Here is a 225,765-nt window from a genome sequence, read left to right on the forward strand (position 1 = left end):
GCGGACCCGGACGTTCGAGCTTCGGCACGGATCCCTGCGGCAGTCCTGTCGACAGCATCGCGGTCCCCCTCCTCGACAGGCGGACTTGTCCATTGCGTTTTGTCTACAGTCTACGGCGTAGGGTGACCAGGTAAACCGGCAGTCGGTCTCCTCACACACCTGACCGCCCTTGTCAGGACAGCGGCTCGGTCAGGGACAGCGGACGACCTGGCCCGCATACGAGAGGTTGCCGCCGAAGCCGAACAGAAGAACCGGGTCCCCGCTGGAGATCTCGCCCTGCTCGAACAGCTTGGAGAAGGCCATCGGGATGCTCGCCGCCGAGGTGTTGCCGGACTCGGTCACATCGCGGGCGACCACCGCGTTCACGGCGCCGATCTTCTCCGCGAGGGGCTCGATGATCCGCAGGTTGGCCTGGTGCAGGACCACCGCGGCCAGGTCTGACGGGGTCAGACCGGCGCGCTCGCAGGCCTGCCGGGCCAGCGCCGGCAGCTTGGTGGTGGCCCAGCGGTAGACGCTCTGCCCCTCCTGCGCGAACCGTGCCGGCTCGCCCTCGATCCGCACGGCGTGTCCCATCTCGGGCACCGACCCCCACAGCACGGGCGAGATGCCGGGAACGTCGGCCCCCTCCACGACCGCCGCGCCGGCCCCGTCACCGACGAGCACACAGGTGGTGCGGTCGCTCCAGTCGGTCACCGCGGACATCTTGTCGGCGCCGATGACGAGCGCCCGGGTCGCCGCACCGGCCCGCACGGTGTGGTCGGCGGTGGCCAGCGCGTGGGTGAAACCGGCGCACACCACGTTGACGTCCATGGCCGCGGGCGAGGGGATGCCCAGCCGGGACGCGACCCGCGCGGCCATGTTCGGGGAACGGTCGACGGCGGTCGAGGTGGCGACCAGGACCAGGTCGATGTCCGCGGGGGCGAGCCCGGCCGCGGCCAGCGCCTTGGCGGCGGCGTGCGCGGCGAGCTCGTCGACCGGCTCGTCGGGTCCCGCGATGTGGCGGGTACGGATCCCCACCCGGGACCTGATCCACTCGTCGCTGGTGTCGACCAGGGCCGCCAGGTCCTCGTTGGTGAGCACCTTCGCGGGCTGGTAGTGGCCGACGGCAGCGATCCGCGAGCCGTTCATGGGGGTCCCCCTCGTTGCCTTGGGTAGCCGGATTCACCAGTCTGAACAGTGACTCGCGGGTACGCGGGCACGTAAGGCCACAGGAATCGGGCGCCCGAGTTGTCGGCTTCCCTCACACTCTCGGACGCCCGAACACCTGCCGAACAGTTACCCGGTGAACAGCTGGGTCGCCTTCTGGACCAGCTCGTAGAGCCCGTACGCGAGCGGCGCGCCCACCCACACCCAGGCGAGGGCGATCAGCGGGCGGCGGTCAGGCGGACTCTGGCTGCTGTCGTGCTCCGACATCGGCTGCCTCCCTCGGTGCGGGGATGTGGTGACGGACGTCGACGGGGCGGACCAGCTCGTTGGCGACGAAACCCACCACGAGCAGCCCGATCATGATCACGAACGACAGGCCGTAGAGCGCGGATCCGCTCTTGCCCGCCTCCTCCTGCCGGTCGGCGATCCAGTTCACGATGAGCGGCCCGAGGACGCCCGCCGTGGACCAGGCGGTGAGAAGCCGGCCGTGGATGGCGCCGACCTGGTAGGTGCCGAAGAGGTCCTTCAGATAGGCGGGGACGGTGGCGAAGCCGCCGCCGTAGAACGACAGGATCACCAGCGCGCACAGGATGAACAGCGGCTTGGAGGAGTCGCCGAACAGGGCGATGAGCCCGTACATCACCGCGCCGACGCCCAGGTAGAGCCGGTAGATGTTCTTGCGTCCGATCAGGTCGGAGGTGGAGGACCAGCCGATCCGGCCCGCCATGTTGGCCGCCGACAGCAGCGCGACGAAACCGGCCGCGGCCGACACCGAGACGGGGGTGGAGGTGCCCTTGAAGAAGTCCGTGATCATCGGGGCGGCCTTCTCCAGGATGCCGATGCCGGCGGTCACGTTCATGCAGAGCACGACCCACAGACACCAGAACTGGGGCGTGCGCACGGCGTTGCGGGCCGAGACCTGGGGCCCCTCGAAGGCGCTGGGGGCGCTCTCGACGGGCTTCTCGCTGCGCGGCACACGCACCAGCAGCACGCCGAGGAGCATGAAGACGGCGTACGACAGCCCGTGCACGAGGAACGCGAGCGCGATCCCGGAGCTGTCGGAGCCGAAGGACTCCAGCATCTGCGCCGACCAGGGCGAGGCGATGAGCGCGCCGCCGCCGAAGCCCATGATGGCGATGCCGGTCGCCATGCCGGGCCGGTCCGGGAACCACTTGATCAGGGTGGAGACCGGGGAGATGTAGCCGATGCCGAGGCCTATGCCGCCGACGAAGCCGTAGCCGAGGACGATCAGCCAGTACTGCTCGGTGGCAGCGCCCAGCGAGGACAGCAGGAAACCGGACGAGAAGCAGATCAGCGCCACGGTCATCGCCCAGCGCGGTCCGTTGCGCTCGACGAGGGTGCCGCCGAACGCGGCGGACAGGCCGAGCATCACGATGCCGAGCTGGAAGGGCAGTGCGCTCTGTGTGCCGCTGAGACCGAGCGCGGACTCGAGCGGCGGCTTGAACACGGACCAGGCGTAGGCCTGACCGATGGAGAGATGGACCGAGAGAGCGGCCGGGGGCACGAGCCAGCGGCTCCAGCCCGGGGGCGCGACAGGGGGACTCATGATCCCGGACGGTAGGAAGGAACCGGGGAGTTGAAAAGACGGCACGTCGACCGTATGCGATGAGCGGTATCCAGCACGCGCCGAACGGTCGTAGCGGTGGATCGGCCTCTTGCTCGCCCCCGACGGACTTCATACTGTAGACAGTATGGGCTGTGTTTCATACTCCATGTGCAGGACACTGAGATCGTGAAGGCCGTTCGGCCACCAGCACGTACAGAACCGGGACTGAGACACATATGGGACGAGTCACGGAACGACGCAAGGTGATCCGCATCCGCGACGGGGCGGTCTCGTCCCGGCCGGACACACTGGTCGCCGAGGAACCGCTGGAGATCCGGCTGAACGGCAAGCCGCTCGCGATCACCATGCGCACACCCGGGGACGACTTCGCGCTCGCCGCCGGTTTCCTGGTGAGCGAGGGAGTGCTCGCCGAGCAGGACGATCTCCAGAACATCGTCTACTGTGCGGGCGCCACGGTGGACGGCTCGAACACCTACAACGTCGTGGACGTGAAGACGGGCCCCGGTGTGGTGATCCCCGACATCACGCTGGAGCGGAACGTCTACACGACCTCGTCCTGCGGACTGTGCGGAAAGGCGAGCCTCGACGCCGTCCGGACGACGGCCCGCTGGCCGATAGCCGACACCCCTCCGGTCCGTGTGGACCCGGAGCTGCTGGCGACCCTGCCCGACCGGTTGCGCGCGGCCCAGCGGGTGTTCGACCGGACCGGCGGCCTGCACGCCGCCGCGCTGTTCAGCGAGGACGGCGAACTGGTGGACGTACGGGAGGACGTGGGCCGCCACAACGCCGTCGACAAGCTGGTCGGCCGTGCCCTGCAGAGCGGCGACCTGCCGCTGTCCCGCACCACGCTGCTCGTCTCCGGCCGGGCCTCCTTCGAGCTCGCGCAGAAGGCGGTGATGGCCGGCATCCCGGTCCTCGCGGCGGTGTCCGCGCCGTCGTCGCTGGCGGTGGACCTGGCCGCGGAGACGGGGCTGACGCTGGTGGGCTTCCTGCGGGGCAGCTCCATGAACGTGTACGCGGGCGAGCACCGGCTGGCACTGGAGACGGCGGTCGCCACGAACTGACCGCGCCGGGGGGCTCAGTCCGCCGAGGTGAAGCGCACCTGATCCGCCGTCACCACCGTGCCCAGGCGCGGGAAGTCGAGCCTGGTGGACGCCTCGTGCTCGGCCGTGGTGAAGGCGGCCATGGCGTCCTCGACGAAGACCAGGTCGTAGCCGAGGTCACCGGCGGCGCGGGCAGTGGACTCGACACCGAGGTTGGTGGCGATCCCGCCGAACACCAGCGTGGTGACGTCGTGTTCCCGCAGGCGCGCGTCCAGGTCGGTGCCCTGGAACGCGCCGATGGTCCGCTTCACGATCTCGATGTCGCCGTCCCGGGCGAGACCGGCCACAAGTCCGCTGCCGGGCGGCTGGTCGGCGACGCCGGGCCGCTGAACGCGCACCAGCACGACGGGCGCGCCGGCCGAGCGGAACGCGGACGCCAACTCCTCGGCGGCGGCGAGCACTTCGGTGCCCTTCCGGGGCTCGAGGGGCAGCGCGACGATACGGTCCATCAGGTCGACGAGCACGAGGGCGGTGCGTGCGGGGTCGAGCGCGAGGGGTGCGGTCATGACGGAACGTTATCCGCCGTCAGCCCTCCGTGCCGGAGATCCGGATCAACAGGCCCAAGAACTGCGCGCGTTCGGTGGCCGAGAGCTGGGCCAGCAGCTCGTCGTTGGCCTGCCGGGCCGCCCTCTCGCAGCGCTTGAGCAGCCGTGCACCCTCGGCGGTGAGGGACACCGCGTTCTTGCGGCGGTCCGTGGGGTGCGGCTCGCGCAGGACGAGGCCGGCGGCCTGGAGGTCGTTCAGGATGCCGACGAGGTCCTTGGGGTCGAGGTGCACCCCGCGGCCGAGGTCGGCCTGGGCGACGGGGGCGAGGTCCCGGACGGCCGAGAGCACCACGTGGTGCCACATCTTCACGCCCTCCGCGGCCAGCGCCTCGGCCACCAGGGCCCGGCCTCGGGCGGCGGCACGGCCGAGGAGCCAGCTGGGGAGGGAGCGGATCGCAGGGAGGGGGGCTTCGGCCATGAGGTCAGCCTAGCCACTTTTCGTTGGACTTCCCAACGACTGCTCCCCTATCGTTGGAATCCCCAATGAATTCCTCGTCGGGGTCACACCCATCCACGGGAGGTCGGTCCGATGCGTCGGGTCCGTTACGAGTCCACAGGTGGCCCCCTGTTCCTTGAGGAGGTGCCGGTGCCACAACCGGGGGCCGGCGAACTCCTCGTACGCTGCGAGGCGGTCGGTGTCACGCTGCCCGTCGTCCGCAAGGTCACCGAGGCCCCGGAACCGGTGCCCCTCGGGGGCGAACTCGGCGGGGAGGTGGTCTCCGTGGGCGCCGGGGTCACCCGCTTCCGTCCCGGTGAGCGGGTCACCGGCCTGTGCTTCGGGCATGGGTACGCCGACTTCGCGCTCCTGCACGAGGCCATGGCGTCCCCGATACCCGACGACGCCACGTCGGTCGACGCGGTCGCGCTGGTCCGCGGCGGGCTTGTCGCGCTCGGGTCCCTGGAGGCGGCCCGCCCCGAACCCGGCGAGTCGGCCCTGATCACGGCGGCCGCGAGCGGGGTCGGACACCTCGCTGTGCAGCTAGCCCGCATCCGGGGCGCCGCTCGCGTGGTGGGCGCGGTCTCCGACGCGGCCAAGGCGGACTTCGTGCGGGCGCTCGGCGCCGACGCCACCGCCCTCTACGGGGACGGCAGTTGGGGCGACCCGGTGGACTACGTCCTCGACGCGGTCGGCGGCGACCTGCTCACCCCGGCACTCGCGGCCCTCGCCCCGGGCGGGCGGCTGGTGGCGTACAGCTCGGGCGGCGGGACGATCCAGGCGTACGACCTCCTCGTCGGCGCGAAGTCCGTGACGGGCTTCCAGATGGCCCGGATCTCCCGGGAGCGGCCGGAGTTGTACGAGAGGTGGCGGCGGGACCTGTGGCGGATGTTCTCGGCAGGCACCCTCCGGCCCGTGGTGCACGGGGAGTTCGCCCTGGAGGACGCGGCGAAGGCACACGCGGCGATCGAGTCGCGGAGCAACCTGGGAAAGGTGGTGCTGCGTCCGTGACCGCCGCCACCTCACGGATCGCCGCACAGCGCACTCTGCGCGTCCCCAGGCCCACCGCCGGGACACCCGGCCCGCACACCGCCTCGCGGACACCTCCCGCGACCACCGCCCCCGACACCCAACCCGCACACCTTCCTTCGCCACCGCCCCGCGCCCCCGTCCCGCCCCCATGGACCAGCCGCCCCCCAGCCGCTAACGTCGCCAACCGTGCCCGAGGACGGACGAGTGCGGCGGTGGAGCGGGAGCGGGGTCGGTCTGCTGCTGGTGCTGGTGCTCGTGGCCGTCGGGGTGGGCGTGCTGACCGGCCGCGACGGGGGTGAGAGCACCGGCTGCACGCCGCGCACCATCGGCGCCTGGTCGGCCGACGACCGGCTCACCGCCGAGTTCGCCCGGTACGGCGACGACCCCGCCCGCGCCGACGACTGGACCGGCGGGGACGGCACGCACTCGGTGCGGCTGCCGGACGGCCGCTTGCTGTGGCTGTTCTCCGACACCTATCTCGGCGCGGTGCACGGTCCGCCCAACCCGTTCGGCGAGCCGTACTCCTGGCGCGACACCACCGCCCCGCTGGTGCGCAACTCGGCGGTGCTGATGCGCGGCGGCCGCCTGGAGACCACCCTCCCCGCCCCGCTGTTCCCGGACCCGGCCCCCAACCAGTGGCGCTGGCCGGTCGCGGCCCGGGTCGAACCCCGCTCCCCCGGCTCCGCCGAAAAGGTCGTCCGGGTGCTGCTGTGGGTGCGGACGACGGGCCCGTACCCGTGGATCTACGGCGTCCCGACCGCCACCGAGGTCGCCACGCTCTCCCTTCCCGACCTGCGCGTCGAGTCCGTCACGAAGGTCCTGGACGAGCAGCGGGTCGAGGACCCGTCCCGGCGGGTGCTGTTCGGGACCACGCTGGTCGGGGACAGCGAGTGGACGTACGTCTTCGGGGGCGACGACGGGCAGGCCGCGTCCCGGAACGCGTCCTCCGCGTACGTGGCCCGGGTGCCGGCCGGCGGCCTCGCGGAACCGGGCGCCTGGGAGTACTGGGACGGCTCGGCGTGGACGACGGGCGCCCGTCCGCGTCCGGTGCTCGGTGACGGGCAGCGTACCGGGGTGGGCAGCGCCTTCTCCGTCGTACGGCAGGACGGGACGTACGTGCTGTTCACCATGGCCGCGGGGACGAAGGGACTCGCGGCGGTGACGTCGTACTGGGCCTGCTCCCCCACCGGGCCCTGGCACGGCCCCGAGGGGGACTTCACCCCGTCCCTGCCCGCGGGCCAGGTCGCCGCCTACAACCCGCAGACGCATCCCGCCGTGTCCGGAGGCGGCCGGCTGGTGCTCAGCTACGACGTCAACTGGCTGGAGACGGCGGGGGCTTCGGCGCAGCTCAACCGGAACGTGTCGCTGTACCGACCGCGGTTCGTGACGCTGAGGCTGGTCCCGCGGCGCTGACCGCCGCCGTCTCCCCCGCCTCGGCCGGGACCGGGTCCTGCGAGCGACGCTTGGCGATCACCGCGCAGACCATCAACTGCATCTGGTGGAACAGCATCAGCGGCAGCACGGCGAGCGAGGCGTGCGCGCCGAACAGGACGCTGGCCATGGGCAGTCCGGAGGCGAGGGACTTCTTCGAGCCCGCGAACTGGATGGCGACGCGGTCCTCCCGGTCGAAGCCGAGCACCTTGCCGCCGTACCAGGTCAGGGCGAGCATCAGGGCGAGCAGGACGGCCTCGACGACCATCAGTCCGCCGAGCCTGAGCGGGCTCACCTGGTGCCAGATGCCCTGGACCATGCCCTCGCTGAACGCGGTGTAGACGACCAGCAGGATCGAGCCGCGGTCGACCAGCCCGAGGACCTTCTTGTGGCGGGTGATGAACGCGCCGATCCAGCGGCGGGTCACCTGCCCGGCCAGGAACGGCACGAGCAGCTGGAGCACGATCTCCAGGAGCGAGTCGGCCGAGAACCCGCCGCCGCTGCTGCCGAGCAGGGCGGCCGCCAGCAGCGGGGTGACGACGATGCCGACCAGGGAGGAGAAGGAGCCGGCGCAGATCGCGGCGGGGACGTTGCCGCGGGCCATCGAGGTGAAGGCGATGGAGGACTGGATGGTGGAGGGGACCAGGGTGAGGAAGAGCAGGCCCTGGTAGAGCGGGTTCGTCAGGAAGACCGGGACGAGTCCGCGGGCGGCGAGGCCCAGCAGCGGGAAGATCACGAAGGTGCAGGCGAGCACGGTGACGTGCAGCCGCCAGTGCTTGAGGCCGTCGAGGGCCTCACGGGTGGAGAGGCGGGCGCCGTACAGGAAGAAGAGGAAGGCGATCGCCGCCGTGGAGGCTCCGGAGGCCACGTCCGCAGAGGTTCCGCGCGCCGGCACGAGGGCGGCGAGGCCCACGGTGCCGAGCAGCAGCAGGATGTACGGGTCGACCGGCATCCAGGCCGGCCACTTCAGGCGCTTCACGATGCTCCACTTACTCAAGTTCGACGGCGGTACGAGGACATGCCGGGTGTCTCCCCTCAGGGCGGGAGTTCCCCCTCCATCGTCCTCCTTCACTCCTTGATCGGGAATCCCGCATACCACTCTGACTGTCATCACGTTTCGCGATAACCTGCCGGTGTGTACGACCCGTCGCAGTTGCGTACGTTCCTGGCGGTGGCGCAGACGCTGAGCTTCACGCAGGCCGCCCGGCGGCTCGGGCTGCGCCAGTCGACCGTGAGCCAGCATGTCCGGCGCCTGGAGGACGCGGCGGGGCGGCAGCTGTTCAGCCGGGACACCCATTCCGTGGAGCTGACCGAGGACGGCGAGGCGATGCTCGGCTTCGCGCGGCGGATCCTGGAGGTGCACGACCAGGCGACGGCGTTCTTCACGGGCACGCGTCTGAGGGGGCGGCTGCGGTTCGGGGCGTCGGAGGACTTCGTGCTGACCCGGCTGCCGGAGATCCTGGAGGGCTTCCGGTACGACCATCCCGAGGTCGATCTGGAGCTGACGGTCGAGCTGTCGGGCACGCTGCACGAGCAACTCGCCGCCGGGAAGCTCGACCTGGTGCTGGCCAAGCGGCGTCCCGAGGAGCCGCGCGGTGAACTGGTGTGGCACGACCGGCTGGTGTGGATCGGGGCGGAGCGGCTGCGCCCGGACACCGAGCGGCCCGTGCCGTTGATCGTCTACCCGCCGCCGGGGATCACCCGGGCGCTCGCCCTGGAGGCGCTGGAACGGCAGGGGCGGGAGTGGCGGATCGTCTGCACCAGCGGAAGCCTGAACGGCCTGATCGCGGCGGCGCGGGCAGGGCTGGGCGTGATGGCGCACTCCCGGGGGCTGGTGCCGCCCGGCCTGGTGCGGGTGCCGGACCGGTTCGGACTGCCGGAACTGGGACGGGTCGACTTCGTCCTGGTGCACGGCCCACGCCGCACCGCGGCCCAGGGCGCGGCGGACGCCCTCGCCGCAGCGATCCTGGCAGCCGGCGACCGCCTCCACCGAGCCTGACCCACCGGCGCTGAGCAGACCCCCCGTCCCGTGCCCCCTACCGCCCCCGCTCCCGATAGGTCAGTTGCTTGATTCGGCGCAGGAACACCGTCGTGTCCACGTGCCGTACCCCCTCCAGCTGCCCCAGTGGGCCGCTGAGGTAGGCGTACAGGTCGGCGGTGTTCCGGGCCAGTACGGAGGCGATGATGTTGCAGGGGCCGGTCGCCGCCGACGCGTGGGCGATGCCGGGATGGCCGGCCAGCGCCTCGCCCACGGAGTGCAGCGCGGAGGGTGCCGCGGTGATCCACAGGAGGGCCGAGACCGGGTGGCCGAAGATCCCCGGATCGCACTCCGAGTCGACGAACACGGCACCCGACGCGAGCAGCGCCGCTAGCCGGCGTCTGGCGGCGGACTCGGTGAGACCCGTGGCCCGCTGCAACTCGGGGTAGCCGGCCCGCCCGTCCCGCTCCAGCGCGGCCAGCAGCGGCTCGTCGTCCGGGGTGATTCGCACGTGGCCCGGGGCCGCTTCGTGACGGGGACGCAGCGCCTCGGTCTCCGCGGCGGTGAGCGCGCCGAGCTTGGAGACCCAGCTCTGCGCGCCGCCGTAGAAGCGGTGCAGCAGTTGGTGTGCGCGGATCTCCATCACGCTGGGGGTACGCGGGAGTTTGCCGAGCAGCAGGTCGTCGTGGTCCCCGGAGCTGCGCGGCCGGGTCATGCACAGGACCTCGGTGCCGCCCGAGGCGAGGCCCACCCAGGAGGTGTCGGGGCGCTTGGCCAGCGCCTCCGCGATGGCCGGCGCGCTGTCCGGGGCGCAGCGCACCCGCAGCATCCACTGGTCCTCGCCGAGCCGGTGGGCGTCCCGCATCACCACGACCCGCAGCCCGCCGTCGGCGCACAGCCTGCGGTAGCGGCGGGCGACGGTCTGGTCGGAGACGCCGAGCACCGCGGCGACACGGCTGAAGGAGGCCCGGCCGTCGAGGGCCAGCGCCGACAGCAGCCGTCGGTCGAGTGCGTCGAAGCCGGGCGAGGAGGTGTGGGATTCCGTCTGCACAGGGCCCTCCGGTATCGGATTCCGGCACCGAGGCGCCCCCAGCCGTGCCGTTCGGCCGGTGTGGCCCATCGTACGAAGTCGTTCGCATCCGTCGCAGGAGGAGTTGAGGACATGCGTACATGGGGGCCGCTTACGGCCGTCTGTCTGAGCACGTTCATGTTGTTGCTGGACGTGACCATCGCGGTGGTCGCGCTGCCGGACATGGCGAGGTCGCTGGACGCCTCGCTGAGCGATCTTCAGTGGGTGATGGACGGCTACGCGCTGGCGCTGGCCGCGCTGCTGCTCGGCGCGGGGGCCGCGGCCGACATCCTGGGGCGGCGCCGGGTGCATGTCGTGGGGGTCATGGTGTTCGCGGCGGCCTCCCTGATGTGCGGGCTGGCGAGCGGTCCCGGGATGCTGGTCGCCGCACGCGCGGTGCAGGGGCTCGGGGCGGCCGCGATGCTCGCGACCACGCTGCCGCTGCTGGGCTCCGTCTACCAGGACAGGCGGCGCTCGGTGGCGCTCGGTGTGTGGGGCGCGGTCAGTGGTGCCGCGGCCGCGGTGGGGCCGCTGCTCGGCGGGGTGCTGACGGACGGGCCGGGCTGGCGGTGGATCTTCTACGTCAATCTGCCGGTGAGCGTGGCCGCGGTGTGGTTGACGCTGGGGGTCGTACCGGAGTCGCACGGTTCGCGCGAGCGGCGGATCGACTGGGCGGGCACGCTGACCTTCGCGGCCTTCGCGGGCGGGCTGACGTACGGGGCGGTACGGGCCGGGGAGCACGGCTGGGCCGAGACGGGCACCCTGCTGGTGTGCGCGGCGGCCGTCCTCGCGCTGGTCGCCTTCGTCGTCGTGGAGTGGCGCGGCGCCGACCCGCTGCTGGACCCGCGGCTGTTCCTGAAGCCGGCGTTCTCGGGGGTGATGGTGGGCGCGCTCGCCTTCAACGCGGCCGCGTTCAGCCTGATGGCGTACGACTCGATCTGGATGCAGACGCTGCTCGGGATGAGTCCGGTGCGCGGTGGGCTGGTCTTCCTGTGGCTGTCGCTGTCGTCGTTCGTGGTGGCGGCGGCCGGTGGCCGGCTGCTGCACGGGGTTCCGGCGCGGATCACCGTCGGGGGCGGTCTGCTGCTGACGGGCACGGGGCAGTTCTGCGTGACCGGCCTGGACGCGACGTCGACGGCGTCCGCGCTGGTGCCGGGGATGGTGCTGCTGGGTGTCGGTACGGGACTGGTCGCGCCCGGCATCGCCGGCGCCGCGCTGGCCGCCGTACCGCAGGACCGGGCCGGGATGGCGGGCGGAGCGGTCAACGCCTTCCGGCAGCTCGGGTTCGCCCTCGGCATCGCCGTGTACGGCACGGTGCTGACCTCGCGGATGCGGGACACCCTGCCGGACGACGCGGCCCACGCGCTGGCCGGCGGGGCGGCCGGTGCGCTGCGGGGCGCCTTCTCCGAGCGTGCGCTGCGAGCGGCGTTCGCCTCCGGTCTGAACTCCGCCGCCGTGGTCGCGGGGCTGACCGCGACGGTCGCCGGGGCGCTGGTGCTGGCCCTGGTCCGGACGGATCGCGCGACGCGGAGCGGAGTGACAGATTCCGGGCCGGCGGCGCTGAAGGAGGAGAGGGTCGCCCCTCGGGGGTGACCGGTTCGCAAGGGGCGTGAGCCGTAAGCGGGTCGTACAGATTCGGTGGAGATTACGGCTCCGAACCTCTCTCAAACCGTCGGTTCTGTGCCCGACCCTTCCCCATGTGAGCGTATTTTCCGGCAGCTACCTCACGGTACGTGAGCAGCGTTCGGTTTCGACCCCTCTCCCGTCGGATGCCCGGGTGGGGTAGCTTTCACGGCGCTGTGCGGAGCGTCACTGAGCGCCAGGGAGAGCGGGGAGCGGGGTTTGCGCGAGTTCACCAACCCTCCGTTGGCGTTGGCACCCCCGGTGGGCGGACTGGCCGACGTCGTCTTCGAGCATGCCCGCGACGACCCCATGCACATCGCCCTCGGCCGCAAGGACGAGGCCGGCCGCTGGCGGGACGTGACCTCGGCGGAGTTCCGCGACGAGGTCATGGCCCTGGCCAAGGGACTGCTCTCCCAGGGCATCCGCTTCGGCGACCGGGTCGCGATCATGTCCCGCACCCGCTACGAGTGGACGCTGTTCGACTTCGCGCTGTGGACGATCGGCGCCCAGGTGGTGCCGGTCTACCCGACCTCCTCCGCCGAGCAGTGCTTCTGGGCGCTGTACGACGCCGAGTGCACGGCCGCGATCGTGGAGCACGAGGACCACGCCATGACGATCGCCACCGTCATCGACCGGCTGCCTGCGCTGCACCGGCTGTGGCAGCTGGACTCCGGCGCGGTGCAGGAGCTGTACGACGCGGGGGCCGCCATCGAGGACGAGGTGGTGCACCGCCACCGGCAGGCGGTCACCCCGGACTCCGTCGCGACCATCATCTACACCTCGGGCACCACCGGCCGCCCCAAGGGCTGCGTGATCACCCACGGCAACTTCATGTACGAGGCGGACACCGTCATCGAGCGCTGGGAGCCGGTGTTCCACTCGAAGAAGGGCGACGAGGCGGCGACCCTGCTGTTCCTGCCGCTCGCCCATGTCTTCGGGCGGATGGTGCAGGTGGCCGCGATCCGCGGCGGGGTGCGGTTCGGCCACCAGCCGCAGATGAACGCGGCCGCCCTGCTGCCGGACCTGGCCGCGTTCAAGCCGACGTTCTTCCTGGGCGTGCCGTACATCTTCGAGAAGGTCTTCAACGCCTCCCGCCGCAAGGCCGAGAAGGAGGGCAAGGCGGGTCCGTTCGAGAAGGCCGTCGACGTGGCCGTGAAGTACGCGGAGGCCATGGAGGCCAAGGCCTGGGGGCTGGGACCCGGCCCGTCGGCGGGGCTGCGGATGCAGCACCAGCTCTTCGACAAGCTCGTCTACTCCAAGATGCGGGCCGCGATGGGCGGCCGTATCAAACAGGCCATGACCGGCGGTTCGGCGATGGACCGCAAGCTGGGGCTGTTCTTCGCGGGCGCGGGCGTGCACATCTACGAGGGGTACGGCCTCACCGAGTCGACGGCCGCCGCCACCGCCAACCCGCCCGAGCGCACCCGCTACGGCACGGTCGGCCAGCCGATCCCGGGCATGACCGTGCACATCGCGGACGACGGCGAGATCTGGCTGTACGGCGACAACGTCTTCCAGGGCTATCTCAACAACGAGAAGGCCACCGACGAGGCCCTGCACGACGGCTGGCTCGCCACCGGCGACCTGGGCTCCCTGGACGAGGACGGCTATCTCACCATCACCGGCCGCAAGAAGGAGATCCTCGTGACCTCCGGCGGCAAGAGCGTCTCCCCCGGGGTGCTGGAGGAGCGGGTGCGCGACCATCCGCTGGTCTCGCAGTGCATCGTCGTGGGCAACGACCGGCCCTATGTCGCCGCCCTGGTCACCCTGGACCAGGAGGCAGTGGAGCACTGGCTGGCGATGCACGACAAACCGCGGATGGCCCCGGCCGAGCTGGTGCGCGACGCCGACCTGGAGACCGAGGTGCGGCGGGCGGTGGTCGCCGCCAACACCCTGGTCTCGCAGGCCGAGTCGATCCGTACCTTCCGTATCCTCGCGCAGCCCTTCACCGAGGAGCACGGACTGCTGACGCCGTCGCTGAAGCTGAAGCGCAAGGCGATCGAGACGGCGTACGCGAACGAGGTCGAGGCGCTGTACCGGGCCTGACGGTTCGTCAACCGATGGTCACGCGCAGGATCTTGTCCGATCCGTCGGCCGCACCCCCGTTGTTGTCGCAGTTGGTGGTCGACAGCCACAGCTGGTCGGCGCCCGGCACCTTGGTGACCGTACGCAGCCGGCCGTAGGTGCCCACGTAGTACGCGGTCGGTGTGCCGACGCTCTCGTTGTCGCCGTTGATCGGGATCCGCCACAGCCGCTCGCCGCGCAGCGAGGCCATGTAGACGACGTTGCGCACGATCGCGATGCCGCTCGGGGACGCCTCCGAGACGTTCCAGGTTGCCTTGGGGTTGGTCATCCCGGAGACGCTGCACGTGCCCTCGCAGGTCGGCCAGCCGTAGTTGGCGCCGGGCTTGATCAGGTTCAGTTCGTCCTTGGAGCTGTTGCCGAACTCCGCTTCCCACAGGCGGCCGTTGCGGTCGAAGGCGAGGCCCTGCGGGTTGCGGTGCCCGAGGCTGTAGACGTAGGTGCCGAAGGGGTTGCCGGGTGCCGGACTGCCGTCGGTGGTCATGCGCAGGATCTTGCCGTTGAGGGAGCTCTTGTCCTGCGCGAGGTCGGGTGTCTGGGCCTCGCCGGTGGAGACGTAGAGGTAGCCGTCGGGGCCGAAGGCGAGGCGTCCGCCGTTGTGGTAGCGGTTCTTCTTGATGCCCTGAAGGAGCACGGTGTAGCCGCTCAGCGTGGTCCCGTCGTACGTCATGCGGACCACTCGGTTGCCCTCGGACGCGGTGTGCATGAAGTAGACGCGGTGGTTGGTCTCCCAGTTCGGGTCGACGGCGACGCCCAGCAGTCCGCCCTCGCCGTTGGTGGTGACGGCGTTCGGGACGGTCCCGACCTGCGTCTTCGTGCCGTCCTTGGTGACCTTCCAGACCCGGAAGTCGTCCCGCTCGGTGACCAGCGCGCTCTTGCCGTCGGGCAGCCAGAACACGCCCCAGGGGATGGTCCAGCCGGAGGAGAGCGTGGCGACGGAGGAGGGGACGCCGCCGTCGGTGGCGCAGGCCTTGGTGGTGAAGGTGACCGTGTTGCTCGGCGGGCTGACGTTGCCGGCCGTGTCGCGGGCGACGACGTTCAGGCTGTACGGGCTGTCGCAGGCGAGCCCGGTCAGCGTGGTCGAGGTGCCGGTGACGGACGTGTAGACGGTGGTGTCGCTGCGTACGTCGTAGCCGGCGACCGCCCGATTGTCGGTGGAGGCACCCCAGTTCAGGGCGGCGCTGTTCGCCGTGACGTCCGCCGCGGACAGGGTGCCGGGCCGGGTCGGCGGGGTGGTGTCGGAGCTGGGCCTGGTGGTGCAGTCGACGACGGGGCTGGCCGGGGAGGTGTTGCCGGCCGCGTCACGGGCGATGACCGTGAGGTTGTAGGTGGTGCCGGGGGTCAGGCCGGTGAGCGCCTTGCTGGTCGAACCGCCGGGCGCCTCACCGATCTTGTTGCCGTGCTCGTAGAGGTCGTACGCCATCACGCCCACGTTGTCGGTGGCGGCGCCCCAGGCCAGCGTGAGCCCGTCCTCGCCGATGTCGGAGCAACTGGGCTGCCCGGGACGGCTCGGGGCCTGGGAGTCGGTGGCCGCGTCGACGCGGACGCGGTCGAGGTTGGGGCCTCCGGCGGCGCTGGTGGCGGTCGCGCGGATCTTCGCGGAGCCCGCGGTGAGCGGGACGTCGATCGTCTTGGTGGCCCAGGTGTTCCAGTCGGCGGTGGCCGGGAACGAGACGGCCGAGGCCACGACCGTGCCGTCCACGGAGAGGTCCATGGGCCGGTCGGTCGCGGTCCCGTTGGCGTAGCGGAAGGTGACGGCCGTGGTGCCCGCGGAGGCGGGCCTGACGGTGAACTCCACATAGGAGCCCTTGACGTTGGTGTAGTCGACGAAGCCGGTGCCCGTGTAACCCGTGTGGTTGGTGGCCACCGTGCCCTGCACGACGGTCGCGTCCTCCGCCTGGTAGTCGGTGGCCGCGAACGCGGTGGCCTGGCTCAGGCCCGCGAGGGGCAGCGCGAGGGCCGCGGCAAGGCCGTAGGGCAGAACTCTCTTGATTTTCACGGATGTTCCTCCCTTCAGCCCGTGTACTGGGTGAAGACCTTGAGGTAGTCGTACGGCTGCTGCGTCACACCGCTGCACGAGTCGCCGTCGGTGCCCGAGCCGCAGGGGCGGTCGCGGTTGACAGACCAGTAGGTGAGGCGTCCGATGTGGTGCTGCTGGGCGTAGGCGAGCATGGTCCTGAAGTCGGCGACGCGGACGCGCTCACCGGAGTCGTCGGTCTTGCCGTTCATCGAGGACAGCCCGATGTGCGCGTAGGCGGTGGCGTCGCTGTAGCCGTACGCCGACTTCACCCGTGCCTTGAGTCCTTCCATGGCCTGCGTGGTCAGGGTGCCCATGTTCGTGGTGCCGCCGCCGAAGTCGAACGGCATGATGCACCACACGTCGTTCGCCAGGCCCGAGTTCGCCGCCCGCTTGATCATGTCGACGCCGGTGGAGTCGGGGCCGCTGGTCGTGGTGCCGAAGGTGATGACCGTCTTCAGGCCCGGGTTGTTCGCCTTGACGGTCTTCAGCGCGTCGACGACCCGCTGCCGAACGGTCGCGTTGGACCACTCGGTGTTCTCGATGTCGATGTCGAGGGCCTTCAGCCGGTAGGCGTTGATCACTTTCTGGTAGGCGCCGGCGAGCGCCGAGGCGCTGGAGCACTTCTCGCCGAGCTTGTTCCCGCTCCAGCCGCCGACGGAGACCATGACGTCACCGCCGGCGGATCTGATCGCGTCGATCCTCGACTGGTCGGTGCCGCCGGTCAGCGGGCGCGAGCCGTCCCACTTCGGGGTGCAGCCGCCGTCGGAGAGGATGAACGCGAGGGTGAACCACTTGACGCCGGTCGCCGACATCACCGAGGTGGCGTTCTGCGGGTTGCCCCAGCCGAGGTACTCGTAGGGGGCGACGGCCATGCCCGGCGAAGCGGCCGCGCTCTTCAGGGAGTTGACGGGCTTCACGCGGACCAGCCGGGTCTCGCCGGGCCGCAGCGTCGCGCTGTAGGAGTCGGCGATCACGCCCTTGTGGGAGCCGGACCACAGGTCGGTGACGTCTCCGGAGCCGGTGAAGCCGACCTGGGACCAGTCCACGGCGACCGTCGCGCTGCCGGACGTACCCGTGTTGAACAGGGCCACCACGTACTGGCCGTCGCTCTCCTTCTTGCTCCAGACCTGCTTGACCCCGCTGCTGACGATCCGCTTGGCAGCGACGCCGTCCTGGTCGACCCCGATGAGGCGGTCGTTGGTCAGCATCGCCTTGTCGACCGGGTCGAGATCGGTCAGGTCGGTGCCGAGCAGCAGCGGCGAGGCGGCCATCGCCCAAAGCGTGAAGTGGGACCGGCGCTGGTCGGCGGTCAGGCCCACCTGGTCGCCGTTGCCGATCTCCAGCGAGTCCAGGTCGTTCCAGCCTCCGGGGCCCGCGTGCGGCTGCCAGGAGGCCGCCGAGTCGAAGCGTTTGGTGACGTGGGACCAGTCGGTGAGCGGATAGCCGCTGCCGTTGCTCCCCGGCCCGCAGTAGCACTCGACGTCACCCTGGGTGCGCCAACTGTTGGCCAGTTTCCGCCAGGTGGAGGCGTCGGCGATGGGGAGGTTGTTGGACAGCGCGAAGTTGATGGGCCGTCCGGTGGCACGCAGGGCCTTGTCCCACGCCTCGACGTCGGGAATGTCCTGGCTGCCCACTCCGTCGATCTTCAGGTAGTCGACTCCCCAGGAGGCGAACTGCCTCGCCCAGGAGTTCACGAACTCCTGGGCTCCCGGCTTGGAGTAGTCGATGTAGTACATGTTCTTGCAGTTGTAGTTCTTCTCCGTCTTCGAGGTGTCCGCGATGTCCTTGGCGTGGTACGAAGTCCCCTCGATCGGTGTGTTCTTGGTGACGGCGTTCTTGGCGATGCCGGGCGTCACGTAGAAGCCGAACTTCAGGCCCTTGGAGTGGACGTAGTCGGCCAGCGCCTTGATGCCGGACGGGAACTTGGCGGAGTCGACGGTCCAGCGGCCGTAGGAGTCGACGACGAAGCCGTTCGAGTCGCACTTCTGCCAGAAGTCGTCCAGGTTGATGTGGACGAAGCCGTGGTTCTTGAGACCGGTCGACACGAGCGCGTCGGCCTGCGCCTTGATCTTCGCCTCGGTCGGTGTGCGGCGCACGTAGCTCCAGCTGGACCAGCCCATGGCGGGCCGGACGGACTGGCCGTTGTCCGAGGCGGCGGCCGGTTGGGCGGTGCCCAGGAGCGGCACGGCGGCGGTGAGGAGCAGGCCCGCCACCGCGGCCGTGAGCGATCTGATCCGGAACATCACTGTCCCCCGTTCGCGGGTGTGGCGTACGACGTGCCGATCCACGCCTCGTCGATGCGCAGTCGCTTGTAGCGGGTGGTGTCGGTGGCGGCGGCCCAGGTGGAGGTGACCTCCAGGCGGACATGGCGGGCGTTGGCCGCGGTCAGGTCGATGCCCTGCACACCGCGGCGGCTCGGCAGCTGGCCGGTCTTCACTGGGCTGCCCCAGGTCGTGCCGTCGGCGCTCAGATACACCTTGTAGTCCTTGATCCGCGCCGACTGCTCGGTGTCCGAACGGACGTAGGCGACGGAGTCCTCGCGCTGGTTGAGCCCGAGGTACTGGACCTTCTTCGAGCTGCCGAGGTCGAAGGTGAGGTTGACGGGCAGGGTCTTGTCGTTGTCCCAGTAGGTGCGGTAGTCGCCGTCACCGGCGGCCGAACCCGCGTGACCGCTCGCCGAGGCGCTCGCGCTCACCTTGACGCCGGTGAGGATGCCCTGGCGGCCGGCCGTGACGACCTTGAACACCGTGTCGTACGGGTCCCAGTTCCCGAGCCCGGAGAGAGTGAGCACGCCGCCCGACTGCGACCACGAAACCGCCGCGCCCGTACGGAGGTTGGTGGCCGAGGCGACGCGGTAGCCGTTGTCGCGGATGCGCAGCGTGCTGGTGCTGGGCGGGGTCAGGACGTGGATGTACTGGCGGTCGGGGTCGCTCCTGCTGATCGTGGTCACGCCGTGGGCGCCGTCGTTCCAGAAGCCCGGCTTGAGCCCGCCGTACAGGTAGCCGCCGCCCTCCGTACCGTGCAGCGACTCCCAGATGGGGTTGAGGTAGGAGTTCGCGAAGTTGTTGAACTCGGCCTGTTTGGCGGGGAACTTGCCGTTGACCTGGGCGGTCTCGGCCATCAGTGCCTTCACGGACGATCCGGCGTTGGTGACGAGGCGGCCGAGGGTGAGCATCTTGTCGACCGACGGATCGGTGCCGCCGTACCACCACGAGCCGGTGGAGGGCAGTTTGAAGTCGGCCTCGGTGAGGCGGGGTTGGGCCGTGTAGACGGCCTGCGGGTAGTCGTACGCCGGCGTCATCCCCGTCTTCTGCTCATTGCTGATCATGTCCATGATCGGCGTGTCCTCGTTGTTGTTGCTGAGCGTGTAGTCCGGGCGCTTCTCGTAGATCTGCCGGTAGAGGTCGCGGCTCTCCCAGTAGGCGTTGTCGTTGTCGATCCAGAAGCCGCCGAGGTCGGGGTAACGGTCCATGACCTCGAAGAAGTTGTCGTAACTGAACTGCCCGAAGCCGTCGTTGGTGGTCAGGTCGACGTTCTTGCCCTTGTAGGCGGAGTAGGCGGCCGAGTCGAGCCACTCGTGGCCGCCCTCGTCGTGCCACTGGGGGTCGTTGGTCATGTAGAGGATGACCTTCAGCCCCTTGGCCTTGGCGGCCCTGACCAGCTCACCCAGGAAGTCGCGTTGGGTGGAGCAGGAGCCGGGGATCTTCGACGGCCAGGTGCGGGCGTAACCGAGGCGGCTGTGGAAGGAGGCGAGGACGAGGTACTGCGTGTGCAGCTTCTGGGCCTCCTTCACCCAGTAGTCGGCGTTCCAGCCGCCGTTCGTGACGTCGTTCTCCCAGGCCGTGCAACTGGTGTGGGCCGGTGCGGTGCGCAGGCCCCAGTGCAGGAAGAGACCGCCGACGGAGTCGCGCAGGAAGTCCTGGCGGGGGTTCTCGAGGTCGAGCGGCTGCACCGCCGTACGGCCGCAGTCCTGACCTCCCGAGACCCGCAGGGCGCCGCCAGAGGTGTGGTGACTGCCCGTCAGGCAGTCGCCCGTCGTGTCCTGGAGGCCCACGTCGAACGGGGAGCCGCCGGGCGGGAAGCGGACGTCGAAGACGGCGGCGACCTGGGACGGCTCCTGCAGGGCGGCCGGGTGGCTGAGTCCGAGGACGACGGCGACGACGAAGAGGACGATCGCCGCCGCTCGGGAATGTCTGGCTGTGGGGGGTTTCAAGGTGACGGCTCCTCAGACCAGTTGGTAGCCGCGGAGATTGCTGAGCAGCAAGTAGGTGTTCTGGAGGGAGCCGGAGGTGTCGCCGAGGGAGCGGTAGATGCCCCACTTCGGGCGGACCCGGTCGGCCAGGAAGGTGTCGACGCCGGTCTTCGACGCGTCGACGACGGCCGAGCCGGCGGACTTGAGGATCCAGCGGACCGAACCCGCCGAGCCGTCGCCGACCTTGATCTGGAAGTCGACGTCGGTCCACTTGTCGTGCAGCGGGTCCAGGTCGGTGCGGCCGACGAGGATGTCGTCGATGGCGAGCTTCAGCTCGATGGTCTGCCTGCCGTTCACGCGGCGCAGGGACTGCACGACGATCGGCGAGGTGCCGCTGCCCGGCTGCTTCATCTGCATGATGTGGGTGAAGGTGGTGGTCGCCTTCAGGGAGCTCGGGATGTACATCGAGTAGGTGACCCGCCAGGTCTGGCCCTTCGTCCACTTCAGGTAGTTGCCGCCGCTGCCGTTGCGCAGCCCGGTGACCTCCTGGCGCTGGCGGTCGGTCGAGGTGTCGCGGTCGACGGTGTGCATGTCGAAGCGCCAGTTGTTGCCGGTGGCGTAGATGTGCGGCTGCCCGGCGGAGTGCGAGTCGGCGCGGTCGTCCTCGACCGTCTCGAAGGCGCCGAGGCCGTCGGCGCTCGCGGAGGGGGCCCACTTCTGCTGCCAGGAGGCGGCGTGGGCGGCGGTCGCCGTCGGCAGACCGGCCGCGGCCGCCGTGGCACCGCCGAGCGCGGCCCCCAGCAACACTCTTCTGGATGTGCTCATGACATCAATCACCTCGCAGTTGTTCGTTCATGATCAGGAAGGCGCCCAGGCCGTGGAAGTCGTTGGTGGCCCGGTCGCGAGCGATGTAGTACGCGTAGTCGCCGACGTTGGTGCCGATGGAGATGTCGGCGAGGTTCGTGCGCCCGTCGGAGCCGACCGAGAGCCGGGCGAGCACGCCCTGGTAGCCGCGGTGCGCGACGGCCTTGAAACGCTGGTCCAGATACCCCTGCTGAGCACCGCGCGAGAGGGCGTACGTGAACATGCTGGAGCAGGACGTCTCGGTCCAGTTGTCGCCGCGGGCACCCTTGTCGATCACCTGGAACCAGCGGCCGGTCGCCGGGTCCTGGTACTTCTCCAGACCCGCCGCCAGCCTGCGGAGGATGCCGAGCAGCTGGGCCCGGCGCGGGTGGTTCTGCGGGATGCCGTCCAGCACGTCGACGATCGCCATGGAGTACCAGCCGACCGCACGGCACCAGTGCTCGGGGGCCAGTCCGGTGCGCGGGTCGGCCCAGCCGGCGGTCTTCGACTCGTCGTAGGCGTGCTTGAGCAGTCCGTTCGCGACCTGGAGGTGGCTTCCGTAGACGGCGAGCTGCTTCGCGGCCTCGTCGTCGGTGGACGAGCTGTCGCCGAACTCCTCTCCGTACTCGACGAGGAACGGGTTCACCATGTAGACGCCGTCCGCCCAGAGCTGGTGGGCGCGGCTCGCGGTGTCGGCGTGCCAGAAGCCGCCGTCGCTCGTGCGGGGGTAGCCGGCCAGGCGGTCGACGATCTTCTTCGCCGCCCTGCGGTAGCGGTCCTGGCCGGTCTCGTGGTGCAGGATCACCAGGAGCCGGCCGGCCTGCATGCTGTCGAGGCTGTTGAAGGACTGGCCGATCGAGCCGTCGCTCTTCACGAAGCGGTCGACGTAGTCCTTGATGTAGGTCAGGTAACGGGTGTCATGGGTGCGCTCGTACGCGAGGTACTGGCCGTAGAGGTAGAGGCCGACCGGGTAGGACCAGCCGCCGATGCTGCTCGGCGTGTAGCGGGCCATGGTCGACTCGACCATCGCCACGGACCAGTCGCGGTCCGGGGACGGGCCGGTCGGGGAGCCGGCGGTCGGGGGTGCGGCGGCCGGCACGGTGACCAGGGTCGCGGCGGCGAGTGCAAGGGTCGTCAGAGCCGTGCGCAGACGACGGCGTCTCATGTTCCTCCCTCTCCGTGAGCCAGGAGACACGGGAAACATCGGATGAAAGATCGGATGGATTCATATCCATGAACAGAGTTCAGGATTCCGCCCGATGGCGCGATCCAGAGTCGCGGCAGGACCGTCGGTGGTCAATGGTCTGTACCGAAGACGTCGGATGCATTTCCGGCCAATTTCAGCCATGACTCACTGACCGGCGGGTCAGTTCGGACGGATTCTCCGGTCAGGAATGCATCACGGCTCGTGATCGTTGACGATGGGAGTACCACCGTCCGACAACCGTAAGGATCAAGAGCTCGTGAGCAGCAAGGTCCCCCCGATCATCCTCAACAACGGCGTCGAGATGCCCCAGTTGGGCTTCGGCGTGTGGCAGGTGCCGGACGACGAGGCGGAGCGCGCGGTCAGCACGGCGTTGGAGGCCGGGTACCGCAGCATCGACACAGCGGCGATCTACGGCAATGAAGAGGGCACCGGCAAGGCCATCGCGGCTTCCGGGGTCCCCCGCGAGGACATCTTCGTCACCACCAAGCTCTGGAACAGCGACCAGGGCTACGACGCGACCCTGCGCGCCTTCGACACCTCGCTGGCCAAGCTCGGCCTGGACTACGTGGACCTGTACCTGATCCACTGGCCGACGCCCGCCCGCGACCTGTACGTCGACAGCTACAAGGCGTTCGAGAAGCTGCACGCCGATGGCCGGATCAAGGCGATCGGTGTCTCCAACTTCGAGCCCGAGCACCTGCGGCGGCTGATCGACGAGACGTCCGTCGTGCCGGCCGTCGACCAGATCGAGCTGCACCCGCACCTCCAGCAGCGGGCCGCCCGCGAGTTCCACGCGGAGCAGGGCATCGCCACCGAGGCCTGGTCGCCGCTCGGCTCCGGCAAGGGACTCCTGGAGGTCCCGGCGGTCGTGGCCATCGCCCAGAAGCACGACCGCACCCCGGCCCAGGTCGTGCTGCGCTGGCACCTCCAGCTCGGCAATGTCGTGATCCCGAAGTCCGTGACGCCGTCGCGGATCAAGGAGAACATCGAGGTCTTCGACTTCAGCCTGGACACCGAGGACCTGGCGGCGATCAGCGCGCTCAACGAGGACCGGCGCCTCGGCCCGGACCCGTCGACGTTCAACGCCGCCTGACGCACCAGCGCTTCGGCCGGCGGTGGGCCTCCCGTATCGGGGACCCACCGCCGGCCGTCGTGTGTCCGGCGCCGGCCGTCGTCTGTCCGGCGCCGATCGTCGTGGGTCCGGCGCCGGCCGTCAGACGGGCTGCCCGACGGGCCGTACGACGACGGTGTTGATGTCGACGCCCTCCGGCTGCCGTACGGCCCACACCACCGAGTCGGCGATCTGGTCGGCGGTGAGCAGGTGACCGGGCGGCAGGCTGCCGTAGCTGTCCCAGAACGGCGTCTCCACGCGCCCCGGGGCGACCAGGGTGACCCCGACACCGAACTCCGTGACCTCGCGCCGGGCGTTCTCGGCGAGCCCGGTCACCGCCCACTTCGTGGCGCCGTAGATGTTGCCGGGCCCGTGCACGAACCCGGCCACGCTGCCGATCAGCACGATCCGGCCGCGGGTCTCCTTGAGCGCGTCGATGGAGGCCCGGATGAGCAGGGCGGGGCCGAGGACGTTGGTCAGCACCATCTCGCTCCAGCCCGCCGGGTCCCCCGCGGCCACGGTGTCGTGCGTGGCGAAGCCGGCGTTGGCGACGACCGTGTCCAGTCGCCCGAACTCCTTGAGCGTGCCGTCGACGGCCGCCTGCACGTCGGCGTACTCGCCCGCGTTGCCGACGAACGTCAACAGACCCTCGGGGTTGCCGAGTTCCTCGGCGAAGGCGCGCAGCCGCGGCTCACCGCGGCCGGTGACGGCCACCTTGTGCCCCGCGTCGAGCAGTTGCCGTGCGACCGCGGCGCCGATACCGCTGCCACCGCCGGTGATGAGTGCGACCGGTGCGTCGGACATGGTTTCCCCCTGTGTTCCGCTGTGCTCTCGTGGATGGCAGGGAGTACATCAGTTGGAGCGTTCTCGAAGTCAAGTGCCGTGAGCCCGACGGCAGTCGGGCTCGCCGGTGCGGCGTCGGCCGCGAGGTTTCCGTGCCTCAGCCGGTCCGCACGGCGGTGTGCACGGTGTGCGCGGCGAGCAGGAAGACGTCCCCCCGCCGATGCACGCTCGCCGCGTCCTCGGGGTCGAGCAGCCGGTCGAGGGTCTCCCGGTCGTCCGGCGCCAGCTGATCGGCGAACACCTCCCGCAGCCGCCCCAGCGACGCGGCGATGTAGGCCCGGGCCCGATCCGTCGTCGGCGCCGGAAGATCCAGCAGGAAACTCCGGGTCCCCGTGTGCCGAAGCCCCGCGGCGGCCATCAGCGCGGGCCAGTCCTCGGTCTCGGCCACGGAGTCGGCCAGCCCCGCCCGCATCTCGGTGAACCACTCCTCCTCCAGGGCGTCGAGCCGCGCCTGGAGCCCCGGCCGCCCGATCCCGAGGTCCCGGGGCAGGAAGCGGGCGGGCAGACCGCCCTCCATCAGCGCCAGGGTGCCCCCGCGCACCAGCCGGGCGGCGAACGCGGCGATCCCGGCCCGCTGGTCCCCCAGGTGGTGCAGGCTCCGGCTGGCCCACAGCAGGTCGACGGGGTAGTCCAAGTCGTCGAGGACCCCGGGGAGTTCACCGGTGAGGGTGCCGAAGCGGTCGGCGAGACCGAGCCGCGCGGCCCGCGCCGAGGCCCGCTCCAGCAAGGGCTCGGCCGCGTCGACGGCGACGACCCGGGCCCCGGGGAACGCCTCCGCGAGCAGACAGGAGAGCACTCCGGGCCCGCTTCCCGCGTCGACGATCAGCCCCGGTTCGGTCTGCTTGTGGCCGAGCCAGGCGAGGGCCCGCTCGTACAGGGGTGTGAACAGTTCCGCCTGGGTCTCCAGGTGCTCGGCCATCCTGGACCAGTCGATGTCGGTGTGCTGGTGACCGTGGTGGTGGTCCTGGTCGTGGTTGTGGTGGTGCGCCATGCCGTCAGCCTCTCCTCAGGATGCCGACAGCGTGCGCCGACGCACCGCACGGACGCCAGCGATGTTGCCGACACGGCAAAACGACGGCAGCGCGGACGCGGGGAAAAGGGGATGCGCCGGAGAGGCCGGTCCACCACCATGACCCGCATGGACGACGAACTGGTCGAGCGCTTCCTCGACGACGGATTCGTGAAGATCGAGGGCGCCTTCCCATCGCGCGTCGCCCAGCACTGCGCGTCACTGCTGTGGCGGGAGACGGGCTACGACCCCGAGGACCCGGCCTCCTGGAAGGACCCGGTGGTGCGGGTCCCCGGTATGGCCCAGGGCCCCTTCGCCGCGGCCGCCAACACCCCTGCCCTGCATACGGCGTTCGACCTGCTGGTGGGTGAGGACCGCTGGCAGTCCCGCTATTCGCTGGGCACGTTCCCGTTGCGGTTCCCGCACGCGGAGGAGCCGGACGACGCCGGCTGGCACATCGAGGGAAGCTACCTCCCCGAGGGCGCGCAGCCGGGGATGTACCACACCAACCTCCGTTCCCGGGAGCGTGCGTTGCTGATGCTGTTCCTGTTCAGCGAGGTCACGGAGGAGGACGCCCCGACCCGCATCAGAGTGGGCTCCCATCTCGACGTACCGCCGGTCCTGGAGCCTTACGGCGAACAGGGCGCCTCCTTCCTGGAGTTGGGCCCGAAGGTGGACGAGGCATCGGCGCACCGCCCCCTCGCCCATGCCACCGGCAGCCCGGGGGACGTCTACCTCTGCCACCCCTTCCTGGTGCACGCGGCCCAGCCCCACCACGGTACGAACCCCCGCTTCATGGCCCAGCCACCGCTGTTGCCGTCGGAGCGGTGCGAGGTGCACCGCCCCGACGGCGACTACTCGGCGGTGGAGCTGGCGATCCGCCGGGGCCTGGCCAAGGAGCACTGACCAGACCCCGGTGGAGTTGATGTTCTCAGGGGCGCGGGACTGTATCGATCTGCGGCTCCGCCGCGGGGCGCGACCAGCCACGACGGACGGACAGCCGCAGTCCCACCGCACCCGGCGAAGCTAGAGCGCGGGGTACGCGTTCTTCATGAGCTCCTGGAACTGCGCCGAGAACCAGTGCCCCGACAGCGGAGCGTTCGGCAGCGCACCGGACATGTTGTTGTTGTTCCGCGGGTTGCCGGTGTACGTCGGGTCGCACATCCGGTCGAAGCCCTTGCCCTCGTCGTTCGGAACGGCGCTGCTCGCCCCGTCGGACTCACCCGGGGGCTTGATCCACACGTAGGCGTCGATCCCGGCCGCCGGGCTGGCCTGCGGACGCTCGCCGAGGCCGGCGCCGGACTGGTTGCACCAGTTGCCGGTGTTGAGGCGCCGGTCGATGCGGCCGCCGTCGACGTAGGTGTTCACATCGGTCTTGGCCCCGGGACCGGTCGGCCGGGCGCTGCCGCCCCAGCCGTTGCGGGAGGTGTCGATGAGCATGCCGACGCCCGACGGGAAGCCCTGGCTCACGGCCTCCTGACGGAAGGCCTGGGCGTAGGAGAGCTCGTCGACGTAACGGTTCCAGTCGACCCACTTCGACTCGCGCACGGACTTGCCGTTCACGGAGTCGTTGATGGTGTAGTACGGCTCCTTCAGCGCGCTGTAGTTGGCGGTGTTGGTGATGAAGCCGTGGACGTCGTTCACCGTGGCGCCCTCGGCGGTCGCAGCCTGCTTGATCGTCTGGACGGTCGCCGAGAAGTTGTCGTCCCAGCCGAGCCAGCCGTGGTGCCCGGCGTCCACGTAGTTGTAGACGTTGGGGACGTCACCGAGCTTGTTCAGCGCGTAGCCGACACCCTTGATGTAGTTGCCGTTGGACTTCATCGTGTCGCAGTTGGGGGTGGCGGTGTTCCGGGGCGACACGTTGGTGACGAGGTTCGGCAGGGAGTCGAGCTCGACCGTGGTGACGATCCGCAGCGAGGCGTACTTGGAGTCGGCGAGGATCGCGGCGATCGGGTCGATGTACTGCGTCTTGTACTTGTCGATGTCCGTCGGACCGAACTCACCGTTGGAGGCGAGCGCGGCACAGTCACGGCCCGGCAGGTCGTAGATCACCAGCTGTACGGCGAGTTCGCCGCTGCCCTTCTGCTTGAGGGCCTCGTCGAGGTGCGCCCGCAGGCCCATCTTCCCGCCCGCGCCGTTGATCGCGGCGACCCGGTCCAGCCACACGCCGGTGGGCTGGTTGGCGATGCGGCTGCCGCCCGGCTCGGCGGCGGCGTTGGCGGACCACTCGGGGTTCACGTACACCTTGGCGCCCGCGTAGGGGTTGTCGACCCGGGTGCCGGTGCCGGGGGTGCCCGGATCGGTCGGGCCCGGGTCGGTGGGGCCGCCGCCGTCGACGTTGCAGGTCACCCCGTCGAGCGTGAAGGTGGTCGGCACCGCGTTGGTGCCGCTGTAGGTGCCCTGGAAGCCGAAGCTGACCGAAGCGCCGGTGGCCAGCGAGCCGTTGTAGCTCTCGTTGTTCGCGGTGACGGCCGTACCGCTCTGACTGATCTTGGAGTTCCAGAAGTTGGAGACCTTCTGGTTTCCGGCGTACGACCACTTCAGCGACCAACTCGACTTGGCCGCGCTGTTGTTGGTGATCGTGACGGCGGTGGTGAAGCCGGTGTCCCACTGGTTCTGCACCTTGTAGTCCACGGTGCAGGGGACGGCGGCGATGCCCACGTCCCCGGGGACCACGGCGAGCGCGGTCCCGGAGGCCCCTGCGACGAGCGCAAGGGCAGCGAGGAGCGCTGTTCTCGTACGACTCATGAGTGCGGGTTTCCTTATCGATCGCGGGTGTTGTCCGTCGAGAGGGTGCCGTGCACGGGGCACGGGTGTGCGAGGGAACGGGTCGGTGCGGGCGCTGTCCGTTCAGGGCGCGCAGACGGTCGCGCAGCCCGGTGCCGAACGCCGTGGGTGTGCCGTCGTGATCCCAGGGCGAGCGTGGGTTTCCAGCAGCTCTCGTTCGCGCAGGCGAGCCCGCCGGCCAGGATCAGGTCGGTGGCGGGTGTCGGCCGTCGAGGCCCAGCAGAAGCTGGATGCGCTCCACCGAGAGCAGGCGGGGATGACGCCGAACGCCTTGGCCGCCGGAACCGTCACGGACCCGGCGAGGGCGCCCGCATCGGCGACGGCGGTTAAAAGTACTGAACGCGGGGGGTGTCGCATGAGCGACTCCTTGCAGATCAGCGCGTCGTGACGGACGCGTCGACTGATGGAATCGCTCCCACTGGTGTCAAGGAAGGTAGCGCCAAGTGACGGCAAAGAACAGAGGAGTCACCGGCCTTTTGCCCGGCCTGTTCGTCGAATCTTTTCGACTGTTCACAAGCCTTGACCCCTTGAAGACCCATCCTCACTATGGGAGCGCTCCCACTGGTTCAAGCCTTGACTTCTCCGAGCCGCACAAGGAGGAACCAGCAATGCCCCCCACCAGGAGACGCCGGACCGCCCGGCGATTGTGGACCGCTGTCGTGGCGGCCATGGCACTGCCGTTCGCGATGCTGAGTGCGGCTTCAACTCCCGCACAGGCAGCCGCCGTTCAGTGCAGTGTCGACTACAAGACCAATGACTGGGGCTCCGGTTTCACCGCGGACCTGACGATCACCAACCGCGGCACGGACGCCATCAACGGCTGGACCCTGACGTACGGCTACGCCGGCAACCAGAAGCTGAGCAACGGCTGGAACGGCGTCTGGTCCCAGTCCGGCCAGAACATCAGCGTCAAGGACGCCGGCTACAACGCCACCATCGCCGCGGGCGCCGCCGTCTCCACCGGGGCGCAGTTCACCTACAGCGGCACCAACACCTCGCCCACCAACTTCGCGGTCAACGGCACCAGTTGCACCGGAGCCCACCAGCCGCCGATCACCGTGCTGACCAGCCCGGCCGCGGGAGCGGTCTACACCCAGGGCACCGCGGTCCCGCTCGCCGCGACGGCCGCCGCCGCGGACAACGCGACGATCAGCAAGGTGGAGTTCTACGACAACACCACGCTGCTGGGCACGGACACGACATCGCCGTACTCGCTCTCGGCCTCCAGCTTGACCGTGGGCAGTCATTCGCTGCTCGCGAAGGCGTACGACAGCCTGGGCGCGTCCGCCGAGTCGACGCCGGTCGGGATCACCGTCGCCTCGGGCCCCGCGATCGTCGCCTCGACCACCCAACTGGCCGTCCAGCAGGGCAAGACGGGCGCCTACACCGTGAAGCTCTCGACGCAGCCCTCGGCCAACGTGACAGTCACGACGGCCCGTACGAGCGGCAACTCCGGCCTCTCGGTCACGGGTGGCGCCTCGCTCACCTTCACGCCGTCGAACTGGAACACCGCGCAGACGGTGACCATCACCGGCAACGCCTCCGGCACCGGCGCGGCCACCTTCGAGTCCACGGCCACCGGCCACGCCAAGGCCTCGGTGAACGTCACCCAGATCGCGGCGACGGGCACGTACAACGCCCGCTTCCTGGATCTGTACGGGAAGATCACCAACCCGGCGAACGGCTACTTCTCCCCCGAGGGCATTCCCTACCACTCGGTGGAGACGCTGATCGTCGAGGCGCCGGACCACGGTCACGAGACCACCTCGGAGGCGTACAGCTACCTCCTGTGGCTCCAGGCCATGTACGGCAAGGTGACCGGCGACTGGTCCAAGTTCAACGGCGCCTGGGAGATCATGGAGAAGTACATGATCCCCACCCACGCCGACCAGCCGACCAACTCCTTCTACAACGCCTCCAAGCCGGCCACCTACGCACCCGAGCTGGACACCCCCAACGAGTACCCGGCCAAGCTGGACAGCGGTGTGTCGGTGGGGTCCGATCCGATCGCCGGTGAGCTGAAGTCGGCGTACGGCACGGACGACATCTACGGCATGCACTGGCTCCAGGACGTCGACAACGTCTACGGCTACGGCAACTCGCCCGGCAAGTGCGAGGCCGGACCTGCCGACACCGGACCGTCGTACATCAACACCTTCCAGCGCGGTGCGCAGGAGTCGGTGTGGGAGACGGTGCCGCAGCCGACCTGCGACGCCTTCAAGTACGGTGGCAAGAACGGGTACTTGGACCTGTTCACCGGTGACTCCTCCTACGCCAAGCAGTGGAAGTTCACCAACGCCCCGGACGCCGACGCACGGGCCGTGCAGGCCGCGTACTGGGCGGACATCTGGGCCAGGCAGCAGGGCAAGGGCTCCGACGTCTCCGCGACCGTGGGCAAGGCCGCGAAGATGGGCGACTACCTGCGCTACGCCATGTACGACAAGTACTTCAAGAAGATCGGCAACTGTGTCGGGCCGTCCACCTGCGCGGCCGGCAGCGGCAAGAACTCCTCGATGTACCTGCTGTCCTGGTACTACGCCTGGGGCGGCGCGACCGACACCTCGGCAGGGTGGGCCTGGCGCATCGGCTCCAGCCACGCGCACAGCGGCTACCAGAACCCGATGGCCGCGTACGCGCTGAGCTCCTACGCCGACCTGAAGCCCAAGTCGGCCACCGGCGCGGCGGACTGGAACACCTCGCTGACCCGGCAGTTGGAGTTCTACCGGTGGCTCCAGTCCGACGAGGGCGCCATCGCGGGCGGTGCGACCAACAGCTGGGCGGGCCGCTACGCCAGTCCCCCGGCCGGCAAGTCCACCTTCTACGGCATGTACTACGACGAGCAGCCCGTCTACCACGACCCGCCGTCCAACCAGTGGTTCGGGTTCCAGGCCTGGTCGATGGAGCGCGTCGCCGAGTACTACCAGCAGACGGGCAATGCGCAGGCCAAGGCGGTCCTCGACAAGTGGGTCAAGTGGGCGCTGTCCAAGACCACCATCAACCCGGACGGCACCTACCGGATCCCCTCGACCCTCCAGTGGTCGGGCCAGCCCGACACCTGGAACGCGTCAAGTCCCGGCGCCAACAGCGGACTTCACGTCACCGTCGCCGACTACACCAACGACGTCGGTGTGGCCGCCGCCTACGCCAAGACGCTGAGCTACTACGCCGCCAAGTCCGGTGACACCGCGGCGAAGACCACGGCCAAGGCGCTCCTGGACGGCATGTGGAACAACTACCAGGACAGCCTCGGCGTCGCGGTGCCGGAGGACCGCGCGGACTACAACCGGTTCGACGACTCGGTGTACGTGCCGAGCGGGTGGACCGGGACCATGCCGAACGGGGACGCGATCAACTCGTCGTCCACGTTCGAGTCCATCCGGTCCTTCTACAAGAACGACCCGGCCTGGTCGAAGATCCAGGCGTATCTCGCGGGCGGCGCGGTGCCGTCGTTCACGTACCACCGGTTCTGGGCCCAGGCGGACATTGCCTTGGCCATGGGTTCGTACGCGGAGCTTCTCGAATAGCCCCCGCCGAGCACTCCGTGGGGAGACCGTTGTCGACTGCGGGTCCGCTGTGGCTGGTCGCGCAGTTCCCCGCGCCCCTAAAAGCGCTACAGGCACCGTTTCTCCCTCGGAGCCGCTCGAAGGCTCCGCGTATAGGCCCCGCCACCTGACGGCGGGGCCGACCGGCCGGGCGGCCCCCTCCCGCACTGGGGGTCGCCCGGCGCTTCTCGCTGTGAACGGAAAGCGCTCCCCCCACTCCATGCGCTCCCCTTTCCGGAAAGGACTCCCCCGTGCGAAGAACCCGCATCCTGACGGCGGTGCTCGCGCTCGCGGCCGGGCTGCTCGCGGGCACCCCGCCCGTGGTGGCCGCCGGCAACGCCTCCGAGGTCCCGCTCGCCGCCGACACGTACACCTGGAAGAACGCCCGGATCGACGGCGGCGGATTCGTGCCGGGCATCGTCTTCAACCGCAAGGAGAAGAACCTCGCGTACGCCCGCACGGACATCGGCGGCGCCTATCGCTGGCAGGAGTCCTCGAAGACCTGGACCCCGCTGCTGGACTCGGTCGGCTGGGACGACTGGGGGCACACCGGGGTGGTCGGCCTGGCCTCCGACCCGGTGGACCCGGACAAGGTGTACGCGGCCGTCGGGACGTACACGAACAGCTGGGACCCGAAGAACGGCGCGGTCATGCGGTCGTCCGACCGGGGTGCGAGCTGGCAGAAGACCGTGCTGCCCTTCAAGCTCGGCGGCAACATGCCGGGGCGGGGCATGGGTGAGCGGCTCGCCGTCGACCCGAACAGGAACAGCGTGCTGTACCTGGGCGCGCCCAGCGGCAAGGGGCTGTGGCGTTCGACCGACTCGGGCGTCAGCTGGTCCCAGGTCACCGCCTTCCCCAACCCCGGCACCTACCAGCAGGATCCGGGCGACACCAGCGGCTACGCCAGCGACAACCAGGGCGTCGTCTGGGTTACCTTCGACGAGTCGACGGGGACGGCGGGGACGGCCACCCGGTCGATCTACGTCGGGGTCGCCGACCTCCAGAACTCGGTGTACCGGTCGACGGACGGCGGTGCGAGCTGGAGCAGGCTCGCCGGGCAGCCGACGGGGTACCTGGCGCACAAGGGCGTCCTGGACGCGGTGAACGGCTATCTGTATCTCACGTACAGCGACAAGGGCGGGCCGTACGACGGCGGCAAGGGCCAGGTGTGGCGGTACGCGACCGCGACCGGCACCTGGACGAACATCAGCCCGGTCGCGGAGGCGGACACCTCCTACGGCTTCAGCGGTCTGACGGTGGACCGGCAGAAACCCAGAACCGTCATGGCGACCGCCTACAGTGCCTGGTGGCCGGACACCCAGATCTTCCGCTCCACGGACAGCGGGGCGACTTGGACGAGGGCGTGGGACTACACGTCGTACCCCGACCGCGCGAACCGCTTCACCCTGGACGTCTCCTCCTCCCCGTGGCTGACCTGGGGCGCGAACCCCTCGCCGCCCGAGCAGTCGCCCAAACTCGGCTGGATGACCGAGTCGTTGGAGATCGACCCGTTCAACTCCAACCGCATGATGTACGGGACGGGAGCCACCCTCTACGGCACGGAGAACCTCACGAACTGGGACTCCGGCGGCAAGTTCACCATCAAGCCGATGGTCCAGGGCCTGGAGGAGACGGCGGTCAACGACCTGGCGTCACCGCCCTCGGGTGCCCCGCTGCTGAGCGCCCTCGGTGACGTCGGCGGTTTCCGGCACACCGACCTCACCAAGGTCCCGCCGATGATGTTCACCCAGCCGAACTTCACCACGACCACGAGCCTGGACTTCGCCGAGACCGACCCGAACACGGTGGTGCGGGTGGGGAATCTGGACTCCGGACCCCACATCGCGTTCTCGACCGACAACGGGGCCAACTGGTTCGCGGGGACCGACCCTTCGGGGGTGAGCGGCGGCGGCACGGTGGCCGCCTCCTCCGACGGCAGCCGGTTCGTGTGGAGCCCGGACGGCTCGGGAGTGCGGTACACGACGGGGTTCGGTACGTCGTGGTCGGCGTCGAGCGGGATCCCGGCCGGGGCGATCGTGGAGTCGGACCGGGTGGACGCGAAGACCTTCTACGGCTTCAAGTCCGGGAAGTTCTACGTGAGTACGGACGGCGGCGCGACCTTCACGGCCTCGGCGGCCACCGGCCTGCCGAGCGGTGACAGCGTGCGCTTCAAGGCACTGCCCGGGGTGAAGGGCGATGTGTGGCTGGCGGGCGGGGCCGCCGACGGGGCGTACGGCCTGTGGCACTCGACCGACTCCGGCGCGACCTGGACGAAGCTCTCCAACGTCGACCAGGCCGACACCGTCGGCTTCGGGAAGGCGGCGCCGGGGGCGTCGTACCAGACGCTCTACACCAGCGCGAAGATCGGCGGGGTCCGGGGCATCTTCCGCTCCACGGACAAGGGCGCGAGCTGGACCCGCATCAACGACGACGCCCACCAGTGGGGTTGGACGGGTGCGGCCATCACGGGCGACCCCCGGGTGTACGGCCGGGTGTACGTGTCGACGAACGGCCGGGGTGTGATCTACGGCGACACCTCCGACACCGGCGGGGGCGGCCCCACGGATCCGACCGACCCGCCCCCGACGGGCGCCTGCGCGGTGGCCTACAAGATCACCAACCAGTGGTCGGGCGGCTTCCAGGCGGACGTCCAGCTCACCAACACGGGGTCAAGTGCCTGGACCGGCTGGACACTTGCCTGGACCTTCCCCAACGCCCAGACGGTCACCCAGACCTGGAACGCCGAGACCACCCAGTCCGCCTCGACGGTCACGGCGAAGAACGTCAGCTGGAACGCCACCGTGGCAGCAGGCTCGTCCGTGAGCTTCGGCTTCACGGGAACCTGGTCGGGCACGAACGGCAAGCCGACGACGTTCAGGACGGGCGACCGGAACTGCGTGGTGTCCTGAGGGCAGGGCGGGGGCGGATGCCGACAGGTGCGTCCGTCCCCGCCACACGTGCGGAATGTTCGGATCACAACTGAATCACCGTGCCCGCACAGCCCTCACCCTTTCTTGACACCTCTCGTTACGCTCATCCCCCACGAAAGACCTCAGGGGGGACCATGTCGTACATCCAGCCGCCTCCGCCTCCCGGCACTCCGCCGACTGGTTTCGGTCCACCGCCTCCCCCGCCCCAGCCACCTTTTCCACCCGCTCCTCGGCCTGGTTGGGCCCGTAAGCGAGTGCTCGTCCCCGCAGCCGTGGTCCTCCTGCTCATCGGTATGGTCATCGGTTCCGCGGGCAAGAGCGCCGGCGGGAAGAAGACCGCCGCCGCGCCCGCACCCACCGTCACGATCACGGCCCCGGCTCCGGCCGCCTCCGAGGCCGAACCCGCGCCGACAGTGACCGTCACCAGGACGGCGACGGCCAAGGCAGAGGCGAAGACCGCCGATGACTCCGACACCGCGCCCAGCGGGAAGGCGGTGTTCAAGGTCTGGGGCTCGGCGCCGTCAGGGGTCGAGATCACTTACGGCAGTGACGGCACCAACCTTCAGGGCAAGGGGCTGCCCATGGAGAAGACCCTGACCGTCGACGCGGACGCCTTCTACTACCAGGTGACCGCCCAGCTCATGGGCGGAGGCAACGTCCAGTGCTCGGTGACCATCGACGGGAAGACCAAGAAGGGGCGTGCACAGGGCGGCTACAACATCTGCTCCGCCCAACTGAACAGCGACTTCAGCGGTGGCTTCAGCTAGACCTCCTCAGTGTCCGCTCGGAGAAGCCGGGTTGCCGTATCTTTCTGCCAGTTCGGCGATGGTTCGGGCCATGTGGGCGCGTAGTTCGGGGGGTTCCAGGACTTCGACGTCCGTGCCCAGGCGGAGGAATACGCCCTGGGCGTGCTCGACGGACTCGATCGGGACGCGGGCCACGGTCCGGCCCTTCTCGTCCGTGGCGCACACGACCGCTCTCGGCAGCCGCACGCCCGGCGCCAGCCGTACGACCGCCTCGCCGCGGTGCAGCCGGTCGTGGAAGTCCCGCTGGTGAACCGTCCAGTACGCGCCCAGATCGAAGCCCTCCGGGCGATTGAACTCCTCTTCCGAAACCGTGAGTTGGAGAATCTGGTCGACACGGTAGGTGCGCGGTCCCGGGCCGGCGACCACGTACCAGCGGCCCGCCTTCAGGACCAGCCCGTACGGTTCCAGACGGCGCCGGACATCGGTCGGCTCCCGCCAGCGCCGGTACACGACATCCAGGACGCGGCTCTTCCACACCGCCTCCGCCACCTCCGGCAAGTACGGCGCCTCGTCGCCCGCCGCATACCATCCGGGCGCGTCGAGGTGGAAGCGCCCGCTGATCCGGTCCGCGTGCGCACGAAGCTCGGCCGGCAGCGCGGCCCGCACCTTCAGCTGGGCGGCTGCGAGCACCGGGCCCAGCCCCAGCTCGGCCGCCGGCCCCGGCACTCCGGCCAGGAACAGAGCCTCGGCCTCGCCCGCGGTGAGACCGGTCAGCCGGGTGCGGTAGCCATCGAGCAGGCGGTAGCCGCCGGCGTGGCCCGCGTCGCCGTACAGCGGGACACCGGCCGCGCCGAGCGCCTCGACGTCCCGGTAGACCGTGCGCACCGAGACCTCCAGCTCCTCGGCGAGCTGGGCGGCGGTCATCCGGCCACGGATCTGGAGCAGAAGCAGGATCGAGACGAGTCGGCTGGACTTCACGGCCACACCATCCCAGACTTCACTGCCACAGGATGTCAGTGGAGGGGGCCTAGCGTCCCGCCATGAGCTTCACCGAGAAACTCCTGACCGTGCCGCCGCCCATCGAAATCGCCGGGCGGCACATCAAGCGCTACCACGTCACCGCCGACCCGGCCGGCATCGCGCCCGACGTCGAGAAGGCGGCGTACGAGATCCTGCCGGGGCTGCTGCCGGAGCCCGACGGCACCCCGCCGGCGACCTTCGTCGTACTGCACCGGGGCGCGGACAGCGGCGCCTACCTCAACGCCTACAGCTGGGTGTGGGACAACGTGCTGCACTTCCGGGGCGCCGCGGCAGGCCAGCCGGCGCTCCACTGTCCCGACCTCGACCCGACGCACTTCGTCACCCCCGAACTGCCCTGGATCGGCTGCGTCTGGGAACTCCCGCCGATCCTGCAGGAACGGAACGCCTGGGTGCAGCACTTGCTCACGCCCGAAGTCCCGGACCTGGACGCCTACTTGACCGACTCACTGCCCGCGGGGACCACAGGAGCCCGCTCATGAGCGGCCCGCGCGACTTCGACTTCCTCCACGGCGACTGGGCGGTCGTGAACCGCCGCCGCACCGACTTCCTCGACCCAGCAGCAGGTGGGAGGAGTTCCCGGGAACGAGCCGCTGTTGGCCGCTGTTCGACGGGGCCGCGAACATCGATGAGATCGACCTGCCGCACCTCGGAGCGAAGGGCGCCACGCTGCGGCTCTTCGACCGGGCGGCCGAACGGTGGTCCCTGCACTGGGCGGCGAGCCGCAGCGGGACGCTGTTCCCGCCGGTTACCGGCCGGTTCGAGGGCGGGCGCGGTGTGTTCTACGGCGATGACCTCCACGACGGCAAGGGGGTCCGGGTGCGGTTCGTGTGGGCGGACACCTCCGCGACCGGGGCCCACTGGGAGCAGGCCTTCTCCCTCGACGGCGGGGAGAGCTGGGTGACCAACTGGACCATGGACTTCAGCCGGCCTTCCGGAAAGCCCGGACGCTGAACACCGGGTCCTCGCGTGGGAGTTCCTGGTCGGGCAGGGACTCCAGCTGCTCGGCGAACCGTTCGGTGAGCGGGTCGCCGGGACGGAGCTGGGTGAACCAGCCGCGGCGCAGGTCCGCGGCGGTGCGCCGGGGGCTGCGGCCCTGCCCCCGGCCCGGGAAACGGGCCTGCCCCGCCGGGTGGAGAAGGTGGGCGGCGGCGTACGACTCCACGAGCGGCGCCGCGTCCGGGGCCGGGCGGCGCGGGCGCGGGGCCAGGACGGCGTCGACGTCACTGCCGACGTCGTGGGCGGCGGCCTTGTCGACGGTGGTGACGTACACCCCGCCCGGTCTGAGGACCCGGGCGCACTCGGCGACCGCGGCCCGGACGTCCTCGGGCCGGTCGAGGAGGTGCAGCAGCCACACACTGGTCACCGCGTCGAACACCCCGTCGGGGAACGGCAGCGCGCGGCTGTCGGCCAGCACGACCGCGCCGGGCAGCCGTACGGCGGCCATGCGGGCCATGCCGTAGGTCAGATCGGCGCCGGTGACCCGGGTCGCGGGCCGGGCGGCGGCGAGCCTGCGGGTGACGATCCCGGTGCCGCAGCCCGCGTCGAGGAGGCGTCGGGTGCCGGGCGGGACCAGGCCGAGCACCGCGTCGGCGGCCGCGGCGGCCCTGGGCTCACCGCCGCGGGTGTCGTCGTAGGCGTGGGCCTCCTTGTCGTAGTCGAGCACGGGCTCACTGGGCCCCGTGGCCGGCGGCGAGGGCGTCCACCCGTTGCGCGAGCTGGAAGTCCTTCTCGGTGAGGGCACCGCCCGCACTGTGCGTGTGCACGGCGAGCGCGACCGTGTTGTAGCCGAGCGTGAGGTCGGAGTGGTGGTCGAGCTCCTGCTGGACCTGGGCGATGTGCACGACCATCGCGGTCGCGGCGAAGTGATCGCCGAGCCGGTACGAGCGGGTGAGGCGGCCGTCGTCGACGGACCAGCCCGGCAGTTCCGCGAGCCGGTCCTCGATCTCCTTCTGTGACAGGGGTTCGACGGGCATGGCCTCGCTCCTTCCTGGGGTCGGCTTTCCGTCCAGGCTGCCACAGGACGACTGCCGCGGTCCTGGTCGGAGGGTTCCCCCGGGTGAGAGGCGGGCACTGGCCCGGCCGATCTCCGGCCGCTCTCCCGCGTACCGTCCCGGTGAGGTCGTCCGCCACCTCGGGGATCACGGCCGTCCGACGGAGAAGGACGAGGGGTCCCACGGCCCGTCCCGCGGAGAGGGACGAGAGGTCCAACGGCCCGTCCCGCCGAGAGGGACGAGAGGTCCACGGCCCGGTCACCTGCTCGCCCCCTCGACTACGGTCGTACTCATGACCACTGCCCCCTCCGCCACAACCACCCCCTCCGACCAGGGAGTCGGCCCGCTGCTGCGCGCCTGGCGGGAGCAACGGCGCGTCAGCCAGCTGGAGTTGGCGCTGCGGGCGGACTCCAGCGCCCGGCACATCAGCTTCGTCGAGACGGGCCGCTCCCGGCCGAGCGAGGCGATGGTGCTGCGCCTCGCCGAGCATCTGGAGGTGCCGGTGCGGGACCGCAACGCCCTGCTGCTGGCCGCCGGTTACGCCCCGCGCTTCCCCGAGACCCCGCTGGACGACCCTGCCCTGGACGCCGTGCGCGAGGGGATCGAGCGGCTGATCCAGGGCTACGAGCCCTACCCGGCCCTGGTGTTCGACGCCTCGTACCACGTCGTGGCCGCGAACCGCGGGATCATGATGCTCCTCGACGGTGTCCCCGAGTCGCTGCTGCGGCCGCCGCTCAACACCATGCGGCTCACCCTGCACCCGGAGGGTCTCGCCCCGCGCATCCTCAATCTGCCTCAGTGGCGCGGGCATCTGCTGGAACAGATGCGGCGCCAGATCGCCCTGCGCCGCTCCGAGCAGCTGCGTGAGCTGTACGAGGAGGTGGCGGCCTATCCGGTGCCGGACCCGCAGGAGGACACCGGCGCCGAACAGGACGAGCCCGTCCCCTACTTCGCGCTGCCGATGCGGATCGAGCACGAGGGCAGGACGCTGTCGTTCATCTCCTCCACGGCCACCTTCAACACCCCCATGGACGTGACCGTCGCCGAGCTGGCCATCGAGACGTTCCTCCCGGCCGACCCGGCGACGGTCAAGTACCTGCACGCGCTGCTGCCCTGAACGGAGGTGCGGAGGGCGGAGAGCGGAGGTAAGGAGCAAAGCGAGCGTGACCGGTGAGCGGGACACCGGGACATGACACACTGCACGCAAGCTTCGACGCGTAGGGGAGGCGTGGCGTGAGTGAGCGGCGACCTGCGCCGACCGTGGGCCAGGTGGTGCTCGGCAGGCGGTTGCAGGAACTGCGGGAGGCGGCCGGCCTCAAGCGCGAGGAGGCCGCCCAGGTCCTGCGGGTGGCCCCCGCGACCGTACGGCGGATGGAAATGGCCGAGGTCGCCCTGAAGATCCCGTACGTCCAGGTGCTCCTGGAGACGTACGGGGTCCCCGCGGCCCAGGTCGAGGACTTCGTCCGGCTGGCCGAGGAGGCCAACCAGCCGGGCTGGTGGCAGCGGTTCCACGACGTGCTGCCCGAGTGGTTCAGCCTCTACGTGAGCCTGGAGGGCGCGGCCGCGATCATCCGCTCCTACGAACCGCACTTCGTGCCCGGTCTGCTCCAGACCGAGGACTACGCCCGGGCCGTCCTGGAGGCCGGGACGATCGGACAGTCCGGGACGGAGGCGATCGAGCGGCACGTGTCGCTGCGGATGGCCCGCCAGAAGCTCCTCGACCGCCCGAACCCGCCCCACCTGTGGGCGATCATGGACGAGACGGTGCTGCGCCGCCCGGTGAGCATCCGCTCCGAGGTGATGGCCGAACAGCTGGACAAGCTGCTGGAGTTCGCCGAGCGCGACCGGGTCACGCTCCAGGTGTGCGAGTTCGAGGAGGGTCCGCACCCGGGGACGTACGCGCCCTTCTCGCTGTTCCGTTTCTCCGAACCGGAGCTGCCCGACATGGTCTTCACCGAGTACCTGACCGGCGCGCTGTACCTCGACTCCCGCCAGGAGGTCGCCACGCATCTGGAGGTCCTGGACCACATGTCGGCGCGGGCCGCGTCGGCCGAGCGGACGAAGAAGCTGCTGCGGGACCGCCGCGCGGACTTCTGAGCACAGGCGTCCTGACGAATCTGAGCACAGGCATCCTGACGAAGGGGAGAAGACACCGCATGACCGCATCCGACGCGCCCAGGATCGACACCAGCCGGCCGCACCCGGCCCGGGTGTACGACTGGTGGCTGGGCGGCAAGGACAACTACCCGGTGGACGAGGAACTGGCCCGCCGGATCCTCGCCGTGGACGGCACGGTGATGCGCGGGGCGCGGGCCAACCGCCGGTTCATGCAGCGGGCGGTGCGGACGGTCGCCGAGGCCGGGATCCGCCAGTTCCTGGACATCGGCACCGGCATCCCCACCGAGCCCAACCTGCACCAGGTGGCCCAGGAGGTCGCGCCGTCGTCGAGGGTGGTGTACGCGGACAACGACCCGATCGTCCTCAGGCACGCGCAGGCGCTGCTGCACAGCACCCCCGAGGGGGCGACGAACTACGTCCACGCGGATGTCCGCGAGCCGGACACCATCCTGCGGCTGGCGGCCGAGACCCTGGACTTCTCGCAGCCGGCCGCCCTGTCCCTGGTCGCGCTGACCCACTACCTGGGCGACGAGGCGTACGGCCTGCTCACGCGATACGTCGACGCGCTCGCCCCGGGCAGTTTCCTGATCCTCTCGCAGGTCACGCCCGATCTCAGCCCCCAGGCCATCGAGAAGGCCGCGGAGCAGTTCCGTCGCAGCGGCACACCGTTCTTCCCCCGCTCGCTGGCCGAGTTCTCCCGGTTCTTCGACGGCCTGGAGCTGCTCGGGCCCGGCGTGATCCCGGTGTCGGGCTGGCGGCCGGGCCCGGAGGACGTGGCCGCTCAGGCGGAGGGCATCGTGCCGGTGTACGCGGGGGTCGCGCGCAAGGCCTGACCCGTACGGGTGCGGATACCGGGTGCCCTCCCGCACCCCGCCCTAGGTTCGAAGGACCCGTGGGCCGGCGAGGAGGGAGCACGCGTGACCGCCACCTGGACACCACCGCGGACGCGGCATGTCTGCGCCGACCGGCACGCGAAGCTGCCTCGACCGCGCGGACGGGTCCCGACCGGCTCGGAAGGCCCGAGGTGCAGTCAGCTGCCGTTCGTGTCGGTGGAGGGGCTCCACGCGCCGCGCCCACGGCAGACCACCGACCACGTTCAGGAGGCGGCCCCGATGCCCTCGGATGCGGTGTTGTACCAGGCGGCGGCGCTCTGCCTGACGTACCCCGACGACGACCTCCGCGCCCGGCTGCCGCTGTTGCGGGAGGCGGCTCCGCAGCTGCGGGAGTTCGCCGACCACGCGGCCGTGACGTCCGCGCAGGAACTGGCGGCGCACTACGACCAGGTCTTCGGCTCCGGGAACCGGCACAGTCTGTACCTGAGCCGGTGGCAGGACGGGGGCACCCGGAAGCGGTTCACGGAGGTGTTCCGGGCGGCGGGGCTGGAGTTGACCGGTGAAGAGGTGCCGGACTTCCTGCCCGCGGTGCTGGAGTTCACGGCCCGGACCGGGGACACGGACCTGCTCGCCGGACACCGGGAGGGCCTGGAGCGACTGCGCTCCCGGCTCACCGCTGCCGGCACCCCGTACGCGTCGGTCCTGGACGCCGTGTGCGCCGCACTGCCGACGAGGGTGCGCTAGGTCCCCGAGTCCTCAGGCGGCCCGGCCCTCCTCAGACGGCCCGGCCCTCCTCAGACGGCCCGGCCCTCCTCAGGCGACCCGGCCCTCCTCAGGCGGCCCCGTCCTTGCGGTCGTTCGCGTCTGTCTCGCTCCTGTCGTCGTCCACGATCTCCGCGTCGACGACCCCCTCCTCGTCCTGGGGCGCTGACGTCGGCTCGTCCTGGGGCGGCTGTTGCGGGGCGGCCTGGGCCTGGGCGTACATGGCCTGGCCCATCTTCTGGCTGACGGAGGCGAGTTTCTCCACGCCGTCGCGGAGGGGGGCGGTGTCGGCGTTCTCCTCCAGGAGGCGTTTGAGGTCCGCCACCGCCGACTCGACCTCCGTCTTCGTGTCGGCGGGCACCTTGTCGTCGTTCTCCCGGACGAACTTCTCGGTCTGGTAGACGAGTTGCTCGGCCTGGTTGCGGGTCTCGGCGGCCTCGCGGCGCCGGTGGTCCTCCTCGGCGTACTGCTCGGCCTCCCGCATCATGCGGTCGATGTCGTCCTTGGGGAGCGCCGAGCCGCCCGTCACCGTCATCTTCTGCTCGCGCCCGGTGGCCAGGTCCTTCGCCGAGACGTGCATGATCCCGTTCGCGTCGATGTCGAAGGCCACCTCGATCTGGGGGACACCCCGGGGCGCGGGCGGCAGACCGGTGAGGTCGAAGACGCCGAGCTTCTTGTTGTACGCGGCGATCTCCCGCTCCCCCTGGTAGACCTGGATGCCCACCGAGGGCTGGTTGTCGGCGGCGGTGGTGAAGATCTCCGAACGCCGGGTGGGAATGGTGGTGTTGCGCTCGATGAGCTTCGTCATGATGCCGCCCTTGGTCTCGATCCCCAGGGACAGCGGGGTGACGTCGAGCAGCAGCACGTCCTTGACGTCGCCGCGGATGACACCCGCCTGGAGGGCCGCGCCGACCGCCACGACCTCGTCCGGGTTGACGCCCTTGTGCGGGTCCTTGCCGGTGAGCTCCTTGACCAGGTCGGTCACCGCGGGCATCCGGGTCGAGCCGCCGACGAGGATCACGTGGTCGATCGCGCCCACCTTGATGCCCGCGTCCTTGACCGCCTGGTGGAACGGCGTCTTGCAGCGGTCGAGGAGGTCGGCGGTGAGCTCCTGGAACTGGGCGCGGGTGAGCTTCTCGTCGAGGTGCAGGGGGCCCTCGGCGGAGGCGGTGATGTAGGGCAGGTTGATCGTGGTCTCGGAGGACGACGACAGCTCGATCTTCGCCTTCTCGGCGCCTTCGCGGAGTCGTTGCAGTGCCATCTTGTCGTTGCCGAGGTCGACGCCGTACTGCCCCTTGAAGCGCTTGACCAGGTGTTCCACGATCCGGTGGTCCCAGTCGTCGCCGCCGAGACGGGTGTCGCCGTTGGTCGCCTTGACCTCGATGACGCCGTCGCCGATCTCCAGGAGGGAGACGTCGAAGGTGCCGCCGCCGAGGTCGAAGACCAGGACCGTCTGCTCCTCGCCCCGGTCGAGGCCGTACGCCAGTGCGGCCGCCGTGGGCTCGTTGATGATCCTGAGGACCTTCAGGCCCGCGATCTCGCCGGCCTCCTTGGTGGCCTGGCGCTGGGTGTCGTCGAAGTAGGCGGGGACGGTGATCACCGCGTCGGTGACCTCCTCGCCCAGATAGGACTCGGCGTCCCGCTTCAGCTTCTGGAGGACCCGCGCGGACAGTTCCTGGGCCCGGTACCGGGTGCCGTCGATCGAGCCCTGGTCCGGGAAGCGCCAGTTCCCGTCGCCCATGTGCCGTTTCACGGAGCGCGCGGTGCGCTCGACGTTGGTGACGGCCTGCCGCTTGGCGACCTCGCCCACCAGCACCTCGCCGTTCTTGGCGAAGGCCACGACCGACGGTGTGGTCCTGGCCCCCTCCGCGTTGGCGACGACCGTGGACTCACCGCCCTCCAGCACGGCCACCACCGAGTTCGTGGTCCCGAGATCGATCCCGACCGCCCGTCCCATCGCCGTCCCCTTCCGCCAGGAGTTCCGCTCCGGAGTTCCGCCCAGGAGTTCCGCTTCGCCAGGAGTTCCGCTTGCCGGGAGTCCGCTTGCGCCAGGAGTCCCGTCAGGGAGCCGTCCCGCACTCCAGCACAAAACTTGAGCGCGTTCTTGTCAATGGCGCGCGGGGTCCTGCTCAGGGGAACGAGTACCCCGCGACCGGGGGGCCGGCACCGGCGCGGACCTGTTCACCTGCGAGGTCGCCAGGAAGGAGGCGGAGCGCCTGCTGACCCGCCTGAGCAGCAGGTACCCGATGCCGGCGAGGGCGATGAAGGGCAGCCAGGCCAGCAGATAGGCCGGGAGGTAGCGGGCGTCGAAGATGGAGCGCCGGTTGTCCACGTTGGAGGCGTTGGCCCCGAAGAACCCGAGCAGCAGCGTCGGCGGCAGCGCGATACCGGTGGCCACCGCGGCGAGCGCCGAGACCGTACGGTCCCTGCGGTCGTCGCGCTCGGCGAGCTGGGCGTCCAGGGCCGCGGACCGGGCGCTGATCACCGAGGTCAGGCGCTCGACCATACGGGCCGAGTTGTCCAGGCCGGCCGGGATGCCGAGGGCGTCCCGCAGCGAGGACTGGAAGGACTGCATGACCATCTCCGGGATCAGCAGGCCGTCGACGTACGCCTCGACCCCGAAGGCCAGGTCCAGCTGGAGTTCGTTGACCCCGTCGGAGAGCCGGGAGATCAGCCTGCGGATCTCGTACGGCGACTCGGCCGCGGCCCGTTCGTTGGCGCGCATGGTCCCGAAGGCGGCCAGCCGGGTGCGCTGGAGGACGGCGAGCGCGGAGACCATGCCGACGGCGACCAGGGTCAGCCCGTTCTCCACGTGTTCGGCCCAGCCGGCGTGCACGGAGACCCCACGGCCGTGGGCGGACAGGGTGTGGCCGTTCCTCATGAGGTGGGGCGGCCCGGACGCGGATGGCCGGCCGCGGTACACGATCTCGTGGAGCAGGGCGGTCAGCCGGATCTCGTCGGGGTCCAGCAGGTCGCGCTTCAACTCGCCGCCGGGAAAGACCAGTTGGTGGACGTTCTGGCCGAAGGCGAGTGGTTCGGCCGGGGCGAGCCGTCCAGTGAGCGAGTCGAGCAGGCCGGATGCGCCGAGGGTGATCCGGTCCCGGTGGAAGCAGGTGTCGGCGAGCCAGGCCGCGAGGGCCTCGGGGGGTGTCTGCCCGGCGAATCCGCAGTCCAGGGCCAGGGTGACGTCCCCACGCGGGGTGGCGACGACGGCGATCTGGAGGGAGGCGAGGTCGAGGCCGTGATCGCCGTGCGGCAGCCCGAGTTCCGCGGGCGGCACGTCCTCGACGAGCACCGGCACGGGCAGGACGGCCTCGCTGGACGCCAGGTGCAGGGCGAAGCGGCCGAAGTCGAAGGTGTCGACGAGGCTGCCCGGCGAGGGCAGTCCGGGGTCCAGCCGTCCGGTCAGGCTGAACAGCGTTACGACACGGGTCAGTTCACGGGTGCCGGAGTCCAGTGCCGTCGTACCGCCGGCCGTTCCCGGAATCATCGCCCTTCCTTTCACGCCACCGGTCCGCTGCCGGACCGGACTTCGCGCAGACCGCCCCGGACGGGCGGCCTGCGCGAACGGGTTCAGGCCAGCTTCGCATCCAGGGTGATCGGTACGGCCTTCAGGGCCTGGCTGACCGGGCAGTTGGCCTTGGCGTCGGCCGCGGCGGCGGCGAAGCCCTCCTCGTCGAGGCCCGGCACGGTGCCCTCGACGGTGAGGTGGATGCCGGTGATGCCCTCGCCCGGCTGGAAGCTGACGTCGGCCGAGGTGACGAGCTTGGTGGGCGGGGTGCCCGCGCCGCTCAGGGCGTGCGACAGCGCCATCGAGAAGCAGCTGGAGTGCGCGGCGGCGATCAGCTCCTCGGGGCTGGTCTTGCCGTTGGCGTCCTGGGAGCGCGAGGCCCACGTGACCGGCTGTGCCGCGATGGCACCGGAGGAGTCGAAGTCGACGACACCGCTCCCCTCGAGGAGGTTGCCTTCCCAGACGGTGTGTGCGGAGCGCGTGGTAGCCACGATCAGTCCTTTCCTGTGGTCCCGCTGACGGGGGTGCGGGACCCATCCGATCACACTACGGCTCAGCTCACCCGGAAGACCGGTCCGCGGGCGGTGAACGGCAGCCGGGCGCCCTGCGGGATGAGGTAGGCGTGCTCGCGCCGGACCCGCAGGACGTCGCACCAGCCGTCGGTGATCACCAGCACGGGCGCGCCCGCAGGGAAGTCGTCGGCGCGGTGCAGCAGGTCGATGCCGGGCTGGAGGACGGTGCCGCCGCGGCCGTGCACCCGGACCCGCTGGGCGATCTCGGTCACGGGCAGATAGCCGGCGTCGTGCGGGGCCGCGTCGCAGAACACGACCCGGGCGGCCGGTACGTCCCGGGCCTCGGCGTAGGAGGCGATCGCGCCGAGCGCCTTGCCGAGCAGGGTGCGGCTCATCGAGCCGGAGGTGTCCAGGACGACGCCGAAGGTGCAGCGGGCGATCTCCTCGGGCGGGAAGTACCGTCCGGCGCGCGGGATGCCGGGGGTGGCGGACTGGCGGCGCGAGGGACGGGCGTAGGACCGCACGGGTTGCGGGCTCGGAACGAACTCGTCGAACCAGCGGGCGAGTTGGGCGTCCCAGGGCAGCGGTGGATGGCTGAGCGCGCGGATCTCCTCGACGAGTCCGCCGGGCAGGAAGCCGCGCTCCTGCTGCTGGTGCAGGTCCAGGCCCCGGGCGAGCCCGCGGCGGTAGAACTCGTCGAGGTCGACGTAGTCGCGAGGCGAGCCGAGGGGGCCGCCCAGGATGTCGCCGACGCCCTTGCCGCGCAGGGTGGCCAGCCGGCGCATGCGGCGCAGGTCGCCGGCGATGCGGTCGTAGACCTCCTCGGAGGACAGTCCGGCCAGCTGCGGGTCGTGGAGCAGGCCGTCGGGCATGGTGCCGATCTGCATCTCGTTCAGCCAGCCGTTGATGACGTAGTCGCAGGCGATGTTGAAGAGGTAGGGGTCGCGGGTGCCGCAGCGGTCGCCGTGGCGCAGGGCGGCGTGCAGCATCTCGTGGGCGAGGATGAACCGCCATTCCTCGTCCTCGAAGCGGCGCAGCGGGTTGACGTAGATCTCGGCGGCCTCGGTGTTGACGGCGGCGATCGCGATGCCGTGGGCGCGGGCGAGTTCGGCGTCGGCGACCAGTTCGATGCCGGCCGCGATGCCGCCGAGCAGCGGGTAGGAGGTGATGAACCAGCTCAGGGCCCGCTCCCAGGGGCGGCGGGGCGGGCGTTCGCCGGTCAGGGAGTCCCGGCGGCCGCCGGCCACGTCCATGGCCGCCGAGACGGTCCGGGTGAGCGCGGTGGCGAACGCCAGCTGGTGATCAGGGGGTGGCTGGGACCAGCCGTACCAGGGCATGAGCACCTGGTCAGGGCGGTCGTGCGCGGTGCCGCAGCGCTCGTACACGGCCGGCAGTCCGTCGCGCCGCCAGCGGGCGGCGAGCCGCTCCTCGTCGCCGTCGGGGTAGGAGGCGGGCAGGTGCTCGGGGGTCTCGCCCACGGGGAAGCCGAGCAGGAAGCGGTTGACGACGACACAGCGGGCGGCGAGCTCGAACCGGTCCGGCTGGATCCGCGGGCCCTTCGCTGCCGGGACGTGCCCGAAGCCGAGGTGGAGGACGGCGTGGGCGAGGGCCCAGGCCCAGGCGGCGGGCTCGGCCAACCGGTGGGGGTGGACGTGCAGTTCACCGTGGGAGTCGACGGCCACGAGCCCGTCCCGGGGCGCGTACTCGCACTTCTCGTCGCGGCAGACGTCGAACTCGACCGCGGCGAGCGCCGGGTTGGTCTTCAGCAGCCGCATCCCCTCGGCGAAGGCCTCGGCGGCGAGGTCCCGCTTCTTCTTGGCGGGCTGCTGCTTCACCGCCGCGCCTCCACCAGCCGGGGCATGTCCCGGGCCGCCTCGACGAGGAACCAGGACGGCAGGACGGGGTTGCCGTCCTCGTCGGAGGCGATGACGGTCTGGGCCACCTCGACGGAGATCTCGGCGAGTTGGACGAGCAGCGACTTGGCGCGGTAGGCGGTCTGGCGGCCGGCGGCCGACATGTGCTCCTTGCCGGCCGGGAGTTCCTTGATGAGACGGCCGCGGAAGGACTCGGCGAGGTAGTAGAGCAGGTCCCGGTCCTCCAGGCGGTTCGGCCAGCGCGCCTCGCCCTTGATGACGGCCTCGATGCCGAAGCGGCTGCGCACGATCTTGACGTAGCCGCAGAACGCGGTGGCGTGCCGCGGGGTGAGCGTGCCGTGGGCGAGGACCTTGAGGGTCTCCTCGTCGAGGTCCCGGCCGAAGGAGTGCAGCGCGTCGGAGAGCATGTGCCAGGAGCGGGGCGTGGAGAAGGGCTCCTCGGTCTTGGGCGGCTTGGACCACAGGTGGTCGGGCCGGTCGGTGAGGTGGTCGAGGATCCAGGGGTGGATGCCGTGCTCGCCGGCCCACACCAGCCAGTCCTTCGCGGAGACTTCCAGGTGGACGTGGGTGAGGCGGTTGACGAGGGCGGACGCGATGGGACGGGCCAGCGCGTTGTCGGTGGCCCGGTTGCCGGCGCCGATGACGACGGAGCCCTTGGGGAGTTCGTAGTCCCCGATCCGGCGGTCCAGGATCAGCGAGTAGAACGCCTTCTGCACATCCGGGGTGGCCGCGTTCAGCTCGTCCAGGAACAGGCAGTACGGCTCGTCGCGCGCGATGGACTCCGGCGGGCAGAACACCGAGCGGCCGTCCCGGATCTGCGGCACCCCGATGAGGTCCTCGGGAGCGAGCTGCGTACCGATGAGGCTCACGCACTCCAGCCCCAGGGAGGCGGCGAACTCCCGGACGAGGGAGGACTTCCCGATGCCGGGGGCACCCCAGACGAAGACGGGCCGCACGGTGGCGAGGCCGAGGAGAAGGTCGGGTATACGGGAGGGCGTGACGGTGACGGCAGCCTGCAAAGCGGTGGCTCCAGGGAGTGTTCGAAAAGGGAGGTGCAACTCGAACAGTGTGGTTGCCCGGCCAAACGAACGCAGCTGAATTTTTCGCAGGGTGCCTGCACCCACTCAGGGGCGCGGGGCTGTATCGATGTGCGGCTCCGCCGCGTGGGCGCGACCAGCCCCCACCGGCCCGCAGATGACAAACTACGCGGCCTTCTCCTCAGCCTGCTCCAACGGCACTTGAGGACCCCCCGCTTCGTCGAGCCACCGCCGCAGCACCTGATGAACCCTCTCCGCTCCGACCAGTCCCTCCGGCGGCTCGGAGAGCGCGAGCGGCGACAACAAGAACGGCTTGGCCTGCGCGCCGCCCAAGCCGCCGTGGGACCCGATCTGTTCCTCGAAGGCCAGCACCTCGCCCTCGGCCGGGTCGTACCAGGAGTTGACCATGATGTCCGCGGTGTGCGGGAACGAGTGCGTCCGGCGCACCGCCTCGACCGCGCCGGGCCCGAAGTCGGCCAACGGCCCAGGGTTCTCGTCCAGTCGGTCCAGCGGTATCTCGGTGCCGAAGGGTCCGAGGACCACCCCGCCGTGCTCCTCGCTGCGCACCAGGAGGAACCCGATGCCGGGGTGGTTGGCGAGCGTGGTCAGCAGCGCCGGGTGCCGTGCGTCGATCTCCTCCTTGCTCATCCGGTGGGGCACGTCGGGGAAGGACACCAGTCCGAGGTTCCCCGAGGCCAGCACGATCGGCTCGGAGTCCCGCCCGGGCCGGTACTGTTCGCGGCTTTCCTTGCCCGGTCTGCGCAGCGCGGCCCGGACGGCGGCGCGGGCCTCGGCCCCGCTGTGGGTGCGCTCGGCCTTGCGCGGCACGGGCAGCCCGCAGCCGGCCCGGACCAGGTCGGCGAGGGTGAGGCCGTAGCGGGTGCGGAAGGTCTCGCCGGGGCTCTGGCCGTGGTCGGAGAGGAGCACGATCCGGTAGCGGCGCGGGGCGTGCTCGGCGGCGTTCTCGATCAGGGCGAGCGAGCGGTCCAGGCGCTGGAGGACCTTCCCGGCGTCCCGGCTCATGGGTCCGGAGTGGTGGGCGACCTCGTCGTAGGCCACCAGGTCGGCGTAGATGGCGGTGCGCCCGGCGAGCATGTCACCCATGACGGCGGCGACCACGACGTCCCGTTCCACGACGGTCGCGAAGGCCCGCACGAGCGGGTACAGGCCCCCGCGGCCCACGCGCGGGCGCTCCTTGCGGGCGCGGGCCAGGACGGACTGGCCGATCTCGCGGCCGACCTCGGCGAAGAAGGACAGGGCGGTGCGGACCGCGTTGGCGGGGTCGGAGAAGTAGGCGAAGTAGCCCGCCCGGGAGCGGGTCTCGCGGCTGCGGCGGCGGGTGGCGATGGACAGGACGAGGGCCTGTTCCTCGGCACCGCCCGAGAAGAGGTTGCCGCGGCTGGCGCCGTCCACGGCCAGCAGTCCGCCGTGTCCGGCCCGCTCCACGGCCCGGCGCTGGAGCTCGACGGCGCTGGTGGGCCGGTTGCAGACCATCACCTCGCCGCGGTCCTTCTCGTACCAGCGGAACGCGGGGACGTCGTGGTTGCTGCCGTGCAGGATGCCGAGCTGGCTGGCGCCGGTCTGGCTGGACCAGTCGGTGCGCCAGGAGGTGAGCCGGTGGGTGGGGCGCTCCAGCCAGCGGGCGACGGTGGGCATCAGGCCCTTGTCGACGGCCGCGAGCAGGACGTCGTGACCGACGCCGTCGAGCTGGAGGAAGAGGGTGCCGGGGGTGGCGGTGCCGGGCGGGTGGCTTCTTCGGCGGCGGTCGGCGAGCCGGTAGAGCCGGCGCCGGTAGGCGTCGTCGTCGCGTACCGCGAGCGCGCCGCCGGTGGCGGAGGCCACGGCCGACATCACGGCGGCCACCACCACGGCCGTCTCGGGGGCCACCTCGCCCCGCCCGGACGGGTTGATCCGCAGGGCGAGCAGCAGCAGGGAGCCGTTGAGCACGAAGACCAGCAGCCCGAGGACGAGGGTGGGCACGAGCAGGAAGAGCCGCACGAGCAGCGGCCACACCACGGCCGACAGCAGACCGAAGGCACCGGCGCCGAACGCGGCCGTCACGGCGATCCGGGTGGCGCTGTCCCCGTCGGGGGACTGGATCTGGAAGTCCGGCAGGATGCCGGCCAGCACGAGCATGGTGAGCGTCGAGACCGCCCATACCGTGACGCTCCGCCCGACCTGACTGGCCACCCGCCGCCAACGCCCCGCCACCACGCCCCGTACACCTCACGTCCTGGCCCGTCGTCGGTGCGGGCGCTGGGACCAGCGTGTCACACGGGTCGGACAGTCACCGCCCGTCGTATCCCGCCGTCGGCATCGACAGCCTGCGGTGGACGCTGGCCTTCATCTGGGCGTCGTAGCGGGGCTCGGCGAAGCCCACCGTCTCCACCCGCACCCCGCGCCGGGCGCACTCCGCGGTGAACTCCTCCACCGACGACAGGGCGCTCTCCAGGACCCGCCGGCTGGGTGCGACGAACAGGTCGCTGCCGGCCCGCACGCCGTCCCACAGCACGCAGTGGTCGGCTCTGAGCCCTCGCACCAGCAGTTCCCGCCGCACGGTGTACCCGCGCTCGGCGGCCCAGCGCGCGCACATCGCGTGCTGGCTGCGGGAGTCCACCAGGAAGGGATCGGCGTCCAGCTCTTCCAACGGCGTCAGACTCGCGATCGCCGTGACACGGACCGATCCCATGGTGTCCCCCTCACCTCCGGGTTTCGCCGCCGACCCTACTCCAGCCCGTAGGCTTCGGGGAGTCGCGCGGAGGAGGCAAAGAGGTGCCGGTGGAGATCACCTGGTGGGGTCACGCGACCTGCACGGTCACGGATGCGGACGTACGTGTGCTCACCGACCCCCTGTTCGCACGCCGGCTCGCGCATCTGCGCCGGCGCCGCGGAGCGGTACCACCTCCCGACGCCTGGCAGGCGCAGGTCGCGCTCGTCTCCCATCTGCACGCCGACCACCTGCACGTTCCCTCGCTGGCCCGGCTCGCGCCGGGCACGCACCTGCTCGTGCCCCGGGGCGCACCACGCCAGGTGCCGGGGCTGCGCCGGCTCACCCACCTCAGGGTGGACGAGGTGGCGCCGGGGGACGAACGCCGGATCGGCGACCTCCTGATACGCGCGGTCCCCGCCCTGCACGACGGGCGGCGCCTGCCGGTCGGCCCGCACCGCTCCCCCGCGCTCGGTTACGTCGTCGAGGGCTCGGCACGGACGTACTTCGCCGGGGACACCGGGCTGTTCGACGACATGGCCAAGGAGGTCGGCCCGGTCGACGTGGCCCTGCTGCCGGTCGGCGGGTGGGGGCCGTACCTCGGGGAGGGGCATCTCGACGCGGGGCGCGCGGCCCGGGCGCTGGCGCAGCTGGCGCCGCGCAGTGCGGTGCCGGTGCACTACGGGACGTACTGGCCGATCGGGATGGACGCGGTGCGGCCGCACGAATTCCACGCGCCGGGCGCCGAGTTCGTGCGGTGGGCGGCCGAGTTCGCGCCGGAGGTGGACGTGCACCGGCTCGAACACGGGGAGAGTGTGCGGTTGGAGGTCGCGCGGTGACGTGGCTCGCAGCCGCCTCCACGGGGGCGACGCCGGGGGCGGCGGGGCAGGCGATCGGCTATCCGACGCTGTTCCTGCTGGTGTTTCTGGGGGCGCTGGTGCCCGTGGTACCGACGGGGGCGCTGGTGAGTTCGGCCGCGGTGGTGGCCTTTCACCGGACCGAGCCGCTGAGCCTGACGCTGGTGTTCGTCACCGCCTCGCTCGCCGCGTTCCTCGGGGACATCGCGCTGTACTGGCTGGGGCGGCGCGGGATGGGGTCGAAGAACGGCTCACGGTGGCTGGAGGCGATCCGGCGCCGGGCCCCTGAGGAGCGGCTCGCGCAGGCGCAGGGGAAGCTGGCGGACCACGGGGTCGCGCTGCTGGTGCTGTCCCGGCTGGTGCCGGCCGGGCGGATTCCGGTGATGCTGGCGTGTCTGATGGCGGAGTGGCCGCTGCGGAGGTTTGTGCGGGGGAATCTGCCGGCGTGTCTGGCGTGGGCGGTGACGTATCAGTTGATCGGGATTCTGGGTGGGTCGCTGTTCGAGGAGCCTTGGGAAGGGGTGCTTGCGGCGGTGGTGCTGACTGTGGCGATCAGTGCGGCGCCCACCGTTTGGAAACGGGTTCGGCCTGCCAAGTGAAGTTTCGTCGCGGGGTGCCGGTGCGTGGGGGCTTGTCGCGCAGTTCCCCGCGCCCCCTAGGGAGATCCGCTCGACCCTTGCTATGACAGGACCCTCGAACCGCCTACCGGCAGATCCCACAAGTTCTCGCGGTCCAGGCCAGCCTTCTCCCATGCCGCCCGCACCCGCGTGAGCGGTTCCAGCACCGGTTCCGCCGAGAGTACGAACGTGGCCCAGTGCATCGGGGCCATCCGCTGTGCGCCCAGGTCCTGGGCCGCCCGGACCGCCTCCTCCGGGTCGCAGTGGACGTCGCTGAGCCACCAACGGGGGTCGTAGGCGCCGATGGGGAGGAGGGCGAGGTCGATGCCGGGGTAGCGGTCGCCGATGCGGGAGAACCAGTGGCCGTAGCCCGTGTCGCCGGCGAAGTAGACGCGCTGTCCGTCCTGGGCGGTGAGGACCCAGCCGCCCCACAAGGTGCGACAGGTGTCGGTGAGGGAGCGCTTGGACCAGTGGTGGGCGGGGACGAAGTCGAAGCGGACGCCCTGGAGTTCGGCCGCCTCCCACCAGTCCAGCTCGGTGACCGCGGTGAAGCGGCGGCGGTGGAACCAGCGGGCGAGACCGGCCGGGACGAAGACCGGGGTGTCGCGCGGCAGGCGGCGCAGGGTCGGGGCGTCGAGGTGGTCGTAGTGGTTGTGGCTGATGACGACGGCGTCGACGCGCGGCAGGGCCTGCCAGTCGATGCCGACCGGGGTGACCCGGGCCGGGGTGCCGAGGATACGGCGGGACCAGACGGGGTCGGTGAGGACCGTCAGCCCGCCGATCCGGACCACCCAACTGGCGTGTCCCGCCCAGGAGACGGCGACCGTGCGGGCGTCGACGGCGGGCAGCGGGGCGGGGGCGTAGGGCAGCTTGGGGATGTCGGCGAGGCCCTCGGGGCCGGGGCGTACGGCGCCTTCGCGGGCGAAGCGGGCCATGGCCTTGAGGCCGGGCAGCGGGGCGGTCAGGCGGTCGTGGAAGGACCGCGGCCACACTCTGCGCTCACCCAGCGGCCGGGGTTCGGCGAGTGGCGGGGACGCGGGCGCGACGGCGGACGGGGCCCGGGATTCGTCGGCCGGCCGGGTGCTGGCGGTCGACTCGGACTGCTGCGTCATCGAGGAGGCTCCCATCGCTGAGCGTCGTCGCGGAGGTCGTCGAAGACCGACTTCAAGGTGATCAACGCGCGTTGCACGTGTGGCAGTTCCAACGGAGTGGGTGACGTGAGGCATTCCGCGCGTCGCTCGTCGGAGTCGCCGAGCAGCGGGCCGGTGGACAGCCGTACGCGCAGGGCGCCGAGGTCGTCGCCGAAGCGGTGGCCGCCGGGCGCGGGCATGCCCAGCCGGGTGGTGAGGAGGTCCTCCAGGTCCTGCGCGTCGCCGACGCCCTGTGGGGTGAGGGCGGGGCGCAGCGGGCCGAGGTCGGCGTAGAGGTGGCGGCCGGCCCGTGGGGGCAGCGAGAGGGCGCCCGCGCCGACGACGACGGCGTGCGCGGCGGCGGCCACGCGCGCGTGGAGCTTCACGACGGCCGCGCGGTGGGCGGTGACCGTCTCGGGCTCGGTGAGGGCGTGGGCCGCGGCCGCGGCGACCGGGGCGGCGACCCGGGCGCCCAGGGCGGTCAGGACGTCCAGCACGCGCGCGCGGAGGCCGTCCCCGCTGCCGTTCGCCGGGAAGCGGGCGATCGCGGCCGGCCAGCCGGTGGGCAGCAGGGCGCCGGCCAGGTCGGTGACGACGGTGACCCGGTCGGGCAGCATGTCGGCGGGGCTGAGCAGCACCGTCTCGTGGGGGGCGTGCACGGTGTCGCGCCAGGTCTCGTCGCTGACCAGGTGCAGGCCCTCGCCCGCGGCGGCCTCGACGGTCTCGTGCAGCACCTCCGGCGGGGCGACGGTGGCCGTGGGGTCGTCGGCGACGGACAGCACCAGCAGCCGCGGGTCACCGCCTTCGGCGCGCACCCGGCGCACGGTCTCCAGGAGGGCGTAGGGGTCCGGGACGCCGCCGCACTCGGCCGGTGTTGCCACGTGGAAGACGGGTCTGCCCAGCAGGCGCGCGTACGGCGCCCACCAGGCGGCGCAGGGCCGGGGCACCAGGACGTCACCGCCGAGCGCGGCGGTCAGGGCGAGCAGGAGGGCCGGGGCGCCGGGGGCGGCGGCCACGTGGTCGGGCCGGACGAGCAGGCCGCGCCGGGCCGTGTAGTCGCAGGCGGCCTCCAGGAGCGCGGTGCCGCCGCCGACCGGTTCGGCACGGTGGCGGGTGGCCGCGGCGGCGAGGACGGCGGCGAGCTCGGGAAGTACGGGCAGTCCGTCGTCGGGGAGCGGGGGGCCGTAGCGGACCGGGCCGTGGTCCTTCGGGTCGGTCCGCATGGTCACCTCCGTCAGCCGCTCCGCGGTGGCTCGTCGGGTCCGCCGTCTCGTTCTGCCCCGCCTGTCGCGCTCCTCGCGATCTGAGTACCCACGGTGCCGAGGGGCCATGGCCGCCCGTGCGGGTTGCGCCCGTCACACCGTCCTGACGTTTCGGCCGGGGCCTGCCCGTCCCGTGGGGCCGGTCAGGTGTCCCTCGTCGGGACCTTGCGGCGCAGCCGGTACACGGCGCCGCCGGCGGCGCCCGCGATCAGCAGTCCCCCGGCGACCAGGGCGGGCACGCTGTCGGTGAAGCTGCCGCCCTGGCCGGCCCGGACCGGGCGCTGGATGACGGCGGCGGCGCAGGCGTCGGTGCGTGGCTCGGTGTGCTGCGTGGTGTACGGCTCCACGCTCGGCGCGGCGCAGGGGCGGTGGCTGCCGGTGGCGGTGCCGGTGCCGGTGCCGGTGCCGCGGGTGACGGTGAACGTGGCGCTCCAGGCCTTGCCGGCTGCGCGGTCGGCGCTGGGGCAGGTGCCGTCGACGGTCCACGCGGAGTCCGGTCCGACACCACCGGCGCCGTCCTGGAGCTCCTGGTCGGCGGAGACCCGCGCGGTGCCGCTGTAGGCGGGGCCAGTGACCGCGTCCTCGTTGCCGGGCACCAGTTGCAGCCGTACGGTCTCCGTCTCGAAGGCCTCGGAGGTGGCGTCGAGGGTGGCGGGGGGCGTACCGGTGCCGGGGTCGCAGGACACGGACACCGTGACGCTGCCGCCCGGCTGGACACTGCCGGGGCTGACCTCCGCGGACGGATCCGCGAAGGCGCTGTGCGCGGTGCCGCCCAGGGCGATCCCAAGGGCGGGAAGGACGACGGACAGGGCCCGGAGACGGGCGGTGCGGCGCATGGGGAGGACTCCTTCGGCCGACGGCTGCGGGGCCCGTCGTCGGGCGTCGGGGATACGACGACTGGACCGGGGCGCGACGGTCGCACCCACAGCCATCACAGCCCGCCCTGCCCCGTCCCGCGCGCGGCCGGAGTCCATTGGCGGGACGGCGGGGGCCGACCGGGTGACACGAAGCCGACGGGGCCCCCGGATCCCACCGACACGGCCACCAGCGAACCCGGGCCGACCACAGAACCTGCGCCGACCCTCACTACCAGGCAGTACCTCCCGGCGCTCCCCTCAGGGAACACCCCCCGCGCTCACGCCCCCGCATCCCGCATGATCTGCTCCCGCAGCCGGCCGCAGCAGCGGCTGATCAGGCGGGAGACGTGCATCTGGGAGATGCCCAGCTGCTCGGCGATGCGGCTCTGGGTCATGTCGGCGAAGAACCGCATGTAGAGGATCGCCCGCTCCCGCTCGGACAGTGCGGCGAGGCGGGGCTTGACGGACTCGCGGTCGACGACCGTGTCCAGCGCGGGGTCGGCCGAGCCGAGGGCGTCGGCGAGGGAGTAGCCGTCCTCGCTCCCGGGCAGCTCGGCGTCCAGAGAGAGCGCGGTGAAGCTCTCCAGGGCCTCCAGGCCGGTCAGGACCTCGTCCTCGGTCATGCTCGCGTGCCCGGCGATCTCGGCGACGGTGGGCCCGCGGCCCGGAATGGTCTGCGAGAGGTCCTGGACGGCGCACCGGACCCGGTTGCGCAGGTCCTGGACCCGGCGCGGCACGTGCAGCGTCCACATGTGGTCGCGGAAGTGCCGCTTGATCTCGCCGGTGATGGTGGGCACGGCGTAGCTCTCGAAGGCGTTGCCGAGGCCGGGGTCGTAGCGGTCGACGGCCTTGACCAGGCCGAGCGCGGCGACCTGGCGCAGGTCGTCGAGGGTCTCGCCACGGTTGCGGAAGCGGCCGGCGAGCCGGTCGGCCATGGGCAGCCAGGCCTCCACGAGCCGTCCGCGCAGGGCTTCGCGCTCGGGCCCCGGGGGCAGTTCGGCGAGCGTGCGGAAGGCCTCGGCGGTGTCGGGGGCGTCGTCGTGCGGGTGGTGCTTCGCGCTTGCTGGAACGGGCATCAGCGTCGCAACTCCCTGGATCGTGCTCCGGGTTGAGCGATCGGGGTGGGAGCGCGTCCGCGAGGGGGGACCGGACGGGCGCGACCGTGGCGGCAGGGGGCCGCTCCCACGGACGTGCCTCCGGTCCGAAGCACTGGGAATGCGCCTGCCCCCGACCCTCGACGCCAAACGCCGAGGCAGGTTTTCCCGGCGCGTGCAGGGTGACTCGTAGGGCTGCTGCCTGTGCCATCTATGTCCGGGAGGTCAGCACATGAGCACCAAGGTGTCCGATCACATCCTCGAACGGCTGCGCGAGTGGGGTGTGGACCATGTCTTCGGTTATCCGGGCGACGGCATCAACGGTCTGCTGGCGGCCTGGGGACGGGCCGACAACCAGCCGCGGTTCGTGCAGTCCCGGCACGAGGAGATGTCCGCGTTCGAGGCGGTCGGTTACGCCAAGTTCAGCGGGCGCATCGGAGTGTGCGCCGCCACGTCGGGGCCCGGGGCGATCCATCTGCTCAACGGCCTGTACGACGCGAAGCTGGACCATGTGCCGGTGCTGGCGATCGTCGGCCAGACGCACCGTACGGCGATGGGCGGGTCGTACCAGCAGGAGGTCGATCTGCACACCCTGTTCAAGGACGTCGCCTCGGAGTTCGTGGAGACGGTGACGGTCCCGGAGCAGCTGCCGAACGTCCTGGACCGGGCGATCCGCACCGCGTACGCCCGCCGCTGTCCCACCGCGATCATCATCCCCGGGGACGTACAGGAGCTCGACTACGCGCCACCCACGCACGAGTTCAAGATGTTGCCGTCCAGCCTGGGCCGCAGCAACTGGACCACGGTGCCCTCCGAGGAGTCGCTCCAGCGGGCCGCGGAGATCCTCAACTCCGGTGAGAAGCCCGCGATCCTGATCGGTCAGGGCGCGGCCGGGGCGCGGGCCGAGGTGGAGCGGGTGGCCGAGATGCTCGGCGCCGGGGTCGCCAAGGCGCTGCTCGGCAAGGACGTCCTGAGCGACGAACTCCCTTATGTCACCGGCTCGATCGGGCTGCTGGGCACGCGTCCGTCGTACGAACTCATGCGGGACTGCGACACCCTGCTGACCATCGGGTCGTCGTTCCCGTACACGCAGTTCATGCCGGAGTTCGGCAAGGCGCGGGCGGTGCAGATCGACATCGACCCGCACATGATCGGAATGCGCTACCCGTACGAGGTGAACCTGGTCGGCGACGCGAAGGCCACGCTCCAGCGGCTGATCCCGATGCTGGACGCGGAGCGCGGTGAGCGCAAGTGGTACGAGACGGTGTGCGACAACGTCAAGCGCTGGCGTGACGTGATGGACCGGCGGGCGCAGCAGTCGGCCGACCCGATCAACCCGGAGTACGTGGCCCGGGCGCTGGACCCGCTGCTGCCGGACGACGTGATCGTCACCTCGGACTCCGGCTCCACCGCCAACTGGTACGCCCGGCACCTGACCATGCGGCCCGGTATGCGCTCCTCGCTGTCCGGCACGCTCGCCACGATGGGCCCGGGAGTGCCGTACGCGATCGGCGCGAAGTTCGCGCACCCGGACCGGCCGGCGATCGCCCTGGTCGGGGACGGGGCGATGCAGATGAACGGTATGGCGGAGCTGATCACGGCGGCCAAGTACCGGGAGTTGTGGGAGGATCCGCGGCTGATCATCGCCGTCTGGAACAACCACGACCTCAACCAGGTGACCTGGGAGATGCGGGCCATGGAGGGCGCTCCGTCGTTCCTGCCCTCGCAGCAGCTTCCGGACGTGCAGTACGCCGCGTTCGCCCGCTCGCTGGGCCTGACCGGGATCCGGGTGGAGAAGCCGGAGGACGTCGAGGCGGCCTGGCGGGCCGGTCTCGCGGCCGACGGGCCCGCGGTGCTGGAGTTCCTGACCGATCCGGCCGTACCCCCGATCCCGCCGCACGCGACCTGGGAGCAGATGGAGGCCACGGCCGCCGCCATCCTCAAGGGCGACGCGGACCGCGGCTCCATGGTGAAGCAGGGCTTCAAGGCGAAGGTGCAGGAGTTCCTGCCGGGGCGGGAGAAGAAGTAGCCACGGAGAGGGCGGCCGGTTCGAGCCGGTCGTCCTCCGGGTCCGGGAGCATCAGCTCCTCGTAGCGGCCGAGCGCGAGCAGGGCTGCGAGCATCAGGATCGGTATGAGCGCGGCGAGGACGACCATCGCCAGTCCTTCCCAGGGGAGGTGCGCGGGGGGTTCGCATCGGGTCTCCCCGCTTGCGCCGGACAAACCCCCTGCTTCGGCCGGACAAACCCCGTGTCGGCCTCCGGTCCTCGGGTACGCGGTGCGGACCCGAAGATCTGGAGTGGAGACATGCAGCGAGGCAGCGACCGGCTGAGCCGCCACCGCGACGACGAGATGAAGCACGAACTCCAGGGTCTGCTCCGCTCCGGGCACCCCACCCGGAGCGAGGAGTGGAACGACCCGGAGCCGACCGCCGACGACGATCCGCAGGTCTGGGGCGGCCCCGTGGTACCGGGCGATGAGGGGGCGTCCCTGGAGGGCGTCCGACTGGAACTGGCCCGGATCCTGGGCCGCACCTCGTTCCCCGCCGGCCCCGTGGAGCTGGTGCGGGTGCTGCGCCGCCAGAACGCCCCCGACGCCCTCACCGAGGCCGTGGCGGGGCTGCCGCGCAAGGAGCACTACGCCAACGTCCAGGAGCTGGCGCGGGCACTCACCGGGACGGAGGGCACGCCGTGACGGCCGCGCTCGTACGGGACGTGATGACGCCCGGGGTGGTGGCCGTCCGCCCGGACGCCTCGCTGGTCGAGGCGGCGCGGCTGATGCGCTCGCAGGACATCGGCGACGTGGTGGTGGCCGACGGCCAGGAGGTCGTCGGGGTGCTCACCGACCGGGACATCACGATCCGGGCCGTCGCCGACGGCATCGATCCCTCGACGGTGAGCGCCCGGTCGGTGTGCACCCCGGATCCGGTGACGGTGGCCCCGGGCGACCCGGTGACGCAGGCGGCGGCGCTGATGCGGGCGCACGCCGTGCGGCGGCTGCCGGTCGTCGAGGACGGTCTGCCCGTCGGCATGGTCAGCCTCGGCGACCTCGCCGCGGACCGGGACCCCGGCTCGGCACTCGCCGACATCAGCCGCGCCACGCCCGACCCGGAGCCCGGGGCGGACCCGAGGGACCTGCTGTGAGGGACCGGGCCGCGGAGATCGCCGCCGGGACCACCGTGGACGTCGGCGACGTCACCACCCGCTATCTCCTGTACGGCCTGCTGCCCGGCTGGTTCGTGCCGGGGCTCGCGGACTGGGTGATGCACCGGCGCACCCGCATCGAGGACACCTCGGGGACCAAGGAGTCCCTCATCCTCCCCCACTGCCCGAAAGGGCGTGGGGGGACCCCCACCCTGATGATGGCCGAGGTGGGCCTGCCCATCGCGCTGACCCTGCGCTACGAGGTCAACCCCCTGCTGCTGAGCGTGCAGTTGGGCGGGGCCGCGGTGCACGAGGCGACCGCGCTGTGGGACGTCAGGACGGCCGTCGACAGCGACCGCGAGGTCAAGCCGCTGGAGCAGCACATCCACAGCTTTCTGGAGTCGCTGCCGTTCGCCGCGCTGGCCGCCCTGATGTGTCTGCACGCCGACCAGGTCAAGTCGCTGGCGCGCGGCGGACGGGGCCACAAGGACGCCTGGCGGCTGGTGCCGCGCCGGCGGCCGCTGTCCCCCGGTTATCTGACGGGCATCGGCGCCGCGATCGGGGCGTGCGTGCTGCTGCCGTACGGGGAGGAGCTGCTGCGCTGCCTGCGCACCGCTCGTGCAAGCAAGAAGCTTTCGAGGAAAGGACGTTGAGTCTCATGCGTATCGCGTTTCTGACCGCACCCGAGGGCGTCGAGCAGATCGAGCTCACCGATCCCTGGCAGGCCGCGGTGGACGCGGGCCACGAGCCCGTGCTCGTCTCGACGGAGCCGGGGAAGATCCAGGCGTTCAACCATCTCGACAAGGGGGACACCTTCCCCGTGCAGGAGGTCGTGGGCGAGGCGTCCGCGGACTCCTTCGCCGCCCTGGTGCTGCCGGGCGGGGTGGCCAACCCGGACTTCCTGCGGACGGACGAGAAGGCCGTGGCGTTCGTGCGGGACTTCTTCACCCAGGGGCGCCCGGTGGCCGCGATCTGCCACGCGCCCTGGACGCTGGTGGAGGCGGACGTGGTCCGGGGCCGGGTGCTCACCTCGTGGCCGAGTCTCCGGACGGACATCCGCAACGCGGGCGGCACCTGGGTGGACGAGCAGGTGAAGGTCTGCGACCACGGGAACAACAAGCTGGTCACCAGCCGCAAGCCGGACGACCTCAAGGCGTTCTGCCAGACGTTCCTCGACGTGTTCGCCCAGGAGGCCGCCTGATGGACCGCACCGACCAGGACGCCGCCGCGTCCGCCGACCGCAAGCAGCGTCAGCGCGAGGCCTTCCACGCCGACGACCCGGCCGCCGGGCCGCTCACCACCGACCAGGGCGTCGAGGTCGACCACACCGACGACTCGCTCACCGCGGGTGAGCGCGGTCCGACGCTGATGGAGGACTTCCACTTCCGGGAGAAGCTCACCCACTTCGACCACGAGCGGATCCCGGAACGGGTGGTGCACGCGCGGGGCGCTGGCGCCTACGGGTACTTCCAGCCGTACGAGTCCTGCGCCGAGTTCACCCGGGCCGCCTTCCTCCAGGACCCGGCGGTCCGCACCCCCGCCTTCGTGCGGTTCTCGACCGTGCAGGGGCCGAAGGGCTCCGCGGACACCGTGCGGGACGTGCGCGGTTTCGCCACCAAGTTCTATACGTCCGAGGGCAATTACGACCTGGTCGGGAACAACTTCCCGGTCTTCTTCATCCAGGACGGCATCAAGTTCCCGGACTTCGTGCACGCGGTGAAGCCGGAGCCGCACAACGACATGCCCACCGGCGCCTCCGCGCACGACACCCTGTGGGACTTCGTGTCGCTCCAGCCGGAGACCCTGCACGCGATCATGTGGCTGATGTCGGACCGTGCGATCCCGCGCAGCTACCGCATGATGCAGGGCTTCGGCGTGCACACCTTCCGCTTCGTCAACGCGGAGGGCAGGGGCACCTTCGTGAAGTTCCACTGGAAGCCGAGGCTGGGCTCGCACTCGCTGGTGTGGGACGAGGCGCAGGAGTGCCAGGGCCGCAACCCGGACTTCAACCGGGGAGACCTGTGGGACGCCATCGAGGCCGGCGAGTACCCGGAGTGGGAGCTGGGGGTGCAACTGGTGCCGGAGGAGGACGAGTTCGCCTTCGACTTCGACCTCCTCGACGCCACGAAGCTGATCCCGGAGGAGCAGGTGCCGGTACGGCCGATCGGCCGGATGGTGCTCGACCGCAACCCGGAGAACTTCTTCGCGGAGACCGAGCAGGTCGCGTTCCACACCGCGAACGTGGTGCCCGGCATCGACTTCACCAACGACCCGCTGCTCCAGGCCCGCAACTTCTCCTACCTGGACACCCAGTTGACCCGCCTCGGCGGCCCCAACTTCGCGCAGCTGCCGGTGAACCGGCCGGTTGCACCGGTGCGCACCAACCAGCGCGACGGCGCCCACCAGAGCGCGATCCACCGGGGCACGAACTACTTCCCGAACTCCCTCGGCGGTGGCTGCCCGGCCCACGCCGGTGTGGACGGGAAGGCGTTCACGCACTACACCGAGCGGGTCGACGGGCACAAGATCCGGCGGCGCAGCCCGAGCTTCCAGGACCACTGGAGCCAGCCGGCGCTGTTCTGGAACAGCATGAGCGACTGGGAGAAGCAGCACATCGTCGAGGCGTTCCGCTTCGAGCTGGGCAAGGTGGACGCCCGGGCGGTGCGGGCCCTTACGGTCGAGCAACTGGCCAAGGTGAACGGTGAGTTGGCGACCGAGGTGGCCCGTGGCATCGGCGTGCCGCTGCCGTCGGGGCCCGCCGCCGAGGCCGCCGAAGCCACCGAGGCCTCCAAGTCCGCCTCTCCCGCGCTCAGTCTGGAGGCGCAGCGCGGTGACGGCTCGATCCGCACCCGGAAGATCGCGGTCCTGGTCACCGACGGGATCGACGCCGAGCAGGTGACCTCGGTGCGGGAGCGGCTGGCCGCCGAGGGCGCGATCGTGGAGGCGCTGGCCCCGGTCGACGGGGAGGTGCGGGGCGCCGACGGCGAGCTGTACACCGTGGACCGTGCGCTGCCGACCGTGGCGTCGGTGCTGTACGACGCCGTCCTGCTGCCGGGCGGGCCCGTGGGCACCTCGCCGGCCGCCGCCGACCCCGACGCGCTGCGGTTCGTCCGGGACGCCTACCGGCACGGAAAGCCGATCGGGGCGCTCGGCTCGGGCGTGGGGATCCTGTCGGCCCTGGAGCCGGAGGGGCTGCGGCTGTCCACCGAGTTCCACCACGTGGAGTCCGACCTGGGCGTGGTCACGGAGACGTCGCCGGGCGCGGCGGGCGAGGAGTTCCTGGACGCGTTCGTGGCCGCGATCGCCGCGCACCGGCACTGGGACCGGCTGCCCACGCGCCACTGACCCCTCGGGGCACGTCGACGGTGACCTGCTGATCATGCGATCGGCGGGTCACCGTTCGCCGTTCCGGGCCCCGGGCAGTCCTCTCCCGGAGGTCGTGCCGAGACCCGGCCAGTCCTCTCCCGGAGTTCGTGCCGAGACCCGGCCAGTCCGTCCTCCCCCGGTCAGTCCTCCCCCGGCGTGGCCGACTCCCCCGGCTTCCGTTCCCGCGCCCCCTCGCGGGTGCGGCCCGCGGCCACGGTCCGGTCGGGGTTGCGGCGCAGGTACTCGCCCTCCAGGCCCGCCATGCGGTCGTTGTGCGCCCGGAGGGCGTCGTTCGAGCCGTAGAGCAGTGTGTCGTGCCGCGTGCGGTGGATCGTCTCCAGCTCCTTCATCAGCTGCTGGTCGTCCAACCGGCTGGGGTCGACTCCGTTCATGGTGGTACCCCGCTCGTCGTGTTCGTCCATGCGCTTCGGGTACCCGCCCGGCGAGCACTGTCGCACTGCCCCCGAACGGCATCCGGGAGGGAATCATGGATCTCGCCTTTCTGCATCCACTCTACGAACATCAGGGCCCCTGGGCCTCCGTGTACGTCGGCACCCCGCCCCGCACGGAGGACGCCCCCCACGAACGGCATCTCGCGGCGGTCGCGGTCGCCCGGGAGCTGTCCACGCAGGGGGCCGACGAGGACACCTGCGTGGCGGTGCGGGAGGCGCTGGAGGAGCTGCGGCATTCGTCGGAACCGCACGGCAGGGCCGTCTTCGCCCGGGCCGGCGAGGTGGTTCTCGACCCGCCGCTGACCAGGTCTCCCGAGGCCGACGTGATCCGCTGGGGCACGCTGCCGCACACCGCGCCGCTGCTGGAGCTGGCCGGGGAGGACCCGGTCTGCGTGGTGGCGTACGTCGACCGCAAGGGCGCCGACTTCGAGCTGCGCGGGGCGCTGGGCCGCGAGGACGCCGGTTCGGTGACCGGCAAGCAGTGGCCGGTGCACCGCACGAGCACGGCCGACTGGTCGGAGCGGCACTTCCAGCTGCGGGTGGAGAACACCTGGGAGCACAACGCGGCCGAGATCGCCGACGCGCTCGCCGTCTGCCAGGAGGAGACCGGCGCCGACCTGCTGATCCTGGTCGGTGACGAGCGCGAGAAGAGGTCGGTGCACGACCGGCTCCCGAAGCGGCTGCACGACCTGGTCGTGGAGGCGGAGCACGGCGCCGGCAGCCGGCTGCTCGACGAGGACGTGGAGCGGGCCCGCACCGGTCAGGTGCGGCAGCGCGCGGAACGGGAGCTGGAACGGTTCCTCGCGGCCCGCGCGCCGGGCGAGGACGGGCGTCCCGGCGCCGTGGAAGGCGTGCCCGCGCTGGTCGAGGCGGCGCGTGAGCACCGCATCGACGAACTCCTGATCCGCCCGGACGGCCCCGACGCGCACCGCACGGTGTGGATCGGCGAGGACCCGGACCAGCTGGCGGTCCGCCGTACGGAGCTGAAGATCCTCGGCGAGCAGAACTCCTGGTCGGCCCGTGCGGACGACGCGCTGATCAGGTCGGCGGTGGCGACGGGCGCGCCCGCGCTCTCGGTCACGCCGGCCGACGGCACCTCGGCCGAGGACGCGCCGGTGGGCGGCCTCGGCGCCCTGCTGCGCTGGGCCTGAGACGCCCTGGAGGGGCCCGGTGACCGTCGGTCACCGGGCCCTTTCCACGCGTCGCTCGTCCCACACCGGCTCGTCGGTCTCGCGCACCCGTCCGTCCGAGCCGAAGACCAGGTAGCGGTCGAACGACTTCGCGAACCAGCGGTCGTGGGTGACCGCGAGGACCGTGCCCTCGAAGGCCTCCAGGCCCTCCTGGAGGGCCTCCGCGGACTCCAGGTCGAGGTTGTCCGTGGGCTCGTCCAGGAGGAGCGCGGTGACGCCCTGGAGCTCCAGGAGAAGGATCTGGAAGCGCGCCTGCTGCCCCCCGGAGAGCCGGTCGAAGCTCTGCTCGGCCTGGCCGGTCAGCTCGTAGCGGCGCAGCCGGGACATCGCGGCGCCGCGGTCCTGGGCGTGCTCCTTCCACAGGATGTCGAGCAGGGTGCGGCCGAAGAGCTCGGGGTGGGCGTGGGTCTGCGCGAAGTGCCCGGGCACGACCCGCGCGCCGAGCTTCCACTCCCCCGTGTGCGCCACGGTGGGGTCCCCGGCCAGCAGCCGCAGGAAGTGCGACTTGCCGGAGCCGTTGGAGCCGAGGACGGCGACCCGCTCGCCGTAGAACACCTCCAGGTCGAAGGGGTTCATCAGCCCGGTGAGCTCAAGTCCCTTGCAGGTGACGGCCCTTACGCCGGTGCGGCCGCCCTTGAGCCGCATCGTGATGTCCTGCTCGCGCGGCGGCTCGGGCGGCGGCCCGGCCTCCTCGAACTTGCGCAGGCGGGTCTGGGCGGCCTGGTAGCGGGAGGACAACTCATGGCTGATGGAGGCGGCCTGACGGAGGTTCAGCACCAGCTTCTTCAGTTGGGCGTGCTTCTCGTCCCAGCGCCTGCGCAACTCCTCGAAGCGGGCGAAGCGTTCACGCCGTGCCTCGTGGTAGGTGGCGAACCCGCCGCCGTGCACCCAGGCGTCCGCGCCGGTCGGCGAGGGCTCCACCGACACGATCTTCTCGGCGGCCCGGGACAGCAGTTCGCGGTCGTGGGAGACGAAGAGGACCGTCTTGCGGGTCTCCTTCAGGCGCTCCTCCAGCCAGCGCTTGCCGGGCACGTCGAGGTAGTTGTCCGGCTCGTCGAGCAGCAGCACCTCGTCCGTGCCGCGCAGCAGCGCCTCAAGGACGAGCCGCTTCTGCTCGCCGCCGGACAGCGTCCGCACCTGCCGGAACTGCGCCTTGTCGTACGGCACCCCGAGCGCGGCCGTGGTGCACACGTCCCACAGCGTCTCGTACTCGTAGCCGCGGGCCTCGGCCCAGTCGGAGAGGGCCTGCGCGTACTTCAGCTGGGCGGCCTCGTCGTCGACGGTCATGATCAGGTGCTCGGCCCGGTCCACGTCCTGGGCGGCCTCGCGGATCCGCGGCGGCGCCACCGACACCAGCAGGTCCCGTACGGTCGTCTCGTCCCGCACGGACCCGACGAACTGGCGCATCACCCCGAGGCCGCCGCTGACGGTGACCGTGCCGCCGTGCGGTTTCAGCTCCCCGGAGATCAGCCGCAGCAGCGTCGTCTTGCCGGCCCCGTTGGGTCCGACGAGCGCCACGACGGCCCCTTCCCCCACCCGGAACGACACATCGCCGAGCAGGGCCCTCCCGTCGGGGAGGTAGTACTCGAGGTGCGCGGCTTCCAGATGTCCCATGGGCGGCATTGTCAGGGGAAGGACAGGAGCCGGGCAAACGCATATGCGTTACCTGACGGACCGTCAGTCCACATGGCAATACACGGGTCTCACCATGCGACATGCGGGCGTACGGTTCAGTCATGTCGAATCCTCAGGACAGACCGCAGGAGACAGCCGTCTACACCCACGGGCACCACGAGTCCGTGCTCCGCTCGCACACCTGGCGCACCGCCGCCAACTCGGCGGCCTATCTGCTCGGCTCGCTGAAGCCCCACATGAAGATCCTCGACATCGGCTGCGGCCCGGGCACGATCACCGCCGACCTGGCCGCGCTGGTCCCCGACGGGCACGTCACCGGCGTGGACCACGCCCCGGGCATCCTGGACCAGGCTCGGGCCACGGCGGCCGAGCGGGGCCTGACCAACATCGACTTCGCGGTCGCCGACGTGCACGCCCTGGACTACCCCGACGACACCTTCTGCGTGGTCCACGCCCACCAGGTGCTCCAGCACGTCGGCGACCCGGTGCGGGCACTGCGAGAGATGGCACGGGTCACGAAGCCGGGCGGGTACATCGCCGTCCGCGACGGGGACTACGCGGCCATGACCTGGTACCCGGCGTCCGCGGGGCTCGACGACTGGCTGGACCTGTACCGCCGGGTGGCCCGCGCCAACGGCGGGGAGCCGGACGCCGGGCGCCGGCTGAAGTCCTGGGCGCTGCGGGCGGGGCTGACGGACATCACGGCGACCTCCAGCACCTGGACCTACTCCACCGCCGAGGAACGTCAGTGGTGGAGCGGGCTGTGGGCGGACCGCACGCTGGCCTCCGCGTACGCGGAGCGGGCCACCGAGGGCGGGCACGCCACCGTACGGGAACTGCGGGCCGTCTCGGACGCCTGGCGGGAATGGGGAAAACAGGAGGACGGCTGGTTCTGTGTTCTGCACGGGGAAATCCTGTGCAGGAAAGACACCTGAAAAAACGCCTGAAATGTCGCAATAGGGAAACTCTGCATGCAGGAGGTTCAGATCATGATTGCCATCCTGCTCGTACTGCTACTGATACTGATTCTCTTCGGTGCCGGATTCGCAGTGAAGATTCTCTGGTGGATCGCGCTGGCCCTGCTGGTCCTGTGGCTGCTGGGATTCCTGATGCGAGGAAAGACCGCGGGCGGCGGCAGGGGCCGCTGGTACAGATGGTGAGGTTTTCCGACCGAGGCCCCCGGACTCGTCCGGGTCAGTCCCGGGGCAGCAGCGGTCCCAGCGGCCCGAGGTCCAGGTTCAGGTCCTCGGGCCGCAGGCCGTAGCGCTCACGCAGCTCGGTCATGCGGTCGTCGAGCAGCATCAGGGTGAGCCCGATCCGCTCCTCCTGCTCCTCGTTCAGGTCGCCCGCGTCGAACCGGCGCAGCGCCTGGCGCTCCATGAGCTGCCGGAGCAGCTCCACCACGGTCAGGACCAGCTTGACCAGGTCCCGCTCGACGGTGTCGGGCTCCAGGTCCAGCCGGTTGGGTCGGGCCGTCACGTCAGTCTCCCCAGGGTGAGGGCACTTGCGCGTTGACCGAGCTGATCAGCGCGTTCAGGTCGATGCGGACGAGGTCGACGTCCGCGATGCGCAGGGTGATGTCCCCCGTGATGACGACCCCGCCGGCCAGCAGCCGGTCGAGGAGGTCGACGAGGGCCACCTCGCGCCGTTCGATCACGGTCACGGGCGCTCCTCCTCGCTGTCGCTGAGCTGCGTGAAGGAATACGCGGCCCACGGGCCCGTGAGTTCCACGCGCATTCCCGGAGTGTCGTCCTTCATGCGGTCCACCAGTTCCACGAATTCCTCGGAAGCCGTGCGCGGGACGAGATAAGCGGCGTTGAGGACGTTCCGTCCGGGGGCACCGGAAAGCGTGGCGTTCTGCGGGGCGTGCAGCCGGGAATCCTCGGCGTGGGCGGACAGCATGTCGTGAATACGGGTCGCGAAGGACTCCGCTTTCTGCCAGCTGTCCTCGGTCGCCCTGGTCTGCTGCCGCCGCAGCCGGAGGTAGTCACGGCCGGACGCCGGCTGCGCGGGCCTCGCCGGTTCCTGCTCGTGCTTCTCGGACTCGGCGTACACCTTCACGCCCCATTCGACCCGGCCCTGCACCCGGTCGAGGATGCGGTGGAAGTCGTCCTCGCGCGCCTCCATCATCGTCCGTACGCCGCTGTCGTCCCGGAAGACGGTGCCGAGCCGGAGCGGCAGCGGGGTGGTGACGGCGGTGAGCGCGTCGATGACCAGCTGGTGGGTCCGGGCGGTGGCGGTCAGCCACTCGAGGTCCTCCAGATGGGCCCGGAGCGGGGCTTCGGCGAAGTCCCGCTCCGGCACATGGCTCACCACGGCGATCAGACCGTGGTGGGTGAGCAGCCGCGGCGGATCGCCCCCCAGTCCCGTCAGCTGGGACTGGAGGGCGGCGCCGAAGGGACGGCACACGGCGTAGACGTAACGCAGTCCGGTCATGAACCCTCCTCCTGGGCCCGGCGGGGCTCGAGTTCCTCCAGCCGGGCCAGCCGCTCGCGCAACTCGGCGTTCTCCCGCGACAGTTCGTCGCGGCGGGCCTTGGTGGACAGGGCCGGGTCGTCCTCCCACCAGTCGATGCCCATCTCCTTGGCCTTGTCGACCGAGGCGACGATCAGCCGCAGTTTGATGGTGAGCAGTTCGATGTCGAGCAGGTTGATGCGGATGTCACCCGCGATCACGATGCCCTTGTCCAGCACTCGCTCCAGGATGTCCGCCAGGTTCGCTCCGCTCCCCTGGCCGTACGGGTCCGGGAGCCGGCTGGGCATGCTCATCGGCGGCTCCCGCCCTCGGCGTACTCTTCCTCGTCCTCCGGAGCCTCTTCCTCGTCCTCGGGGAGCTCGTCCTCGGGCTCCTCCTCGTCGTACTCCTCGTCCTCAGGCTCCTCGTCCTCGGCGAGCTCGTCCTCCGGCTCCTCCTCGTCGTACTCCTCGTACTCGTCCTCGGCTTCCCCGTCCGGGGCTTCCTCGTCCTCTTCTTCCTCGTCCCGGAGCTCGTCGTCCGGCTCGGTGTCCTCGTCCTCGGAGGCCTCGGCGCCTTCGTCGTCCTCGGCGTTCTCCTCTTCCTCCTCGGCCACCGCGTCCTCGTGGCTCTTGACGACCTCGCCGTCCTGGATCTCGCCGCGCCAGCCGTCCTCCGCCTCGCCCTTGAGGGTGATGAAGCGGGCGAAGTGCTTGAGGTCCAACCGGGCCCGGCGGCCCTGGGCGCGCCAGATGTTGCCGGTCTTCTCAAAAAGACCACTGGGGTAGTACTCGATCACCAGCAGGACGCGGGTGAGGTTGTCGGCGAGCTTGTGGAAGGAGACGACGCCCTTGGTGCTGCCCTTGGCGCCCTCCGAAGTCCACTGGATCCGCTCGTCGGGGACCTGCTCGGTGGTCGTCGCCTTCCAGCTCCGGGAGGACCAGAAGATCTTCGCCTGCCAGTCGGTGTGGGTGTCGTCGGCGCGGTTCGCGCTCTTGACGCCCTTGGCGAAGGTCGAGAAGTCCTGGTACTGCGTCCACTGGTCGTAGGCGGTGCGCAGATCCACGCCCACGTCGATGAACTCGATGATCACCGTGGGCTTCTGACCCGAGCCGCCCTTCTTCTTGCCCTTGCCGCCGCCGAGGTTCTTGAAGGCGCCGACCACGCTGTCCTTGGCCTTGCCCGCTCCGAGTTCCAGCGCGCTGCGCAGCGGGCCCTTGCCCTCGGCGAGCTTCTTGCCGCCGTCGAGGGCGAGCTTGGCGAACCCGGGGCTGTTGCCCTCGGCGATGTCGTTGAGCTTGCCGGTGGTCTCGCCCAGCTTGCGGCCGACGCCGACCAGCATGCGCTGGGCCTGGGCGGAGAGGTACTCCTGCACCTCGGCCTTGAGCCGGTCTGCGGCCTCGCTGTGGGCCACCTCGGTCAGCGGGTTGCTCTTCGCCTTGTCGGTGGCGTCACGTGCGGATCCGACGGTATCCGTCATCACTCACCGCCTCCCTTCGGCATGCGGGCCCGGGTGCCTCGGCCGGCTCCCCTGGCCGCGGTCGTCTTCTTGGCGGCCGTCTTCTTCGCCGTGGTCTTCTTGGCCGCGGTCTTCTTGCCGGCCGTCCGGCTCTGGGACGCCTTCTTGGCCGGCGCCTTCTTCGCGGGGGCCTTCTTGGCCGCCGACTTCTTGGCGGGGGCCCTCTTTGCCGTCCTCTTCGCGGCGGCCGGAGCCTGGTCCGACTCGTCGTCGTCCTCGTCGTCGGCTTCCGCCTCGGCCTCGTCGTCGGCCTCGTCGTCGGCTTCCGCCTCGGCGTCGTCGACCTCGTCGTCCTCGTCGGTCTCGTCCTCGTCCGAGGGCTCCTGGTCGGCCCGGTCGGCCCTGCCGCCCTTGCCGCCCTTGCCGCCCCTGGTGCCAGTCTCCTCCTCGTCCGGCTCCTCGTCCTCCTCGGAGTCCTCGCCGTCCTGGAGGCCGGGCACCTCCGGCGCCACGCCGGAGAGCTCGTCGCGGACCTCGGCGGTACGGCCGTGCAGCCGGTCGGCCAGCGCGGTCATCTGCCGCTCCACCATGGCACCCGAGGCCGCCTTGCCGACGCCCCTCAGATCCTCGCGGAGCGTGTCGCCTATCTCCTTGAACTGCGGGTTCTTCAACAGTTGCTGGGAGACCAGGTCAGCGACCATCTTCGGGCTGAGGTGCATCCGCTTGCCGGCCACGATCGAGCCGACCGCGAAAGCCAGTTTCAGTTTCTTCGTACGTCCCAGGAGATATCCGGCCCCTACCGCGAGGCCCATTCCCACTCGGTTCATCGTGTCGTCCCGTCGCCAGTCCCCGCGCCACCGCGCAGGCCGATCTCCAGTCGTTCGAGGAGTTCGTCCTCCTGTCGGTCGAATTCCTCCTCGTCGATCTCGCCCGCCTCGAGGCGCTCCTCGAGCTGCGCGAGTTCGGCCCGGACCGCCGCCGGGTCGTAGTAGAGGCGCTCCGCTTCGTTCAGCACCTGTCTGATCACCCAGGCGCTGCCGCGCACCGGGGCGAAGGGCAGGAGCAGAACCTCTCCGATGAGACCCACACCGGCTCACTCCTCCGCGTGGTCGATGCCCACCGTGGTGCCCGCCGGCTCACCCGGTCCGGGTTCGACGAAGCTGTACGGCGGGAGCGGGCCGTTGACCCGCAGGTCGAGGTGCGGATGGCTCTTGCGGAGCTGGTCCACCTCCTCGAGGAAGGACGCGGCGGCGTCGCGGGCCACCATGAAGGACACGTTGGCCAGCCAGCCGCTGGACTCGGGCCCGACGCTGATCGCCTCGGCGGCCGGCTCCAGGGCCTGGCGCACCTCCTCCGCGTCCTCGGCCTCACGGGCCTTGACCGCGGCCACGACCATCTCGCCGAGCCGGAGACGCTGCTCGTAACTGCCGCCGCCCGCCTGCCGGTTGGCCTCGGTGGCGGAGCGGATCTCCGGGTTGTCGGACATCACGCGGTGCAGTACGGCCTCTTCGTCGTGCGTGGCCTTGACGTTGTACTCGACCTTGCCGTCGAGGGTGCGCAGCCGCTCCTGGTAGTGGTCGGCGCGTTCGGCGAGCACCGAGGTGACGGTGTCGTCGTCCGGTGCCACGCTGCCGAACCGCATGGGCAGCACGGAGCCCTCCGCGCCCGCCTCGCTCAGCACGTTCTGGTGGGCGAGCAGGTCACGGCGCTTGGGCCGCAGCCCCTCGGGGGCCTCACTGACGACGGCCGCCAGCTCGCCCTCCTTCAGCACCCGCACCGGCATCGCGGGATCGCCGACCCCTGCCAGCCCCTCGGGGAGGTCGGGGTGGGAGGCGGCGATGATGCCGTAGACGTACGTGCTCACTCCTCCTCCTCCTTCCTGCGCGTGCGCGAGGCGGTGGACTTACGGGTGCGCGGCCGGGACTCGCTCTGGCCGTCCCCCTCACGCGCCTGCTTGAAGGCGTCGGAGATGGTCTCCGCGGCGCCGGAGAGCGCGCCCTTGGACTTGCCGCGCGCGCCGGACTCGGTGATCTCGCCCATGATGTCGGGCAGGCCCGGGCTCTTGTGCGGGCCGGACTCGAGGTCGAGCCGGTTGCACGCCTCGGCGAAGCGCAGGTAGGTGTCGACGCTGGCCACCACGACCCGTACGTCGATCTTGAGGATCTCGATGCCCACGAGGGAGACGCGCACGAATGCGTCGATGACGAGCCCCCTGTCGAGGACCAGTTCCAGGACGTCGTAGAGACCGCTGGAGCCGCCTCCACCGCCCTGCTGTGCCGGAACGACGGTCATGCCGACCATGCCTCCTTGTCGGTGGTGTCGTGAACGGATGTCCGATGCGGGCGGTCTAGCGACCGCCCTGCCTGTGTGCGTCGGCCCGGCCGCGCTCGTAGCGGCGGACTCGGCGGTAGCCGGTGAGCTGACCCTCGGGGTCGAGTTCGACCTGGTAGCTCGCCATCAGGCTCATCGTGTCGGGAACACGGGAGAGTTCGAGGACCTCGACCTCCACCGACCAGCCGTCCTCGGTCTGCTCGAAGGAGGAGACGTTCTCGGCCGTCATGCCGGTCAGCTCGGAGAGCTGGGCGCGCGCTTGGCGCAGCACCTCCATCGGCTTGGGCCGTCGCTGCTCCGTCACGTTCTCGTCCGTGTCCTTTTCTTCCCCTCTGGGGGAATTCCGTGAATTCTGTGATGTCGATGTGTCTCTTGTGTTCGCCATGGCCACCTCTCACCTCGGGTGGCCGTTCACACGTTCGCCAAACCTTCAGGACGACATCAACGCGTTCAGCCTGCGCCGGGCCGGTCCGAGCGCCCGTCCCCGCGCCAGAATCCCGGCCCAGGGATCGGTACGGGCCTGCTCCACGGCGTCGGCGACGGTCCAGCGGCGGGCGTCGAGTCCGGGATCGTCGAGCTGGGCCCAGCTCATCGGCGTGGCCACGGGAGCTCCGGGTTTCGCCCGTACGGTGAAGGGGGCGACGGCGGTCTGCGCGTAGCCGTTGCGCTGGACGTCCAGGTAGAGGCGGTCGCCCCGGTCCTTCTTGCGGGCGGCGGTGGTGAGCTGCTCGGGGTGGCCGGCGACCAGGGCGTCGGCCACGTCCTTGGCGAATTCGCGCACCTCGTCGAAGTCGTGCCGGCCGTCGAGGGGCACGATCACATGCAGTCCGCGCGAGCCGGTGGTCATCAGCGCGGAGGGCAGCCGCAGCTCGTCGAGCAGTTCCCCGAGCAGCCGGGCCGCCTCGCGCACCGCCTCGAAGTCGTCCCCGGCCGGGTCGAGGTCGAAGACCATCCGGTCGGGCCGCTCCACGCTGCCGGCCCGGGACAGCCAGCGGTGCAGGGTGAGCGAGGCCTGGTCGGCGAGGTACAGCAGGGTGGCGGTGTCGTCACAGACGGTGTGGCAGACGGTGCCGCCCTCCTTCGTCACCTCGACCCGGTGGATCCACTCCGGATACGAGTCCGGGGTGTTCTTCTGCATGAACCGGGGGCCCGCGAGGCCGTCCGGATGCCGTTCCAGCATCAGCGGACGGCCGCGCAGGTGCGGCAGCATGAACGGCGCCACGGACCGGTAGTACGCGACGAGGTCGCCCTTGGTGTACTCCTTGGCGCCGTCGCCGCCGGGGAAGAGCACCTTGTCCGGCCGGTGCACCTCGACGGTGTGCTTCCCCGCGCGTACGGTCCGTACGTCGTCGCTGCTCACGGCACGATCGCCTGCTCCACGAGGAGCCGTGCGGCGGCCGCGACCGACTCGGCGTCGATGCCGGCCGCGTGCAGCTGCTCCTCGGGCGAGGCCGAGCCCGGCATCGACCGCACGGCGAGGCGCACCAGCCGCGGGACGGGGCGGCCGTCGGTGAAGGCGTCGAGGACGGCGTCGCCGAGGCCGCCCTCCTCGTGGTGGTCCTCCACGGTGAGCAGGCAGCCGGTCTCCTCGGCGGCCCGGCGCAGGGTGTCGCGGTCGACGGGCTTGACCGAGTAGAGGTCGATCACCCGCACCCGGATGCCCTCCTGGTCCAGCGCGTCGGCGGCCTTGAGCGCCTCGGGCACGGTGACACCCGCCGCGACGATCGTCATCCGGTCGTCGGCGGAGGACCGCAGCACCTTGCTGCCGCCGATCGGGAACTCCTCCTCGGGGCCGTAGATCACCGGGCTCTCGCCGCGGCCGGTGCGCAGATAGCGGATGCCGTCCAGGTCGGCCATGGCCGCGACCAGGTGCGCGGTCTGGTTGGCGTCGCACGGGTACAGCACGGTCGAACCGTGCACCGCCCGCATCATCGCCAGGTCCTCCAGACCCATCTGACTGGGCCCGTCCTGCCCGATGGCGATACCCGCGTGCGAGCCGACCAGGTTGATGCCGACCCCGCTGATGGAGGCCATCCGCACGAAGTCGTAGGCGCGCGTCAGGAAGGCCGCGAAGGTTCCGGCGTACGGCACCCAGCCGCGCGCGGCGAGTCCGACGGCGGCCGCGACCATCTGCTGTTCGGCGATGTAGCACTCGAAGTAGCGCTCGGGGTGCTCCTTGGCGAAGAACTCGGTGCGGGTGGAGTCGCCGACCTCGCCGTCGAGGGCGACGACGTCGCCGCGTCCGGTGCCGAGGGCGGTGAGGGCGTGGCCGTAGGCGTCCCGGGTGGCGACCTCTTCTCCCTTGTCCCACCGGGGCAGTTCGACGTGCCCGGCGCGCACGGCGTGCAGGATGCGGGCGGCCGGCGGCTCCTGCACCCGGAGGCGGAGGTCGCGGACGCCGCCGAGTTCCTCGATGGCGTCGTCGGCGTTCTTCAGCGGCTTGCCGTGCAGGCCCTCGCGGTCCTGGACGTCCTCGACGCCCTTGCCCTTGAGGGTGCGGGCGATGACGGCCGTGGGCTGGCCCTTGGTGGAGGCGGCCTCCCCGTAGGCGCGGTCGATGGCGTCCACGTCGTGTCCGTCGACCTCGACGGTGTGCCAGCCGAACGCCTGGAAGCGGCGCGCGTAGGCGTCGAGGTCGTGGCCGTGCCGGGTCTCGCCGCGCTGGCCGAGCCGGTTGACGTCGATGATCGCGGTGATGTTGTCGAGGTGCTCGGCTCCCGCCTGTTCGGCGGCCTCCCAGATGGAGCCCTCGGCGAGTTCGCTGTCGCCGCAGAGCACCCACACGCGGTAGCCGCTGCGGTCCAGACGCTGTCCGGCCAGCGCGATGCCGACGCCCACGGGCAGCCCCTGGCCGAGCGAACCGGTCGCCGTCTCGACCCAGGGCAGCCGGCGCGGGGTCGGGTGTCCTTCGAGGCGGCTGCCGAGCGTCCGGAAGGTCAGCAGTTCCTCGTCGTCGAGGGCACCGGCCGCCTTGAAGACGGCGTACATCAGCGGTGAGGCGTGGCCCTTGGACAGCACGAAGCGGTCGTTGGCGGGGTGGGCGGGGCGGTCGAAGTCGTAGCGGAAGTGGTGGGCGAAGAGCACGGCCATCAGGTCTGCCGCGGACATCGAGGAGGTGGGGTGCCCGGAGCCCGCGGCGGCCGAGGCGCGGACGCTGTCCACGCGCAACTGCTGGGCGAGTTCGACGAGTTCACCGGTGTTCATGAGTCTCCTTCCGAGGAGTCCGCGTCGGTGTGCTTGTGCTGGACGGGGCCGGGGCCTGCACCGGGGCTTGGCCGCGGCTCCCCGCCGTCCTGCTGGTCGCCGGGCGTGCGGCCCGGCTGATTCTTGGCGGGTTCCCCGCCGGGCTGGTTCTTCGCCGGCGCTCGGCCGGGCTGGTTCTTGGCGGGTTCCCCACCGGGCTGGTTCTTGGCGGGCTCGAAGTCGGGCTGTTTCTGGGCGGGTTCGGCTTCGGAGCGGGCCTCGCGGGCCTTCGCCTCCGAGATCACCGCCTCGCCCGCGCTCGGTTCGACGTCCTTCACTTCCCTCGGCTCCTTCACGTGCCCCGCCCCCTTCTCCGGTCCCGGGTCGTCCTGATCAAGCGCTTCCCGCCCCGACTGCGTGTCCCGGGCCGTCGCCGCTCCCGGGCCGGAGCGTGCCCGGGCCTCCTCGCGGGCGCCCGGCCGCCCCGGTACCCGGGCCAGCTCCGGCGAGTCCGACTCCAGCGGCACCGACCAGGACCGCACGAGGCCCAACTGCACGGCCTGACGCGGGAGTACGGCGTCCAGGAGCCAGTCGGCGGCAACCCGGACGCGGTTGCCGGGCATCGCGGCGAGGTGGTAACCGCGGGTGACCGCCCCGGCCGCGACCCCGGACAGCGGGACGTGCAGCGGATTGGCGGCGGCCTTGGCGCCCCCGAGGTCCACGACGAAGCCCAGGTCCCTGTGCCGGTAGGGCTGCCGCTCGCCGTCCCCGAAGGAGGCGGCGATGTTGTGGGCCACCGTCTTCCCGTGCCGCCAGGCGTGCTGCGCGGTCATCGGTGTGAAGCCGCCCGGGTTGTCCAGGTCGGGCACCGCGGCCGCGTCCCCGCAGGCGAACACCTCGGGTCGGCCGGGGAGTTGAAGGTAGGGGTCGACGACGAGCCGTCCGCGTTCGACGGGCTGGCCGGTGGACTCCACCAGCGGGTCCGGCCGTACGCCCACGCACCACACCAGGGTGCGGGTCGCGACGAACTCGCCGTCGGTCAGCAGCACCCCGTCCGGCGTGGCCTCCTTCACCGAGGTGCCCATGCGCACCTCCACCCCGCGTTCCCGCAGGGTGCGGTCGGCGGTGGTGGAGAGGTGCTCGTCGAGTTCGGGCAGCACCCGGTCGGCGATGTCGAGGAGGATCCAGCGCGGCCGGATGCCGTTCCGCAGGGGGTGCTTGCGGACCTGCGCGTCGGTGTAGAGCTGCCCGTGCGCGGCGACCTCGGTACCGGTGTAACCGGCTCCGACCACCACGAAGGTGCAGCGGGCCTCGCAGCCGGCGCGGTCGTCCGCGGCGGCCGCGAGTTCCACCTGGCGGGTGACGTGGTCCCGCAGGTACAGGGCCTCGGGCAGCCCGCGGAAGCCGTGCGCGTACTCGGCGACCCCGGGAACGGGCAGCAGTTTGTTGACGCTGCCGACGGCCAGCACGAGCCGGTCGTAGGGCAGGCTGCCGCGCTCGCCCTCCGGGCCGGTGTAGTGGACGGTCCGGCCGTCCATGTCGATGCCGTCGGCCTCGCCGAGCACCAGCCGCACCCGGGGCAGGGTGCCGGAGAGGGAGACGGTGACGCGCCGGGGTTCCAGGACACCGGCGGCGACCTGGGGCAGCAGGGGCAGGTACAGGAAGTAGTCGGTCGGGTTGAGCAGGGTGATGTCGGCCTTGCCGCGGGCTTTTCGGGACAGTTCCTTGGCCGTCCGGTACCCGGCGAAGCCGGCACCGACGATCACGATGCGGGGTCGACTCACGGTTCGCCTCCGGGGCTGTCGCGTACCTCGGGAGCCTTCCGCGTCCCCCTGGCCAGGACGCCCAAACGCCGGTTTCCGTACGGGTCGCCGGGTACTCGGGGCAAGCCCGTTTGTATGCGGAACCGCCGGAGGTACCCCCCATGCCCGAATACGGCTATTTCCTCTCGTGCGAGGAGTTCGGACCCGCGGAGCTGGTCGAACAGGCGCGAATGGCCGAACAGGCCGGTTTCACCGCGCTGTGGATCTCCGACCACTACCACCCGTGGAACGACGCGCAGGGCCAGAGCCCGTTCGTCTGGTCGGTGATCGGCGCGCTCTCGGAGGCGGTGTCGCTGCCCATCGAGACGGCCGTGACCTGCCCGACCGTGCGGATCCACCCGGCGGTGGTGGCGCAGGCCGCGGCGACCTCGGCCGTCATGACGAACGGCCGCTTCCGGCTCGGCGTCGGTTCCGGCGAGGCGCTGAACGAGCACATCCTCGGCCATGTCTGGCCGCCCGCGCACATCCGGCTGGAGATGCTGGAGGAGTCGATCCAGGTGATGCGGCGCCTGTTCACGGGCGAGGAGGTCAACCACCACGGCACGCACTACACGGTCGAGAACGCCCGCCTCTACACGGTCCCGGACGAGCCCGTCCCCATCGACATCTCCGGCTTCGGCCCGGCGGCCACCGCACTCGCGTCCCGGGTCGGGGACGGCTACATCACGATGATGCCCGACGAGTCGATGGTCGAGCAGTACCGCAAGGGCGGCGGGGCCGGGAAGCCGGTCAGCGGCGGCACCAAGGTCTGCTACGGCACGGACCGCGCGGAGTGCGTCCGGACCGTGCGCAAGCTGTGGTTCAACCAGTTCCTGCCCGGCGAGATGGGCCAGATCCTGCCCTCGCCGAGCCACTTCGAGCAGCTGGGCCCCCTGGTCACCGAGGACATGGTGACCGAGAAGACGGTGTGCGGGGACGACGTCGACGAGCACGTGTCCGCGCTGAGCGCCTTCGCCGACGCGGGCTTCGACCGGATCTACGTGAACCAGATCGGACCCGACCAGCGCGGCTTCTTCGACTTCTACCGCACGAAGGTGCTGCCCCAGCTCCAGCAGGGGTGAGCGATGAAACTGCTCAGGCCCCTCGTCTCGGTGTACACGGTCCCGACGGACGCCCCCGAGGCGGACGGGACGCTCGCCTGGGACACCACGACCATGGTGATCGCCGAGGTGTCGACGGGCGAGGAGACCGGCACGGGCTGGACGTACGGCCCGGCCGCGGTCGGTGACTTCCTCACCGAGCACCTCGGACCGCTCGTCGAGGGCCGCGACCCGCTGGACATCCCGGCGCTGCACGACGCGATGTGCCGCTCGGTCCGCAACGCGGGCCGTCCGGGCATCGCGGCGGGCGCGATCTCGGCGCTCGACATCGCCCTGTGGGACCTGAAGGCCCGACTCCTCGAACTCCCCCTGGCCCGCCTCCTGGGCGTGGCCCGTGAACGGGTCCCGGTCTACGGCAGCGGCGGCTTCACGACGTACCACGACACGCATCTGGCCGCGCAGCTCAACGGCTGGGTGCACGGCCAGGGCATCCCGCGCGTCAAGCTGAAGATCGGCGAGAGCTGGGGCCGGGCGGTGGCCCGGGACCTCTCCCGGGTCCGCACGGCCCGTGAAGTCATCGGCCCGGACGCGGAGTTGTACGTCGACGCGAACGGGGCGTACACCCGCAAGCAGGCGGTCCGGGTGGGCGGTGCGCTGGTGGAGGAGGGTGTCGGCTGGTTCGAGGAGCCGGTCTCCTCGGACGACCTGACCGGGCTCCGGCTGGTCCGCGACGCGCTCGTGTGCGATGTGACGGCCGGCGAGTACGGCTACGACCTCCCGTACTTCGCCCGCATGATCGCGGCCGGCGCGGTCGACTGCCTCCAGATCGACGCGACCCGCTGCGGCGGCCTCACGGAGTTCCTGCGCGCGGCGGCCCTGGCCCAGGCGCACGGCCTGGAGGTCTCGACGCACTGCGCCCCGCACGCCCACGCGGCGGCGGCCGCCTCGATCCCCAACATCCGCCACATGGAGTGGTTCCACGACCACGTCCGCATCGAGGACATGTTCTTCGACGGGGCCCTCGACCCGACGGGCGGCACGGTCCGCCCGCAGGCGGGGGTGGGACACGGGCTGACGTTGCGGACGGAGGAGGTGGAGGAGTACCGGGTGGCGTGACGGCGGGTGCACCGAACGACCGTGAGCGGCCGTGACGGCCGGTGCACCGAACAACCTTGAGCGGCGGGGCCGTTGGGTCCCGCCGCTCACCATGCGTCCCTGCGTTCAGCCCCGTCGGCGTAGCCCGGAGGTCGCAACGACCCCCAGCGCCCCGGCCGCGGCCGCCACGAGCCCCACGCCCATGCGGGCGCGGTTGCGGGAGAGCCAGTCCTGCGGGCTGCGGTGCACGGCCTCGTCGTCGAAGCGGCCGTGCGCCCCGTGGTCCCGCCCGTGCGGTCCGTCCGCGGGAGCCCACAGATTGCCGGGACCGCTGTGCTCGCCCTCCTCCTGCTGTGCCTCGATGTTGGTGCGTGCGAGGTAACGGTCCAGGACCCCCGGCATCACCGCGTTGGCGATGAGCGTGGCCGCCGTGGACCCGCCGACCCAGTACTCGCGCCGCCGCGGGTGGAAGGCCGCGTGCACGACCGCGCGGGCGGCGATCTCGGGCTGGTAGACCGGCGCCACCGGCCGGGCCCGCCCGGGCATCCGGTTCAACACCCAGTCGAACTGAGGGGTGTTGAGGCCGGGCAGCTGCACCATCGTCGTCCGCACGCCACTGCCCGAGTGGAGCAGCTCGCACCGCAGGGACTCGTTGAAGCCCTGGATGGCGTGCTTGGCCCCGCAGTACGCCGACTGGAGCGGGATGCCCCGGTAGGCCAGCGCCGAGCCGACCTGCACGATCGTCCCGCGGTCGCGGGGCTGCATGTGCCGCAGGGCGGCCCGGGTGCCGAACACATAGCCCAGGTAGGTCACTTCGGTGACCCTGCGGAACTCGTCCGGGGTGATCTCCGTGAACGGGGCGAAGACACCGGTGAAGGCGTTGTTGACCCATACGTCGATGTGCCCGAAGGCGTCCACGACCTGCTGGGCGGCGTCCTCGACGGCCTTCGCGTCGGACACGTCGACGCTCACGACGAGCGCCTCACCCCCGGCCCGCTCCACTTCGTCGGCCGCCGCGGCGAGGCCTTCGCGTCCCCGGGCGAGGAGGGCGACCCGGGCGCCGCGCTCGGCGAAGGCCCGGGCAGTGGCCCGTCCCACGCCGCCGCTGGCCCCGGTCACCACCACGACCTTGCCGTGCTTCACGTGCGATTCCTCCCATGGGTCGTGCACCGGGCGTTACGCGCGGTGGTGCGGCTGCTCGGGATCGGTGCCGGCCCGCGTCGGGGCCGCACCGGGCTCCGGCGTGCTCGTCGCTCCGGGCGCGACCGGCGGCATGGGCGGGTACGGCGTGCCGGGCCCGGTCGGCGGGGCGGCCACCGGTGCGGTGGCTCCGGCGCCGGCACCCTGCCCGGCCTCGGGCCGGGACCCTCCGGGCCGCGCCGCGCCGCGCAGCACATAGGCCACGGCGCCCAGGACGACGGCGGTGATCAGTGCGGCGGCCCAGTCGGGCAGCCCGAGGGCGAGGGCGAGACCCACGGCCAGGGCCAGGGCGGCGCCCGCGTACAGGGCGGCGGCACCGGACGCGGCGTACAGCATGGCCGTACGGCGCTGCTTGCGCGTCTGTTCGCGCAGTTCGTCCCGTACGGTCTCGCGTGCCACCTGCGCCAGTTCGTCGACCAGATGCTTGTCCAGATGCTCCAGGTGATCCAAGCGGTCCATGGCCGCCGGGTACCCGTACGGGCGTACGCATAACGCCCGCCCGGCCGGCTGTGCGGCACCGGCGGCCGGGTCGGGAGGATCGCGTGAAACGATCTCCCGCGGCCGGCCGGCCGAACTAGGCTCGGCGCATGGAGATTCTGGGAACCACGCTGCGTGTCTGCGTCGACGACCTGGACAGCGCGGTCGTCTTCTACGAACGGCTCGCGGGCGCCACGGCCCTCCGTTTCGAGCGCGGCGGCGTCCAGGTGGCCGCGGTCGGCTGCTTCCTGCTGATGAGCGGGCCGGAAGCGGAGCTGGAGGTGCTGCGCAAGGTGGCGGCGACCATCGCCGTGAAGGACGTCGACGAGGCCCGCCGGCTCCTCGACGAGCTCGGCGCCCGGATCATCGCGGGCCCGGTGCCGACCCCGGTGGGCCGCAACCTGATCGCGATGCACCCGGACGGCGTGGTGTACGAGTACGTCGACCGCAACGTCACCTAGGGCGACTAGGTGTCCGGGCGCATGCGGAAGTCGTAGGCGGGCGGGAGCGGTTCGTCGCCGAGGCGGTTCCACAGGGCGCCGATCGCCTCGGCGCCCTCCCGCAGGTCGGCGACCTCGAAGCCCTCGTCGAAGACGGCCCGGGCGGCTTCGGTCCTCCCCTCGGCGAGCAGCAGCCGCGCCTCGATCAGCCGGAACCGCCCGCGGGCCCGGGTCGGGGCGTGCAGCCGCTCCCACACCGCGCGTGCCTCGGCCGTGCGCCCGGCAGCGAGCAGGGCCTCCAGTGCCTCGCGGCCGAGCGCGGCCGTAGCCGCCGTCCACGACTCGCCGTCGTCGCGCCGCTCCTGGCACAGGTCGTCGAAGGCGTCGGCGTACCGCTCCGCGGCCCGCTCCCGGTGGCCGCTCTCCTGGTCGGCGACGGCGAGGCAGCGCAGCAACGGCCAGCGGGACGGGGCGAGTTCGAGCCCGCGCTCCCAGCTGCGCACCGCCTGGGCCCGGTCACCGGCGTGCCACTGGGCGACGCCCAGGTGGTACTCGGTGAGCGGGGTGGCGGGCGCGGTCTCCAGCATGTCCCGCCAGTGCGGCGCGACCAGGGTCCCGCCGGGCGGCCGTACCCGGCGCGGCTCGGGGAAGGACCCGGTGCGCAGCAACTCCAGCCAGGGCGCCTGCGGTTCGCCGAGCGTGCTCTCCTCGAAGGGCGTGCCGGGCAGCTTCCAGCCGGCCCGCAGCACCTCCAGCGCGCCCCAGCCGGAGCCGGGGGCCAGGATCTCGCCGGGTTCGGCGTCGGCGTACGGCTTCCAGGCGGCGTGGGCCTCGTCGACGGCGGCCCGTGGCAGTACGGCCTCCAGACGGGCCTCCGCCTCGGACACCGCGGGAGGCGCGCTGAGCGGCCCGTACGCCTCCAGCCAGGAGACCTCGCTCTCCGGGTCCAGGCGTACGTGCTCCAGCTGGGTGCGGGCGAGCCCGGCCTGGATCTCGCAGTAGCCGCCGGTGCCGGGCTCGGTGAGCCACTCCTGCCAGCGGCGGCCGCCCCTGCCGGTCCCCCACACGAACAGCTTGCGGCCGCGCAGGGCGTCGGTGGACGTCTGCACGAGTCCGTGGCCGTCGGCGTCGAGGGCGGCGATCCAGCGGCGCCGGGTGTCGGGCAGGTCGTAGAACCAGTCGGCGGCGTAGGGGCTGCTGTGCGGGTCAGGTGGGACGGGCACCCGGCGCAGCCGGCGCTCGTGGCCGAAGTGCCAGACCTCCTCGGCCGGGGCGAGCACCCGGCGGCCTTCCGGTACGGCGGTGTTGGACCACCAGTAGCCCGGCACCGGCCGCTCGTGCGGATTGCGGATCCGGACGCCGGCGTACAGGAAGTCCGAGTCCCGCGGCAGCCACAGGTCGACCTGGAAGGGCAGGTCGCGCAGCCGCTCCCACTCCCACAGGCGCAGCATCTCCCCGCCGTCGGGGGCGGCCACGCGGGCGGCGTGCAGGGGTGCGCAGGCAAGGGCGGTGTGTCCGGTGGCGCCGATGTTCCACTCGATGCCGCCGGAGTACCAGGCGCCGTTCAGGGCGAAGTTCGCGGGCTGGAACACCGGGTTGCGGTACAGGAGTTCACGCCCGGTCGGCTTGTGGAGGAGGGACGTGATCCGGCCGCCCAGAGCGGGGAGGACGGTGGCCCTCAGCCGGTCGTTCTCGATCACGATCGTCTCGAACTCGCGGGGCTCGCGCGCTCTGCCGTAGCCGTCCCGGACGGGCACCGGCAGCAGGCTGCGCAGGGGCCCGTAGCCGGCCTGCCGGGCCATGTCCCGGGGCAGGTCGGACCGGTCCCGTACGTCCGTACGGTGAACCTCGTACGGCAGGCGCAGCGGCGGCAGCGGGTTGTCCGGGCCCAGCGGTGCGGCGGGCAGGGTGAGCACGTCTCGCCGGATCGTCGTCACGATCACCATGGAAGCCGCTCGGCCCCGAGTCGGCCAGGGGAGCTGCCGGTCAGGATTGCGCAAAGGCGTCCACGACGATGTCGGTGAGGAGCGCGCCCGCCGTGCCGTCGGGGTCCAGATCGGGGTCGTAGATGGTGATGTTGAGCCCGACGCAGGCGGTCGAGGCGAGCAACGGCCTGAGGAGATCGGTGAGTTCGCGGGGCTGGAGGCCCTCCGGGTCGGGGCTGTCGACGGCGGGCATGACGGAGGGGTCGAGGACGTCGGCGTCCAGGTGCACCCAGAATCCGTCGATCTCCGGGATCTCGAAGGCCTGAGCGGTGGCCCGGGCGAGCGCGTCGGCGCCCCACTCCCGGAGGTCCCCGACGGTGACGACCGGGATCTTCAGGGCGGCGAGTTCGGCCCGGTCCTCCTCGAACGCGTCGCGGATCCCGAAGAACCGCACGTCCTCGTCCCGCAGATAGGGCTTGAGCCCTTCCATGTCCGTCAGGTCGTCCTGCCCGCGCCCGGTGGCCAGCGCGACCTCCTCACCGCCCGCCGCGCCGATCCGGTCGGAGTTGCCGGTGTGCCGGAAGTCGGGTGAGGCGTCGATCGCGGCCAGGCCGTAGCGCCCGACGCGGCGCAGCGCGAGGGAGGCGCCGAGCTGGATGGAGCAGTCGCCGCCGAGGACGACGGGGAAGTCCCCGGCGCGCACATGGCGCTCGACGCGGTCGGCCAGCTTGACGGTGTAGTCGGCGATGGCGGCGGCGTTGAACACCCCGTCGCCCTCCTGCCAGTCCCCCCCGTCGTAGCGCGGCGGCACCACGACCCCGCCCTCCAGCGCCCCGAGCCGCTGCACGATCCGCTGCTCCCGCAGGGCGCCGGCGAGCTTGTAGCAGCCGGGCACGGTGCCGGGGGCGGGGGGACGCAGGCCGAGGTTGGAGGGGGCGTCCAGCACGACGATATTCCGCATGCGGATCATCCTCGCCGACGTACCCTCGACCGTCCACGGAATACGCGAGGGAGCGACAGTGAGCGAGCAGCACACCTACCGGGTGATCGTGCGGGGGACCTGGGACGGGCTCACCGAGGAGGCCCGCGCGCGGCTCCTCGCCGAGGCGGCGGACCACGGCATGGCGAGCATGCGGTTCTCCGAGGAGGGCTCGCTGTCGTACGAGCCGGCGCCGCTGAAGCACTTCTCGATGCGGTACGTGGTGGTCTCCGACGCCGCGGACGGCGAGGAGATGGCGGGCGCGCTCGCGGAGGACCGCGCGGAGACGGCCCTGCGCGCTCTCGGCTACGGCTTGCGGGATCTGAGGTCGACGGTCACGGACCTCGACACCATGAAGATCAACCGGAAGTCCGCATCTCGGCGGTGATCGCCCAGCGCTCGTGGTCCCGCCAGTCCCCGTCGATCCAGATCATCTTCGGGGAGAACCCTTCGAGCCGGAACCCGCAGCTGCGGGCGAGGGCGAGGGAGCCGGTGTTGCCGGGCTGCGCGTTGATCTCCAGGCGGTGCAGCCGCATGGGCCCGAAGGCGTGGTCGACCACGAGGTTCAGTCCCTCGCGCATCAGCCCGCGCCCGGCGGCGTGCGCGAAGGCGCCGTAGCCGAGGGCTCCGCAGCGGAAGCCGCCCTCGACGATGTTGTTGATGTTGATGAAACCGGCGATGGCCCCGTCGCCCCGCTCACCGTCCTTCTCGCAGACCAGGAACCCGGCCTTGGTCCGGTCCTCGATGAGCCGGCCCGCGTAGGCGAGGTAGGCGCTCTCGCTGTCCGGCGGGAACAGCCAGGGCTGGTGCAGTTGCTTGCTCTCCCGGGCCCGGGCGGTGAACTCCGCGGCGTCCTCGTAGGTGAAGGGGCGTATGCCCACGCGGGGGCCTTCGGCGAGATAGCGGGAAGCGGTGTGCGGCATCCCGCCACCCTACGGCGCTAGCCCCGCCGCCTCATGGCGTACGCCCCGCACAGGGCGCCGATGAGGCCGGTGGCGAGCAGGGCGGTCCACAGGGGCATGGTCACCTCGGGGACCAGCAGCCGGATCCGGGTCGCCCGGGTGTTCTCGAAGACGAAGGTCAGGGCGAGGGCGGCGAGCAGCAGGACGGCGAGCCGCGCGGGGGTCACCGCCCCGCTGCTGCCTCTGGTCGTGCCGCTCTCGGCGGTCTTCGGGCTCATGCGACCAGGGTGAGCCCAGGACCCACGGCCCGCACGGCGGGCGCTGCCTTCCGGGTGGACCGCGGCCACGGCCGGCCGGCTGGCTGCTGCTCGCCTGTGGCGGCGCGCTCGCGACCGGCCCGGAGACGGGTGCGCACCAGACACCAGGCTCCCGGCTCCCGGCTCCCGGCTCCCGGGGAGTTCCGGGTACGGCCCCCGCCGACCGCACGCGAGCTCTCTTCCGGGGCCGCCGTCCTGGTCGGGCGACCGGCCGCCACAGTGCCCGCCGCCGCGTGTCCGGCGCGCGGACTCAGCTCAAGGCCGGCTCGTCCAGCGTCAACGTGCCCTCCTCGGTGTCGAGTTCGGCCGCCGCCCCGAAGGGCACGGTGAGGGCCCCCTCGCAGTGCCCGAATCCGAACTCCTCGACGACGGGCACCCCGAGTCCGCCGAGCCTCTCGGCGAGGACCGTCCGCAGCACCTCGTACGGCCCGCAGCTCTCCCAGGAGCCGAGGACGATCCCCCGGACGCCGTCCAGCCAGCCGGTGCGCAGGAGTTGGGTCAGCAGGCGGTCGACGCGGTACGGCTGCTCGCCCACGTCCTCGATCAGGAGGAGTCCGTCCCGGGCGCCGCTGCGGGCGTGCCGGGTGCCGAGGTCGGTGGCGAGCAGGCTGAGACAGCCGCCGAGGGTGACTCCACGGGCCCGGCCGGGGACCAGCGCGGGCCCCCGGGAGGTGAGGGTGCGGACCGTCTCCGGGGCGAGGAGCGTGGCCCTGAGGTGTTCCTGGGCGAGGGCGTTCTTGACGAAGTCGGCACCGGCCGCGGCGGGCCCGTACAGGGTGACCAGGCCGAGGCGGGTGGCGAAGGCCTGGTGGAGCGTGGTCACGTCGCTGAAGCCCACGAGCACCTTCGGGCCGGCCGCCCGCATCGCGTCCCAGTCCAGCAGGTCGACCATCCGCTGGGCGCCGTAGCCGCCCCGGGCGCACAGCACCGCGTCCACCGCGGGGTCGCACCAGGCCGCCTGGAGGTCGGCGGCGCGGTCCGCGTCGGATCCGGCGAGGTACCCCAACTCGCCGTGCCGGTCCAGGACATGCGGGGTCACGACCGGGTCGAGGTCCCAGCCGCGCAGGATGTCGAGCCCGGCCTGGAGGCGTTCCTCCACGATCGGGCCGCTCGGTGCGACGACGGCCACGCGTGCGCCGGGGGCGAGCCGGGGCGGCCTTACCAGTGCGGTCACTTGCTGAGCTCCAGGGTCGGGACGCCGGGCGGGTCGAACCCGAAGACCTGTGCGTACAGGGAGAGTTCGGACTCCAGGGCCCGGATCATGGTGTCGGCGCGGCGGAATCCGTGGCCCTCTCCCTCGAAGGCGAGGTAGGCGTGCGGGATCCGCCGCCCGGCGATCCTCTCCAGGAACCGCTCGCACTGCGCGGGCGGGCAGATCACGTCGTCCAGGCCCTGGAGCAGCAGGAACGGCGCGGTGACCCGGTCGGCGTGCTCGACGGGCGAGCGCTCCGCGTACCGGCCGGGGACCTCGGCGAGCGGTCCGACCAGGCTCTCCAGGTACTGCGACTCGAAGTCGTGGGTCTCCCCGGTGCCCCAGCCGGCCAGGTCGAGGATCGGGTAGACGATGGTGCCGCAGGCGTAGACGTCGGTCGAGGTGAGCGAGGCGGCGGCGGTCCAGCCACCCGCGCTGCCGCCGCGGACCGCGAGCCGGTCGCGGTCGGCGGTGCCCTCGTCGGCGAGGGCGAGCGCGACGGCCGCGCAGTCCTCGACGTCGACCACGCCCCACTGCTCGCGCAGCCGGTTGCGGTACGCGCGCCCGTACCCGGTCGAGCCGCCGTAGTTGACCTCGGCGACGCCGATGCCGCGCGAGGTGAAGTAGGCGATCGACAGGTCGAGGACGAGGGGCGCGTGCCCGGTGGGTCCGCCGTGCGCCCACACGACGTAGGGCGGCAGTTCGCCGCCGGGGGCCACGTACCCGGGCCGGTGCGGCGGGTAGACGTGGGCGTGGATGTCCCGGCCGTCCGGTCCCGTGAAGGTGCGGATCTGGGGCTCGGGGTAGTGGGCGGGGTCGACGGGGTCCTCGTGTGCGGCCCCGATCACCCGGGTCCGGCCGGTGCGGGCGTCCAGTTCGACGACCTCGTAGGCGGTGCGTGGACTGGCCCCGACGGCGACGACCCTTTCTCCGTTCACCGCGAGGGTCGGGGCGAACTCGGTCCAGGGGCCTGCCGCGTCGACGAGTTCGCCGGTCTCGGGGTCCAGGATGCCGAGGGCGGTCGAGCCGGTGCCGTGCACGACGGCGATCAGGCCGCTGTCCAGCGGGGCGAACCAGCGGTGGCCGAGCTTCCACAGGGGGCCGCCGAACTCCTCCTCGCGGGGGCACAGTTGCTCGCCGTCGCGGTAGAGGTTCCACCAGCCGGTGCGGTCGCTCGCGTACAGGAGCCGGCCGTCGGGCGACCAGTCGGCCTGGGCGACGGACTCCTCCGGGCCGCCGGCCACCGTGCGGGGCTCCCGGAGCGTGCCCTCGTGCACCTCGGCGACGATCAGCTCGGTGCCGTCCCAGGGCATCCTCGGGTGGTCCCAGGCGAGCCAGGCGGCGCGGGAGCCGTCCGGCGAGAGGCGGGGGCCGGTGACGAACCGGTGCCGTTCGCCGGTGAGTTCGCGCACCGCGTCCCGGTCGTGGGCGGCGGAGCCGTCGAGCGGGACGGCGGCGAGGACCCGGCGCACGTCGGTGGGTCCGTCGCCGGTGAACTCCTCGAGGACGCACCACACTTCGCCGAGGTCCAGCCGCAACTGCGGCTCCACCCAGCGCAGTCCGCCGCCCACCGGGGAGAGAGGCGTCAGGGGCACCGGCTCGGCGCCGGGCCCGTACCGGTACAGCCGCTGGTCGGCGAAGTGCACGAACACGACGAGCAATTCATCCGCCACGACCGCGCCGGCCCAGGGGTGGCCGCCGTACTCGATGACCCGGCTGCGCACGTTCCACGGCGCGGGCAGCACCGACTCCTCGGTGCCGTCGGCGCGTCGGCGCACCAGGGTGCGGCGGCCGCCCTCGGCGGGGCGGGGTTCGGTCCACCAGACCTCGTCCCCGACGAAGCCCAGCCATTCCGGGTGTCCGTCGTGCGCGGCGGCGAGGGCCGCGTCGACGGGCGAGGGCCAGGAACCATAGGGCGACGTGTGCATGTTCTCCCCCACTCGCTCAGGCCGTCCGCAGGAAGCGGTCGAGCACCCGGACCCCGAAGTGCAGGGCCTCCACGGGGACGCGCTCGTCGACGCCGTGGAAAAGAGCCTGGTAGTCGAAGCCCTCCGGAAGCTTCAGCGGCGCGAAACCGTATCCGGTGATGCCGAGCCGGGAGAACTGCTTGGCGTCCGTGCCGCCGGACATGCAGTACGGCACGACATGTCCCCCGGGGGCGAACTCCTCCACCGCGGCCCGCATGCCGGCGTAGGTCGGTGAGTCGACCGGTGCCTGGAGGGCGACCTCGCGGTGGCTGAACTCCCAGTCCACGTCGGGGCCGGTCAGCAGGTCGAGCGTGGTGCGGAACTCGTCCTCGCCGCCGGGCAGATACCGGCCGTCGACGTAGGCCACGGCCTCCCCCGGGATCACGTTGAGCTTGTAACCGGCTTCCAGCATGGTCGGGTTGGCGCTGTTGCGCACGGTCGCCTCGACCAGCTTGGCGGCCGGGCCCAGCTTCTCCAGGAGCGCGTCCACCTCGGTGAGGTCGGTCTCGATGCCGTAGAGCGCGGCGAGTTCGGCGAGGGCCGCGCGGACGGTCGGGGTGAGCCGGAGCGGCCACTCGTGCTCGCCGATACGGGTCACGGCGGCGGCGAGCCGGGTGACCGCGTTCTCCTTGTTGACCTTGGAGCCGTGTCCGGCCCGGCCGCGCGCGGTGAGCTTGAGCCAGCCCGTGCCGCGCTCCCCCGCCGCGATCGGGTAGATCTCCCGGCCGGCGCCGTCGTGGAAGGTGAACGCCCCGGACTCGCTGATGCCCTCCGTGCAGCCCTCGAAGAGCTCGGGGTGCTCGTCGGCGAGGAACCCGGAGCCGTCCTCGGCGCTGGCCTCCTCGTCGGCGGTGAACGCGATCACGAGGTCCCGCCGGGGCTGTACGCCCTGCCTGGCCCAGGACCGCACCACGGCCAGGATCATCGCGTCCATGTTCTTCATGTCGACCGCGCCGCGCCCCCAGACGACGCCGTCGCGGATCTCCCCGGAGAAGGGGTGCACGCTCCAGTCGGCGGCCTCGGCGGGCACCACGTCCAGATGACCGTGGACGAGCAGCGCGTCCGCCGACGGGTCGCTGCCCTCGATCCGGGCGACGACGTTCGTACGGCCCTCGGTGCGCTCCAGCATCAGGGGCTCCAGGCCGGCCCCGGCCAGCTGCTCGGCCGCGTACTCGGCGGCGGGCCGCTCCCGGCAGTCGCCGCCGCCCCGGTTGGTGGTGTCGATGCGGATGAGGTCGGAGGTGAACCGGACGACCTCGTCGAGTGCCTGCTGGTCAGCCATACTGCTCCTCCACGGCGGCCGAGACGATGGTGGTGACCGCCTTGAACGTACGGATTCCCGTGTACATGGTCTCGTTCGTGTACGCCACCTTCCGTGCCCCGATCCGCTCGACGCCCGGCACCACGGTGGCGGCCATGGCGAGGTGCTCGGCGTCGAACTCGACGGCGACGGTGAACGGGCCCGCCTGGACGGGCTTCTGACGGACCGCCAGCCGTGCGGCCTGCTTGGCGGCGGCCCTGATGTCGGCGGCGGTGCGGGCGGGTGTGCGGCACACGGCGGCGTACCGCGAGACATGGTCCTTGACCGCGACCTTCAGCGCCTCGGGGGCGTAGCCGAGGGCGTCCTCGCAGGCCACGTCGTCGCCCGTGACGAGGACGACGGGGACGCCGTACTCGGCGACCACGTGCGCGTTGAGGTACCCCTCGCTCGCCGGGACGTCGTTCAGCCAGACCCCGGTGATGGAGTTGGCGAGGTAGGTGTGGGCGAGGACGCCCTCCTGGCCGGCTCCGGCGTGGTAGCCGACGAACGCGATGCCGTCGACGTCGCCGTGCTGGACGCCCTCGACCATGGACAGCGACTTGTGCCGCCCGGTGAGCATCTCGGTGCGCTCGTCGAGCCGCTCCAGGAGCAGGTTGCGCATGGTCCAGTGGGCCTCGTTGACGAGGACCTCGTCGGCGCCCCCGTCGAAGAAGCCCAGCACGGCCGCGTTCACGTCCGAGGTGAACAGGGACCGGCAGCGCTCCCACTGCGGCGTCCCCGGCAGCACGTCGGCCGGCCAGGTCACGCCGGTGGCGCCCTCCATGTCGGCGCTGATCAGGATCTTCATGGTGCGCCACGTTACGCGGCGAAGAGGTTTACGTCGCCCGCGCGGGGTGAGGCGAGTCGCATGCGGCTCACCCCCGCCGCACAGGCAACTCCTGGAAGACGCGTATTCTCCCTCGCGGGTTCCACAGGAGACGGACAGGGAGAAGCGTGAGCGACACCGCACAGCCCGCACAGCAGTCGGTACGACGGACGGCGGCGACGCCCCCGGCGACCGCCGCGCCGGCGCCGGGGAACCCGTCAGGCCGCCCGAAGCAGCGCGACGCGTTCTTCGACAACGCCAAGTACCTGGCGATCGTGCTGGTCGCGATGGGCCACGCCTGGGAGCCGCTGCGCTCCGGCAGCCGGACCGTCACCGCGCTCTACACGATCGTCTACGCCTTCCACATGCCGGCGTTCATCATCATCTCGGGCTACTTCTCGCGCACCTTCGACGCGAGCCCGGCGAAGATCAAGCGGCTGGTCACCGGGGTCGTCGCCCCCTATGTCGTGTTCGAGACGGCGTACACCCTCTTCACCCGTTGGTCCGACGGTGTCCCGGACCGTCCGATCAGCCTGCTCGACCCGCTGTACCTGACCTGGTTCCTGGCCGCGCTGTTCATCTGGCGGCTGACCACGCCGATCTGGCGGAGCCTGCGCCGGCCGCTGCCGATCGCCCTGGCGGTCGCCGCCCTCGCCACCCTCAGCCCGTCCATCGGCGACGACCTCGACCTCCAGCGCACCCTCCAGTTCCTGCCGTACTTCGTGCTCGGCCTGTGTCTGCGGCCCGAGCACTTCTCGCTGGTGCGGCAGTGGCGGGTACGGCTGCTCGCGGTCCCGGTGTTCGCGGCCGCGGTGGTGTTCTCGTACTGGGCGGTGCCGCGCATGGACTACGCGTGGTTCTTCCACCGCGACGCCGCCGCGCACTTCGGGGTGCCCTCCTGGTACGGCCCGCTGATGACCCTGGGCCTCTTCGCCTGCTCCCTGGTCCTGGTGGCCTGCTTCCTGTCCTGGGTGCCGGGGCGCCGGATGTGGTTCACGACCCTGGGCGCGGGCACGCTGTACGGCTATCTGCTGCACGGTTTCGTCGTCCAGGCCGGCAACCACGTCGACTGGGCGGCCCACCGCTGGCCGCACACCCCGCTCGGCGAGATCGCGGTCACCCTGGTCGCCGGGGCGGTGGTGACCGCGCTGTGCACGGCACCGGTGCGGCGGGTCTTCCGGTGCGTGATGGAACCGCGCATGGAATGGGCGTTCCGCAAGGCCGAGCCCGCGGCGGGCGGGGTGCCCGCTCAGCGGCGCCGATAGGGCGCTGTCAGCCCGCGCGTCCCACCACCCACCACTTCGACGGCAGTTCGATCCGGGTGCCGTCGGCGCGGTACTCCGTGGTGATCAGCGGGAGTTCACCGCTCGTCACGATCTTCAGCCCGGCCGCGCCGAGGTACACGGGCACCGCGTCGTCGGCCACCTCGCCGGGCGCGATGCCGTGGCGGAAAATGGGCGCCAGCTTGTCGGGCGGCCCGTCGGGGCCCTGCGCGAGCCCCAGGAGGACGGGCTTGGCCGCCTCGGACAGCTCGACGACAAAGGCCCGGCCCCGCTCCCCGACCAGGGTGGCGATCCCGTCGACCATCTGCTGCCGGTCCTCGGGGGCAGCCTGGTGCAGCACCCCCCGCATGTACACGTTGGCGTCCCCGAGTTCGGCGTGCAGGTTCTCCGGCTCGCCCTTGTCCGAGGCGTCCAGCTGCCGGTAGGTCACCTGCCCGTCGGGGTCGGCGTCCCGTGCGCGGTCGAGGGCGGCGGCGGACAGGTCGACGCCGATCACCTGGCTGAAGTGGGCGGCGAGAAAGCGGCTCTGGGTGCCGTTGCCGCACCCCAGGTCCACGAGCGGCAGCCCGGGATCGAGCAGCAGCGGCTCGAAGTGGGCGAGGTGGACCCCGGAGGTCAACACCGGCTCCGCGTCCCAGAACACGGCCCCCTGCCGCCCCGGAGCCTCCCGCCAGAACCCCTCCCAGGACTCCCGGTACCGACCCGTCACGCTCATGCCCAACTCCCCAGGAAGTGACAAACCCGCCACACTTGGCGGGCCAGTACGGTGTATCGCGCCGGGGGCAGGCGAACAAGCGCGTGGCGCATTCCTTCACTGTGCGTTCGAGAAACGCGCGCCCCTGGACCGATCAGCGGCGAGGCAGGGTCAGTTCGAACCACACGGTCTTCCCCGCCTTCGTGCGGCTCGTGCCCCACTCCCGCGCCAGCGTGCTCACCACCCGCAGGCCCCGCCCCAGTTCGTCGGTGGGCCCGGCGCTCGACAGGTTCGGCAGGTCGTGGTCGTCGTCGTCCACCTCGCACAGCAGGGTGTCCCCCCGCACGAGCCGCAGCTGGACGGGCTGCCGGTGCGCGTGCCGTACGGCATTGGTGACCAGCTCGCTCACCATCAGCTCGGCGCCGTCGGCGAGTTTCGCCAGCCCCCAGTCGTGGAGCTGCTCCCGCACCACGGCCCGGGCCCGCCCCACCTCGGCCGGGTCGAGGGCGATCCGCCACTCGGCGACGTCGTCGGGCTCGATGCCGTTGAGCCGGGCCATCAGCAGCGCCACGTCGTCCTTGCGGCCGCCGCGGGTGTTGAGCGCCCGGATGATCGCGTCGCAGGCGTCGTCCATGGACGCGGCCGGGTGCGCCGCGGACTCGGTGAGCGTCGCGAGGCCCACCCCGATGTCCTCGCCGCGCACCTCCACCAGACCGTCGGTGCACATGAGCAGCCGGTCGCCGGGCTCCACGCGCACGCGTACGGCCTCGAAGGGCACTCCCCCGACACCGATGGGCGCACCGGTGGGCAGCTGGAGCAGCTCGCTGCGCCCGTCCGAGGCCCGCACGATCACCGGCGGGATGTGGCCCGCGTTGGCGATCAGCAGCTCGCCCGCGATCGGGTCGTAGACGGCGTAGAGGCAGGTCGCGAGGTAGGTGTCGCCGAGCCGCTGGGCGAGGTCGTCGAGGTTGCGCAGCAGCTGGCCGGGCGGCAGGTCGAGCGCGGCCATGGTCTGCACGGCCGTCCGCAACTGGCCCATCATGGCGGCGGAGTTGAGCCCGTGGCCCATGACGTCGCCGACGACCAGGGCGGTGCGCGCGCCGGGCAGCTTGACGGAGTCGAACCAGTCGCCGCCGACGCGTCCGAGGAGCGTGCCCGGCAGGTAGCGGGTGGCGATGTCGCAGCCCGCCATGCGCGGCGGGATGTGCGGCAGCATGCTGTCCTGGAGGGTCTCGGCGACGGACTCCTGGAAGGTGTACATGCGCGCGTTGTCGAGCACGAGCCCCGCGCGGGCGGCGAGTTCGGCGCCGGTGACGCGGTCCATGTCGTTGAACTCGACACGCTCGGGGTGCCGCAGCAGGATCATGAACCCGAGGACCACGTTGCGGGCCTTGAGCGGGACGACGAGCATCGAACGGCCGGTGATCAACGGCCTGATGTCGCGCTTCTCGAACTGCGAGGCGATGGCATGGCCCATCTGCTCGCTGATCCGCGGCACCAACACGGGTTCGCCGCTGGTCATGCACTGGAAGAACGGGGTGTGGGCGGGGAACGGCATGGCCTCGCCGACCGGCACCACGTCGTCCCAGCGGCCGGGCTCATCGGTGTGTTCGAGGGCGACCCGGTGCCACATGGTGGTGGTGTCGGGCACGCCGTCGGGGAAGCCCTCGCCGGCGACGACCTGTTCGCGCAGATAGGTGCCGGCGACATCGGTGAAGCGGGGTACGACCGCCTTGCTGACCTCGACGATGGTGCGGGACAGGTCGAGGGAGGTGCCGATCCTCCCGCTGACCTCGTTGAGGAACTCCAGACGCTCGCGCACGGCGACGTACTCGAGATCCTCGCCCTCGTCCGTCTCGTCCGGCGGCACGGGCCGTCCCTCGGCCGCCGCCCGCGCCGCCCGCTCGCGGCGGGCCTTGCGCTCGGCGCGCCGCGGCACGCCCCAGTCGGGGGTCACGGGCACCCGGTCGTTCTGGCTGAACTCCAGGACGGGATAGCCCAGTTCGAGGATCTGGGCGACGATGCGGGCGCTCTCGCCGACGCTCATGCTGGGCAGGATCTCGGGAAGCCTGCGGGCGAGTTCGTCAGCGCCGGGGAAGTCGGTGTGCAGGGCGAAGGCGGGTGCGATCCGCTCGACCGCGACGGCGCCGTCCTCCAGTTCCAGGTCCTGCCGGAGTGCGTCCGCGTCGGCGGCGAGGACCAGCAGGCGCTCCTGGCCGGGGCCCACCAGCGGATAGGCCCACCACAGGACGTCGACGCGGTCCGCTCCCGGCACGGTGAGCCGGGCGCGGCCGGCGGCCGGGTAGGAGAGCCCGCCGTCGAGGGACGACTCCAGGTCGGGGCCCAGTCCGTCGTGGACCGTGTGGCCGTGGGGCAGGGCGTCCTCGTCGTCGGGGAGCGCTCCCGAGACGGGCAGCAGGTCGGCGGCCGGACGGCCGATGGCCTGTTCCTTGGTCACGCCGAACAGCCGCCCCGCGCCCCGGCTCCAGTGGGACACCAGGCCGACGCGGTCGACCACCACCACGGCCAGCGGTACGCGTCCGGCCGGGGCGTGGCCGTCCGCCGCACCCGGTCCAGCCCCGCGGCTGTCAGGCGCGCCCCGCTCGGTGCCTCGGTCCATGGCCCAGGCCCTCTCTCCGCAAGATCTGTGCCGCCTGCTCCACCGTACGGCGCCGGTCGGTCACGGTGTGCGGCAATGCGGGAATTGGTCCGGTCCGGTCCACCCCGGCGCACGCCCCGCGCTGACGCCGCGTCAACTCCGTGGCCCGGGGCGCACGCCCCGCGCCGACGTCCTGTCGATCGTCGTGGCCTGCGGTCGTCGTGGCCCAGGCGACCGCCCCGCGCCGACGCCTGTCGGTCGTCGTGGCGCAGGCGACCGCCCCGCGTCAACGCCTGTCAGTCCTCGTGGCCCAGCCGGACGTCCCGCTCCGCGCGGTCGCCCCCGGTCATGCGCACCACGGTGGCGACCGGCGGGTAGCCGGTGGCGATCACGGTGTAGTCGCCGGCGGCGAGGCCCAGGAAGCGGAAGGTGCCGTCGGGCCCGGTGGTGAGGGTGTCCACGACGTTGCCCGCCGCGTCCAGGAGGGTCACGCGCGCGTCCTCGACCGACCGTGCTCCGCCCGCCCGTACGGTGCCGCGCAGCATCGCCCCGCCCGTGAGCTCGACGTCCTGGCGGGTCTCCCGAGCGGCCCGCACGGCGACCGGGAGCGCGGCGGGGCTCAGTCCGGACCCGGCGGCGGCGAGGGTGTACTCCCCCGCGAGCAGTTCGGTGATGACGTAAGCGCCCTCCGGCCCGCTGCGGGTGGTGGCGACGACCTCGCCGTGTGCGTCGGTGAGGGTGACGGCGGCGTCCCGCACGGGGGTGCCGTCGGGGGTCCGGACCCGGCCCGTGAGCCGTCCGGCGCCGCCGAGGACGATGTCGAGCTCGACCGGCAGCTCGCCCACGGTCACGGAGACCGCCTGCGGCTGGTGACCGCCCGCGGCGGCGATCAGCACGTACGGCCCCGGTCCGGGCGTGGACAGCGCGTACCGCCCGTCCGCACCGCCGGCGACCCGCCCGATCTGCGCCCCGGCCACGTCGATGAGGGTGAGGGCGGCGCCCGCCACGGCGGTGCCGTCGGAGTGCCGGACGCTGCCGTGCACGAGGAGCCGGCCGGAGTGCGACGCGCGCGCCTGCGGGACCGGCGCGGTCTCCGCCTCGGGGGCGTGGTGCGACATCAGCGGTTTCTCCTTGAGGAAGAAGGCGATGAGCAGGCCGAGCACGAGAACCGGTACGAGGTAGAGGAAGATCCTCGGCATGGCGTCGGCGTAGGCCCGCACGTAGCCGTCGCGCAGCGCCGGGGGCAGGGTGTGGACGAGCTGCGGGGTGAGGGACTCGGGGTCGGGCAGCCCGGTGCCCGCGGGCAGTTCGGCGGCGAGCGCGTCGGCGAGCCGGTGGGCGAACAGGGTGCCGAAGACCGCCGCGCCGACGCTGCCGCCGATCTGCCGGAAGTAGGTGTTGGCGCTGGTCGCGGTGCCGAGGTCGGCGGGGCGGACGGAGTTCTGCACGGCGAGGACCAGGACCGGCATCACCATGCCGATCCCGGCGCCGAGGACGGCCATCCAGAGGCTGTAGTGGAGCCGGGGTGTGTCGGCTTCGAGGCGGGAGAGCAGCCACATGCCGAGGACGGACAGGGCGCTGCCGAGGACCGGCCAGATCTTGTAGCGGCCGGTGTGGCTGATGAGTTGTCCGGAGACGACGGAGGCTCCGACGATCCCGGCCATCATGGGCAGCATCAGCAGTCCGGACTCGGTGGCGCTGGCGCCGTCGACCATCTGGAGGAAGGTCGGCAGATAGCTGGCCGCGCCGAAGAGCGCGACGCCGATCACCAGGCCGACCAGGCCGGTGACGTTGAAGACGGAGTCCCGGAACAGCCGCAGGGGGATGAGGGGTTCGGCGGCGAAGTGCTCGGCGACCACGAAGAGCAGGGCGGCGGCGGCCGCTCCGGCGCCGAGTCCGAGGACGACCCGGGAGTCCCAGGCGTACTCGGTGCCGCCCCAACTGGTCAGCAGCACCAGGCAGGTGGAGGCGGCGGCGAGCAGGAGCGTGCCGAGGACGTCGAAGCGGGGCCTGACGGCGGGCCGGGGCAGTTTCAGGACGGGGGTGACGACGGCGAGGGTCAGGAGTCCGAAGGGCACGTTGACGTAGAAGCACCAGCGCCACGAGAGGTGGTCGGTGAAGTAGCCGCCGAGCAGGGGTCCCGCGACGGAGGCGAGTCCGAACGCGGCGCCGATCAGTCCCATGAAGCGGCCGCGCTCACGGGGCGGCACGATGTCGGCGATGATCGCCTGCACACCGATCATGAGGCCGCCCGCACCGACGCCCTGGACCGCGCGGAAGGCGATCAGCTGGTCCATGGTCCGCGCCCGTCCGGCCAGTGCCGAGCCGATGACGAAGACGACGATCGCGAACTGGAAGACGCCCTTGCGGCCGAGCAGGTCGCCGAGCTTGCCGTAGACCGGGAGTCCGATCGTGGCGGTGAGCAGGTAGGCGGTGATCGCCCAGGACATCCGGTCCAGGCCGTGCAGCTCACCGACGATCTTCGGGAGCGCGGTGGCGACGATCATCTGCTCCAGCGCGGCGAGGAGCAACGCGAGCATGAGCCCGAAGAAGACCAACCGGACGCGGCGCGGCCCGAGTTCGGCGCTTCGCACGGGAGCCGGCGGGGGCGCCTCGACCCGTTCCTGGTACGCCGGAGTCGTCACGCCCACCTGCCGCTCCCCTCGTCACGCCTGTCACGCAATTCCCGCTTTGGGCGACAACTACGAACAAGCGCGACGAGTTACGGCAGATCGGCGGGCCTGGCGGAGATCCACTCGATCAGGTGACCGAGATCAACATCCGCCGCGTGCGGACGACTTACTTCTCGACCTCGGCGGCGAGCCGGTCCAGGAGGCTGTCGTAGATCCTGCCGAGGCCCTTGGGGGCGAAGGTCCTCTCGAAGAAGCCGCCGATGCCGCCGGCGCCGTCCCAGGTGGTGGTCACGACGACGCGGGACTTGCCCTCGCCGGCCGGGGTGACCCGCCAGGTGGTGACCATGGAGGAGTTGCGGTCCTTCTCGACGAGCTCGCCGTCGGTGGGCTCGGTGACCTCCAGGAGGCAGTGGCGGATGCGCTTGCTGGTGGCCTGGAGCTTCCAGTGCACGAGGGTGCCCTCGCCGTCGCCGCCCTCGCGGACCTCGTACTCGCTGAACTGCTCGGGCAGCACCTTGCCGCGGGTGCCGCTGTAGTCGGCGACGGCGTCGAACACCTTCTCCGCGTCCGCCGCGACGATCCGCTCCGTAGTGGCCTCGACCTGCGCCATCGACTTCCTCCAGGACTTCAAGTTCTCGGGGTCGGGGCAAGCCAACCACCCCGGCCCACGGCCCCCCAAATCGGGGTTGCACGAAAATTCGAACAAGTGTTTCACTCGAAGGGCAGTGCTACCGAGGAGGCCTCATGCGCTGGGAGAACCTCACCGAGTCCGCGGAACACGGACGGGCCGACGCCGCCCTCTTCGGCGCCGACGCGGTGGTCAGCCGGACGTTCGACACCCCCGAGTTCGCCGGGATCACGTTCCACGAGATCCGGGCCCGTTCGATCATCAACCGGGTGCCGGGCGCCTCCCGCATGCCCTTCGAGTGGACGGTCAACCCCTATCGGGGCTGCACGCACGCGTGCGTGTACTGCTTCGCCCGCAAGACCCACAGCTACCTGGACCTGGACACCGGCCTCGGCTTCGACTCGCAGATCGTGGTCAAGGTGAACGCGCCCGAGCTGTTGCGCCGGCAGCTGGCCTCGCGCCGCTGGACGGGCGACCACATAGCGATGGGCACCAACGTCGACTGCTACCAGCGCGCGGAGGGGCGGTACCGGCTGATGCCGGGCATCCTCGGCGCCCTGCGCGACCACGCGAACCCCTTCTCGATCCTGACCAAGGGCACGCTGATCCTGCGCGACCTGGAGGTGCTGAAGCAGGCCGCCGAGGTGACCGACGTCGGCGTCTCCGTGTCGGTCGGCTTCACCGACCGCGAGCTGTGGCGCACCGTGGAGCCGGGCACCCCGGCTCCGGAGCGGCGCCTGGACGTCGTACGGACGCTGGGCGAGCACGGCATCGGGTGCGGGGTGCTGATGGCACCGGTGATCCCGTTCCTGGGCGACCACCCGGCACAGCTGCGGGCCACCGTGCGCGCGATCGCCGCCGCGGGGGCCACCTCGGTCACCCCGCTGGTGCTGCATCTGCGGCCGGGCGCCCGCGAGTGGTTCATGGCCTGGCTGGACCGGGAGCACCCGTATCTGGTGCGCCGGTACGAGCGGCTGTACGCGGACGGCGCCTACGCCCCGAAGTGGTACCAGCGCCGGATCACCCGTCAGGTCCACGAGCTGGCCCGGGAGTACGGCATCGGTCCGGCGGGCGCCGGGATGCCGCGGCGGATCCGGGAACCGGAACCCGAGGCCGAGCCGGTGTCCGAACCGACCCAACTCACGTTGCTCTGAGAGCGTTCGAGCGCATCATTCGGCCCAATCGGGTCAACTATTGTCAGATCAGGTTCTTCCGGGCGGACTTTCCGGGACGATGCGGCGTGGACCGTGACCCTCGCGGCCAGAAACCCTCCGTCCTGGGAGGACTTCATGAGAAAACGCGCAGCCGTGCTGTGCGGCGCCGCGGTCGTCGTGGCCGGGTCCGTCACCGCGGTCCCCGCCGAGGCCGGCGCCTCGACCAGCCCGCACTCCCCGCAAGCCGTCGCCCTCGCCTGGAAGAAGTGCGGCACCGACGACCACCCGACGCTCCAGTGCGCGTCCCTGAAGGTGCCGCTCGACCACGCGAACCCGCGCGGGCGGCAGATCACCCTCGCACTGTCCCGCGTCCCGCACACCGCGAAGACGTACCAGGGCCCGCTGCTGGTCAACCCGGGCGGCCCCGGCGGCAGCGGCCTGACCCTCGCCGCGTTCGTCGCGGGCGCGCTGCCCAAGGCGGTCGCGTCCCAGTACGACGTCATCGGCTTCGACCCGCGCGGCGTCGGCAGGAGCAAGCCCGCCCTCGACTGCAAGCCGGGCTACTTCAACCCGGTGCGCCCCGACTCCGTACCGGTCACGCCCGCGATCGAGAAGGCCAACCTCAAGCGGGTCGAGGCCTTCGCCGCCGCCTGCGGCCGGAAGTACGCGAGCGTGCTGCCGTACATCGACACCGTCAGCGCCGTGCAGGACATGGACTCCATCCGGAAGGCACTCGGCGCCCGACGGATCAACTACTTCGGCTACTCATACGGCACCTACCTGGGCGCGGTCTACGCCAAGCTCTTCCCGCACCAGGTGCGCCGCCTGGTCCTCGACTCGATCGTGGACCCGACCGGCGTCTGGTACGAGGACAACCTCGGCCAGGACTACGCCTTCAACGACCGGCACCGCGCCCTGATGACCTGGATCGCCAAGTACGACGGGACGTACAAGCTCGGCACCGACCCGGAGCGGATCGAGGCCAAGTGGTACGCCATGCGGGCCGCCCTCGCCAGGAAGCCCGCGGGCGGCAAGGTGGGTGCCTCGGAGCTGGAGGACACCTTCATGCCCGGCGGCTACTACAACGGCTACTGGCCCTATCTGGCCGAGGCGTTCTCGGCGTACGTGAACAAGAAGAACGCCGGACCGCTCGTCGAGGCGTACGAGAACTTCGCCGCCGTGGACGCCTCCGGTGACAACGGCTACAGCGTCTACACCGCCGTGCAGTGCCGCGACTCCTCCTGGCCGCGCGACTGGCGGCAGTGGCGGAAGGACAACTGGGCGGTGCACGAGGAGGCGCCGTTCATGACCTGGAGCAACGCCTGGTACAACGCGCCGTGCGCGTTCTGGCCGACGGACTCCCTGAAGCCGGTGAACATCGCCAACGGCAAGCTGCCGCCGGTGCTGCTCTTCCAGGCGACGAACGACGCGGCCACCCCGTACCAGGGCGGCGCGACGGTCCACCGTCTGCTGGCGGGCTCCAGCCTCGTCGTCGAGCAGGGCGGTGGGAACCACGGCATCACGCTGAGCGGGAACGCGTGCCTGGACAAGCACCTGGCCGCGTATCTGACCGACGGCAGGGTGCCGCGTGGTCACGGCGAGGCCGACGCGGTGTGCAAGGCGCTGCCGGACCCGAAGCCGCTGACCGCCAAGGCCGCGTCGACGTCCTCGCGGGGAGCGACGCTGCACGGGCTGCTGGGCTTCCGCGGCTGAGCGCCTGAGACTCCGTCGGGGACGGCGTTGTCAGTGGCGTGGTCCACCATGGACCCATGACCGAGCTGACCAGGATTCCCGCCCCCGACGGGGTCGCCCCCGCGGCCCAGTACTCCCATGTGGTGCTGGGCCACGGCCGTTTCGTCGCCGTGTCCGGCCAGGTGGCCCTGGACGAGAACGGCGAGCTGGTCGGCGAGGGCGACGCCGAGGCCCAGGCCCGCCAGGTCTTCGAGAACCTCCGCCGCTGCCTGGCCGCCGCGGGCGCGAGCTTCGACGACGTCGTCAAGCTCACGTATTTCGTCACGGACCTGGAGGACATGCCGGCTCTCCGCGCCGCCCGCGCCGAGCACATACCCGACGACCGGCTGCCGGCGGCCTCCGCCGTGCAGGTGGCTGGGCTGGTGCGGCCGGAGTTCCTCATGGAGGTCGAGGCGTTCGCGGTGCTCGCCGAATAATGCGGAGGCCCGATAATTCGTGGGCTCGAACGGTCGGGCGCACCTAGGGTGCCGCCATGATCGACGAAGATGACGAGCGCTTCCTCGTCCGCCCCATGACCCTCGACGACTGCGACCGCGTGGGCGAGATCCGCGTCCGCGGCTGGCAGAGCGCCTACCGCGGCCTGGTCTCCCGGTCGTACCTCGACGCGATGAGCCCGGAGCGGGACGCCGAACGGCACCGGACCCGCTTCGCGCAGGGGGACCCCGACATCGTGAACCTCGTGGCCGAGTGGGACGGCGACGTCATGGGCTGGGCCTGTCACGGCCCGTACCGCGACGGCGAAGTCCGCACCGACGACGCCGAGTTGTACGCCGTCTACGTGGACCCGCGGAGGTACGGCTCCGGCATCGGACAGGCCCTGCTCCGGGAAGCGCTGTGGAACCGCACGGCCCTCGGGCACGACCGCATGTACCTGTGGGTCCTGAAGGACAACACCCGCGCCCGCCGCTTCTACGAGCGGGCGGGCTTCGAGGCCGACGGCACCGAGGAGCCCTTCGAGGCGGACGACGTCCCGGTGCCGGAGGTGCGGTACGTCCGACCCCTCACCCCCTGACGACTCACCGGCGGGTCGGAATCCGCGACGGCTCACCGCTGCCGGGGAATCCGCGCCAGCGCCCGCACCGCGGCCTCCGCCAGCACCGGATGCGCGAGGGCCTCGTTCAGGACGGGTCTGGCCCGGGCGTCGGCGAGGGTGCCGAGCCCCTCCACACAGGCCAGGGCGACCCGGCGATAGGGGTCGTGCAGGTTCAGTCGCCGTTCCAGCGTGGTGATCAGCGCGGGCACCGACTCGGGGGCGCGCAGTTGCGCGAGGAGGCGCACGGGGTGCAGGGCGTAGGCGACGCGGAGTTCGTTGGTGGCGAGGGCGGCGGCCGCGCGGGCGGTGCGCGGGTCTCCCAGGCGGGCGAGCGCGTACGCGGCGGTGGCACAGCGCGGCGGATCACGGTGGTTGAGCAGCAGGACGAGCGCCTCGAAGGCCCGGCGGTCCCCGGCGAGTCCGAGCCGGAACGCGGCCAGTTCCCTGGCCCACAACGGCTGTCCTGGCGCGGTGAGCACCTCGGCCAGATCGTCGAGGTCCCCGGTCGCCGCCAGCCGGTCCAGGGCGGCCGACGCTCCCGCCTCCCGCCGTAGACGCTCCGTGAGCGATCGCAACTCTTCGTCCATGAACCCGAGGTTAGGGGGACGGCCCGGGGCGCGGGACGTACATCACAAATCCGGGGGCTGGCGCGCTCGTTACCCACCGGTTAAGCTCAGACGAGCGAGTTACCCACTCGCGGAACTCCTTGCGGTGGCCTGGTGACGCAGCTGCCGTGAGAGCAGTCGGTTCGGTACCTCGGGTACCACCAGTACGACCCGGCCTGGGACAGGGCCGGTCGGCATCTCCCGTTCTCCGGGCGTGTGCAGCGCCCGCGACGACGGCCCGGGCGTGTGCGCTCGCAGCCCGGCAACACCCGCATTCCGCAATGCCTCACGCACCCGGTGCGCCCCTCGGCGTACCGGGTCGCGCTCCCAGTCGTCACCCTCATTCCTGGAGTTCCGCGATGGCCACTCCCCTGTCCGACCCCTCCCTGTCCCCGCTCCGGACGATCGCCGTCGTCGGCCTCGGCACCATGGGCACCGGTATCGCCGAGGTCCTCGCCAAGGCCGGCCGCGAGGTCGTCGGCATCGACATCAGCGAGGCGCAGACCGCCAAGGCGGTCACCGCCCTGGAGACCGCGACCGCCCGTGCCGTGGAGCGCGGCCGGCTCACCGAGCAGGAGCGCGCGGACGTCCTCGCCCGTGTCCGCACCTCCACCGATCTGCGGGCGGCGGCCGACGCCGACCTCGTCATCGAGGTGGCTCCGGAGTCGTACGAGATCAAGCACCAGATCTTCCGTGAGCTGGACGGGATCGTGCGCCCGGAGACGATCCTCGCGACCGGCACCAACGCGCTGTCCGTGACCCGCCTGGCCGCCGACTCGGCCCGCCCGGAGCGGGTCCTTGGCCTGCACTTCTTCAACCCGGCGCCCGCGATGAAGCTGGTCGAGGTCGTCTCCTCGGTGCTCACCGCGCCGGCCGCGGTCACCGCGGTCACCGACCTCGCCCTCGACCTCGGCAAGGAGCCCGTCGCGGTCGGCGACCGGCCCGGATTCGTCGCCGACGGGCTGCTGTTCGGCTACCTCAACCAGGCGGCCGCGATGTACGAGGCGAAGTACGCCTCCCGCGAGGACATCGACGCGGCGATGCGGCTCGGCTGCGGTCTGCCGATGGGCCCCCTCGCCCTGCTCGACCTGATCGGCGTCGACACCGCCCGCACGGTCCTGGAGGCCATGTACGCCGAGTCCCACGACCGGCTGCACGCCCCCGCCCCGATCCTCAAGCAGCTCAGCGAGGCGGGCCTGACGGGCCGTAAGTCGGGACGCGGCTTCTACACGTACGAGGCCCCGGGCAGCGCGACGGTCGTGCGGGACGCGCTGACGCCCCTGGAGAGCTCGGAGCAGGCCGCGGGCCGCGAGGTCCGCTCGGTCGGGGTCGCCGGTTCCGGGACCATGGCGTCCGGGATCGCCGAGGTGTTCGCCAAGGCCGGCTACGAGGTCGTGCTCGCCGCCCGCAGCGAGGAGAAGGCCCAGACGGCGAAGGCCCGTATCGGCAAGTCGCTCTCACGCTCTGTCGACAAGGGCCGGATGACTGCCGAGGCGGCCGCGCGGACCCTGGACCTGATCACCCCGGCGGGCTCCTACGAGTCCTTCGCGGACGTCGACCTGGCGGTCGAGGCCGTCGCCGAGGACCTGGAGGTCAAGCAGCAGCTGTTCGCCACGCTGGACAAGGTCTGCAAGCCGGGCGCGGTCCTGGCCACCACGACCTCCTCGCTGCCCGTCGTCGCCTGCGCCCGTGCCACCTCGCGCCCGCAGGACGTGATCGGCATGCACTTCTTCAACCCCGCGCCCGCGATGAAGCTGGTCGAGGTCGTCCGTACGGTGCTCACGGCCGAGGACGTCCACGCGACGGTCCGCGAGGTCTGCGTCCGGATCAAGAAGCACGCGGTGGACTGCGGGGACCGGGCCGGCTTCATCGTCAACGCGCTGCTGTTCCCCTACCTCAACAACGCGATCAAGATGGTCCAGGAGCACTACGCGTCGCTGGACGACATCGACGCGGCGATGAAGCTCGGCGGCGGCTACCCGATGGGGCCCTTCGAGCTGCTCGACGTCGTCGGGCTCGATGTCTCGCTCGCGATCGAGAAGGTCCTGCACCGGGAGTTCCGCGACCCGGGTCTGGCCCCGGCCCCGCTCCTGGAGCACCTGGTGGCCGCGGGCTGCCTCGGCCGCAAGACCGGCCGTGGCTTCCGCGAATATGCCCGCCGCTGAGCACGCCGGCGACTGGTTCGGCGGCGAGGACTGGGGCGGCCTGCTCGGCCCGGGCAGCCCGCCCCCGCCGCCCTGGGCGGGCGGCTCTCCGCCGGCCCGGGGCGGGACAAACCCCGGACACGCGCACCAACCTGCACACATGCAGTACGTTCGGGGCATGCCCCAGCCCGCCAAGTCGTCCCGTACGCCAGCCACACCCGACGCGCCGGAGAGTGCCGCCGGCAGCCGCGCGGCCGCCCAGCGGCTCAAGATGCGCCGCGAACTGGCGGCCGCCGCGATGGAGCTGTTCTCCACCAAGGGGTACGAGGCGACCACCGTCGACGAGATCGCGGCCGCGGCCGGGGTCGCCCGTCGCACCTTCTTCCGCCACTTCCGCTCCAAGGAAGAAGCGATCTTCCCCGACCACGACGACACCCTGATCCGCGCCGAGGCGGTGCTCAACGCGGCCCCGGCGCACGAGCATCCGCTGGACACGGTGTGCCGCGGCATCAAGGAAGTCATGAAGATGTACGCGGGCCGGCCGGAGATCTCGGTCGCCCGCTACAAGCTCACGCGCGAGGTGCCGACGCTGCGGGAGGCGGAGATCGCGTCGGTGGCCCGCTACGAGCGGCTGTTCACGCGGTATCTGCTCGGGCACTTCGACGAGCACGCGCATGACGACGACGCCAACGACGATCCGCTGCTGGCCGAGGTCGCCGCGTCCGCCGTGGTCACCGCCCACAACCACGTGCTGCGCAGATGGCTGCGGGCGGGCGGGCAGGGCGACGTGGAGGCGCAGCTGGACCACGCCTTCGCCATCGTGCGCAAGACCTTCGGGACGGGCATCGGAGCGGGCCGGGACACCACCACCGCACCGCGGCCGGCTCCCGCCTCGGTGACGTCCCAGGGAGAGGTGCTGGTGACCGTCGCGCACACCGACGCACCGCTCGACGAGGTGATGCGGGCCATCGAGCAGGCACTCAAGGAGCGCTGAGCGGCTGCTCCCCGCTGTGATGACGGCCACCCTTCGGGGTGGCCGTTTTGGCATGTCAGAGACCCATTTCAGGTAGCTGTCAGCCGCCGTTCGATCGATCATCGCTCATTTGTTACGTAAAGATTTCATCTGAGAGCAATCTCTGGCACTCAGTGCCTTGCACGGTGGCACGCGGTGTCTTACGTTGAGGGTGTCCGGGCGGCCGGCGTGCAGAGACCCTTCGCACGCCGGCTGTCCCAGCAACTCATCGAGCTGCCCGCCCGGACGCCTGCGTCACAGGCAACCTCCCGCGCCACCAAGCGCTGCCGCACAGCAAGACCGCCGAACCGACGGCACCGACGTAACCCTCAGCGCCCCTCCCTCAGGGCGCGTATCGCCGGAGGCAACACCGTGACCGTGAAGGACATCCTGGACGCGATCCAGTCGCCGGACTCGACTCCGGCCGACTTCGCCGCTCTGCCGCTCCCCGAGTCGTACCGCGCGATCACCGTGCACAAGGACGAGACGGAGATGTTCGCGGGCCTGGAGACCCGCGACAAGGACCCGCGCAAGTCGATCCACCTCGACGACGTCCCCGTGCCCGAACTCGGCCCGGGCGAGGCCCTGGTCGCCGTGATGGCATCGAGTGTCAACTACAACTCGGTGTGGACCTCGATCTTCGAGCCGCTGTCGACCTTCGGCTTCCTGGAGCGCTACGGCCGCACCAACGACCTGGCCAAGCGCCACGACCTGCCGTACCACATCATCGGCTCCGACCTCGCCGGCGTCGTGCTGCGCACCGGCCCCGGCGTCAACGCCTGGAAGCCCGGTGACGAGGTCGTCGCGCACTGTCTGTCGGTCGAGATGGAGTCGAGCGACGGCCACAACGACACCATGCTCGACCCCGAGCAGCGCATCTGGGGCTTCGAGACCAACTTCGGCGGCCTCGCGGAGATCGCGCTGGTCAAGTCGAACCAGCTGATGCCGAAGCCGGACCACCTCAGCTGGGAGGAGGCCGCCGCCCCGGGGCTCGTGAACTCGACCGCGTACCGGCAGCTCGTCTCCCGCAACGGCGCCGGCATGAAGCAGGGCGACAACGTCCTGATCTGGGGCGCGAGCGGTGGACTCGGCTCGTACGCCACGCAGTTCGCCCTCGCCGGCGGCGCCAACCCGATCTGTGTCGTCTCCAGCGACCAGAAGGCGGACATCTGCCGCTCGATGGGCGCCGAGGCGATCATCGACCGCAACGCCGAGGGCTACAAGTTCTGGAAGGACGAGCGGACCCAGGACCCCAAGGAGTGGAAGCGCTTCGGCAAGCGCATCCGCGAGCTCACCGGCGGCGAGGACATCGACATCGTCTTCGAGCACCCCGGCCGTGAGACCTTCGGCGCCTCCGTGTTCGTCACCCGCAAGGGCGGCACCATCACCACCTGCGCCTCGACCTCGGGCTACATGCACGAGTACGACAACCGCTACCTGTGGATGTCCCTGAAGCGGATCATCGGCTCGCACTTCGCCAACTACCGCGAGGCCTGGGAGGCCAACCGGCTCATCGCGAAGGGCAAGATCCACCCCACCCTGTCGAAGGTCTACTCCCTGGAGGAGACCGGCCAGGCGGCCTACGACGTGCACCGCAACCTCCACCAGGGCAAGGTCGGCGTGCTCTGCCTGTCCCCCGAGGAGGGTCTCGGCGTGCGCGACGAGGAGATGCGCGCCACGCACCTCGACGCCATCAACCGCTTCCGCAACGTCTGAGACACCCGGGGTCATAGATGACTGAGCGTCAGAACGTCGACGGGGCAAGGGAGAAGGACCGGCCGTGGCTCATGCGCACGTACGCCGGGCACTCCACGGCCGAGGCGTCCAACGAGCTGTACCGGCGCAACCTCGCCAAGGGGCAGACGGGCCTTTCCGTGGCCTTCGACCTGCCGACGCAGACCGGCTACGACTCCGACCACATCCTCGCCCGCGGCGAGGTGGGCCGGGTCGGAGTGCCGATCGCGCACCTCGGTGACATGCGCCGGCTGTTCCAGGACATCCCCCTGGAGCAGATGAACACCTCGATGACGATCAACGCCACCGCCATGTGGCTGCTGGCGCTCTACCAGGTCGTCGCCGAGGAGCAGGGTGCGGACATCACCAAGCTCCAGGGCACGACCCAGAACGACATCGTCAAGGAGTACCTGTCCCGCGGGACGCACGTCTTCCCGCCGGGGCCGAGCCTGCGCCTGACGACGGACATGATCGCGTACACGGTCTCCCACATGCCGAAGTGGAACCCGATCAACATCTGCAGCTACCACCTGCAGGAGGCGGGCGCCACGCCGGTCCAGGAGATCGCGTACGCGATGTCCACGGCGATCGCGGTCCTGGACGCCGTCCGGGACTCCGGCCAGGTGCCGCAGGAGCGCATGGGCGACGTCGTCGGCCGGATCTCCTTCTTCGTGAACGCGGGCGTCCGCTTCATCGAGGAGATGTGCAAGATGCGCGCCTTCGGCCGCATCTGGGACCAGGTCACGCGAGAGCGCTACGGCATCGAGAACCCCAAGCACCGCCGCTTCCGTTACGGCGTCCAGGTCAACTCCCTCGGGCTGACCGAGGCGCAGCCGGAGAACAACGTCCAGCGGATCGTCCTCGAGATGCTGGCCGTGACCCTCTCCAAGGACGCACGCGCGCGTGCCGTGCAGCTGCCGGCCTGGAACGAGGCCCTGGGTCTGCCGCGGCCCTGGGACCAGCAGTGGTCGCTGCGCATCCAGCAGGTCCTCGCCCACGAGAGCGACCTGCTGGAGTACGAGGACATCTTCGAGGGCTCGCACGTCATCGAGGCCACGGTGAGCAGGCTCGTCGAGGAGTCGCTCGCGGAGATCGAGCGGATCCAGGAGATGGGCGGCGCGATGGCCGCCGTCGAGTCGGGCTATCTGAAGTCGCAGCTCGTCTCGTCGCACGCCGAGCGGCGCGCTCGTATCGAGTCCGGTCAAGAGAAGATCGTGGGCGTCAACATCTTCAACACGACCGAGCCCAATCCCCTGACGGCCGATCTCGATCAAGCAATCCAGACGGTCGATCCGGCGGTCGAGGCCCGGGTCATCTCGTCGCTCCAGAACTGGCGCGACACCCGCTACCAGCCGCCCTTCAACCACCCGCGCCCCTGCAAGGCGCTGGAGAAGCTGAAGGAGGCCGCGCGCGGCACCGGCAACCTCATGGAGGCCACCCTGGAGTGCGCCCGCGCGGGTGCGACGACCGGGGAGTGGGCCGGGGCCCTGCGGGAGGTGTTCGGTGAGTTCCGGGCGCCCACGGGCGTCTCCTCGGCGCCGGTGGCGGTCCCCGCGGAGGAGGGCTCGGCCATGGCCGACGTCCGCCGCAAGGTGGACCTCACGGCGAAGGACCTCGGCGTCGGCAAGCTGCGCTTCCTGGTCGGCAAGCCGGGTCTGGACGGGCACTCCAACGGGGCCGAGCAGATCGCGGTGCGCGCGCGTGACGCCGGCTTCGAGGTGGTGTACCAGGGCATCCGGCTCACCCCGGAGCAGATCGTGGACGCGGCCCTCGCGGAGGACGTGCACGCGGTCGGCCTGTCGATCCTGTCCGGCTCGCACGCCCAGCTGGTGCCGGACGTCCTGGAGCGGCTCCGTGTGGCCGGTGCCACAGATATACCGGTGATCGCCGGTGGCATCATCCCGAATGGTGACGCCGAACAGCTGCGGGCAGCCGGAGTGGCCGCAGTCTTCACCCCGAAGGACTTCGACATCACCGGAATCATCGGCCGGATCGTCGACGAGATCCGCAACGCGAACAAGCTCGACCCCCTGGAGGTCCCCGCATGACCGTCAACCGTCTGCGTCCCCGCCGCTCGTGTCTCGCGGTACCGGGAAGCAACCCCCGCTTCCTGGAGAAGGCGCAGGGCCTCCCGGCGGACCAGGTCTTCCTCGACCTGGAGGACGCGTGCGCCCCGCTCGCCAAGCCCGAGGCGCGGCACACCATCGTCAAGTTCCTCAACGAGGGTGACTGGACCGGCAAGACGAGGGTCGTGCGCGTCAACGACTGGACGACCGAGTGGACGTACCGCGATGTCGTCACGGTCGTCGAGGGGGCCGGCCAGAACCTCGACTGCATCATGCTGCCGAAGGTGCAGACGGCCGAGCAGATCGTCGCCCTCGACCTCCTGCTGACGCAGATCGAGAAGACCATGGGCTTCGAGGTCGGCAAGATCGGCATCGAGGCGCAGATCGAGAACGCCCAGGGCCTCAACAACGTCAACGAGATCGCGACCGCTTCCCAGCGCGTCGAGACGATCATCTTCGGCCCGGCCGACTTCATGGCGTCGATCAACATGAAGTCGCTGGTGGTCGGTGAGCAGCCGCCCGGCTACCCGGCGGACGCCTACCACTACATCCTGATGAAGATCCTGATGGCCGCCCGCGCCAACAACCTCCAGGCGATCGACGGCCCGTACCTCCAGATCCGCAACATCGACGGCTACCGCGAGGTCGCCCAGCGCGCCGCGGCGCTCGGCTTCGACGGCAAGTGGGTGCTGCACCCGGGCCAGGTCGAGGCGTCCAACGAGATCTTCTCGCCCTCGCAGGAGGACTACGACCACGCCGAGCTGATCCTGGACGCGTACGACTACTACACGTCCGAGGCGGGCGGCAAGAAGGGCTCGGCGATGCTCGGCGACGAGATGATCGACGAGGCCAGCCGCAAGATGGCGCTGGTCATCTCCGGCAAGGGTCGCGCGGCCGGCATGCAGCGCACCTCCAAGTTCGAGATCCCGGAGGGCTGAGCGCCATGCAGTTCGGACGCACCTACGAGGAGTTCGAGGTCGGGGCGGTCTACAAGCACTGGCCCGGGAAGACGGTCACCGAGTACGACGACCATCTCTTCTGCCTCCTCACCATGAACCACCACCCGCTCCACATGGACGTCAACTACGCCGAGCAGACGACCGACTTCGGCAAGAACGTGGTGGTCGGGAACTACATCTACTCGCTGCTGCTCGGCATGTCGGTGCCGGACGTCTCCGGCAAGGCGATCGCCAACCTGGAGATCGAGTCGCTGAAGCACGTGGCGCCGACCTTCCACGGCGACACGATCTACGGCCAGACGACCGTGCTCGACAAGTGGCCCTCCAAGTCGAAGAACGACCGCGGGATCGTCTACGTCGAGACCAAGGGCTACAAGCAGGACGGCACGCTGGTCTGCGTGTTCCGCCGCAAGGTCATGGTGCCCACCGAGACCTACATCAAGGAGCGCGGCGGCGAGCAGCCCGGCCGCCCGGAACTTCAGGAGGGCTGAGCCCGATGGCACGCCTCGCCCAGACCGCCGGTCTGACCGACATCCAGCAGGAGATCCTGTCCACGGTCCGCGACTTCGTGGACAAGGAGATCATCCCGGTCGCGACCGAGCTGGAGCACCGCGACGAGTACCCGCAGCAGATCGTCGACGGGCTCAAGGAGTTGGGCCTGTTCGGCCTGATGATCCCCGAGGAGTACGGCGGTCTGGGCGAGTCCCTCCTGACGTACGCGCTGTGCGTCGAGGAGATCGCCCGTGGGTGGATGTCGGTGTCCGGCATCATCAACACCCACTTCATCGTGGCGTACATGCTCAAGCAGCACGGCACGCAGGAGCAGAAGGACCACTTCCTGCCGCGGATGGCGGCCGGCGACATCCGGGGCGCCTTCTCGATGTCGGAGCCGGGTCTCGGCTCGGACGTGTCCGCCATCACCTCCAAGGCGGTCAAGGACGGTGACGAATACGTCCTCAACGGCCAGAAGATGTGGCTGACGAACGGCGGAACGTCAAGTCTGGTCGCCGTTCTCGTCCGAAGTGATGAAGGACACCCTGAGGGCACCGCGCCCCACAAGTCGATGACCACCTTCCTGGTCGAGAAGGAGCCCGGTTTCGGAGAGGTCCGTCCGGGCCTCAGCATCCCCGGGAAGATCGACAAGATGGGCTACAAGGGTGTCGACACCACCGAGCTGATCATGGATGGCCTGCGACTTCCGGCCGATCGGGTGCTCGGCGGGACCACCGGCCGAGGTTTTTACCAAATGATGGACGGCGTGGAAGTGGGCCGCGTGAATGTGGCGGCGCGTGGTTGCGGCGTCGCTCAGCGTGCCTTCGAACTGGGCGTCCAGTACGCCCAGCAGCGTCACACTTTCGGCAAGCCGATCGCCCAGCACCAGGCGATTCAGTTCAAGCTGGCCGAGATGGCTACCAAGGTCGAGGCCGCGCATGCGATGATGGTCAACGCGGCACGCAAAAAGGACTCCGGGGAGCGAAACGACCTTGAGGCAGGGATGGCGAAGTACCTCGCCTCCGAGTACTGCAAGGAGGTCGTGGAAGACGCCTTCCGGATCCACGGCGGCTACGGCTTCTCCAAGGAGTACGAGATCGAGCGTCTCTACCGTGAGGCCCCGATGCTGCTGATCGGTGAAGGTACCGCCGAAATCCAGAAAATGATCATCGGTCGCAGGCTGCTCGAAGAGTATCGGTTCCAGGGTTAGATGTCCGGATACGGGGTGTTTTCTTGGAGAAGAAGATCACACCCCGTCGATGGGCTTCAGCCGCCGACTCGGCTTCCTGGCTTGCCCAGTTGTGGCCCGCGCCCGGTACGATCCCGGAAAGCCGCCGTCCCCCGTCTAGTGCGCGGCATCATCCGCTACGAAGGTCATCCATGCCCCACAGCCAAACCTCTGCACCTCGCGACAGCCTGGCAGGCGTACGCCTGGCCCGCGGAGCATCGCCGTGGCTTCTTCCGACCGTCGCCACCGCAGCCGTCAGCCTGCTGCGCGCACGCCGCTCCGGCGTCGCGAAGGCCGTCGCCGTGCCCACCACCGCGCTGGCGGCGGGCATGCTGTGGTTCTTCCGCGACCCCGAGCGCGAGATCGCCCCGGGCCGGGTCATCTCCCCGGCCGACGGCGTGGTGCAGAGCATCATGCCGTGGAAGGACGGTCGCACCCGCGTCGCGATCTTCATGAGCCCGCTCAACGTCCACGTCAACCGGGCGCCGCTCTCCGGCACGGTGACGTCGGTCGAGCACATCCCCGGCGGGTTCGTTCCGGCGTTCAACAAGGAGAGCGAGAACAACGAGCGCGTCGTCTGGCACTTCGACACCGAACTCGGTGACATCGAGATGATCCAGATCGCCGGCGCGGTGGCCCGCCGCATCGTGCCGTACATCCCGCAGGGGACGAAGGTCGAGCAGGGTGACCGGATCGGCCTGATCCGCTTCGGCTCGCGTGTCGACATCTACCTGCCCGAGGGCGTGGAGGTCGCGGTCGAGGTCGGACAGAAGACGGTGGCTGGGGTGACTCGCATTGACCGTGATTGATCCCGAGACCCAGGCGGGCTGGGTGCCCGAGGCCGACGAGGTCGACGACGAGGAGGAGATGCCTCTTTCTCTCCGCCTCTCGATAGCGGACACCCTCACCCTCGGCAACGCCACGTGCGGCTTCATGGCGGTGTACTTCACCACCACCGGCATCCTGATCCCGCACCTCACGGACAGCCAGGAGTCCGGCATGGCGCGCAACAGCGCGGCCACCGCCGTCATCCTGATGCTGTGCGCGGCGGTCTTCGACCTGTTCGACGGACTGGTGGCACGCAAGCTGCGGTCCTCGCCGATGGGCGCGGAGCTGGACAACCTCTCCGACCTGATCAGCTTCGGCCTCGCGCCGGCGTACTTCGTCCTCGTCTACGGCATGGTGGCGGACGACGCTTCGCAGAAGGTGGCCGCGGTCGGGGCCGTGGTGGTGCTGCTCGCGGTGGTGCTGAGACTCGCGCGGTTCTCCTGTGTGACGGTGAAGGACGGCACCTTCCAGGGCATGCCGTCGCCGTTCGGCGCGCTGACCGTGGTGTCGATCGTCCTGCTGGAGCTGCCGTTCGTGGCGACGCTCCTGGCGATCCTGGGGACGGCGTGGCTGATGGTGAGCCGGGTCGAGTACCCGAAGCCGCGGGGCCGCCTCGCGGTCGGGATGCTCTCCTGGATCGTCCTGGGCATGGGCCTCCTCGCGGCCTGGGCGTTCGGCGCTCCGGGCGGCCAGCTGCTGCTCCAGACGGGGTGCGCGCTCCAGCTGGTCATGGGCGCGGTGATCCCCCTGTTCGCCACGGCCCGCCGGGTGAACAACTTCCGCGACAACAGGCGCGAGGCTCGGGCAGCGCAGCTGCCGTAGCGATGACAGTGCATGGCTGAGGGGCTCGAACCGATTCCGGTTCGAGCCCCTCGGCCGTTCTCAGGCCCCCCGATGTGTACGCCTTCGCCGCCTCGGACGTTCTCAGGCCCCCGGTGTGTACGCCTTCGCCGCCTCGGACGCCTCCGCCTCCCGTACGACCTTCATGCCGCCCGTCACGCTCTTGTCGGGCTGGAGGATCACGCTCTCGCGGGAGGACGGGGCCTTGGGATCGGTGAAGTTCTGGATGACACCGAAGCCGATGTCGTAGGAGTCGATCGACAGGAGGGCCTTGTCCACGCCCTGCCGTGTGAGGTCCTTGGTCGCGCAGGCCTCCTTCAGGGCCTCGCCGAAGGCCGCCGCGGCGGTCCAGCCGGCGACGATGCCGTTGTCCAGGGTGTCCTTCGGGTAGGCGGCCCGGTAGTCGGCGACCAGTTTCTGTGCCTGCGGGGTGTCCGCGCCGATGGGGAGCGAGGGCGAGGCCACGTAGTAGTTCTTCGTCAGCGCCGGACCCGCCTGGGTGGCGAGCAGCTGCGGCGCGAACGCCGAGTTGTTGCCGATCACCGGCACGTCGAAGCCGCTCGCCGCCGCCACTCCCACCAGCGAGGCCGCCTGCCGCGGCCCCGCGCTGATCACGACCGCCTTGACCCCGGCCTTCTTGAGCGCGGTGACCTGGGCCGTCATGTCGTTGTCGGTCGGCTTGATCTTCTGCTCGACGACGGTCAGCCCGGCCTCCTCCGCGATGTGCTTCGAGCCGGCCAGCGCACTCTCGCCGTAGTCGCCCTCGAAGTAGACGTGGCCGATCCGGTCGCCCTTCCTGATCCCCTTCTCCTTGATGAGGAAGTCGACCGCGTTGATCGTCTCGATGTCGTAGGTCGACCCGATGACCCGGATGTAGGGGCTGCCCAGCAGTGCGGAGGACCAGGCCTGCGGCAGCACCAGCGCCTTGTCCTGGCCGTCGATCCGCTGCTTGACCGCCGCGACGAAGGGCGAGCCGATGAACTGCGCGAAGCCCAGCACCTTCGGCTCCAGCTCGGTGTAGCCGGAGACGGCCTTCTGCGGGTCGTAGCCGTGGTCGCGGACCGACAGGGCCACCTTGTAGCCGCAGACACCCCCGGCGGCGTTGAGCTGCTTCACGTACAGCTGCTGGGCCTGGGTGACGCTCTTGCCCAGGGTCGCGTAGACGCCGGTCATGTCGGTGAGCGCGCCGAGGGTGATCGTCTTCCCGGAGACGCCCTCCCCGGTCCGCACCCCGCCCGCGCCCGCCTTGTCGCCGTCCCCGCCCGCATCCTTGGCCTTGGAGCTGCACCCGGCCACCAGCAGCAGGGCGGCGAGGGCACCGGCCGCGGACCTGGTCACGTACGTCGTCGTGCTCATCGTTCCTCCGTGTGGGTTCCCGTGTCGTTTCCGGTGCGGCGCCGGACGGCCGTGCCGACCAGGCCGCCGGGCAGGAAGAGCACCACCAGCACGACGGCGGCGCCGTAGAGGTACCGGGAGGCCTCGCCCGGTGCGATCCCGCCCGTGCCGGGGGCGGAGACGAGCGGCAGCGCGTCGCTCCAGCGGGTCAGCAGCTGTGGCAGCACCGAGACGAAGACGGCTCCCGCCACCGCTCCGGAGACCGAGCCGAGGCCGCCGATGACGATCATCGCGAGGTACTCGAGCGAGAGCGTGATGCCGAAGTAGTCGGGCACCGTCCGCTGGAAGACCAGCGCGAGCAGGACGCCCGCCAGGGCCGCGTACATCGAGGACAGCACGAAGACCGCGGCCCGGTGCCGGGCGACCGGCACGCCCAGCACTCCGGCGGCGATGCGGTGGTCCCGGATGGCGTTCATCGCCCGGCCCGGGCGGCCGCGCAGGACTCCCCGGGCGAACAGCGCGCCGGCCGCCAGCAGGACGAGGCCCGCGTACCAGAGCTTCTCCGCCGAGCCGAACGGCACGGCGGCGACGAGGAGTTCGCTGTCGTCGAAGGTCAGGCCGAACAGGCTCAGCGGCGGTACGTCCCGGCCGTTGGCGCCGCCGGTCAGGTCGTGCGCGTTGAACATCACGTGCTGGCCGATGAAGACGAGCGCGAGCGTGGCGATGCCGAGGTAGGCGCCGCTGAGCCGCCCCGAGATGGGGCTGAACAGCCCGCCGGCGACCCCGGTGACGAGGACGGCGAGCACGGCCGCGAGCCAGGTCGGCAGGCCGAGCCCGGCCAGTCCGTCACCGCCGTCGGCCGCGAACACGCAGTAGCCGTAGGCCCCGACGGCGAGGAAGAAGGCGTGGCCCATGGAGAGTTGGCCGGTGGCGCCGGTGAGGAGGTTGATGCCGATCGCGCCGATCGCCGCGGCCATCGCGAACAGGCCCGCCTGGAGCCAGAACCGGTCCAGGTAGAAGGGCAGGGCGAGCAGCAGGACCGCCACCGCGGTCCAGAGGTACGTGCGTGCGCTCAGGAGCCTGAGCGGTCTCACCAGGGCCTCAGACACGGGCGAGCTCCTTGGTGCCGAACAGCCCCGAGGGCCGTACGAGCAGGATCGCGACCATGACCAGGTAGGGGGCCAGATCCCCCAACCCCCTTCCCAGGAAGGTCAGATCGCTCTGGTAGCCGGTGGCGAGGGACTCCGTGACCCCGACCAGCAGCCCGCCCACCAGCGCGCCCGTCGTGGAGTCCAGCCCGCCGAGGATGGCGGCCGGGAACGCCTTGAGCGCGGCCAGCGAGGTCGCCCGCTCCAGACCCGGCGTCGGGAAGACGGTGAGGAACAGGGCGGCCACGGCGGCGAGTCCGCCCGCCACCGCCCACGCCCCGAGCGACACCCGCCCGAGCCGTACGCCCATCAGCGCGGCCGTCTCCGCGCTCTCCGCCGCCGCCCGCATCGCCACGCCCCACGAGGTGTACCGGAACGCCAGCAGGAAGGCCGTGATGAGCAGCGCGGCGGCCACGAAGGCGGCGATCCGGGTGTGGGCAAGGGAGATCGGCCCGAGCTTCAGGACGGCGTCGCCCCAGGGGTCGCCGAGCGCCAGGACGTCGGTGCCGATACGGCGGGTCAGTTCGGTCGTGAGCAGGATGTCGACGCCGATGGTGACGATCGCCGGCACGCTGTGGTCGCTGCCCCGGTACCGCCGCATCACCAGGAACTCCACGGCGGCCCCCACCAGCGCGGCACCCGCGATCCCCACGAGCAGCGCGGGCCAGAAGCCGAGGTCGTCGTGGAGGGTCGCGGTGACGTATCCGCCCGCCAACAGCAGGGACGCGTGCGCGAAGTTGACGACCTCGGTGGCCCGGAAGATCACCACGAAACCGAGCGCGATCAGCGCGTACACCGACCCCAGCGAGAGGCCGTTCAGCAGGATCTCGGCGAGAGTGCTCATGACGCCGTCCCCAAGTAGGCCTGTACGACGGCCGGGTCGTTCTGTACGTCGGCGGGGGCGCCGTCGGCGATCCGGCGCCCGAAGTCCAGTACGGTCACCGCGTCCGCGAGCCGCATCACCACCCCCATGTCGTGTTCCACCAGGACGATCGAGATGCCGAGGCCGTCCCGGACGCCCGCGATCACCGCGGCCGTCCGGCGCCGTTCGTCGGCGGTCATGCCCGCGACCGGCTCGTCGAGGAGCAGCAGGCGGGGTTCCATGCAGAGCGCGCGGGCGAGTTCGGCGAGCTTCTGCTGTCCGTACGGGAGCGAGCCCGCCGGGCGGTCCAGACAGTCCGCGATGCCGACGAACTCGGCGATCTCCCGGACGCGTTCGCGGTGCCGTCGCTCCTCCCTGGCCGCCGACGGCAGCCGAAGTCCCGCGGCCAGGAAGCCGGTTCGGGTGAGCCGGTGGCGCCCCAGCAGCAGACAGTCCTCGACCGAGGCGCGGGGCGGCAGGGCGAGGTTCTGGAAGATGCGGGCCACGCCGAGCGCGGCGATGCGGTGCGCGGGCATGCCGGTGAGTTCGTGGTCGCCGAAGCGGACGCTGCCGGAAGTGGCTCGGTAGACGCCGGACAGGACGTTGAAGCAGGTTGATTTTCCCGCCCCGTTGGGGCCGATGAGGGCGTGGACGGTGCCGGGGCGGACGGTGAAGGAGACGGCGTCGAGGGCGGTGAGCCCGGCGAAGCGGACGGTCAGCTCGCGTACGTCGAGGAGGTCCACCGGGTCATCCCTCCCACCGGGTGAGGGTCCGTGCGCCGGTCGTCTCCGCGTCCGCCGCCGCGTCCTCGTCGACCACGCCCAGGTAGCGGCGGCGGACCTCGTCGGAGGCGGCGAGTTCCCCGGCCGGGCCCGACAGGGTGATCTCGCCAACCTCCAGGACGTACGCGTGCGTGGCGAGGCGCAGGGCGAGTGCCGCGTTCTGTTCGACGAGGAGGACCGAGGTGCCCTGGGCGTTGATCTCGCGGACGGTGTCGGCGATCCGCCGGGCCATGAGCGGGGCGAGTCCGAGGGAGGGTTCGTCGAGGAGCAGGACCCGGGGCGCGGCCATCAGGGCGCGGGCGACGGCGAGCATCTGCTGTTCGCCGCCGGACAGGAGCCCGGCGCGCTGGTTCGCGCGTTCGGCGAGTACGGGGAACAGGGCGTGGACCCGGTCCAGGGCCTGTGCGCGCCCCGGTCCGCCGCCGCCGAGGGCGCCCGCGCGGAGGTTGTCGGCGACCGTCATACGGGCGAAGACCTGTCTGCCCTCCGGCACTTGGCAGACTCCGGCGGCGACCACCCGGTCCGGCGCCAGGGTGTCGAGGCGGCGGCCGTCCAGGGCCACCGTGCCCTCGGTGACCGCGCCGCCGTGGAAGGAGAGGGTCCGGCTGATCGCCCTGAGCAGGGTGGACTTGCCCGCGCCGTTGCCGCCGAGCACCGTCACCACGGCCCCCTCGGGCACCTCCAGGGACACCCGGCGCAGGGCGCGCACGGGACCGTATCCGACCGACAGGCCCTGGACGGCCAGTCCGGCTCCGCTCATGGGTTCCCCCCTTGTCCGCTCTCGGTGTGGCGCTCACCCCAGCACCCGGCGGAGGCGTCCGTCCACGGGCCCCGGCGGAATCGCTGCGCGTGCCCACCGGGCCGGTGCCGTCGTTGTGCGTGCGCACAACACCGCGTGTCAGGGGCCTGTGCGAGGCGGTGTGCCGATGGCATCCTCCGGGGATGGGAGGGCGACGGCCGCGGACCGGTCATGACTGGAAGCTGCTCGCGGAGTCCTGCACGGCTCTGCTGGAACGGGTGCCGGAACTCGTCGACGAGCACCTGCGACAACTCACCGACCACTCCCGCGTCTACGGGCAGGTGCTGCCGTACGACCAGCAGTGGCGGGAGGCCGAGGAGGCGATACGGATCGGTATCGAGACGATCTCCGCACCGCGGGACTCACCGCGCCGCGACCTGGAGTACGCCGAGGACGCGGGCCGCCGCCGGGCGCACCAGGGGCTGCCGCTGGACCTTCTGGTGCACGCCTACCGCAACGCCGGCTACCTGGTGTGGGACGCGCTCGTGGAGGGCGCGTCCGGGCGGGAGCCGGAGCGGCTCGCGGCGCTGATGCGGTCGACGACGATGGTGTGGTCGGCGGTGGACGCGCAGGCGCAGGCGGCCTCGGAGGCGTACCGGGCGACCGAGGCGGAGCTTCGGCGGCGTACGGACGAGCAGTTGCAGGCGCTCCTGGACGCGCTGCTGGAGGGGCAGGCCACGCCCGGGCTCGCCGCTCGGGCGGCGGCGGGGCTCGATCTGCCGGAGCACGGGCCGTACGCGGTGGTGGTGCTGCGGGCCGAGCGGCGGGAGTCTGCCGAGCGGCCGCTGCGGGGTGCCGGGTTCCGGTTCATCTGGCGGATGCGGGCCGACAGCGAGGTCGCGGTCGTGGCGCTCGCGCCCGGTCAGGGCCTGGACGGAGTGGCGCGTGCGTTGGAGGGACGCTGTTCGGGGCCGGGCGGGATCAGTCCGGTGGTGCCGGGCCTCGCCGAGCTGGGGCGGGCCCGGCGGCTCGCCGAGCTGGCGTTGCGCACGTGTCCGCCGGACGACAGCGCGGTCGTACGCCTTGATCAGCGGATGCCGACCGCGCTCGTGGTGAGCCAGCCGGAGCTGGCCGACCGGCTGGTGTCGGACGTGTTCGGGGCGCTGCTGGAGCTGGAGCCCGCCGACCGGGCCGTGCTCCTGGAGACCCTCGACGTGTGGCTGCTGTGCGAGGGCTCGGCGGGGCGGGCCGCGGGCCGCCTGTACTGCCACCGCAACACGGTCTTCAACCGGTTACGGCGACTGGAGCAGCTGACGTCCCGGTCGCTGGCCCGGCCACGGGACCTGATCGAGATGACGCTGGCACTGGACGCGTACCGGTTGTCGGGCGGCCGACGCGCCGATCTCGGACGAGGAGCGCAGCCGACGGGCTGACCGGGCCGGGCTCGGCTCGCCTGCTGCCGCCTCGCCTGCTCCGTGCCCGGCATCGGTTGCGGTCCCCTGCCCCGGGCCTCGGTCCCAAGGGGTGAGACGGCATGCCCGGTGGGTGGAAGTCCACACCGGCGACCGCCCTGACCGGCCTCAGACCAGGAAGTCCCGGCCGATCCGCTCCGCCACGTCCTCCAGGATCGGGCCCGCCTCGGAGATGCACTTCTGGATGTCGGGTTCGGCGTCGGTGAGCGGGTAGGCACGGCGGATGCCCGCCCTGCCGATGGCCTCCGGTGGCAGGGCGAGGCGGCCGCACACGGCGACGACCTCTTTGCCCTTGGCGCGGGCGGCCGCGGCGACGCCCGCCGGGGCCTTGCCGTGCAGGGTCTGCTCGTCCAGCGAGCCCTCACCGGTGATCACCAGGTCGGCCCACTCCAGCGCGGGCGCGAAGCCGAGGACGTCGAGCATGACGTCGATGCCGGGGCGGAACCGGGCCCCGACGAGAAGGGCGCCGTAGCCGATGCCGCCGGCCGCACCCGCGCCCGGCGAGGCCGCGTACTCGGCGGCCTTCGCACCGACGGCACCCTCCAGGACCTTCGCGTAGTGGGCGAGGGCGCTGTCCAGGGCCTGGACGTCGTCCGGGGAGGCGCCCTTCTGCGGGCCGTAGACCGCGGGGGCGCCCGTGGGGCCGGTCAGCGGGTTGTCGACATCGCTGGCGAGGATGAACTCCACGGACGCGAGCCGCGGGTCCAGGCCGGACAGGTCGGCCGTGGCGAGGTCGGCGAGGCCTCCGCCGCCGGGGGCGACGGGCTCGCCGTCGGCGTCCAGGAAGCGCGCGCCGAGGGCCGAGAGCATGCCGGCGCCGCCGTCCGTGGTGGCGCTGCCGCCGACCCCGAACACGATGGTGCGGGCGCCGGCGTCCAGAGCGGCGCGCAGCAGCTCTCCGGAGCCGTACGTCGACGCCGTGAGCGGCGCGAAGACGCCGGCCGGCAGCCGCTGGAGGCCGCTGGCCTCGGCCATCTCCACGACGGCGGTCTCCGCGCGCACCGCGAAGGCGGCGGTGATCTCCTGCCCGAGGGGCCCGGCGACCGCCACCTCCCGGCGCTCGAAACCGGCCGCGACCGCGGCGGCGACGGTGCCGTCACCGCCGTCGGCGACGGGCAGCGCCTCGACCTCCAGGTCCGGCACGACCCGGCGCAGCCCCGCCGTCACCCGCTCCGCGACCTGTACGGCCGTGAGCGAGCCCTTGAACTTGTCCGCGGCGATGAGCACGCGCTGTGTCACGTCTTCCCCTTGCTCTCCGGGCCTCGCGCACGTCAAGGCCAGTCGCGCCGCTGCGACCTTAACCGGAGACCCCCCTTGGCGTCATGCACCGACCAGTCCCTGAGAGGCGCTGACACGGCGCTGAGACGGCGCTGCGAAGTCACTGCGAGGCCGCTGCGAAGTCATGCGAAGTGACTGCGGACCCTCTGTGCGGCTCGCCGGAATGGGGTAAACCGGAGCTATGACCCCTGTGGGTACCGAGCCAGAGCTCGCCGACCGCGTCTTCGGGGGCTGGCTGGGCCGGATCGCGGGCAACATGCTCGGCAAACCGGTCGAGCAGGGCGACCTGTGGACGCGGGACCGGATCGACCGCTATCTGCGGCAGGCCGCCGCCCTGCCCCTGACCGACTACCTTCCCGAGCCGGTCGGTGAGAACGACGGGCTCGAGCTGCGGCCCGAGTGGCGCGAGTGCGTGCGCGGCCGCATCCACGGCAGCTGCCGTGACGACGACGTCGACTACGCCATCCTGGGCCTGCACCTCCTGGAGACCCACGGCTTCGACTTCAGCACCGAGCAGGTCGGCGACCTGTGGCTGCTGAGGCTGCCGTACCTCCAGACGTTCACCGCCGAGCGGGCCGCCTACCGCAACCTCGCCAACGGGCTGAAACCCCCGCTTACGGCCACGTTCGACAATCCCTGCCAGGAGTGGATCGGGGCCCTGATCCGCGCCGACATCTACGGCTGGACCTGCCCCGGCGCCCCGTGCCGCGCCGCCTCGCTGGCCCGCCGGGACGCGGTGCTCTCGCACACCGGGAACGGCGTGTACGGGGCGATGTGGGCGGCGGCGCTGATCGCGGCGGCGTTCACGGCGGACACCGTGCGGCAGGCCGTGGACCAGGCGCTCGCGGTGATCCCGGCGGGCAGTCGCCTCGCCCGCACGGTTCGCCGGGTGACGTCCCTGCACGACACCAGGATGACCTGGGAGGACACGCTGACCACGGTCGCGGAGGAGACCGCGGGGCTCGGCTGGATCCACACGATCCCCAACGCGGCCGTCCTGACCGCCGGTCTCCTCTACGGCGACGGCGACTTCACCCGCTCCATCACGCTGACGGTGCGGGGCGGCCTGGACACCGACTCCAACGGAGCGACCGCGGGTTCGGTGACCGGGGTGCTCACCGGCGCGGAGGCGATTCCGGCGCAGTGGAAGGAGCCGCTGGAGGACCGGGTGCGCAGCGCGGTGTTCGGCTTCGACGGGGCACACATCAGCGAACTGGCGGAGCGGACGGTGCGGTTGGTGGAGGCGGGGGGCTGAGACGACGGGACCGGAACTGAGGCGACGGGGCGGGGACCGAGGCGAACGGGGGGCGGGCGAGGCGACGGGACGGGGGACGAGGCGACGTGACGGGGGCGTGCCGAAGCCGTGGGAAGGCGCCCTTGAGCCACCTGACGACCTGCTGCGCCGGTGAAGGCGTCCGCTGACGCTGGTTACCCTTCGAGAATGACCATCACCCCTGACTTCGCCGCGTACATCGCCGGTCTCCCCCGGGTCCTCGCCGGTGCCGCCGCCCTCTTCCGTGACGCCGAGGGACGGGTGCTGCTCGTGGAGCCCAACTACCGGGAGGGCTGGGCGCTTCCCGGCGGCACGGTCGAGTCGGACCAGGGCGAGACCCCGCGCCAGGGCGCGCGCCGGGAGACCGCGGAGGAGATCGGCCTGGACCGCGACCTCGGGCGCCTGCTGGCGGTGGACTGGGTGCCCGGTACGCAGGCCCGGCCGCCGCTGGTCGCCTACCTGTACGACGGCGGAGTCCTCGCCGAGAGCGACTTCAAGGCGATCCGCCTCCAGGAGGAGGAACTGCTGTCCTGGCGCCTCGTCCCGCGCGAGGAACTCCCCGACCATCTGCCGGGCGCCCTCGGCCGCCGGGTCCTGACCGCGCTGGAGGTCCTGGCGGAAGGGTCCGGAGCGGTGGAACTGGAGGACGGGCACCGGGTCGGCTGACATGGCGGGGCCGGGCCGGTAAGCCGAACCCGGTAGGCCGAACCCGCTTCAGGGCCTCCTCCTCGCCCCCTCCGAGCCTCGCCACTCGGCCCCGACGAGTCCCTCCTGACGCTGCTTACCCATCACCGTCACTCCCTGAATCCACGTCCGGACGCTGTGTATTTCAAAAAAGGTCCGGACGCCACTGCACGTTCGGCGCGCCCCGTGCCACTCACGTGTGGAGGCAACGGGCAGACGCCTCACCCGGCAGCGGCCGGCGGCGGTGCCATGCGGCAGCGCCGCCCGACGGCCGCCTGAGACCGGGCTCGGAATGAACGGGGGGAGGAGACCGGCCATGGACGGTTCGCCGAGTCGGGAGGCCGTGAGGTTCACGGTCGGGCCTACGGCACACATCGCGTCGTCCCGAGGGTCCAGTCTCCTGCCGCGATATCGCGAATTCCAGCGTTTGTTCGAAAACGAACAGGCCGCGTTCCGATGTCGCCTCCGAACCGATCACCAGCGCACCAGAACCCGAACTGACTCACGGTTTAAGGGACTTGCGGTCGAACGCCGCCATCCGCATCACACGATGCCTCTTGGTCATGTCACTCCTTTGCATCAGGTGTGCATGACCATTGAGGAGGGATGCACGGTGGGGCGTCGACAGGAACCGAGTGGCGACGACTTCGACAGCTTCTTCCGGCAGGAATACCGGAAACTGGTCGGGTTTCTTCGATGGATCGGCGCCTCGCAGGAGGAAGCGGAGGACTCGGCGCAGACCGCAATGCTCAAGGCGCTCGAAAAGTGGACCGAGATCGAACACCCGCGAGCCTGGGTCCGCACCGCCGCCGAGCGGCACTTCCTGCGCTCCGCGGTCCGGGACCTCGACGCACCCACCCGGGCGATCAAGGGAGGTTGGGGTGTCAGCGAAGAACTCGCCTCTCCCGAATCGCCGTCGAGGGACGAGGAACAGTCGGTCCTCGCCCTCCTGGGCAAACTCGGCTACAAGCAGCGGCAGGTGATGGCCTATTACATAGACGGATTCTGCCCGACCGAAATAGCCGACCTCATCGGCGACAACCCGGCGACGGTCCGGTCCAATCTGCGGTCAGCAAGAATCAACCTCGACCGCATTCTTCAGGAGAGCAACGCTGCGGTCGAAGGACACGGCAGTAAGGAGGAACGATGAGCACCCGGAACGACGACAACATCGCCGCGACGATTCATGATCTCCTTACATCGATCGGCGCACACACTCCGGGCCCCGGGCCGGAAGAGAGCGGTGTCGGACATCGGATCCAGGATTTCCGGGATGCGCTGGACGCGCGGATCGAGGCGGAGATCTCGGACACCGAGGTCGATCAGAAACTCCTGGAGATCAAGGTGGAGGCGGCTCGTCGAGCCGTGCTCCGGGACCACGAGTCGGGGAGCACGGCCCTTCAGGAGTTCCTGAACCTCGCCCCGGCGGCGGAGCGGGACGGGGGGAGGCCCGAGCCGCGTCCCCCGCGGACGCCGCCGGCCCGGACGGGCAGAAGGCACTGGTGGTTCCGACTGGGGACAGGCCTGCTGATCGCACTGCTCAGCCTGGCGCTCACACCACTGGGGCAGGGATTCCTGCCCCAGTGGTGTGACATCTTGCTCCCCAGTGTCGCCCTCGGCATGTCCGGCCCCGCCGTCCTGCTCACGGTCATCCATTTCCGAGGGCTGCGCGAGCGCCGGACGGAAGATCTCCGGCCCGAGGCACTGACGGCGGACGGCTCCGAACAGCTCGCGGAGGCCGACAGTCCCGCGCCCCTGCGCAGAGGCCGGCGCGCCCTGGATGTGATCGTCTCCCTGTCGTTGCTGTGGACATCCCTTCCGATGCTCTTGGCCGCCACGGCGGGAATCCGGATGACGTCAGTGGGGCCCGCTCTGATCCGGCGCCCCCGGGTGGGAGCCGGCGGGCGCCTCTTTCATCTGTACGACTTCAGAACTCAGGACAGCACCGGGAACAAGACCCGGGTCGGCGCGCTGCTGCAGGAATCCGGTCTGGACGCGTTGCCGCGTCTGTGGAACCTGCTCCGCGGCGATGTCACCCTGCTCGGACCACCGGCCGAGCATCCGGCGATGGCTGGGGCCTACCCCGAGAAATACCGCTGGGTGTTCGCGTGCCGTCCTGGCATCGTCGGACCGTTGTGGAACGAACCGGTCGGACCCGATGCTGTTCCGCCGAACGGTTACTCGGATGCCTGGCGCTATTACCTCGACAATGTCGTGCCCCACCGTGTCACAGCGAACAGAGCCTTTTACGAGGGTCTTTCCGGACTGATGACCGGACGTCTCGTGGCCCGGATGCTGTTCGGCTCCAACCCTTTTCTCAGCAATCCCGATCCGGCACGGGGCCACCGCCTGGCACATCAGCATCAGCTCTGCCTCACCGTGTGGCGGTGACCCCGGGGCCACGGCCTAATGAACGGCCGCGAATATCATGAGAAGCATGATCACCACTGCGAGGCCCAGGCCACCGGCCACACAGGTGATCACGACTGATCCGGTGGCAGCATAAGCACTGGCCACGCTGACAGTGACAGAACTGAAAGTCGCTCCGACCGCTCCAGGGGTGATCTTCGAACGCGCAGAATTCCCGTTCGTTTTCCGGCGGTTGACGGGCTTTCCCATGCCAGCCCTTTCCAAGAGGTGCAGATCGCGGCTCGGGTCCTGGACCGACCCGGGCCGCGATTTCTTGCTTGTTGCAAGTGAGTGACGCGGGCCCGTCGTTATGTGCAACGCCCGACGGCACCGAGCCGGAACTCGCGAACTTGTTATACGCGGCGGCGGGCCGACCGCACTCCCGTTATCCGCTGGCCCTCGCCGAGCCGCCGCCCTACCCTCGCCACCATGACCAAGCCCCTCGTCGCGATCCTCAGCGGCGCCGGTATCTCCACCGATTCCGGGATCCCCGACTACCGCGGTCCGAACGGGCTGTGGCGCAAGGACCCCGAGGCCGAGAAGCTCGTGACGTACGCCCCCTACATGAGCGACCCGGAGATCCGCCGCCGCTCGTGGCAGATGCGGCGCGCGAACCGGGCCCTCGACGCCGAGCCGAACGCCGCGCATGTGGCGGTCGCCGAGCTGGAGAGGTCCGGGGTACCGGTACGGGTGATCACGCAGAACGTGGACGGGCTGCACCAGCTCGCCGGGATGCCCGCCCGCAAGGTCCTCGAACTGCACGGCACCGCACGCCAGGTGGTGTGCACCAAGTGCCACGCGCGCGGGCCGATGGAGGACGCGCTCCGCAGGGTCGAGGCCGGTGAGCCGGACCCGCCGTGTCTGACGTGCGGCGGCATCCTGAAGTCGGCGACCGTGATGTTCGGCGAGCGCCTGGACCCCGTCGTCCTCGGCCAGGCGGCCGCGATCAGCAAGGCTTGCCAGATCTTCGTGGCCGTCGGAACCACCCTCCAGGTCCAGCCTGCGGCGGACCTCGCGGGAGTCGCCGCCGACCACGGCGCCCGGCTCGTCATCGTCAACGCGGACCCGACCCCCTACGACGACCGCGCCGACGAGGTGATCCGAGAACCGATCGGAACGGCACTGCCGGAACTCCTGCACAGGATCTCGGCGTTCGGGGAGCCGTGACCGACACGGCGGCGGGTCCTGCGACCCGTACCGCGAGCACTACCCGATGAGGCGGAGGACGGAGTCACCGATCGGCCCCAGCCAGGCCGCCAAGGAAGTGAGGGCTCCCGCGAGAGTCCCGCCGGCGGTGACGGCCGCACCCGCGGCGGTCACCAGCCTGGTGATCCGCACCAGACGGTCGGCCATGGTGGGGCGATCCGGAGCAGGGGAAGCGAGTTCGGCGTCGAGGGACTCGACTTCGGTGTTCACCTGACGCGCGACATCGGGCGGCAGGGCGAGCCGGTCGAGTTCCGTACGCAGCACCCCGAGCATGGCACGCGGATCCGTGGCCGTGACGAACTGCCCGTGTTGGCCGCCGTGGATGGTCTGGTCGCCGGCGACGTTGTTGATGTTGCCCTGTTGGCTGCCGATGTGGAAGGTCACCGGATGTCCTCTCGCGTGAGTCACTGGCGGCGCACGGCCGCGTCGAACGAGCGCTGCCGCGATGCGGCGACGATGTGCATCACCAGCCCGGTCATCATCAGGACCGAGCCGATGCCGGCAGCCACCCAACCGAGAAGGAACACGGGAAAGCCACCGATCTCCGTGCCGAACATGTCTCCCGGATCGGGCCATTCATCGGGGTTGTCGGACACCGGCTCCCCGATGCGGCCCATGAATCGCAGAATTCCGTAGGCGAAGACGGCGCAGCCGATCAAGCACAGAACGAAACCGAACAGAATGACTCTTCGGGCTCTGGTACGGGCTGCCGCGATCTGCCGGAGAAAACTTTCCTGCCTCTGGTCGACGTACTGGTGACCGCCCACATTGTTGATGTTGGCCCCGTACTGCCCGCCCACGTCGAATCGCGGGGCGCTGCCCACCGTCGGCATCATCACGGTGCCCAGTGCGGCTTCGCGCTCCCGCGCGGCACCTTCGGGCCATTCGTAACGGATGCTCACGCTTCCCAGGGTGAGCACATCACCGTCGTGCAGGGTCTGCGGGGCAGCGAGCGGACGGTCGTTCACCGCCGTGCCGTTGGCGGAGCCGAGGTCTTCCAGGACCACGTTCGCGCCCGAACGGCTCAGGATCGCGTGTCTCCCGCTCACATACGGATCGTCTATCCGGATGTCGCAGCCGGGATCTCTCCCGAGCACCGATCTCGCGGCGGACAGGGGGAGCGGGGATCCGTACAAATGCGAGGGACGAAGGAAAGTGAGCTGGGGACCGGAGCGAATCGGAGAAGTCGCCATGATCCCACCCCCGTGAGGAGCGGACGGAGGATTCGTTTGCCGATGGCGGTCGATGAAGGAACCGCGCATAACACGTCATTCATCCCCATAATACACCGCTGAGCAGGGAGTGCCGAGCGGACTCCCTACTCAGCGGTGCCGTTCAGAACAGCGACGCGCCCCGCTCGAAGTCCAGCAACCGCCGCTTCCGCTCCAGCCCCCCGCCGTAGCCCGTGAGGCCGCCGTCCGCTCCGACGACCCGGTGGCAGGGGACGATGATGCCGATCGGGTTCTTGCCGTTGGCGAGGCCGACCGCTCGGGAGGCGCCCGGGTTGCCGAGGGCGTCGGCGAGTTGGCCGTAGCTGTGGGTCTCGCCGAGCGGGATGCGCCGGAGTTCTCGCCACACGGCGGTCTGGAACGCCGTTCCGTGCAGCCGAAGTTCGAGGGTGAACTCCTTCAACTCGCCCGCGAAGTAGGCGTCCAGCTGCTCCTCGGCCTCCCCGAAGGGGCTGCCGTCCGACTCACCGAAGGACTCCTCCGGTGGGCGGTGGCGCTGGTCGGTCATGTAGAGGCCGCACAGGACGCCGTCGTCGGCGACCAGGGTCAGCGGGCCGTAGGGGCTGTCGATCACGGTGTGCTGCTTCACGGAACGTCCTCACACGGGAAGGAAGTTGATCGGGTGGCTGTCGGTCGCCCACAGGTATTGGACCGCGTACGCCCGCCAGGGCCGCCAGGCCGCGGCGCGGGCCGTCAGCGCGGCCGGGGTGGAGGGCAGGCCCAACTCCTGGGCGGCACGGCGGATTCCGAGGTCGGTCGGGAGGAAGGCGTCCGGGTCGCCGAGGGCGCGCATGGCGATGACGTCGACCGTCCAGGGGCCGAAGCCGGGCAGCGCGAGCAGCCGGGCCCGGGTGTCCGACCAATCGGACTCGACTCCCAACTGAAGTGTTCCGTCCGCCAGTTGCTGCACCAGGGTGGTGAAGGTGGTCCGGCGAGTATTGGGCATCGCCAGGGAGGCCGGGTCCAGCGCGGCCAAGGCCTCAGGTGTGGGGAAGAGATGGGTGAGGCCGCCCTCCGGGTCGTCCACCGGCTCGCCGTGGGCGGTGACCAGGCGGCCCGCGTGGGTGCGGGCCGCCGCCGTGGAGACCTGCTGCCCCAGCACGGCCCGCACGGCGAACTCCGCCTCGTCCACCGTGCGCGGGACACGTCTGCCGGGCGCCTTGTCCACCAGCGGGGCCAGCAGCGGGTCCGTGCGCAGCTGGTCGTCGATCGCGACCGGATCGGCGTCCAGGTCGAGCATCCGGCGGCAGCGGCTGATGGCGACGGTCAGGTCCCGAAGGTCGCTCAACCGCAACCGGCAGGCGATGTGGTCGGGCCGCGGGGTGAGGGCCACGACACCGTGTCCGTACGGCAGCCGCAGCGTGCGTCGGTAGGTGCCGTCCCGCCACTCCTCCACGCCCGGGACGGCGGTGGCCGCGAGGTGGCCGAAGAGGTTGTCGGGGTTGAGGGGGGCGCGGAACGGCAGCCGCAGGTTCAGCACCCCGGGTGTGCCGGGGCCGGCTCCCCGCGGCACCGGGTCCGCCGCCGCGGTCGTCGCCCCCCTCCCCCGTACCCGGGCGCGCAGCTCGCTCGGGGAGAGCGCGAAGACCTCGCGCACGGTGTCGTTGAAGGTGCGGATCGCGGAGAAGCCGGCCGCGAAGGCGACGTCCGCCATCGGGAGCGGGGTGGTCTCGATGAGGATCCTCGCCGTCTGGGCCCGCTGGGCGCGGGCGAGGGCGAGCGGGCCCGCGCCTAGTTCGGCGAGCAGCTGGCGTTCGATCTGCCGGGTGCTGTAGCCGAGCCGGGCGGCGAGGCCCGGCACGCCCTCGCGGTCGACGACCCCGTCGGCGATGAGCCGCATCGCGCGGGCCACCAGGTCGGCCCGCTGGTTCCACTCGGGCGAGCCCGGGCTGGTGTCGGGCCGGCACCGCTTGCAGGCCCGGAAACCCGCCTGCTGGCAGGCCGCCGCGCTCGGGTGGAACGTCATGTTCTCGGGCTTGGGCGGGACGACCGGACAGCTCGGCCGGCAGTAGATGCGGGTCGTCAGAACAGCCGTGAAGAACCAGCCGTCGAACCGTGCGTCCTTGGACTGCACGGCGCGCACACAGCGCTCGGTGTCGGTGTACATCCCCGTCTGCATACGTCCAGCATCGGCCACCGCCCGAGCCCGGGCTGGCGAGAATCCGACATCAACCTCACCCCGACATCACGCCCCGAGATCAACCCCGCGGCCCCCGGGCCGCCGTTCCTGGCCGCCATGCGGACTCCCGCAGCAGCCGCAGCCCGTTCAGGCCGACGAGCACCGTCGAGCCCTCGTGCCCGGCCACGCCGAGCGGCAGCGGGAGGTGGCCGAGGAGGTCCCACAGGACGAGTCCGGTGATGAAGGTCCCCGCGATCACCAGGTTCTGGACCACCAGCCGGCGGGCGGTCCGGGACAGCCGTACAACTGCGGCGACGGTCGCGAGCTCGTCGCGCACGACGACCGCGTCCGCCGTCTCCAGCGCCAGGTCGGAGCCCGCCCTGCCCATCGCGACGCCGGAGTGGGCGGCGGCGAGCGCGGGCGCGTCGTTGACGCCGTCACCGACGAACAGCACCTTGCGCCCGGCGTCCTGAAGCTCCCGTACGGCCTTCACCTTGCCCTCGGGCAGCAGGTCCGCGCGGACGTCGGTGAGCCCGGTGGCCTCGGCGACCCGGGCGGCGGCCCGCGCGTTGTCCCCGGTGAGCAGGGCAGGGGCGGTGCCGGTCAGGGCGGTGAGCGCGGCGGTCATGGCGGGGGCGCCGGGGCGCAGCCGGTCGGCGAGGGCGAGGGTCCCGAGCGGGACACCGTCCCGGGTCACGAGGACGACGGTGTCCCCGCCCGCGAGGGCGTCAGCCGGGCCGGAGATGTCCTCCGGGCCCGGCCGGCAGAATTCGGTCCTCCGGCCGGTCTCGGTCGCCCGGCCGAACGCGATCCTCCGGCCGGCCTCAGTCGCCCGGCCGACCTCGATCACCCGCCCGTGCACCACCGCCGTCACCCCACGCCCCGGCACGGCCACGAAGTCCGTCGCGTTCTCGATCCGCAGGCCCCTGGCCCGCGCCGCCCCCACGATCGCCCGGGCCAGCGGATGCTCACTGGGGTGCTCGGCCGCGGCGGCCAGGGCGAGCAGCTCGTCCTCGTCGAGTCCGGCGCCCGGCAGCGGTCGTACGGCGGTCACCTCCGGCGCCCCCTCGGTCAGCGTGCCCGTCTTGTCGAGGGCGACGGCGTCCACCTCGCCCAGGCGCTCCATCGCGACCGCGGACTTCACCAGGACGCCGTGCCGGCCGGCGTTGGCGATGGCGGAGAGGAGGGGCGGCATGGTCGCGAGGACGACCGCGCACGGCGAGGCGACGATCATGAAGGTCATCGCGCGGAGCAGCGCGTCCGTGAGGTCGGCGCCGAACAGCAGGGGCACCCCGAACACGGCGAGGGTGGCGGCCACGATGCCCACCGCGTACCGCTGCTCGACCTTCTCGATGAACAGCTGGGTGGGCGCCTTGGTGCGGGAGGCCTCCTCCACGAGCGTCACGATGCGGGCGATGACGGAGTCGGCCGGGTCGCGTCCGACGCGGACGCGCAGCGCTCCGGTGCCGTTGAGGGTGCCGGCGAAGACCTCGTCGCCGGGGCCCTTGGCGACCGGCAGGGGCTCGCCGGTGATGGTGGCCTGGTCGGCCTCGCTCGCCCCGTCCACCACCACGCCGTCGGCGCCGATGCGCTCGCCGGGTCGGACCACCAGGACGTCCCCCACGGCGAGTTCGGCTGTGGGGACCGTCTCCTCGCCGTCGTGTGTCACCCGGGTCGCCATGGTGGGCGCGAGGTCGAGCAGGCCGCGCACCGAGTCGGCCGTACGGGCGGTGGCCAGGGCTTCCAGGGCGCCCGACGTGGCGAAGATGACGATCAGCAGGGCGCCGTCCAGGACCTGTCCGATCGCGGCGGCGCCCAGTGCCGCGACGATCATCAGCAGATCGACGTCCAGGGTCCGCTCGCGCAGCGCCTTGAGCCCCTCCAGGGCCGGTTCCCAGCCACCGGTCGCATAGGCGACGGCGTAGAGCGGGCCGTACGCCCACCACGGCATGCCGCTCAGGTCCAGCGCGAGGCCGAGCAGGAACGCGACGGTCGAGGCCAGCGCCCAGCGGGCCTCGGCCAGGGCGAGGACGCGGGTGCGGCGCCGGGGCGCCTGCTGCGCGGTCGGGGGGACACGGACGGGGGTGAGAGTCGTGGACACCCCAGCACCATACAGGAACACATGAAGACTCATTCATCTGTTCATGTGCGATGGGTAAGATACCGCCCATGGGTCATGGAGCCGTCACCACCACCGACGAAGAGCGCGTGCGCCTGGACGCGGCCAATGTCGCCAAGGTGGCCACCACGCTCCAGGCCCTTTCCACGCCGTCCCGGCTGCTGATCCTCGCGAGGCTGCGCGAAGGGCCGCTGCCCGCCACGGAGTTGGCCGCCGAGGTGGGCATGGAGCAGTCGGCGTGCTCGCACCAGCTGCGGCTGCTGCGCAACCTGGGTCTTGTCGTGGGCGAGCGCCAGGGCCGGTCGGTGGTGTACGCGCTGCACGACCACCATGTCGCCGAACTGCTCGACCAGGCCGTCTACCACGTGGAGCATCTGAGGCTGGGGCTCAGCGACCCGACCGAGGCGGACACGGAGTGAGGCGGACACGGAGTGAGGCGGAAACAGAGTGAGGCGCCCCTGAACGGGACGCCTCACTCCTCGCACGCCGCGTGCTTCCTGTCGCGTCAGTTGGTTGCCGTCGGCCGCCGCGAGGTTGCCGTGGCGTGGCTCACATTCGTCAGCGGCCGCAGCCGGTAGGTGTACGCGTAGTCCCGGTCGGCGAACAGCTTGTACTCGTCGTGGGTGTGCGCGCCCCAGCTGTTGTCACCGCCGACCCCCATCTGCCGGTGGTTCACCCTGAGGACCACGGCGTCGCGCGGGGTGAGCTGGTAGTCGTGGCGCACCCCGTTGGACAGGTCCTCGGGGGTGAAGTGCGAGGCGTTGACCTCCAGCAGCGGCTCACCGGAGACCAGTAGTCCCACTCCGTCGCGACCGGTCAGGGCGGCCCAGCGGACGTCGGTCTTGTTGCCGTTCTCCTGCGGGCGGATGTAGGGCGTCCACTGCTCGGCCACGGTTCCGGACCAAAGGCCCACGTCCGTACCGTCGTTGCGGTCCCAGTGGTTCTCCTCGGGGCCGCGTCCGAACCAGTGCAGCCGGTCGAGCCCGCGCGGCAGGAACAGGATCGTGCCGACCTCCGGGATGTACGGCAGTGAACTCGCCCCCGAGTGCAGGGTGTTGTCCACCTTGATCTCGCCGTTGCCGAAGACCGTGTAGGTCGTGGTGTACGTCGACTCGGTGGTCGTCGGCAGGGTGCCGCTCACCTTGATCTCGACGGCCCGCTCCCCCACCGCCCGCACGCCGACGCCGGTCACCGTGCGGTGGGCCCCGGCGTCGCGCCAGGTCTGGTTGCGGACGTGCTGCCCGTTGCCGTGGTCGTTGTCGGTGGGCGCCCGCCAGAAGTTGGGCACGGGACCGGAGGTGAGGAGCCGGGTGCCGCGGGCCCGGTACGACGTGATGGTCCCGCTGCCCTTGTCGACGACGACGGAGAAGTCCTTGCCGCTGACGGCCACTTGGGCGGAGGTGTCCTTGTACGTCAGCACCGGCACCTTCGCGAGCGGCACCGGAGTCACCGCCGGGCTTCCCGCGTCCACGGCGAGCTGTTGTGCTGCGACCTCGAAGCCGGACCGGGCCCAGGGGGTGGACTCCCTGGTGGTGAAGGAGAGCCGGAGGAAGTACTCGGTGCCGGGCGCAGGGGCGCTCGGGAGCTGGTACGGGACGGTGATGTCCTTGCTCGACAGCGGGGCCACGTCGAGCTGCTCTCGGGTGAGCTTGCCGCGCTGGACGACGTCGCCATCGGCGGAGAGCGTCCAACTGCCTTCGTATTCACGGAGGTTGGTGAAGAGGTTCTCGTTGGTGAGGGTCACCGCCGTTCCGCCCGGGGACCAACTCGCCTGGATCGCCTGATAGATCCGTTTGACCTCGGCGGCCTTCCCGGTGTGACCGCGGTCGGCGGTGACGATGCCGTCCGCGACGAAGGCACCGTCGTTGGGGTTGTCGCCCCAGTCGCCGCCGAACGCGAAGAAGGTCTTCTGGGGGGCCCGCTTCTCCGTGAGCCCCACGGTGGCCGCGTCGAACCAGAACCGCACGCCCTCGTCGCCGGGTCGCCGGCTCTCGGAGGCCAGTTCGGCGGCGCTCAGGGCACGGGCGTAGACGCGCGCCTTCCTGATCGTGCCGCTGAACTCCCTGGTGGGGTTGTCGACATCGACGGCGAGCGCGAGCGGGGCGGTGTTGCGGCCGGGTTTCTGGGTGGTGGTCCGGGTGGCCCTGACCTGGCCGTCGACATGGAGGCTCAGGGTGCCCGCGGTAGCGTCGAAGACTCCGGCGACGTGGTGCTCCCGGCCCGTCCAGTCGTCCGGGAGCGCCCAGGTGGCGGTGATCCACTGGCCGCCGCCGTAGATGAAGAACTCCAGTGTCCTGTCGGACTGTTTGAGCGAGTACTGGGTGTCGCCCTTGGCAATGATGGGCTGGTGATAGCCCGTCACCTTCGGGGTGATCCAGGCCTCCAGGGTCAGTGAGCCGGTGAGGTCGAGGCGGGGGTCGCGGGCGAAGACGGTGGCCCCGGAGACCCCCTTCTCCCGGTCGAACCGGGCGCTCGCGGGCAGGACTTCACCCGTCAGCGCACCCGGACCGTTCTCGGTGAGCAACTGGCGCACCGGGACGGGCTCGGTGAGGGACTGGTCGACGAAGTCCCAGATCCAGCCGCCCTGGAGGACGGGATAGCGGCGGATGATGTCCCAGTACTTCTTGAAGTTGCCGTTGGAGTTCCCCATGGCGTGGCAGTACTCGATCATCACGTACGGCCGGGTGTCGGCGGTGTTCCTGGCGTGCTGCTCGACCCGTGCGGGACTGTCGTACATCTCCGAGCGGATTTCGCTGATGGTGGGCCGGTCGTCGCCCTCGTACTGGACGACGCGGGTGGGGTCGTACGACTTGATCCAGTCGCGCATGTTCACGAAGGTGCTGCCGCCGCCGGCCTCGTTGCCCAGTGACCAGATGACCACCGAGGCGTGGTTCTTGTCGCGGTGGACCATGTTCTGGGCGCGGGCCACACAGGCCCTGCTCCAGTCGGGGTGGTTTCCGGGGTACTCGCCGCGGATGCCGTGGGTCTCCAGGTTGGTCTCGTCGACGAGGTAGAGGCCGTACTCGTCGGCGAGTTCGAGCCACTGCGGGTTGTTGGGGTAGTGCGAGGTGCGCACCGAGTTGATGTTCAGCCGCTTGATGATCGTGATGTCCTTCACGAGGTCCGCGCGGGTGAGCGCGGTGCCGCGGTCGGGGTGCATCTCGTGGCGGTTGGTGCCGCGGAAGGAGACGGGCTTGCCGTTGATGCGCATGAGCCCGTCCCTGAGCGCGAACTCCCGCAGTCCGACCCGGTGCGAGAGCGTCTCGATCACCTTGCCCGCAGGATCGCGCAGGCGCAGGACGGCGGTGTACAGGTTCGGATGCTCGGCCGACCACAGCTTCGGCGAGGGCACCTCTTTCGACGCCTGTACGGTCGTCTCGGCGCCGGCGTCGAGGGTCACGGCCTGCTGGAGCGGCCGGGACCAGACGGCGTGACCGCCGCTGTCGTAGAGCTGCGTCTCGACCGTGTAGCGGCCCGCGTCGCCGCCGCCGTAGTCGCGCACGCTCGCGGTGACAGAGAGCTGCGCCGAGGTGTAGTCGTCGCCGAGCGGGGTGTCCAGCTTGAAGTCCCGCAGGTGCACGGGCGGGGTGGAGTACAGGTAGACCGAGCGGAAGATGCCGCTCAGCCGGATCATGTCCTGGTCCTCCAGCCAGTCGCCGTCGGAGTAGCGGTAGACCTCGACGGCTATCTGGTTGGTGCCGGGCTTCAGGTGCGGGGTGATGTCGTACTCGGCGGCTGTGTAGGAGTCCTCGCTGTAGCCGACGAGTTCGCCGTTGATCCACACGTAGTGCGCCGACTTGACGCCCTCGAAGTGCAGGAAGGTCCGCCGCCCCGACCAGTCCTTCGGCACGGTGAAGGTGCGCCGGTACTGGCCGACGGGGTTGTAGCGGGTGGGTGCGGCGGGCGGCTGGGCCTCCTCGCCGAGGCCGTTGGGGCCCCACCAGGGGTAGGTGATGTTGATGTAGATCGGGAAGTCGTAGCCATGCACCTGCCATGCCGAAGGGACGGGGATGGTGTCCCAGTCCCTGTCGTCCACGTCGGTGCGGTGGAAGTCGGTGTCGCGGTCGGCGGGCCGGTCGGCGTAGGCGAACTTCCACCTGCCGTCGAGGCTGAGCCGGTACGGCGAGCGGGTGCGGTCGGCGGCGAGCGCCTGGCCGACGGTGGCGTACGGCATCAGGGTGGAGTGCGGAGGCTCGGTGCCCACCCGGAAGAGGTCGATGGCACCGTTCCACTCCGGGGAACCGTCCGCCGCGTGGCCGCGGCCGGCCAGGGGCCCGGAGGAGAGGGCGAGGGCGCCCAGGACGGCCGCCCCTCCCTCCAGCAGACGCCTGCGGCTGATGGGGGCGGGCTGGTACGGGTGGGGCATGAGCGGAACCTTCCTCGGGACGACAGTGCGGTGTACGTACTGAGGGAGCGTCAATTCCTGTGCGCTAATGGTGACTTTGAGGCACAGGATGCGACTCAACCTAGATCCCGAAGGCCTGCCAGGCAATGACTTGGCAATGACTGTGCAGGATTCTGTGAGGTCCTGGGGACATGACGACAGGCGGCACCCCCGCGTGTGTTCACGCGGGGGTGCCGTGGTGCGGTGCGGTGCCGGTGGGTCAGGTGGCCGGCAGCTCCGGCAGGGCGGGCGCCTCCGGGAGGGCGGGCAGTGAGGGCAGGCCGCCGCCGAGGAGGCCGGTCACGGCCCCGAGCACGTCGCCGAGGAGTCCGGTGACCGCACTCAGGACGCCGCCCAGGTCCAGCGAGGTGAGCGAGCCGAGGAGGTCGTCGATCGTGGACTGGAGCGAGGCCAGGAGGTCGGAGACCGGGTCGGCGGCGACCGCGGACCGGTCCGTGGCGACCGCGGACCTGTCGGTGGCGGTCAGCCGCCGCAGCTCCTGCTGGACCCGCGCGTTCGCGGCCGCCACGGCCTTGGCGTGGGCGGCCGCACTGTCCGCGTCGAGGGTGGTGGCGTCCAGCGCGGTGACGTCGGCGACCGCGTCCAGGAGCGGTGCGAGAACGGTGCCGTGCTCGGCACGGTCCAGTGCGTCGAGGCGCTTCACCACGGTGGCGGTGTCGGAGGGCGTGGCCGGCTGCGACACCCCGGGGTCCGACGCTGCGCGGCCCGCGTCGGTGACGGCGGCCGCGGTGCCGACCGGGCCCAGGATCAGCGCGGCACAGACCAGGGGCGGCAGGAGAAGGCCGCGGGAGACGAGGGGGCGCATGCACGTTCCTTTCGAAATGACTTCGTTGGCCCCACCGTGGGAAGCGCCCGCGTGGTGCGCAACCGGTCAGGTGACCTGCGCGCGACCGTGGGAAACCCCCTCGAACAACTCTGACCTGGTGTTTTACCGGGATGCGAGCCTGCTTCGCGCCCTCCGGGGACGTTCCGCCGTCAGGGGACCCGGGGGTCACCGTCACGGGACTCCGGGGTCAGTCGAGCTGCCGGGCGAACGCGTCGTACGCCTTCTCGTCGAACAGCACGAACCGGACCTCCTCGACCGCGGTCCCGGACTCCCGCACCGTCTCCACCGCGATCCGGGCGGCGTCGTCCATCGGCCAGCCGTAGATGCCTGCGGAGACGGCGGGGAAGGCGACCGTCCGGGCGCCGAGCTCGTCGGCGACGCGCAGGGACTCCCGGTAGCAGGAGGCCAGCAGCGCCGAGCGGTCCTCCTCGTGGCTGTACCGGGGTCCGACGGTGTGGATCACCCAGCGCGCGTCCAGGTCGCCCGCCGTGGTGGCGACGGCCCGGCCGGTGGGGAGGCCCTTGCCGTAGTGCCCGGCGCGCAGCCTGCGGCAGTCCGCCAGGATCGCGGGGCCGCCGCGCCGGTGGATGGCGCCGTCGACGCCTCCGCCGCCGAGGAGGGAGGAGTTCGCGGCGTTGACGATCGCGTCGGCGCTCTCCCGGGTGATGTCGCCCTGGACGAGTCGGAGTGTGGTCATGCACCCACTCTTCCAGCACGGTGAGCGTCGCTCAGCCCGGTTTCGAGCGCGCCGGGGTCGGTCCGGTGCGTTTCAGGTCTCCTGGCGGAGCCGTCGCCACACGGCCTTCGCGGCGTTGTGGCCCGACATGCCGTGCACACCGGGCCCCGGTGGGGTCGCCGACGAGCAGATGAAGACGGCCGGGTGGGGGGTGCCGTAGGGGGAGAGGGAGAGCTTGGGGCGCAGCATGATCTGGAGGCCGGTGACCGCGCCGGAGCCGATGTCGCCGCCGACGTAGTTGGCGTTGCGGGCGGCCAGTTCGGGCGGTCCCGCGGTGGCGCGGGCGAGGACCCGGTCGCGGAACCCCGGTGCGAAACGCTCCAGTTGGCGCTCCAGGGCGTCGGTGAGGTCGCCGGTCCAGCCGCTCGGGACATGGCCGTAGGCCCAGAACACGTGCTTTCCGGCGGGGGCCCGGCCCGGGTCCACGACACTCGGCTGCACGGTGATCATGAACGGCCTGTCGGGGGCCCGGCCCTCCCGGGAGGCGGCCCGCAGCGCCCTGCCGATCTCCGCGCTGTCGGCGCCGATCTGCACGGTGCCGGCGCTGCGCGCCTCCTTCGCGGTCCACGGCACCGGGCCGTCGAGGGCGTAGTCGACCTTGAAGACGCCCGGGCCGTAGCGGTAGCCCTGGTAGTAGGTGCCGAAACCGGCGATGCGGGCCAGCGCGGTGGGTGAGGTGTCGAAGACGTAGGCGCGCGCCGGCGGCAGGTCGTCCAGCCGCTTGACCTCGTAATCCGTGTGCACGCTGCCGCCGAGGTCCTTGAGATAGGCCGCGAGCGCGTCGGAGATGGACTGGGAGCCGCCTCGGGCGACGGGCCAGCCGCGGGCGTGGGCCGCGAGCGCGAAGACCAGTCCGATGGCCCCGGTGGCGAATCCGCTGAGCGGGGCCATGACATGCGCGACCAGCCCGGCGAACAGGGTCTTGGCCCGCTCGTCGCGGAAGCGGCGCATCAGCAGGGTCGACGGGGGCAGCCCGGTGAGGCCGAAGCGGGCCAGGGTGACCGGGTCGCGGGGCAGCGCGGTCAGGGGCAGGGACATGAAGTCCTGGACGAGGGTGTCCCACTTGGGCAGGAACGGCTCGACGAGCCGTCGGTAGGTCCCCGCGTCTCGCGGCCCGAAGGAGGCGGCCGTCTCGGCGACCGACCTCGACAGGACGGCGGCGGTGCCGTCGGTGAAGGGGTGCGCCATGGGCAGCTCCGCGTGCAGCCACTCCAGTCCGTAGCGCTCCAGGGGCAGTGCGCGGAACGCCGGGGAGTTGATGCCGAGGGGATGGGCAGCGGAACAGGGGTCGTGCCGGAAACCGGGGAGGGTCAGCTCCTCGGTGCGGGCGCCTCCGCCCACGGTGTCGCGGGCCTCGAACACGGCCACGGAGAAGCCGCGCCGGGCCAGCTCCACGGCGGCCGTCAGTCCGTTCGGCCCCGCACCCACCACGACCGCATCGAGCATCGACGGCACCTTCGGACCCCTTCGTCAGCCGATGGCCAGAGGATCAGGATATGCCGGGGGACCGACAGTCCTGGGGTTCGGGGGTAGGTAGGGAGGGGTCTCTGGGGTCACTGGGGTCTCCGGGTCCCTCAGGGGGACGGATGCTCGCGAAGGCCCCGCCTCAGTCGCCCCGCCCCGGATCCCGGAACCCCAGGTCCCCGTGGGCGACCCGTCAGCCCTCCCCCGCCAGTACCCCCCGGATCCTTCCCGCCGTCGCCGCGTCCCGGGCCGCGGTGAAGGGCAGGGTGTTGCCTCCCGTGATGCGGAAGGGCTCGCCGGTGAGGGTCAGATGGGCGCCGCCCGCCTCCTCGACCAGCAGCAGGCCCGCCGCGTGGTCCCAGGCCGCCTCCCAGGAGAACGCGGTCGCGTCCAACTCCCCGCGGGCGACGGCGAGATACTCCAGCCCCGCGGAGCCGCACGCGCGCGGTGCGACGCCGTCCGTCCACAGCCGCCGCAGTCCGCGCTTCTGGTCCTCCGTCGTGTAGTCCGGGTGGGAGGTGGCCACTTGGAGGTCGCGGCCCGGTTCGGGGGCGCCCGCGTGCAGCCGCTCGCCGTCGAGGAACGCGCCCCGGCCCCGTATCGCCGTGGCCAGTTGGTCGCGCGCCGGTGCGTAGGTCCAGGAGGCCAGCAGGACACCGCCCTTCGCCAGCGCGACCAGCATGCAGAAGCCGGGGTCGCCGTGCACGAACTGCCGGGTGCCGTCGACGGGGTCGACGATCCAGACGGGGGCGTCGCCCTGTATCGCCTCGTACGAGGCCGGGTCGACGTGCACCGCCTCCTCGCCGACCACGGCCGAGCCCGGCAGCAGGGCGCCGAGGGCCTCGGTGAGGTACTGCTCGGCGAGCCGGTCGGCGTCCGTCACCAGGTCGTGCGGGCCCGCCTTCTGGTCGACCTCGTGGGCGGCGAGTCGCCGGAAGCGGGGCATGACCTCGGCCGCGGCCGCCTTGCGTACCGCCTCTTCCACGTCGCCGGCGTGCAGGTCGAGAAACTCGTCGATGGTTTCCGTGTCTCCGATCATGAGTCCATGAGAGCACGCGGGACTGACAAACCCCACCCGCCTGGTGGACGCCGTATGGAATCACCGTGAACACCGGGTTCCGGGGACGCCGTTCACTCGAACCGCCCCCGTTCCCGTCAGAGCACGCACCCTCGAGGGCCCGCCGCTGTCACCGCACGCACCCCCAGGAGGCCCGCGCCCTCACCGTCCCACCGCGTACCCCTGCATCCCGCGCGGGTTCGCTCCGGCCGACAGCACCCCCGTCTCCGGGTCCCGCGCGACCGCGCACAACCGGCCCTCCGACCACGGGTCCCCCACCGTCACGTCGTGCCCTCGTCGCCGTAGCTCCGCCACCACCTCGGGAGAGGTCCGGGCCTCCACCGTGACGCTCCCGGGCCGCATGCCGCGCGGGTAGAAGGAACCGGGGAAGCTGTCGTTGTGCCAGTTCGGGGCGTCGATCGCGCCCTGGAGGTCGAGGCCGCCGCGGACCGGGGAGCGCAGGGCGAGGGCCAGGAAGAAGTGGAGCTGCCACTGGTCCTGCTGGTCCCCGCCGGGCGTGCCGAAGGCCAGGACGGGCACGCCGTCGCGCAGGGCGATGGAGGGGGTGAGGGTGGTGCGGGGGCGCCGGCCGGGGGAGAGGGAGTTCGGCAGGCCCTCCTCCAGCCAGGCCATCTGGAGACGGGTGCCCAGCGGGAAGCCCAGTTCGGGCACGACCGGATTGGACTGGAGCCAGCCTCCGCTGGGCGTGGCGGCGACCATGTTGCCCCAGCGGTCGACGACGTCGATGTGGCAGGTGTCGCCGCGGGTCGTACCGTCGGGGTGGACCTCGGGCTCGCCGGGCACGGGGTGGACGGCGGGCTCGCCCGGCACGGGGTGGGCCTCGGGCTCGCCCGGCACGGGGGACCTGGGGTTCTTCGCGACCGTGGGCTCGCCGACGCCCATCGGGCTGAACCCGGGCTCGTCGGTGACGACCACGCGCGCGTGCGCGCTGAGCCGCGGCTCGCGCCCCCCTGGACTGCCGGGCCGGAGCTCGTGCGAGGCCTTGTCGCCCACTAGGGCGCGCCGATCGGCGTTGTACTCCGCCGAGAGCAGCTCCTTCAGCGGCACCTCGGCCGCGTCCCCGTACCAGGCCTCCCGGTCGGCCATGGCCAGCTTGCAGCCCTCGACCAGCAGATGGACGTACTCCGCGGACCCGTACCGGGGCAGCTCGGGCGGCAGCAGCGCGAGCTGCTGGAGGAGCACCGGGCCCTGGCTCCAGGGGCCGGCCTTGCACAGGGTCCAGCCGTTCCAGTCGTACGTCGCCGGCGCCTCGTAACGCGCGGACCACCCGGCGAGATCCGCGGCCGTCAGCGTGCCGGTGTGCCGCGTGCCGCTGGTGTCGAGGGTGGGCCGCCGGGCCTGCCGTACGAGCGCCTCGGCGATGAATCCGGTACGCCACACCGCGCGGGCCGCGTCGATCTGCGCGACCCGGTCCCCCGCGTCCGCCACCTCGTCGATCAGCCTCCGCCAGGTGGCGGCCAGGGCGGGGTTGCGGAACAGCTCACCTGGCCGCGGGGCCTTGCCGCCCGGCAGATAGACCTCCGCCGACGAGGTCCACTCCGTCTCGAACAGCTCCCGCACGCTCTCCACCGTCGCGCCTACGTTCTCCACGGGGGCGTGCCCGTCCTCGGCGTATCCGATGGCGTACCGCAGGACGTCGGCGAGGGACTTGGTGCCGTGGTCGCGCAGGAGCAGCATCCAGGCGTCGAAGGCGCCGGGTACGGCGGCGGCGAGGGGGCCGGTGCCGGGCACGAGGTCCAGGCCGAGCCCCCGGTAGTGGGCCACGGTCGCCCCGGCCGGTGCGACGCCCTGTCCGCACAGCACCCGCACCTCGCCACCGGCCGGCGCGAGCAGGATCGGCACCTCACCGGCGGGGCCGTTCAGGTGCGGCTCGACGACGTGCAGGACGAACGCGCCGGCCACCGCGGCGTCGTAGGCGTTGCCGCCGTCCTCCAGCACCGCCATCGCCGACTGCGAGGCCAGCCAGTGGGTGGAGGACACCATGCCGAAGGTGCCCTGGAGGGTCGGCCGGGTGGTGAACGACATCTCTCACCTCGCGCGTCGGGCCCGCCTCGGCCGGTCCGAAGCGGTCGCCTGTGGGGATCCTTTCATCCCACACCGACCCGCCTACGAAGTCTTTGCGAGTGCACGAGAACTCCATGAACCACCCGCCACCTGCACGGAGTCCCTTTTGCCCGGCTGCTCGGACCGTAGGTAACCGCGAGTTCACCGGCCTACCCTTCCTCCGCGTTCTACGCGCGTGGTGCGATGCGAACGCCCGCGCTCCCCCACGTGGGCCCCAACTCGACCAGGAGTCACGCATGTTGTCGAAGGTCCTCACCCGCGCGGCTGTCACGCTCGCCGCAGGCGCCGCCGTGCTCGCCGCCTCCGTCCCCGCCGACGCCGCGACCTACACCGCCTTCGCCTTCTCGCGCAGCGGCACCACACAGCCCACGATCTACGACTTCATCGACTCGGCCACCACCTCCCTCGACATGACCATGTACGAGCTGGAGGACACCACGGCCGTCAACGACCTGATCGCCCTGAAGAACAAGGGCGTCACCGTCCGGGTCGTGCTGGACCGCGCGCATCAGAGTGCCAACAGCTCCGCCTACACGGCACTGACCGACGCGGGTGTGGGCGTGGCGTGGTCGCCGTCGGGCTTCGTCTACACGCACCAGAAGACGATCACCGTGGACGGCACCAAGTCGCTTGTCCTGACCGGCAATCTGACCTCCCAGTACTACGCGACCGGCCGCGACTACGGCGTGTTCACCGACGACAGCCGTGATGTCGCCGCGATCGAGAAGGTGTTCGCCGCGGACTACGCCGGCACCTCGGTCACCCCCACCGACGGCGACCATCTGCTCTGGTCGCCCACGGACTCCCGCAACCGGCTGCTGTCCGTGGTGAACGCGGCCACGAAGACGCTCGACGTCGAGGAACTGGAGTTCAGCGACAGCGCGGTGGTCGACGCGATCGCGGCACGCGCGAAGGCGGGGGTGAAGGTGCGGGTGGTGCTGGAGACTCCGGGCGACTACGCGAGCGAGGTCTCCGAGATCAAGGCGGCCGGCGGCACGGTCGTCGGCTACTCCGATCCGAACGGTTTCTACATCCACGCCAAGGCCATGGTCGCCGACTACGGCCTCGCCACCCAGGAGGTGGAGGCGGGCTCCATGAACCTGAGCAGCAACTCCCTCACTGCCAACCGGGAGTTGGGCATCATCCTCACCGGTACCGGGGTGGCCCAGTCCGTGGCGAGCACGATCGAGGCCACCTTCGCGGGCGACTACTCGGGGGGTACGGCCGCGTAGTCGCCGACGGGCATCTGCTCACCTGTCCGTGCTCATGGTGGCCGTCCGCTCACCGTGGCCGTGCTCGCCGTGGACGTCTGCTCACCGTAGCCGTCTGCCCGCCGTGAGCAGATGCCCGCTCGTTCCCAGCAGTGTCGGCTCGGACTCGATGTGCCGACAGGCCGCGAGGACCGTCTCCCGCCGCTCGGGGTCGTCCAGCCAGTCCTCGACGCCGTCCATCAGCCACGCGACGCCCTCGACGCCGTACTGGCCCTCGACGGAAAGCCTCGCCTCGGTGAACTCCCCTGTCACCTCGTCCGGTTGGGCGAAGTGCGCGACGGTGAAGAAGCCGCCCTCCTCATAGGGATGCCTGCCGTCCGCGAGGACCGCTTCGGTGTGGGCGCGGACAGACGGCGTGAAGTAGCGCTCCTCGCGCAGCAGGTCGTGCAGCTGCGCGTACCGGTTGATGGTGGCGGCGACCACCAGCCCACCGGGCCTGACCACCCGCTCCGCCTCGGCCAACGCCCTGACCCGGTCGGCCCGTTCGGTCAGGTGGTACAGCGGGCCGAGCAGCAGCACCACGTCGTACGAGGCGTCGGCCTCGGTCAGTTCGCGGGCGTCCCCGAGGCGCGCGGTCACCGCGGACAGCCGGGCGGCCTGCTCCACGTGGAGCGGTACGGGGTCGACGAGCTGCACCTGGTGTCCGTCCTGCGCGAGCCACTCGGCGTGCACGCCGCTGCCGCCCCCGACGTCCAGCACCCGCGCGGGCGCGGGTGGCAGCAGCCGTCGCAGCACGTCCTGGGTGCGCCAGAACTCCAGCCGCCCGGCCGGGGCGCCACCGTCCCGGAGACGGGCGTCCTCCTTGCCCCGGGCGTAGTAGGCGAGGATCTCTTCACGCACCCGCGGTGCCGTCTCGGTCATCGCCTCAGAGTGCTGATCAACGCCCGCCGTCCGCAACTCAGTTAACGCGTGCCGTCACCAGCCCCGACTCGTAGGCGAAGACGACCAGTTGGGCGCGGTCCCGGGCCCCCAGCTTCGTCATCGCACGGCTGACGTGCGTCTTCGCCGTGAGGGGACTGATCACCATGTGCTCGGCGATCTCCTCGTTGCTCAGACCCCGGGCGGCCAGGGCCGTGACCTCGCGCTCGCGGCGGGTGAGGCACTCCAGACCGGGGGCGGTGGACCGGTCGGGCGGACGGGACACGAACTCGCCGATCAGGGTGCGGGTGACCGCGGGGGACAGCAACGCCTCGCCGCGGGCGACCACCTCGATGGCCTGGAGCAGGTCGGCCGGTTCGGTGTCCTTCAGCAGAAAGCCGCTCGCACCGGCCCGCAGTGCCTCGAAGACGTACTCGTCGTGGCCGTAGTTGGTGAGGATCACCACGCGGACCGCGGCCAGCTCCGGGTCCTCGGCGATCTGCCGGGTGGCCTCGATGCCGGTCATCACCGGCATCTGCACGTCGATCAGCGCGATGTCGGGCACCCGCGCACGCACCAGCTCCACGCCACGCTTCCCGTCCGCGGCCTCCCCGACCACCTCGATGCCGTCCTCGGCGTCGAGCAGGGCCCGGAACCCGGCCCGCATCAGCGCCTGGTCGTCGACCAGAGCCACTCGGATCACGCCGACTCCCCCGGCTCCGCGGACACCCGCCGCCCCGGCTCCGCGGACACCCGCCGCCCCGGCTCCGCGGACACCCGCCGCCCCGGCTCTACAGACACCCGCCGCCCCGCCCCAGAGGGCAGCTTCGACGCCGGCCCGGACGGCAGGTGCGCCCCCTCTCCGGACGGCAGGTGCGCGCCCTCTCCGGACGGCAGGTGCGCCCTCTCCCCGGAGGACAGGTGCGACCCCGCCCCGGACAGCAGTCGCGGCCCCGGCTCCAGCGGCAGACGCGCGCACACCGAGAACCCTCCCTCGTCCCGTGGTCCCGCGCTCAGCGTGCCGCCCAGGGCCGTGACCCGCTCGCGCATGCCGGTGAGACCATGGCCGGGCCGCGGCGGACGGTCCGGGTCCGCGGCCCCGTCGTCGTCCACCCGTACGGTCAAGTGGTCCTTCCCGTAAGCCAGTTCCACCCGCACCTCCGCCGGCCCCGCATGCCGGGCCGCGTTCGTCAGGGACTCCTGCACGATCCGGTAGACGGCCCGGTCGAGCGGAGCCGGCAGGGCGCACTCCTCGCCCGTGACGCTCAGGTCGACGGAGAGTCCCGCCGCCCTCGCCCGCTCCACGAGCAGCCCGGGGGTGCCGGTGGGCTCGTCGGTGCGCAGGACCTCCAGCGTGGCCCGCAGCTCGCGCATGGCCTCGCCGCCCGCCTCCTGGATGGCGAGCAGGGCGGGTGGCACCTCCTCGCCCCGCTTGCGGGCCAGGTGGACGGCGACTCCCGCCTGGAGCTTGACGATGGAGATGCTGTGGGTGAGGGAGTCGTGCAACTCCCTTGCTATGCGCAGGCGTTCCTCGCCGGCTCGGCGCAGCGCGGCCTCCTCGCGGGTCCGCTCGGCCTCCAGGGCACGCTGTTCGGTCTGGCGCAGGTAGGCCTGCCAGTTGCTGCCGGCGAGGCCGGTCACGACCCCGCACAGGAACCAGCCCGCCAGCAGCGCGGTCTTCTCCACGGCCTCGTGGACGGTCGGGCCCGTGGCGGCGTAGGCGGCGAGGAAGAGCCCGCTCGCCCCGGCCGCCCACCCCCGGCGCCCCTGCTGGGAGGCCAGGTGCACGGCGGCGAAGACGGACAGCGCGCCGAGGGGCCCAGGGTGGGCGTGCAGGACGTAGGCCGCTCCGCTCAGCGTGGACACGGCCAGCACCGCCACCGGGACCGCGCGGTGGAACGCGAGCGCGGCCGAACTCACCACGAGGAGGCCTTGGTCGAGGGCGGTCGTGTCCTTGTCGAAGGCCGCCGCGACCAGGGCGAGGGCGCCGACCACGACCGCCAGGGCCAGGTCGGCGAGGCGCTGTGAGACGGTCGAGTCGACCGAGTGCCCGCTCATCCCCCACACGCTAGACCGCTCCGGCGACACCGGCGTCAGCCCTGTGGACAACTCCCGCGCTACTCCCCAGGGAGTACTCCTGCGCCCGGGCCGCCCTCACGGACGCAGCGCCAACTCTCTTCGGCCGTACGACGACCGCCACCGGGGCCGGGGCGCACGCTGCTGTCCATGCCCACACCCTTCCGGTACACCCAGCCCCAGCCGCCGAAGGCCGCGACCGGCCGAGTCGCCGAGGTCTACGCGCAGCTGTCCCGCGACTTCGGCATCGCCGAACCCGTCACCTTCGTGGCCCTCTCCTCCGCGCCGGAGCTCCTCGCCCCCGCGTGGGCGCTGATGCGCGAGTCACTGATCGCGGGTCCCGGCAGCCGCACCGGCAAGGAGCTGGCGGCACTCGGGGTCTCGCTGGCCAACCGCTGCCCGTTCTGCGTGGACGCGCACACCCTGCTGCTGCACGCCACCGGGGACCACGCCCTCGCCGAACGTGTCGTCCGAGGAGAGCGGCCGGAGAACGAGGACCACGCGCGCGTACTGGAGTGGGGCAGGCACACGCGCGTGCCGGGTGGCCGGGGTGCCGGACCGTACCCGTTCCCGCGCGAGGACGCCCCCGGCTATCTGGGCACCGCGTTCGCCTTCCACTTCATCAACCGGATCGTCTCCGCGCTGCTCACCGAGAACCTGCTGCCGGGCAACGCCCAGCGCTTGAGGGCGGTGCGCAGTCTGGCGGGCCGGACGCTCTCCCGGACCGTGCGCCGGCCGGCCCGGCCGGGGGCGTCCCTCGCGCTGCTCGACCTGCCCGATCCGGGCGAGGCCCCCGCGTGGGCGGACGGCACCCCGGTGGGACTCGCGTACGCGGCGCTGCTGCGGGCCGCCATGACGGGTGCCGGGCTCCTCGGCACCGACGACCAGGATCTGGTGGAGGAGGTCCTGCTGGACTGGGACGGCTCGCATCCCCCGCTGGACCTCCGCACTTTCCCGGACCGGCGGGAGCGTCCCGGGGCACGGCTGGTGCTGCTGGCCGCGCTCGCGCCGTACCGGATCACGGACGAGGACGTGGCGGCCTGGCGGCGGCCGGAGCACACCGACCGGTGCCTGGTGCACCTCGTGGCCTACGGGGCGTTCCTGGCCGTGGACCGCATCGAATCGGCCCTCCCCCGCAGCGTCGCCAGGGCCTGAGACGGTCGGCGAATCGGCCCTCGACCACTCCACCGCCCGGACATAAAGGGACACATGACGCATCGACGGCAGGGTGCGGTGACGGCCCCACCACGGAGCGAGTTCACACTTCCACCCCACAGGGAGACGTGTGAAACTGTCGTACCGTCCGCAGTGCGGACCCGTCCGCACCGTCCGTCCCCCACGAAAAGTGCGCCGTGCGAACTCTTTCCCTGCCGCTCGCCCTCACCGCGCGCATCTCGCCCGTCGTCGTGCTCGCCGCGGCGGGCTGGGTGCTGACGTCAGGCCCGGCCGCGACTCCGGCCGCCCAGAAGGAGTCGGCACCGCAGTCCGCCGATCAGCCGTCCTCGGACGGCGGCGCGTCCCCGGCGGCCACGACGAAGCGGTACTCCGCCGCCCCCGCCCCCTGCGGCAGCATCGGCGCGGCGACGATCAAGTCGCTGGTCCCCGGGGCCAAGACGGCCGGCAAGGAGATCCCCTCCACGGACCCCGCCCTGCGCCGCACCTGCTCCTGGAACGCGCTCAAGGGGTACGACTACCGCTGGCTCGACGTCTCCTTCGAGATCACGGACTCGGAGGCGGAGGCAGCGAAGTCGTACAAGGAGAACGTCACCGCGAAGAGCGGCGGCGGAACCGTTCCCGGGGTCGGTGACGCCGGGTACTCGGTGGTGAACCTGACCACCGAGGACAAGCAGCAGACCCGTGAGGGCGTGGTCATGATCCAGGCGTCCAACGCGCTGGTGACCGTGACGTACAACGGCAGCGACTTCGAGTCGAAGAAGGCGCCCGCCACGGACGAGATCAACAAGGGTGCCATCAAGGCCGCCAAGGAAGCGGTGGCGGCACTGCAAAGCGGTCAGAAGGCCTGAGCCGAACCGGCCCGGGCCCCCTGACCGCTTTCGCTGTCAGGCCGCGAGACCCTCCTGCTCCTTGCCCTTCGGCAGCATGAGCGCCACGTACAGCAGCAGTGAGGTGGCCAGGCCCACCGCCCAGCCGTAGTCGGCCAGCGGCTTGAGGAACGGGATCAGACCGTCGACCGGGAACGGCCCGGTCTTCTTGCCGTCCGCCCCCACGGCCGAGTACGAGCCGCCGACCGCGAGCAGGCCGCCGACGACGAAGGCGACTATCGCCCGCCAGTTCCAGCCGTTGGCGTACCAGTACCGCCCGCCGGGCGTGTAGAGGTCCGCGAGGTGCAGGACCGTGCGGCGGACGATCCAGTAGTCGGCGATGAGGATGCCCGCGACCGTGCCGAGCAGACCGCCGACCACACCGAGCCAGGTGAAGATGTAGAACTCGGGCGTCGAGATCAGCTTCCACGGGAAGATCAGGATGCCGACGACACCCGTGATCAGCGCGCCCGTACGGAAGTTGATGAACTTCGGGGCCAGGTTGGACAGGTCGTACGCCGGTGAGACCACGTTCGCCGCGATGTTCACGGAGATCGTGGCGACCAGCACCACGATCAGCGCGAACAGCAGTCCGAACGCGTTGTCCGTCTTGGCCGCGAGCGCGACAGGGTCCCAGATGGCCTCGCCGTAGACCGCCTCGGAGCCGGAGGTGACGAGCACGGCGAGGACCGCGAACAGGGTCATGGTGGTCGGAAGCCCCAGGGCCTGGCCCCAGGTCTGCGCCTTCTGACTGGCACCGAAGCGGGTGAAGTCGGGAATGTTGAGGGACAGGGTGGCCCAGAAGCCGATCATTCCCATGAGCGACGGGAAGAAGACCGGCCAGAAGTCTGAGCCCCAGCCGAGCTTGGAGGGCTGGTCGAGCAGCGCGCCGAATCCGTCGGCCTTGACCGCGATCCAGATCAGCAGCACGAGAGCGCCGGCGATCACGAAGGGCGCGGCCCAGTTCTCGAAGTGCCGCAGGAAGTCCATGCCGCGGTAGATGATCGCGATCTGGAGCGCCCAGAACAGGATGAAGCAGAGCCACAGGGGCCACGGGTTGCCCGCGATCTTGCCCGCGTCCTCCCAGTGGCCGCCGGTCAGCTTGGAGCCCAGCGCGAAGATGCCGCTGCCGCCGATCCAGGTCTGGATGCCGAACCAGCCGCAGGCCACCGCGGCCCGGATCAGCGCCGGGATGTTGGCGCCGCGCAGCCCGAAGGAGGCGCGGGCGAGCACCGGGAAGGGGATGCCGTACTTGGGTCCGGCATGCCCGGTGGCCAGCATCGGGAACAGCACGATGATGTTGGCCAGGGCGATGGTGAACACGGCCTGCTTCCAGTCCATGCCGAGCGCGACCAGGCCGGAGGCCAGGGTCCAGCTGGGGATGCAGTGCGCCATGGAGATCCACAGGGCCGCGAAGTTGTACGTCGTCCACTTGCGTTCGGCGACCGGTACGGGACGCAGGTCCTCGTTGGCGAAGGGGCTGTCGGCGGGGAAGGCCTCGGGGGCGAGCTCGACGCGAGCACCGGTGTTGTGCGGTATCGACGACCCCGTGGGGACTGTTTCGGTCATGGGCAGGCCAATCGGATCAGGACGGGACGGGATAGGCCGTGCGGGGGCCTCGGGCGGGACCGGGACGGGCGGGGAGGCCTTTCCCGGTCCCGCCACCCCTCCCCTGGACGGAGGGGAGGGGGGACAAGGAGTGGGGGGTCGGTCGAGCGGTTCCGGGCGTGGGGGTCAGGCGTTGACTGCGGGGATGATCGTGGAGCCGTAGGCGTCGATGGTCGCTTCCTGGGCGTCGTGCATGTCGTAGACGGCGAACTGGTCGACGCCCAGCTCGCGCAGTGCGTGCAGCTTCTCGATGTGCTTCTCGGGCGGTCCGATGACACAGAACCGGTCGACGATCTCGTCGGGCACGAAGGCGGTGTCGGGGTTGTCGGCACGGCCGTGGTGCGAGTAGTCGTAGCCCTCGCGGGCCTTGATGTAGTCGGTGAGCTCCTGCGGGACCAGGCCGCCGCCGGTGCCGTACTTGGCCACCAGGTCGGCGACGTGGTTGCCGACCATCCCGCCGAACCACCGGCACTGCTCGCGTGCGTGCGCGAGCGCCTCCGGCGAGTCGTCCTCGGTGACATAGGCCGGGGCGGCCACGCAGATCTTGACGTCCGCCGGGTTCCGGCCGGCGGCCGCGGCCGCGTCCTTGACCGCCTTCACCATGTACTCGGTGAGGTAAAGGTCGGCGAGCTGGAGGATGAACCCGTCGGCCTCCTCGCCGGTCATCTTCAGCGCCTTGGGCCCGTACGCCGCCATCCAGACGGGGAGTTCGGCGCCCTCCTTGATCCACGGGAACTTGACGACGGTGCCGCCGAGGTCGGCCTCCTGGCCGGAGCCGAGCGCCCTGATGACCTTCATCGCCTCGCTGATGCGGGCGAGGGTGTTGGGCGTACGGCCCGCGACGCGCATCGCGGAGTCGCCCCGACCGATGCCGCAGACCGTGCGGTTGCCGAACATGTCGTTGAGGGTGGCGAAGGTGGAGGCGGTGACCTCCCAGGTGCGGGTGCCCGGGTTGGTGACCATCGGGCCGACCGTCAACTTCGAGGTGTTGGCGAGGATCTGACTGTAGATCACGAACGGTTCCTGCCAGAGCACGGCGGAGTCGAAGGTCCAGCCGTAGGTGAAGCCGTTGCGTTCGGCCCGCTTCATCAGGCTGATGACCTTCGAGGCGGGCGGGTCCGTCTGGAGAACGAGTCCGAAGTCCATGGGCGCCACTCCTAGTTGAGGTACTGACAGGTGGAGCGGGGGGTGTAGGCGCCGTGCCCGGCGTGCCCGGTGTACTCCCGCTCGGTGATGACGAGTTCGCCGCGCGAGAGAACCGTCTCGACCCGGCCGGTGAGGCGCTTTCCTTCGTACGCCGAGTAGTCGACGTTCATGTGGTGGGTCTCGGCGGAGACGATCTGCTCGGCGTTCGGGTCGTAGATCACGACGTCCGCGTCGGCGCCCGGGGCGATGGTGCCCTTCTTGGGGTACATGCCGAACATCCGGGCCGGGGTGGCGCAGGCGATCTCGATCCAGCGGCGGCGGGTGATGTGTCCGTCGACGACGGCCTGGTGGAGCAGGTCCATGCGGTTCTCGACGCCGGGCAGGCCGTTGGGGATCTTCGAGAAGTCGCCGCGGCCGAGTTCCTTCTGGCCCACGAAGCAGAAGGGGCAGTGGTCGGTGGAGACGACCTGGAGGTCGTTGGTCCTCAGGCCCTGCCACAGCTTGGCCTGATGTTCCTTCGGCCGCAGGGGAGTTGAGCACACGTACTTCGAGCCCTCGAAGTCCGGCTCGGCGAGGTTGTCCGTCGACAGGAACAGGTACTGCGGGCAGGTCTCGCCGAAGACGTTGAGTCCTTCGTCCCGCGCGCGTGCCAGCTCGGCCACTGCCTCCATGGCCGAGACGTGCACGACGTACAGGGGGGCGCCGGCGACCTGCGCGAGCTTGATGGCGCGGTGGGTGGCCTCGGCCTCCAACAGCGCCTTGCGGACCTCGCCGTGATAACGGGGGTCGGTCTCGCCACGGGCCAGCGCCTGCTCGACCAGGACGTCGATCGCGATGCCGTTCTCGGCGTGCATCATGATCAGCCCGCCGTTCTCGGCGGAGCGCTGCATGGCGCGCAGGATCTGGCCGTCGTCGGAGTAGAAGACACCGGGGTAGGCCATGAACTGCTTGAAGGAGGTGACGCCCTCCTCCACCAGCAGGTCCATCTCCTTGAGCGTCTCCTGGTTCACATCGGAGACGATCATGTGGAAGCCGTAGTCGATGGCGCAGTTGCCCTCCGCCTTGGCGTGCCAGGCGTCGAGGCCCTCGCGCAGGGTGTGGCCGACGCTCTGCACGGCGAAGTCGACGATGGTGGTCGTACCGCCCCAGGCGGCGGCCCGGGTGCCGGTCTCGAAGGTGTCGGAGGCGAAGGTGCCGCCGAAGGGCAGCTCCATGTGGGTGTGGGCGTCGACGCCACCCGGGATGACGTACTTTCCGGTGGCGTCGATCGTGCGGTCGGCCGTCCATGCCTCGGCAGCGGACGTACCGGTGGCGGCGAGGGCGGTGATGCGGCCGTCCTCGATCAGGACGTCGGCGTGGATTTCGTCGGATGCGGTGATGACGAGACCGCCGCGGATGATGGTGCGGCCGGGCATGGGGTCACGCTCCGTTCGGTTGTCGAAGATAGTGACGGTCGTCTGTGGCTGGTCGCGCCCACGCGGTGGAGCCGCATATGGACGCTGCCCCGCGCCCCTAAAAACAGGGCGCGGGTGCCGACGTCGGCTGTTACGGCGCCGTCAGCGGCTCGTACGCGTCCGGGCGGCGGTCGCGGTAGAACTGCCAGCGGTCGCGGACCTCGCGGAGCTTGGCCATGTCCAGGTCGCGGACGACCAGTTCGGTCTCCTTGTCGCTCGCCACCTCGCCCACGAACTGGGCCTCCGGGTCGACGAAGTACGTCGTCCCGTAGAAGTCGTTGTCGCCCAGTTCCTCCACGCCCACCCGGTTGATCGCCCCGACGAAGTACTCGTTGGCGACCGCCGCGGCCGGCTGCTCCAGCTGCCACAGGTAGGCGGACAGTCCGCGCGAGGTGGCCGACGGGTTGAAGACGATCTCGGCGCCCGCGAGCCCCAACGCCCGCCAGCCCTCCGGGAAGTGGCGGTCGTAGCAGATGTACACGCCGATCTTCCCGACCTTGGTGTCGAAGATCGGCCACCCGAGGTTGCCGGGGCGGAAGTAGAACTTCTCCCAGAATCCGGGAACTTGAGGGATGTGGTGCTTGCGGTACTTGCCGAGGTACGAGCCGTCCGCGTCGATCACGGCGGCGGTGTTGTAGAGGACGCCGGGCTGCTCCTCCTCGTACATCGGCAGGATCAGGACGATGCCCAGCTCCTTCGCCAGCGCCTGGAACCGCTTGACGATCGGCCCGTCGGGGATCTGCTCGGCGTACTCGTAGAACGCCTTGTCCTGGACCTGGCAGAAGTAGGGCCCGTAGAACAGCTCCTGGAAGCACAGGACCTGAGCACCCTGCGCGGCCGCGTCCCGGGCCGCCTGCTCGTGTACCTGGATCATCGACTCCTTGTCGCCCGTCCACGCGGTCTGGAAGAGGGCGGCACGAATCACTCTGCTCATCGGGACCTCCGGTCGCTCGGTGTGCGAGAAGACTAGGAAGTCCGAAAACCGGCTTTGAGTTGCACGGTGTCACGTCTGCGGGCACCCGGCGTGCCACCGTGTCACCCTTTCGCGAGCCCATGTTTCACCGCCGTTTTCCCAGGTCATGGCATGTTTCAGCTCTGTTGCGCGTCGTGCGCGAGGAGCGCGATGTGCACCGAGGCCGCCTGCTCGAAATCGTCGAGGTCGACGCCGAGCCGGCCCTGTATCGCCTCCAGCCGGCGATAGAGCGCGGGCCGCGAGACATGGTGGAGCTGGGCCGTGCGGGACTTGTTGCGGCCGGTGGCGAGATAGGTGCGCAGCACCGCGAGCAGATCGTCCGCGGAACCCGAGCCCGAGTCGCACAGCAGCCCGTCCAGCTCGCGCTCCGCGAAGGACTGCACATGCGGATCGTCCCGCAACAGCCTGATCAGGCCGCGCAGATGGACGTCCTTGAGGCGTACGACGGCCGGGAGGTCGAGCGCCCCGGACGCGACGGCGTCGGCGACATGCCGGGCCTCGCGCATCCCGGCGGGCACGTCGTCCCAGGCGGTACGGGGGTCGGCCGCCGCCACGACGGTCCCGGCCAGCCGGGCCGCGAAGTTCGCCGTGAGGACGGTGGCGTCCTGGTCCCGGGCCAGGCTCAGCAGCACGGCGGTGGCGCCGTCGGCCAGTTCGGCGACGATTCCGGGCAGCCCCAACAGCCTTAGGACACGGTCGAGTTCGGCGGGGTCGCCGTCCCGCACGACGAGCGGCACGAAGGTGCGCCGGTTGACCGGCAGTCCGGCCGCCCGCGCCCGCGGCAGCAGCTGCCGGGCCGGTACGACCCCGCTGACCAGGTCGGTGAGCAGGCTCTGCGCGGACTGCTCCTCCCAGGTGTGGGCGGAGGTGCCGCCGAGCATGCGGTGCAGGACGAGGGACTCGGCGGCGCGGTCGGCGAGGAGGCGGCCGGTGGCGGTGTCGCCGCGGTAGCCGCACAGCATGATCTGGCCCCAGCGCTCCCCCCGCCCGCCGAGTTCGGCGCGGATCCAGCCGTCGCCCTCGCTGCCGCCGGCCTGGCGGGCGATGCGCTCCCAGTCGCGCAGCACGTCGTCCACCGCGGACCGCTCCCCCGCGGTGGCCAGGACACGGTGGGCGAGGTTGGTGACGACGACGGGACAGCCGCTGTGGTGGGCGATCTCGTCCAGCAGGTGCTGGAGCGGGGCGCCCGCGGTGATGAGTCCGGTGAGGGCGGTCCGCACGGCCTCGGACATGCTGACGGCGGCGAACTTGCGCCGCACCAGCCGGGCCTGAACCTCCTCCGTCAACTCGGCGAAGGGGAACGGCCGGTGAAGGACGACCATCGGCAGTCCGCACCGCTCAGCGGCCCGGCGCATCGCGTCCGGCGGCGCCGGGAAGGCACGGCCGAGTCCGAGGACCACGGCCGCGGCCTCCGCGCGGTGCAGGGACTGGATGTACTCGGCCTGCTTGTCGTCGTCCCCGGCCAGCAGCACCCCGGTGGTGAGGACCATCTCGCCGCCGCTGAGCATCACCCCGACGTCGGCGGCCTCGGCGACATGGACCCAGCGCACGGCCCGGTCGAGCTGGCCGGCACCGGCCACCACCTCGGGCTCCCCGGCGAGGACCCGCTCCAGCATGAGGACCTGCCGGACCGACAGGGTCGGCTCCATGGACTCCAGCGGCTCCAGGGGCTCCAAGGTGGTGCTCATGACGGTGTTCCCTCGCTGTGGGCCTACTGGATGGTGCTCCTCAGAGCGTGTTCGAGGATCGCGGCGCCCTCCTCGGCCTCCGCGACGGTCAGGGACAGCGGCGGGGCGATCCTGAGAGCACTGGTGTTGTGCCCGCCGCCCTTGCCGAGCAGCAGCCCTTCGGCGCGGGCCGCTTCCAGCACGGCGGCCGCGGCCTGCGGATCGGCCTCGTCGGTGCCGGGCTTCACCAGTTCGACGCCCAGCATCAGCCCGCGCCCGCGCACCTCCCGTACGCCCGGGACCTGCGCGGCGACGGACCGCAGCCGCTCGATCAGCAGCCCGCCGACCCGCCGGGCGTTGCCCTGGAGGTCGTGTTCCAGGAGGTACGACAGGTTGGCGAGCCCGGCCGCCATCGTGATCTGAGTGCCGCCGAAGGTCGAGATGCTGTTGGAGTCCAGGCAGTTCATGATCTCGGCGCGGGCCACGACCCCGCCGATGGACATGCCGTTGCCGATGCCCTTGGCGAAGGTGAGGATGTCCGGCGGACCGGACCGCGCGTGTGCCTGCCAGCCCCAGAAGTGGTCGCCGGTGCGGCCCCAGCCGGTCTGCACCTCGTCGGCGATCCACAGGATGCCCCGCTCGTTCAGCACCTCGCGGAAGGCTGCGTAGAGGCCGTCGGGCGGGGAGGTGAAGCCGCCGACGCCCTGGATCGGCTCGGCGATCAGGGCCGCGGGCGGGCGGGTGTGGCCGAGGAGGTCCTTCAGGTCGTCGACGCAGGCCGCGATGAAGTCGTCGTCACTGAGCGCGGCGTACGGGCCGCGGGTGCGCACCCCGCCGTGGACGTACAGCGTCTGGAGCGGGGACAGCGAGGTGGGCGACCAGCCGCGGTTGCCGGTGATGCCGACCGCGCTGAAGGAGCGGCCGTGGTAGCTGTTGCGCATCGCCAGGATCGTGTTGCTGCGGCGGTAGGTCGTGGCGAGCAGCAGCGCGGTGTCGTTGGCCTCGGTGCCGGAGGTGGTGAAGAAGACCCGGGCGTCCGGGATGCCGGACAACTGGGCGATGCGCTCGGCGAGTTCGACCATCGGCCGGTTCAGGTACAGGGTGGAGGAGTGGATGATCCGCCCCGCCTGTTCGCTGACCGCCTTGGTGATCTCGGGCAGCGCGTGCGCGGTCATCGTGGTGAGGATGCCGCCGAAGAAGTCGAGGTACTTGTTGCCCTCGGAGTCCCAGACGTGCCGCCCCTCGCCGTGGGTGATCTCCAGCGGCTCCTCGTAGTAGAGGGCGAGCCAGTCGGGCAGCACGGCGCGGTGGCGTCCCAGCAGGTCCTTGGTCACGGCTGCACCAGCCCTTCGTAGGCGTCGGGGCGGCGGTCCCGGTAGAAGGCCCACTGCTGCCGCACTTCCTCGATGAGGTCGAAGTCCAGGTCGCGGACGAGAAGTTCCTCCTCCTTGTCGCTCGCCGTGTCACCGACGAACTGGCCGCGCGGGTCGACGAAGTAGGAGGTGCCGTAGAAGTCGTTGTCGCCGTACTCCTCGACGCCGACCCGGTTGATGGCGGCGACGAAGTACTCGTTGGCGACGGCGGCCGCGGGCTGCTCCAGGCGCCACAGGTAGGAGGACAGGCCCCGGTGGGTGGCGGACGGGTTGTAGACGAGCTGGGCGCCGTTGAGGCCCAACTGCCGCCAGCCCTCAGGGAAGTGGCGGTCGTAGCAGATGTAGACGCCGACCTTGCCCACCGCCGTGTCGAAGACCGGCCAGCCGAGGTTGCCGGGCTTGAAGTAGTACTTCTCCCAGAAGCCCTTGACCTGCGGGATGTGGTGCTTGCGGTACTTGCCGAGGACGCTGCCGTCGGCGTCGATGACGACCGCGGTGTTGTAGTAGAACCCGGACTGCTCGACCTCGAACACCGGCACCACGATCACCATGCCGGTCTCGCGGGCGAGTTCCTGCATCCGCGTGGTGGTGGGGCCGTCCGGCACCGGCTCGGCCCAGCGGTAGTGCTCGGGTTCCTGGACCTGGCAGAAGTAGGGGGCGTTGAAGACTTCCTGGAACCCGATGATCTTCGCGCCCTGTCGGGCCGCCTCGCGGGCGTGCTCCTCGTGTTTCGCCACCATGGAATCGGTGTCGCCGGTCCAGGTGGCCTGGACCAGAGCGGCACGTACGACGTTGGCCATGAGCTGCTCCTTCGGCGGGACGTCAGAGCCTCTACGCCCGTAGATCAGACCGTAGAGGGACGAACGTAAGCCTCCTGGAGAGGCTTGCCAAGACCATTGTCGTTAACCCGGCAAGTCGATCACGTTTCACACTCCAGTGGACGAGCGACGTGCCCGGTCGGCGGGGTCGTGGGGGACCTGTCAGGCGGAGAACCCGGCGACGCGCAGGGCGTGCACCAGGTCCCAGTGCCGCTCCTGCGAGACGGCCCTCGCGGCCGCGAGAAGGAGCGGGACTAGGGTCCGCGGGTCGGGTTCGGCGCTGCGGGCGGCCTCCTCGGGCGTGCGGACGCGGACGTACGCGTCGAGGAGCGCGGAGGCCTCGCGGCGCCGCCCCTCGCCGAGCAGGGCGAGCACGGCCGCGCCGATCTCCCCGGCGGGCCGCGCGACCCCCTGGCGGAGCATCTGCTCGCCGTCCGCGCCCCGCCCGGCCGCGACCAGCGCGTCCGCGGCGGCCACCAGCTGCTCGGCGGGCAGTGAGGCGGCCTCCCAGAGCAGGGTCGCCCAGTCGGCGCCGAGCCCGGCGCGCTGGAGCTCCGCCGCGAGCAGCGGGAAACGGGCGGCGGGCCAGTGGGCGACCTCGACGAGCAGGGCGTGCGCCTCGCCGGTACGGCCCTCGGCGCGCAGCCTCACCAGCGTCGCTACGGTGTCGGCGGTCTCCCTCGGCGCCGCCGCGTCCTCGGCGCCGCCCGACGCCTTCTGCGCCCGCGTCCGCCCCGGCTGCCGTACGTCCGTCGTGTCGGCCGCCCCGGCGAACCTCGCCCCACGCGGAGTACGGCCCCGCTTGGCGGGCTCGGCGGGAAGATCCGGTACGGCGGTCGGCGGTACGACCACGGGGCCGACCTCGGCGTCCGCCTCCCCGGCGAAACGGGCACCACCGCGGCGACGCTTGCGCTGCTTGGCGGTGGGGGGTGCCTCCGGCGGGGTCTCGGGCTGGGCGTCGGTAAGGGGCGTCCGGTCGGGGGCGGCGGTTCCGGTCGAAGTCTGCTGCGGGGCGTACGCCCGGTCTGGGGCGGCGGTTCCGGTCGAGGTCTGCTGCGGGGCGTACGCCCGGTCGAACGCGTCGGGGCTGTTCGGGTAGGGGGTGCCGTTTCCGGGGCGGAGGGTTTCGCCGGGTGCGGTTGGCTGCGGGCCGTATCCGGGGTGGGGTCCTTCGGCGGGCCCGGGGCCGGTGGCTGAAGGGGCGGCCGGTCCGGTGGCCGGGCGCTGCCCCGCGTAGGGGGTGTCAGCCGCCGCGACCGCGGTGCCGCGCTGCTGGGGCATGGCCGGGAAGCCGGTAGCGGGGGCTCCGGGACGGCCGGCCCCGGCGCTGGGGGTGCGAGCCGAGTGCCCGCCCGACCAATCGTCGCCCTGCCCCCGCCCATCCGTCGGGGAGCCCTCGCTCATCGGAGCGTCGCCCCAACCGCGGTCCCCACTCTCGCCGTGCCCGCTCCCGCCTTCCTCTTCGCCCTGATACCCGTGCCCGTGTGCCCCGGAGCCCCCGCTCTCCCGGCCATCGCCCCAGGCCCCGTCGCCCGGTCCACCGTGCCCGCTGCTCCCCGGCCCCTCGCCTCCGCGCCCGCTTGTCGCCTCGCCCTCATGCGCGTGCGGCCCGGAGCCGCCGCTCTGCCGGCCGTCGGCCCAGATCCGCTCGCCGTGCCCGGTACCGCTCAGTCCTGCGCCCGGCTCGCCCTCCCCGAACGCTGCCGTGTCCCCGGTCCGGCCCCGGCGGAAGAATCCGGCGCCCTCCAGCCGGCCCCGGCGGGCCGCGTCGGCGCGGTCACCCATGGTTCGGCGGTCCAACTCCGCCATGCGGGACTGGAGTTCGGCGCAGCGCCGGACCGCGCGTTCGTGGTCGTCGCGGGCCCAGGCGAGGTCGAGTCGGAGGGCATCGGCCTCCTCCTGGGTGGCGGCGGCCGCGAGCAGGCGGCCCAGTTCGGCCTGCCGTTCCGCCGCGTAGCGCTGTTCGCGGAGCATGACGTCGAAGCGGTCACCTAGGGCGTCCCGGCCGCCGGGACGGGCGTCGTGGGCGCTCTGCGCGGCCGCGTGCAGAGGACGGGCCCGCTCGGCCTCGGCGCGGGCCGCGTCGAGGCCGTACGCCCCGGCCAGGTCCTGGAGGAGCGCCTCCACCACGTCCCAGGGCGGCACCTCGCGGCCGTCGAGGCACGCTTGCATACCGTCCGGATCGCGCTGCCAGAACACCGCGCACCAGCCGCCGCCCTGGTCCAGACGGGCCAGCACACCGCTCAGGTAGGCCACGAACTCCCGCACCTGTCCCGGGAGTTGATCCACTGCCATCGCTCAACTCCCGTTAGACCGGAGCACTCCAGTGCGTAAGAGAACACCAGCAGTGTTACGAACGGGCTACAGGGAGTTTTCAAAGGCGCAGCAGGAGTCTCCCGGGACAACACCGGCCACAGAGAGAACTCCCGTCACACGCCCGCGGCCTCGCACATTCCGGCCAACTCGTCCATGGACAGCCCGAGGGCCCGGGCGAGCGCGGCGACCGTGAAGAACGCCGGGGTCGGCGCCCGCCCGGTCTCGATCTTCCTGAGGGTCTCCGCGGAGATCCCGGCACTCGCCGCGACCTCGGTCATGCTGCGGCCGCCACGCGCTTCGCGCAGCAACCGGCCGAGCCGCTCGCCGCGTTCGCGTTCTTCGGGGGTGAGAGGGGTGCGCACCATGCCCCCATTCTAATACCGGTATAGTAATTGGCATGGTGGAACTGAAGACGGACACATCGATGGATGCCATGTACGAGGCGGGACAGGTCGTCGGGCGCGCCCTGACAGCCGTGGAGAAGGCCGCTGACGTGGGCGTATCCCTGCTGGAGTTGGACGAGGTGGCGCGCGGGGTGCTGCGCGGGGCCGGAGCGTCCTCGCCGTTCCTCGGCTACCGGCCCACCTTTGCCACCACCCCCTTCCCCGCCGTCATCTGCGCCTCCGTGAACGACGCGATCGTGCACGGCATCCCGAACGACTACCGGCTGCGCGACGGCGACCTCGTCTCGATCGACTGCGGTGCCCAACTCGGCGGCTGGGCGGGGGACTCGGCGATCAGCTTCACGGTGGGCGCGCCGCGGCCGGAGGACGTACGCATGATCGAGACCGCCGAGCGCGCCCTCGCCGCCGGGATCAGTGCCGCGGTCGTGGGCAACCGCATCGGGGACATCGCGCACGCGATCGGCTCGGTGTGCCGGGCCGGCGGCTACGGCATCATGGACGACTTCGGCGGGCACGGCATCGGCCGCCGTATGCACGAGGACCCGCCGGTCCCCAACGAGGGGCGCCCGGGGCGCGGTCTCGCCCTGCGGCACGGCATGGTCCTCGCGCTCGAGCCGATGCTCATCGCGGGCGGCACGGACGCGTACCGCGAGGAACCGGACGGCTGGACCCTGAAGACGGCCGACGGCTCACGGGCGGCGCACGTCGAGCACACGGTGGCGATCACCGACGCGGGCCCCCGCGTCCTGACAACACGCTGAACCCGGCCTCGCAGGACCGCTCCGCGGGCAGGGCGATCAGCCGACAGGGCAAGGCCGGTCCGCGGGTTGGGCCGGTCCGAGCAGGCCACATCGCAAGCAGGGCAGAGCCGGTCCGCGGGATGGACCGGGCCGCGGGCAGGCCATATCCGCAAGCACGGCAGAGCCGAGCCGCGGGCTGCGCACGGCCGGTGCCACCGCCCGCGGACCGACCCTGCCCGGCGCTCATGGCTGAAAGTGCCCCGCTCCCCCATCCGTGCGAAGGTGTAACCGGCTGACACCCGGGTTACCCGGCCCCGGCACGTCGATCAGCGAGGGCGTCCCCGGCCCTCCACCGGTCCGCGCACGGACTCGGCCCGGGGGGACACCCGCGGGGATGCCGGATGGGAACGCCCATGACCAGCGGCTTCAGCGGACCGGAGGGCTACGACGCCTTCGGAGAGTTCCTCGCCCGTTTCTTCGGCGGCCCCCGCCCGGGCCCCCGGCAGATCAACATCGGCCAGCTGCTGAGCCGGCCGGCCCGGGAGCTGGTGCGGGACGCCGCCCAGTACGCCACCGAGCACGGCAGCCGGGACCTGGACACCCAGCATCTGCTGCGGGCGGCACTCGCCGCCGAACCGACCCGGACCCTGCTCAGCCGGGCGGGCGCCGACCCCGACACCCTCGCCTCGGAGATCGACGAGCGCTCCGGACCCGTCCAGCACCAGCCGGAGGAGGCCCCGCCGCCGACCTCGCTGGCCCTGACCCCCGCCGCCAAGCGGGCCCTGCTGGACGCGCACGAACTGGCCCGGGCCCGGGGCGCCGGCCACATCGGCCCGGAGCACGTGCTGAGCGCCCTGGCCGCGAACCCCGACTCGGCCGCCGGGCACATCCTCAACTCGGCCCGCTTCGCCCCCGCCGGCCTGCCTCCCGAGGCGGCCCCGGACGGCGGGCAGCCCCGCGCGGAGGCCCAGCGCACCACGAGCACGCCCACCCTCGACAAGTACGGCCGCGACCTCACCGACCTGGCCCGGCAGGGTCGTATCGACCCGGTGATCGGCCGGGACGACGAGATCGAGCAGACCATCGAGGTGCTGTCGCGGCGCGGCAAGAACAACCCGGTGCTCATCGGTGACGCGGGGGTCGGCAAGACCGCGGTCGTGGAGGGCCTGGCCCAGCGGATCGTCGACGGGGACGTGCCCGACGTCCTGACCGGGCGGCGGGTCTTCGCCCTCGACCTGACCGGGGTCGTCGCGGGCACCCGCTACCGGGGCGACTTCGAGGAGCGCCTGACGAACATCGTGGGCGAGATCCGCGACAACTCCGACCGGCTGATCGTCTTCATCGACGAACTGCACACGGTCGTGGGCGCGGGCGGAGGCGGCGAGGGCGGTTCCATGGACGCCGCCAACATCCTCAAACCGGCCCTGGCCCGCGGCGAGCTGCACATCGTGGGCGCGACGACGCTGGAGGAGTTCCGCAGGATCGAGAAGGACGCGGCCCTCGCCCGCCGCTTCCAGCCGATCCTGATCCCGGAACCCACCACGGCGGACGCCATCGAGATCCTGCGCGGGCTCAGCGACCGCTACGAGGCCCACCACCAGGTCCGCTACACCGACGAGGCGCTGGTGGCCGCCGTGGAGCTCTCCGACCGCTATCTGACCGACCGCCGGCTGCCGGACAAGGCGATCGACCTCATCGACCAGGCAGGGGCACGGGTACGGCTGCGAGCGCGCACCAAGGGGACGGACGTACGGGCCCTGGAGCGCGAGGTCGAGCAGCTGAGCCACGACAAGGACCGGGCGGTCGCCGACGAGCAGTATGAGCAGGCCACGCAACTGCGGGACCGCATCGCCGAGTTGAAGCAGCGGATCGCCGAGGCAACCGGGGGCGACGAGGCCGACGAGGGCCAGCACCTGGAGGTCACCGCCGAGGCCGTCGCCGAGGTGGTGTCCCGGCTGACCGGCATCCCGGTCAGCAGCCTCACCCAGGAGGAGAAGGACCGCCTGCTCGGCCTGGAGCAGCACCTGCACGAGCGGGTGGTCGGCCAGGACGAGGCCGTACGGGTCGTCTCGGACGCCGTGCTGCGCTCCCGGGCGGGCCTCGCGAGCCCGGACCGCCCGATCGGCAGCTTCCTCTTCCTCGGCCCGACCGGCGTCGGCAAGACCGAACTGGCCCGCGCCCTGGCCGAGTCGCTGTTCGGCAGCGAGGAGCGCATGGTCCGCCTCGACATGAGCGAGTACCAGGAGCGCCACACGGTCAGCCGCCTGGTCGGCGCCCCGCCCGGTTACGTCGGCCACGAGGAGGCGGGCCAGCTGACGGAGGCCGTCCGCCGGCACCCGTACTCCCTGCTTCTGCTGGACGAGGTGGAGAAGGCGCACCCGGACGTCTTCAACATCCTTCTCCAGGTCCTCGACGACGGCCGCCTCACCGACTCCCAGGGCCGCACGGTCGACTTCACCAACACGGTGATCGTGATGACCAGCAACCTGGGCTCGGAGGCGATCACCCGCAGGGGCGCGGGCATCGGCTTCGGTTCCCAGTCCGGCGAGGAGGCCCGCCGGGAACAGATCCTGCGCCCCCTGCGCGACCACTTCCGCCCGGAGTTCCTGAACCGCATCGACGAGGTGGTCGTCTTCCGGCAGCTCACCGGCGAGCAACTGCGCGAGATCACCCAGCTGTTGCTCCAGAGCACCCGGCGCCTGCTGCGGGCCCAGGGCGTGGAGGTCACCTTCACGGACAGCGCGGTGGACTGGCTCGCGGAGCACGGCTACCAACCGGAGTACGGCGCACGCCCGTTGCGCCGCACGATCCAGCGGGAGGTGGACAACCAGCTGTCCCGCCTGCTCCTGGACGGCACGATCAAGGACGGCGGAAGGGTCACGGTGGACACAGCGGCCGGCAGCCTGACGTTCAGTGAAACCACCTAGGGGCGCGGGGAACTGCGCGACAAGCCCCCACGCGCCCGCAGATGACTACGAAGCGGGCTGGACCACCTGCGCGGACCCCCCACCCCTCCGAACAGTCTCCGCAGCCGCCAGCCACTTCCCCCCAGGCAACCGCTGCACCCCAGTAGCCGCCCCGATCTCCGGATTCAGCTTGAACGAGTGCCCAATGGCCTCCAGTTGAGACCGCACCCCACTGCTGTACAACGCCGGCTCCAGCTCCGTCTGCGCAGCGTTCCGCTGACTCGCCCGGGGCGCCGCGATCGCGTCCACCAACGGCAGCCCGCGGTCCACGAACTCGGTCAACACCTGGAGCACGGTGGTGATGATGGTCGCCCCACCGGGCGAACCCAGCGCCACCACCGGCTTGTTGTGCCGGTCGAGCACGATCGTCGGCGAGATCGAGGACCGCGGCCGCTTGCCGGGCCCGGGCAGGTTCGGGTCGTGCACCGCCGGGTTCGCGGGCACGAAGGAGAAGTCCGTCAGCTCGTTGTTGAGGATGAACCCCCGCCCCGGCACGGTGATCGCGCTGCCGCCGGTCTGCTCGATGGTCAGCGTGTAGGAGACGACGTTGCCCCACTTGTCGGCGACCGTCAGATGCGTGGTGTTCTCGCCCTCGTACGTCGTCGGGGCCGCCGTCCCCCGGTCGGCGCAGGCCGCGGGATGCCGCGGGTCGCCGGGCGCCAGCGGACTGGTGAGCACCGCGTCGTCCTTGATGAGGCAGGCCCGCGAGTCGGCGAACTTCTGCGACAGCAGTTCCTTCGTCGGTACGTCCTCGAAGGCGGGGTCGCCGACCCAGCGACCGCGGTCCGCGAACGCGATCCGGCTGGCCTCGATGAAGTGGTGCAGGTACTGGACCTCACTGGCCTTCGAAAGGTCGGTGTGTTCCAGGATGTTGAGGGCCTCACCGACCGTGGTGCCGCCGGAGGAGGAGGGGGCGATGGAGTAGACGCCGAGCCCCCGGTAGGAGGTCCTGGTCGGCTTCTGGAGCTTGGCCCGGTAGGCGGCGAGGTCCTTCTCGGTGAGGTCTCCCGGGCGGGCGTTCCAGCCGGAGGCCGGGTCCACCGGAGGGTGGTTCACGGTGTCGACGATGTCGTCGCCGAGGTCGCCGTGGTAGATCGCGCCGACACCCTTGCGCGCCAACTCGGCGTAGGTGCGGGCGAGATCGGGGTTCTTGAAGGTCGATCCGACGACCGGGAGCTGCCCGCCGGGCAGGAACAGCTTCGCGGTGTCGGGGAAGTACCGGAACCGTGTCTCGTTGGAGGCGGTCTGCGAGCGGAAGGTGTCGTCCACGACGAACCCGTCCCGCGCGATCCGCTCGGCCGGCTTGAGGACCGTTCCGAGGGATCTGCTGCCCCACTTGCCGAGCGCGGTGGCCCAGGTGGCCGGTGTGCCCGGTGTGCCGACGCTCAGTCCGCTGCTGACGGCGTCGGCGAAGGCGAGCGGCTTGCCGTTCTCCACGAAGAGGTCGGAGCCGGCGCTCAGCGGTGCCGTCTCGCGGCCGTCGATGGTGTGGACCGTACGGGACTTGGCGTCGTAGTAGACGAAGTAGCCGCCCCCGCCGATACCGGAGGAGTACGGCTCGGTGACGCCGAGCGCGGCGGCGGTGGCGACGGCCGCGTCGACCGCGTTGCCGCCCTTCCTGAGGACTTCGATACCGGCGGCGGAGGCGTCCGCGTCGACACTGGAGACGGCACCCCCGTAGCCGACGGCGACGGGTGTTTTCTGCGGTGCCGAGGTGGCCTGCGGCGGCGCTGCCGCCCCCACCGACACCACGGCGGCCGAGACCGCCAGGACCGACAGTTTCCGCGCGACAGGGCGACGCATCCTTACCTCCAGTCCAGGACCGTCCGCGCAGCGTAACCACATCCCAGGGGCACCGACACCCCTCCTCGGTGGAGGTGTCATGCGAATGCCACACTTCGAACACCGGTACGTAGCAGTGCCGTCGGGCCGCTAGCATGCGCGCACATGAACGACGACGTGCGCAACATCGTCCTCGGCGTGGTGGCGGCGGGCATCAGCGCCGCACTCGGCTGGCTTGCCCGGACGTATCTGTGGAAGCGGAAACTCCGCCGCAAGCAGGCGTTCTTCGGGCTGCCGGACAACTCCGAGTCGCTGCTGGTCGTCAACCGCGGGGCGAGCGGGCCGGACCTGGCCGTGATGCGCTACGACGTGTTCGCGCTGCTCGAACTCGCAGCGCTCATCAAGGACTGCAACGCCCACGCCCAGGTCCTCCCGCATGACGCGGCACGCCAGGGCTTCGGCGAGCGCACCGAGTTCTGCGTGGGCGGCCCGGCCTCCAACCGCCGTATGGCAGCCCACCTTTCCTCCCTGCTGCCGGGCGTCCGGGTGAACGTCGACGCCGATCCGAGTCCCGATCGCGGCGCCTTCCAGATCGGCACCGAGCGCTACCGGGTGGAGGTCGGCAAGTCCGAGTACGCCCTGCTCGCCCGGCTGACCGTGGACCAGAGCAACGGCACCCGGCCGGTGTTCCTCTTCTGCGGTCAGACCGCGATCACCAACCAGGCCACGACCCGCTACCTCGCCCGGAACCAGGAGCGGTTGACCAGGAAGTACGGTGACAGCACCTTCGTGCTGCTGCTGAAGGTGGTCAACTCCGGGGCCTACGGGCCGGATGTCGTGGAACTGGTCGCGGACGTGACCCGCGAGGCCAAGACGCCCCTCCCGGCAGTCACGGCTCCACGGAACTCGCACCGCGCCTCCTGAATTGCTTCACAGCACAACAATCGTTACTCCCACGTAACTTACCGACGGGTTACTTGCGGTAAGCGGGCGAGGTTACCGTCTGGTCACTTTGCACTGACACGAGTAGGGAGTGACCCGTGGGACACCCTCGCAAGGCCCTGCGCACGACCACCGTGGGCGCCGTCTCCGCGACCCTGATCGCCGGTGGCGCCCTCGGACTCGCCCCTGCCGCCCAGGCGACCGACGCCGTCCGCTTCGTCGACATCGCGGGCGACGGCGGCACCGTCCTCAAGGCCAACGTCGTCACGCCCCCCGGAGCGGACGGCTCCCGGCGCTTCCCGCTCATCGTGCTGCCGACCAGCTGGGGCCTGCCCCAGGTCGAGTACCTCGCCCAGGCCCAGAAGCTCGCGAACTCGGGCTATGTCGTGGTGACTTACAACGTGCGCGGGTTCTGGCAGTCGGGCGGGCAGATAGAAGTGGCGGGTCCGCCCGACACCGCCGACGCGTCCAAGGTCATCGACTGGGCGCTCGCCAACACCCCGTCCGACGCCCGGCACATCGGCATGGCGGGCGTCTCGTACGGCGCCGGCATCAGCCTGCTCGCCGCCGCGCACGACAAGCGCGTCAAGGCGGTCGCCTCCCTCAGCGGCTGGGCCGACCTGATCGACTCGATCTACTCGGGGCGCACCCAGCACGTCGAGGCCGCCGCCGTGCTGGACGGCGCGAGCCTGGTGACCGGCCGCCAGAGCGCCGAAGTCCGCCAGATCTTCGACAACTTCTACGCGTCGAACCTGTCGAAGGAACAGGAGATGATCGATTGGGGGAAGAAACGTTCGGCCGCCACATACGTGGACCAGCTCAACCAGAACGGCGCCGCTGTCCTGATGGCCAACGCGTGGGGCGACACGGTCTTCGCGCCCAACCAGTACGCGGACTTCTACGAGAAGCTGACCGGCCCGAAGAGGCTGGAGTTCAGGCCGGGCGACCACGCGACCGCCGAGATCCCCGGGCTGTTCGGACTGCCCAACGACGTGTGGACCGACACCGAGCGCTGGTTCGACCACTACCTCAAGGGCGAGGACAACGGGATCGACCGCGAGGAGCCGGTCCAGCTCAAGTCCCGTTCCACGGGCGGCTACGAGGGGTACCCGGACTGGAAGTCCGTCGGCGCCACGCGGAAGAAGATCGCCCTGTCGGGCACCACCACGATCCACACCAACGTCGACTCGGGCGCCGACGGCGGGATCGTCTTCCTGTCCAGCATCCTCGACCAGATCGCCCAGGCTCCGCCGATGGCCTCGATCCCCCTGCTGCCGCGCCGCTGGGCCGCCGTATGGCAGTCGGAGAAGTACCGGACCGCCCAACAGGTGCGCGGCACCGCGAAGTTGCACACCACGCTCACTCCCACCAAGGAGAGCGGCACCCTCGTCGCCTACCTGTACGACGTGGGGCCGCTCGGCCTCGGCAAGCTGGTCTCCAACGCGCCGTACACCTTCCACGGGCGGACGCCCGGGGAGCCGTTCGACGTCGACCTGGACCTGTTCTCCACGGCCTACGACGTCCCGGCAGGGCACCGTCTGGCCCTGGTGGTCGACACGGTCGACCCGCTCTACATCGAGCACAACCCGTCCGGCGCTCAGCTGACCTTCTCCTCGCCGGCGAACGACCCGTCGTACGTGTCGATTCCGCTGCGCGAGCAGTGATCTCCGGCCGGCGCCGGGCGGGTATGGCTCTGTGACTGCTGCCCCCTACGGTGCAAGGGCCGTGGGGGGATCCCCACCCGGCAGCAGCGTCCCTGGGGGCTCGACCGCCATCACCGTGGGGATGAACGGACCATCGTAGTCGAGGCTCGAGGCCATGGCCGTCGCCCCTCTCAGTGCTTGAGGATCTTGGAGAGGAAGTCCCTGGCGCGCTCGCTGTCCGGGTTCGTGAAGAAGTCGTCGGGAGCGCGGTCCTCGACGATGCGGCCGTCCGCCATGAAGACCACGCGGTTGGCGGCCGAGCGGGCGAAGCCCATCTCGTGGGTGACGACGACCATGGTCATGCCCTCCTGGGCCAGTTGCCGCATGACCTCCAGGACCTCGTTGATCATCTCCGGGTCGAGGGCCGAGGTCGGCTCGTCGAACAGCAGGGCCTTGGGCTCCATGGCGAGGGCGCGGGCGATGGCCACGCGCTGCTGCTGGCCGCCGGAGAGCTGGGCGGGGTACTTGTCGGCCTGGTCGGCGAGGCCCACCCGGTCGAGGAGTTCACGGGAGCGGCGGTCGGCCTGCTCCTTCTTCTTCCCGCGCACCTTGACCTGGGCCAGCGACACGTTCTGAAGGACCGTCTTGTGGGCGAACAGGTTGAAGGACTGGAAGACCATGCCCACCTCGGCACGGAGCTTCGCGAGGGCCTTGCCCTCCTCGGGCAGCGGCTGCCCGTCGAGCGTGATGGAACCGGACTTGATGGTCTCCAGACGGTTGATCGTCCTGCACAGCGTGGACTTGCCCGACCCCGAAGGGCCGATGACCACGACCACCTCCCCCTTGCCGACGGTGAGGTTGATGTCCTGGAGGACATGCAGCTCCCCGTAGTACTTGTTGACGTCACGCAGTTCGATCAACGGATCGACGACGGCCATGCCCAGCCCTACTCACTCTCAGCTGTGTCGTGGTTGCCGCAACCTATCGAGGCAAGATCTCGCATAAGGAACGACACGCACTTTTCGGTCATTAGCCGTATTTACGCCGAGCTTACGGCCATGGATTCACTCCTCGGCGACCTCCGCGTAGAGCTGGGACAGCTCGGGGACGCCGCTGCCGGCCCACTCGTGACCGGCGGCCACGACATCGAACTCACGGCCGGATTCCAGCCGGATCACGGGCTGTCCGTCCGACCGCAGATCCCAGGCCGCCCCCGGGACGGTCCGCACGATGACCGTGCCGAGATAGAGCCCGGCGTCGTTGCCGAGCCACAGCAGGACGTCCTCGTCGTCGCGCCAGCCGGGCACCAACTGGTCGAGCGCCTCCAACGACGCCTCCGTGTCGTCGAGTTCGACTCCGGACCGGGACGCGTGCGAGCGCAGCAGCTCGCACTCGGCGAGCAGTTCGGCGATGCCCTCGGCGTCGCGGGTCCCGGGATTCTCACTCCGGCCGCCCAGAAAAGGGATCTTCATACGCCCAGCGTGTCACTCACCCGGGCGCGTGCACCACAGGCGCGCGGGCCGTCGTTTCCGGCAGAGTTCGCGCCCACTCGGCGCACGGCGCGTTGACCTGTCACGGATGTCTCCCTAGCTTCGCGATGCGTTTTTTGTGGCCTATGAGGAGAAGGAGGCGTCTGTGCACCGACGTGTCCGGTGTGGTGCGGTGGTTCTCGCTCTGTGTGCGGCTCTCGCGCCGGGGCGCCCGGCCGCCGGTGCGGAGCCCGCCCTCCCGGCGGGGGCGCTGCCGCTGGAGCGGCACTTCGACAACACCGCCGTCAGCGACGACAGCCGCCCGGGCGAGGCTGACCTCGACGGCTCCGGCTTTTCCCTCTCGGCCCAGGACCTCGCCGCCGCGGGCTGGGCCCCGGGCCGCGTCCTCACCGTGCAGGCCACCGCGCTGACTTGGCCGGACAGGCGGGCCGGTACTCCCGACAACGTGCGGGCCGCCGGGCAGGACGTACGGGTACGCGGTCACGGGAACGCGCTCGCCTTTCTGGCGACGGGCACGGACGGCGAAACGGTCGAGGGCTCGGGGACCGTGACGTACGGGGACGGCAGCAGCTCGGCGTACCGGCTGGCCGTCCCCGACTGGCGGCGCGGCCCGCTCGCCACCAAGGCGGTGGCGCTGCCCCACGTGAACACACCCGAGGGTCAACTCACCGAGAAGGCACGGCTGTACGTCGTGACGGTGCCGCTGGCTCCGCACCGCGAGGTGGCCTCGGTAGGGCTGCCGCACGCGTCCGGCATGCATGTGTTCGCTCTCGCGGTGCGGGCCGAGGCCGCGGGCTGGAGCGGGAGTTGGGCTGCCGCGAGCTCCGGTCTCCTGGCGGTGGGGCCGTGGACCGACCGGACGCTGCGACTCGTGGTGCACACCTCGGCGGGTGGGCCCCGGGTGCGGCTGCGGTTCGACAACACCTTCGCGGCCGCGCCGGTGCGGATCGGTGCCGCGAGTGTGGCCGTGCGGGCGGTGGGCGCGGCGGCGCGGGCGAGACCGGTGGCGGTGACGTTCGCGGGGGCTCGCGGTGTCGAGATCCCGGCCGGGGCGCAGGCGTTCAGCGATCCGCTCCGCTTCGAGGTGCCCGCCGGCGCCGACCTGCTGGTGAGCTTCCATCTGCCGGGGACGGTGACGGTCGCGCCGGTGCACCGGCTCGGGGCGCAGCGGTCGTACGTGAGCGGGCCCGGCGACCACACGGCGGACGGTTCGGCGACGCCGTACACCTCGGTCCTCACCAGCCGGCCGCTGCTGACCGGTGTCGAGGTGGGCGGTGGGCCGGGGTCCGTGGTGGTGCTCGGGGACTCGATCACGGACGGGACGAAGTCCACGACGGACGCCAACCGGCGGTGGCCGGACGTGCTGGCCGCACGGCTGCGGGAGCACGGTGCGGTGCCGCACTACGGGGTGCTCAACCAGGGGATCTCCGGGAACCGTGTGGTCCTCGACGGGTATCCCGGTGACGGGGTCTCCACGGTCACCCAGGGGGTGAGTGCCCTGAGCCGGTTCGACCGGGATGTGCTCGCCCAGGCGTCGGTGCGGACGGCTGTGGTGTTCGAGGGCGTCAACGACCTGCGGTCGGGAGTGTCCGCGCGGGAGGTGGTGGCGGGGCTGCGGGAGCTCGCGGAGCGGGGGCGGGCGCGCGGGCTGCGGATGCTCGCGGCGACCATCCTGCCCTGCGGGGGCGAGGCGCGGTGCACGGCCGCCGTCGACGCCGAGCGGCTCAAGGTCAACTCCTGGATCCGGGACACCGGGGTGTTCGACGGCGTCCTGGACTTCGACGGCGTGGTGCGCGACCCGGCCCACCCCGAGCGGATGCGGGCCGGGTACGACAGCGGGGACCATCTGCATCCGGGAGACGCGGGACTGGCCGCGCTCGCGGAGTCGGTGGATCTGACGCTGCTGTGAGGTCCCGGGGCCCGGACGCTGTGCGGCCCCGGGGCCCGGACGCTGTGCGGCCCCGAGGCCCGGACGCTGTGCGGCCCCCGGTCTAGACGTCCAGGTCCACGACGACCGGCGCGTGGTCGGACGCCCCCTTGCCCTTGCGCTCCTCCCGGTCGACGTACGCGTCGGTGACGGCCTTCGCGAAGGCCTCGTTGCCGTACACCAGGTCGATGCGCATGCCGCGGTTCTTGGGGAAGCAGAGCTGGCGGTAGTCCCAGTACGTGAACGGGTGGTCGTACTTGAGGGGGCGCGGGACCACGTCCGACAGGCCCGCCTCGCGCAGGGCGGCGAGGGCAGCGCGCTCCGCCGGGGTGACGTGGGTGAGGCCCTCGAAGGCGGCCACGTCGTAGACGTCGTCGTCGGTCGGCGCCACGTTGTAGTCGCCCAGGACCGCGAAGGGGCGGCTGCCGGCCGCGTCACCGGCGACCGCGGCCTTCAGGGCCTCGAACCACTGGAGCTTGTACGCGTAGTGCGGGTGGTCGACCTCGCGGCCGTTCGGCACGTACACCGACCACACGCGGGCCGGGCCGCAGGTCGCCGAGATGGCGCGGGGCTCGGGGGCGCCGTCGTAACCGGGGTCGCCGGGCAGGCCCTTGACGACGTCCTCGATGCCCACCCGGGAGATGACCGCGACGCCGTTCCACCGCCCGGTCGCGTGGACCGCCGCCTCGTAGCCCGCCTCGCGCAGCTGGTCGAACGGGAACTGCTCCTCGGCGAGCTTGGCCTCCTGGAGGCACAGCACATCGGTGCCGGTGCTCTCCAGCCAGGCCAGCAGCCTCGGAAGGCGGGCGGTGATCGAGTTGACGTTCCAGGTCGCGATGCGCATGCCTGACAACCTACCCGGCGGCACTGACACTCACAGAGCCGTGCTCTCCCCCGGCGCGAGACGCAGGTGCTCCACGCCGCCGAGGGCGCCGATCTGGTTGTCGTAGATCGGGCGGGCGAGGTCGGTGAGGAGGGCGTCGTGGATGTCGTAGGCGCGCTGCGGCTTGACCTCACGGACGTAGTCGATGACCTCGGAGATCTTGCTCCAGGGGGCCATCACGGGCAGCATCAGCGTCTCGACCGCCTGGTCGGGGACGGTGAGGGCGTCGCCGGGGTGGAAGACGCGGCCGCCGTCGATCAGGTAGCCGACGTTGGTGATGCGCGGGATGTCCGGGTGGATCACCGCGTGCAGTTCGCCGTGCACCTGGACGTCGAAGCCCGCCGCGGTGAAGGTGTCGCCGTGGCCGACGGTGTGCACGCGGCCCGGGAAGGCGGCCGAGATCTTCTCGGCGACCGAGCGGAGCGTCCAGATCTCGGCGGCCGGGTCGGCGTCCAGGGCCGCGCGCAGCCGTTCCTCGTTGAAGTGGTCGGGGTGTTCGTGGGTGACGAGGATCGCGTCGGCGCCGAGGGCCGCGTCCTTCTCGCTGAACCCCCCGGGGTCGAGGACGAGGGTGCGTCCGTCCTTCTCCAGGCGGACACAGGCGTGCGACTTCTTCGTGAGCTTCATGGGACTCATCCTGCCCCTCCGCCCGTGCGGCCGGGCACCCCAGGCAGGTGCTCCCGCCACCCGCCTCCGACGCTCACTCGGTGGGCGTGGTCTCCTCGCGGATGACCTGCTGGGCCACCCGGAACGCGCTGCCGGCCGCCGGGACACCGCAGTACACGGCCGTCTGGAGCAGCACTTCCTTGATCTCCGAGGGGGTGAGGCCGTTGCGCAGGGCGGCCCGGGTGTGGGAGGCGAGTTCGTCCAGGTGTCCGCCCGCGACCAGTGCGGTCAGGGTGGCGATGCTGCGGGAACGGCGGTCGAGCCCCGGGCGGTCCCAGATCTCGCCCCAGGCGTAGCGGGTGAGGAGCTCCTGGAAGTCGCCCGAGAAGTCGTCGGCCTGTGCCAGCACACCGTCGACGTGCGCGTCGCCGAGCACCTCGCGGCGCACCTTGATGCCGGCGTCGTACGGATCGACACGGCCCGCCGCCTGGAAGTCCGGGACGGCCGGGGCGATCTCGGCGATCGGCACGGGGTGCGGCGGCGCCGACGTGAGGACCGGTGTGACCGGGGCAGTGGGGATCGCGGTCTGCCCGGTGGTGGAGTCGAAGGCGGGCTGCCAGGCGGTGGAGAAGTGTCTGACCAGGAGGTCCGTGACGGCGGCCGGCTGCTCCACCGGCACCAGGTGGGAGGCGCCCGGTACCACGGCGAGCCGGGCGTCCGGGATGCCCGCGACCAGGGTGCGGGCCTCGGCCGGGCCGGTGACCTGGTCGTCGGAGCCGACGAGGACCAGGGTCGGCACCCCGACGCCGGCGAGCTCGGCCCGCACGTCGAAGGCGGCGAGGGCCTCGCAGGCCGCGATGTAGCAGCCGGGGTCGGTGGTGCGGACCATCTGCACGGCCCAGTCGGTGATCGCGGGCTGGGCCGCGGCGAACCCGCTGGTGAACCAGCGCTCCGGCGACGTACGGGCGATCGGGTCGAGCCCGTTCGTCCGTACGATCACTCCGCGCTGGCGGAACTCGTCGGCGCTGCCGAACCGGGGCGAGGCGGCGATCAGCGCGAGCGAGGCGAGCCGCTCCGGGTGGCGCAGGGCCAGCTCCATGCCGACCGCGCCGCCCAGCGCGCAGCCCGCGTAGCCGAAGCGCTGCACCCCGAACCGGTCGAGGGTGGCCAGCAGCCGGTCGGTGAGGTCGGCGACGGAGCCCACCGGGTAGGCGTGCGCTCCGCCGTGCCCCGGCAGGTCGAACCGGAACACCCGCCACTGCTTGACCAGGTCGGGGATCTGGCGGTCCCACATGTGCCATGTGGTCCCGAGCGACGGGCCCAGGATCAGGACCGGGGCGTCTTCGGGGCCGTCGAAGCGGTACTGGAGGGCAGGGGTCGTCGTCGTCTCACTCACGGCCCCCACGCTAACCGCCTTCTCCTGCGGTCCGGACCCGAAGCCCGGGCGCCTCGGACCCGGCTCCCGAGCATCACCGGACAACCCTCACACCGCCTTCACGGGATGCGGGGCGGTGTATCAGGTCGCGCCTTCAGAGGTCGCTCTGGGTGCCCAGGCCGGTGAGGGCGCCGACCGGGTCGAGGTCGGGGGTGCCGCGGGGCCACCAGTCGTCGTGGCCCGGTTCGGACTCGTAGGCGTACCACAGGCCGTCGCGGCCCAGGCGGAGCTGGACATGGCCGCGGGGGTGGGTGAGGTGGTTGCGCCAGGGGCGGAAGGCGGGGAGGTCGGCGGCGAGCAGCAGCGGCCGGGCGCGGTCGAAGCGGCCGGCGGGCGGGTCCCAGGGCTCCTCGAGGACGGCGAGGCCGTCGAGGCCGCCCTGGCGCCAGGCGGCGACCGCGCGGGCCAGGTCGGCCGGGGTGCGGCCGGTGGCGGCGGCCAGGGAGACGTAGAGGGCGCGGGTGCCTGCGGTGAGGCCGGAACCGGGGCGGGCCGCGGCGAGCCGGACCGCGTCCTGCCACAGGGTCAGTTCGCCGACCGGGTCATGGCCGGTGCCGAGCAGGGTGTGGGCGCGGGCGGCGGCGTCGGTGGCGAGCTGGTCCAGGGCGAAGGGGTCGGGGCCGCCCGGTGAGGCGGGGTACGCCGGTGGCTGCTCGGGGTGCGGCGGGGCGGGCAACGGGGCCGGGAGCGGCGGGAGTCGGCGGGACGTGAGGGCTTCGCTCGCCCGCACGCCGGGCAGGGGTGCCGGCTCTCGTTCCTGGGCGGCGCGGGCCGCACGGGCGGCGCTGAGGCGGGACAGGTCGTCGAGGAGTTCGCGTTCGCCCCGGCCGCGCAGCAGGAGCAGGACGAAGGGGTCGGCGTCGAGGAGGCGCGCGGTCTGGTAGCAGAGGGCGGCGGCGTGCTTGCAGGGGTGGCCCCGGTCCGGGCAGCTGCACTGCGGCTCCAGGTCCCCGGGGCCGGGGAGCAACGGCACTCCGCACTCCGCCAGCGACTGGGGCATCTCCCTGTCCAGCAGTGCGGCGATGTGTCCGGTGCGGTCGGCGGCGAGGTCCAGGAACCGGTCCCAGTCGGCGTCGTCGAGCGTCCGCAGGCGCACCTGCACCCGGTACGGGCGGGGGCGGCTCCCCTGCACGTACGCGAGCACGAGTCCCGGCGTCACGGTGATCGCGTCGACGTGTCCCTGCTCGGCGTAACTCCGGCCCCGCGCAAGCCGTTTGGCGTCCAGCGCGCCCTCCTCCAGGGCGGTGACCCAGGCGTTGCCCCACCAGGTGGCGGCGAACGGGGCGTCCGGCGCACCGCCCGAGGTGTGCGGCGGGAAGGCGGGGAAGGTGCGGCGCAGGTCGTTGTCCCGGTTGGGGGCGGCCATGGAGCGGGGGTGGCGGGGGGCGGACGGGGGTTCGGCGGAGGGGGACGTCGAGTCGGTGCGGGTGGGCGTGGGGACCTGGGTGGTGGTGTCGAGGAGGTCCTCCTCGACACCAGCTCGCTGCCGACCGGAACTGCCTTGCCGTACAGGCGCGTTGTCCTCGGTGCTCTCCCCCGGCCCGGTCCCCTCGTCGTCGGGCATCCGGAACGCGTCGGCCAGCAGATTCCGTACGTCACGCGTCCGTACGTCACGCGCCCGGGCGTCGGAAGCGGGACGCGGTGTGCTGATCCGGTCCCGCGGCGGGGCCGCGGTGACACGACGCGACCGGCGCGCCAGCGCTGCCTCCGCCTCCGCGGCCTCGGTTTCCGCCCGCTTCTTGCGGGCCGCCCGCAGGGCCTCGCGGGCGGCGTCCGCGGGGCGGGTGTCGGGACGCGGGGAGGTGTCCTGGGGGGCGGTCGCCGGGGGCGGAGCCGTCTCTCGGGTCCGGTCCGCTTCCTCGCTCACGGCCTCGGCAGAGGGGTCGCCGACGACACCCGCGTCGGTCCCCTCAGTCCTGGCGTCCACGCCCTCGGCGTAGGAGCGCCGGGCCGCGGCTGCCTTCCGCAGAGCGGCGCGGGCCGCGTCACCGGGGCGAGGCTCGGGCGGGGCGGAGTCCTTGACGGTGTTGTGGGACCTCGCGTCTTCTCTGACCTGCACCCCAGGCGCGCCCGGCCCGTCGGTCTCCGTGAGCGCCCCGGCAGCCGCACCCTCGTCCGCCGAGCGATCCGCACCCTCGGCCTCAGAGGTCTCAGCCCCCTCGGACCCACCGCTCTCGGCATCCTCCGCCCGCTCCCGTGCCGCCCGCAGGGCCCGGCGGACCTCGTCCGCGGGGCCCGGGGTCATGACGGCCTCCTGAGGGAGACCAGGTCGGTCAGTTCGCGGTCCGTGAGTTCGGTCAGGGCGGACTCGCCGGAGCCGAGGATCGCGTCGGCGAGGGCGCGCTTGGACTCCAGCATCTCCGCGATGCGGTCCTCCACGGTGCCCTCGGTGATGAGGCGGTGGACCTGGACGGGCTGGGTCTGGCCGATGCGGTAGGCGCGGTCGGTGGCCTGTTCCTCCACGGCCGGGTTCCACCACCGGTCGAAGTGGACGACATGACCCGCGCGGGTGAGGTTGAGGCCGGTGCCCGCCGCCTTCAGGGACAGCACCAGGACCGGGATCGACCCGCTCTGGAAGCGGTCCACCATCCGCTCCCGCTCCGGCACCGGAGTGCCCCCGTGCAGCAGGTCCACCGGGACCGCCCGGGCGGCGAGGTGAGCGGTGATGAGACGGGCCATGCCGACGTACTGCGTGAAGACCAGCGCCGAGCCGTCCTCCGCGAGCAGGGTGTCCAACAGCTCGTCCAGCAGGGCCAGTTTGCCCGAGCGGGCGGCGAGGCGGTCGCCGGGCGTCGCCGGGATCTCCTCCTTCAGGTACAGCGCGGGATGGTCGCAGATCTGCTTCAGGGCCCCGAGCAGTTTGAGCACCAGTCCCCTGCGGGCGATGCCCTGCGCCGTCTCGATGGCCAGCATGGACTCGCGCACCACCGCCTCGTACAGCGAGGCCTGTTCGCGGGTGAGCGGGACGGGGTGGTCGGTCTCGGTCTTGGGCGGCAGTTCGGGGACGATGCCGGGGTCGGACTTCTTGCGGCGCAGCAGGAACGGGCGGACCAGACGGGCCAGCCTGGTGACCGCTTCCTCGTCCTCGCCGTTCTCCACCGCGCGGGCGTGCCGGGCGCGGAAGGACTTCAGCGGGCCGAGCAGTCCGGGGGTCGTCCAGTCGAGCAGGGCCCACAGCTCCGAGAGGTTGTTCTCGACCGGGGTGCCGGTGAGGGCCACGCGCGCGGGCGACGGGATGGTGCGCAGGGCTTTCGCGGTCGCCGAGTAGGGGTTCTTCACATGCTGGGCCTCGTCCGCGACGACCATGCCCCAGTGCTGCTCCGCCAGCCGGGTCGCCGCCGCCCGCATGGTGCCGTAGGTGGTGAGGACGAAGCCGCCGTCGAGGTCGTCCAGGCTGCGCTCGGTGCCGTGGAAGCGGCGGACGGGGACGCCGGGGGCGAACCGGGTGATCTCCCGCTGCCAGTTGCCCAGCAGGGAGGCGGGACAGACGACCAGGGTCGGCTCGCGGCGGGCTCGGCGCAGGTGCAGCGCGATGACGGTGATCGTCTTGCCGAGCCCCATGTCGTCGGCCAGGCAGCCGCCGAGGCCCAGCGAGGTCATGAGGTCCAGCCATGCCAGGCCGCGGAGCTGGTAGTCGCGGAGGGTGGCGTGCAGACCCGGGGGCGGTTCCGCCGGCCGCACACCCGTCGTCAGGCGGTCGCGGAGGGCGGCGAGCGCGCCCACCGGCACCGCCTCCACGGTCTCCCCGTCGACCTCCGCGCTGCCGGTGAGGGCCACGGACAGCGCGTCGACCGGGTCGAGCAGGCCCAGTTCACGTTTGCGGGCCTTGCGGACGAGGGCGGGGTCGACCAGCACCCACTGGTCCCTGAGGCGTACGACGGGCCGGTGGGCCTCGGCCAGCGCGTCCATCTCGGCCTCGCTGAGCGGGTCGCCGCCGAGTGCCAACTGCCAGCGGAACTGGAGGAGTTCCTCGCTCTCGAAGAAGCCGGTGCCGTCGGTCGCGGAGCCAGGAGCGGAGCGTACGACCGCCGCCGCGGTGAGGTCCTGCGCCAGGTCCCGCGGCCAGTGCACCGCCACGCCGGCCGCGGCGAGCCGGGTCGCGGCCACGCCCAGCAGGTCGCCCAACTCCTCGTCGGACAGGGCCAGTACGTCGGGCACGTCCTGCTCGGAGAGCCGGTCCAGCGGGGGCCAGACCCGGGCGGCGCGCCGCACAGCGAGGGCCGCGTCCACGCGTGCGCGTGGTCCGAAGACCGCGTCCGCCTCGCCCGCCCACAGGGCTGCCGCGTCGGCCACGAGGGTCGGGTCGGCGAGGCTGTGCACCTGGACGATCGCGGCGCCCGCGCTGCGCGCACCGGCGTCGTCGGCGTTGAAGAGGCGGGACGCGGACAGGTCGAGGCGGAGCGAGATCCGCACTCCCGCGTCCATGCCGGCGGCGACCTCGGCGGCCCACTCGTGGGCGTGCGGCAGCCGCTGGGGCGCACGGTCGGCGAAGGGCCTGCCGGCGGCGAAGGGGGCGGCCGGGGTGCGGGGCAGGGTGTCCGCGACCGCGTCCAGGAAGGAGCGCATCAGCGCTTCCGGTTCGGGCAGGCGCAGCGGGCCGGTTCCCGGCAGCGGCACCGCGTGGCCCTCGTACGGCAGGGCGGCGGCGATCGCGCGCAGGTGGGCGATGTCCTCGGGGTCCAGGGGGCCGGCCCGCCAGGCGTCGTGGCCGGTGGCGGTCAGGCCGGGCAGGAGCCGGCCGCGGGCCGTGAGCCGCAGCGCGTGCAGGGCGGCCGCGCCCCAGCAGGCGGTCGCGGGATGGGCGGCGGGGTCCCGGCGGGCCCGGACGAGCAGCGGAAGGGCCTCGCCGACCGGGAGGGAGAGGGCGGGAGCGGTCCGGCGGCGGACTCCGGCGCCGTGCGGTCGTACGACGGTGAGCTCGGTGCGCTCCACCGGCCTGGCTTCGGGTTCGGGGGACGCGGCGGGCAGGGGTGCGTCCCCGGGGTCCCAGAAGGCGATGCGGCCCTCACGGGGAAGGGGTGCGGGGAGGAAGATCGCGGCGAGCCCGGCGGGGACGGCCGGTCCCGGAAGCCCTCCGGAGGTGGCCGGTCCCGGCAGCCCCCCGAAGGCGGCCGGTCCTCGCCGCCCCACGGGGACGGCCGGTCCCGGTCGCGCGGCCGCCACGGCCCTGTCGCTCATACGTCCTGTCACCTCCCGCCCGCATGTCGGATCAGTCGTCTTCGACTCTACGGGCGGGGTCTGACAATCGGCTCCGGCGACGGGCCGCACCCGCTCGCCGGGGCGGGCGCGCTACGGCACGGTGCGGGAGACGACGTACACCTTCGGGGCGTTCGGGACGGTCAGGTTGACCATGACGTCCTGGGTGGGTGCCGGGTCCTTCTGCGCGTGGGTCAGGCCCCACCAGGAGCGGGGTCCGTCGAACCTCCAGCCGGTGATCTTCTGGTCGCGCTCGCTGATGGAGATGTCGTTCTTCTTCAGGTCGGCGCGGCTGACGCCCATCGCGGTCAGGAAGGCGGCCAGGCCCGCGTCGCTCGTCCGGAACTGGACGTAGAGGCGGCTGGTCTTCCAGTTGTTGGTCTCGTAGGAGGCGACCAGGTCCGCGGGGTGCGGGACCGGCACCTGGTAGAGGCGGCGCTGGACCTTGGAGGGCCAGTCGGGCGTGAGGCCCGTCGCCGAGTACTTCGCCTCCTTGTCCTTGCCGCTGTCCCGGCTCTGGTTGGCGGAGATCACCAGGTAGCCGGCCGGGACGCCGATCAGCAGGCCGATGATGAGCAGCGTGATCGCCCGGCGGCGGTTGCGGTGCCGGCGGTCCTCGGTGGGCCGCTGCGGTTCGTCGGGGGGCGCGGTGGACTGGCGCGGCAGGGACGCGTTCACGCCGTGTCCCGGGACGTGCGGCGGGCCTCCACGTACTTCTCGTAGCGCTCGTGCCGCTCCACCCGGCGCCGGTTGGCGCGCCGGAAGCGGCGGGCGACCAGACGGGCCAGGTCGGCGGCGCCGACCATGCCGGCCTCCGGGCCCAGCTGGGCCCGGGCGATCCGGGCCTCGGGGCGGTAGCCGCGGCCGGTGAGCTGGCGCTTGAACGCGTCCCGCGCGGGGCCGATCAGGAGGTCGTCGGCCGCGCTGACGCCGCCGCCGATGACGAAGCAGGACGGGTCGAGGGCGGCGGCGAGGTTGGCGATGCCGACGCCGAGCCACTGGCCGATGTCCTGGAGCAGCTCGATGCACATCGCGTCGCCCTCGCGGGCCAGCTCGGTGATCATCGGGCCGGTGATGTCGCCGATGTTGCCCTTGACGTGCTCGATGATCCCGTACGCCACCGGGGAGTCGGCGGCGGCCAGCTCCCTGGCCTCCCTGACCAGCGCGTTCCCGGAGCTGTACTGCTCCCAGCAGCCGCGGTTGCCGCACGGGCAGCGGTGGCCGCCGGGCACGACCTGCATATGGCCGAACTCGCCCGCGACCCCGTACTTGCCGCGCTTGACCTGGCCGTCCTCCAGGATCGCGCCGCCGATGCCGGTGCCGAGCGTGATCATGACGAGGTGGTCCTCGCCGCGGCCCGCGCCGAAGCGCCACTCGGCCCAGGCGGCGGTGTTGGCGTCGTTGTCCACCAGGACGGGGACGGCGAGACGGCCGGCGATGCGGTCCCGGAGGGGCTCGTTGCGCCAGGACAGGTGGGGGGCGAACAGCACCCGGTTGCGGTCGGCGTCGACCCAGCCGGCCGCGCCGATGCCGACGGCGTGCACGTCGTGGCGGTCGGACAGGTCCAGGACCAGCTCGACGATGGTGTCCTCGACGACCTTGGGGCTCTTGGACTTGTCCGGGGTCTCGGTGCGGACCTTCTCCAGGATGTTGCCGTCGGCGTCGACGACACCCGCCATGACCTTGGTGCCGCCGATGTCGATGCCGACCGTGGGCACGCGGGGTGCCGTCAGGTGTGAGCGGCGTTCCCGCGTGCCGACGGTGCGCAGGGCGGGGGCGCGGCGGGAGCCTATGGGGGCGCTGAAGTTGCCGTAGGTGCTCATCAAGGCCCGATTGTGCCGCACGGGCCCTGCGGGTGCCGAACACGGGGCGGCGAAGGGGGGTGCGGTTCGTTGCCGGGTGCGAGTGCGTCGTGGCTGGTCGCGCAGTTCCCCGCGCCCCTTTCAGGGCCGGACCAGGAGCTGGAATTCGAAGGAATAGCGCGTCGGGCGGTATGTGTGCGTGCCGTACTCGACCGCTCGCCCTGTGTCGTCGAAGGTGACGCGTTGCATGGTGAGGAGGGGCGCACCCGCCTCCTCCGCCAGGCGGTCCGCCTCCTCCGGCGTGGCGGCTCTCGCGCCGATGGTCTGGCGGGCGCTGTGGAGGGTGATGCCGGCCGCTCGCATCATGCGGTAGAGGCCCGTGGTCTCCAGTTGCGCGGTGTCCAGGTCGAGGAGGGCCGGTGGAATGAAGTTGCACAGGTGGGCCATCGGCTCGCCGTGGGCGAGGCGCAGGCGTTCCACCCGGTGCACGTCGCTGCCCTCGGGGACGCCGAGCGCGGCGGCGATCTCTGCGGTGGCGGGGACGACGGCGTTGACCAGGACCTTCGTGGCGGGGCGCTGACCGGCCGCCTCCAGGTCGTCGTAGAGGCTGCTGAGCTCCAGGGGGCGCTTGACCTGGCTGTGCACGACCTGGGTGCCGACTCCGCGGCGCCGCACGAGCAGGCCCTTGTCGACGAGGGACTGGATGGCCTGGCGGACCGTGGGACGGGAGAGGCCGAGCCGCGCCGCGAGCTCGATCTCGTTGCCGAGGAGGCTGCCGGGAGTGAGCGTTCCGTGCTCGATGGCGGCCTCCAGCTGCTGGGACAGCTGGAAGTACAGCGGCACCGGGCTGCTGCGGTCCACACTGAGCTCGAGCGTCACGGTCGGGTCCACTTCTGGTTTCGGCACGGGCCCGAGCGTAGCTGCGTGCGTTGTTGACGGGAAGTCGTGTAGTTCGGTTGTCCGGACATACGGATTGACAACGGCGGTCATCGACCACATTTTGTTCACATGCGCATCGGGGTCATTGGGACGGGCCGCATCGGCACCATTCATGCGAACACGCTCAGCCGCCATCGGGAGGTCGGTTCCTTAATCCTCACGGACGCGGACGGCGCACGGGCCCAGGAGCTCGCGCACCGCCTGGGGGAGACCGCGGCCCCCGGCGTCGACGAGATCTTCAAATGGGGCGTGGACGCCGTGGTGATCACTACGGCGACCTCGGCCCACGCCGAGCTGATCGGCCGGGCGGCGCGCTCGGGACTGCCGGTGTTCTGCGAGAAGCCCATCGCGCTCGACCTGCCCGGAACGCTGCACGCCATCGCCGAGGTCGAGACCGCCGGGACGGTGCTCCAGATGGGCTTCCAGCGCCGCTTCGACACGGGCTACACGGGTGCGCGGGAGGCGGTGCGCTCGGGGCGGCTCGGCCGGCTGCACACCGTGCGGGCCCTGACCTCCGACCAGGCGCCGCCGCCCGCGGAGTGGCTGCCGCTGTCCGGCGGGCTGTACCGGGACACCCTGATCCATGACTTCGACATGCTGCGCTGGGTGACCGGGCACGAGGTCGTCGACGTGTACGCGGCCGGCTCCGACGCGGGTCCGCCGATGTTCCGGGCCGCGGGGGACGTGGACACCGGGGCCGCCCTGCTCACCCTCGACGACGGGACCCTCGCCACCGCCACGGCCACGCGGCTGAACGGGGCCGGGTACGACGTGCGCATGGAGCTCGCCGGGGAGCTGGACCAGGTCGTGGTGGGCCTGGACGACCGGACGCCCATCGCCTCCACGGAACCGAGCGGACCGCCCGCCGCGGACAAGCCGTGGACGGGGTTCCTGGAGCGGTTCGGACCGGCCTACGAGGCCGAGCTGGCCGCGTTCATCGAGGTGGTCCGGGGCGAGCGGGCCAACCCCTGCGACGGCCGTGAGGCCCTCCAGGCGCTCCGGATCGCCGAGGCGTGCGAGGTGTCCCGGCGGGAGCACCGGGCCGTACGGCTGGCGGAGATCCCGGGCGGCACGAACGCGGGCGCGTTCTGAGGGCTGTCGCGCCGCCCTGGGTGACCCACGGCCCCGGCCTCACGCACCGGGCGTGACCTGCCAGGCCTGCCGCCTGCCGCTTGCCGCTTGCCGCTTGCCGCTTGCCGCTTGCCGGCTGCCGCCTGCCGCCTGCCGCCTGCCGCCTGCCGCCTGCCGCCTGCCGCCTGCCGCCTGCCGCCGTGCCTACCACCACCTGTCACCTGTCACCGTGGCTTACCACCGCACCGGCAGGCTCCGCACCCCCCGGATCAGCATTCCCGGCAGCCACTCCCCCGGCGGCCCGTCCGACGCGAGTGCCGGTGCGCGGTCCAGCAGGGTCCGCAGCGCCGTGCGGGCTTCCAGGCGGGCCAGTGGTGCGCCCAGGCAGTAGTGGAGGCCGTGGCCGAAGGCGAGGTGGCCGCGGGTGTCGCGGTGGATGTCGAAGTCGTGCGGGGCCGGGTAGCGCGCGTCGTCGCGGTCGGCCGCGCCGAGGCAGATCATCACCGGGTCGCCCTCGTCCACGGCCCGTCCCGCTATCTCCAGGGGCTCGGCGGCGTACCGGAAGGTCGCGTTCTCCACCGGGCCCTCGTAGCGCAGCGCTTCCTCGACGGCGGCGTCGACGAGGCTCATGTCGGCGCGCAGAGCGGCGAGTTGGTCCGGGTGGGTGAGCAGGGCGTGCACGGCGTTGGTGATGAGGTTGACGGTGGTCTCGTGGCCCGCGATCAGCAACAGGAAGGCCATGCCGCGCAGTTCTGACGGGGAGAGCCGGTCGCCGTCCTCGGCGGTGGTGCGGACGAGGTCCCCCAGCAGGTCGTCGCTCGGGCCCGCGCACCGCTTGTCCTCGATGAGTTCGGTCAGGTACGCGGCGAGGCGCACGACGGCGTCGTACGAACTCTCGGGGCTGGCCGGTGCCACAACCTCCGTGGAGAGTTTGCGGAACTCCGTGCGGTCCATCTCGGGCACGCCGAGGAGTTCGCAGATCACGGTGATCGGCAGCGGGTAGGCGAAGGAGGTCACCAGGTCGGCGCGGCCGTACGGCAGCATCGCGTCGAGGAGTTCGTCGGTGATCTCCTGGATCCTGGGGCGCAGGGTCTCCACACGGCGCGGGGTGAAGGCGCGGGAGACGAGGGCGCGCAGCCGGGTGTGCTCCGGCGGGTCGCTGCCCAGCAGATGGCGGCCGATCAGCCCGTCCTCCTGGAAGAGCACACCGATGCGGCGGCCGTCCTTGGCCAGCCGGGGATCGGCTAGCGCGGCGCGCGCCTCCTCGTGCCCGACGACCAGCCACGTGGAGTAGCCGGGGTCCGAACCCGGTGGTCGCACCCGGTGGACGGGTCCCTGGGCGCGTAACTCGGCGTAGACGGGGTGCGGATCGACGCGGAACGCGTCGCCGTACTTCCCGAGGTCGATCACTGGATCGGTCATGAGGCTCCCCCTTCACACCGTCAACGCCCGGCGGCCTCGTCTAGTGCCCGTCCGGCTCGGGTTCCGCGGATTGCTCCAGCAACCCCGCGTCGTACGCCAACAGCGCGATCTGCACCCGGTTGTTGAGGTCGAGCTTGGCCAGGACGCGGGAGACATGGGTCTTGACGGTGGCGACGCTCATGAAAAGGGCGGCGGCGATCTCCGCGTTGGACAGTCCCTGGCCGACCGCGACGGCCACTTCCCTCTCCCGGTCGTTGAGGGCGCCGATGCGCTCACGCGCGCGTGCCTTGCGCCGGTCCGCCGCGGTTCCGGCCGCGTGCTCCATCAACTGGCGGGTGACGGTGGGTGACAGGACCGGGTCGCCGGCCGCGACGCGGCGGACGGCGGCGAGGATCTCGGCGGGCGGGGTGTCCTTGAGGACGAATCCGGCGGCGCCCGCGCGCAGGGCACGCAGGACCTGCTCGTCCGCGTGGAAGGTGGTCAGGACGACGACCTCGGGGGCGTCGGGCCGGGCGCGCAGCCGCTCGGTGGCGGTGAGGCCGTCCACCGCCGGCATCCGGATGTCCATGAGGACGACGTCCGGGTGGGTCCGGTCGACGACGGCCGCGACCTCGGCGCCGTCCGCGGCCTCGCCGACGATCTCGATGTCCTCGGCCCCGCCCAGCATCAGGGACAGGCCGGCCCGCACGAGGGGGTCGTCGTCGACGAGGAGCAGTCTGATCACAGTCATGGGCCTTACGTAATCACGGTCGGACCGGGGGCAATCACCCTCGCGGGCGGGCGAGTTGCGCGGGCGGGAAGGGCTCGGAGGGAGGCCCGGTGGTCCGGGGCGGGCGGTCCTGTCGTGGTGGAGGGGCCGGTGTGGTGGAGGGGCCCTCGTCGTGGAGGGGCCGGTGTGGTGGAGGGGCCGTCGCCGTGGAGGGGGGCTGTCATGGCGGGGGCGGTCCGTCGTGGCGGAGGGTCTGTCATGGCCGGGGGCGGCCATCGTGGTGGGAGGCGGTCCGCGTGGCGGGGGGGCCGCAGTGGCGGGGGGCCGCCGTGGCGGGGGGCCGCCGTGGCGGCGGGGGTGTCACGGCCACGGCAGCCATGCCCGTACCCGGAACGCGCCGTCCGCCTCCGTCCCGTGTTCCAGCCGGCCCCCGGCCAGCGTCGCGCGCTCGGTGAGGCCGATCAGACCCTGTCCCGAGCCGGGGACGTGCGGCACCTCCCCTTCCGGCGCGGGGTTGCACACGCTCACCGCGAGTCCGCTGCCCGGGCCGCCGGAGACGGAGACCGTGACCTCCGTGCCGGGGGCGTGCTTGCGGGCGTTGGTGAGGCCCTCCTGGGCGATGCGGTAGGCGGTGCGGCCGACGGAGGCGGGCACGGCGGCGGGGTCGGTGACCCGGCTGTCGAGGACGACCTTCATGCCGGCCTCGCGGGACTCGGCGACCAGGGTGTCCAGGGCGACGAGGGTCGGCTGCGGGCGCCCGCCCTCGTCCTGATCCCCGGCCCTCAGCACGCCGATGATCTCCCGCAGGTCCTGGAGTGCCTCGTGCGCGCTCTCCCGGATCACACCGGCGGCGCGCGCGACCTCCTCCCGGGGCGCGTCCGGCCGGAACTCCAGGGCGCCCGCGTGCACGCTGAGCAGCGTCAGCCGGTGCGCGAGGACATCGTGCATCTCGCGCGCGATGGCCTCACGGGCCAGCCGCTGCGCCTGTTCGGCCCGCAGCCGCGCCTCGGTCTCGGCGCGCCGGGCGCGGTCGCGCAGGCTGAACATGAGCTGCCGTTTGGAACGCACGAGCAGGCCCCAGCCGATGATCGAAGCAATCACCAGGACGGAGAAGACGACCGAGACGACGTACGGCAGGTCGGCGTCGGGGCGCATCCGGAAGGTGACCGGGACCAGGGCGATGTTGATGCCGCCCACCCAGGCCACGTACTTGAAGGGGCGGTGCACGGCGAGGGTGAACAGGGCGATCGTGCAGGCGCCGCCCGCGGAGTCCGAGAGCAGCCCGAGCGGGATGGTCGCCACGGCGAGGCCCAGCGGCCAGCGGCGGCGCAGCCATACGGCGGCGCAGGCGAGGGCGCCCAGCAGTTGGTCGAGGGTGGCCGCGGAGTGCGAGAGATGCGGGTTGTCGCCCGCCGCTTCCGCGCCGATGATGCCGACGAGCACGGCCAGGAGGAAGCAGGAGAAGTCGACGATCCAGTCGCGCGCGGTACGCCGGGGCCGCCGCCCGGGCCGTACGGCGGAGGGGTCGAACTCATGGATCACGGCCGACGGCATCAGCCAGCGCCGGCCGGCGAAGGCCTCGGGGTCGGACACGGTCTCGTCACGGCTCACGGTCGACAAATCTACGCAGCGAGGGCGTGTAGCACCCGTCCTCGGACGGCATCGGCGACCAAAGTCGCGGCAGCGCAGACTTTCGGCGTACGGGGCCCGGCGGGCGTCATGCTTTCGCGCGACCGTGCTCGCCTCGCGGCCGATGTCCGGGCGGGGCCCGCGGGGGGAGGGTCTCCTCATGAAGCAACTGCTGGAAGTGGTCGGTTTCGTCGCCCTGGTGCAGGGCGGGATGGGTCTGCTGCACGAGTTCACCGACTGGCAGGTCGGACTCGTGCAGCGGATCGGTTTCCTCGACGGCTACGAGGTCTACGCGAGCGTCGCCCTGATCGTGCTGGCGTTCGCGTTGTTCGCGGCGGCGGAGGCTGTGGGAAACCGGGGGTGACGCGGTGGGCGGCGACGGGGCGGGGCTGTCGGGTGTGGTGCGGCGAGGGTCGCTGGGTGATACGGCGAGGGTCGCTAAGTGGTGCGGCCGGGGTCGATGTCCGTTGGCCGCCGGTCATCCCCCTTGCTGACCGCTGGGATGGGTGTCATGACAACGACTCAAGGACATCTGTACGGCAAGGTCGCGCTCGTCACCGGCGGCGGCCGCGGGATCGGGGCGGCGACGGCCCTGCGGCTGGCCCGGGAGGGCGCGGACGTGGCCGTGACCTACGTGGCGGGCAAGGAAGCGGCGCATGACGTCGTACGGCGCGTCGAGGCGCTGGGGCAGCGGGCCGTGGCCCTGCGGTCGGATTCCGGGGACCCGGAGGAGGCGGCGGGGGCGGTCGGCCGTACGGCGGAGGCGCTCGGCGGGCTGGACGTGCTGGTGAACAACGCGGGGGTGGGGGTGCTCGGGCCGCTCGGCGAGTTGTCCCTCGCGGAGGTGGACCGGGTGCTGGCCGTCAATGTGCGGGGCGTGTTCCTGGCCTCCCAGGCTGCGGCCGGACGGATGCGGGAGGGTGGGCGGATCATCACGATCGGCAGCTGCATGACCCAGCGGGTGCCGGGGCCCGGCGGGACGCTGTACGCGGCGAGCAAGTCGGCGTTGATCGGCCTGACCAAGGCCCTCGCGCGGGAGCTGGGGCCGCGCGGGATCACGGCGAACCTCGTGCATCCCGGGCCCGTCGACACCGACATGAACCCGGCGGACGGACCGTTCGCCCCGGGCCAGACCGCGATGACCGCGCTGGGGCGGTTCGGGACGGCGGAGGAGGTGGCGTCGATGGTGGCCTGTCTGACGGCCGCGGGCTACGTCACCGGGGCGGAGTTCTCGGTGGACGGGGGGCATGCGGCGTGAGGTAGCGGCTTGGGCGGGGCCGGGCGGAGGCTGCCGGGTCCGGGTTTCGGGTCAGAGGCAGTCCTGGGGCGGATCCAGGTGGGTCCGGGTCCGGGTCGAGTGCGGGTTTGGGTCCGGGTCCGAGGCCGTTTCCTTTCTGGCGCGGGCCCAGGAAGGGGGCCAGGCCCGAGGCCGGGGTGGTGGCGGTGGCGGTCCGGGCCCAACGCCGGGTCGGGCGTGGTGAGCCGGCGGGCCAGATCCTGATCCGGAGGCGGAGGCGGGGTCGGATTCGGTTTCAGGGGCGGGCCAGGGTCCGGGGGGCTAACCCCGTCTCCGCCGCGCCGTTGCGGGAGCCCGTCGGCAGCCCGGGCTCCCCCTGTCACGGCCAACTGGCAAGCCCTGTCCACGGAAATCGGAAAACACTGCCCGACAGGCAACCCCGAAACGCCACTCGGCCGGCGACACGAAAGCGCCGCCCGACCGGCGGCCCGGAAACGCCACCTCGTCGGCAGCTGGGAGACGCCGTCGTCCGGTCAGCAGCCGATGGATGTGGTCCGGTCGGCGGCCGATGGACTTGGCCCGGCGCCGACCGATGGACATGGTCCAGTCGGCGGCCGATGGACCTGGCCCGGTGCCGACCGAGAGGCCCGCTCTCAGCCGCCCACCTCCCGGTGCCGGGCCGACAGCGCCGCCGTTCCTGCCTCCGTCAGGGAGCCGAACAGTCGCAGGCGGGAGATTCCGCCGTCCGGGAAGATGTCCACACGCGCGTGCGTGCCGACCGCCGGTTCCGGCAGCACGAAGCGGTGGTTGGTGTCGGGCTGGAGCCGAGTGCGCGGGAGGATCTCGTGCCAGTCGCTGGCGTCGCCGTCGCGGACCGACACCGACGCCCAGCCCGCGCTGTTGCCCTTCAGATACGCCGTGTCGATCTCGATCGCACGGATCCGGGACTGGGCCACCAGGCGGTAGCGGATCCAGTCGTGGCCCTGGTCGCGGCGCCGGCGGGTCTCCCAGCCGTCGTCCATCTTGCGCGAGCGGCCGGGCTGGATGGTGTTGGAGGCGGGCGAGTAGAAGAGGTTGGAGGCGTCCTCGGCCCGGCCGCCGTTCTCCAGCGCGACCACGTCGAAGGCGCCGAGGACCTCGAGCCAGGCCGGGTCCGGGACGACTTCGCCGTACACCCGCAGGCGGGCGATGCCGCCGTCCGGGTGCTGGTTGACCCTGAGGTGGGTGAAGCACTGCTCCAGGGGCACCTCGAAGCCGTTGGCCGCGTGGCCGCCGACCGGTGTCCGCGGGACCAGCGTCGTCCACTTCACGTCGTCGCCCAGCAGTTCCTCGGGGGACGGGGAACCGGCGACGCTCGTGCCCTCGACCGACACCGCCTGCGGGTAGTTGCCGCGGAAGTGCGCGGTGTCGACGACGATCCCCCGGATCACGCCGGGCGCGCCGAGCCGCACCAGCGCCCAGTCGTGGTCCTCCGCCATCGGCCAGGGGTGCTCGGCCGAGGCGCCCCGGCGGCGCCGTGTCTCCCAGCCGTCCATGATCTTGCCCTTGTGCCCGAAGTGCTCGGGGTCGAACTCGGCCCGCCCGGGCATCAGCAGGTTCTCGCGCTGGGCGAAGAACTCGTCGTTGGCGGCGATGACGGAGGCCCCGAGCGTCCGTGCGGCGAGGTTGACGTACTGGGTGAAGGGGAAGTCGGCGGTGCGGTAGTCCGCGTACGGGTCGCCGCCGCCGTACGGGTGCGCGTCGCCGGTGAAGCTGGGAATCGCCGTCACGTACATGTGCCTTTCAAGAGTGGGCCGGTGCGGGTGGAATCAGGGCGTTCGGGTGAGCAGTTGCCCCTTCGGCGCGGTGAACTCGCCGTCGTTCACGATGCGTTGGCCGCGCAGCCAGGTCGACTTCACCACCCCGTACAGGGTCTTGCCCGCGTACGCCGTGACGCGGTTGCGGTGCTGGAGGGCCGCCGGGTCCACGGTGAAGGTGTCGTCGGGGGCGAGGACGGCGAAGTCGGCGTCGCGGCCGGCCTCGATGGCGCCCTTGCGGTCCAGGCCGACAAGTCGGGAGGTCCGGGCGGACATCCAGCGGACGACGTCCTCCAGGGTGTGGCCGCGCCTGCGGGCCTCCGTCCAGACCGCGGCCAGGCTCAGCTGGAGGCCGGAGATGCCGCCCCAGGCCGTGGCGAAGTCGTCGGTCTTCAGGTCGGCCGTGGACGGCGAGTGGTCGGTGACCACGCAGTCGATGGTGCCGTCGGCCAGCGCCTGCCACAGCAGGTCCTGGTTGGCGGACTCCCGGATGGGCGGGCAGCACTTGAACTCGCTTGCGCCGTCCGGGACTTCCTCGGCCGTGAGCGTCAGGTAGTGCGGACAGGTCTCGACCGTGATGCGGACGCCCTCCGCCTTGGCCCGGGCGATCAGCGGGAGCGCGTCACTCGACGACAGGTGGAGCACGTGCACGCGCGCGTTCAACCGCTTGGCCTGCGCGATGAGTTGGGCGATGGCCGTGTCCTCGGCGTCACGCGGGCGGGAGGCCAGGAAGTCGGCGTACTTGGGGCCGCCCCGCTGCGGGGCGGTCTCCAGGTGGTGCGGGTCCTCGGCGTGCACGATCAGCAGGCCGTCGAAGGAGGCGATCTCGGCCAGCGAGCGGGCGAGCCCGTCCTGGTCGAGGTGCGGGAACTCGTCGACGCCGGAGGGCGAGAGGAACGCCTTGAAGCCGAAGACGCCCGACTCGTGCAGCGGGCGCAGGTCCTTGACGTTGTCGGGCAGGGCGCCGCCCCAGAAGCCGACGTCGATGTGGGCCTTGTCTACGGCGACCTCGCGCTTGGTCCGCAGGTTCTCGACGGTCGTCGTGGGCGGGAGGGAGTTGAGGGGCATGTCGACGAGGGTGGTGATGCCGCCGGCCGCCGCCGCGCGGGTGGCGGTCCAGAAGCCCTCCCACTCGGTGCGGCCGGGGTCGTTGACGTGCACGTGGGTGTCGACCAGGCCGGGCAGCAGGACGTCGTCGCCGAGGTCCTCCAGGCGGGCGCCTTCGGCCACGGGAGCGTCGTAGGGGAGTACGGCCGTGATCCTCCCGCCGTCCACGGCCACCGACGCGGCCCGTGTCCCCTCGGGTGTGATGACGCGCGTCGAGCGCAGCACCAGTTCAGTGTCGGACACCCGGACCCCTCTCTGCCGCGGATGACTCCCGCGCCGCCGTTAACTTCCGCGTAACGGAATTCAACTTTCTGTTGAAGGAGTCTTCACTCCCGTTCGGGTGCCGTCAAGGGCACACTTCTCCAGAGTGCGCCCGACGTCGACTCTCTGGACGTTTCCACAAAGCGGAATTAGACTTCCGACAAGCAGAACGTAGCCATGCACCAGCGGGGAGTCAACCGACTGCCGGGTAGGCTGCTGCTCCTTCCTGCCCCGCCCCGAAGGCAGCCCCGAAAGGAACGCGCCGTGCCGACGTCCAGCGCCAGCACCACCGACTCCGCCAGGTCCGCCGGCGGGGTGCAGTCCCTCGAGCGCGCCTTCGATCTGCTGGAACGCATGGCGGACGCGGGCGGGGAGGTCGGTCTGAGCGAGCTCTCCGCGAGCAGCGGGCTGCCGCTGCCGACCATCCACCGTCTGATGCGCACGCTGGTGTCCTGCGGCTACGTCCGCCAGCAGCCCAACCGCCGCTACGCCCTCGGCCCGCGCCTGATCCGCCTCGGCGAGTCGGCCTCCCGGCTGCTCGGCACCTGGGCCCGCCCCTATCTGGCCCGCCTGGTCGAGGAGACCGGGGAGACGGCCAACATGGCCCTGCTCGACGGGGACGAGATCGTCTACGTCGCGCAGGTGCCGTCGAAGCACTCGATGCGGATGTTCACCGAGGTCGGCCGGCGCGTCCTGCCGCACTCCACGGGCGTCGGCAAGGCGCTGCTCGCCAACACCCCCGACCACGAGGTGCGCGCCCTCCTCGCCCGCACCGGCATGCCGGCCGCGACCGAGAAGACGATCACCACCCCGGACGGCTTCCTCGCGGCGCTCGTGGACGTCCGCGCGCAGGGCTACGCCGTCGACGACAACGAGCAGGAGATCGGCGTCCGCTGCCTCGCGGTCTCGGTGCCCAACTCCCCGACCGCGGCGGCCATTTCGATCTCCGGCCCGGCCGGCCGGGTCACCGAGGCGGCCACCGAGAAGATCGTCCCGGTACTCCAGCAGGTGGCCGGCGAACTCTCCGAGGCCCTGACCACCCAGAACCCTGCGTGACCGCCTTACAGCCTTGGCCGGGACGCTACACCGACCGGCACGGCACGGAGGAGGTCGTCTTCGAGACCGACGGCCGGGAGTCGATCCGCACGACGGTCAGGGGTGTCCGCTTCGAGGGCGCAACGATGGATGCGCTAGGCGCCGTCAGCGGCGACCCACCAGGGTCAGAATTCACCTGCGCCGACGGGAAGCTGTTCGCCTGTCTGCTGGAGTGGGCACAGCCCGTGCGGGTCGAGGTCGCCGGCCAGGGCGAGCAGATCGCGACGCTGCACTGCGCTCTGCGACTCGACGACCCCACGGACCACAAGGAGCTGACCGCCACTCTGCGCCTTGACGGTCACGAATTCCGTTCCACCCAGGCGGACTTCGAGAACGCCCTGCGAGAGCTCGCCCGCAGCCTCCCCCACCCGGTGCGGCTCAAGTCATGCATCTCCTGCGCATGGTCCGACTACCACCCTTGCGGCCACGGCATCATGAGCGACCTGGCCTGCTTCCGCGGCGCGAAGGACCGCTACCTGCTGGTCGAGGGCAAGTCGGGGCCGCACAACATCTTCGACGTCTGGGACCATCGCACCGGATTCGTCCAGGAGACCTGGCTCTGTGAGCAGTTCGAGCACCGCGGCGACCATCAGGGCTACCGGGGTTCGTTCCCCGGCTAGCGCCCCGGTTCCCCGAAGAGTTCCACCGCCTCGCGGACCTCGCCCAAGCCCCGCGACAACGCGCTGACCGAGCCGATCGCTCCCGCGATCAGCAGCAACGACCGTCGCAGGCGGGGGACTTCGGGGGCGCCCTCGATCGTCATGGCGGCCAGGGCGGCGAGTTCGTCCTCGGCGATGTCGCGGTCGGGGAACTCCGCCGGGTGCGCGGCGAGTTCGCGGCGCAGTCGGGAGACCGCGGTCCGCAGTTCGGTCACTCTCGGATCGTTGTCGCTGCCGCTCACCGGTCTCTGTCCCAAGCTCCGCAACACAGCTCTCCCCCGCACACCTTCCGCACCTGATGTCCCGGCGGCGCTGGTCGGGCGCCGAGGGATGCGGGTCAGTAAACGCCACACGGGGCGCCGGGCGCCACCGTGCGGACCGAAATTAAGCCCGCTGAAACCCGCCGTACACCGGCGCGTCCGGTATGCAGGACGCATGACGGAGAACGAACAGCAGGTCGCCGGGCTGCTCCTGGCCGCGGGCGGCGGGCGGCGGCTCGGCGGACGGCCCAAGGCACTGCTCGAACACCGGGGCCGCCCGCTCGTCGAGCACGCGGTGGGCGTCCTGCGCGCGGCGGGCTGCGCACGGGTGCACGTGGTCCTGGGCGCCGCCGCGGCGGCCGTACGGGAGCGGGCGGAGCTCGGTGAGTGCGTGATCGTGGAGAACCCGGCGTGGGGCGAGGGGATGGGGTCGTCGTTGCGGGCCGGGCTCGACTCGTTCGCCGGAACGCCGGCACGGGCCGTGCTGGTGTCGCTCGTCGACCAGCCCGGCATCGGGGCGGAGGCGGTGCGCCGGGTGCTCGGCACGTACGAGGACGAGACCTCGCTCGCCTCGGCCGCCTACGACGGCGTACGCGGCCACCCCGTCCTGCTCGGGAGCGCCCACTGGGCCGGGATCGCCGCGACTGCGACCGGCGACCAGGGGGCACGCGCCTACCTGAAGGAGCACCGGGACGCGCTCACGCTCGTCGAGTGCGGGGACGTGGCGCGGCCGTACGACATCGACACGGCAGCGGATCTCGCACACCTGGAGTGAGAGAGGTGACACTGAGCGCCACATTGCCTCGACCCGGAGAATCTCGACATCAACAAACCATTGAAATTCCACGATGAGGAAACTAGTATCCACTGTTCAGAAGCGCCCTACCGCTCCGGGGGCGCTCCCCGCCGTACCCGGTTCGACTGGCACCCGGTGCCACCGCTGAAGGAAGTGACCGCTCATGTCCGCACCAGCGCCGTCCCCGCTGGCCATCGTCGACGCCGAGCCCCTGCCGCGGCAGGAGGAGGTCCTCACCGAGGCGGCCCTCGCCTTCGTGGCCGAGCTGCACCGCCGGTTCACCCCCCGGCGTGACGAGCTGCTGGCCCGCCGGGCCGAGCGCCGCGCCGAGATCGCCCGCACCTCCACGCTCGACTTCCTCCCGGAGACCGCCGCGATCCGCGCGGACGAGTCCTGGAAGGTGGCCCCCTCCCCCGCGGCCCTGGACGACCGCCGGGTCGAGATCACCGGCCCCACCGACCGCAAGATGACCATCAACGCCCTCAACTCCGGTGCCAAGGTGTGGCTCGCGGACTTCGAGGACGCTTCCGCTCCCACGTGGGAGAACGTCGTCCTGGGGCAGGTCAACCTCGCCGACGCCTACACCCGGAACATCGACTTCACCGACGAGAAGTCCGGCAAGTCCTACGCGCTCAAGGCCGACGAGGAACTCGCCACCGTCGTCATGCGGCCACGCGGCTGGCACCTGAACGAGCGGCACCTGGTCGACGCGAACGGCACCCAAGCGCCCGGCGCCCTGGTCGACTTCGGCCTGTACTTCTTCCACAACGCGCAGCGCCTGCTCGACCTCGGCAAGGGTCCGTACTTCTACCTCCCGAAGACCGAGTCGCACCTCGAAGCGCGCCTGTGGAACGACGTGTTCGTGTTCGCGCAGGAGTACACCGGCATCCCGCAGGGCACCATCCGGGCCACCGTGCTGATCGAGACGATCACGGCCGCGTACGAGATGGAGGAGATCCTCTACGAACTCCGCGACCACGCCTCGGGGTTGAACGCGGGCCGCTGGGACTACCTGTTCTCCATCGTGAAGAACTTCCGTGACGGCGGCGCCAAGTTCGTCCTGCCGGACCGCAACGCGGTCACGATGACCGCCCCGTTCATGCGGGCGTACACCGAACTCCTCGTCCGCACCTGCCACAAGCGCGGCGCGCACGCGATCGGCGGCATGGCGGCCTTCATCCCGTCCCGCCGGGACGCCGAGGTCAACAAGGTCGCCTTCGAGAAGGTCCGCGCCGACAAGGACCGCGAGGCCGGCGACGGCTTCGACGGCTCCTGGGTCGCCCACCCCGACCTGGTCCCGATCGCCATGGAGTCCTTCGACAAGGTCCTCGGCGACAGGCCGAACCAGAAGGACCGGCTGCGCGAGGACGTCCACGTCGAGGCGGCCGACCTCATCGCGATCGACTCGCTCAAGGCGAAGCCGACGTACCCCGGTCTCGTCAACGCCGTTCAGGTCGGCATCCGTTACATCGAGGCCTGGCTGCGCGGGCTGGGCGCGGTCGCCATCTTCAACCTGATGGAGGACGCGGCGACCGCTGAGATCTCCCGCTCGCAGATCTGGCAGTGGATCAACGCGGGCGTGGAGTTCGAGAACGGCGAGAAGGCCACGCCGGAGCTGGCCCGCAAGGTCGCCGCCGAGGAGCTGGCGAACATCCGCGAGGAGATCGGCGAGGAGGCCTTCGCGGCCGGACACTGGCAGCAGGCCCACGACCTGCTGCTCCAGGTCTCCCTCGACGACGACTACGCGGACTTCCTCACGCTGCCGGCGTACGAGCAACTGCGCGGCTGACGAGCCGTCACTTGTCCGAGTGGCCCAGGGACTTCCCCGGGGCCACTCGGTCGCGTACGGCCTGCTTGACCGCCGTGGGTTCCGGGAAGCCCTGCTCCCGGCGGTCCCAGACGACCTCGTCGTCGACGCGGACCACGAAGACACCGCCCGTGCCCGGCCTGAGCGACAGTTCGGTCAGTTCGGTCTCGAAGGTGGTGAGCAGCTCCTGTGCCAGCCAGGCCGCGCGGGGCAGCCAACGGCACTGGGTGCAGTACTCGATCTGTACGACGGGGCTCATCCGAGGTGCACCGACCAATCCTGTTCCGCGGCGGGTTTGCCGTGCAGGTCGGGGACCCGCTTCAGCCACTTGGGCCGGCCTTCCTGTGTCCGCGCCGCGCGCAGGGCCTCCTCCGCGGCGAGTTCCTCCCGGGTGGGGAAGTCGGTGGGCAGCCAGGCCTCGGAGGCCCGCACGCGCGCGTGGAGGTACGTCACATAGGCCTCGCGCGCCTCGGCCGGGGTCGCGAAGTCGGTGAGCCAGGCGTCGGGAACGGCCGCCGTGACCTCGCGCAGGACGTCGAGAGTGACCTTGGGCGCGAGTTCCGCGTCGGCGGCGCGCACGTCGGGGCCGTAGTGGCCGAGGGCGTGATGGCGGAAGTCGTAGGACTTCGCGGGGTCCGTGCCGTCCCAGCGGTGGTGGAAGACCAGGGCGGCCCCGTGGTCGATGAGCCACAGCCGCGGGGGTGCGACACCGAGCGTGGGCCAGACCATCAGGTTCGAACTGTGCACCGTACGGTCGACGTTGACGGTCAGCGCGTCCAGCCAGACGATCCGGCCGGCCTCCAGCGGGTCCACGGGGAACAGGCCCGCGATCTCGGGCGTGAAGTCACGCGCGCCCGGCAGGTAGTCCATGCCGAGGTTCACCCCCGCGCTCGCCGCGTGCAGGTCCCGCACCTCCTGGTGCGGCTCGCTGTCCGCGATGGCCGGGTCGAAGCGCACCAGGACCAGTTCGGGGAAGCGCAGCCCCAGGGCCCGCGCCAGCTCACCGACGATCACCTCGGCGACCAGCGCCTTGCGGCCCTGTGCGGAGCCGGTGAACTTCACGACGTACGTGCCCAGATCGTCGGCCTCCACGACGCCGGGCACGGAACCGCCGGAGCGCAGCGGTTCGACGTAGTGCGTCGCGGTGACCTCCCTCAGCATTTCTCCAGGCTATACGTAGTTCTGCGTACACCCGCGACGGACCGCGTGCGATTGCAACCGGGGCGGCCTGAGAAAAGTGTTACTGGAGGGAGTCCGTGCGTTTGACCGGCGCACGGCAGAGGAAACCGGCGAGAAGCGGGGGACGATGAGCGGCATAGTGATTCATTTGCCACAGGAACCGGCACAAACGGTACGGCTCGGTCCGGGTGAGGTGGCACGCTTCGGGCGCGGCTCCGACGCGGCACCCGTGGAGCTGCGGCTCGCGGACCCCTCGGTGTCCCGGCTGGCCGGGGAGATCCGGGTGACCGACGAGCACTGGCTGCTGAGCAACTTCAGCGCGACGCAGAGCTATCTGGTGGAGAACCCGGAGGGCGCCGGAGAGTATCTGCGGGTGCCGCCGCGCCGGGTCGGGGCGCCCATCCCCTTCGAGTTCGCACGGGTCGTGCTGCCCACGCGCGGATCCGGGGTGAGCTTCCACGTCTTCGCGCCCGACCACGTCTACCTCGATCCGAGCGGGCCGGAGGGCGACCACCGGGGCACCCGCACCCTGACCGCGTACTCGCTGGACCAGACCGCCGCGTACTTCCTGGTGCTGGTCGCGCTCTGTGAGCCGCGCCTGCGCGACGAGTCGGCGCTCGCGGTACCCACCACCCCCGAGATCGTCGAGCGGCTGCGCAGGCACCCGCAGTACGGGCGCCTCACGGCCCGCGCGGTCAGCGCCCACATCGACTACCTCGCCGACGAGAAACTCCGCATCGTCTCGCCCGCCGAGCGGGAACCGGGCCGCGGTGCCCGTCGCAACGGCAAGCGCGAGACGCTCGTCGGCGTCGCGCTGCGCTTCGGCCTCGTCGACGAGCGGCACCTCGGGCTCCTTCCGGCCCGCACCCCGTCCGGGGCGGGGGCATGCCGGTGAGCGGGGCGGGACCGAGGGTTCCCCGCGGTCTGCGGGTCGGCGACTGGGAGGTCGGGGAGCCGATCGCCGAAGGCGGCTGGGGATGGGTCTACGAGGGCCGTCGCGTGGCGAACACGGACGCGGGCGGCAGCAGCACAGGACCCACGGCCGCGGGCCGCAGCAGCACAGGACCCACGGCCGCGGGCCGCAGCACGGACGCCACGGACAGGGACCGCGGCGCGGGCGCGGTGGACGGGGGCCACGGCACAGGTGTCACGGACAGGGGCCGGGCCGCGGGCGCGGGCGACGCGGGCCACGGCACAGGCGCGGCGGGCGGTGACCGGGCCGTCGCGCTGAAGTTCATGCCGACGGCCGGGCTCGCCCCGCGCCAAGCTCGTGGGCTGGCGGAGAGCGCCCGGCGGGAGAGCGAGTTCGGGCGCCGGAACCGGCATCCCCGGCTGATCCGGCTGCTCGACTCGGTCGTCCTGGACGAGCCGGACCATCCCCAGCTCGACGGGGCGGTCGTGCTGGTGATGGAGCGCGCCGAGCGCAGTCTGCGGCAGCTCCTGGAGGCCGAAGGTCCCCTCGCGGGCGGCGCGGGCACGCGGATCCTGACGCAGATCTGCGAGGGGCTGGCGCATCTGCACGCTCTGGGCTGGGTGCACGGCGACCTCAAGCCCGACAACGTCCTGCTCATGGCGGACGGTTCGGTCCGGCTGTCGGACTTCGGGCTGGCCGCCGAGCTCGACGGCACCCTCGGCACGCACGCGTGGATGCCGCCCGCGGGCACCCCCGACTATCTGCCGCCCGAACGCTGGCGGGCCCCGTTGGGCGAGCGCGGTGTGCAGGTCCGTCCGAGCACCGACATCTGGGCCCTCGGCATCGTGATCCACCAGGTGTTCACCGGCGGCGCCTCGCCCTTCCCCGGCGCGACGGCGGCGGCCCGCGGCGCGGCCGTACAGGAGTTCGCGGCCGGACGGGCGCCACTGCGGCTGGATCCCGCCGTGCCCGAGGTGTGGCGCGCGCTCGCCGCGGACTGCCTGGCACCCGCCCACGAGAGCCGCGCCGCGCACACCGCGCAGGAGGTGCTGACCCGCGTCCGGGCGGCCGAGGGCGACGCGTCCGACGCGCCGGGCGACACCGCTCCCCCACGCCGTCGGCGGCGGCTGGTGCTCGGCGCCGTGACGGCCACGGCGCTGGGCGCGGCGACGGCCGTGGGCTGGCCGTACATCGTCGCGGACAACGAGGACCACACGGCGGGCAAGGGCACCGAGGTGCACACCGAGAACATCTCCGGCACCGCATCGGCCGGCGCCCGTGTCACGGTGTTCAACGTCGAGAAGTACTGCCGCGACCGGGCCGAGGCGCGCGACCCGATCTGCAGTCTGGGTCTCGCGGTCGACCCCCGGGCCGCCTACACGATCGACAACGTCGTGCCCACCCGCGTGTGGCACGGGGACGTGCTGCCCGCCGAGTGCCGGATGAGCAAGGGGCTGCCGGTGACCGACGAGGTCGGCACCCGCACCACCACGTGGTACAAGGTCCGGCTGCGGGACGGCAGGGCATGGCTTCCGGCCGTGCGGACCAAGGACCGTCCCGCCGTGCCCGAATGCGCTTGATCCTCCCCGGCCCGGCCGGTGCTCTGCGGCACCGGCCGGGCCGGTCGGGTCAGGCGCAGGTCCCGATGTCGCGGCCGTCGTTGTCCTTGGCCTCGTCGTTGCCCCACTTCTGGAGGTAGTAGGCGGAGACGTACGCCCGCCCCGACCCGCCCGGCGCGACCTCGTCGAGGTCGGTGAGCAGCCACCAGTGGTTGTACGACGTGTCGTTGCCGACCTTGTGGCCCCACTTCTTGCACAGGACGTAGTTGGTGCCCTTGCGCAGGGTGCCCTGGGGGGCGCAGCGCGCGGTGCTGTCGCCGACGCAGTCCACGTACCTGTACCCGGTGGCGTCGGCATAGGTGTCGACCCAGAACCGGTCGGGCTGACCGCCCCCGCCGTCGCACGCGTTGGTGCTCTTGACCTGAGGGAACGGGCCGTTCGGGCTGAGCCGGTACTCGGTGCCCTGGATCACCGGGTGGACCATCTCGTCGGTCTCGCCGTCGTTGTCGCCGTTGCTGTCGTAGAGCTGCTCGTAGTGCAGGTGCGCCTCCTCCGTGCCGACCAGGCCGAGCCGTCCGAGGGGGGTGCCGGAGTCGACGCGCTGGCCGAGGCTCACGTCGATGCGGTCCATGTGGAGATAGACCGTGAACCAGCCGCCGCCGTGGTTGATCTCGACCCCGCCGGGCGGGAAGAACTCGGTGACCGTGCCGGCGGCGGAGGCGGCGACCGTCGCGCCTAGGGTGGAGCCGCCGACCCGGTACATGTCGAGCTTCTTGTCGTCGGGCGCGTGGCCCAGGTACGTCTGCAACTGCCAGGTCTGTCCGCACGCGAACGGCAGTCGGAAGTCCGGGCGGGCGGCGGGCGCCGCCGTCGCGGCCGGCGCGCTCGCGCACACCCCCGCCGTCATCAGCAACGCGATCAGCGCCGCCGCCCAGCCCGGTTTCCCTCGCCACAGCCTCACGGGTCCCTGCCCTTCCTGTCGTGTCCTGTCGGTGCTGTCGGTCCAGTCGGTCCTGTAGGTCCAGTCGGTCCTGTAGGTCCTGTCGGTGTCCCGCGCCGACAGTGCCGCAGAGCGGCCGGGAAGGGACTCCGGCACGTTCCGGGGTGGCCGCGGCGCTCAGCGGGTCAGGTGCCGCACCGCCGGCTCACACCGCCGGTCTCGTCGCCCTTGAGGTAGATCGCGCTGACATAGCCCACCCCGCCCGCGCGCAACGGGAGCTCGACCCACTTGTCGCTCGTGTAGCCCTCGGCGGAGATGCGCTCGCCGGTCTTCCAGCAGTTCGCCGGGTAGGTCTCGTTCGGGTAGACCTTGCTGACCGGGTCGCAGCCCGTGATGCCCGCGCAGGCGCGGACGTTGGCCTCCGCCCACGCGGTGACGTTGGTCGTCCCGCCGCCTCCGCCGCCGTCGGTGGGCTGGAAGGTGACGTCGACCCAGTCGTTGTCCGTCATGCCGAGGCCGTCCCAGAACGTGCCGTCGGCCACGTCGATCCCGGCCGGGTTGGCGACCCGGCGGCCGAACTCGTCACGGCCCCCGTTGTAGCCGTTCTGGTAGGCCGCCTGGGCCTGCGGGGTGCCCTGCGGCAGGTCGTTCCACATCTGCCGCAGGCCCGAGGGGTTCCAGTAGTCGTCCTTGGTGTTCCAGGGGCCGACGTCCCAGACCGGGGCGGTCTCGCAGCGTCCGGTGCGGGCGTAGCACAGCCGCACCTGGTACTCGCGGCCTCCGTTGCTCGCCAGCATCCGCCGCGAGGGCAGGGCCACGAAGTGGTCGCGCGGCTGGATGACATGGCCGTTGGCCGTGGTCTGCCCGGTCAGACCCTCACGGGTGGCGAAGAGGCGGTACGTCACGGACGCCGCGGCACTCGCGCCGGCCGCGGCGCGGGCGGTGGACCGGGACGGGTCGGCGTGCACCCGGACGTCCGAGACGACCGGGGAGCCGCTCCGGTCGCCCAGGAGGGTGAGCCGCACCTGGAGGACGGACACGGCCTGGGACAGCCGCAGCCGGCCCCCCGCGTCGGGGGCGGTCCACTGGGTCCAGGTGCCGGGGTGGGCGCTGCCGCGGACCTCGGTGAGCACCTGGCTCCCCGACGGCACCTGCGCCTGGCGGCGGACGGTGAAGGAGTCGGTCTGCCGCCCCAGGCTCTGGACCGGCGCGGTGTACACGGCGTACGCCCGGCCGGGGGCGGAGGCGGTGCGGGCGCGGCGGTCGCCGATGGTGAGCCGGCCGTCGGCGCGGTGGCGGGTGTTGTGCTGGTCGGCCGAGGTACTGGCGAGGTCGACCCGCCAGTCGGCCGCCGGGCTCTGTGCGGCGGGTCTCTCCCCGCCGTCGGCGGCCGCGGCGGTGACGGGCGTCAGCCCGCCCACGGCGAGCAGGGCGCACAGCCCCTGTATCAGGCGTCGGGTGGTCGTTCGCACGGCGCATTCCCCCATCGGGCTCGGAAACCGTGTGGTTGTCCTGGAGAGCCCTATCGGCCGCACGAGCGCGCTGTCATTCCGGAACGTTCCGGGTGCCGCCGTGGCCTTCGGCGCGGATAGCTTCCGGGCCGTCCCCACAACGCATCACGGAGAGGAAGTCCCGTGCGACTGCATCCGCTCGCCGGACTCGTCGCGGCGGCCGCCGTGTTCCTGCCCCTGACGGCCGCGGCACCGGCCGTCGCCGCGCCGACCGCCGCGGCGGCGTTCGCCGCGTCCTGCCCCACCGCCGGCGTCGTCAGCCAGGGCTACAGCAGCGGCCACGACGGCGTCGACATCGCCAACGCCCTCGGAACGCCCATCTACGCCGTCGGCGCCGGCGAGGTCATCGCCTCCGGCCCCGCCAGCGGCTACGGGCAGTGGATCCGCATCCTGCACGAAGACGGCACCGTGACCGAGTACGGGCACATGTACCAGCGCGACGTCTCCGTCGGCCAGCGCGTCCAGGCCGGGCAGCGCATCGCTCTGATGGGCGCCGAGGGCGAGGCGACCGGGCCGCACCTGCACCTGCGCGTCCGGGTCGGCACGTCCACCACGGTCCGCGGCATCGACCCGGTGCCGTACCTGCGCGACCGCGGGGTGAACCTGCCCTGCACGCCCGGCGGGGGCGGCGGAGGCGGTGGCGGCCAGACCACGGTCACCGCGTGGGCGGAGGCCAACGTCCGCGCCTGCGCCGGCGTCACCGGCTGCGACCCGGTCAGCAAGGTCTACCCGAACGAGACCTACCCGGCGAACTGCTGGAAGACCGGCGAGCGCATCTCCGCCGAGGGCTACACCAACGACAAGTGGGTGCAACTCCCGCTGCGCGCGGGCGGAGTGGGCTACGTCAGCGCGATCTACCTCAAGGGCGACGACAAGGGCAACGTCAGCACCGAGTGCCGCTGACCGGCCCGCCGCCGCCGTATCCGTTCTCCGCTTCCTGCCCTCGCCGCGTCCCGCGGTGCGGGCCCCACACCCGACCGAAAGGCACATCCATGGCCCTCGTCACGCTCGGCCGCCTCGCGGCGCTCGGCACCACCGCCACCGCGCTCGCGCTGCTGCCGCTGTCCTCGGCCTCGGCCCAGGACGACATCAACACCTTCAAGAACCAGGCCACCAACCGCTGCATCGACGACACCAGCAACGGCTTCCGCACCTGGGACTGCAACGGCTCCGGTGCCCAGCAGTGGATCGTGCACCGCTGGAACGACGGCACGGTCCAGCTGAGAAGCAACAACACCAACCGGTGCATGTACGACAGCGACCAGGGCTTCAAGACCCTGCCCTGTGACTCCACCCCGAACCAGAGCTGGTACGTCAAGAAGTGGGCCGACAACACGATCGAGCTCAAGAACCAGGCGACGAGCCGCTGCATCGACGACAGCAGCAACGGCTTCCGCACCCACACGTGCAACGCCGGCACGAACCAGAGCTGGTTCTGACCCCAGGGCCGGTACTGACGGTCGCCTCAGGGCGTCCACTCGAGGCGTCCACTAGGGGCGTCCACTAGGGGCGTCCACTAGGGGCGTCCGCCGCGGACAGGATCCGTGGCGGGCGCCCCGCCCGCGTCGGCGGCCACCCGCACCGAGCCGTTCGCTCAGGTCTCGGACAGCGGATTGGGCAGGGGCAGATAGCGGGCGTCGGCGCCGTCCGCGCCGGTCCAGCGCAGCAGCAGGTTGGTCTTGCCGGGCAGGGTCGGCGAGACGAGCAGGGCCCCGATCTCCGGGAGGTCGTGGCGGGCGAGTTCGCGGCGGGCGGCGGGCCAGGGGTCGAAGCCGGGCCGGCGTTCGGCGAGGGCCACGGCGATCTCCCACAGGTGGTTCACGACCAGGCAGTACACCAGCCGCTCCCAGCCGTCCGCGCGCTCCACATCGGTCAGGAGCTTCACGCCCTCGGCGTCCCGGAACAGCGCCTGCACGGGTGTGCCGTCGTCGGCCACGGCCACCAGGGTGTTCTGGAGGTGTGCCTCGAGCACGACTCCGTGGTCGGCGAAGGCCGCGAGGACGGGCGGTACGACCGCGCGCAGATACGCCTCCCACCAGGCGGCCGGGTCCTCGATGCCGTCGAGCGGGTTGCCCTCGAAGCCCTCCACCAGGGCGGCGGCCAGCAGCGGGGTCGCGCCGGGCCGCACATGGCCGGCCAGGCCGTCGCGGACCAGGACGGCGAGTTCCTCGAAGGCGAAGTCGGCGGTGCGGTAGCCGCGGTCGCTCAGCCAGGCGGCGGAACGGGGGCTCCCGGAGGAGCCGGGGCCCGAGGAGCCGGGGCCCGAGGCGCGGGGGCCCTGGGCGAAGGCCCGCACCACCGCTTCATCCGTACGGCGTAGTTTGAGCAGGTCGTGTCGCCAGAGTCGGCGGATGTCGTTCGTGATGCGCACGTCCAGGCTGAACTTCAGGAAGAGGTCGTTCGCGGGGGCGTACACCGTACGGATCGCGGCCGTCGGCCAGACGTCGAAGCCCGTCGTGCCGAGCCGGATCAGGCGGCCGTCCGCGAAGGCGTCTGCGCAGCCCACGAGGTCCAGCTGCCAGGGGTGGGCCGGGAGCAGCCGGTAGCCGGGCGGGGCCTCGCCGAGCGCGTCGAGGGCCGCGGTGTCGCCCTCCTCGACGACGGCGTCCTCGCGCAGACCGAGCAGGACCAGGGGGAACCGGGCGTGCGCCTCGGGGGCGTACGGCAGCCAGGCGGCGACGGGGCCACCGCCGCGGGCCTTGGGAGCGGGGTGGTGGGGGTGGCCGGTGACGAGGCACTGCTCGGAACGCAGGTACGGGTCACGGGGCGCCGTCGCCCGGTCCCTGGCCGTGAGCAGGGCGGCCACCGCGTCCCGGCTGTCGATCATCTCGGCGGGCAGGTCGTGGTTGGGCAGTCCGGTGTGCCGGGTCAGTTCCTCGGCGACGAGCTTGACGAGTTCGGCGTGGTTCACCCGCCGCCAGCCGCCCGCCACCCGCACCTCGGGCTCGGCGGGCCGCCGCTCGCCGCGCACCCGGAGCAGCCGCCCGTCGGGGAGCCAGTACACCGGGCGGTCGCCGGGTTCCGGGAGCCGTTCGGCCACCTCGCGCAGCAGACAGTTGAGCAGGGGCGCCGCCGCGTACGCGTCGGCACGGTGTGCGACGGCGTCGGCCGGCGGGGGCAGGAGGTCCACGCGTTCCACTCGTTCTCTACGGTTGATCTGGGGCGATGACGATCAGTATGTCTGCCGTCATTCCTCCACCGTGACACCAGTCGCTCCCGAGGAGTCCCCCTGTGCACCGTCCCCGCGCCACCGAGGCCGAGTTCGCCGACGAGCTGGCCGTCGTACGCCCCGACCTCGCGGCGCGGTACGCGGCCGAGCTGCCCGGCGCTCGGGCGGCCGTGCTGTCCCGGCTGTGGCGTGGGCTCACGCACGAGCCGCTGCCCTGGGTGGTGGCGCGGGAGGCGGGCCGGGAGGGTCTCACCCTGCGTCTCGCGGACGGCCGCCGGCTGCACGGCCCGCACCCGGACCCGTACGCCACCGCGGCCCAGGTCACGGTCGTACGGCTGGACGGGACCCCGTACGACCGTCCCGCGCACCTGATGACCGGGCTCGGTGTGCCGCACGGCACCGAGTTCGCGGCCGAACTCGACGACAGCGTGGCCTCGTTGGCGCTGTCCAGGGCGACTCAGGAGCCCCGCCCGACCACGTGGCCGGTGCACGACTGGGAGTGGGAGCAGCGGGTCGTCGACGGTCACCCCTTCCACCCCAACTGCCGTTCCCGGCCCGGCTTCTCGGTGGCCGAGCAGCTGGCCTACGGGCCCGAGCACCGGCCCGTGGTGCGGCTGGGTCTGGTGCCGGTCCCGGCGGCCGAGTGCCTGGTGACCGGGGAGTGGCCCGAGGACCTGCGGGACGGGGAGCGGCTGTTGCTGCCGGTGCATCCCTGGCAGGCGGAGCACGTGCTGAAGCGGTCCGCCTCCGAGGGCCTCGACGCCCATCCGCTGATGTCCCTGCGCACCCTCGCCGTGACCGGCGAACGGCACGTCAAGACGGCTCTGAGCGCCCGTCTCACGTCCTCGGTGCGGGACATCTCCGTGTACTCGATCGGTGTGTCCGCCACGCTCTCCGGGTTCGCGGAGACACTGGCCGACCGGATGGACGGACTGCTGCACTTCACCCGCACCCTGGGGGCCGCCACCGCCAACTCCCCTGATCTCGCGGCCGTGTTGCGCGAGTCCCCGCAGGTCCACGGCGACCGGGTGCTGCCCGTGGCCGCCCTCGCCACCACCGACCTGCCCCACTCTGCCGCCTGGCTCGCGGAGTTCGCCCGGCTCGCCCTCACGGTCGGCCTGCGGCTGCTGGAGCTGGGGGTCGCCCTGGAGGCGCACGGCCAGAACCTCCTCGTCGTGCTGGACCAGGAAGGCGCGCCCGTGCGGCTGGTCTACCGGGACCTCGCCGACATCCGGATCAGCCCGGCCCGGCTGGCCCGGCACGGCATCCCGGTGCCCGAGCTGTCCGGACGGGTCGTCACGGACGACGTGACCACCCTGCGGCGCAAGCTGTTCGGCTCCCTGGTGGCGGGCGCCCTCGCGGGGACGGCGGGTTCGGCGGCCGCGTTGCGCGGGGCGCTGGAGAGTGCCGTACGGGATCTGCCGCGCACGCCCGATCTGATCGCGCTGCTCGAACAGCCGCTGCCCGCCAAGGCGTTGACGCTGATGCGGCTCTCGCCGGGGACGCCGGGCGACCAGTGGACACAGCTGCCCAACCCCCTGCGGTGAGCGGCCGTTTTGGAGCGTGGCGCACCTGATCAATAGGATCCGGCGATGATCACAAGAAAACGGCTGGCGGCGGGAGTGGGTGCCCTGCTCGCCGCTCTGACGGCCGGGATCGCCTTCCCGGTCGCGGCGGCCGCCGGTGAACCCGTGGGCGGCAGCACACCGCAGGTCGATCTCGTCCTCGACGTCAGCGGCTCGATGCGGACGGCGGACATCGACGGCGGCACCCGGATGGCGGCGGCGAAGCGGGCGTTCAACGAGGTGCTGGACGCCACGCCCGAGGAGGTCCAGCTCGGCATCCGGACGCTCGGCGCCGACTACCCGGGCAACGACCGCAAGACGGGCTGCAAGGACACCGCGCAGCTCTACCCGGTCAGCACCCTGGACCGCACCGAGGCCAAGACGGCGGTGGCGACCCTCTCCCCCACCGGCTGGACCCCGATCGGGCCCGCGCTGCTCAAGGCGGCCGGTGACTTCGCCGCGGGCGACGGCTCGAAGCGGATCGTGCTGATCACCGACGGCGAGGACACCTGCGCCCCGCTCGACCCGTGCGAGGTGGCCCGGGAGATCTCCGCCAAGGGCGTCGGACTGACCATCGACACCCTCGGCCTGGTCCCCAGCACCAAGCTGAGCAAGCAGCTCAGCTGTATCGCCGAGGCGACCGGCGGCACCTACACCTCGGTCGAGCACACCGACGAACTCACCGACAAGGTCAACCAGTTGGTGGACCGTGCGGCCGACCCGGTGGTGACGCCGGTGGCCACCGAGGGCACCGACACATGTTCCACAGCGCCGACGCTGAAGTCCGGTCTCTACACCGACCGCGAGGAGTTCACCCAGCAGCGCTGGTACCGGGTCGACGTCAAGCCGGGCCAGGAGCTGCGGACTTCGGTGAGCGTGGCGGCCGACCGGGCCGTGAACCCCTCCTACGGGGTGCTGCTGCGGGCGGTGACCGTGCACGGCCGGGAGATCGTGCGCGGCGAGGCGGCGGGCAACGGCCGTACCGACGTGATCTCGTCGGGCCTGCGCTACCCGAAGCCGGAGAGCGACGAGGACGACGCCCCGGCCGAGACCGTGTGCCTCCAGGTCACCAACTCCTTCTCGGCGGGAACCGGGGTGAAGACCACTCCGGGTCTGCCGCTGGAGCTGACCGTGGACGTCGTGGACGGGCCGTCCAAGGCGAGCGACGTGGCCTCCTTCGGGCTCGGGCGCGGCTGGTGGCTGCTCGGTGTGCTGATCCTCGCCGGTTTCGTCGCCGGTCTGTTGTGGGGCTGGGTGTCGCGCTGGCGGGTCGCGGTCTGGAGGACCAACTGATGCGGATCACACGTGTGTTGAGCGCTTCCCTGCTCATGCTCGGGCTGGCCGTCGCACCGGCCGCGGCGGACTCCTCGCCGACCCCGACGGATTCGGCCTCGGCGGACGGTGACGCCCCCACCCGGGCGGGCACGTCCTTCCGCACGGCGACCGAGATCGAGCAGGGCCAGACGGCCACGGCGAGCGGCTCCACGGGCGACTATCTGTACTGGTCGTTCCCGGCGGACTCCGGTCAACGGCCCACCGTGAAGGCGACGGTGAAGCTGCCGCAGACGCACGCCACCGAGACCTGGCAGATCGACGTGTACGACGGTCTGCGGCGCCGCCAGTCCTGCCAGTACGGCTCCCAGACGCGGACCGCCGCGGCGGGCGTGGCCGACGTGGAGCTGGCCTGCACCCTGCGCACGGTCCGGGCCTGGTCCGAGGCCTGGGCCAACGACCCGCTGCCGGGCACGTACTACCTCCGGCTCACGGCCGTCGGGGTCGGCACGGCCGACCTGGGTCTGCCGGTCAGCACCGAGGTGCGGGTCGACTCCAAGGACATCGGCGGTTCGGCCGCGGTGGACGGCTCGATGGCCGAGCCGCTGGTGCCGGGCATCGCGGTGAAGTCCGAGGCGGACGAGGATAGTTCGAGGGATGCCTCGAAGGACGACTCCCCCGTGCTGTCCGCGATCGAGCCCGAGGACGGCTGGTCCTCCGGCTGGTGGTCCGACCGGTGGGTGTGGACGGCGATCGGCGGGGCGCTGGCCGCACTCGCGGGTGTCGGCGGCTACGCGCTGACCCGCGGGTCGGGACGGCCGTCCCGGGTGCCGCCGGGGGCCTGACGGCACCGGCAGCACGGCACGCTCTCAAGAAGGCCCGCTCCGGCGGGCCTTCTGCTTGTTCAGGACTCTCCGAGCGACTCAGCGAGCGGCCCTCCGAGCCTCTCTCCGACCGCCTCTCTGAGCACCTTGGCGATCGGGCCGTCCCCGGTCACCTCGACCCGGCCGTCACGCACCGCGTCCGGCAGGCTCGACTCCCCCCGGGCGAGCTCCCCGCAGGTCTCCGCGTCCAGGACGAGCCGGGCGTCGGGCTCCTGGGGGGCCGGCCCGTCGCCGTACGCGGGACCGGTGGGTGCTCCGACGTACAGATGGAAGTCGCCCTCCTCCAGGCGCACTTCGACGAGTCCCTCGCCCTCCAGCGAGCGCAGCAACGGCAGCGCGAACCAGTGCGCGCGCACCGCGTCGGTGGGCCGCCGCTCGCCGAGCTCGGGACCTCCCCAGGCGCCGAGAGCCTGGAGCACGGGCAGCAACTCGCTGCCGCGTGCGGTGAGTTCGTAGACGTAGGCCGCGCCGGGCGGGGGCAGCCGGCGTCGCGTGGTGAGGCCGTCGCGCTCCATGTCCTTCAGCCGTGAGGCGAGTACGTCCGTGCTGACGCCCGGCAGGTCGGCGTGCAGGTCCGTGTAGCGGCGCGGGCCGGCCAGCAGTTCCCGGACGATCAGCAGGGTCCAGCGGTCGCCCACGACGTCGAGGGCACGGGCCGCGGAGCAGTACTGGTCGTAGCTTCGGCGAGGTGACATGCGACGCAGTCTAGACAAGTTGTTGGACTTTCCAAGCTGCCACTTGGTAAAACCAAGCAACACACGAAACCGGAGAGGCAGCAGCGCATGGAGTTCCGGCAGTCGAACAAGCTCAGCGAGGTCTGCTACGAGATCCGCGGCCCGGTGATCGAGCACGCCGACGCACTGGAGAAGGCGGGGCACAGCGTGCTGCGCCTGAACACCGGCAACCCCGCGCTGTTCGGCTTCGAGGCGCCGGAGGAGATCCTCCAGGACATGATCCGGATGCTCCCGCAGGCCCACGGCTACACCGACTCGCGCGGCGTCCTCTCCGCCCGCCGGGCCGTGGCCGGGCGCTACCAGACCCTGGGCCTGGACGTCGGCGTCGACGACGTCTACCTCGGCAACGGCATCTCCGAGCTGATCTCCATGGCCGTACAGGCGCTGGTCGAGGACGGCGACGAAATCCTCATCCCCGCACCGGACTTCCCGCTCTGGACGGCCGTCACCACACTCGCCGGCGGCAAGGCGGTCCACTACCTGTGCGACGAACAGGCCGACTGGTACCCGGATCTGGACGACATGGCGTCGAAGATCACGGACCGCACCAAGGCCGTCGTCATCATCAACCCGAACAACCCCACCGGCGCGGTCTACCCGAAGGAGATCATCGAGGGCATCCTCGACCTGGCCCGCCGGCACGGTCTGATGGTGTTCGCCGACGAGATCTACGACCAGATCCTGTACGACGACGCCGTGCACCACTCCGTGGCCGCGCTCGCGCCCGACCTGGTCGTGCTGACCTTCTGCGGTCTGTCGAAGACGTACCGGGTGGCGGGCTTCCGCTCGGGCTGGCTGGTGGTCACCGGTCCCAGGCAGCACGCGAAGAACTACCTGGAGGGCCTGACCATGCTGGCCTCCATGCGGCTGTGCGCCAACGCGCCCGCCCAGTACGCCATCCAGGCGGCCCTCGGCGGCCGGCAGTCCATCCACGAACTCACCGCCCCCGGTGGCCGGCTGCACGAACAGCGCACCGTGGCCTGGGAGAAGCTGAACGAGATCCCCGGGGTGTCGTGCGTAAAGCCGAAGGGCTCGCTGTACGCCTTCCCGCGTCTGGACCCCAAGGTCCACAGGATCCACGACGACGAGAAGTTCGTCCTGGACCTGCTGCTGCGGGAGAAGATCCAGGTCGTCCAGGGCACCGGCTTCAACTGGCCGACGCCGGACCACTTCCGCATCCTGACGCTGCCCCACGCGGAGGACCTGGAGGCGGCGATCGGGCGGATCGGGAGGTTCCTGAGCGGCTATCGGCAGTAGCCCGCCGTACGGCTTGAAGTCGCCTGCTGTTGCCTGGTGTTGCCGGGGTTCACAGCCGGGGAGAGCGGGGATGCCCTAGAGTGCGGCCACTGATCCGCAGGGCCGGGGGACAGGGGGATCCCGGGTGTTGTCGTCTCGTCGGCGCGTCTCGCGCGCTTCCTCGGCCTTACGGGGCCGGCTCGCACTGCTTGTCCTGAGCCTCGTCCTGCTGGGCAGCCCCTGGGTGCAGCAGCCCATCTGGGACCGCTACGAGCGCAAGTTCTACATCGAGGCGTCCGACAGCACGACCCTGCGCCGGCTGTTCGAAGCGGCGTTCGTCCCGCGCTGGGACACCTCCTCCGCCCGGTACGGCACCACGTCGGGTCTGGTCGTGAACGACCTCGCCGTGCTGTTCCTGATCGCGGGGCTCGCCTTCTTCCTATGGCGGATGACGGCCCGCGGGAGAGCGGGCCGGATCCGCTGCCTCGTCGTGGGCCTGGCGGTCCCGGTGGCGGCCAACCTGCTGTGGTGGGGCCTGCACACGACCTTCGTGTCCGGGGTACCGCTGGGACCGAGCGACGAGATGCTGGACTACCTGCTGCCCAGCGGCCTCCTGTTCGGGCTGGTGGCCGGTGCCCTGCTGCTGGTGGTCACGACCGGCCTGCCCCGCGGGGGCGGCAGCGCCGGCACGAGCTCCATCGGCGCCGTGACGGCGCCGCTCCGACGCTGGAGAGAGGGAGGGCTCGGTATGACGACCGCGCCGGTCCACATGCCGGTCGGGAGCGCGCCGGGTGACGTCACCCGGTATCTGTGCGCCGCGGCCTACGTCGACGAGGGCTTCGCCGAGCGGGTGGTCGAGGACGTCCTGGCCGACGAGGCGGGCGCCGTGGCGGCCTCGCCCGACGTCGACCTGGTCGCGGTGGTGCGCCACTGTCTGACGGCCCAGGAGCTGCGGCAGCGCCGCGACCTGCGGCTGACCGCGGCCTTCGCCGCGGTGGGGGTGTTCGCGCCGCTGTGGCTGCTGTTCGTGACCGTGTTCCTGTCGACCACCCGGCAGGCCGTCACCCGGCCGAGCCTGGCCACCCGCGGCCGCCACCAGCCGCAGGGCAAGGCGCTGGTCGGCACCGCGGTCGCCGCCGGCTTCGCGGTGGTCCTCGCCTTCGTCCTCGGTTTCCTCGTCTCCATGCTGCCCGCCCCCGGCTTCGTGAGCTGGCTGCTGGGCTCCTATCTGGCCGGGGTGCCGGCCGCCCTGCTGTCCGTGGCGGCCGTGGCGTACGCCTACGCCACCGTCGTACGCCACGATCTCGACGTCGACCGGCTGCTGCGCACGACCATGACCCGCGAGGCGTTCGCCCGGCAGCCGCGGCCGACCGTCCCGCGACGCAAGTGGATGGCCGAGCGGCTGGCGGCCATCAGGGAGGCGCAGGACGGGAACGTCACGGTCTACAGCGGGTTCACGCCCTTCATCGGGTACGCGAGGTCCGCGGCGCAGTGGTCCCTCGCGGTGCCGCTGCTGCCCGCGGACGGCCCCGTCGGCGGGCTGTCGCGACCGGGCGGTCCGGAGGCGTTCACCGTCGCCGAACTCGTCGACCAGGTACGCGCGCGACTGCGGACGACCGCCGCGGCCGGCGGCACGGCCGACGCGGCCGACGCGGCGGTGACGGACGCGGCGCAGGCCCCCGGGCCTTCCGTATCCAACGGAACGGCCGGAACCCACGGACCCGCCCGATCCCCCGCACCGCTCGACTCCCTCGTCATCGAGGACCGGGTCTTCGCGAGCGGCACCGGCATCGGGGAGGACGAGCGGTTCATCAGGACCAGGAGCCTCGCCCCGGCCGCCCGGCTGTCGGCGGACGAGGTCGAGCGGATCATGGAGCACCCCACCGGTACGGTCCGCCACCATCTGGCGGTCCATGTGCCGCTGTGGGGCGGGGACGTGGTGCCGAGCCTGTTCCTGCACTTCTCGACCACGGGGCGCACGCTGCACCTGCATTGCAGCAACCATGTGCTCGGTCCGGTGCGCGCCGAGTACCACGTCGTGGACCGGCTGCGCGGACCCCTGTCCCCCTCCGCGCGGCGGGGGCTGCTGCTGGACGCGGTCCCCCGCACCGGCAAGGCCTTCTACGCGGCGCCCTTCCGCGCACTGCGGCAGGCGTACTTCGACGAGCGGCACAGCAGACGGATGGTGGACGAGCTCCGGGCGCTGGAGCAGGACCCGGTCTACGACTTCGGGGCGCGGGTGAGCGTCCGGGAGCTGGCACTGAGCCCCGACTACCAGAACTACTTCCAGGTCGTGGACGCCGCGCGGATCACGGCCCTGGTGGAGCGGCACACCCTCGCCGCGATCCGTGAGTTCCTCGAGGCGCGCGGCTACGACATCACCGACTTCCGCGCCCAGCAGCAGACCATCCTCAACCAGGGGCTCATCCAACAGGGCGGCACCAGCATCATCGGCAACCAGGCGATCGGCGCGGGGGCGAGCGCCACGCAGAACTTCCCGCAGCAGCAGTCGGGCCCCTCCACGGCGCTCGGTGCCGTGGGCGGGCCCGGACCGGGTGCCCCGTCCGGATCGGGCACGTAGACCGAGGAGGTCCTCACCATGGGCAGCGACGACGGACGCCAGGACCCTCCGGTCAACAACGGCGTCATGATCAGCGGCGGCACGCACCACGTCGGCAACCAGGCGGTGGGACACCGTGCCCAGGCCTTCTCCGGCTCGGTCTCCTTCCAGCCCCAGGACGCCGAGCGTACGGCGGAACTCCTCGCGTACGTGGAGCGGTTGCTGGACGAACACCGGGCGGCGCTGGCCGACCCGGAGGCCACGACCAGGGAACTCCGCCGCCTGCGCGAGGAACTGGACGAGCCCGAACCCGAGCCCACGGTCCTGCGCCGGGCCCTGACCCGCCTGAACGAGTTCGTCCAGCCGGTGACGCCGTTGGTGGTGGCGGTGGGTCAGCTCGCACAGTCGGTGCAGGGGTTGCCGGGGCTGTGAGGCTCCTCAGCCGCGGGGCCGTGAGGTGATCCCGCCGGCGAGGCTGTGAGGTGACCCGGCGGCCAGGCGCGAGACGGCCCCGCCGGCGGGGCTCGCCCTGCGAAGCCCACGGCCCTGTGGCACGGTGCTGGGAGGCCACTGGGAAAGGTACGGGCGTGGGTGATCTCTTTCTGGTGCGGCACGGGGAGACCGAGTGGTCGCGGTCCGGGCGGCACACCGGCTGGACGGACGTGCCGCTGACCGAGCGCGGCCGGCAGGAGGCGCGCGGCCTGGTGCCGCTGATCCGCTCCCACCGCGTCGGCGCCGCCTTCGTCAGCCCCCTCCAGCGGGCGCGCGAGACCGCGGAGCTCATCGGCCTGCACGATCTCCGGGTCGACGTCGACCTGCGCGAGTGGGACTACGGCGGCTACGAGGGCGTAACGACCGTCGAGATCCAGCGCGAGCGCCCGGACTGGTTCCTGTTCACGGACGGCGTGGCGCCCGGCCCGCCCGACCACCCCGGGGAGAGTCCGGAGCAGGTGGGAGAGCGCGCGGACCGGGTCCTGGCCAAGGTGGACGCGGCGCACGCCAACACCGAGGGGTGCGTGGTGCTGGTCGCGCACGGTCACTTCCTGCGGGTCCTCACCGCCCGCCGGCTGGGCCTGCCCGCGTCGGCCGGGGCACTGTTCCAGCTGGCCACGGGGACGCTGTGCCGGCTGGGGACGGAGCACGGGCGGCCGGTGATCGCCGGGTGGAATGTCAGACCCACGTCGTAGCCTTCGAAGCGAAGGGGCGGTGATCCGCGCGGCCCGCGGTGCGACGTGCGGTACGACCGCTCGGGTGGCCCGGATTGCCCGGGTCCTCTGAGTCGTCCCTGCCGCCCGCTGCCTGCCGCCCGTTGCCCGCTGCCCGTCGCCCGTCGCCCGGAAGGAGCACGCCGTGACCCGACCGCCCACCGCCGCCCAGCGGCGTGTCATCGACGCCGCCGATCCCGTCACCGGCCGGCTCAAGGGCACGGAGTCCCAGCTGGACGCACTGGTCAAGCGTGGTCTCGCCTTCCGGCACCCCCGGCCGCCGCACGACCACTTCCTGACCCCGGCCGGCCACCGCGTACGCGAGACGGCCGCCGCGGTTCCCGAGCAGCCCCCCGCCACCGATCCCGCCCCCGCCCCCGGCGTGTTCACGGCCCATGTCGGGGGCACCGAGGAACCCGCCGACACCGGTCCGGCCCGGGTGCGCGAGGTGCACAGCGCCTGGCAGGGGCTGCTGGAGCTGCGCCGGATGACCAATCCGGACGGCGCCACGGACCGGCCGTGCGGCTGGGAGCGCGGCCACCTCGTCCCGGCGGCCGCCCTGGCCCTGGAGGCGGCCGGCCATGCCCCGGAGGCGGGCGGCGCGCCCGGCTACCGGGTGCGCGCGACCCCGCAGCCGGAGGCCGTCGCCGTGCACGCCCCCGAGGGCGAGGCGCTGCGGGCCTGCGCGAGCACGCTGGAGCAGGCGGGCTGGCAGGTCGGCGAGTACACGCAGCCGCGCACCGGAACCCGCTACCTGCTGGCCTCGCCACGCCGGGTGTAGAGGGCACGTGTCAGGATCGGTTCCGGTAACTGCCGTGGCGTGAGAGGGGATTGACGTGAGTGAGCCGTTTTCCGTACCGGTGACCGTCCGCGGGTACGAGACGGACGTACAGGGTCACCTCAACCAGAGCGTGTACCTCAACTACGCCGAGCACGCCCGCTGGTCGCTGCTGAGGGCCGCCGGGATCACCCAGGCCGGGCTCATCGGCAGCGGGGTGGGTCCGGTGGCGCTGGAGACCACCATCCGCTACCTGAGGGAGCTGCTGGCGGGTGACGAGGTGGAGGTGAGCTGCGGCTTCGAGTGGGGCGAGGGCAAGACGTTCCGCATCCAGCAGACGATCCGCAAGAAGGACGGCACCGTGGCGGCCGAGATCACCGCGGTCGGCGGCCTGATGAACCTGAGCGAGCGGCGCCTGGTCCCGAACCCGGGCGAGGTCCTCAAGGGGCTGGCCACGGACCCGGCCCTGCTGTAGCCCGCTCCCCCGGGTCAGCACTCGGCGCGGCTCAGACGGGCGCCCGGACGGCGTGAGTGCGTACTGGACGCGGGGCGGGACCGTCGGGTGCACGGACGGGCTCACGTTCACGGACACGGGCTACGAAGTACCGTCCCCCCGGCGTCCCCCGGCGTCCCCCGGCGTCCCCCGGCGTCCCCCGGTGCCTCTCCAGCTCATCCCCCGCCGAACATCCCCCTGTGGTCCCGCGCCCACTCCCGATACATCCGCGCCGGACGGCCCAGCACCTCCGCGACATCCCCGGTGACCACCTCGTTGCCGCCCTCGGCCACGAAGCGGACACTGCGCAGCATGGCCTGGGCGGACTCCTCGCTCCAGCCGGAGGCGACCAGCAGGGCGCGGGTCTCCGGCGGGGTGAGATCGCGCAGTTCCACGCGGCGGCCGAGCACCTCGCCCAGCACGCCGGCCTGGTCCTGGGGGCTGAGGGTCTCGGGGCCGGTCAAGGTGTACGTCCGTCCCGTATGGCCGGGGTCGATCAGTGCGGCTGCCGCGATCTCGGCGACGTCGCGCGGGTCCACGACCCCTTGCCGGCCCGAGCCCAGCATGTTCGGCACCGGCTCACCCGAGCGGAGCGGCCCGGCCCAGCTCAGCGTGTTGGACGCGAAGACCGACGGTCGCAGGATCACCCACTCCAGGCCGCTCGCCCGGACCGCCTCCTCACCCCGGCCGTGTGCGACACCGCCCAGGCCGGTCCGGGTGTCCCCGGCCATGATCGCCGAGAGCTTCACGATCCGCCGTACCCCCGCCGCCCGTGCGGCCTCGGCCATCCCCCGGTCGCTGTCCGCGTCCTCCGGGCCGAAGACACCCACGAGGAACGCCGAGTCGACGCCCGTCATGGCCGCCGCGAGAGCCCCGGCGTCCCGGTGGTGGCCGCGGGCCGCCTCCACGCCGGGCGGCAACTGGGCCGCGGCCGGGTCGCGGGTGAGCGCCCGCACCTTCTCACCTCGCGCCAGGAGCTGTCGTAGGACCTCACCGCCGATGGTGCCCGTGGCACCCGTCACCAGAATCATGGCCACCACGGTGGGGGCCGGACCGTCGCGGCCGATAGGAAATTCCGGCACGTTTCGCGGGCCCGGACACCGGGGCCGTCCGCTTACCGTGGACGGGTGACCGACTCCGCCGCCGAACCCGCCCCGCGCCTCCCGGACGAGCTGCGACCGTGGATCGCCGAGACCGGGACCGGCACCGGCACCGGGACCGGCACCGAGGACGCCGATCCGCCGAAGGTCTTCGTGCGGCTGCCGGACTCCGCGACCAAGCTGCTCGTCCGTACCGAGGGGACCGGCCGGCCGGCCCTGCTGGTGTCCGGCCCGAGGGTCCGGGCCACCTATCACCGAGGCAAGCCCTCCGTGTCCTGCACGGAGTTCCGGCTGCCGCCGGGCACCGTGCGGGCGGTGCTGGGCGTGCCGGCCGTCGAGCTCGTCGGACGGGTCGTCCCGCTGGGCGCGCTGCCCGGGCGGACCGCGCGGCAGCTGGCGTACGAGCTCGGGCGGCTGGACCACGAGGGCGCGGTGGCCCGCCTCGCGGACCTCCTTCCGGACCGGCTGCCCACCCCGGCCGGCGGGACGAGGCACGCGCTGCTGCGGGCCGCGGTGACCGCGCTGTCGGTCCGGTCGGACCGGATACCCGGTCAGGTCGGTGACGTGGCGCGTGAACTCGCCGTCAGCGAGCGCCAGTTGCGCAACCTGTTCAGCGACGGTGTCGGCCTCTCCCCCAAGCACTACGCCCGTATCGACCGGGTCCGTGCCGTGCTGGCCCACGCCGACGAGCTCCGCTGGGCCGATCTGGCCGTCGTCACCGGCTACTACGACCAGTCCCACATGACGTCCGACTTCCGCGCCCTGATGGGTGTCCCGCCGCGCTCCTACTTCACCGGACGGCTTCCCGCTCCCGGGTCCTGCCAGGCGATCGACAGCCCTTAGCCCTGCACAGCGCTCCTGCTGGAGACTTGGAGACGATGTGGCCTTCCTGTCCAGAGCGGCCGCCCGCCGTACCCTGCTCGCCGCGCTCGGGGCCGGAGTGCTGAGCGCCGGATGGCCGTCCGCCGACCCCGTGGGCCCGAGCGGGCTCGACGCGCCGGCCAAGAAGGACCTCGCGATGCGGCTGGTGTCCAGCGCGGAGAACTCCTCGCTGGACTGGCGGGCGCAGTACGCGTACATCGAGGACATCGGCGACGGCCGCGGCTACACCGCCGGCATCATCGGGTTCTGCTCCGGCACGAGCGACATGCTGGCGCTGGTCGAGCTCTACACGGACCGGGTGCCCCGCAACCCCCTCGCCCCGTATCTGCCCGCCCTGCGCGCGGTGGACGGCACCGGCTCGCACGAGGGTCTCGACCCCGGCTTCCCGGCGGCCTGGCGGGCGGCGGCGCGGACCTCCGCGTTCCGCAGGGCGCAGCGGGACGAGCGGGACCGCGGCTACTTCGACCCGGCGGTCGCGCGCGCCAAGAAGGACGGCCTCGGCACGCTCGGGCAGTTCATCTACTACGACGCGATGGTCATGCACGGTCCGGGCAGCGACGCGCGCAGCTTCGGCGGCATCCGCGACCGGGCCCGCGCGCGGGCGGACACCCCTGCGGACGGCGGTGACCAGACGGTGTATCTGCACGCCTTTCTGGACGCGCGCGTACGGGCGATGAAGCAGGAGGCGGCGCACCGGGACGTGAGCCGGGTCGAGACCGCCCAGCGGCTGTTCCTCACCGCGGGCAATCTCGACCTGGACACCCCGCTCAAGTGGCGGGTGTACGGCGACAGTTACGAGATCGACTGAGCCGGGACGGCCTCCATGGGGTGGGTGACCTCCCGTGCGTCCCGCCCGTCCCGGGCGCCCCGACCGAGGTGGTTGAAGACCAGGTTCAGCACCACCGCGGCGACACAGCCGGTCGAGATCCCCGAGTCCAGGACGATCTTCGCGGTCTCGGGGAAGGCGTGGTAGAACTCCGGCGCGGTGATCGGGATCATGCCGACGGCCAGCGAGACGGCGACGATCAGGACGTTGTTGTCCTTGTCCAGGCCCGCCTTGGCCAGGGTCTGGATGCCGCTCGCGGCGACCGAGCCGAACAGGACCACTCCGGCGCCGCCGAGCACCGGGCGCGGTACGACGGCGATGAGCGAGGCGGCCATGGGGCACAGGCCCATCAGCACCAGGAAGGCGCCGCCGGTGGCGACGACGTACCGGCTGCGGATCCTCGTCATCGCGACGAGACCGATGTTCTGGGCGAAGGCGCTGCACATGAAGCCGTTGAACAGGGGGCTGAGGGCCGAGCCGAGGGTGTCGGCGCGCAGGCCGGCCGCGATGGTCCGCTCGTCGGCGGGGCGCTCCACGATCTCGCCCAACGCCAGCATGTCCGCGGTGGATTCGGTCATCGAGACCACCATGACCACGCACATCGAGAGGATCGCGGCGAGCTGGAACTGCGGGGCGCCGAAGTGGAAGGGGGTCGGGAAGCCGACCACGGCCGCGTCGGCGACGGGGGTGAAGTCCGTTGCCCCGAAGGGGATCGCGACCAGGGTGCCGGCCACCAGGCCGAGCAGTACGGCCACTTGCTTGACGAAGCCGCGGGTGAAGCGCCGGAGCAGCAGCACGATCGCCAGGGTGGCCGCCGCCAGGCCCAGGTTGGTCATCGAACCGTAGTCCCGCGCACCGGGGTTGGGCCCCTGGGCCCAGCCGAACGCGACCGGCAGGAGGGAGACGCCGATCAGGGTGATGACGGTCCCGGTGACGACCGGCGGGAAGAAGCGGATCGCCTTGCTGAAGAAGGGGGCGGCGAGGAAGCCGAGGAGGCCCGCCACGATCACCGCGCCGAAGATGACGGGCAGGGCGTCGGACTTGTCGCGCGTGGCGGCGACGATCGCGGTCATGGGGGCGACCCCGGCGAAGGTGACGCCGTTGACGAAGGGCAGCCGGGCGCCGATCCGCCAGACGCCGAGGGTCTGGAGGAAGGTGGCGAGGCCCGCGGTGAAGAGGCAGGCACCGGTCAGGAAGGTGAGGTCACGGGCGGTGAGGCCGATGGCCGCGCCGACGATCAGGGGTGGGGCGACGACTCCGGCGTACATGGCGGCCACGTGCTGGAGGCCGGTGGTCGCCATCTTCAGGGCGGGAAGTTTCTCGTCGACGGGGTGGACTGACACTGCGGCTCGCCTCCGGGCGGTTACACGTCGGCACTGACGTGGGTTTCATGGAGGTGGTGCGAGTGGTCGTGCGGGACCGTGACGGGGCGTTCTGGCGTTCCCGCCCATCTCAGCGTCCTCTGAGTCCAGGGAGGGAACGGGGACCGTTCCGGGGCGCGCGCGTCCGACGCGCGCCCCGGGCACGGCCGCCGTGGAACCCGGAACCGGGGTCCACGGCTGCCGGCCGAGAGCCGTCCCTCTCGGCCGGAGTACGGGGTGCGGCCGCGACCGGAGGACGGGCGGTTCCGCGTCCTCGGTCGCCGGTACGGCCGCCTCTCAGCCCTGTGCGGCGATCCGCGCGAGCCGCTGGGCCTGTGCCCGGGTGGAGCGGGCGACGGCGTCCTCGTCGACGTGCAACAGGCGGCTGTTCTCGACGATCTGACGGCCGTTCACGAACGAGGCCGTGACCGGGGCGGCCGCACCGAAGACCAGCGCGGTCACCGGGTCGGCGATCGAGGCGTGGGCCAGGGTGTCGAGCTTCCACAGGACCAGGTCGGCGAGCTTGCCCGCCTCCAGGGAGCCGGTCTCGGCCGCGCGGCCGAGGACCTGGGCGCCGCCGTACGTCCCGAGGCGCAGGGCCTGACGGGCGTTCAGGGCGGCCTCCCGGTGGGCGCCGAGCCGGTTGATGAGCAGCGCGTTGCGCAACTCGGTGTGCAGCTCGCCGGATTCGTTGGACGCCGTGCCGTCGACGCCGAGGCCCACCGGTACGCCGGCCGCGAGCATGTCGGGGACGCGGGCGATTCCCGCCGCCAGCCGGGCATTCGACGAAGGGCAGTGGGCCACGCCGGTCTTCGTCCGGGCGAACGCGGCGATGTCGGAGTCGTTCATGTGGACGCAGTGCGCCATCCACACGTCCTCGCCGAGCCAGCCGGTGGACTCGAAGTAGTCGGTCGGGCCCATGCCGAACAGTTCCTTGCAGAACTGCTCCTCCTCCACGGTCTCCGAGCCGTGGGTGTGCAGCCGCACCCCGAGGCGGCGGGCCAACTCGGCTCCCTCCCGCAGGAGTTCGGTCGAGACGGAGAACGGTGAGCAGGGTGCGACGGCCACCTGGGTCATGGCGTCGAAGGAGGAGTCGTGGTGCTCCTTGACGGTGGCCTCGGTCGCGGCGAGGGCGCCTTCGAGGGTCTCCACCGCGAAGTCCGGGGGCAGACCGCCGTCCTTCTCGCTGCGGTCCATGGAGCCGCGGGCGAGGGTGAAGCGGACGCCCGTCTCGCGGGCGGCGCGGATGATCGCGCCGGACAGGTCTCCCGAGTCCTTCGGGAAGACGTAGTGGTGGTCCATCGCGGTGGTCACGCCTCCGCGGGCCATCATCGCCAGCGACCCCTGCGCCGCCGCGTAGACCATCTCCTCGTCGATGCGCGCCCACGTCGGGTACAGCGCGACGAGCCAGTTGAAGAGGTTGTGGTCGGTGGCCAGGCCCCGGGTGATCCACTGGTAGTAGTGGTGGTGGGTGTTGACCAGGCCGGGCGTCACCAGGTGACCGGTGGCGTCGATCCGGCGCACCACGTCCTGGAGGCCCTGGGGAGCCGGGCCCGCGCCGAGGGACTCGATGCGGTTGCCGGCGATGACGACGTGGCCGGAGGCGTACTCGGTGTCGTCGGCGTCTACGGTCGCGATCGCACAGTTCTCGATCACGATGCGCTGAACTGCTGTCATGGTGCGCCCCTCAGAGGGTGGTCAGGTCCGCGGGGATCCTCGCCTCGCGGCCGTCCCGCAGGACGGTCGCCTCGATCAGGCCGTAGGGCCGGTCGGCGGCGAAGTACACCTCGTTGTCGTTCTTGAGCCCGAAGGGCTCCAGGTCCACCAGGAAATGGTGCTTGTTGGGGAGCGAGAAGCGGACCTCGTCGATCTCGTCACGGTTCTCGATGATCCGCGAGCCCATCTGGTACAGGGTCTGCTGGAGCGAGAGGGAGTAGGTCTCGGCGAAGGCCCGCAGCATGTGCTGCTTCGTCTGCTCGTACGACGCGTCCCAGTCGGGCATCTCCTGGGCGTCGTCGGTCCAGTTGAAGCGCCAGCGGCCGGAGACGTCGGTGGCCAGGATGCGGTCGTAGGCCTCGGGCAGCGTCGTGTACTTGTCCTTGACGTAGCCCCAGAACTCCGAGTCGGTCGAGTTCAGCACGGTCAGGTCCTTGAGGCCGGAGACGACCTCCCACGACGAGCCGTCGTAGGTGATCTGGGCGAGCCGGGTCTCCTGGCCCTTGCGCACGAAGGAGTGCCTGGCCTCCCCCGGCACCTCTATCCGCTCCCAGGTGTACTCCTCGATCCGGATGCGGGCCCGGTGGATCGGCTCCTGACTCG

Annotated in this window: 197 protein-coding genes and 2 pseudogenes (1 of these 199 cut by a window edge); 83 read left to right on the forward strand and 116 right to left on the reverse strand. The window is 71.6% G+C overall.

Annotation, left to right across the window (positions count from 1 at the left end; translation table 11 throughout):
* Positions 1-189 precede the first annotated feature (189 nt).
* From AQJ54_RS15190 to AQJ54_RS15195, 3 genes are all read right to left on the reverse strand, one after another.
* On the reverse strand, positions 190-1,128 hold the full coding sequence (locus AQJ54_RS15190) for a beta-ketoacyl-ACP synthase III (RefSeq protein WP_062237776.1): 939 nt from the start codon (positions 1,126-1,128) through the stop codon (positions 190-192).
* 147 nt (positions 1,129-1,275) lie between these two features.
* Positions 1,276-1,413, reverse strand: coding sequence for an MFS transporter small subunit (locus AQJ54_RS46085; protein WP_020141330.1), 138 nt, complete (start codon positions 1,411-1,413; stop codon positions 1,276-1,278).
* Complete coding sequence (locus AQJ54_RS15195; protein WP_062237778.1) at positions 1,379-2,713, reverse strand: OFA family MFS transporter; 1,335 nt, start codon at positions 2,711-2,713, stop codon at positions 1,379-1,381. Before AQJ54_RS15195 ends, AQJ54_RS46085 begins: the two co-directional genes overlap by 35 nt.
* Before the next feature lie 236 nt (positions 2,714-2,949).
* On the opposite strand from AQJ54_RS15195, the gene fdhD reads away from it, so the two are divergent.
* The gene (gene fdhD, locus AQJ54_RS15200) at positions 2,950-3,798 is read left to right on the forward strand and encodes a formate dehydrogenase accessory sulfurtransferase FdhD (protein ID WP_062237780.1); all 849 of its coding nucleotides are present in this window, start codon (positions 2,950-2,952) and stop codon (positions 3,796-3,798) included.
* A gap of 14 nt (positions 3,799-3,812) precedes the next feature.
* Here the strand turns inward: fdhD and AQJ54_RS15205 are convergent, their stop codons facing one another.
* Together AQJ54_RS15205 and AQJ54_RS15210 are read right to left on the reverse strand one after the other, a co-directional pair.
* A complete protein-coding gene (locus AQJ54_RS15205) occupies positions 3,813-4,343 on the reverse strand; it encodes an isochorismatase family protein (protein ID WP_062020942.1) in 531 nt (176 codons plus the stop codon).
* A gap of 19 nt (positions 4,344-4,362) precedes the next feature.
* Positions 4,363-4,800, reverse strand: coding sequence for a MarR family winged helix-turn-helix transcriptional regulator (locus tag AQJ54_RS15210; protein ID WP_062237784.1), 438 nt, complete (start codon positions 4,798-4,800; stop codon positions 4,363-4,365).
* Positions 4,801-4,911: 111 nt separating this feature from the next.
* On the opposite strand from AQJ54_RS15210, the gene AQJ54_RS15215 reads away from it, so the two are divergent.
* Positions 4,912-5,829, forward strand: coding sequence for a quinone oxidoreductase family protein (locus tag AQJ54_RS15215; RefSeq protein ID WP_062237786.1), 918 nt, complete (start codon positions 4,912-4,914; stop codon positions 5,827-5,829).
* A gap of 207 nt (positions 5,830-6,036) precedes the next feature.
* A complete protein-coding gene (locus AQJ54_RS15220; RefSeq protein ID WP_062237788.1) occupies positions 6,037-7,263 on the forward strand; it encodes a DUF5005 domain-containing protein in 1,227 nt (408 codons plus the stop codon).
* Here the strand turns inward: AQJ54_RS15220 and AQJ54_RS15225 are convergent.
* A complete protein-coding gene (locus tag AQJ54_RS15225) occupies positions 7,199-8,233 on the reverse strand; it encodes a bile acid:sodium symporter family protein (RefSeq protein ID WP_062238638.1) in 1,035 nt (344 codons plus the stop codon). The genes AQJ54_RS15220 and AQJ54_RS15225 overlap by 65 nt on opposite strands.
* 183 nt (positions 8,234-8,416) lie before the next feature.
* Here AQJ54_RS15225 and AQJ54_RS15230 point away from each other — a divergent pair, with 183 nt between their 5' ends.
* Complete coding sequence (locus AQJ54_RS15230) at positions 8,417-9,280, forward strand: LysR substrate-binding domain-containing protein (protein WP_062237790.1); 864 nt, start codon at positions 8,417-8,419, stop codon at positions 9,278-9,280.
* 37 nt (positions 9,281-9,317) lie between these two features.
* Here the strand turns inward: AQJ54_RS15230 and AQJ54_RS15235 are convergent, their stop codons facing one another.
* Complete coding sequence (locus tag AQJ54_RS15235) at positions 9,318-10,310, reverse strand: Lrp/AsnC family transcriptional regulator (RefSeq protein ID WP_062237792.1); 993 nt, start codon at positions 10,308-10,310, stop codon at positions 9,318-9,320.
* Positions 10,311-10,421: 111 nt separating this feature from the next.
* Between AQJ54_RS15235 and AQJ54_RS15240 the strand changes: the two genes are divergently transcribed.
* Complete coding sequence (locus AQJ54_RS15240) at positions 10,422-11,921, forward strand: MFS transporter (protein ID WP_062237794.1); 1,500 nt, start codon at positions 10,422-10,424, stop codon at positions 11,919-11,921.
* A gap of 249 nt (positions 11,922-12,170) precedes the next feature.
* The gene (locus AQJ54_RS15245; RefSeq protein ID WP_062020962.1) at positions 12,171-13,997 is read left to right on the forward strand and encodes an AMP-dependent synthetase/ligase; all 1,827 of its coding nucleotides are present in this window, start codon (positions 12,171-12,173) and stop codon (positions 13,995-13,997) included.
* A 7-nt stretch (positions 13,998-14,004) separates the two neighbouring features.
* On the opposite strand, the gene AQJ54_RS15250 is transcribed toward AQJ54_RS15245, so the two are convergent.
* The 5 genes from AQJ54_RS15250 to AQJ54_RS15270 form a co-directional block, all read right to left on the reverse strand.
* Positions 14,005-16,032 (reverse strand): PQQ-dependent sugar dehydrogenase, encoded by a 2,028-nt coding sequence (locus AQJ54_RS15250; protein WP_062237796.1) that lies wholly within the window; start codon positions 16,030-16,032, stop codon positions 14,005-14,007.
* Between the two features lie 14 nt (positions 16,033-16,046).
* Positions 16,047-18,296 (reverse strand): alpha-galactosidase, encoded by a 2,250-nt coding sequence (locus tag AQJ54_RS15255; RefSeq protein ID WP_062237798.1) that lies wholly within the window; start codon positions 18,294-18,296, stop codon positions 16,047-16,049.
* Positions 18,296-20,044: a discoidin domain-containing protein gene (locus tag AQJ54_RS15260; protein ID WP_062238640.1), complete on the reverse strand. Its 1,749-nt coding sequence runs from the start codon at positions 20,042-20,044 to the stop codon at positions 18,296-18,298. The genes AQJ54_RS15255 and AQJ54_RS15260 overlap by 1 nt, the downstream gene beginning before the upstream one ends.
* 234 nt (positions 20,045-20,278) lie before the next feature.
* Positions 20,279-21,070 (reverse strand): polysaccharide lyase family protein, encoded by a 792-nt coding sequence (locus tag AQJ54_RS15265; protein ID WP_062237799.1) that lies wholly within the window; start codon positions 21,068-21,070, stop codon positions 20,279-20,281.
* A 4-nt stretch (positions 21,071-21,074) separates the two neighbouring features.
* Positions 21,075-22,253: a glycoside hydrolase family 88/105 protein gene (locus tag AQJ54_RS15270; RefSeq protein WP_062237801.1), complete on the reverse strand. Its 1,179-nt coding sequence runs from the start codon at positions 22,251-22,253 to the stop codon at positions 21,075-21,077.
* 298 nt (positions 22,254-22,551) lie between these two features.
* On the opposite strand from AQJ54_RS15270, the gene AQJ54_RS15275 reads away from it, so the two are divergent.
* Positions 22,552-23,388: an aldo/keto reductase gene (locus AQJ54_RS15275; RefSeq protein WP_062020977.1), complete on the forward strand. Its 837-nt coding sequence runs from the start codon at positions 22,552-22,554 to the stop codon at positions 23,386-23,388.
* Between the two features lie 120 nt (positions 23,389-23,508).
* On the opposite strand, the gene AQJ54_RS15280 is transcribed toward AQJ54_RS15275, so the two are convergent.
* Both AQJ54_RS15280 and AQJ54_RS15285 read right to left on the reverse strand, forming a co-directional pair.
* Complete coding sequence (locus tag AQJ54_RS15280) at positions 23,509-24,210, reverse strand: SDR family oxidoreductase (RefSeq protein ID WP_062237803.1); 702 nt, start codon at positions 24,208-24,210, stop codon at positions 23,509-23,511.
* Positions 24,211-24,346: 136 nt separating this feature from the next.
* Positions 24,347-25,240: a class I SAM-dependent methyltransferase gene (locus AQJ54_RS15285; RefSeq protein ID WP_062237805.1), complete on the reverse strand. Its 894-nt coding sequence runs from the start codon at positions 25,238-25,240 to the stop codon at positions 24,347-24,349.
* 147 nt (positions 25,241-25,387) lie between these two features.
* On the opposite strand from AQJ54_RS15285, the gene AQJ54_RS15290 reads away from it, so the two are divergent.
* A complete protein-coding gene (locus AQJ54_RS15290) occupies positions 25,388-26,164 on the forward strand; it encodes a phytanoyl-CoA dioxygenase family protein (protein ID WP_211278537.1) in 777 nt (258 codons plus the stop codon).
* Between the two features lie 120 nt (positions 26,165-26,284).
* Here the strand turns inward: AQJ54_RS15290 and AQJ54_RS15295 are convergent, their stop codons facing one another.
* Positions 26,285-28,006: a glycoside hydrolase family 6 protein gene (locus AQJ54_RS15295; protein ID WP_062237809.1), complete on the reverse strand. Its 1,722-nt coding sequence runs from the start codon at positions 28,004-28,006 to the stop codon at positions 26,285-26,287.
* A gap of 647 nt (positions 28,007-28,653) precedes the next feature.
* Between AQJ54_RS15295 and AQJ54_RS15305 the strand changes: the two genes are divergently transcribed.
* The 3 genes from AQJ54_RS15305 (at position 28,654) to AQJ54_RS15315 (ending at position 35,284) form a co-directional block, all read left to right on the forward strand.
* Entirely contained in the window at positions 28,654-31,569 is a 2,916-nt protein-coding gene (locus AQJ54_RS15305; protein ID WP_062237812.1) for a glycoside hydrolase family 48 protein, read from the forward strand.
* Between the two features lie 269 nt (positions 31,570-31,838).
* Positions 31,839-34,496, forward strand: a complete 2,658-nt coding sequence (locus tag AQJ54_RS15310; RefSeq protein WP_062237814.1) for a cellulose binding domain-containing protein — start codon at positions 31,839-31,841, stop codon at positions 34,494-34,496.
* Between the two features lie 275 nt (positions 34,497-34,771).
* Positions 34,772-35,284, forward strand: coding sequence for a hypothetical protein (locus AQJ54_RS15315; RefSeq protein ID WP_062237816.1), 513 nt, complete (start codon positions 34,772-34,774; stop codon positions 35,282-35,284).
* A 6-nt stretch (positions 35,285-35,290) separates the two neighbouring features.
* On the opposite strand, the gene AQJ54_RS15320 is transcribed toward AQJ54_RS15315, so the two are convergent.
* Positions 35,291-36,241, reverse strand: coding sequence for a helix-turn-helix transcriptional regulator (locus AQJ54_RS15320; protein WP_062238641.1), 951 nt, complete (start codon positions 36,239-36,241; stop codon positions 35,291-35,293).
* Positions 36,242-36,303: 62 nt separating this feature from the next.
* On the opposite strand from AQJ54_RS15320, the gene AQJ54_RS15325 reads away from it, so the two are divergent.
* The gene (locus AQJ54_RS15325; protein WP_062237817.1) at positions 36,304-36,783 is read left to right on the forward strand and encodes a hypothetical protein; all 480 of its coding nucleotides are present in this window, start codon (positions 36,304-36,306) and stop codon (positions 36,781-36,783) included.
* A pseudogene (locus AQJ54_RS15330) lies at positions 36,780-37,255 on the forward strand (hypothetical protein). Before AQJ54_RS15325 ends, AQJ54_RS15330 begins: the two are co-directional and overlap by 4 nt.
* Here AQJ54_RS15330 and AQJ54_RS15335 read toward each other — a convergent pair.
* Entirely contained in the window at positions 37,224-37,967 is a 744-nt protein-coding gene (locus AQJ54_RS15335) for a class I SAM-dependent methyltransferase (protein WP_062237819.1), read from the reverse strand. The pseudogene AQJ54_RS15330 and the gene AQJ54_RS15335 sit on opposite strands and share 32 nt — an antisense overlap.
* Before the next feature lie 4 nt (positions 37,968-37,971).
* Positions 37,972-38,277, reverse strand: coding sequence for a 4a-hydroxytetrahydrobiopterin dehydratase (locus tag AQJ54_RS15340; RefSeq protein ID WP_062021000.1), 306 nt, complete (start codon positions 38,275-38,277; stop codon positions 37,972-37,974).
* A gap of 310 nt (positions 38,278-38,587) precedes the next feature.
* On the opposite strand from AQJ54_RS15340, the gene AQJ54_RS15345 reads away from it, so the two are divergent.
* From AQJ54_RS15345 to AQJ54_RS15360, 4 genes are all read left to right on the forward strand, one after another.
* Positions 38,588-39,412, forward strand: a complete 825-nt coding sequence (locus AQJ54_RS15345) for a helix-turn-helix domain-containing protein (RefSeq protein WP_062237822.1) — start codon at positions 38,588-38,590, stop codon at positions 39,410-39,412.
* Positions 39,413-39,528: 116 nt separating this feature from the next.
* A complete protein-coding gene (locus tag AQJ54_RS15350; protein WP_079069864.1) occupies positions 39,529-40,392 on the forward strand; it encodes a helix-turn-helix domain-containing protein in 864 nt (287 codons plus the stop codon).
* A 59-nt stretch (positions 40,393-40,451) separates the two neighbouring features.
* Positions 40,452-41,246: an SAM-dependent methyltransferase gene (locus AQJ54_RS15355; protein WP_062237824.1), complete on the forward strand. Its 795-nt coding sequence runs from the start codon at positions 40,452-40,454 to the stop codon at positions 41,244-41,246.
* A gap of 279 nt (positions 41,247-41,525) precedes the next feature.
* A complete protein-coding gene (locus AQJ54_RS15360) occupies positions 41,526-41,990 on the forward strand; it encodes a nitrate reductase molybdenum cofactor assembly chaperone (RefSeq protein WP_062237826.1) in 465 nt (154 codons plus the stop codon).
* A gap of 88 nt (positions 41,991-42,078) precedes the next feature.
* Here the strand turns inward: AQJ54_RS15360 and dnaK are convergent, their stop codons facing one another.
* From dnaK to AQJ54_RS15395, 7 genes are all read right to left on the reverse strand, one after another.
* Positions 42,079-43,965, reverse strand: coding sequence for a molecular chaperone DnaK (gene dnaK, locus AQJ54_RS15365; protein ID WP_062021025.1), 1,887 nt, complete (start codon positions 43,963-43,965; stop codon positions 42,079-42,081).
* Between the two features lie 150 nt (positions 43,966-44,115).
* Complete coding sequence (locus AQJ54_RS15370) at positions 44,116-45,498, reverse strand: magnesium transporter CorA family protein (protein ID WP_062237828.1); 1,383 nt, start codon at positions 45,496-45,498, stop codon at positions 44,116-44,118.
* Between the two features lie 83 nt (positions 45,499-45,581).
* Positions 45,582-46,010: an OsmC family peroxiredoxin gene (locus AQJ54_RS15375; protein WP_020133291.1), complete on the reverse strand. Its 429-nt coding sequence runs from the start codon at positions 46,008-46,010 to the stop codon at positions 45,582-45,584.
* Positions 46,011-46,072: 62 nt separating this feature from the next.
* Positions 46,073-47,806 (reverse strand): vWA domain-containing protein, encoded by a 1,734-nt coding sequence (locus AQJ54_RS15380; RefSeq protein WP_248845377.1) that lies wholly within the window; start codon positions 47,804-47,806, stop codon positions 46,073-46,075.
* A 56-nt stretch (positions 47,807-47,862) separates the two neighbouring features.
* The gene (locus AQJ54_RS15385) at positions 47,863-48,924 is read right to left on the reverse strand and encodes an ATP-binding protein (RefSeq protein WP_062237832.1); all 1,062 of its coding nucleotides are present in this window, start codon (positions 48,922-48,924) and stop codon (positions 47,863-47,865) included.
* Between the two features lie 183 nt (positions 48,925-49,107).
* Positions 49,108-51,156, reverse strand: a complete 2,049-nt coding sequence (locus tag AQJ54_RS15390; RefSeq protein ID WP_107121070.1) for a phage holin family protein — start codon at positions 51,154-51,156, stop codon at positions 49,108-49,110.
* Between the two features lie 73 nt (positions 51,157-51,229).
* Complete coding sequence (locus tag AQJ54_RS15395; RefSeq protein WP_062021040.1) at positions 51,230-51,631, reverse strand: hypothetical protein; 402 nt, start codon at positions 51,629-51,631, stop codon at positions 51,230-51,232.
* A gap of 83 nt (positions 51,632-51,714) precedes the next feature.
* Between AQJ54_RS15395 and AQJ54_RS15400 the strand changes: the two genes are divergently transcribed.
* Together AQJ54_RS15400 and AQJ54_RS15405 are read left to right on the forward strand one after the other, a co-directional pair.
* Positions 51,715-52,488 (forward strand): MBL fold metallo-hydrolase, encoded by a 774-nt coding sequence (locus AQJ54_RS15400; protein ID WP_062237837.1) that lies wholly within the window; start codon positions 51,715-51,717, stop codon positions 52,486-52,488.
* Positions 52,485-53,105, forward strand: coding sequence for a DedA family protein (locus AQJ54_RS15405; protein ID WP_062021045.1), 621 nt, complete (start codon positions 52,485-52,487; stop codon positions 53,103-53,105). Before AQJ54_RS15400 ends, AQJ54_RS15405 begins: the two co-directional genes overlap by 4 nt.
* An 80-nt stretch (positions 53,106-53,185) precedes the next feature.
* Here AQJ54_RS15405 and AQJ54_RS15410 read toward each other — a convergent pair whose 3' ends face one another.
* The 4 genes from AQJ54_RS15410 to AQJ54_RS15425 all read right to left on the reverse strand — a co-directional run bounded on the left by AQJ54_RS15410 (position 53,186) and on the right by AQJ54_RS15425 (position 57,448).
* Positions 53,186-54,235, reverse strand: coding sequence for an MBL fold metallo-hydrolase (locus AQJ54_RS15410; RefSeq protein WP_062238643.1), 1,050 nt, complete (start codon positions 54,233-54,235; stop codon positions 53,186-53,188).
* Entirely contained in the window at positions 54,232-55,476 is a 1,245-nt protein-coding gene (locus AQJ54_RS15415; protein ID WP_062237839.1) for an aminotransferase class I/II-fold pyridoxal phosphate-dependent enzyme, read from the reverse strand. Before AQJ54_RS15415 ends, AQJ54_RS15410 begins: the two co-directional genes overlap by 4 nt.
* Before the next feature lie 182 nt (positions 55,477-55,658).
* Complete coding sequence (locus AQJ54_RS15420; RefSeq protein WP_062237842.1) at positions 55,659-56,351, reverse strand: hypothetical protein; 693 nt, start codon at positions 56,349-56,351, stop codon at positions 55,659-55,661.
* A 299-nt stretch (positions 56,352-56,650) separates the two neighbouring features.
* Complete coding sequence (locus AQJ54_RS15425; protein WP_062237844.1) at positions 56,651-57,448, reverse strand: RNA polymerase sigma factor SigF; 798 nt, start codon at positions 57,446-57,448, stop codon at positions 56,651-56,653.
* Between the two features lie 250 nt (positions 57,449-57,698).
* Here AQJ54_RS15425 and AQJ54_RS15430 point away from each other — a divergent pair, with 250 nt between their 5' ends.
* Positions 57,699-59,495 (forward strand): thiamine pyrophosphate-requiring protein, encoded by a 1,797-nt coding sequence (locus AQJ54_RS15430; protein ID WP_062237845.1) that lies wholly within the window; start codon positions 57,699-57,701, stop codon positions 59,493-59,495.
* On the opposite strand, the gene AQJ54_RS46090 is transcribed toward AQJ54_RS15430, so the two are convergent.
* Positions 59,449-59,622, reverse strand: coding sequence for a hypothetical protein (locus AQJ54_RS46090; RefSeq protein WP_169808233.1), 174 nt, complete (start codon positions 59,620-59,622; stop codon positions 59,449-59,451). The two genes, AQJ54_RS15430 and AQJ54_RS46090, sit on opposite strands and share 47 nt — an antisense overlap.
* A gap of 150 nt (positions 59,623-59,772) precedes the next feature.
* On the opposite strand from AQJ54_RS46090, the gene AQJ54_RS15435 reads away from it, so the two are divergent.
* From AQJ54_RS15435 to AQJ54_RS15455, 5 genes are read left to right on the forward strand one after another with little or no spacing between them, the layout of a single operon-like run.
* Entirely contained in the window at positions 59,773-60,159 is a 387-nt protein-coding gene (locus AQJ54_RS15435) for a DUF2795 domain-containing protein (protein ID WP_062021062.1), read from the forward strand.
* The gene (locus AQJ54_RS15440; RefSeq protein ID WP_211278538.1) at positions 60,156-60,608 is read left to right on the forward strand and encodes a CBS domain-containing protein; all 453 of its coding nucleotides are present in this window, start codon (positions 60,156-60,158) and stop codon (positions 60,606-60,608) included. Before AQJ54_RS15435 ends, AQJ54_RS15440 begins: the two co-directional genes overlap by 4 nt.
* Complete coding sequence (locus AQJ54_RS15445; protein ID WP_062237847.1) at positions 60,605-61,261, forward strand: hypothetical protein; 657 nt, start codon at positions 60,605-60,607, stop codon at positions 61,259-61,261. The genes AQJ54_RS15440 and AQJ54_RS15445 overlap by 4 nt, the downstream gene beginning before the upstream one ends.
* A gap of 5 nt (positions 61,262-61,266) precedes the next feature.
* On the forward strand, positions 61,267-61,809 hold the full coding sequence (locus AQJ54_RS15450; RefSeq protein WP_062237849.1) for a type 1 glutamine amidotransferase domain-containing protein: 543 nt from the start codon (positions 61,267-61,269) through the stop codon (positions 61,807-61,809).
* A complete protein-coding gene (locus tag AQJ54_RS15455) occupies positions 61,809-63,953 on the forward strand; it encodes a catalase (protein ID WP_062237851.1) in 2,145 nt (714 codons plus the stop codon). Before AQJ54_RS15450 ends, AQJ54_RS15455 begins: the two co-directional genes overlap by 1 nt.
* A 161-nt stretch (positions 63,954-64,114) precedes the next feature.
* On the opposite strand, the gene AQJ54_RS15460 is transcribed toward AQJ54_RS15455, so the two are convergent.
* Positions 64,115-64,396, reverse strand: coding sequence for a DUF6158 family protein (locus AQJ54_RS15460; protein WP_062237853.1), 282 nt, complete (start codon positions 64,394-64,396; stop codon positions 64,115-64,117).
* 65 nt (positions 64,397-64,461) lie between these two features.
* On the opposite strand from AQJ54_RS15460, the gene AQJ54_RS15465 reads away from it, so the two are divergent.
* Positions 64,462-65,577 (forward strand): baeRF2 domain-containing protein, encoded by a 1,116-nt coding sequence (locus AQJ54_RS15465; RefSeq protein WP_062021078.1) that lies wholly within the window; start codon positions 64,462-64,464, stop codon positions 65,575-65,577.
* A 30-nt stretch (positions 65,578-65,607) separates the two neighbouring features.
* Here the strand turns inward: AQJ54_RS15465 and AQJ54_RS15470 are convergent, their stop codons facing one another.
* Complete coding sequence (locus AQJ54_RS15470) at positions 65,608-67,230, reverse strand: ABC-F family ATP-binding cassette domain-containing protein (RefSeq protein ID WP_062237855.1); 1,623 nt, start codon at positions 67,228-67,230, stop codon at positions 65,608-65,610.
* A gap of 122 nt (positions 67,231-67,352) precedes the next feature.
* Between AQJ54_RS15470 and AQJ54_RS15475 the strand changes: the two genes are divergently transcribed.
* Both AQJ54_RS15475 and AQJ54_RS15480 read left to right on the forward strand, forming a co-directional pair.
* Positions 67,353-68,186: a class I SAM-dependent methyltransferase gene (locus tag AQJ54_RS15475; RefSeq protein ID WP_062237856.1), complete on the forward strand. Its 834-nt coding sequence runs from the start codon at positions 67,353-67,355 to the stop codon at positions 68,184-68,186.
* Between the two features lie 54 nt (positions 68,187-68,240).
* Complete coding sequence (locus tag AQJ54_RS15480; protein ID WP_062022774.1) at positions 68,241-68,411, forward strand: hypothetical protein; 171 nt, start codon at positions 68,241-68,243, stop codon at positions 68,409-68,411.
* 34 nt (positions 68,412-68,445) lie between these two features.
* On the opposite strand, the gene AQJ54_RS15485 is transcribed toward AQJ54_RS15480, so the two are convergent.
* Genes AQJ54_RS15485 through AQJ54_RS15545 form a run of 13 tightly spaced genes read right to left on the reverse strand, consistent with a single transcriptional unit; the run spans position 68,446 to position 78,444 of the window.
* Positions 68,446-68,730 carry a gas vesicle protein K gene (locus tag AQJ54_RS15485; protein ID WP_062021088.1) on the reverse strand — a complete coding sequence of 95 codons (285 nt, stop codon included), beginning with the start codon at positions 68,728-68,730 and terminating at the stop codon, positions 68,446-68,448.
* Between the two features lies 1 nt (position 68,731).
* On the reverse strand, positions 68,732-68,914 hold the full coding sequence (locus AQJ54_RS15490) for a gas vesicle protein (protein ID WP_020133312.1): 183 nt from the start codon (positions 68,912-68,914) through the stop codon (positions 68,732-68,734).
* Entirely contained in the window at positions 68,911-69,687 is a 777-nt protein-coding gene (locus AQJ54_RS15495) for a GvpL/GvpF family gas vesicle protein (RefSeq protein ID WP_062237858.1), read from the reverse strand. The genes AQJ54_RS15490 and AQJ54_RS15495 overlap by 4 nt, the downstream gene beginning before the upstream one ends.
* Positions 69,684-70,019, reverse strand: a complete 336-nt coding sequence (locus tag AQJ54_RS15500) for a gas vesicle protein (RefSeq protein ID WP_020133314.1) — start codon at positions 70,017-70,019, stop codon at positions 69,684-69,686. Before AQJ54_RS15500 ends, AQJ54_RS15495 begins: the two co-directional genes overlap by 4 nt.
* Positions 70,016-71,185, reverse strand: a complete 1,170-nt coding sequence (locus tag AQJ54_RS15505) for an SRPBCC family protein (protein WP_062237860.1) — start codon at positions 71,183-71,185, stop codon at positions 70,016-70,018. The genes AQJ54_RS15500 and AQJ54_RS15505 overlap by 4 nt, the downstream gene beginning before the upstream one ends.
* Positions 71,185-71,991 carry a hypothetical protein gene (locus AQJ54_RS15510; protein ID WP_062237862.1) on the reverse strand — a complete coding sequence of 269 codons (807 nt, stop codon included), beginning with the start codon at positions 71,989-71,991 and terminating at the stop codon, positions 71,185-71,187. Before AQJ54_RS15510 ends, AQJ54_RS15505 begins: the two co-directional genes overlap by 1 nt.
* Complete coding sequence (locus AQJ54_RS15515) at positions 71,988-72,251, reverse strand: gas vesicle protein GvpG (RefSeq protein ID WP_020133317.1); 264 nt, start codon at positions 72,249-72,251, stop codon at positions 71,988-71,990. Before AQJ54_RS15515 ends, AQJ54_RS15510 begins: the two co-directional genes overlap by 4 nt.
* A gap of 6 nt (positions 72,252-72,257) precedes the next feature.
* Positions 72,258-73,028: a GvpL/GvpF family gas vesicle protein gene (locus AQJ54_RS15520; RefSeq protein WP_062237864.1), complete on the reverse strand. Its 771-nt coding sequence runs from the start codon at positions 73,026-73,028 to the stop codon at positions 72,258-72,260.
* Positions 73,025-73,456 carry a gas vesicle structural protein GvpA gene (locus tag AQJ54_RS15525; protein ID WP_062238647.1) on the reverse strand — a complete coding sequence of 144 codons (432 nt, stop codon included), beginning with the start codon at positions 73,454-73,456 and terminating at the stop codon, positions 73,025-73,027. Before AQJ54_RS15525 ends, AQJ54_RS15520 begins: the two co-directional genes overlap by 4 nt.
* A gap of 55 nt (positions 73,457-73,511) precedes the next feature.
* Positions 73,512-73,880, reverse strand: a complete 369-nt coding sequence (locus AQJ54_RS15530) for a gas vesicle protein GvpO (protein WP_079069865.1) — start codon at positions 73,878-73,880, stop codon at positions 73,512-73,514.
* A 45-nt stretch (positions 73,881-73,925) separates the two neighbouring features.
* On the reverse strand, positions 73,926-74,855 hold the full coding sequence (gene ligD / locus AQJ54_RS15535; protein ID WP_062237865.1) for a non-homologous end-joining DNA ligase: 930 nt from the start codon (positions 74,853-74,855) through the stop codon (positions 73,926-73,928).
* Entirely contained in the window at positions 74,852-76,699 is a 1,848-nt protein-coding gene (locus AQJ54_RS15540; RefSeq protein ID WP_062237867.1) for a transketolase, read from the reverse strand. Before AQJ54_RS15540 ends, ligD begins: the two co-directional genes overlap by 4 nt.
* Entirely contained in the window at positions 76,696-78,444 is a 1,749-nt protein-coding gene (locus tag AQJ54_RS15545; protein WP_079069866.1) for an NAD(P)/FAD-dependent oxidoreductase, read from the reverse strand. The genes AQJ54_RS15540 and AQJ54_RS15545 overlap by 4 nt, the downstream gene beginning before the upstream one ends.
* Before the next feature lie 158 nt (positions 78,445-78,602).
* Between AQJ54_RS15545 and AQJ54_RS15550 the strand changes: the two genes are divergently transcribed.
* Positions 78,603-79,562: an LLM class F420-dependent oxidoreductase gene (locus AQJ54_RS15550; RefSeq protein ID WP_030313132.1), complete on the forward strand. Its 960-nt coding sequence runs from the start codon at positions 78,603-78,605 to the stop codon at positions 79,560-79,562.
* 3 nt (positions 79,563-79,565) lie between these two features.
* Positions 79,566-80,657 carry an enolase C-terminal domain-like protein gene (locus AQJ54_RS15555; RefSeq protein ID WP_062237870.1) on the forward strand — a complete coding sequence of 364 codons (1,092 nt, stop codon included), beginning with the start codon at positions 79,566-79,568 and terminating at the stop codon, positions 80,655-80,657.
* Between the two features lie 105 nt (positions 80,658-80,762).
* Here the strand turns inward: AQJ54_RS15555 and AQJ54_RS15560 are convergent, their stop codons facing one another.
* Positions 80,763-81,779 (reverse strand): SDR family oxidoreductase, encoded by a 1,017-nt coding sequence (locus AQJ54_RS15560; RefSeq protein ID WP_062237872.1) that lies wholly within the window; start codon positions 81,777-81,779, stop codon positions 80,763-80,765.
* Positions 81,780-81,812: 33 nt separating this feature from the next.
* Positions 81,813-82,295, reverse strand: coding sequence for a phage holin family protein (locus AQJ54_RS15565; protein WP_062237875.1), 483 nt, complete (start codon positions 82,293-82,295; stop codon positions 81,813-81,815).
* A 128-nt stretch (positions 82,296-82,423) separates the two neighbouring features.
* Between AQJ54_RS15565 and AQJ54_RS15570 the strand changes: the two genes are divergently transcribed.
* Positions 82,424-82,774: a VOC family protein gene (locus AQJ54_RS15570; protein ID WP_020133328.1), complete on the forward strand. Its 351-nt coding sequence runs from the start codon at positions 82,424-82,426 to the stop codon at positions 82,772-82,774.
* Positions 82,775-82,779: 5 nt separating this feature from the next.
* On the opposite strand, the gene AQJ54_RS15575 is transcribed toward AQJ54_RS15570, so the two are convergent.
* Positions 82,780-84,699: a DUF5107 domain-containing protein gene (locus AQJ54_RS15575; RefSeq protein ID WP_062237877.1), complete on the reverse strand. Its 1,920-nt coding sequence runs from the start codon at positions 84,697-84,699 to the stop codon at positions 82,780-82,782.
* 40 nt (positions 84,700-84,739) lie between these two features.
* A complete protein-coding gene (locus AQJ54_RS15580) occupies positions 84,740-85,639 on the reverse strand; it encodes an arginase family protein (protein WP_062237879.1) in 900 nt (299 codons plus the stop codon).
* Positions 85,640-85,697: 58 nt separating this feature from the next.
* Here AQJ54_RS15580 and AQJ54_RS15585 point away from each other — a divergent pair, with 58 nt between their 5' ends.
* Positions 85,698-86,045 (forward strand): DUF6204 family protein, encoded by a 348-nt coding sequence (locus tag AQJ54_RS15585; RefSeq protein WP_062238650.1) that lies wholly within the window; start codon positions 85,698-85,700, stop codon positions 86,043-86,045.
* Here the strand turns inward: AQJ54_RS15585 and AQJ54_RS15590 are convergent.
* The 6 genes from AQJ54_RS15590 to AQJ54_RS15615 form a co-directional block, all read right to left on the reverse strand.
* The gene (locus tag AQJ54_RS15590) at positions 86,017-86,580 is read right to left on the reverse strand and encodes a GNAT family N-acetyltransferase (protein ID WP_062237881.1); all 564 of its coding nucleotides are present in this window, start codon (positions 86,578-86,580) and stop codon (positions 86,017-86,019) included. The two genes, AQJ54_RS15585 and AQJ54_RS15590, sit on opposite strands and share 29 nt — an antisense overlap.
* Positions 86,581-86,597: 17 nt before the next feature.
* The gene (locus AQJ54_RS15595) at positions 86,598-86,837 is read right to left on the reverse strand and encodes a LapA family protein (protein ID WP_030313153.1); all 240 of its coding nucleotides are present in this window, start codon (positions 86,835-86,837) and stop codon (positions 86,598-86,600) included.
* Between the two features lie 289 nt (positions 86,838-87,126).
* A complete protein-coding gene (locus AQJ54_RS15600; protein WP_062237883.1) occupies positions 87,127-88,050 on the reverse strand; it encodes a S66 peptidase family protein in 924 nt (307 codons plus the stop codon).
* Positions 88,047-89,996: a S9 family peptidase gene (locus AQJ54_RS15605; protein WP_062237885.1), complete on the reverse strand. Its 1,950-nt coding sequence runs from the start codon at positions 89,994-89,996 to the stop codon at positions 88,047-88,049. The genes AQJ54_RS15600 and AQJ54_RS15605 overlap by 4 nt, the downstream gene beginning before the upstream one ends.
* A 16-nt stretch (positions 89,997-90,012) precedes the next feature.
* Positions 90,013-91,317: a M20/M25/M40 family metallo-hydrolase gene (locus AQJ54_RS15610; RefSeq protein ID WP_062237886.1), complete on the reverse strand. Its 1,305-nt coding sequence runs from the start codon at positions 91,315-91,317 to the stop codon at positions 90,013-90,015.
* Positions 91,310-92,143, reverse strand: a complete 834-nt coding sequence (locus AQJ54_RS15615) for a M55 family metallopeptidase (protein WP_062237888.1) — start codon at positions 92,141-92,143, stop codon at positions 91,310-91,312. Before AQJ54_RS15615 ends, AQJ54_RS15610 begins: the two co-directional genes overlap by 8 nt.
* Positions 92,144-92,289: 146 nt before the next feature.
* Here AQJ54_RS15615 and AQJ54_RS15620 point away from each other — a divergent pair, with 146 nt between their 5' ends.
* Positions 92,290-93,426: an acyltransferase family protein gene (locus tag AQJ54_RS15620; protein ID WP_062237890.1), complete on the forward strand. Its 1,137-nt coding sequence runs from the start codon at positions 92,290-92,292 to the stop codon at positions 93,424-93,426.
* A gap of 7 nt (positions 93,427-93,433) precedes the next feature.
* Here AQJ54_RS15620 and AQJ54_RS15625 read toward each other — a convergent pair whose 3' ends face one another.
* From AQJ54_RS15625 to AQJ54_RS15640, 4 genes are all read right to left on the reverse strand, one after another.
* Complete coding sequence (locus AQJ54_RS15625) at positions 93,434-94,159, reverse strand: class I SAM-dependent methyltransferase (RefSeq protein ID WP_062237892.1); 726 nt, start codon at positions 94,157-94,159, stop codon at positions 93,434-93,436.
* A 133-nt stretch (positions 94,160-94,292) separates the two neighbouring features.
* A complete protein-coding gene (locus AQJ54_RS15630) occupies positions 94,293-96,758 on the reverse strand; it encodes an ATP-binding SpoIIE family protein phosphatase (RefSeq protein ID WP_062021145.1) in 2,466 nt (821 codons plus the stop codon).
* 275 nt (positions 96,759-97,033) lie between these two features.
* Complete coding sequence (locus AQJ54_RS15635) at positions 97,034-99,388, reverse strand: MFS transporter (RefSeq protein WP_062237894.1); 2,355 nt, start codon at positions 99,386-99,388, stop codon at positions 97,034-97,036.
* 148 nt (positions 99,389-99,536) lie between these two features.
* Complete coding sequence (locus tag AQJ54_RS15640) at positions 99,537-99,980, reverse strand: SRPBCC family protein (protein ID WP_062237896.1); 444 nt, start codon at positions 99,978-99,980, stop codon at positions 99,537-99,539.
* A gap of 134 nt (positions 99,981-100,114) precedes the next feature.
* On the opposite strand from AQJ54_RS15640, the gene AQJ54_RS15645 reads away from it, so the two are divergent.
* The 4 genes from AQJ54_RS15645 (at position 100,115) to AQJ54_RS15660 (ending at position 103,916) form a co-directional block, all read left to right on the forward strand.
* On the forward strand, positions 100,115-101,152 hold the full coding sequence (locus tag AQJ54_RS15645) for an Rv2578c family radical SAM protein (RefSeq protein WP_062021153.1): 1,038 nt from the start codon (positions 100,115-100,117) through the stop codon (positions 101,150-101,152).
* Positions 101,153-101,287: 135 nt separating this feature from the next.
* The gene (locus AQJ54_RS15650; RefSeq protein ID WP_062237898.1) at positions 101,288-102,865 is read left to right on the forward strand and encodes an alpha/beta hydrolase; all 1,578 of its coding nucleotides are present in this window, start codon (positions 101,288-101,290) and stop codon (positions 102,863-102,865) included.
* A gap of 56 nt (positions 102,866-102,921) precedes the next feature.
* Positions 102,922-103,320 carry a RidA family protein gene (locus tag AQJ54_RS15655; RefSeq protein ID WP_062021159.1) on the forward strand — a complete coding sequence of 133 codons (399 nt, stop codon included), beginning with the start codon at positions 102,922-102,924 and terminating at the stop codon, positions 103,318-103,320.
* A 56-nt stretch (positions 103,321-103,376) separates the two neighbouring features.
* The gene (locus AQJ54_RS15660) at positions 103,377-103,916 is read left to right on the forward strand and encodes a GNAT family N-acetyltransferase (RefSeq protein ID WP_062237900.1); all 540 of its coding nucleotides are present in this window, start codon (positions 103,377-103,379) and stop codon (positions 103,914-103,916) included.
* A 32-nt stretch (positions 103,917-103,948) separates the two neighbouring features.
* Here AQJ54_RS15660 and AQJ54_RS15665 read toward each other — a convergent pair whose 3' ends face one another.
* Positions 103,949-104,524 (reverse strand): adenylosuccinate lyase, encoded by a 576-nt coding sequence (locus tag AQJ54_RS15665; protein ID WP_062237902.1) that lies wholly within the window; start codon positions 104,522-104,524, stop codon positions 103,949-103,951.
* A gap of 377 nt (positions 104,525-104,901) precedes the next feature.
* On the opposite strand from AQJ54_RS15665, the gene AQJ54_RS15670 reads away from it, so the two are divergent.
* From AQJ54_RS15670 to pssA, 9 genes are all read left to right on the forward strand, one after another.
* The gene (locus AQJ54_RS15670) at positions 104,902-106,707 is read left to right on the forward strand and encodes a 3-hydroxyacyl-CoA dehydrogenase family protein (RefSeq protein WP_062237904.1); all 1,806 of its coding nucleotides are present in this window, start codon (positions 104,902-104,904) and stop codon (positions 106,705-106,707) included.
* A gap of 157 nt (positions 106,708-106,864) precedes the next feature.
* Positions 106,865-107,680 (forward strand): TetR family transcriptional regulator, encoded by an 816-nt coding sequence (locus tag AQJ54_RS15675; protein WP_062238652.1) that lies wholly within the window; start codon positions 106,865-106,867, stop codon positions 107,678-107,680.
* Positions 107,681-108,070: 390 nt separating this feature from the next.
* Positions 108,071-109,414, forward strand: coding sequence for a crotonyl-CoA carboxylase/reductase (gene ccrA / locus AQJ54_RS15680; RefSeq protein WP_062021168.1), 1,344 nt, complete (start codon positions 108,071-108,073; stop codon positions 109,412-109,414).
* Between the two features lie 17 nt (positions 109,415-109,431).
* Complete coding sequence (locus tag AQJ54_RS15685; protein WP_062237906.1) at positions 109,432-111,480, forward strand: protein meaA; 2,049 nt, start codon at positions 109,432-109,434, stop codon at positions 111,478-111,480.
* Positions 111,477-112,436, forward strand: a complete 960-nt coding sequence (locus AQJ54_RS15690) for an HpcH/HpaI aldolase/citrate lyase family protein (protein WP_020119114.1) — start codon at positions 111,477-111,479, stop codon at positions 112,434-112,436. Before AQJ54_RS15685 ends, AQJ54_RS15690 begins: the two co-directional genes overlap by 4 nt.
* A 5-nt stretch (positions 112,437-112,441) precedes the next feature.
* Positions 112,442-112,948 carry a MaoC family dehydratase gene (locus AQJ54_RS15695; protein ID WP_053848017.1) on the forward strand — a complete coding sequence of 169 codons (507 nt, stop codon included), beginning with the start codon at positions 112,442-112,444 and terminating at the stop codon, positions 112,946-112,948.
* A 5-nt stretch (positions 112,949-112,953) separates the two neighbouring features.
* Positions 112,954-114,159, forward strand: coding sequence for an acyl-CoA dehydrogenase family protein (locus tag AQJ54_RS15700; protein WP_062237908.1), 1,206 nt, complete (start codon positions 112,954-112,956; stop codon positions 114,157-114,159).
* Positions 114,160-114,329: 170 nt separating this feature from the next.
* Positions 114,330-114,986, forward strand: a complete 657-nt coding sequence (locus AQJ54_RS15705) for a phosphatidylserine decarboxylase (RefSeq protein ID WP_020133354.1) — start codon at positions 114,330-114,332, stop codon at positions 114,984-114,986.
* Between the two features lie 22 nt (positions 114,987-115,008).
* Positions 115,009-115,827 carry a CDP-diacylglycerol--serine O-phosphatidyltransferase gene (pssA, locus tag AQJ54_RS15710; RefSeq protein WP_028808900.1) on the forward strand — a complete coding sequence of 273 codons (819 nt, stop codon included), beginning with the start codon at positions 115,009-115,011 and terminating at the stop codon, positions 115,825-115,827.
* A gap of 102 nt (positions 115,828-115,929) precedes the next feature.
* Here the strand turns inward: pssA and AQJ54_RS15715 are convergent, their stop codons facing one another.
* From AQJ54_RS15715 to AQJ54_RS15735, 5 genes are read right to left on the reverse strand one after another with little or no spacing between them, the layout of a single operon-like run.
* Positions 115,930-117,201: an ABC transporter substrate-binding protein gene (locus AQJ54_RS15715; RefSeq protein WP_062237910.1), complete on the reverse strand. Its 1,272-nt coding sequence runs from the start codon at positions 117,199-117,201 to the stop codon at positions 115,930-115,932.
* Complete coding sequence (locus tag AQJ54_RS15720) at positions 117,198-118,289, reverse strand: branched-chain amino acid ABC transporter permease (protein ID WP_062237912.1); 1,092 nt, start codon at positions 118,287-118,289, stop codon at positions 117,198-117,200. Before AQJ54_RS15720 ends, AQJ54_RS15715 begins: the two co-directional genes overlap by 4 nt.
* On the reverse strand, positions 118,282-119,172 hold the full coding sequence (locus AQJ54_RS15725; RefSeq protein ID WP_062237913.1) for a branched-chain amino acid ABC transporter permease: 891 nt from the start codon (positions 119,170-119,172) through the stop codon (positions 118,282-118,284). The genes AQJ54_RS15720 and AQJ54_RS15725 overlap by 8 nt, the downstream gene beginning before the upstream one ends.
* The gene (locus AQJ54_RS15730; protein WP_062237914.1) at positions 119,169-119,933 is read right to left on the reverse strand and encodes an ABC transporter ATP-binding protein; all 765 of its coding nucleotides are present in this window, start codon (positions 119,931-119,933) and stop codon (positions 119,169-119,171) included. Before AQJ54_RS15730 ends, AQJ54_RS15725 begins: the two co-directional genes overlap by 4 nt.
* 4 nt (positions 119,934-119,937) lie before the next feature.
* Positions 119,938-120,732 (reverse strand): ABC transporter ATP-binding protein, encoded by a 795-nt coding sequence (locus AQJ54_RS15735; protein ID WP_062237916.1) that lies wholly within the window; start codon positions 120,730-120,732, stop codon positions 119,938-119,940.
* Between the two features lie 182 nt (positions 120,733-120,914).
* Here AQJ54_RS15735 and AQJ54_RS15740 point away from each other — a divergent pair, with 182 nt between their 5' ends.
* On the forward strand, positions 120,915-122,144 hold the full coding sequence (locus AQJ54_RS15740; protein WP_062237918.1) for a PucR family transcriptional regulator: 1,230 nt from the start codon (positions 120,915-120,917) through the stop codon (positions 122,142-122,144).
* A 147-nt stretch (positions 122,145-122,291) separates the two neighbouring features.
* Here AQJ54_RS15740 and AQJ54_RS15745 read toward each other — a convergent pair whose 3' ends face one another.
* The gene (locus AQJ54_RS15745; RefSeq protein ID WP_062021191.1) at positions 122,292-123,410 is read right to left on the reverse strand and encodes a glycerate kinase; all 1,119 of its coding nucleotides are present in this window, start codon (positions 123,408-123,410) and stop codon (positions 122,292-122,294) included.
* A 232-nt stretch (positions 123,411-123,642) separates the two neighbouring features.
* On the opposite strand from AQJ54_RS15745, the gene AQJ54_RS15750 reads away from it, so the two are divergent.
* The 5 genes from AQJ54_RS15750 to AQJ54_RS15770 all read left to right on the forward strand — a co-directional run bounded on the left by AQJ54_RS15750 (position 123,643) and on the right by AQJ54_RS15770 (position 128,994).
* Positions 123,643-124,716 (forward strand): ADP-ribosylglycohydrolase family protein, encoded by a 1,074-nt coding sequence (locus AQJ54_RS15750; protein WP_062237920.1) that lies wholly within the window; start codon positions 123,643-123,645, stop codon positions 124,714-124,716.
* 186 nt (positions 124,717-124,902) lie between these two features.
* Positions 124,903-125,400, forward strand: a complete 498-nt coding sequence (locus AQJ54_RS15755) for an NUDIX domain-containing protein (protein WP_062237921.1) — start codon at positions 124,903-124,905, stop codon at positions 125,398-125,400.
* Positions 125,401-126,007: 607 nt separating this feature from the next.
* Complete coding sequence (locus AQJ54_RS15760) at positions 126,008-126,568, forward strand: RNA polymerase sigma factor (RefSeq protein ID WP_063806423.1); 561 nt, start codon at positions 126,008-126,010, stop codon at positions 126,566-126,568.
* Entirely contained in the window at positions 126,565-127,809 is a 1,245-nt protein-coding gene (locus AQJ54_RS15765; protein ID WP_062237925.1) for a sugar transferase, read from the forward strand. The genes AQJ54_RS15760 and AQJ54_RS15765 overlap by 4 nt, the downstream gene beginning before the upstream one ends.
* A gap of 447 nt (positions 127,810-128,256) precedes the next feature.
* Positions 128,257-128,994 (forward strand): SIR2 family NAD-dependent protein deacylase, encoded by a 738-nt coding sequence (locus tag AQJ54_RS15770; RefSeq protein ID WP_062237927.1) that lies wholly within the window; start codon positions 128,257-128,259, stop codon positions 128,992-128,994.
* Between the two features lie 39 nt (positions 128,995-129,033).
* Here AQJ54_RS15770 and AQJ54_RS15775 read toward each other — a convergent pair whose 3' ends face one another.
* From AQJ54_RS15775 to AQJ54_RS15795, 5 genes are all read right to left on the reverse strand, one after another.
* On the reverse strand, positions 129,034-129,417 hold the full coding sequence (locus AQJ54_RS15775) for a hypothetical protein (protein ID WP_062237929.1): 384 nt from the start codon (positions 129,415-129,417) through the stop codon (positions 129,034-129,036).
* Between the two features lie 20 nt (positions 129,418-129,437).
* Positions 129,438-130,295 (reverse strand): FHA domain-containing protein, encoded by an 858-nt coding sequence (locus tag AQJ54_RS15780; protein WP_079069869.1) that lies wholly within the window; start codon positions 130,293-130,295, stop codon positions 129,438-129,440.
* A 73-nt stretch (positions 130,296-130,368) separates the two neighbouring features.
* Positions 130,369-130,851 carry a methylated-DNA--[protein]-cysteine S-methyltransferase gene (locus AQJ54_RS15785; protein WP_062237932.1) on the reverse strand — a complete coding sequence of 161 codons (483 nt, stop codon included), beginning with the start codon at positions 130,849-130,851 and terminating at the stop codon, positions 130,369-130,371.
* A 9-nt stretch (positions 130,852-130,860) separates the two neighbouring features.
* Positions 130,861-132,381 carry a DNA-3-methyladenine glycosylase 2 family protein gene (locus tag AQJ54_RS15790; protein ID WP_282959632.1) on the reverse strand — a complete coding sequence of 507 codons (1,521 nt, stop codon included), beginning with the start codon at positions 132,379-132,381 and terminating at the stop codon, positions 130,861-130,863.
* A gap of 79 nt (positions 132,382-132,460) precedes the next feature.
* Positions 132,461-134,515, reverse strand: coding sequence for a heavy metal translocating P-type ATPase (locus tag AQJ54_RS15795; RefSeq protein ID WP_248845358.1), 2,055 nt, complete (start codon positions 134,513-134,515; stop codon positions 132,461-132,463).
* Positions 134,516-134,550: 35 nt separating this feature from the next.
* On the opposite strand from AQJ54_RS15795, the gene AQJ54_RS15800 reads away from it, so the two are divergent.
* A complete protein-coding gene (locus AQJ54_RS15800; protein WP_062022788.1) occupies positions 134,551-134,919 on the forward strand; it encodes an ArsR/SmtB family transcription factor in 369 nt (122 codons plus the stop codon).
* 86 nt (positions 134,920-135,005) lie between these two features.
* Here the strand turns inward: AQJ54_RS15800 and AQJ54_RS15805 are convergent, their stop codons facing one another.
* The 6 genes from AQJ54_RS15805 to AQJ54_RS15830 form a co-directional block, all read right to left on the reverse strand.
* Positions 135,006-138,866: a glycoside hydrolase family 2 TIM barrel-domain containing protein gene (locus tag AQJ54_RS15805; RefSeq protein WP_062237935.1), complete on the reverse strand. Its 3,861-nt coding sequence runs from the start codon at positions 138,864-138,866 to the stop codon at positions 135,006-135,008.
* A 238-nt stretch (positions 138,867-139,104) separates the two neighbouring features.
* The gene (locus AQJ54_RS15810; protein ID WP_062237937.1) at positions 139,105-139,710 is read right to left on the reverse strand and encodes a hypothetical protein; all 606 of its coding nucleotides are present in this window, start codon (positions 139,708-139,710) and stop codon (positions 139,105-139,107) included.
* Between the two features lie 208 nt (positions 139,711-139,918).
* Complete coding sequence (locus tag AQJ54_RS15815) at positions 139,919-140,428, reverse strand: O-acetyl-ADP-ribose deacetylase (protein ID WP_062237939.1); 510 nt, start codon at positions 140,426-140,428, stop codon at positions 139,919-139,921.
* Positions 140,429-140,500: 72 nt separating this feature from the next.
* On the reverse strand, positions 140,501-141,913 hold the full coding sequence (locus AQJ54_RS15820) for a phytoene desaturase family protein (RefSeq protein ID WP_062237941.1): 1,413 nt from the start codon (positions 141,911-141,913) through the stop codon (positions 140,501-140,503).
* A gap of 211 nt (positions 141,914-142,124) precedes the next feature.
* Entirely contained in the window at positions 142,125-142,970 is an 846-nt protein-coding gene (locus tag AQJ54_RS15825; RefSeq protein WP_062021218.1) for an inositol monophosphatase family protein, read from the reverse strand.
* A 180-nt stretch (positions 142,971-143,150) separates the two neighbouring features.
* Complete coding sequence (locus tag AQJ54_RS15830) at positions 143,151-145,034, reverse strand: gamma-glutamyltransferase family protein (RefSeq protein ID WP_062237943.1); 1,884 nt, start codon at positions 145,032-145,034, stop codon at positions 143,151-143,153.
* 275 nt (positions 145,035-145,309) lie between these two features.
* Here AQJ54_RS15830 and AQJ54_RS15835 point away from each other — a divergent pair, with 275 nt between their 5' ends.
* Complete coding sequence (locus tag AQJ54_RS15835) at positions 145,310-146,305, forward strand: phospholipase D-like domain-containing protein (protein ID WP_062237945.1); 996 nt, start codon at positions 145,310-145,312, stop codon at positions 146,303-146,305.
* A gap of 81 nt (positions 146,306-146,386) precedes the next feature.
* Here AQJ54_RS15835 and AQJ54_RS15840 read toward each other — a convergent pair whose 3' ends face one another.
* The 3 genes and pseudogenes from AQJ54_RS15840 to AQJ54_RS15850 form a co-directional block, all read right to left on the reverse strand.
* The gene (locus AQJ54_RS15840) at positions 146,387-147,205 is read right to left on the reverse strand and encodes a class I SAM-dependent methyltransferase (RefSeq protein WP_062237947.1); all 819 of its coding nucleotides are present in this window, start codon (positions 147,203-147,205) and stop codon (positions 146,387-146,389) included.
* Positions 147,206-147,242: 37 nt separating this feature from the next.
* Positions 147,243-147,905 carry a response regulator gene (locus tag AQJ54_RS15845; protein ID WP_062021230.1) on the reverse strand — a complete coding sequence of 221 codons (663 nt, stop codon included), beginning with the start codon at positions 147,903-147,905 and terminating at the stop codon, positions 147,243-147,245.
* A gap of 257 nt (positions 147,906-148,162) precedes the next feature.
* Positions 148,163-149,260 (reverse strand): annotated as a pseudogene (locus AQJ54_RS15850) (sensor histidine kinase); the annotation flags it as partial.
* Between the two features lie 168 nt (positions 149,261-149,428).
* Here AQJ54_RS15850 and AQJ54_RS15855 point away from each other — a divergent pair.
* On the forward strand, positions 149,429-150,433 hold the full coding sequence (locus tag AQJ54_RS15855) for a carboxymuconolactone decarboxylase family protein (RefSeq protein ID WP_062237948.1): 1,005 nt from the start codon (positions 149,429-149,431) through the stop codon (positions 150,431-150,433).
* A 197-nt stretch (positions 150,434-150,630) separates the two neighbouring features.
* On the forward strand, positions 150,631-151,302 hold the full coding sequence (locus tag AQJ54_RS15860; RefSeq protein WP_062021235.1) for a hypothetical protein: 672 nt from the start codon (positions 150,631-150,633) through the stop codon (positions 151,300-151,302).
* Between the two features lie 36 nt (positions 151,303-151,338).
* Here the strand turns inward: AQJ54_RS15860 and AQJ54_RS15865 are convergent, their stop codons facing one another.
* The 9 genes from AQJ54_RS15865 to AQJ54_RS15905 all read right to left on the reverse strand — a co-directional run bounded on the left by AQJ54_RS15865 (position 151,339) and on the right by AQJ54_RS15905 (position 163,040).
* Complete coding sequence (locus AQJ54_RS15865) at positions 151,339-152,889, reverse strand: NCS1 family nucleobase:cation symporter-1 (RefSeq protein WP_062021238.1); 1,551 nt, start codon at positions 152,887-152,889, stop codon at positions 151,339-151,341.
* Positions 152,890-153,054: 165 nt separating this feature from the next.
* Entirely contained in the window at positions 153,055-154,074 is a 1,020-nt protein-coding gene (locus AQJ54_RS15870; RefSeq protein WP_062237949.1) for a TIGR03842 family LLM class F420-dependent oxidoreductase, read from the reverse strand.
* Positions 154,075-154,085: 11 nt separating this feature from the next.
* Positions 154,086-155,489 (reverse strand): dihydropyrimidinase, encoded by a 1,404-nt coding sequence (gene hydA / locus AQJ54_RS15875; RefSeq protein WP_062021243.1) that lies wholly within the window; start codon positions 155,487-155,489, stop codon positions 154,086-154,088.
* A 130-nt stretch (positions 155,490-155,619) separates the two neighbouring features.
* Complete coding sequence (locus AQJ54_RS15880; protein ID WP_062021246.1) at positions 155,620-156,462, reverse strand: nitrilase-related carbon-nitrogen hydrolase; 843 nt, start codon at positions 156,460-156,462, stop codon at positions 155,620-155,622.
* Between the two features lie 155 nt (positions 156,463-156,617).
* Positions 156,618-158,189 carry a PucR family transcriptional regulator gene (locus AQJ54_RS15885; protein ID WP_062021249.1) on the reverse strand — a complete coding sequence of 524 codons (1,572 nt, stop codon included), beginning with the start codon at positions 158,187-158,189 and terminating at the stop codon, positions 156,618-156,620.
* A gap of 23 nt (positions 158,190-158,212) precedes the next feature.
* Positions 158,213-159,502: an aspartate aminotransferase family protein gene (locus tag AQJ54_RS15890; protein WP_062021252.1), complete on the reverse strand. Its 1,290-nt coding sequence runs from the start codon at positions 159,500-159,502 to the stop codon at positions 158,213-158,215.
* Positions 159,499-160,341 carry a nitrilase-related carbon-nitrogen hydrolase gene (locus AQJ54_RS15895; protein WP_062237950.1) on the reverse strand — a complete coding sequence of 281 codons (843 nt, stop codon included), beginning with the start codon at positions 160,339-160,341 and terminating at the stop codon, positions 159,499-159,501. The genes AQJ54_RS15890 and AQJ54_RS15895 overlap by 4 nt, the downstream gene beginning before the upstream one ends.
* A 180-nt stretch (positions 160,342-160,521) precedes the next feature.
* Positions 160,522-162,654 (reverse strand): hypothetical protein, encoded by a 2,133-nt coding sequence (locus AQJ54_RS46375; protein WP_062237951.1) that lies wholly within the window; start codon positions 162,652-162,654, stop codon positions 160,522-160,524.
* A 134-nt stretch (positions 162,655-162,788) separates the two neighbouring features.
* Positions 162,789-163,040: a helix-turn-helix domain-containing protein gene (locus tag AQJ54_RS15905; RefSeq protein WP_028808906.1), complete on the reverse strand. Its 252-nt coding sequence runs from the start codon at positions 163,038-163,040 to the stop codon at positions 162,789-162,791.
* 32 nt (positions 163,041-163,072) lie between these two features.
* On the opposite strand from AQJ54_RS15905, the gene map reads away from it, so the two are divergent.
* Both map and AQJ54_RS15915 read left to right on the forward strand, forming a co-directional pair.
* Complete coding sequence (gene map, locus AQJ54_RS15910) at positions 163,073-163,840, forward strand: type I methionyl aminopeptidase (RefSeq protein WP_062237952.1); 768 nt, start codon at positions 163,073-163,075, stop codon at positions 163,838-163,840.
* A 392-nt stretch (positions 163,841-164,232) separates the two neighbouring features.
* Positions 164,233-166,746 carry an ATP-dependent Clp protease ATP-binding subunit gene (locus AQJ54_RS15915; protein ID WP_062237953.1) on the forward strand — a complete coding sequence of 838 codons (2,514 nt, stop codon included), beginning with the start codon at positions 164,233-164,235 and terminating at the stop codon, positions 166,744-166,746.
* Between the two features lie 45 nt (positions 166,747-166,791).
* On the opposite strand, the gene ggt is transcribed toward AQJ54_RS15915, so the two are convergent.
* Positions 166,792-168,588 carry a gamma-glutamyltransferase gene (ggt, locus tag AQJ54_RS15920; RefSeq protein WP_211278539.1) on the reverse strand — a complete coding sequence of 599 codons (1,797 nt, stop codon included), beginning with the start codon at positions 168,586-168,588 and terminating at the stop codon, positions 166,792-166,794.
* A 144-nt stretch (positions 168,589-168,732) separates the two neighbouring features.
* On the opposite strand from ggt, the gene AQJ54_RS15925 reads away from it, so the two are divergent.
* Together AQJ54_RS15925 and AQJ54_RS15930 are read left to right on the forward strand one after the other, a co-directional pair.
* A complete protein-coding gene (locus AQJ54_RS15925) occupies positions 168,733-169,491 on the forward strand; it encodes a hypothetical protein (RefSeq protein ID WP_211278540.1) in 759 nt (252 codons plus the stop codon).
* 116 nt (positions 169,492-169,607) lie between these two features.
* Complete coding sequence (locus tag AQJ54_RS15930; RefSeq protein WP_062237954.1) at positions 169,608-171,173, forward strand: CocE/NonD family hydrolase; 1,566 nt, start codon at positions 169,608-169,610, stop codon at positions 171,171-171,173.
* A gap of 170 nt (positions 171,174-171,343) precedes the next feature.
* On the opposite strand, the gene AQJ54_RS15935 is transcribed toward AQJ54_RS15930, so the two are convergent.
* Together AQJ54_RS15935 and AQJ54_RS15940 are read right to left on the reverse strand one after the other, a co-directional pair.
* Positions 171,344-172,090 carry an amino acid ABC transporter ATP-binding protein gene (locus AQJ54_RS15935; protein ID WP_030313271.1) on the reverse strand — a complete coding sequence of 249 codons (747 nt, stop codon included), beginning with the start codon at positions 172,088-172,090 and terminating at the stop codon, positions 171,344-171,346.
* Between the two features lie 126 nt (positions 172,091-172,216).
* A complete protein-coding gene (locus tag AQJ54_RS15940) occupies positions 172,217-172,624 on the reverse strand; it encodes a DUF6278 family protein (protein ID WP_020133406.1) in 408 nt (135 codons plus the stop codon).
* Positions 172,625-172,787: 163 nt separating this feature from the next.
* Here AQJ54_RS15940 and AQJ54_RS15945 point away from each other — a divergent pair, with 163 nt between their 5' ends.
* Positions 172,788-174,551 carry an SGNH/GDSL hydrolase family protein gene (locus tag AQJ54_RS15945; RefSeq protein ID WP_062237955.1) on the forward strand — a complete coding sequence of 588 codons (1,764 nt, stop codon included), beginning with the start codon at positions 172,788-172,790 and terminating at the stop codon, positions 174,549-174,551.
* An 82-nt stretch (positions 174,552-174,633) separates the two neighbouring features.
* Here the strand turns inward: AQJ54_RS15945 and AQJ54_RS15950 are convergent, their stop codons facing one another.
* The 8 genes from AQJ54_RS15950 to AQJ54_RS15985 all read right to left on the reverse strand — a co-directional run bounded on the left by AQJ54_RS15950 (position 174,634) and on the right by AQJ54_RS15985 (position 185,370).
* A complete protein-coding gene (locus AQJ54_RS15950) occupies positions 174,634-175,413 on the reverse strand; it encodes an exodeoxyribonuclease III (RefSeq protein WP_062237956.1) in 780 nt (259 codons plus the stop codon).
* Positions 175,414-175,443: 30 nt separating this feature from the next.
* On the reverse strand, positions 175,444-176,079 hold the full coding sequence (locus tag AQJ54_RS15955; protein ID WP_062237958.1) for an MBL fold metallo-hydrolase: 636 nt from the start codon (positions 176,077-176,079) through the stop codon (positions 175,444-175,446).
* A gap of 73 nt (positions 176,080-176,152) precedes the next feature.
* On the reverse strand, positions 176,153-177,454 hold the full coding sequence (pcaDC, locus tag AQJ54_RS15960) for a bifunctional 3-oxoadipate enol-lactonase/4-carboxymuconolactone decarboxylase PcaDC (protein WP_062238659.1): 1,302 nt from the start codon (positions 177,452-177,454) through the stop codon (positions 176,153-176,155).
* Positions 177,455-177,587: 133 nt separating this feature from the next.
* Positions 177,588-179,738: an SWIM zinc finger family protein gene (locus AQJ54_RS15965; protein ID WP_062237960.1), complete on the reverse strand. Its 2,151-nt coding sequence runs from the start codon at positions 179,736-179,738 to the stop codon at positions 177,588-177,590.
* Complete coding sequence (locus AQJ54_RS15970; protein WP_248845360.1) at positions 179,735-182,671, reverse strand: DEAD/DEAH box helicase; 2,937 nt, start codon at positions 182,669-182,671, stop codon at positions 179,735-179,737. The genes AQJ54_RS15965 and AQJ54_RS15970 overlap by 4 nt, the downstream gene beginning before the upstream one ends.
* Positions 182,672-182,782: 111 nt before the next feature.
* Positions 182,783-183,367: a hypothetical protein gene (locus tag AQJ54_RS15975; protein ID WP_062021287.1), complete on the reverse strand. Its 585-nt coding sequence runs from the start codon at positions 183,365-183,367 to the stop codon at positions 182,783-182,785.
* Positions 183,364-184,512 (reverse strand): ROK family glucokinase, encoded by a 1,149-nt coding sequence (locus tag AQJ54_RS15980; protein WP_030313323.1) that lies wholly within the window; start codon positions 184,510-184,512, stop codon positions 183,364-183,366. Before AQJ54_RS15980 ends, AQJ54_RS15975 begins: the two co-directional genes overlap by 4 nt.
* Before the next feature lie 120 nt (positions 184,513-184,632).
* A complete protein-coding gene (locus AQJ54_RS15985; RefSeq protein WP_174857038.1) occupies positions 184,633-185,370 on the reverse strand; it encodes a GntR family transcriptional regulator in 738 nt (245 codons plus the stop codon).
* Positions 185,371-185,499: 129 nt separating this feature from the next.
* Between AQJ54_RS15985 and AQJ54_RS15990 the strand changes: the two genes are divergently transcribed.
* Positions 185,500-186,522 (forward strand): Gfo/Idh/MocA family protein, encoded by a 1,023-nt coding sequence (locus tag AQJ54_RS15990; RefSeq protein WP_062237962.1) that lies wholly within the window; start codon positions 185,500-185,502, stop codon positions 186,520-186,522.
* A gap of 213 nt (positions 186,523-186,735) precedes the next feature.
* On the opposite strand, the gene AQJ54_RS15995 is transcribed toward AQJ54_RS15990, so the two are convergent.
* From AQJ54_RS15995 to AQJ54_RS16005, 3 genes are all read right to left on the reverse strand, one after another.
* A complete protein-coding gene (locus AQJ54_RS15995; RefSeq protein WP_062237964.1) occupies positions 186,736-187,923 on the reverse strand; it encodes a cytochrome P450 family protein in 1,188 nt (395 codons plus the stop codon).
* A gap of 40 nt (positions 187,924-187,963) precedes the next feature.
* A complete protein-coding gene (locus tag AQJ54_RS16000; RefSeq protein WP_211278541.1) occupies positions 187,964-188,653 on the reverse strand; it encodes a response regulator transcription factor in 690 nt (229 codons plus the stop codon).
* 339 nt (positions 188,654-188,992) lie between these two features.
* Entirely contained in the window at positions 188,993-190,252 is a 1,260-nt protein-coding gene (locus tag AQJ54_RS16005; RefSeq protein ID WP_062237967.1) for a sensor histidine kinase, read from the reverse strand.
* 169 nt (positions 190,253-190,421) lie between these two features.
* Between AQJ54_RS16005 and AQJ54_RS16010 the strand changes: the two genes are divergently transcribed.
* Positions 190,422-190,625, forward strand: coding sequence for a hypothetical protein (locus AQJ54_RS16010; protein WP_062021308.1), 204 nt, complete (start codon positions 190,422-190,424; stop codon positions 190,623-190,625).
* Positions 190,626-190,763: 138 nt separating this feature from the next.
* Entirely contained in the window at positions 190,764-191,519 is a 756-nt protein-coding gene (locus AQJ54_RS16015; protein WP_211278542.1) for an SDR family oxidoreductase, read from the forward strand.
* Positions 191,520-192,151: 632 nt separating this feature from the next.
* Here AQJ54_RS16015 and alc read toward each other — a convergent pair.
* Together alc and allB are read right to left on the reverse strand one after the other, a co-directional pair.
* Positions 192,152-193,267, reverse strand: a complete 1,116-nt coding sequence (alc, locus tag AQJ54_RS16020; RefSeq protein WP_062238664.1) for an allantoicase — start codon at positions 193,265-193,267, stop codon at positions 192,152-192,154.
* 39 nt (positions 193,268-193,306) lie between these two features.
* Complete coding sequence (gene allB, locus AQJ54_RS16025) at positions 193,307-194,644, reverse strand: allantoinase AllB (protein WP_062237969.1); 1,338 nt, start codon at positions 194,642-194,644, stop codon at positions 193,307-193,309.
* A gap of 282 nt (positions 194,645-194,926) precedes the next feature.
* Between allB and AQJ54_RS16030 the strand changes: the two genes are divergently transcribed.
* Together AQJ54_RS16030 and AQJ54_RS16035 are read left to right on the forward strand one after the other, a co-directional pair.
* Positions 194,927-195,718: an IclR family transcriptional regulator gene (locus tag AQJ54_RS16030; RefSeq protein ID WP_062237971.1), complete on the forward strand. Its 792-nt coding sequence runs from the start codon at positions 194,927-194,929 to the stop codon at positions 195,716-195,718.
* Entirely contained in the window at positions 195,715-196,377 is a 663-nt protein-coding gene (locus AQJ54_RS16035) for a DUF6304 family protein (protein WP_062237973.1), read from the forward strand. Before AQJ54_RS16030 ends, AQJ54_RS16035 begins: the two co-directional genes overlap by 4 nt.
* Here AQJ54_RS16035 and AQJ54_RS16040 read toward each other — a convergent pair.
* Complete coding sequence (locus AQJ54_RS16040) at positions 196,374-196,685, reverse strand: DUF5955 family protein (RefSeq protein ID WP_062237975.1); 312 nt, start codon at positions 196,683-196,685, stop codon at positions 196,374-196,376. The two genes, AQJ54_RS16035 and AQJ54_RS16040, sit on opposite strands and share 4 nt — an antisense overlap.
* A gap of 166 nt (positions 196,686-196,851) precedes the next feature.
* On the opposite strand from AQJ54_RS16040, the gene AQJ54_RS16045 reads away from it, so the two are divergent.
* Together AQJ54_RS16045 and aceB are read left to right on the forward strand one after the other, a co-directional pair.
* On the forward strand, positions 196,852-197,451 hold the full coding sequence (locus tag AQJ54_RS16045) for a nucleotidyltransferase family protein (protein WP_062237977.1): 600 nt from the start codon (positions 196,852-196,854) through the stop codon (positions 197,449-197,451).
* Between the two features lie 184 nt (positions 197,452-197,635).
* Positions 197,636-199,261, forward strand: a complete 1,626-nt coding sequence (gene aceB / locus AQJ54_RS16050) for a malate synthase A (protein WP_062237979.1) — start codon at positions 197,636-197,638, stop codon at positions 199,259-199,261.
* Between the two features lie 7 nt (positions 199,262-199,268).
* Here the strand turns inward: aceB and AQJ54_RS16055 are convergent, their stop codons facing one another.
* Together AQJ54_RS16055 and AQJ54_RS16060 are read right to left on the reverse strand one after the other, a co-directional pair.
* On the reverse strand, positions 199,269-199,538 hold the full coding sequence (locus AQJ54_RS16055; protein WP_062021326.1) for an Rdx family protein: 270 nt from the start codon (positions 199,536-199,538) through the stop codon (positions 199,269-199,271).
* Positions 199,535-200,440 (reverse strand): HipA family kinase, encoded by a 906-nt coding sequence (locus AQJ54_RS16060; RefSeq protein WP_062237981.1) that lies wholly within the window; start codon positions 200,438-200,440, stop codon positions 199,535-199,537. Before AQJ54_RS16060 ends, AQJ54_RS16055 begins: the two co-directional genes overlap by 4 nt.
* Positions 200,441-200,585: 145 nt before the next feature.
* Between AQJ54_RS16060 and AQJ54_RS16065 the strand changes: the two genes are divergently transcribed.
* Positions 200,586-201,353, forward strand: coding sequence for an FHA domain-containing protein (locus tag AQJ54_RS16065; protein ID WP_062237983.1), 768 nt, complete (start codon positions 200,586-200,588; stop codon positions 201,351-201,353).
* Positions 201,344-202,951: a serine/threonine-protein kinase gene (locus AQJ54_RS16070; RefSeq protein WP_062237986.1), complete on the forward strand. Its 1,608-nt coding sequence runs from the start codon at positions 201,344-201,346 to the stop codon at positions 202,949-202,951. Before AQJ54_RS16065 ends, AQJ54_RS16070 begins: the two co-directional genes overlap by 10 nt.
* A gap of 49 nt (positions 202,952-203,000) precedes the next feature.
* Here AQJ54_RS16070 and AQJ54_RS16075 read toward each other — a convergent pair whose 3' ends face one another.
* Both AQJ54_RS16075 and AQJ54_RS16080 read right to left on the reverse strand, forming a co-directional pair.
* On the reverse strand, positions 203,001-203,891 hold the full coding sequence (locus AQJ54_RS16075; RefSeq protein WP_062022806.1) for a M23 family metallopeptidase: 891 nt from the start codon (positions 203,889-203,891) through the stop codon (positions 203,001-203,003).
* A gap of 164 nt (positions 203,892-204,055) precedes the next feature.
* Positions 204,056-205,342: an SH3 domain-containing protein gene (locus AQJ54_RS16080; RefSeq protein WP_107121072.1), complete on the reverse strand. Its 1,287-nt coding sequence runs from the start codon at positions 205,340-205,342 to the stop codon at positions 204,056-204,058.
* A 162-nt stretch (positions 205,343-205,504) separates the two neighbouring features.
* Between AQJ54_RS16080 and AQJ54_RS46710 the strand changes: the two genes are divergently transcribed.
* Both AQJ54_RS46710 and AQJ54_RS16090 read left to right on the forward strand, forming a co-directional pair.
* The gene (locus AQJ54_RS46710) at positions 205,505-206,284 is read left to right on the forward strand and encodes a M23 family metallopeptidase (protein ID WP_063802923.1); all 780 of its coding nucleotides are present in this window, start codon (positions 205,505-205,507) and stop codon (positions 206,282-206,284) included.
* A gap of 89 nt (positions 206,285-206,373) precedes the next feature.
* The gene (locus AQJ54_RS16090) at positions 206,374-206,820 is read left to right on the forward strand and encodes an RICIN domain-containing protein (RefSeq protein ID WP_062021339.1); all 447 of its coding nucleotides are present in this window, start codon (positions 206,374-206,376) and stop codon (positions 206,818-206,820) included.
* 155 nt (positions 206,821-206,975) lie between these two features.
* Here AQJ54_RS16090 and AQJ54_RS16095 read toward each other — a convergent pair whose 3' ends face one another.
* Complete coding sequence (locus AQJ54_RS16095) at positions 206,976-208,520, reverse strand: IucA/IucC family protein (protein WP_079069870.1); 1,545 nt, start codon at positions 208,518-208,520, stop codon at positions 206,976-206,978.
* A 92-nt stretch (positions 208,521-208,612) separates the two neighbouring features.
* On the opposite strand from AQJ54_RS16095, the gene AQJ54_RS16100 reads away from it, so the two are divergent.
* The 3 genes from AQJ54_RS16100 to AQJ54_RS16110 are packed head-to-tail and all read left to right on the forward strand — an operon-like array spanning position 208,613 to position 212,232.
* Positions 208,613-210,097: an IucA/IucC family protein gene (locus AQJ54_RS16100; protein ID WP_062237990.1), complete on the forward strand. Its 1,485-nt coding sequence runs from the start codon at positions 208,613-208,615 to the stop codon at positions 210,095-210,097.
* 45 nt (positions 210,098-210,142) lie between these two features.
* The gene (locus tag AQJ54_RS16105) at positions 210,143-211,408 is read left to right on the forward strand and encodes a VWA domain-containing protein (RefSeq protein WP_062237992.1); all 1,266 of its coding nucleotides are present in this window, start codon (positions 210,143-210,145) and stop codon (positions 211,406-211,408) included.
* Entirely contained in the window at positions 211,408-212,232 is an 825-nt protein-coding gene (locus AQJ54_RS16110) for a hypothetical protein (protein WP_062238668.1), read from the forward strand. Before AQJ54_RS16105 ends, AQJ54_RS16110 begins: the two co-directional genes overlap by 1 nt.
* Before the next feature lie 59 nt (positions 212,233-212,291).
* On the opposite strand, the gene AQJ54_RS16115 is transcribed toward AQJ54_RS16110, so the two are convergent.
* Entirely contained in the window at positions 212,292-212,966 is a 675-nt protein-coding gene (locus AQJ54_RS16115) for a winged helix-turn-helix transcriptional regulator (RefSeq protein WP_062237994.1), read from the reverse strand.
* A gap of 87 nt (positions 212,967-213,053) precedes the next feature.
* On the opposite strand from AQJ54_RS16115, the gene AQJ54_RS16120 reads away from it, so the two are divergent.
* The 6 genes from AQJ54_RS16120 to AQJ54_RS16145 all read left to right on the forward strand — a co-directional run bounded on the left by AQJ54_RS16120 (position 213,054) and on the right by AQJ54_RS16145 (position 219,259).
* Positions 213,054-214,262, forward strand: a complete 1,209-nt coding sequence (locus tag AQJ54_RS16120; RefSeq protein ID WP_062237996.1) for a pyridoxal phosphate-dependent aminotransferase — start codon at positions 213,054-213,056, stop codon at positions 214,260-214,262.
* A 124-nt stretch (positions 214,263-214,386) separates the two neighbouring features.
* The gene (locus AQJ54_RS16125) at positions 214,387-216,822 is read left to right on the forward strand and encodes a hypothetical protein (protein WP_062237999.1); all 2,436 of its coding nucleotides are present in this window, start codon (positions 214,387-214,389) and stop codon (positions 216,820-216,822) included.
* Positions 216,823-216,840: 18 nt separating this feature from the next.
* Positions 216,841-217,233: a DUF5955 family protein gene (locus AQJ54_RS16130; RefSeq protein WP_062021357.1), complete on the forward strand. Its 393-nt coding sequence runs from the start codon at positions 216,841-216,843 to the stop codon at positions 217,231-217,233.
* A gap of 155 nt (positions 217,234-217,388) precedes the next feature.
* Positions 217,389-217,988 carry a histidine phosphatase family protein gene (locus AQJ54_RS16135; RefSeq protein ID WP_062021360.1) on the forward strand — a complete coding sequence of 200 codons (600 nt, stop codon included), beginning with the start codon at positions 217,389-217,391 and terminating at the stop codon, positions 217,986-217,988.
* A gap of 163 nt (positions 217,989-218,151) precedes the next feature.
* Positions 218,152-218,787: a hypothetical protein gene (locus AQJ54_RS16140; RefSeq protein ID WP_062238001.1), complete on the forward strand. Its 636-nt coding sequence runs from the start codon at positions 218,152-218,154 to the stop codon at positions 218,785-218,787.
* Between the two features lie 55 nt (positions 218,788-218,842).
* The gene (locus AQJ54_RS16145; protein ID WP_062238002.1) at positions 218,843-219,259 is read left to right on the forward strand and encodes an acyl-CoA thioesterase; all 417 of its coding nucleotides are present in this window, start codon (positions 218,843-218,845) and stop codon (positions 219,257-219,259) included.
* A gap of 194 nt (positions 219,260-219,453) precedes the next feature.
* Here AQJ54_RS16145 and AQJ54_RS16150 read toward each other — a convergent pair whose 3' ends face one another.
* A complete protein-coding gene (locus tag AQJ54_RS16150; RefSeq protein ID WP_079069871.1) occupies positions 219,454-220,317 on the reverse strand; it encodes an NAD(P)H-binding protein in 864 nt (287 codons plus the stop codon).
* Positions 220,318-220,404: 87 nt separating this feature from the next.
* On the opposite strand from AQJ54_RS16150, the gene AQJ54_RS16155 reads away from it, so the two are divergent.
* Together AQJ54_RS16155 and AQJ54_RS16160 are read left to right on the forward strand one after the other, a co-directional pair.
* Positions 220,405-221,220 (forward strand): AraC family transcriptional regulator, encoded by an 816-nt coding sequence (locus AQJ54_RS16155; protein WP_062238004.1) that lies wholly within the window; start codon positions 220,405-220,407, stop codon positions 221,218-221,220.
* A 37-nt stretch (positions 221,221-221,257) separates the two neighbouring features.
* Positions 221,258-222,067, forward strand: a complete 810-nt coding sequence (locus tag AQJ54_RS16160; RefSeq protein WP_062238006.1) for a chitosanase — start codon at positions 221,258-221,260, stop codon at positions 222,065-222,067.
* Here the strand turns inward: AQJ54_RS16160 and AQJ54_RS16165 are convergent.
* The 3 genes from AQJ54_RS16165 to pucL form a co-directional block, all read right to left on the reverse strand.
* On the reverse strand, positions 222,052-223,428 hold the full coding sequence (locus tag AQJ54_RS16165) for a nucleobase:cation symporter-2 family protein (RefSeq protein ID WP_062238008.1): 1,377 nt from the start codon (positions 223,426-223,428) through the stop codon (positions 222,052-222,054). The two genes, AQJ54_RS16160 and AQJ54_RS16165, sit on opposite strands and share 16 nt — an antisense overlap.
* A 315-nt stretch (positions 223,429-223,743) precedes the next feature.
* A complete protein-coding gene (locus AQJ54_RS16170) occupies positions 223,744-225,123 on the reverse strand; it encodes an 8-oxoguanine deaminase (protein WP_062238010.1) in 1,380 nt (459 codons plus the stop codon).
* A 10-nt stretch (positions 225,124-225,133) separates the two neighbouring features.
* On the reverse strand, positions 225,134-225,765 hold the 3' portion of the coding sequence (gene pucL, locus AQJ54_RS16175; protein WP_062021378.1) for a factor-independent urate hydroxylase. Its footprint extends 289 nt past the window's final position; the window shows 632 of its 921 coding nt (coding positions 290-921); the start codon falls outside the window, past its right edge — the gene reads right to left on this strand; the stop codon is at positions 225,134-225,136.

Origin of the sequence: Streptomyces griseorubiginosus, from assembly GCF_001514195.1 — a bacterium.
In the GTDB taxonomy this organism is placed as follows: Bacteria; Actinomycetota; Actinomycetes; order Streptomycetales; family Streptomycetaceae; genus Streptomyces; species Streptomyces griseorubiginosus.

What these genes read in the sequence shown, in the direction of transcription:
- AQJ54_RS15190 (WP_062237776.1), bottom strand. Translation starts at nt 1,128, where the DNA reads ATGAACGGCTCGCGGATCGCTGCCGTCGGCCACTACCAGCCCGCGAAG.
- AQJ54_RS46085 (WP_020141330.1), bottom strand. Translation starts at nt 1,413, where the DNA reads ATGTCGGAGCACGACAGCAGCCAGAGTCCGCCTGACCGCCGCCCGCTG.
- AQJ54_RS15195 (WP_062237778.1), bottom strand. Translation starts at nt 2,713, where the DNA reads ATGAGTCCCCCTGTCGCGCCCCCGGGCTGGAGCCGCTGGCTCGTGCCC.
- fdhD (WP_062237780.1), top strand. Translation starts at nt 2,950, where the DNA reads ATGGGACGAGTCACGGAACGACGCAAGGTGATCCGCATCCGCGACGGG.
- AQJ54_RS15205 (WP_062020942.1), bottom strand. Translation starts at nt 4,343, where the DNA reads ATGACCGCACCCCTCGCGCTCGACCCCGCACGCACCGCCCTCGTGCTC.
- AQJ54_RS15210 (WP_062237784.1), bottom strand. Translation starts at nt 4,800, where the DNA reads ATGGCCGAAGCCCCCCTCCCTGCGATCCGCTCCCTCCCCAGCTGGCTC.
- AQJ54_RS15215 (WP_062237786.1), top strand. Translation starts at nt 4,912, where the DNA reads ATGCGTCGGGTCCGTTACGAGTCCACAGGTGGCCCCCTGTTCCTTGAG.
- AQJ54_RS15225 (WP_062238638.1), bottom strand. Translation starts at nt 8,233, where the DNA reads ATGCCGGTCGACCCGTACATCCTGCTGCTGCTCGGCACCGTGGGCCTC.
- AQJ54_RS15240 (WP_062237794.1), top strand. Translation starts at nt 10,422, where the DNA reads ATGCGTACATGGGGGCCGCTTACGGCCGTCTGTCTGAGCACGTTCATG.
- AQJ54_RS15255 (WP_062237798.1), bottom strand. Translation starts at nt 18,296, where the DNA reads ATGTTCCGGATCAGATCGCTCACGGCCGCGGTGGCGGGCCTGCTCCTC.
- AQJ54_RS15265 (WP_062237799.1), bottom strand. Translation starts at nt 21,070, where the DNA reads ATGAGCACATCCAGAAGAGTGTTGCTGGGGGCCGCGCTCGGCGGTGCC.
- AQJ54_RS15270 (WP_062237801.1), bottom strand. Translation starts at nt 22,253, where the DNA reads ATGAGACGCCGTCGTCTGCGCACGGCTCTGACGACCCTTGCACTCGCC.
- AQJ54_RS15280 (WP_062237803.1), bottom strand. Translation starts at nt 24,210, where the DNA reads ATGTCCGACGCACCGGTCGCACTCATCACCGGCGGTGGCAGCGGTATC.
- AQJ54_RS15285 (WP_062237805.1), bottom strand. Translation starts at nt 25,240, where the DNA reads ATGGCGCACCACCACAACCACGACCAGGACCACCACCACGGTCACCAG.
- AQJ54_RS15290 (WP_211278537.1), top strand. Translation starts at nt 25,388, where the DNA reads ATGGACGACGAACTGGTCGAGCGCTTCCTCGACGACGGATTCGTGAAG.
- AQJ54_RS15295 (WP_062237809.1), bottom strand. Translation starts at nt 28,006, where the DNA reads ATGAGTCGTACGAGAACAGCGCTCCTCGCTGCCCTTGCGCTCGTCGCA.
- AQJ54_RS15305 (WP_062237812.1), top strand. Translation starts at nt 28,654, where the DNA reads ATGCCCCCCACCAGGAGACGCCGGACCGCCCGGCGATTGTGGACCGCT.
- AQJ54_RS15325 (WP_062237817.1), top strand. Translation starts at nt 36,304, where the DNA reads ATGAGCTTCACCGAGAAACTCCTGACCGTGCCGCCGCCCATCGAAATC.
- AQJ54_RS15340 (WP_062021000.1), bottom strand. Translation starts at nt 38,277, where the DNA reads ATGCCCGTCGAACCCCTGTCACAGAAGGAGATCGAGGACCGGCTCGCG.
- AQJ54_RS15345 (WP_062237822.1), top strand. Translation starts at nt 38,588, where the DNA reads ATGACCACTGCCCCCTCCGCCACAACCACCCCCTCCGACCAGGGAGTC.
- AQJ54_RS15355 (WP_062237824.1), top strand. Translation starts at nt 40,452, where the DNA reads ATGACCGCATCCGACGCGCCCAGGATCGACACCAGCCGGCCGCACCCG.
- AQJ54_RS15360 (WP_062237826.1), top strand. Translation starts at nt 41,526, where the DNA reads ATGCCCTCGGATGCGGTGTTGTACCAGGCGGCGGCGCTCTGCCTGACG.
- dnaK (WP_062021025.1), bottom strand. Translation starts at nt 43,965, where the DNA reads ATGGGACGGGCGGTCGGGATCGATCTCGGGACCACGAACTCGGTGGTG.
- AQJ54_RS15370 (WP_062237828.1), bottom strand. Translation starts at nt 45,498, where the DNA reads ATGATTCCGGGAACGGCCGGCGGTACGACGGCACTGGACTCCGGCACC.
- AQJ54_RS15380 (WP_248845377.1), bottom strand. Translation starts at nt 47,806, where the DNA reads ATGCGGCTGCTGAAGACCAACCCGGCGCTCGCCGCGGTCGAGTTCGAC.
- AQJ54_RS15395 (WP_062021040.1), bottom strand. Translation starts at nt 51,631, where the DNA reads ATGGGATCGGTCCGTGTCACGGCGATCGCGAGTCTGACGCCGTTGGAA.
- AQJ54_RS15410 (WP_062238643.1), bottom strand. Translation starts at nt 54,235, where the DNA reads ATGACGCAGCAGTCCGAGTCGACCGCCAGCACCCGGCCGGCCGACGAA.
- AQJ54_RS15415 (WP_062237839.1), bottom strand. Translation starts at nt 55,476, where the DNA reads ATGCGGACCGACCCGAAGGACCACGGCCCGGTCCGCTACGGCCCCCCG.
- AQJ54_RS15420 (WP_062237842.1), bottom strand. Translation starts at nt 56,351, where the DNA reads ATGCGCCGCACCGCCCGTCTCCGGGCCCTGTCCGTCGTCCTTCCCGCC.
- AQJ54_RS15425 (WP_062237844.1), bottom strand. Translation starts at nt 57,448, where the DNA reads ATGCCCGTTCCAGCAAGCGCGAAGCACCACCCGCACGACGACGCCCCC.
- AQJ54_RS15430 (WP_062237845.1), top strand. Translation starts at nt 57,699, where the DNA reads ATGAGCACCAAGGTGTCCGATCACATCCTCGAACGGCTGCGCGAGTGG.
- AQJ54_RS46090 (WP_169808233.1), bottom strand. Translation starts at nt 59,622, where the DNA reads ATGGTCGTCCTCGCCGCGCTCATACCGATCCTGATGCTCGCAGCCCTG.
- AQJ54_RS15435 (WP_062021062.1), top strand. Translation starts at nt 59,773, where the DNA reads ATGCAGCGAGGCAGCGACCGGCTGAGCCGCCACCGCGACGACGAGATG.
- AQJ54_RS15450 (WP_062237849.1), top strand. Translation starts at nt 61,267, where the DNA reads ATGCGTATCGCGTTTCTGACCGCACCCGAGGGCGTCGAGCAGATCGAG.
- AQJ54_RS15455 (WP_062237851.1), top strand. Translation starts at nt 61,809, where the DNA reads ATGGACCGCACCGACCAGGACGCCGCCGCGTCCGCCGACCGCAAGCAG.
- AQJ54_RS15460 (WP_062237853.1), bottom strand. Translation starts at nt 64,396, where the DNA reads ATGGACGAACACGACGAGCGGGGTACCACCATGAACGGAGTCGACCCC.
- AQJ54_RS15465 (WP_062021078.1), top strand. Translation starts at nt 64,462, where the DNA reads ATGGATCTCGCCTTTCTGCATCCACTCTACGAACATCAGGGCCCCTGG.
- AQJ54_RS15470 (WP_062237855.1), bottom strand. Translation starts at nt 67,230, where the DNA reads ATGGGACATCTGGAAGCCGCGCACCTCGAGTACTACCTCCCCGACGGG.
- AQJ54_RS15475 (WP_062237856.1), top strand. Translation starts at nt 67,353, where the DNA reads ATGTCGAATCCTCAGGACAGACCGCAGGAGACAGCCGTCTACACCCAC.
- AQJ54_RS15480 (WP_062022774.1), top strand. Translation starts at nt 68,241, where the DNA reads ATGATTGCCATCCTGCTCGTACTGCTACTGATACTGATTCTCTTCGGT.
- AQJ54_RS15495 (WP_062237858.1), bottom strand. Translation starts at nt 69,687, where the DNA reads ATGACCGGACTGCGTTACGTCTACGCCGTGTGCCGTCCCTTCGGCGCC.
- AQJ54_RS15500 (WP_020133314.1), bottom strand. Translation starts at nt 70,019, where the DNA reads ATGAGCATGCCCAGCCGGCTCCCGGACCCGTACGGCCAGGGGAGCGGA.
- AQJ54_RS15505 (WP_062237860.1), bottom strand. Translation starts at nt 71,185, where the DNA reads ATGACGGATACCGTCGGATCCGCACGTGACGCCACCGACAAGGCGAAG.
- AQJ54_RS15510 (WP_062237862.1), bottom strand. Translation starts at nt 71,991, where the DNA reads ATGAACCGAGTGGGAATGGGCCTCGCGGTAGGGGCCGGATATCTCCTG.
- AQJ54_RS15525 (WP_062238647.1), bottom strand. Translation starts at nt 73,456, where the DNA reads ATGACCGTCGTTCCGGCACAGCAGGGCGGTGGAGGCGGCTCCAGCGGT.
- AQJ54_RS15530 (WP_079069865.1), bottom strand. Translation starts at nt 73,880, where the DNA reads ATGGCGAACACAAGAGACACATCGACATCACAGAATTCACGGAATTCC.
- AQJ54_RS15540 (WP_062237867.1), bottom strand. Translation starts at nt 76,699, where the DNA reads ATGAACACCGGTGAACTCGTCGAACTCGCCCAGCAGTTGCGCGTGGAC.
- AQJ54_RS15550 (WP_030313132.1), top strand. Translation starts at nt 78,603, where the DNA reads ATGCCCGAATACGGCTATTTCCTCTCGTGCGAGGAGTTCGGACCCGCG.
- AQJ54_RS15555 (WP_062237870.1), top strand. Translation starts at nt 79,566, where the DNA reads ATGAAACTGCTCAGGCCCCTCGTCTCGGTGTACACGGTCCCGACGGAC.
- AQJ54_RS15565 (WP_062237875.1), bottom strand. Translation starts at nt 82,295, where the DNA reads ATGGACCGCTTGGATCACCTGGAGCATCTGGACAAGCATCTGGTCGAC.
- AQJ54_RS15570 (WP_020133328.1), top strand. Translation starts at nt 82,424, where the DNA reads ATGGAGATTCTGGGAACCACGCTGCGTGTCTGCGTCGACGACCTGGAC.
- AQJ54_RS15575 (WP_062237877.1), bottom strand. Translation starts at nt 84,699, where the DNA reads ATGGTGATCGTGACGACGATCCGGCGAGACGTGCTCACCCTGCCCGCC.
- AQJ54_RS15580 (WP_062237879.1), bottom strand. Translation starts at nt 85,639, where the DNA reads ATGCGGAATATCGTCGTGCTGGACGCCCCCTCCAACCTCGGCCTGCGT.
- AQJ54_RS15590 (WP_062237881.1), bottom strand. Translation starts at nt 86,580, where the DNA reads ATGCCGCACACCGCTTCCCGCTATCTCGCCGAAGGCCCCCGCGTGGGC.
- AQJ54_RS15595 (WP_030313153.1), bottom strand. Translation starts at nt 86,837, where the DNA reads ATGAGCCCGAAGACCGCCGAGAGCGGCACGACCAGAGGCAGCAGCGGG.
- AQJ54_RS15605 (WP_062237885.1), bottom strand. Translation starts at nt 89,996, where the DNA reads ATGCACACGTCGCCCTATGGTTCCTGGCCCTCGCCCGTCGACGCGGCC.
- AQJ54_RS15610 (WP_062237886.1), bottom strand. Translation starts at nt 91,317, where the DNA reads ATGGCTGACCAGCAGGCACTCGACGAGGTCGTCCGGTTCACCTCCGAC.
- AQJ54_RS15615 (WP_062237888.1), bottom strand. Translation starts at nt 92,143, where the DNA reads ATGAAGATCCTGATCAGCGCCGACATGGAGGGCGCCACCGGCGTGACC.
- AQJ54_RS15625 (WP_062237892.1), bottom strand. Translation starts at nt 94,159, where the DNA reads ATGAGCGTGACGGGTCGGTACCGGGAGTCCTGGGAGGGGTTCTGGCGG.
- AQJ54_RS15630 (WP_062021145.1), bottom strand. Translation starts at nt 96,758, where the DNA reads ATGGACCGAGGCACCGAGCGGGGCGCGCCTGACAGCCGCGGGGCTGGA.
- AQJ54_RS15640 (WP_062237896.1), bottom strand. Translation starts at nt 99,980, where the DNA reads ATGGCGCAGGTCGAGGCCACTACGGAGCGGATCGTCGCGGCGGACGCG.
- AQJ54_RS15645 (WP_062021153.1), top strand. Translation starts at nt 100,115, where the DNA reads ATGCGCTGGGAGAACCTCACCGAGTCCGCGGAACACGGACGGGCCGAC.
- AQJ54_RS15650 (WP_062237898.1), top strand. Translation starts at nt 101,288, where the DNA reads ATGAGAAAACGCGCAGCCGTGCTGTGCGGCGCCGCGGTCGTCGTGGCC.
- AQJ54_RS15655 (WP_062021159.1), top strand. Translation starts at nt 102,922, where the DNA reads ATGACCGAGCTGACCAGGATTCCCGCCCCCGACGGGGTCGCCCCCGCG.
- AQJ54_RS15660 (WP_062237900.1), top strand. Translation starts at nt 103,377, where the DNA reads ATGATCGACGAAGATGACGAGCGCTTCCTCGTCCGCCCCATGACCCTC.
- AQJ54_RS15665 (WP_062237902.1), bottom strand. Translation starts at nt 104,524, where the DNA reads ATGGACGAAGAGTTGCGATCGCTCACGGAGCGTCTACGGCGGGAGGCG.
- AQJ54_RS15670 (WP_062237904.1), top strand. Translation starts at nt 104,902, where the DNA reads ATGGCCACTCCCCTGTCCGACCCCTCCCTGTCCCCGCTCCGGACGATC.
- AQJ54_RS15675 (WP_062238652.1), top strand. Translation starts at nt 106,865, where the DNA reads ATGCCCCAGCCCGCCAAGTCGTCCCGTACGCCAGCCACACCCGACGCG.
- AQJ54_RS15685 (WP_062237906.1), top strand. Translation starts at nt 109,432, where the DNA reads ATGACTGAGCGTCAGAACGTCGACGGGGCAAGGGAGAAGGACCGGCCG.
- AQJ54_RS15690 (WP_020119114.1), top strand. Translation starts at nt 111,477, where the DNA reads ATGACCGTCAACCGTCTGCGTCCCCGCCGCTCGTGTCTCGCGGTACCG.
- AQJ54_RS15695 (WP_053848017.1), top strand. Translation starts at nt 112,442, where the DNA reads ATGCAGTTCGGACGCACCTACGAGGAGTTCGAGGTCGGGGCGGTCTAC.
- AQJ54_RS15700 (WP_062237908.1), top strand. Translation starts at nt 112,954, where the DNA reads ATGGCACGCCTCGCCCAGACCGCCGGTCTGACCGACATCCAGCAGGAG.
- AQJ54_RS15705 (WP_020133354.1), top strand. Translation starts at nt 114,330, where the DNA reads ATGCCCCACAGCCAAACCTCTGCACCTCGCGACAGCCTGGCAGGCGTA.
- AQJ54_RS15715 (WP_062237910.1), bottom strand. Translation starts at nt 117,201, where the DNA reads ATGAGCACGACGACGTACGTGACCAGGTCCGCGGCCGGTGCCCTCGCC.
- AQJ54_RS15725 (WP_062237913.1), bottom strand. Translation starts at nt 119,172, where the DNA reads ATGAGCACTCTCGCCGAGATCCTGCTGAACGGCCTCTCGCTGGGGTCG.
- AQJ54_RS15735 (WP_062237916.1), bottom strand. Translation starts at nt 120,732, where the DNA reads ATGAGCGGAGCCGGACTGGCCGTCCAGGGCCTGTCGGTCGGATACGGT.
- AQJ54_RS15740 (WP_062237918.1), top strand. Translation starts at nt 120,915, where the DNA reads ATGGGAGGGCGACGGCCGCGGACCGGTCATGACTGGAAGCTGCTCGCG.
- AQJ54_RS15750 (WP_062237920.1), top strand. Translation starts at nt 123,643, where the DNA reads ATGACCCCTGTGGGTACCGAGCCAGAGCTCGCCGACCGCGTCTTCGGG.
- AQJ54_RS15755 (WP_062237921.1), top strand. Translation starts at nt 124,903, where the DNA reads ATGACCATCACCCCTGACTTCGCCGCGTACATCGCCGGTCTCCCCCGG.
- AQJ54_RS15760 (WP_063806423.1), top strand. Translation starts at nt 126,008, where the DNA reads ATGACCATTGAGGAGGGATGCACGGTGGGGCGTCGACAGGAACCGAGT.
- AQJ54_RS15765 (WP_062237925.1), top strand. Translation starts at nt 126,565, where the DNA reads ATGAGCACCCGGAACGACGACAACATCGCCGCGACGATTCATGATCTC.
- AQJ54_RS15770 (WP_062237927.1), top strand. Translation starts at nt 128,257, where the DNA reads ATGACCAAGCCCCTCGTCGCGATCCTCAGCGGCGCCGGTATCTCCACC.
- AQJ54_RS15780 (WP_079069869.1), bottom strand. Translation starts at nt 130,295, where the DNA reads ATGCGCGGTTCCTTCATCGACCGCCATCGGCAAACGAATCCTCCGTCC.
- AQJ54_RS15790 (WP_282959632.1), bottom strand. Translation starts at nt 132,381, where the DNA reads ATGCAGACGGGGATGTACACCGACACCGAGCGCTGTGTGCGCGCCGTG.
- AQJ54_RS15795 (WP_248845358.1), bottom strand. Translation starts at nt 134,515, where the DNA reads ATGAGTCTTCATGTGTTCCTGTATGGTGCTGGGGTGTCCACGACTCTC.
- AQJ54_RS15800 (WP_062022788.1), top strand. Translation starts at nt 134,551, where the DNA reads ATGGGTCATGGAGCCGTCACCACCACCGACGAAGAGCGCGTGCGCCTG.
- AQJ54_RS15805 (WP_062237935.1), bottom strand. Translation starts at nt 138,866, where the DNA reads ATGCCCCACCCGTACCAGCCCGCCCCCATCAGCCGCAGGCGTCTGCTG.
- AQJ54_RS15810 (WP_062237937.1), bottom strand. Translation starts at nt 139,710, where the DNA reads ATGCGCCCCCTCGTCTCCCGCGGCCTTCTCCTGCCGCCCCTGGTCTGT.
- AQJ54_RS15815 (WP_062237939.1), bottom strand. Translation starts at nt 140,428, where the DNA reads ATGACCACACTCCGACTCGTCCAGGGCGACATCACCCGGGAGAGCGCC.
- AQJ54_RS15820 (WP_062237941.1), bottom strand. Translation starts at nt 141,913, where the DNA reads ATGCTCGATGCGGTCGTGGTGGGTGCGGGGCCGAACGGACTGACGGCC.
- AQJ54_RS15825 (WP_062021218.1), bottom strand. Translation starts at nt 142,970, where the DNA reads ATGATCGGAGACACGGAAACCATCGACGAGTTTCTCGACCTGCACGCC.
- AQJ54_RS15830 (WP_062237943.1), bottom strand. Translation starts at nt 145,034, where the DNA reads ATGTCGTTCACCACCCGGCCGACCCTCCAGGGCACCTTCGGCATGGTG.
- AQJ54_RS15835 (WP_062237945.1), top strand. Translation starts at nt 145,310, where the DNA reads ATGTTGTCGAAGGTCCTCACCCGCGCGGCTGTCACGCTCGCCGCAGGC.
- AQJ54_RS15840 (WP_062237947.1), bottom strand. Translation starts at nt 147,205, where the DNA reads ATGACCGAGACGGCACCGCGGGTGCGTGAAGAGATCCTCGCCTACTAC.
- AQJ54_RS15855 (WP_062237948.1), top strand. Translation starts at nt 149,429, where the DNA reads ATGCCCACACCCTTCCGGTACACCCAGCCCCAGCCGCCGAAGGCCGCG.
- AQJ54_RS15865 (WP_062021238.1), bottom strand. Translation starts at nt 152,889, where the DNA reads ATGACCGAAACAGTCCCCACGGGGTCGTCGATACCGCACAACACCGGT.
- AQJ54_RS15870 (WP_062237949.1), bottom strand. Translation starts at nt 154,074, where the DNA reads ATGGACTTCGGACTCGTTCTCCAGACGGACCCGCCCGCCTCGAAGGTC.
- hydA (WP_062021243.1), bottom strand. Translation starts at nt 155,489, where the DNA reads ATGCCCGGCCGCACCATCATCCGCGGCGGTCTCGTCATCACCGCATCC.
- AQJ54_RS15880 (WP_062021246.1), bottom strand. Translation starts at nt 156,462, where the DNA reads ATGAGCAGAGTGATTCGTGCCGCCCTCTTCCAGACCGCGTGGACGGGC.
- AQJ54_RS15885 (WP_062021249.1), bottom strand. Translation starts at nt 158,189, where the DNA reads ATGAGCACCACCTTGGAGCCCCTGGAGCCGCTGGAGTCCATGGAGCCG.
- AQJ54_RS15895 (WP_062237950.1), bottom strand. Translation starts at nt 160,341, where the DNA reads ATGGCCAACGTCGTACGTGCCGCTCTGGTCCAGGCCACCTGGACCGGC.
- AQJ54_RS46375 (WP_062237951.1), bottom strand. Translation starts at nt 162,654, where the DNA reads ATGGCAGTGGATCAACTCCCGGGACAGGTGCGGGAGTTCGTGGCCTAC.
- AQJ54_RS15905 (WP_028808906.1), bottom strand. Translation starts at nt 163,040, where the DNA reads ATGGTGCGCACCCCTCTCACCCCCGAAGAACGCGAACGCGGCGAGCGG.
- map (WP_062237952.1), top strand. Translation starts at nt 163,073, where the DNA reads ATGGTGGAACTGAAGACGGACACATCGATGGATGCCATGTACGAGGCG.
- AQJ54_RS15915 (WP_062237953.1), top strand. Translation starts at nt 164,233, where the DNA reads ATGACCAGCGGCTTCAGCGGACCGGAGGGCTACGACGCCTTCGGAGAG.
- ggt (WP_211278539.1), bottom strand. Translation starts at nt 168,588, where the DNA reads ATGCGTCGCCCTGTCGCGCGGAAACTGTCGGTCCTGGCGGTCTCGGCC.
- AQJ54_RS15925 (WP_211278540.1), top strand. Translation starts at nt 168,733, where the DNA reads ATGAACGACGACGTGCGCAACATCGTCCTCGGCGTGGTGGCGGCGGGC.
- AQJ54_RS15935 (WP_030313271.1), bottom strand. Translation starts at nt 172,090, where the DNA reads ATGGCCGTCGTCGATCCGTTGATCGAACTGCGTGACGTCAACAAGTAC.
- AQJ54_RS15940 (WP_020133406.1), bottom strand. Translation starts at nt 172,624, where the DNA reads ATGAAGATCCCTTTTCTGGGCGGCCGGAGTGAGAATCCCGGGACCCGC.
- AQJ54_RS15950 (WP_062237956.1), bottom strand. Translation starts at nt 175,413, where the DNA reads ATGCGCATCGCGACCTGGAACGTCAACTCGATCACCGCCCGCCTTCCG.
- AQJ54_RS15955 (WP_062237958.1), bottom strand. Translation starts at nt 176,079, where the DNA reads ATGAAGCTCACGAAGAAGTCGCACGCCTGTGTCCGCCTGGAGAAGGAC.
- AQJ54_RS15965 (WP_062237960.1), bottom strand. Translation starts at nt 179,738, where the DNA reads ATGACCCCGGGCCCCGCGGACGAGGTCCGCCGGGCCCTGCGGGCGGCA.
- AQJ54_RS15970 (WP_248845360.1), bottom strand. Translation starts at nt 182,671, where the DNA reads ATGAGCGACAGGGCCGTGGCGGCCGCGCGACCGGGACCGGCCGTCCCC.
- AQJ54_RS15980 (WP_030313323.1), bottom strand. Translation starts at nt 184,512, where the DNA reads ATGAGCACCTACGGCAACTTCAGCGCCCCCATAGGCTCCCGCCGCGCC.
- AQJ54_RS15990 (WP_062237962.1), top strand. Translation starts at nt 185,500, where the DNA reads ATGCGCATCGGGGTCATTGGGACGGGCCGCATCGGCACCATTCATGCG.
- AQJ54_RS15995 (WP_062237964.1), bottom strand. Translation starts at nt 187,923, where the DNA reads ATGACCGATCCAGTGATCGACCTCGGGAAGTACGGCGACGCGTTCCGC.
- AQJ54_RS16000 (WP_211278541.1), bottom strand. Translation starts at nt 188,653, where the DNA reads ATGACTGTGATCAGACTGCTCCTCGTCGACGACGACCCCCTCGTGCGG.
- AQJ54_RS16010 (WP_062021308.1), top strand. Translation starts at nt 190,422, where the DNA reads ATGAAGCAACTGCTGGAAGTGGTCGGTTTCGTCGCCCTGGTGCAGGGC.
- AQJ54_RS16015 (WP_211278542.1), top strand. Translation starts at nt 190,764, where the DNA reads ATGGGTGTCATGACAACGACTCAAGGACATCTGTACGGCAAGGTCGCG.
- AQJ54_RS16045 (WP_062237977.1), top strand. Translation starts at nt 196,852, where the DNA reads ATGACGGAGAACGAACAGCAGGTCGCCGGGCTGCTCCTGGCCGCGGGC.
- aceB (WP_062237979.1), top strand. Translation starts at nt 197,636, where the DNA reads ATGTCCGCACCAGCGCCGTCCCCGCTGGCCATCGTCGACGCCGAGCCC.
- AQJ54_RS16055 (WP_062021326.1), bottom strand. Translation starts at nt 199,538, where the DNA reads ATGAGCCCCGTCGTACAGATCGAGTACTGCACCCAGTGCCGTTGGCTG.
- AQJ54_RS16060 (WP_062237981.1), bottom strand. Translation starts at nt 200,440, where the DNA reads ATGCTGAGGGAGGTCACCGCGACGCACTACGTCGAACCGCTGCGCTCC.
- AQJ54_RS16065 (WP_062237983.1), top strand. Translation starts at nt 200,586, where the DNA reads ATGAGCGGCATAGTGATTCATTTGCCACAGGAACCGGCACAAACGGTA.
- AQJ54_RS16070 (WP_062237986.1), top strand. Translation starts at nt 201,344, where the DNA reads ATGCCGGTGAGCGGGGCGGGACCGAGGGTTCCCCGCGGTCTGCGGGTC.
- AQJ54_RS16090 (WP_062021339.1), top strand. Translation starts at nt 206,374, where the DNA reads ATGGCCCTCGTCACGCTCGGCCGCCTCGCGGCGCTCGGCACCACCGCC.
- AQJ54_RS16105 (WP_062237992.1), top strand. Translation starts at nt 210,143, where the DNA reads ATGATCACAAGAAAACGGCTGGCGGCGGGAGTGGGTGCCCTGCTCGCC.
- AQJ54_RS16110 (WP_062238668.1), top strand. Translation starts at nt 211,408, where the DNA reads ATGCGGATCACACGTGTGTTGAGCGCTTCCCTGCTCATGCTCGGGCTG.
- AQJ54_RS16115 (WP_062237994.1), bottom strand. Translation starts at nt 212,966, where the DNA reads ATGTCACCTCGCCGAAGCTACGACCAGTACTGCTCCGCGGCCCGTGCC.
- AQJ54_RS16120 (WP_062237996.1), top strand. Translation starts at nt 213,054, where the DNA reads ATGGAGTTCCGGCAGTCGAACAAGCTCAGCGAGGTCTGCTACGAGATC.
- AQJ54_RS16130 (WP_062021357.1), top strand. Translation starts at nt 216,841, where the DNA reads ATGGGCAGCGACGACGGACGCCAGGACCCTCCGGTCAACAACGGCGTC.
- AQJ54_RS16170 (WP_062238010.1), bottom strand. Translation starts at nt 225,123, where the DNA reads ATGACAGCAGTTCAGCGCATCGTGATCGAGAACTGTGCGATCGCGACC.